The sequence below is a fragment of the uncultured Alistipes sp. genome (assembly GCF_963931675.1).
Classification (GTDB): domain Bacteria; phylum Bacteroidota; class Bacteroidia; order Bacteroidales; family Rikenellaceae; genus Alistipes.
Genome location: NZ_OZ007039.1, coordinates 3135414 through 3366099 on the forward strand (window position 1 = coordinate 3135414; position 230686 = coordinate 3366099).

Below are 230686 nucleotides of genomic sequence, written 5' to 3' on the forward strand. Positions count from 1 at the left end.
CAACTGAAACCATCAAACGCCCTGCAAAGTATTGTAAATAAGCTATTTTATTTGCACTTGTTTGGCTTTTGTTTTCATTTTATGGCTTTGCTTTATAAATCTGAAAAATTTCACAAGCTGCCAGGAGTAAGGCGTAAACGCTCACGTTTCTACGTGGGCTTTACTCTTTATTTGGCAGCACAGGTATTCCAGAACCTCGAAAAGCAGATAAAAGTTTTGTCCCACGTTTTTTATATGCCATTTCTCAATTTTAATTCTAATTCTAATTTTGATTATTATGGCAACCTGGAATATTAAAACAGCAGTCGACATTCTTTTAAAGAATGGCCAAAAGATCTCAAAAGGAACAAGTGTCAAAGTCATTGGAGATCATACCAATCCTATGTTTTCTAAGGGTGGAAGAGAAGCAGTCCAAAATGCTTTTAAAAGCCAATACGGGGTCGATGTTCCATCATACAAGATTAATCGAGGAAACATGAAATAACTATAAAGAGAAGGCGATCGGATTTCCGACCGCCTTCTCGCTATTTTCCACCTGGCAGATTACCGGATCTTGTGAATGATCTCGCCGCCGTGGCGGATTGCCTCCTCGTTCTGCGGAAGCATCTTCCATGCCCGCTCCGGTAGCGACTTCTTCAACCCGACCATCACGTTCTCCATCTCAACCACCGGGCAGACCTTCAGGTAACCGCCCAGGATCATCGTGTTGAACATCTTCGCCTGGCCCAGCTTCGCACACTCCGCCGTCGCGTCGATCGCATAGACCGAAATGTCCGTGCGGACCGGATGGCGCGTAATGCCGTTCGTGTCGTAGATCAGCACGCCGCCCGGCTTGACCATCGGCTCGAACTTCTCCATCGACTGCTGGTTCAGGATGATTGCCGTGTCGAACTCGTGCGCAATGGGCGACGAAATCTTCCGATCCGAAAGGATCACCGTCACGTTCGCCGTGCCGCCGCGCATCTCCGGACCGTAGGAGGGCATCCACGTCACCTCGAAGTCCTGCATCACGCCCGAATAGGCCAGAATCTTGCCCATCGAGAGGACGCCCTGTCCTCCGAATCCTGCTATGATCAATGTCTCTTTCATCGCTTTACTCCTTTTTTACGTCCTTGATATCGCCCAGCGGATAGTAGGGCAGCATGTTCTCCTCCAGCCAGCGGTTCGACGCCACGGGCGAGAGCTTCCAGCCGCTGTTGCAGGTCGACACGACCTCCACCAGCGAGAAGCCGTTCCCGGCCATCGCGTTCTCGAACGCCTTGCGGATCGCACGCTTGCATTTGCGCACGTTCGCCGCCGTGTGGACGCTCTGCCGCGTGATGTAGGTCGCACCGTCCAGATGCGCCATCATCTCGGCAATCTTGTACGGATAGCCGTTCAGCCGCGGGTCGCGGCCGTAGGGCGTCGTCGAGGTCTTCATCCCGAGCAGCGTCGTCGGGGCCATCTGGCCGCCCGTCATGCCGTAGATCGCGTTGTTGATGTAGATCGCCACGACGTTCTCGCCGCGCGCCGCCGCATGGATCGACTCCGCCGTACCGATGGCCGACAGGTCGCCGTCGCCCTGGTACGTGAAGACCATGTTCCCCGGCCAGAGGCGTTTCACCGCCGAAGCGATGGCCAGGGCGCGTCCGTGCGCCGCCTCGATCCAGTCGATGTCGATGTAGTTGTAGGCGAAGACCGAGCAGCCTACGGGCGAAATGCCCACGGTGCGGTCTTCGAGTCCCATCTCCTCGATGACCTCGGCGATGAGTTTGTGCACCGTACCGTGGCTGCAACCCGGGCAGTAGTGCATGACGTTATCGGTGATGAGTTTCGGTTTCGCGTAAACCAGATTCTCCTGTTTGATTTCAACCTCTGCCATCGTAGTCTACTTTTTAATCAGTTTTTCCTTCAGGGCGTCGAGCACCTCGTCGGGATTGAACAACATGCCGCCCTGACGTCCGTAATGCTCCACGGGGGCCTTGCCGTTGACGGCCAGGCGCACATCCTCGACCATCTGCCCGGCATTCAGCTCCGCCGAAAGGAAGCCCTTCACGCCGCGGGCCGCCAGCTCGGCGATCTGCTTCGTGGGGAACGGGTAGAGCGTGATCGGCCGCAGCAGGCCCACCTTCAGCCCTTCGGCACGCGCCATCTCGACCGTTGCCGAGCAGATCCGCGCCGACGACCCGAAGGCCACGATCACATACTCCGCATCGTCGCACTCGACGGCCTCGTAACGCACCTCGTGCTCCTCCATCGCCTTATACTTCTCCTGCAGGCGCAGGTTGATGACCTCCATCTTCTCGGACTGCAGCTCCAGCGACGTGACGATATTGCGCTCACGGTCGGCGGTTTTCCCGAAGGTCGCCCACGTGCGGCATTCGGCCTTGATCTCCTCGTCGCTCTTGCGCGGGCGCTGCGGGGCCAGGACGACCTTCTCCATCATCTGACCGATGGCACCGTCGGCGAGGATCATCGCCGGATTGCGGTACTTGAAGGCCAGGTCGAAGGCCAGGGCCACGTGGTCGTGCATCTCCTGCACGGAGTTCGGCGCCAGGACGATCAGGTGGTAGTCACCGTGTCCGCCGCCCTTCACGGCCTGGAAATAGTCGCCCTGCGAGGGCTGGATCGTGCCCAGACCCGGGCCGCCGCGCTGGCAGTTGACCACCAGGCAGGGGAGCTCCGCACCGGCCAGGTAGCTCAGGCCCTCGGCCATGAGCGAGATGCCGGGGCTCGACGACGAGGTCATGACCCGCTTGCCGGTTGCGGCGGCGCCGTAGACCATGTTGATCGACGAAACTTCCGATTCGGCCTGCAGGACCACCATGCCGGTCGTCTCCCAGGGTTTGAGTTCCATGAGGGTCTCCATGACCTCCGACTGCGGGGTGATGGGGTAGCCGAAATATCCGTCGCAACCGTAGCGAATCGCCGCATGGGCGATCACCTCGTTGCCTTTCATCAGTTTTACTTCCTTCTCTGCCATCGCTTATTCGAATTTTTGACGATAAACCGTGATGACGCTGTCGGGACAAATCACCGCACACGAAGCGCATCCCGTGCAGGCGTCGGGATTCGCCATCCAGGCCACCGGATAACCTTTGCCGTTCACCTCCGCCGACAGGGCGAGCACCTCGCACGGGCATACCGAAACGCAGACGCCGCACCCTTTGCAACGCTCTCTGTCAACGACGATTGTTCCTTTGATCTTAGCCATAACGCCGAATAGTATTGTTAAGTTGCTTACAAATATACGAAAATTTCCCGGCACGGATTTGTTTTCGTTATAAAAAACGCCGTCTTGTGATAAAATCGAGCATGTAACACACCCGAAAGACGCCCTGCATTTTTTATAAGAAGGGAGCCTTCCCTCGCAGGAAGGCTCCCTTCTTGTCTGCCGAAACCGCTTCGGGCAACTCCGTCAAAGATGGATCGCGGCGCCGAGGGCCGCTTCGGCGGCCTCCATCACCCCTTCGTTCATCGTCGGGTGGGCATGGATCGTGCGGGCGATCTCATGAGCCGTGGCTCCCAGCTTGCGGGCCAGCGTCGGCTCGGCCAGCATCTCCGTCACCGATGCCCCCACCATGTGGGCGCCCAACAGACGCTCCTGCCCGTCGAAAATCAGCTTCACGAAGCCGTCGCGGTCGCCGGCAGCCGTGGCCTTGCCCGAGGCCGTGAAGGGGAAGCGGCCGATCTTCACGGCAATACCCTGCTCGGCGGCCTGCTGTTCGGTCATGCCGACCGACGCCACCTCGGGCTGCGTGAAGACGCACGACGGAATGGCCGCGTAGTCGACCGGTTCGGGCGAGAGCCCGCAGATCGCCTCCACGCAGCAGATCCCCTCGGCCGAGGCCACATGGGCCAGCGCCGGGCCGGGCACGATGTCGCCGATGGCGTAGATACCCGGAACATTGGTGCGGTAGAATTCGTCGACACAGACCTTGCCGCGCTCGACGGCTACGCCCAGCTCTTCGAGACCGATCCCCTCGATGTTGGACTGAATGCCCACGGCCGAGAGCACGACATCGGCCGTAAGGGTCTCCGGGCCCTTCCTGCCTTCGATCTCCACCTCGCAGCGCCCCTCGTCCGTGACGCGCACCTGCTTGACGGCCGTCCCGACGAGCACCGTGGCGCGCAGCTTGCGGAAAGCGCGCTCCATGGCCTTCGAGACCTCTTCGTCTTCGAGGGGCATCATGCGCGGGAGGTACTCGATAACGGTGACCTTGACCCCCAGTGCGGCGTAGAACCACGCGAACTCGCTGCCGATGGCCCCGGAGCCGACGACGATCATCGTCTCGGGCAGCCGCGTAAGCGTAAGGGCCTGGCGCGAGGTGATCACATGCTCGCCGTCGACCGGAATGAACGCCATTTCGCGCGGACGCGCCCCGGTGGCAAGGATAATGTGGTCGGCCTCGTACTCCGTACCGTCGACATCGACACGCCCCGGGGCCGTGAGGCGGCCCGTTCCGGCAATGAGGTCGATGTTGTTCTTCTTCAGCAGGAACTGCACGCCGCGCGACATGGTCTCGGCCACGGCCCGCGACCGTGCGACGATCTTTTCGAGATTCGGCCGGATTTCTCCGGAGAGTTCGAGTCCGTACTGCCCGGCATGGCTGCACCAGCCGTAGACCTGGGCGCTTTTCAGGAGTGCCTTGGTGGGGATGCAGCCCCAGTTGAGGCAGACGCCGCCCGCCTCGGCCCGCTCCACGAGAGCCACCTTGCGGCCCAGTTGCGCGGCCCGGATGGCGGCCACATATCCGCCGGGGCCGCTGCCGACGATCAGCATGTCGTATTTCATGACGTTGTATCGGGTTTATTGTATTTTCGTATAGTTCGGTGGTTCGGGCGGGGGGGGGTTATTTGCGCACTTTCAGCACCTCGCCGTTGTCGGCGGCCACGGCCCGTTTCCACTTTTCGTTGTAGCCCGGGAACTGGATCTTGTCGGGGATCTGCCTGCCGTTCCCGTTGTCGACGAAGTGCGCGGCCGAGCCGTCGCCGTCGAGGAACGACAGCACGTCGCCGTGCTCGCTCTTGACGTTGCCGTCGATGTACTTGATGAGCAGGTAGCCGTTGAGCCGCTGCCAGCGGTCAAAGAGCTCCTGGGCCGTCGAGACGCTCAGGTCGGTAAGGTAGTTGCGCCGCGCCGCGGGCGACATCCTTCCGGTGCGGGCCATGATCGTCTCCATCTCGGCCAGGCGGGCGTTCTCCCACTGGTCGGTGACCTTGCGGATGTCGGCCGCGATCATGTCGTAACGCATGTAGGCGAAGTTGGTCGTGCGGTTGAAGAGCCAGAAGGCCGACGTGGGCGAGTATTCGAGCATCGAGCCGTTTCCTTCGCGGAAGCACTCGGGGACCTCCTGCGCCGAGCAGAAGATCGGCGTCAGGCACGACGTTGCGGCGTCGTCGACCCCGAACCAGAGGATTCCCATGTCGGCGGGACGATCGGCGCGGGCCTGTCCCACGAACCAGAATCCGGTCTGCTGCGTGGCCGTGGCGCGCTCGTTGAGATAGGTCTCGCCGTCGACCTCGAACTCCATCGGGCGCCAGCGGTAGGGGCAGTTGTGGCCTCCGGCCCCGAGGTCCGTGGTCATGTCCATCGGCGTACCCTCATAGTGGTCGCGCATACAGTCGAACAGGACCTTCGGGGAGATCTTCGTGCGGGGTTTCACCCACAGCGGCATCCGGTTCTGGAGGTTGTAGCCCATGGCGTAGTCCTCGTAGGCGTCCATGCCGTCGGCCACGGTGCGGAAGAAGGCCCACACGCGGGCATCACAACCGCGGACGGTGCCGAAGTCGGCCGGGCAGTAGGCATCGGCGAAGCTGAACTCCTCGTCCGTACCCTTAAAATAACCCATCTCGCGGGCAAACTCCACGACGTCGGGGGCATAGAGACAGTTTTCGGGGTCATCCTTCGGGAAGGTGGTGATCCGCGCCTGGTTGGCGTGGGCCGAGACATACCCGTCGGGAATGCGGCGAGCCACCCAGACGATTCCCTTGCGGGCGTTCCCGCCCTTGCCGTCGTCCTTGTATCCCTTGCCGATGAGCTCCATGATCCACGCCTCGTTCGGGTCGGCGATCGAGAACGACTCGCCGCTCGACGCATAACCGTGCGTGTTGGCCAGGTCGACGATCACGCGGATGGCCTCACGGGCCGTGCGGGCGCGTTGCAGGGCGATGTAGATCAGCGAACCGTAGTCGATGCGGCCCGTGGTGTCGACGAGCTCCTCACGTCCGCCGTAGGTGGTTTCGCCGATGATGAGCGAGTGTTCGTTCATGTTGCCCACGGTGGACCAGGTCTCGCGGAGCTGCGGAATGTCGCAGAGGTAGCGGCCCGTGTCCCACTCGTAGACGGGAAGCATCGCCCCGGCCTTGTGTCGGCCGCCGGGGGTGTGGTAGAGGGCTCCGTAGAGGGCGTGGGAGTCCGCCGCGTAGGTCACCATGACCGAACCGTCGGTCGAGGCGCCCTTCGTGACGATGAAGTTGGTGCAGGCCGAAACCGCTCCGTAACCGGCTACGGCGGCGAAGGCTGCGAGCATCAATCGGAAATTTTTCATGTTTTTCGGGTTTAGCACGTAAAGATAGAAAAAAAGCCGGAAACCGCTGCGCCGATCGATTCAAAATCGTATATTTGTGACGGCAACAACCTTTTCACGCCCGGAAATGCCCCTCCCGCTGCGGAGGTAAAATCGTAAAAACCAATATTTTGTCATGCGTAGGATTTGTGCGGTGCTGTTTATCTGTCTCTTCGCGTCGGGGTGCGGTCTCAAGGTGGAACGCCCGAAGGAGATCCTGGTGACCGACATCATGATGCCTGCCGACGGGGAGTTTGAGCCGGGCGATCGTGTGACCGTCACGGCCTCGGGGTTCGAATCGGGGGACGAAATCCGGTTCGAAATTGCCTGGACCGGCGGTTCGGAGGAGTTTGCCCCGGAGGGCTGTGCCAAGGGGGTCCGGGGCATCGTAACGGAGCGCACGGCCGGGTCGATCACCTTCCTGGCCCCGGGCCACTATCCTCCCTCGACGGTCGGGGTACAGCTCTTCCGCGGGGGAATCTTCCAGACGCTCGGCACGATCCGCGTGAGCGACGGCGTGCAGCACGAACCCTTTCTCTATACGCTTACGCCGACTGCTGCGGGCGGAACCTCCGTGGCCCGTGGCCCGATGTACGCCTCGACCGATATGCGCGAGGAGGTGCTGACCACCGGCCTGACGCTGGATTATGCCGTGGGGAGCATCGGCACCGGCACGGCCTGCGGCATGGCGGACGGACGGCTCGTCGACCTCGACCTCGTGACCCGTCATACGCAGGAATCGGGCGACGGAGCCTTGCTTGCGGGATCGATCTCCGCCTCGGCGGTGGCGGCTCTCTACGGCCGCGACGACCGGCTCTACCTCTCCGGCGGCACGTCGCAGCCCTATTCGTGGCAGCTGCCCGAAGGCGTCACCGCGGACCGCATCGTCCGCCAGCCCTTCGCCTATGCTTTCCAGGCGCTTCTGCTCACGGTGCGCAACGACGACGGCACCTTTTCGCCGCTGGTGCTTCCGCTGTCCGGAGGCTTCGGGGCGCTGCTCGGTCCGGCCGTTGCGTCGGAATACCTGCTCCCTTACTGGATCATGCAACCGTCGGCCGACGATCCCGCACGGCTGGAGCGCGTGGGCGGCTATGCCGCACTGCACGGGAACATGACCTGGTTCCAACCCCTCGACCCTGCCACACTGGAGTTGAAACCCAAATTGGAACAAACCGACCTCTTGGTTGCCGGCCGGGTGCTGTCGATGACCCAGTGTGTCGTGGCGGGGGAAGATTCGTCCGGGGAGGAGTCGTCCGGGACGACAGTGCCCGAGGTCCGGATCGGCGTGATGACCGAGTTCGAAGGCCAGCGCGAAGCCTGGATCTATAACCCCGCAACGCACTCCGGGACGGGGGTCCTGAACGATGCCGACCTCTCCGCCGTGACGGGCATTTTCCTGGCGCAGTAAGCCCGAAGCGGTTCCGACCGTGTGATTTTCCGGGCACAGTAAGCCCGGCGGAGCCGCCGACCGCAGATTTTCCGGACAAAACCATCCGTCGAGGCGGATTTTTCCCTATTTTTACGGAAAATTAGCAAGCCCATGTCAGAGATTGCATCCCAACTGGCCCTGGTCCGGCAGTCGCTGCCTGCGGGGGTGACGCTCGTCGCCGTGTCGAAAACCCACCCCGCGGAGGCGATCCGCACGGCCTACGGCGCCGGGCAGCGCATCTTCGGCGAAAGCCGCCCCCAGGAGCTGCGCGCGAAGTACGAAGCGCTGCCGAAGGATATTGTGTGGCACATGATCGGCCACCTGCAGACCAACAAGATCAAATACATCGCACCGTTCATCGCACTGATCGAATCGGTGGACAGCGCCCGGCTCGCCGAGGCGATCCAAAAGGAGGCCGTGAAATGCGGCCGGGTGATCGACATTCTGCTGGAGATCCACGTCGCCGCCGAAGAGACCAAAACGGGCTGGAACCTCGACGAACTGCGCGCATACCTCGCCGCGGATCCCTTCGCCGGAATGCCCAACCTGCGCGTGCGCGGCGTGATGGGCATCGCCACGAACACCGACGACGAAACCGTCGTCCGCCGCGATTTCGATGCGCTGCGCCGCTGTTTCGAGGAGCTGCGACCGAAGTTCGGCCCGGCGTTCGACACCCTCTCGATGGGCATGTCGCACGACTACCCGCTGGCCGTCGCGTGCGGATCGACCATGGTGCGCGTCGGGTCGCTGATCTTCGGCGAACGCGACTATTCGAAATAAACCCTTCTCAGATTTCAGACAAACATCCGCTGCGGCCCGAAAGCGGCGCAGCCTTCCAAATATCTATTATCTATCTCTCGCTATGAAAATCGGATTTATCGGATTCGGAAACATGGCCCAGGCCCTGGCCCGCGGTATGGTGCGCGGCGGGGCGGTCGAGGCCGACGCCATCGGGGCCTGCGCCCGCGACCGGGCCAAACTCCAACGCAATACGGAACCTTTCGGTTTCCGGGCCTTCGATTCGTCGGCCGAGGTCGCCGCGTTTGCCGACGTAGTGGTCATCGCCGTGAAACCCTACCAGGTCGGGGCGGTCGTCGAACCGATCCGCACGGCATTGAAATCGAAGATCGTCGTCTCGGTGGCCGCGGGCCTCACGTTCGACGACTACGAGCGGATGCTCGCGCCCGGCACGGCCCACCTGAGCACGTGCCCCAATACGCCGGTTGCGGTCTGCGAGGGCATCGTCGTCTTCGAACGCCGGCACTCGCTTTCGGATGAACAGCTGAAAACCATGGAGGAGCTCTTCTCGCATGTGGGGCTGGTGCTGACGGTCGACACGCCGCTGCTGGGATTGGCCGGGACGATCTGCGGGTGCAGCCCGGCCTTCGTGGCGATGTTCATCGAGGCGCTGGCCGATGCGGCGCTCAAGTACGGTATTCCGCGTGCCGATGCCTACCGGATGGTGAGCCAGATGATCGTCGGAACGGGCAAACTCCAACTCGAAACGGGCCAGCACCCGGGTGCGATGAAGGATGCGGTCTGCTCGCCGGGCGGCACGACGATCGTAGGGGTCGGGGAACTCGAACAGCGGGGGTTCCGCGGGGCGGTGATTGCGGCCATCGACGCCATCGACGCCAAAATCAACAAGAAGTAGGGTATCCCCGGACTTTCAGCCCGCCTGCCCCGGCCTGTTCGGTGCGGAGCGCGATGGCGGCTCTCCGGGTCTTCCGGATTGCGCATTCTCGTCCTGTTTGGGATCGGGACCGTACTTGTTCGCCCCGGGGGTTCCGGGCAGGCAGAACCACACCAGAAAAACGATCTCCCAGACGAAAAAGAGCACACAGCCACCGCAAAGCACGAAAAGGCACCATGCGGATGCTTTCGGGCTTCCGCCGAAAGCCGACAACCCCGAAAGCACCAGAGCAGCCACCGCCCAAGCAAGCAGGGCCAGGTAATTCCAGAGCAGCCATTTGGAGGTGCGGCCCGTGTCGTGGAGCCGCCGCGCCGAAACCGCAAGCTGGGGCAGGAAGAGAAACAGCGACACCGCCAGGTAGAAAAACTTGTAGGGGTTTCTGAAACAGACCACATCCAGCGCCATGGCCACGAGCATCAGCAGACACGAAAAGAGGACAAAGTACCAGAACTCCGTCCGGCGGGCGCGTCCCGAGAAATTCACGTAGTTGCGGATACATTTGAAAAACCACTTCATAACGCGATGATTTTAGGAGGGGGGGGGAATCCAAACCAAAGTTAGTCATTTTATTCGATTTTCCGCCTCGCAATCCCCTGAAAACAGCGGAGGGTTCGGAATCCCGAACCCTCCGCACGCCATCATCGGCTACTCCTCCCCGGCAAAGGAGTGGATCACCACGCCCGAACGCAGTTTCGGTTCGAACCACGTCGTCTTCGGAGGCATGATGTTGCCCGTGTCGGCAATGTTGATCAGCTGCTGCATCGAGACGGGGTAGAGCGCAAAGGCCACCTTCATCTCGCCGCTGTCGACACGCCGCTTCAGTTCGCCCAGGCCCCGGATCCCGCCCACGAAATCGATGCGCTTCGAGGTGCGCAGGTCCTCGATGCCGAGGATCCTGTCCAGTACGAGGTTCGAGAGCACCGTGACGTCCAGCACCCCGATCGGGTCGTTGTCGTCGTAGGTTCCCGGCTTGGCCGTCAGGCTCCACCAGTGGCCTTCGAGGTACATCGAGAAGTTGTGCAGGCCCGTCGGGCGGTACTCCTCCGTGCCCTTGTCCTCCACCTCGAACGACTCTTTGAGCCGCTCGACCAGCTCCGCCGGGGTCAGGCCGTTCAGGTCCTTCACCACGCGGTTGTAGTCGATGATCCGCAACTGGTTGGCCGGGAACGTCACGGCCAGGAAGTAGCAATACTCCTCCTCGCCCGTATGGTTCGGATTCTTCGCCTTGCACTCGGCGCCCACCCGCGCGGCGGCAGCCGTACGGTGATGGCCGTCTGCGACGTACAGAGCCGGGATTCCCGAAAAGATCTCCGTGATGCGGTCGTTCGTCTTCCGGTCGCGGATCACCCACAGCTTGTGCCCGAAGCCGTCGGCCGCCGTGAAGTCGTACTCCGGGGCGTTGTTCGCCACGATGTCATTGACAATGGCATCGATCTCGGCGTTGTCCGGGTAGGCGAAGAAGACCGGCTCGATGTTGGCCTGCTGGTTGCGCACGTGGATCATGCGGTCCTCCTCCTTGTCGGGGCGCGTGAGCTCATGCTTCTTGATCGCACCCGAGAGGTAGTCCTCAAAGTGGCAGCACATGGCCAGACCGTACTGCGTGCGGCCCTCCATCGTCTGCGCATAAATATAATAGTACTCCTCGGGGTCCTGCTGCAGCCAGCCCTCCCGCTGCCAGCGGCGGAAATTCTCCACCGCCTTCTCGTAAACGGCCTGCGAATGCTCATCGGCAATGGGATCGAAGTCGATCTCGGGTTTGATGATGTGCAGCAGCGAACGCTCCGTAGCCTCGGCCTTCGCCTCGGCGGAGTTCAGCACGTCATAGGGGCGCGACGCCACCTCGGCCGCGTGCTCTTTCGGCGGACGCACCGCACGGAAAGGTTTGATTCGTACCATAGTCTTTCGGTTGTTTTCGATTATTGTTTGGTTGGTTCAATCATTCAGGTGAATATTCAAGCGAAAAAGGCGGGCCCGTCCATCGGTCGCACCCGCCTTTCCCACGTATCCGAACCTCCCTACCTGTTGACCTGGAATTTCCGGTTGCCGTTCTTCAGGAAGTCCACGATCTGACGGGCCGCGGCCAGGCCGGCGTTGATGTTCGCCTCGGCGGTCTCGGCCCCCATCTTCTTCGGGGTGGCGAAGACCCGTTTGCCGAACTTCTCGTCCAGCTCGGCCTGATTTCCGGCCGCGATGTCGGTGATGTATTTCAGATCCTCGCGTTCGGTCAGCGCACGCAGCAGCCCGGCCTCGTCGATCACCTCCTTGCGGGCAGTGTTGACCAGCGTGGCGCCCTTGGGCATCGACATCAGCAGGTCGTAGCCGATCGAGCCGACGGTCTGCGGCGTGGCGGGGATGTGCAGCGAGAGGAAGTCAGCCCGCTTGTAGAGCTCCTCGGCCGAGGTCACCTGCTCCACACCGTCGGCCGCGAAGACCGCACCGTCCGTGATGAAGGGATCGTAGGCGATGACCTTCATGCCCAGGGCCTTGCCCTTGCGGCCGACCAGTTTGCCGACGTTGCCGTAGGCGTGGATGCCGAGCGTCTTGCCCTGGATCTCCGAGCCCGTACCGGGCGTGAAGCGGTTGCGCGACATGTAGATCATCATCGCCACGGCCAGTTCGGCCACGGCGTTGGAGTTCTGACCCGGGGTGTTCATCACCACGATGCCGCGCTCCGTAGCGGCCGCCAGGTCGACGTTGTCGTAACCTGCGCCGGCCCGCACCACGATGCGGAGGTTTTTCGCCGCGGCGATCACCTCCGCGGTGATCTTGTCGCTGCGGATAATGATGCCGTCGGCATCGGCCACGGCTTCGAGCAGCTGGCCCTTGTCGGTATACTTTTCGAGGAGTGCCAGTTCGTAACCGGCCTGTTCGACGATCTCGCGGATTCCGTCGACCGCCTTCCTGGCAAAAGGCTTCTCCGTTGCTACCAGAATCTTCATGGGTTTCAAAATTTCCGTATTCAACATTTCTTGGATGTCCCAGGCCTTCACCTCACCGGTAAGGGCATCGTAACCGGTCGGGACGCGCGTAACGAGCGGCATGGCAGCGGGTTATTTGGCGTGCTTGGCCGCGAACTCCTGCATACACTCCACCAGCACGCGGACACTCTCGATCGGCAGGGCGTTGTAGCACGAAGCGCGGAATCCGCCCACCAGACGGTGGCCCTTGATGCCGACGATGTCGCGGCTCTTGGTGAATTCGAGGAATTCGGGAGCCAGCTCCTCGTAGCCCTCCTGCATGACGAAGCAGATGTTCATCAGCGAACGGTCCTCCTTCTCGACCGTACCGCGGAAGAGCGGGTTGCGGTCGATCTCGTCGTAGAGCAGGGCGGCCTTTTCCCGGTTGCGGCGGTAGATCTCCGGCACGCCACCGATGGATTTCAACCAACGCAGCGTCTCCTTGAGCACGTAGATCGGGAAGACGGGAGGCGTGTTGAACATCGAGTTGTTCTCGACGTGCGTGCGGTAGGACATCATCGTCGGCAGGTCGCGCACGATGCGGTCGAGCATCTCCTCGCGGATGATGCCGAAGGCGACGCCCGCCGGGGCGAGGTTCTTCTGCGCGCCGCCGTAGATCATGGCGTATTTCGTCACGTCGACCGGACGCGAGAGGATGTCCGACGACATGTCGGCGATCAGCGGCACCGGAGAGGTCAGATCCTCGTGGTATTCCGTACCGTAGATCGTATTGTTCGAGGTGATATGTACGTAGTCCAGATCCTCGGGAATGGCGAATCCCTTGGGGATGTAGGTGAAGTTGCGGTCCTCGGACGAGGCCAGCACCTCGACTTCGCCGTAACGTTTGGCCTCCTTGATGGCCTTCTTCGACCAGACGCCCGTATTCACATAACCGGCCTTCTTGCCCAGAAAGTTCGCAGGAATCTCATAGAAATAGGTACTCGCACCTCCGCCCAGATAGATGATCTTGTAGTTGTCGGGGATGTGGAGCAACTCGCGGAAAAGCGCATCGGCCTCCTCCATCACGGCATCGAAATCCTTCGTACGGTGCGAAATCGAAAGAATCGAAAGTCCCGATCCGTTGAAGTCGAGAACGGCCTTGGCCGCATTTTCGATCACTTCGTCCGCCAGAATGGACGGTCCCGCATTGAAATTGTGCTTTTTCATAATAATTTGTTATGTGATTTTGAATATCCGGTCCCAATCTGTTAGTTTGCTAACACAAATATAAATAAAAAAATTTTATAAACACAATCTTCGCCAAATAAATTTCACTCCCCGGCAAGAATCGTCGCCTTTTTGATTTGTTTTTACTACTTTTGTTCCCGAATTCAAGCCATGCAATGCCATGATAAAGTCCATGACCGGCTTCGGGAAGGGAGAAGCCGCACTCCGAAATAAGAAGATCACCGTGGAGATCCGTTCCCTGAACTCCAAGCAGCTGGACCTCGCCCTTAGGCTCCCGGCCATCTACCGGCAGTCGGAATACGAGATCCGCAACCTGGTGACGCGCCTGCTCCAGCGGGGCAAGGTCGATGTTTTCGTCAACGTCGAATCGCAGGTTGTGGAGACCTCGGCGCACATCAACCGCGAAGTCTTCGCCGCCTATGCCGCCCAGTTGCGTGAAGCGGCGAGGTCCGCCGGTCTGACGACCGACACCCCGGAGTGGGATGCCGCAGCGACCCATACGCTGATGCGCCTGCCGGATGTTGTGGCCACCGAGGCCGAGACGATCTCCGACGAGGAGCACGACGCACTGCTGGCCGCCACGGAGGCTGCCGCCGCACAACTCGACGCCTTCCGCACGCAGGAGGGCGCCACGCTCATTGCCGACCTGCTGCGGCGCGTCGACCTGATCGAACAGTACAAAAACGAGGTCGTACCCTTCGAGCAGGCCCGCACCGAGACCATCAGGGCGCGCATCCTGGAAAACCTCTCGAAACTGGCCGTCGAGGTCGACCGCAACCGCCTGGAGCAGGAGATGATCTTCTACCTCGAAAAACTCGACATCACCGAGGAGAAGGTGCGCCTGACGAACCACTGCCGCTACTTCCGCGAAGTGGCGGCCCAGGAGGAGGGCGTGGGCCGCAAACTGGGATTCATCGCCCAGGAGATGGGCCGCGAGATCAATACCATGGGCTCGAAGGCCAACGAGACGAACATCCAGATCCTCGTCGTCAAGATGAAGGACGAGCTGGAGAAGATCAAGGAACAGGTACTCAATATTTTGTAGTTTTCCGAACCGCGGGGGCCGGAGAACGGACCGGAAGGGGAGGGAGCCGGAAGGCCGGAGGACAGACCGACGAGGACGGAGGACGGATCGACGAGGACGGAGAACGGACCGGAAGGGGAGGGAGCCGGAAGGCCGGAGGACAGACCGACGAGGACGGAGAACGGATCGACGAGGACGGAGGACGGACCGGAAGGGAAGGGAGCCGGAAGGCCGGAGGACGGAGGACGAACCGGAAGGGCTCCGAAATAATCCCGCCGGGCGCGGTCCAGGTTCCGAAAAACAAGACGCTAAGAAAAAATGGGAAAAGTCATCATATTTTCAGCCCCGAGCGGATCGGGCAAAACCACCATCGTCAAGGAGCTGCTGGCGCGCTATCCGCAGCTGGAGTTCTCCATTTCGGCCACGAGCCGCGCCCCGCGGGGTGCCGAACGCAACGGCGTGGACTACTATTTCCTCTCGCAGGAGGAGTTTGCGCAGGCCGTCGCCGAAGAGCGCTTCGTGGAGTGGGAGGAGGTCTACAAGGGCACCTGCTACGGCACGCTGCGCAGCGAGGTGGAGCGCATCTGGGCGAAAGGTCACGTGATCGTCTTCGACGTCGATGTCCTGGGGGGCATCAACCTCAAGCGGATCTTCGGCGACGAGGCATGCTCGATCTTCATCATGGCCCCCTCGATCGAGGAGTTGCGCCGACGCCTCGTCGCACGCGGCACCGATGCCTCGGAGGCGATCGAACGGCGCGTGGCCAAAGCCGAATTCGAGTTGACGAAGGCCCCGGAATTCGACCAGGTGGTGGTCAATGACCGCCTCGATGACGCCGTGGCCCGGGCCTGTGAAATCCTCGAACACTTCATCGCCCGATAGCCGCATGAAACGCGAAATGCTCTATTTCGGGTCGTTCAACCCCATCCACAGGGGACACATTGCCCTGGCGGAGTATGTGCTCGACCAGGGTCTGTGCGACGAGGTGGCGTTGATCGTCTCCCCGCAGAGCCCCTACAAGGAGGCCGGGGAGCTCGCTCCGGAGCTGGACCGCTTCGAGATGGCCGAGATCGCCTGCCGGGCCTCGAAGCACCCCGACCGGATCAAGCCGTCGGCCGTAGAGTTTTTGTTGCCAAAACCTTCATACACAATAAACACCCTTCGTTACCTGCAGGAGAACTTCGGGTCGGAGATGGCGTTTTCGATCCTGATGGGCGGCGACCAGATCGCCGGACTCAAAGGCTGGAAAGCGTATGAAAAGGTGCTCGAATATCCCATTTACGTCTACCCCCGGCGCGGGAAGGAGACCCGGGGGTTCGAGGGCCGCATCACGCTTCTCGACGATGCACCGCTGCAGGAGTTCGCCGCCACCGACGTCCGCGAGCGGATCGCCCGCGGCGAGGATGTCTCGACGATGCTCGACCCCGGGGTCCTCGACTACATCCGCAAAAAGGGGCTCTGGAGCCCCGCAACCCGCATCGCGGAGCTCACGGCCCGGATCGCCGCACGGCCCGGCGACGTGGAACTGCTCCTCGAACGCGGCAGGCTCCACTACCGCATGGGCGAGTGGGGCCCGGCCCTGAACGACTTCAACGCCGTGCTGCGCATCGATGCGGCGCATGTCGAGGCCCGGCAGTTCGCACAGATGGTGCAGGAGATTCTGGAATTCCGATACAAAGACATATACAACCCCTGAAAATGACACGTTTGAAGATCGCCCTTCTGGCGGGCGGCGACTCTCCCGAGCGGGAGATCGCCCTCCAGAGCGCCGCACAGATCGAAGCGGCACTCGATCACACGAAATACGACATCACGGCCATCGACCTCCACCACCGCGACTGGCACCACACGTCGCCCGACGGCCGGCAGTGGCAGGTCGACAAGAACGACTTCTCGATCACGATCGACGGCGAACACAAGCTCTTCGACTACGCGCTGATCCTCATCCACGGCACCCCGGGCGAGGACGGACGGCTGCAAGGCTATCTCGACATGATGGGCGTTCCCTATTCGTCGTGCTCGATGGTCTCGTCGGTGGTGACGTTCGACAAGATCACCACCAAGCGCACGCTGGCCGGGCGCGTCAACCTGGCCCGCGAACGGTTCCTGCGCCGCGGCGAGGCGTGGGAGACGGATGAGATCGTCGCCGGGCTGGGGCTGCCGCTCTTCGTGAAGCCCAATGCCAACGGCTCGTCGTTCGGCGTGACGAAGGTCCACACGGCCGGAGAGCTCCCGGCAGCCATTGAGGCGGCATTCGCCCAGGACGACGAAATCCTTATCGAGGAGTGCATCACGGGCCGCGAAATGGGATGCGGAATCCTCGTCACGCGCGAAAAGGAGTACATCTTTCCCATTACGGAGATCGTTCCCAAGAACGACTTCTTCGACTACGAGGCCAAATACACCGCCGGACGCTCCGAGGAGATCACCCCGGCGCAGATTCCCGACGAGGTGCGCAGGGAGTTGAACCGCATGACCCGCGAGGCTTACCGGGCGTGCCGCTGCTCGGGTGTCGTCAGGGTCGACTTCATCGTAACCCCCGCCGGAAAACCCTATTTCATCGAGCTGAACTCGATCCCGGGGATGAGCGCCGGGAGCATCGTTCCGAAGCAGGCCCGCGCAATGGGGCTGTCGCTCGGCGAGTTGTATGACCTGATTATCGCCGACACCTGCCGCAAATGATCGAGATCGACGACAAAATCGTAAGCGCCGACCTGCTGCGCGAATGTTTCGCCTGCGATCTGGCGCAGTGCAAGGGCATCTGCTGCGTGGAGGGAAATGCCGGAGCACCGCTTGAAGCCGACGAGGTGGAGATCCTCGCACGCGAATACCCGAATTACCGCCCCTACATGACCGGCGAAGGCATCGAGGCCGTCGAACGGCAGGGTTTCATGGTCGTGGACGAGGAGGGCGACCTCACCACGCCGCTGGTCAACGATGCCGAATGCGCCTACACCTATCAGGAAAACGGCGTGACGCTCTGCGCCATCGAGAAGGCGTGGCAGGAGGGCAGGACGTCGTTCCGCAAACCGATCTCGTGCCACCTCTATCCGATCCGCGTGATGCGCTTCTCGAACGGAACCGTGGGGCTCAACTACCACCGCTGGTCGGTCTGCGCCCCGGCCCGGCGGTGCGGCGCCAAACTCGGGATCCCGGTCTACAAGGCGTTGCGCGAACCGATCATCCGCCGCTTCGGCGAGGAGTTCTACAAGGCACTCGAAGCCGCCGAAGAGCTGATCAAACAGTAAACCGAACATACACCGATACAAGATACCGATCGAAGATGAAAAAATACGTACTGACCTTCGCCCTGCTGGCGGCCGCTGTTGCTGCCGAAGCCCGGGCGGCCCGGCCCTCGCGGGCCCGGCTCCAGGAGCAGGCCGTCGAGGCGATGGCCGAAGCCGATTCGCTGCGCCGTCTCTCGGGACTGCAGGACGCTGCCATCGACTCGCTGCAGAACCTGCTCGACAGGATGGAAGCCCGCCTGGAAAACCGGACCCGGAGCGTCCGCGAGGCCGAAGCCAAACCCGTCGACCCGAAACAGGCTGCCGCAGACTCCATCGCCGACCTGCAGCTCCGCCTGCAGCGCAAGCAGATCGAATCGACGTTCGATACCCACGGACTGACGGTCCTCGACACGCTCGATTCGGGAAATGACGCCCTGCACGTCATCCTCTACGCCAACAACACCTGGAAGTACGTCCGCAACCGCGCCGTGGCCAAGGACAGCACGATCTTCGAAAAGTATTGGGATACGACGTCGCTTTTCCCATATCAGGAGGTCGACATGTCGTCGATGCCCCAGTCGGTCGTGATCGACCTGGTCGACTCGACGAAGAGCTACCACTATCCCTACAAGGGTGCCGTGAACCCCCGCGGCAAGTACGGTCCCCGCCGCGGACGCCGCCATCAGGGCGTCGACCTCCCGCTCAAGATGGGCGATTCGATCTATGCCACGTTCTGCGGCCGCGTGCGCATCTCGAAGTACGTCCGCGGATACGGCAATCTGGTCATCATCCGCCACGACAACGGCCTGGAAACCTATTACGGCCACCTCTCGGAGCGGCTCGTCGAGCCCGGAACGTGGGTCGAGGCCGGGCACATCATCGGTTTGGGCGGTTCGACAGGGCGCTCGACGGGTCCCCACCTCCACTTCGAAACCCGTTACTACGGGCAGGCGTTCGACCCCGAACGGCTGATCGACTTCAAGAACGGCATCCTGTGCCGCGAAACCTTCCTGCTGAAAAAATCCTTCTTCAGCATCTACTCCAATGCCGGGCAGGATTTCGACGATGAGATCGCCAACGAGGAGCAGGACAAGAAGGAGGCTGCCGAAAAGGCCGCCATGCGTTACCACAAGATCCGCTCGGGCGACACGCTGGGGGCGCTGGCCATCAAGTACGGCACGACCGTGACGAACATCTGCCGCCTGAACGGCATCAAGTCGACGACCATCCTGCGCATCGGACGCACCCTCCGGGTACGATAGGCGCCAGGCACGGAAAACGGACGGACCGCTTTGAAGCGGTCCGTCTGCCATTTCAGTTCCCGGTCTCCGAGGTTCGGGAACGGCCCCGTTCGAAGATCCCGGCAGGGTAGCGGACATCGCTCAAAAAGAGCCCCTGCGCCGGGGCCCCGGCACTCGAACGCGACAGGTCCCGGCTCTCGATGATCGCCCGGAAATCCTCCGGCGTATAACGCCCCCGGCCCACGTCGACCAGCGTCCCCACAATCGCCCGGACCATGTTCCGCAGAAAACGGTCCGCACGGATTGTAAAACAGAGACGCCCGTCCGCCAGAAGCGTCCACTCCGCCCGCATCACGTGGCAGATGTTCGTCCGGTTGTTCGAGTTGAGTTTGGCAAACGACGTGAAATCCTCGTACTCCGGCAGCAGGGCCGCCGCGCGGTTCATCCGCCCGAGGTCCAGCGGCACGTAATACTGCCACGTCAGGTGGCGCGTGAAGGGATTCTTGTGCGGTTCGATGTAGTAGCGGTACTCGCGCTCCCGGGCGTGGAACCGCGCGTGCGCATCGTCCGCAACCGCCGTCAGACCCTCCGCCGAGATGTCCTCCGGAAGCAGGAAATTCAATTTGTAGAGCGTCTGCGCCGGATCCGCGACCGGTGCCGAACAATCGAAATGCGCCACATAATACGAGGCATTCACCCCCGTATCGGTGCGACCCGCTCCGGTCACCTCGACCGGTTCGCGGAGGAGCGTCGTCAGGGCCCGTTCGAGGGTCTGCTGCACCGACGGCTGGTCAGGCTGCCGCTGCCACCCGCAATAGGCCGCTCCCAGATAGCGGAGTTCGAGAAAATATCGCATGGACAACTTCTTTTTCGGTACAAAGATACGCATTTCGCACATACGATAAACCGGGGTCGCTGCGTTTAGTTTCCGAATTTATTCGTATCTTTGTCGGAACTGAATTTTCGAACCGCACTACGACATGAAGGCTGCAATCATCGGATACGGCAAGATGGGCCGCGAAATCGAACGGATCCTCGCCGAACGGGGACACGAAACCGCCCTCGTCATCGACCTCGACAATGCCCGCGACCTCGATGCCGGACACCTGAAGGGCATCGACGTGGCTATCGAATTCACCACGCCCGCCACGGCTTACGACAACATCCGCACCTGTCTGGAGTGCGGCGTGGCCGTCGTCAGCGGAACAACCGGCTGGACAGACCGCCTGGCCGAACTGCAGGAGTTGTGCCGCCAGCGCGGCGGGGCGCTCTTCTACGCCTCGAACTACTGCCTGGGCGTCAACCTCCTGTTCCGCCTCAACCGCCAGCTCGCCGCACTGGTCGGACGCCTCGGGGGCGGTTACGAGGTCCGCATCGAGGAGGTCCACCACACCCAGAAGAAGGATGCCCCGAGCGGTACGGCCATCACCCTGGCCGAAGGAATCCTCGAAAACCTCCCCGGAAAAACCGGGTGGGTGAACTTCGCTCCGGGTATCGAACACGCCGCAAACCGCGTGGAGCGCAGCGAGGATACGCCGGCCGACCGCATCGAGATCCGTTCGGTGCGCGAGGGAATGGTCCCGGGTATTCACACCGTGACCTACGAGTCCGAGGACGACATCCTCGAACTCCGCCACGAAATCAAGAACCGCCGCACGCTGGCGCAAGGAGCCGTCGTAGCAGCCGAATTCCTCTGCGGAAAGAAGGGCGTGTACGGCATGGATGACCTGCTGAAATAGTTGAAACAACCGAGACAACATGCAAAAAATCAAGGCTTTTTTCAGAAACAAATGGGTCGGGTTCACGCTGGCCGCCCTGCTCTATACGCTCTGGTTCGTCGTCTGGACCGGGAACCTCTGGCTCCTGATCGGCCTGCCCGTCATCTACGACCTCTACATCTCGAAGCTCTTCTACCGCTACGTCTGGCACCGGAATACCGAACTCTGTAAACGGAACAAACTCTACAAGACCGTTTACGAGTGGGTCAACGCCATCATCTTCGCAACGGTCGTCGCTTCGCTCGTGCACATCTTCATCTTCCAGATGTACGTGATCCCCACCTCGTCGATGGAGAAGTCGCTGCTCGTCGGTGACTACCTCTACGTCAGCAAGGTATCATACGGGCCCCAGATGCCCAACACGCCCCTGTCGTTCCCCTTCGTCCACCACACGATGCCCTTCTCGCAGACCAAAAAATCATTCTCCGAAGCGATCAAGTGGCCCTACCACCGGCTCAAGGGACTCAAGCCCATCCGCCGAAACGACGTCGTGGTCTTCAACTTCCCGGCCGGCGACACCGTGCTCCTGGAAAACCAGTCGGTGACCTATTACGACGTGCTGCGCGGTTTCGAGGAGTCGTTCGGAAAGGAGGAGGGACGCAAACGCCTCAACGAGAAGTACACGGTCATCAGCCGCCCCGTGGACAAACGCGAAAACTACATCAAGCGCTGCGTGGCCCTGCCCGGCGACTCGCTCGTAATCCGTGACGGACAGGTCTTTGTCAACGGAGAGCCCCAGGAGCCGATCCCCGGGCTGCAGAGCTCCTACATCGTGCAGACAAACGCACCCTTCACGCAATACGCCCTCGACAACCTCGGAATCACCGAATACAGCGGGAACGGCGCCGCCTACTACATGGCCCTCACCCGGGAGACCGCCGAGAAGATCGGGAACCTGAACAACGTCATCTCGATCCGCCCCTACATCTACACCCCCTCGACCGACGTATTCCCCCAGTGGAACGAAGCCCGCTGGAGCCAGGACAACTACGGCCCGATCTGGATCCCGAAGAAGGGCGCGACGGTCGAACTCACGCCCGACAACCTGCCGCTCTTCCGCCGGATCATCGAGGCATACGAGGGGCATGAGCTCGACGTGCGCGACGGCGCGATCCGCATCGACGGAGAACCCGCCACGCAGTACACCTTCGCCATGGACTACTACTGGATGATGGGTGACAACCGCCACAATTCGGCCGATTCGCGCTTCTGGGGCTATGTTCCCGAGGACCACATCGTCGGAAAGGCCTCGTTCGTCTGGCTATCGCTCGACGCCAACAAGAAGTTCCCCTCGAACATCCGCTGGGAGCGCCTCTTCCGGAAAGTGCGGTAGGACATGCAGCCCGACGACCTCTACCGGACCGTTGCGGCGCCCGCCGAGGCAGCCTGTCGCGAACGGAGCAGCAAGTTCCTCGCGTGGATCTATCCCGTCCGCAGCGAGGAGGAGATCCGCGGCCATCTGGATGCCCTGCGCAAGCGTTTCTTCGACGCCACGCACCACTGTTACGCCTGGCGGCTCGGACCCCGCGGCGAGGCATTCCGCGCCAACGACGACGGCGAGCCTTCGGGAACGGCCGGAAAGCCGATTCTCGGGCAGCTGCTCTCGAACGACATCACCGATTGTCTCGTAGTCGTGGTCCGCTACTTCGGCGGCACGAAGCTCGGGGTTCCCGGGTTGATCGCCGCTTACAAGGAGTCGGCCGCCGCGGCCATCGAAGCCGCGCAGATCGTCGAGCGGACCGTCGACCGGATCGTCACCGTCGATTTCCCCTATGTGGCGATGAACGACATCATGCGCGCGGTCAAGGAGTTGCAGCCCCGGATCGAGGAGCAGGCTTTCGACAACCTCTGTACCCTGCAGCTCACGATCCGCGAAAGCCGCGCCGACCTGCTCGAAGAGCGCCTCCGCAAGGCCGGCGGCTCCCTCCGGGAGTAGAAAGAGCGGGCCGAAAGAGAGAAGGGCCGGAGGAGAGAGGAACCGGAGAGGATAAGACGGAAGAGAGAAGGGCAGGAGAAGGGCAGGAGAAGGGCAGGAGAAGGGCAGGAGAAGGGCAAAAAGGAGAGCGGTCGGACCGCAGGCGCCCTTCGGGAGTAGAAACAAACGAACAGCAGAACAGGTCCGCAAGACGCGGACCTTACGGATATGGAAAAACACGAAAACTGCATCTACATAAAGGGCGCGCGGGTCCACAACCTCCGCAACATCGAGTTGGAGATCCCGCACGAAAAACTGGTCGTCATCACCGGACTGTCGGGTTCCGGAAAGTCGACCCTCGCCTTCGACACCATCTTCGCCGAAGGGCAGCGACGCTATGTCGAGAGCCTCTCGGCCTATGCCCGGCAGTTCCTCGGCAAGATCAACAAACCCGATGTCGACATCATCGAGGGAATCGCTCCGGCCATCGCCATCGAACAGAAGGTCAACACCCGCAACCCCCGTTCGACCGTCGGCACGACCACCGAAATCTACGACTACCTGAAGCTCCTTTTCGCCCGCGTGGGCCACACCTTCTCGCCCGTCTCGGGCGAAGAGGTCCGCTGCTACTCGACGGACGACGTCGCCGAATACCTCCTCGAACACCGCGGACAGCGCATCGTCATCGCAGCCCCGCTGGTGCTCGCCGAAGGGCAGGGGATCATCGAAAAGCTGACACTGCTGCTCTCCGAGGGTTTCATGCGTCTCTACACCGGCGGTGAAGTGCGGCTCATCGAGGATGTGTTGCCCGGAATCGGGCCCGACACGAAGGCCGACGACCTGCGTATCGTCGTCGACCGCCTGCGCGTGAATGACGACGAGGAGACCCCGACCCGCATCCGCGATTCGGTGGCACGCGCCTTCTCCTACGGCGGAGGCGTCTGCGAAACGGTCACCGACGACGGACTGCGCGCATTCTCGTCGCGCTTCGAGGCCGACGGAATCGAGTTCGAACCCCCGACCGAACACCTCTTCAGCTTCAACAACCCCCTCGGGGCCTGCCCCCGCTGCGAAGGGTACGGGAAGGTCATCGGCATCGACGAGGACCTCGTCATCCCCGACAAGAGCAAAACCATCTACGAGGATGCCATCGCCTGCTGGCGCGGCGAGACCATGCGTCGCTGGAAACAGCAGCTCATCGACAACGCCGCAAAGTTCGACTTTCCGATCCACACCCCCTTTCACGAGCTGACCCCCGACCAGAAACGCCTGCTCTGGCGCGGGAACCAGTATTTCCACGGTCTCGACGAATTCTTCCAGTACATCGACTCCGAGCGGCGCAAGATCCAGTTCCGCGTGATGAAGGCCCGCTATACGGGCAAGACCGTCTGCCCCGAATGCGGCGGTTCGCGCCTCCGCCGCGAAGCCCTCTACGTGCAGGTCGGAGGACGCACGATCGCAGACCTGGTCCGGATGCCCGTCGACGAGCTGATCGCCTTCTTCGCCGACCTGCAGCTCGACGACCACGACGCAAAGGCCGCTGCCCGCATCCTCGTCGAGATCCGCAACCGCCTGCAGTACCTCGCGGACGTGGGGTTGGGATATTTGACCCTCGACCGCCTCTCGTCGACCCTCTCCGGAGGCGAAAGCCAGCGCATCAACCTCTCCACATCGCTCGGAAGCAACCTCACCGGCTCGCTCTACATCCTCGACGAACCCTCGATCGGCCTGCATCCCCGCGATACGAACCGTCTGATCGGCGTGCTGAAACAGCTGCGCGACCTGGGAAACACGGTGATCGTCGTCGAACACGAGGAGGAGGTGATCCGCGCCGCCGACTGGATCGTCGACATCGGTCCCAAAGCCGGGTACAACGGCGGCGAAGTGGTCTTCAACGGCACGCTCGACGGACTGCTGAAGTGCGACCGCAGCCTCACGGCAGACTACCTCACCGGACGCCGCGAAATCGCCGTCCCGACGAGCGTCCGCGGCTGGAGCCGCTCGATCCGGATCCGCGGCGCCCGCGAAAACAACCTCCGCAACATCGACGTCCGGATCCCGCTCGGCGTGATGACCTGCATCACCGGCGTCAGCGGCTCGGGAAAATCATCCCTCGCCAAGGGAATCCTCTATCCCGCACTGAGGCGGATGCTCTACGATACGGGGCTGAAACCCGGCGATTTCGACGGACTGGAGGGCGACGTACAACTGCTCAAGTCGGTCGAGATGGTCGACCAGAACCCCATCGGAAAGTCCTCCCGCTCGAATCCCGTCACGTACATCAAGGCCTACGACGAAATCCGGAAACTCTTCGCCGACCAGCCCTATGCCCAGCACAACGGCCTCGGACCCTCGGCCTTCTCGTTCAACATCGCCGGAGGCCGCTGCGAAGAGTGTCAGGGCGAAGGCGTCATCAAGGTATCGATGCAGTTCATGGCCGATGTCGAACTGGTCTGCGAAGCCTGCGGCGGAAAACGTTTCCGCGACGAGATCCTCGAAGTCAAGTACCGCGGCCGGTCGATCTACGACGTCCTGGAGATGACCATCGACGAGGCCATCGATTTCTTCGGCGAGGATCTCCGCAACGCCACCTGCCGCCGGATCATCGAACGCCTCCAGCCCCTGCAGGATGTCGGACTCGGGTACATCAAGCTCGGACAATCCTCCTCGACCCTCTCCGGCGGCGAGAGCCAGCGTGTGAAACTCGCCTCGTTCCTCACGAAGGATGCCGCGCAGGGCGGCGTGATGTTCATCTTCGACGAACCCACCACCGGGCTCCATTTCCACGACATCTCGAAGCTCCTCGCGGCGTTCAACGCCCTGATCGAACGCGGGCACACGATCGTCGTCGTCGAGCACAACATGGACATCATCAAGTGCGCCGACTGGGTCGTGGACCTCGGACCCGAAGCCGGAGAGGAGGGTGGACGGGTCGTCTTCGAAGGTACGCCCCGCGATCTGGAGCGCTGTCCCGAAAGCCACACCGGCGACTACCTCCGCCGCCACACCAAACACTGAACCGCCAAGATGGAATTCCATACCTACCAACTTCCCAACGGAATCCGCGGCATCCACCGCCAGGTGCGCGGATCGGTGGCCCACTGTGCGCTGGTCATCGGCGCCGGAAGCCGCGACGAACTCCCCTCGGAGTACGGGCTGGCACACTTCACCGAACACGCCTTCTTCAAGGGCACAGAACGCCGCCGCGCCTGGCAGGTCAACTGCCGCCTCGAAAACCTCGGCGGCGAACTCAACGCATTCACCACCAAGGAGGACACGACGATTCACGCCACAACCCTCCGCGGTGACTTTGCGAAGGCCGCCGAACTGATTGCCGACATCGCCTTCCATTCGACCTTCCCCGACCGCGAGCTCGAACGCGAAAAGGAGGTCATCGTCGACGAAATCAACACCTACAAGGATTCGCCCGCCGACCTGATTTACGACACCTTCGAGGACCTGCTGTTCGAGGGTTCGCAGCTGGGTCACAACATCCTCGGCCGCAAGGCCGCACTCGCCCGATACAACGGCGGGGCCATCCGCGCCTTCACCCGGCGGATGCACACCACCGACCGCATGGTCTTCTCGTCGATCGGAAACTTCTCGCCCCGGGTGGCCGAGGCCGTCGCGGCACGCTACTTCGGCGAACAGACCGCCACCGTATGCCGCAGCGAAAGGGTAGTGCCGGGACCCTGCACGGCCTTTGAAAAGAGCGTCGTGAAGCATACCCACCAGACCCACTGCATCATCGGAAACCGCGCCTACGGAATCGCCGAAGAACGCCGCCTGCCCCTGGCCCTCGTGGTCAATATCCTCGGGGGACCCTGCGCCAATTCGCTGCTCAACATGGTCGTGCGCGAACGAAACGGGCTCTCGTACAACATCGAAGCGTCGTACACCCCCTATGGCGATACCGGAATCGTCGCCATCTACTTCAGTTCCGAACACGGCAATGCCGAACAGTGCATCGAGCTGATCGAAGGGCAGTTGCAGAGGCTGCGGACCCAGCCCCTCACCAGCCGCCAGCTCTCGATGGCCAAGAAGCAGTTCATCGCCCAGCTGGCCATTTCGAGCGAAAGCAACGAAAGCTACATGCTCAGTGCCGGAAAAAGCCTGCTGACCCACGACGAAATCGACACCATGGAGCAGGTCTACGCCAAAGTCCGCGAACTGACCGCCGCACAGCTGACCGAAGTCGCCGAGGAGGTCTTTTCGGGGATGTCGCGCCTCATTTACAAATAGACCGTATGGACGCACTCGAACGATACGTACATGAACATTCGGCTCCCGAGGAGGAACTGCTCCACGAACTGGACCGCGAAACCAATCTCCGCGCCGTGGCTCCCCGCATGTTGTCGGGCCACATTCAGGGGCGGATGCTCGAAATGTTCGTCCGCATGATCCGCCCCCGGCGGGTGTTGGAGATCGGAACCTTTACGGGTTATTCGGCCCTCTCGATGGCCGCAGGGCTCGAAGACGAGGCCCGGCTCGACACCATCGAGGTCGATGACGAACTGGAAGAGTTCACCCAATCGTGGTTCGACCGTTCGCCTCACGGGCCCAAAATCCGCTTCCACATCGGATCGGCCCTCGACATCGCCCCCCGGCTCGGCGAAATATACGACCTCGTATTCATCGACGGCGACAAACGCGAATACCCCGACTACTACCGCATGCTGATGGGGGACAACGGCGGCAAGGCGCTCGTACACGGCGGCTCGGTGCTCATTGCCGACAACATCCTCTGGTCGGGAAAGGTCGTGCAGCCCGTGGCGCACGGCGACCGCCACACGCAGGCGTTGATCGAGTTCAACCGCATGGTCGCCGAAGATCCCCGCGTGGAGAATGTCATCGTCCCCCTGCGCGACGGGCTGAACCTGATCCGGGTAAAAAGCAACTGAAAACAACAGGGATACTACGGATTTCAACGATTCGATACAGCGCTGACAGGCTTCGCAAAGTCCCCGCCGAGGCGGGGATTTAGGGGTGGGTCAGACCTGAATACGGCGCCGCAGGCGGCGAACAACAGCGGCGGGATACGAAACACCGGACAACAAGCAACCATCGACAACATACATTTTACCATGGAAATCAAGGAATTGCAGGAGCGTGTAGACGCCTGGATCAAGCAATACGGCGTGCGTTACTTCTCGGAACTGACCAACATGGCCTGTCTCATGGAAGAGGTGGGGGAGTTGGCCCGCGTCATGGCCCGTACCTACGGCGACCAGTCGTTCAAGGCCGGTGAGAAAGCCAACCTTGCCGACGAAATGGCTGACGTCCTGTGGGTATTGGTCTGTCTGGCCAACCAGACGGGGGTCGATCTCACCGCCGCCGTCGAGGCCAATTTCTCCAAGAAAACCTCCCGCGACAAGGAGCGACACCTCAACAACAGCAAACTCAACAAGGAGTGAAAAAACGGTTCATTTCACGGAGCGGACCCCGTATGCGGCGGCCCGCTCCCTCTGTTTTTTCCGGAACACCCTGTTTTTTATGCCCTTCGGACGGATCGGGTTGGTCCGTTCGGAAAAAATCCGTACCTTTGAAAAACCGGATCTGTAACCTCCAAAAACAACCATCATGAAACGTTTTTACCTGCTGACCGCCCTCTTCGCGCTGACTGCCGCCGGGTGCGTCAAGGATGAACTTGTCGATGCTTCTACCCCTCCCCTTCCGGAAAATCTGACCGTTGAACAGACCGACTACACGCTCGGGCCCATCGAGGAGCGGACCGCAACGGTGGTGTTCTCCGCAAAGGAGGAGTGGACCCTCTCGATCGTGTACGACGATGCCGATGCCGCGTGGCTGACCGCCGATGCCGCAGGCGGTGCCGCCGGAGAACAGAGCCTCGGAATGTCCGCCGCACGGAATTTCCAGGCAGCGCCCCGCACGGCCTATGTCGACCTCGTCTGCGGGGAGCAGACCGTGCGGCTGACCGTCACCCAGACGGGCCTGTCCGACGACATGGACTTCTCCGCACTGTTCGATGAAACCTTTGCGCAGAAGTTGCAGGAACGGGATATTGTCGCCGATGCGGAGAAGATCACGATGCAGGAGATGCAAAGCATGGCCATAATGACCGAACTGGATATTTCGGGAACTTATGACAATCCCGGCTCCCTGACCTCCCTGCGAGGGATCGAGTATTTCGAAGCGCTGACAAAATTGAACTGCAACCGCAATTCGTTGCCGGAGCTGGATGTAAGCCAGAACACGGAACTGACGGAGTTGCGGTGCGAATACAATTCGTTGACGGAGCTGGATATAAGCCAGAATATGAAGCTGACGTATTTGAACTGCAACAACAATTCGTTGACGGAGCTGGATGTAAGCCAGAACACGGAACTGACGGAGTTGCGATGCGACTTCAATTCGTTGACGGAGTTGGGCCTGAACACGGAGCTGACGGTGTTGCACTGCCAGAGCAATTCGTTGCCGAAGTTGTATGTAAGCCAGAACACGAAACTGACGGAGTTGTGGTGCGGAAACAATCAGTTGACGGAGTTGGATGTAAGCAAGAATACGGAACTGACGGAGTTGCCCTGCTACCACAATCAGTTGACGGAGTTGGATGTAAGCAAGAATACGAAGCTGACGAAGTTGTCCTGCGGAACCAATCAGTTGAAGGAGTTGGATGTAAGCAAGAACACGAAACTGACGCAGTTGCTCTGCGAGTACAATCAGTTGAAAGAGTTGGATGTAAGCCTGAATACGGAACTGACGTATTTGGACTGCAACTCCAATGAGTTGACGGAGTTGGATGTAAGCCTGAACACGAAGCTGACGAAGTTGTACTGCAACTCCAATGAGTTGACGGAGTTGGATATAAGCCTGAATACGGAACTGACGTCGTTGCAGTGCCACGACAATCCCGGGGACGGAAACTCGGTTTTCCCGCTTACGGTATGGGGAGACCAAGCCGAAAAACCGGACAGTTTGTACGTGTATCAGTCGGGTTGGTGGTACAACGACAAGTACATCACCATCGAATACCAAACGGCTCCCGGCGAATAACCGGACATCCTCCAAGAGAAAAAATATCCTCCAAGACAAAAAGAAGCAGAAGAGGGGCCTCCCTGGTGGGAGGCCCCTCTTCTGCATCGGCGGATCGGCCGACTATACCAGTTTCAGGTCCTGCTTGATCCCCTCGATCTTCGCATCCAGCTCGGCCAGCACCTTGTCATAGTCCGCTACCGACGGAAGCACGGCCTTCACCCCGAAGTAGAACTTGATCTTCGGCTCCGTGCCCGACGGACGTACCGAAACCTTCGTCCCGTCCTCCGTGAACCACTGCAGCACGTTGCTGCGATCCTGCTCGATCGGAGTCTTCACGCCCGTCTTCACGTCGGTCGCCTCCAGCGTCTGGAAGTCGTTGATCTTCACTACCGGCGAACCCAGGATCGTCTTCGGCGGATTCGAACGGAAGTCCACCATCATCTGCTGGATCTGCTCGGCACCCTCCTTGCCCTTGCGGACCACCGACACGAGACCCTCACGGTAGAACCCGTACTTCACGTAGAGCTCCTGCAGCCACTCGTAGAGCGTCAGACCCATCGTGTCCCTGGCCCACGCCGCAGCCTCCGCGGCCAGCGAGCACGCCGAAACCGCATCCTTGTCACGCACGTAGTCGCCGCCCAGATAGCCGAACGACTCCTCGCCGCCGCCGATGTACTTCGTCTTGCCCTCGTTCTCGCGGATGATCTTCGCAATGTACTTGAAGCCCGTCAGGCAGTCGTAGCACTTCACGCCGAAGTGATCCGCCACGGCATTGGCCATCTGCGACGTCACGATCGTCTTCACGACGTACTGGTTGCCGTCCAGAAGCCCTCGCTCGGCCCAGCGCGTCAGCTGGTAGCTCATCAGCAGAACCAGCGTCTGGTTGCCGTTCAGCAGCACGTATTCGCCCTTCTTGTTGCGCAGTGCCACGCCGATACGGTCCGAGTCGGGGTCCGTGGCCAGCACCAGGTCAGCCCCCTCCTTGGCGGCCAGGTCGATCGCCATCGACATCGTCTTGCGCTCCTCCGGGTTCGGGGACTCCACCGTCGGGAAGTTGCCGTCGACGACCGACTGCTCCTTGACCATGATCACGTTCGTGAAACCGAACTTCTTCAGCGACGCCGGAACCAGGCGCACACCCGCTCCGTGCATCGGCGAGTAGACGATCTTCATGTCGTGGTACTTCGCCACGCTCTCCGGCGCGAGCGACAGTTCGTGGATCCGGTTCAGGTAGATCTCGTCGAACTTCTCGTCCAGGATCGTGATCTTCTCCGGATGCAGCCCCTTGAGCACCATGTCCACGTCGGTGATCTTCTCCACCTCGGCGATAATGTTCTTGTCATGCGGGGCCGTCACCTGTGCGCCGTCCGTCCAGTAGGCCTTGTAACCGTTGTACTCCTTGGGGTTGTGCGACGCCGTCACGACCACGCCCGAGTGGCATTTCAGCTCGCGGATCGCAAAACTCAACTCCGGCGTCGGACGCAGCGCGTCGAAGAGGTATACGTCGAAGCCGTTCGAGGCGAAAATGTCGGCCACGCGCTCGGCGAACATCCGCGAATTGTTGCGGCTGTCGTGAGCCACGGCCACGCGGACCTGCTCACCCGCAAAGTTCTTCTTCAGGTAGTTCGAAAGTCCCTGCGTCGCGGCACCCACCGTATAGACGTTCATGCGGTTCGAGCCTACGCCCATGATTCCGCGAAGACCGCCCGTTCCGAATTCCAGATCCTTGTAGAAACTCTCGACGAGCTCCTTCATGTCGTTATCCATCAGATACTTGACCTGCTTCTTCGTCTCTTCGTCGTAGTGTCCGTCGAGCCACGACTGCGCTTTCTTCAGAACCAATTGTTCCAGTTCGTTTGCCATAGTTTTTATTGGTTTTATTTATAAAATCGGACGCGTGAGTCCCAAAAAATTTATATGCAAATATAACAAATAAAATTCGATTATTCAATATCAACAAGTTAAAATTCAACCTCCCGAAAACGTTGTTTTTCTATATATAAAAAAAGGAGATTTGCAACCCAATTTCGAAAATCTTTTTGCAAAATTATTCACAACTTTGTCATGTCAAAACAGAGTAACCCTCCATCATGTTAAACAACTCGCAGACATATAGCGATATGTGGCAACATTGCCTGGACCAGATCAAGACCCGGACCTCCGAAGAGGAGTTCCAGAAATGGTTCCAGCCCATCGTGCCGCTCGAATTCGACGGCACGACGCTGCGTCTGAGAGTCCCCAACGAAAGCTACGTCCGACAGATCGAGAAGAACTATATCCCGTTCCTCAAACCCATCATCTCGCAGCTTTACGGACAGCAGACCCGACTCCACTATGCCGTGCCCAGAACCACCGCTCCCGCGGTGCCCGTGGCTGCGGATGCCGATACCACGGCCATCAAGCGGTTTATCACACAAACCGATACCGCAAATATAAAAAATCCGTTCGTTTTCCCGGGGCTCAAGAAGATCAGCATCGACCCCCAGCTGAATCCGAACCTCACCTTCGCCACGTTCATCGAGGGCGAGTGCAACCGGCTCGCACGCTCGGCCGGCATGTCCGTCGCCGTAAACCCCGGAAACAACCCCTTCAACCCCTTATATATATACGGGGACTCGGGGCTCGGAAAAACGCATATCGTACAGTCCATCGGCCATGAGGTCCGCGAACGGCACCCCGAACTGCAGGTCCTCTACGTCTCGATGAACAAGTTCCAGGCACAGTTCCAGACCGCCTACAAGAATGGTGAAATCCCCGATTTCATCCACTTCTACCAGATGATCGACGTCCTGATCATCGACGATATTCAGGAACTCACCGGAAAAACCGGTACCCAGAACGCCTTCTTCAACATATTCAACCACCTGCAGCTGGCCGGAAAACAGCTCATCCTGACCTCCGACAAACCGCCCGTCGAGTTGAAGGACATCGAACAGCGGCTGTTGACCCGTTTCAAGTGGGGGCTCTCCGCACAGCTCAACACGCCGGACTACGACACCAAGCTCAAGATCATCCGCGCAAAGGCCCAGAAGCTCGGCGCGCAGATCTCCGACGATGTCGTCACCTACCTGGCCGACAACATCTCGGCCAACGTGCGGGAGATCGAAGGCGCCTTGTCGTCGCTCGTGGCAAACGCCTCGTTCCTCGGACGCAAGATCACCACGTCGCTGGCCAAGGAGATCCTGAAGGTCTATGTCAAGATCAACCAGAAGGAGATCACCATCGACCACATCATCGAGGTGGTGTGCCAGTATCTCAACTTGGACCACGACCGCTTCAACTCCACGGAGCGCACGCGTGAAATCGCCCAGGCCCGCCAGATCGCCATGTACCTGGCCAAGCAGCACACCAAAGCGCCCCTGACGACCATCGGCGCCGCCATCGGAGGCCGCAACCACGCCACGGTGCTCCACTCCTGCAAGGCCGTCTCGAACCTTCTGGAGACCGATAAGGCCTTCCGCCGCCAGGTCGAGGAGATCGAGAAGAGGGTGCTCACCCAATAAAATCGAAATAAAATCAAACCGCTGGAAAAGTCGTGACAGGATCTGTCACGACTTTTTTCGTATCTTTGCCGCCAGAATACAACAAGAGGAGACATACCCCGCATGGACCAACCCAAGCTCGAACGACTGCTGCGGCTCATGAAGCTGCTCACCGCCAACACCACCTACAACGTCGACCAGCTGGCCGAGAGGCTCGACATGTCGCGGAGGACCGTCTACCGGTACATCGATACCTTCCGTGAAGCGGGGTTTGTCATCAAGAAGTCCGGCGACTGCATCCGCCTCGACAAGGAGTCGCCCCATTTCCGCGACATCTCGCAACTCGTCCACTTCACCGAGGAGGAGGCCGTGATCCTCAAAAACGCCATCGAGAACATCGACGACACCAACCTCCTGAAGCAGAACCTCAAACGAAAACTCTACTCGGTTTACGACAACCGCTCGCTCGCCGATACCGTCGTGCGCGGAAAAAACGCCCCCAACATCCGGCGGCTGATCGAGGCGATCGAAGAGCAGCGTCAGGTCACGCTCCACGGCTACCAGTCGGGGCATGGCGGCGAGGTCCGCGACCGCAGGGTAGAACCCTTCGCCTTCACGACCAACTACGTGCAGGTCTGGTGCTACGACCTCGAAAGCCGTTCGAACAAACTCTTCAAGACCGCCCGAATCGGCTCCGTGGAGCCGACCGGGATCCCCTGGGAGCACGGTGCCGAACACGAGGAGGGATTTATCGACGTCTTCCGGATGCACGGCGCCGAGCGTCACCGCATCCGGCTGGAACTGGGTCTGCTGGCCTACAACCTCCTGTGCGAGGAGTATCCGCTGGCCGAACGCGACATCCAGGCGCTCGGACGCGGACGCTGGATGCTCGACACCGAGGTCGCCGGAATGGCCGGAGTCGCCAGGTTCGTCGTCGGGCTGCTCGACGACATCCGCATCGTCGAAAGCCCCGAACTGTCCGACTACATCCGCAGATATATCGCTGAAAATCTCAAATAGAACCCTTCGAAACTATCACTCACCGCCTTGAAATGCAAACTCCCCGCGCTTCGCCGCCTGCTGGCCGCCGGAAGCGGTTCAGGGAGGGCGGCCGACGATGGATTCCCCGTCAAGCGGGGAATGACATTCTCGCCGTCATTTCCGCCTTGAGCGGAAATCCAGGATCAGCGAGGCGCGGAACCGGCCCGGAAACCCCAAAAGACCCCTCCGCCCACAAGGCCCGGCTCTTAGCCGGGTGGATTCCCCGTCAAGCGGGGAATGACATACGCCCGGAAAACAGAAAAAATATCGTTTTTTACGCCGTGTGTCATAACCTGTCACTCGCAGACTGTTCCTTTGCATCGTGAACCAATAAAACGACACGATTATGGGAACAGCCTACAAAATCAAATGCAAGCACTGCGGTGCGCAGTTCGACCACTACATGCAGCCCGGCTACGGCATCCTGCCCCTGTGCGTCGGATGCGGCGAGTACGTCGAAACCGAGACCGCCATTCGATGCCCGGCCTGTCATCGTCGGCTCAATGCCTCGCAAAAGGAGTTCGAAGAGCAGATCGAAGTGACCTATCAATGGGATTGACCCGAAAAAATCAGCCCCGAAAAGCGGAAATACGCGGAATTTTTCGTAACTTTGAACAACTGATTTTTTCTCGTGAAACCTATGACGACCTTACAGCCGGGCGATATGGCCCCCGATTTCCGAGCTATGACGCAGGAGGGTGAGATTCTGACACTTGCCGACCTGCGCGGACAGCGCACGATCCTCTACTTCTATCCCAAGGACAACACCTCGGGGTGCACGCTCGAAGCAAAAAGCCTCCGGGACGGAAAAGAGGAACTCGCACGAATGGGGTTCCGAATCATCGGCGTAAGCCCCGACAGCGAACAGTCGCACCGGAATTTCTGCGCCAGACACGACCTGAATTTCACCCTCCTGGCCGATACCGACCACACGGTCTGCGAGGCATACGGCGTGTGGGCCGAAAAGTCGATGTACGGCCGCAAGTACATGGGCGTGCTCCGGACCACCTTCGTCATCGACGCCGAAGGCCGCATCGAAAAGGTCTTCACCAAGGTCGACACCAGGAACCACTATCAGCAGATCCTCGACGCCTATAAATAACGCTCCGACATGCGCTCCCCGGGACATATCGTCTTCGCAGCCGCGCTGTGGCTGGCTCCGGTCATCGGGGTCGGGCAGGAGATGCGCGGAAACGAAGCGATCCGAAAGGAGACGTGGCCCGGGATCGGGATTTCGCCGGAGGCGATCGGAATCGGAGGCGGGGTAGAACCCCTCGACGGAAACATCGAATGGCTCCGCGAGGAGGTCGACCCGATCCGCAGGGCCCGGCGGCAGATCCGCAGGGAGATGTACCGCAGGGCCGGTACCCGGGCCCTGGAGGCTGCGGCCGGGGCTGCACGAAGCGCAACACCCCGGGATCCCGCCGTCGAATGGGCCGACTGGCGGTTCAGCATCGGAAACAACGGCAACTGGAGTCCCTATCCCGACCGGGCGCTCGATGCAAGGATCATCCGGTTTCCGCTGCGGATGAAAACCGACAACCGCCCGGAGGCCGAAAAGGCCCTCGAACAAATGCGTAAAGAGCACCGGCCCTAAGGGGGGGGAGAGAGGTAGAGGTAGTAAGAGGTGAGAAAGGTGAGAAAGGTGAGAAAGGATGAGGAGAAATGGCGCTGAATGAGAAAAAGGAAGAGGGGAGAGGGGAGCAAAGAGAGGTGAGAACGGAAAAACCGAGAGACAAGAATAAGGAGTAAAATAAAAACCAAGTAATACCATACACGAAAATGGCAGAAAAAGTACCTGTTAACGCGGACAAGCTCAAAGTGCTGGACGCGGTAATGCAAAAAATAGAGAAGGACTTCGGGAAAGGCTCGATCATGCGCATGAACAGCACCGAGGTAAATGACATCCCGGTCATCCCTACGGGATCCATCACCCTCGACATGGCCCTCGGCGTCGGCGGATACCCCAAAGGCCGCGTCATCGAGATCTACGGCCCCGAATCCTCGGGTAAGACAACCCTCGCCATCCATGCCATCGCCGAGGCACAGAAAGCCGGAGGCATCGCCGCATTCATCGACGCAGAACACGCCTTCGACAGCTTCTACGCCCAGAAATTAGGTGTCGATGTCGACAACCTGCTCATCTCGCAGCCCGACAACGGAGAACAGGCCCTCGAAATCGCCGATTCGCTGATCCGTTCGAGCGCCATCGACATCATCGTCATCGACTCCGTCGCCGCACTCACGCCCAAGGCCGAAATCGAAGGAGAAATGGGCGATTCGAAGATGGGCCTCCAGGCCCGCCTCATGTCCCAGGCCCTGCGGAAACTCACATCCAGCATCTCCAAGACCAAGACCGTCTGCATCTTCATCAACCAGCTGCGCGACAAGATCGGTGTCGTCTACGGAAACCCCGAGACCACGACGGGCGGCAATGCCCTGAAATTCTACGCCTCGGTCCGCATCGATATCCGGCGCATGTCGGTCATCAAGGACGGCGAAGAGCAACTCGGGACCCGCACAAAGGTCAAGGTCGTCAAAAACAAGGTTGCTCCCCCGTTCAAACGCGCTGAATTCGACATCATGTTCGGAGAGGGGATCTCCAAGATCGGAGAGATCATCGACCTCGGCGTCGACTGCGGAATCATCAAGAAGGCCGGATCGTGGTTCTCCTACGGCGACCGCAAGATCGGACAGGGACGAGACGCCGTCAAGGACCTCCTGAAAAACGACGCGGAACTCGCCGCCGAAATCGAACAGAAGGTCCGCGAAGCCCTTAAAAACCCTAAAAAGGAGTAGCCTATGGGATATACTGCCGAGGATGAAGCCCTGATTAAGGAAAAGTGGGACGACCTGCTCCTCGCCTGTACGCGCATCTGCAAGAACGATGAGGACTGGAATCTGATCAAACGTGCATTTTTCCTCGCCAAAGAGGCTCACGAGGGGGTACGGCGCCGCTCCGGCGAGCCATACCTCCTGCATCCCATTGCAGTAGCCCGAATCGTTATCGACGAAATCGGACTCGGCGTCAAGTCCGTCGTCGCAGCCCTGTTGCACGACGTCGTCGAGGACACCGAGTACACCGTCGAAGACATGGAACGAATCTTCGGACCCAAGATCGCCTCGATGGTCGACGGACTCACCAAGATGTCCGGCGTATTCAATGCCGATACCTCCGAGCAGGCCGAATACTTCCGAAAGGTCCTCCTGACCCTCTCCGACGACGTGCGCGTCATCCTCATCAAGATCGCGGACCGGCTCCACAACATGCGGACCCTCGGATCCATGCCCCTCAACAAGCAGATCAAGATCACCGGGGAGACCATCTATCTCTTCGCTCCGCTCGCCTACCGGCTCGGACTCTACTCGATCAAGAGCGAACTGGAGGACCTCTGCATGAAGTACCGCTTCCCGCAGCAGTACGCCGAAATCACCCAGAAACTCCAGGAGAGCGAAGCCTCGCGCCGCGAATTCATCGACAAGTTCAACGCCCCGATCATCGCCGCACTCAACCGCGACAACTTCAATTACGAGATCTCCGGCCGCGTGAAGAGCGTCTACTCCATCTGGAGCAAGATGCAGCGCAAGCAGATCCCCTTCGAGGAGATCTACGACCTGTTTGCCATCCGCATCGTCTTCAAACCCCTGCCGTTCCCCTCCGAAAAGACCCAGTGCTGGCAGATTTACTCGACCATCACCGACATCTACACCCCCAAGCCCGACCGCCTCAGGGACTGGATCTCGATGCCCAAGGCAAACGGATACGAGGCCCTGCACTCGACCGTCATGGGGCCGGACGGGGTTTGGGTCGAGGTGCAGATCCGCACGCAGCGCATGGAGGACATCGCCGAACGCGGGTTTGCCGCACACTGGAAATACAAGCACGCCACGATCTCGCAGGACGAGGATGAATTCGACAAGTGGCTCAAGCAGATCCGAGCTGCGCTGAACAGTCCGACGGAGAATGCCGTGGACTTCCTGGATAACTTCAAGTTATCGCTGTATACCTCTGAAATCGTCGTGTTTACGCCGAAGGGAGAGTCCCGGAAAATGCCCTATGGCGCCACCGCTCTCGACTTCGCATACGACATCCACTCGAAGATCGGAAACAGCGCCATCAGCGCCAAGATCAACCACAAGCTCGAGCCCATCACCACACAGATCAACAGCGGAGATCAGATCGAGATCATCACGGCCGACAACGCCCGGCCCAAACCCGAATGGCTCGAAGTCGTCACCACGGCAAAAGCCAAACAGGCCATCAAAAACTTCCTCAAACGCGAGCGTCAAAACAACATCGAACACGGGATGCAGATGCTCGACGAGAAGATGAAGTCGCTGAATGTCAAACTCAGCGGCCGCGTCCTGCGCAAGATCGTCCCCATCTACGACTGCAACAACAAGGAGGAGCTGTACTCCAAGATCGGCGCCGGAATCGTATCCCTCGACAATCTCGACAAAGCCCTCAAAGTCAACTCCAAAAGCAAAATCCTCAAGTTCTGGACCCTGTTCATCCCCAAAAAGGAGGAGGAGACCGACGATACGGCCCCGGGTGAGATTGCCCCGGCGGCAGATGCCCCGGCGGAACCCCAGTTCGAAATCGCCGAGTGCTGCAAACCCATCCCCGGAGACAAGGTCATAGGCTACAGGGATCCCGTTTCGGGAAAGATCATCGTCCACAAGGCCACCTGCGACGAGCTGAACCGCCTGGCCGCCCAGTACGGCAAGAACATCGTCAAGGAGGAGATCAAATGGTCCCAGCACAAGGCCATGTCCTATCTGGTAACCACCGAATTGCGCGGAATCGACCGGCAGGGGCTCCTGCTCGACCTCGCAAGGGTCGTCACCAACGACTTCAACATCAACATCCGCGAAGTGAACATCCACAGCCACGACGGAATCTTCGAGGGAAACGTCAGCCTCTACGTCAAGGATGCCGAGAGCCTCAATGCCGTCATGGACAAGTTGCGGCAGATTAAGGGAATCGAAACGGTCAAACGAATGCTGAATTAGGTTGTCATGGAGGATTTTTCAACGATTCTTTGGGTTGTGATCATCGTCGGGGCGATGATCTTCAATACCGTGGCCAAAGCCCGCAGGGGGCGCGGAAAAGAAGGGGATACGCCGCCGCAGCACGGAGAAGCCTGGCCCTCGATTCCCTGGGACAACGACGGAGAGGCCGATCCGGCAACGACCAGAGACCCGGAGACGGGGCGAGTAAGGGAGGTCGTATCGCGGGAACCGGCTACCCGCGGGACCTCAGCAGCCGGAAAAGGGGAGACCTGGTCCGAAAACGGAACCGGGGCATGGCAGACAGCAGGACAAGGACAACAGGCGAGGCCGGCAGACCGACAGGCAAGGCAGGCAGTTATGCCGAAACAGCCCGTTTTCGCCGATTTCCCGGACGAATGCAAGCGTTTGGAGGTGATTGCCCCGCAAACGCACGAAACGAAGCGGGAAAGGCCCCGAACGGCAAGTCCCGGAGTAATCGGAGCCGAATCCGACGCCCAGCAAGTCGCGGAAAGGCACGCCGGAGCGAAAAAAAACGAAGCAACGCGCGGATCGGGGCGGATTTCACCAACGGGACCGGCAGACGAGCCGGAAGCCGCTGAAATTGCCGAGGAGTTCGACCTGCGGCGGGCGGTCATCTATTCGGAGATTCTGAAGCCTAAATTTGAAGAGTAGGAGAGAGGCTTATCGGAGAACGGAGATTCGCCCCCCTGGCCTCAGAATAAAGGGAGAACCCGACAACCATGAAACCAACGCAACAAGCCCCCAAGGAGCCTTCGGCCGAAGAACAGCGCCGGCGTGCAGCCGCAGAGGATCCCGCCCGCGTAAAACGGCATCTGAAGACTCTGTACGTGCTGGCCGGAATATGGTGTGGGCTGACAGCCGGATGGGGGATAGCCGTCATGTGCAAGGCTCTTCCGTTCACATGGACAAACACCATTGTCCTGTTTTGCACGTTTCTGAGCATCGGTATCAGCATCGTAAACAGTCGGCGCATACTGGCCGGGAAAAGGCCCTGGTAAAAGATTCGCAGCCGCCGGCCTGACGGGAAACGGAATCGGAACAACAAAGCATCAAAAACAAATCCATAAACACAAACTGTCATGGCAACGATTTTTTCACGCATCATCGCAGGGGAGATCCCCTCGTACAAAGTGGCCGAAGACGACCGCTATTACGCATTCCTGGACATCAATCCGCTGGTTAAGGGCCATACGCTGGTCGTTCCCAAACAGGAGGTAGACTATCTGTTCGACCTCGACGACGACACGCTGGGCGGAATGATGGTTTTCGCAAAAAAGGTTGCGGCCAAAATCAAACGGGAAATAGCCTGCAAAAAGGTCGCGGTAGTCGTTTTAGGGCTCGAAGTACCCCATGCGCATATCCATTTGATCCCCATTCAGAGCGAAAGCGACGTCGATTTTCACCGCGAAAAACTCCAGTTGACACCCGAAGAGTTCCGGGAAATAGCCGAAAAAATCGCCCGGTAGAAGGCTGTTAACAAATATAAAAAGCCTTGTAAATGAGGTGGATGGTGCGTTACGAGCACGATCCGCCTCTTTTTTATTTAACATAATGTATCCAAAATAAGGGGTTGTTAACAATTTACCTGGATAGAAATTCGAAATATTCCGAAAACAGCAGAAAACGACCGCGAAAGGGTAGTGTTTTTACATTTGTAAAATCCAAAAGCGTAAGAGTTTTCCAAATGTAATTACAAATGGAAAACACAGATTGGTTTGCTCCACTATTAACAATTACATTTGTAAATGACAGGGGATTATGCAGTAAATCAAACTTCAAGGTTCTACCAGGATAAGTTAAATGATTAAATTATAGAAATAAATATACATATAATCAGTGTATTATGCAGATTATATAAACTAGCAGATCAATATAAGGCAGAGGAAAAGACACGGATTCGGGGATTTGGGAATTAAGGACATATCTATAGGTATTAAATATACCTTTATCAGCTATTTATATAACTTTATCTCAAGTTATATGGAAACACAAGGGAAGGGGTATCTTTTAACCATATTTTTGATTTTACTTTTGTAAACTTTGTCAACACTTATTAACATTTTACAAATGTAGAATTTCCTTGTTTTACAAAAAGAAAATATTTATATTTGTAAAAAATTGCGCCGATGAGGGAAAAATTGCTCGATTTGATGAAATCCGAAGGCTTGAAGCCAAGCCAACTCGCGGAAATGCTCGAAATCAATCCCGCCGGAATCTCGCACATTCTCGCCGGTCGAAACAAACCCAGCTTCGAACTCCTCCAGAAAATCCTCCGCCGTTTCCCCAGGATCAACCCCGACTGGCTGCTGCTCGACTCTAAACAGATGTATCGAAACGGCTGCGGCACCGACGGCCAAACGGGTGACCCGTCGGGGATCAATCCGGGACAGGCCCGGCCGAAGATCGAAGCTGCGGCCGACTATGGGCTTTTCGGAAACGACACCTTCGGGAACCGCATGGGTGCATCCGGCCCAGACACGACGGTCCGGACGGCGGAAGTTCAAAGGGACGGCAGAACGGCAGCAGCGGCGACGGGTGCAACAGGAGGTGTGAACAGCGGCTCGGGGCTTGCACCCGATACGGTCGGAACACGAGGTCGGGCTGCCGTGCAGCGAATCGTGATCTTTTACGACGACCAAACCTTCGAATGTTACTTCCCGACAAGGCGATAATTCCGGACTGAACTGCACTCCGTTCAGAATATCGCACGCTCAGGAGGTATAAAATCCGCTCAATTCGCCGAAAAAATCGGTCCCTGCACCATGAAACCTCGAAATAACACACAATTGCAGTCTTCGGAAACTCCGGGACACGAACTCCGGAAAATTCCGAATGTCGGAGAAAGCACCGAGAGGATGTTGCTGGCAATGGGATACGACTCCATCGAATCGCTGAAAGGAAAGCCGGCCGCGGAACTTTACAGAGAGGAGTGCGCGCTGAGAAGGACGGCCGTAGACCGTTGTCAACTCTATCTATACAGGGCTGTGGAATACTTCGTCAACACCAAGAATCCCGATCCGGCAAAGTGCAAATGGTGGTATTGGAAAGATGAATACGTCGAGGTGGCTCCATGCGGCGCGGTCTGTGTGGAATGCGCAAGGTTTCCAAGGGAATGCAGGGGCTGCAGGACAATACGGGGCAAAGTTTTCTGGTTGGAATACCCGCAGGAGGTTTGTTGCCCGGTATATGACTGTTGCGTAAACCGAAAACGTAAAAAACATTGCGCCGGATGCGAGCAACTTCCGTGCAGCCGCTACAGGAAGGATCCGACCATCTCCGACGAACAAAATGCCAGGAATCTTCGGAAAATGCTGGACAGACTGGAAAAAGCAAACCGAAAATAACGGAGAAAATACATTTTACAGAACCCGAGATTCGAATGAAACAATATTTACATTATGTTAAATTATAGGTGGGCTGGAGGTGCGAGGACAAAAAGTTCGAGAAAGAAAATTAAATTTGCATATGTTTTTGTTTATCGGTAATATTGGTTTCGGCGAGCTTTTTGTTCTCGCGTTGATTATCGCCGGTTTAGTGTCTCTTATTCGAGCGCTATTGCGTAAATCTTCTAAGTAATTAGTAATTCCGGTCATTTCTTGATCGGTGCTTTTGCTTACCTATTATTAATCGGTAGGCCGTTCTTTTCTGCCCCCAGATGTGGATACACGGAACAGAAAGTCGTAAATCAATGGGCACAAATTTCACTTTTTTCCCTATTTTTGCACTCGGATTACAGGCATCCATCCCCGAAAAACGGCAGGATCCAAAGATAAAAGACGCATGCGAAAGCCTTTCATATACTGTATCACCCTGCTGGGCGTCGTCCTCGCCGGGTGTGCCGAAGAACCCGGAACCTCCAAAGAGACCTGTTATGTCTCGATCCTTCCCATCCGCTACATCGTACAGGAGATTGTCGGCCCCGACCTCAATATCGAAGTCCTCGTCCCGCCAGGGGCCAGTCCAGAAACGTTCGAACCCACACCCAAACAGTTCGTCAAACTCCAACAGGCCCCGCTGATCTTCAATGTCGGGCTCATCGATTTCGAGACTACCCTACTCGCCAAAATCCAGAACCCCGCCAAAATCGTCGACCTGAGCCGCGGAATCCAACTCATCGAAGGGACCTGCGCCCACGGGAAAAGCAAGGGCAGATCGGACAAAGGGATGGATCGGCCGGAGCACGATCACGGTCATGACCACGGTGTGGACCCCCATGTATGGACTTCGCCCAAGGCTCTGAAAATCATGGCGGAAAACGCATTTACAGCCATCCGTGAGCAATATCCCGATTCGGTAAGATACCGCGACAATTTCGAGCATCTGATACAAAAAATCGATGAACTCGATGCCCGGACCCGGCAAAAGATAGAACTGAGCGGGGTCAAATACTTCATCGTATACCACCCCGCCCTCACCTACTACGCCCGCGATTACGGAATCCGGCAGGTCGCCATCGAAACCGACGGCAAGGAGCCTTCCGCCCGGCAACTCGCCGGAATCATCCGAAACGCCCGGAAAGACAAGGTCCGCAAGATATTCTATCAGAATCAATTCCCGAAGTCCGTCGTGGAGGTGATCGCACAGGACATGGAGGCCGAATACATCGAAATCGACCCCCTCGACGAACAGGTCCTGGAAAATATCGACCGAATCACCGACTTAATTACCCAACCATGACGTTAGTTACTCTCTGCGATGTCGGGGTCGCATACGACGGATACGACGCCCTCCGGCATGTCAATCTCCAAATCGACGACAGGGATTTCCTCGGAATTATCGGACCCAACGGGGGCGGAAAAACATCGCTCGTAAAGGCCATTCTGGGAACAGTGCCCTACTCCGGATCCATCAGACTCGCACCAGAACTCTTTCGTGGACGCGAACGCCTCATCGGGTACATGCCCCAGATCACCAATTTCGACCGGGCATTCCCGATCTCGGTATTCGAAGTCGTCCTGTCAGGACTGCAGGGACACCACGGATTCCGCACACCCTACAACCGCAAGGACCGGAATCGCGCCCTGAAACTGATCGAAAATGCCGGAATCGCCGAAGTCGCGCAAAAACCCATCGGCGAAATATCCGGGGGACAGATGCAACGGGCGCTCCTCGCAAGAGCCATCATCGCCGATCCCAAACTCCTCATCCTCGACGAACCTACCAATTTCGTGGACAACCGGTTCGAAAAGGAGCTGTACCAGACCCTCCGAGAACTGAACGACCGGATGGCAATCGTCATGGTCTCGCACGACATCGGAACCATATCCAGCGTCGTGAAGGAGATCGTCTGCGTAAACCGCAACGTACACAGGCACAGATCCAATATCCTTACACCCGAACAGTTGCGGAACTACGACTGTCCGATTCAGGTGATCTCGCACGGAACAATCCCACACACCGTGCTCGAACACCACCCCGGGGACTGTTGTGCCGATCACGATTGATTCCTGCCCCTCCCGCTCAGGAAAATGACGGTCTTTTCCGGTCCCGCTTCCTGACGCACGGAACCGATGGAAAAGGGGGTTGCGATCCGCGGATCACAACCCCCTTTCAACCAATTCGTTTCGCCATTCCGGAGCCTTCGGAGCACGTACTGAACACCCCTCCCCCCCGGATAAAGGCTACTTCGCGCCGTTGATCGCACTCAGTTTCTCGAAGAGTTTGCCGAAAACGTCGTCCATCTCGGCCCGAAGCGCCGCATAGTGCTTGCGGACCAACGTCCGGTTATGCGGCTCCGCAGGATTCATCGCTTTGGCAAACAAGGCATTGCGGGCCTCTACGGCTTCCTGCATCACGTCGAAAATCTCCTTCTCCTTCGAAGGCTGGAAGCAGATTGCCATATCACAGTCGAAAACAACCTCTTCGAGTCGGTAGTCGATCTCTTTCTTCAAGGTGCGTAAATTTGCCATTTTTCGTCTTTTTTGATTTTTCCTGGACAAAGTTAACAATTCATTTCGGAATCGCAAGCGCTTTTATTTGTAAAACGAATTCAATCGCCGAATCGCCCGGTCGAATGCCACCGGATCGATCCGGTAATCATCTACCGGATTCAAATCCCGGTCCGTCACCTCCAGAACCCCGTTGACCTTCTTCTCCAGAATCATGTCGCCGTCGATCAAAAAGGCGTAGTTCATCCCGCTCCCCGCAAAGTGCCATCCGCGAGGCGTCGGGTCTGTCAGCAAACGGCCCATCGCGTAGTCCTCGATGGGATTCGTCACCCCGAGGCACCCCTGCATCAGCGTCGGGACAAGGTCGTAATGGGTCGTGCGGTGCGCGTAACGCCCGGCAGGAACCCCCGGAAAATGCAGAATCAACGGAACATGCAGCTGCCAGCGCGAAAAGTTCCCGTTGTGGCCCCAGAAGTTCTTCCGGTTCTCGTTGAACTCCTGGGAGTGGTCCCCCGTCACGATCACCACCGTATGCTCCAACAGGCCCCGGCTCCGCAACCCATCCAGAACCTGACCGATCAGGCGGTCGTCCTCATAACAGCAGTTGCGGTAGAGGTTGAAAAAGGGTTCCGGGTCGATGTCGTTGTTCAAACGGGTATAGTCGGCATACTCCCACGCCGGCTGGAAGCGCGTATTCCTGTCGGCCGGAACGGCAATCGCATGGGGCAGATCGTAGAACAGAAACGAAAAGAAGGGCCGGCCCGAAGTCGAAAGCGTGTCGAGAGCCGCCAGAAAATCCGCCGTGAGCGTCGAATCGCGCTGGCACGAGGTCTCGCCGGGCGTATGCGTCCGAAGGTTCGGGACATCGCCGAACACGACCCGGTTGAAGGGCGGAGAGAGCAGCGTCGCACTCGAATAGGCCCGGATTTCGTACCCCCGGTCCAGCAGCTCCCGCAGCAGCAAAGGCCGCACGTGGTCCGCTTCAAACGCGTCCCAATAATAGCCCGGCAACCCGAAAAACAGGCCGAAAACACTGTTCCGCGTGCCGTTGCTGCAACTGAAATGGTTCTCGAAAAGGGTATTCTCCTCCGCAAACCGATACACGTTGGGCATACAATCCGCCGTCAGCGTCCGCGGATTCCACGAGTCGATCAGGATATAGACGATGTTGAAGGTCGAATCCCGAGGGGGGGGGAGAACCTGCAATGGATTCCGTGGATAGGCGACCGAAGTCCCGGTCCGCTCGAAACGCAGCGAGGAGTTCGCCGGAGGGACAACCCCCATCTTCAGCATCAGCCGGTTGGCCGTCAACGGATAGTAGAACGGGATGACGGCCGTGCTCTTGAGGACCGACGGCTTCTGGACAAAGGCCCCGTAGGCGTGGTACATCTGGCTGAAGAGCGTCAGCGCCACAAGCGTCACGATCCCGGGCCAGACCACGCGACGGCCGACCCGTCGCCGAAGGTACAACGCCAGACGCCACATCCCGACAAATACCAGGACCAGCAACGCGAACAGCAGCGCCTGCTTGACGTAGACCATCGGGGCGAACTCGAAGATCTCCCCTGCCCCGTCGCCGAAAACCAGGTTCAGGACAAAGCCGTTGATGTGGAAGCGGTAGAGGGCGTAGACCTGGCTGTTCAGGTAGATCAGGGCGCTCAGCAAGCCCGTAACGGCAACCTGCACGGCTGCCGCCGTGCGCCGCCAGCCCGTCAGGGCCAAAGGCAAATAGAGCAGCAGATAGGGAATCAAGGCGACCAGTGCCGCCTGCGAAAGGCACGAGGAGACAAAATAGGCCCAGCCCCCGAAATCCATATAACCCGCCTGCTGGCTCCGAAGCAGGTAGAGAAAAAACTGCACGGCCAGCACACAGACCGACAGCAGATAATAGATGAACCCTTCGAGGGCCCATTCCTTGCGTGGTGTGGACATAAAATGTAAAAGAGTGATACGGTCGCAAAATTAGGAAAAATTCCCCATCCCGCAAATTCCTGCGGGAGATTCCCATAACGGATTCCAGAAAAGACCGGAAAGGCCGGCTGGTTCGGCTGGTTCGGCTGGTTCGGCTGGTTCGGCTGGTTCGGCTGGCTCGACTGGGTCGGCGGGGTCGGCGGGGTCGGCGGGCTCAAAAAAACGGATGCAAGAGAAACGGGGTCACCCCGCAGCCCTGCATCCGCTTCCCGAAAAGAGCAATCGCTCCCCGATTACATCTTCTCCAGGTCCTTATAAGTCTTCTTCGCCGCCTTGGCCTCCTTCTTCGCGATCCGCTTCGCGGCCTTCTCCTGCGCCCGGGCTATCTTCGCCGCCTCCCGCGAATCATGCTTCACAAGCTGCCCGGCCTCCTTCACATCCCGTTTCGCCTCGCGCTGCTCCTCCCGGTACTCCTTCTTCGGCATCTCCACGATCACGCCGCTCACATCCTCCTCCACGACCACGTAATCTTCCTGCTGCGGACTGTCGCCGACGGCCGTGTACAGCCCGGCAATATATTGCAGACCTGTCGAAACGCTCCAGCGACCTTTGGTGAAATTGGCTCCGGCATAGAGTTTATGCTCCGGTGCGGCAATGACGGGATTCTCCATGTGCAGGAAGCTGTAGTTGCCGTCCACCGACCACTCCTTATTGACACGGTAGGCAGCCTGAAGTTCCACGCCAGTATTGTCTATCGTGCCGGAGTTCTGATTGAGCATACCTGTTCCATTGGGATTGGGCAAGCGCATGATGAGGTTCTTGCCGTCGATGTAGAAGAGATTTACTCCGTATCGGAACCGTCCGTCCAGCAACGTCTGCGAAAGGGCAATCTCGTAGTTCCACATCGACTCCGGCTGCAGGTCGGGGTTCTGCGGCGGAAACATGTACATCTCGCGCAGGATGGGATAACGGAAGCCTTTGGTGGCAGATGCCTTCAGCTCGATGGCGTGCGGCAGGTGAAAGGCGAGTCCGGCCTGCGGAACCCACTCCGTACCGACACGCGAATGGTGGTCGACGCGCAATCCGGCATTGAAGGTGAGCCAGGGAACGATATTCTGGCGGAAGTCAATATATCCGGCCAGCTCGTCTTCGTGCTTGTCCACCAGATCGGAGGTCGTACCGGCCTGCTCCCCGCTCACATATTCGTTCCACGCCCGGCCTCCGTAACGGAACCAGTCGAACCCTACGGTGATGCGGTTCCCTTTCCAAAATTGAGTGCTTTGGTAGAGCGACACGCCCATCATGTCGTCATGCGACAGGAAGCGGTCATTCTGCGGCGTCTCACCCTCAGAGGGGGTATATCCGTCGTTGATCCAGTGGTCGCCCCAGTTATAGAAGAAACTCACGGTGCCGGAGGTCTTTTCGTAGTTGTTGCTGAGGGCAAAGGATGTCACTCCGCGTGTGATGCGCTGGTCGCCGTCCACCAAGGGGGCGGACACCGGACCGGGATAGGAAGCGTTGAAGTGCGTCACGTTCACATCGGCATACATGTTCCAGTTGTCCGTCAGGTCGTAGCCCAGTTTGGCGTAACCGCCGTATTGCTCGAAGCCCATGTCGGCACGGTGCCCGTCCGTGCGGTTGTAAGAGCCGCTCACTACGCTGTTGAACCGTCCTTTGCGGATACGGTTGGTCAGCTCCGTTTCCAGCGTATTGTACGAGCCGTAACCGGCATGAAGGTCGGTGCGCACCCCGTCCTCGTGCATCTTGCGGGTGACGATGTTGATGACACCGCCCATAGCGTTCGAGCCGTAGAGCACGGAGGCAGGGCCGCGCAGCACCTCCACCCGGTCGGCAAGCAGCGACTGGTAGGCATCGGCTATCGGGTGCCCGAAGATACCCGCATACTGCGGATGCCCGTCAATCAACACCATCAGTTGTGCGCTGCCTCCGCTCAGGCCACGGAGGGAGATGGTTCCAGCCTGTCCGTCGGACACGCCGTAGCCCATCACGCCGCGCGAGGTGACGAAAAGTCCCGGCACCTGTTCGGTCAGCACGGGCAGGAGCGACGGTTGCATACTCTGTTCAATCACGGGACGCCCCACTACCGATACGGTCTGCGAAAGGTGACGCACATCCGTCTCGTTGCGTGTACCGGTCACGACGACCTCCCCGATCTCATGGACTTTTACCTTGCTGGTGTCAAGGGTATCGCGTTCCAGGTCCCGGGCGATTCCCGCCTGGGCGGCAAAGACCGCCAATACGATTAAGGAGCAAAGATCTCTTTTCTTCATCTATTTATGTCTGTCTGTTGTTTGCAAAACTCAGGATTACCCGAAACGGATCCTGCCCGATGGCTCTCTCTCCGTTCCACAGCAGAATCTTCGGCAAAGATAGAACGGTAAATGCGGAATGGCCCTATACGTTTTACGGTTATTCATACCCGAATCCCCGGTAAATTTCCTTGTGACTGCCGGCTACCTCCCCAAAAACAATCCATCCGGACAACGGAGTTTCCACCGCCCCTTCCCTCCTCCCCCAGCCCACCGGAAAGACCGGATACAAAAAAAGCAGCCCTTTCACGGGCTGCGTTCCGCATACGGGTCGAATCCGACCCTCCGCGACCGTCAGGGAATCCACAGCGTCTCCTCAACGCCGAAGTGCCGGGTCAGCATCCGGCCCAGGACGTAAAAATAATCCGACAGCCGGTTCAGCCACACCAGGGCCGTCGCATCCGTGCCGCAGGCCGCACCGGCCCGCAGCGCAGCCCGCTCCGCACGTCGGCAGACCGTCCGGCAGACGTGGCTCAGCGAAACAGCCGGATGCCCGCCCGGGATCGTGAACTTGTCGATCGCCGGCAGCGTCGCCTGCAGGGCGTCGATCCGGCCCTCCAGCCACGAAACGCTCCCCTCCGAAAGCGGCAAAAGTTTCTCACGGCCCCGTTCGTCGGCCGCCAGCAGCGCCTCGACCGTCATCAGCCGCGAAAGAATGCGGTTCAGGTCGTCGACAGTCTCCGACAACGCCGCATCGTCGCGCAGATGGTCCGCCAGCAGCGCCGTAAAGGCCCCCAGTTCATCCACCGTGCCGTAGGCCTCGACCCGTTCGTCCGTCTTCGGGACCCGCGAGCCCCCGATCAGCGAGGTCTCGCCCCCGTCGCCCGTCTTCGTGTATACCTTCATATCCGGAAATGTTGTTTCGGTAAATAGTTGTTGAATATCAGCAGATAGGCCCGGTTGTCGACCGTCGTCGAGCGGTGTCCCGAGACGATCTGGGCGCACAGCGCCTGACGTTCGCGGCCGTCGTAAGGCGACAATATTGCCACCGTGTGTTCCCCTTCGGCTGCCGCTCGCACCAGCGACAGCGTCTCCGCACGCGGGAGGTCGCGCGTGACGATGCACAGGTCCGCATCCGCACGATTCAGGCCGAAGGTCGCATAACCGCAATGGATCGCCAGATTCTGCAACTGAACGGCCCGCCGTTGGGAAACCCCCGCCGCAAGCAAGGCCTCATAGAGGCCTCGATCGCCCGCAAGCAACTCCCGGCGCATGAAGACCTCCCGCACGATCGCATAGACGAACGGCGAGTGAACCCCGTGTCCCCGGAAGTAGCGCGCCCGCGACAGGCGGTTGTGCAACTCGGCAACCCGGCGCGGCAGGTGCAGCGACAAACGGTGTCCGGAAAGTTTCATCGTTCGGGGTTGGATTTGCGCAGTTGCCCCGCCAGGCGGCCCGTCGAGAAGGCGATCTGAAGGTTATAGCCCCCCGTATTGGCGTCGAGGTCCAGCACCTCGCCCGCCAGGTAGAGCCCCGGAACCTTCAGCGATTCGAGCGTCTCGGGGTTCACCTCGTCGCATCGAACGCCCCCGGCCGTCGTCACGGCATATTCGAACGGGGCATAGTCCGTAATGGGGAAGGTCAGCCCCTTGAGCGTGCGGATCAGCCGCGTAATCTGCCCGTCGGTGATCTTCGACTGGTAGGTCTTTCCATGGACGTCGATCTCGTGAGCCAAGGGCATCACCAGCGGCTGCGGGACCAGTTTGCGCAGCAGCTCCCCGAAGAACTCCGTCGGGGCCAGCTCCGCCCGCTCCCGGGCGATCCGCTCCCGCAGGACCTCTTCGCTCAGGGCCGGTTTCAGGTCCACGACCAGCTTCACCCGGTGCCCGTCGATCAGCGCGTCGACCGCATCGCGGCTCATGCGCAGCGCCACGGCACCCTCGATCCCCCGCTCCGAGAAGCCCAGTTCGCCGAACTCCTCACGCACCGGCTCGTTGTCGATATAGAGCGTCGCACGGATGTTGCGCAGCAGCAGTTTGTGCAGGTAGCGGGCCTGCGGGTGCGACGTCACCAGCGGCGTCAGCGACGGACGCAGCGGTTCGATCGTGTGGCCCAGGTCGGCGGCAAACGCATAGCCGTCGCCCGTCGAACCCGTCGCCGGGTACGAAACCCCACCCGTGGCCAGAATCACCGCCGGGCACTCCTCCTTGCGCTCGAAGCCCCGCTTGTTGATGTATTTCACGCCGAAAACCCGCCCCCCGAGGGTCAGGATCCCCGTCACGCGCGTATCGTAGCGGATCTCGACGCCATTCTCGACGCAGTAGTCCAGCAGGGCGTTGGCGATGTCCCACGCCTTGCCGCTCTTCGGGAAGACCCGCTCGCCGCGTTCGATCTCCAACTTCACGCCCCGCCGTTCGAAAAAGCGGATCGTAGCCCGGTTGTCGAACCCCGCAAAGGCCGGCGCGAAGAACGCCGCGTTGGTGCGAACCTGCGAGGCGAACTCCTCCGCCGGCCGCGCATTCGTAACGTTGCAGCGTCCCTTGCCCGTAATGCGGACCTTCCGGCCCGATTTCTCCATCTTTTCCAGCAGCAGGACCCGGCGCCCCTGCCGGGCCGCCGTCCCGGCAGCCATCAGGCCCGCAGCCCCCGCCCCGACGACAATCACGTCGAAGCCCTGTTTTTCCGTCTGTTGTTCCATACGGTTGCAAAATTAGAAATTTTAATGCGAAGATCGACACCCGGGTCCCCAAAATCATCCGTTTCGACCACGCGAAAAGCACCCGGAGAAAGTCCCGAAATTTTTTAATTCCTCTTTTTTTCATTTTTTACACCCTTTTCACTACCTTTGCGCCCGAAAAAATCGTTCTAACTATGTTGAGCAGAAGATTACTCCGCATCAAGGTCATCAAGGCGCTGTTCGCCCATCTCAAATCCGGCGCCGACAACATGATGGCTTCGGAAAAAACGCTGATGGCCTCCGTAGACAAGGCCTACGACCTCTATTTCCAGATTATCACTCTCCCCGTCGAGGTCGCCCGCTACGCCGAACAGCGGCAGGAGCTCGCCAAACAGAAAAAACTCCCCACGCACGAGGATCTCAACCCCAACACCAAGTTCGTCGACAACGCCGTGATCCGTATCATTGCCAACTCCGACGCCGTCAACGACCGCATCGCGGCCCGAAAACTCGGCTGGCAACGCTACCCCGAACTGATCCGGACCCTCTACACGCAACTCCTCGACAGCGACTATTACAAGGAGTACATGCTCCGCGAAGAACGATCCTTCGACGAGGACAAACGCCTCCTGGAGTCCTTCTTCAAGGAGCTCCAGAACTGCGACGCCCTGGACGACGTCCTCGAAGAGATCTCCGTACTCTGGTGCGACGACCTCCCCTACGTCATCATGATGATCATGCGAACCCTCTCCGGACTCCGCGCCTCGCACACCGAACTCCGCGTCCCCGCCAAGTTCAAGAGCGAAGAGGACCCCGAATTCGTCAAGACGCTCTTCGAAAAGGCCCTGATCAACTACAACGCCTATCAGGACTATATCGAAAAATTCACCGCAAACTGGGATGTCGAGCGCATCGTCTTCATGGACAACCTGATCATCGGGACGGCCATGGCCGAGCTGACCTCCTTCCCCTCGATTCCCGTGAAGGTGACCCTCGACGAGTGGATCGAGATCTCGAAATACTACTCCACCCCCGGCAGCAGCACCTTCATCAACGGCGTGCTGGACAAGATCGTCGCCTCGCTCACCGAAGAGGGGCGCATCAAAAAGGCCGGACGCGGACTCATCTGACCCCGATCCCGATGTCCCGTCGCCGACTCTGCCGATTCACCATCCCCGGAAGCCTTGCGGGAGTGCTCCTTGCGCTCCTGACGGCCTGCGGAGGCCGTGCCCCGCGGCCCGTCGAATCCACCGCCCAAAAGGGCCGGACCATCGCCATCACGGACTCGACAATCCGCCACGGAGGAACGGACACCATCCGTTTCGGGCACCTCGGCTCCGGGGAGATTGCCGTCCAGCGGGCCTGGATCGAGAACGCTTCCGCAAAACCCGTCGTCATCCTCTCCGTGCGGCGCAGTTGCGGATGCACGTCGCTCGATGTTGACAAGCAGCCCCTTGCACCCGGCGAATCCCGGAAAATGGAGATCACCTTCGACTCCCGAGGCCAATACGGCTGGCAACTCAAGAATCTCGACCTGATCCTCGCCGGAGCCCCGAAGCCCCTGCGGCTCCTCATCGAGGCCGATGTCGATTAAATCCTTGTTTTTTCGACAATATTTTCTATCTTTGTCGCGTTAACTTTTCCAAACACCCGAATTTTTTACCAAAAACAGAATAAATTATGATCAATTTCCTTCAGGCCGCTTCCGCGGCTGCTCCCACAGAACCCCAGCCGGGTTTCATGCAGCAGTACAGTTTCATCATCATGATCGCCCTGATGGTGCTCGTCCTCTGGCTCTTCATGTGGCGTCCCGAAGCCAAGCGCCGCAAGCAGATGCAGGCCTTCCGCGACGGACTCAAAAAGGGTGACAAGATCATCACCGCCGGAGGTATCTACGGCGTCGTCAAGGAGGTCAAGGAGACTTCGCTGCTCATTGAGGTCGACAGCAACGTTACCCTCCGCATCGACAAGAACATGGTCGTGGCCGACAATTCGGATCTCCAGCGCCAGTAGTCAATCGTCGGAAGGAGCGATCCGAACCGGCCGGGAAACGGGAGGGCATCCGAGAACAGGAGGCGGCCATCCGAAAAACGGCAGGCGGAAGCACCCGGACAACGGGAAGCGGCCAACCGGGAAACGGGAGGGCATCCGAGAACAGGAGGCGACCATCCGAAAAACGGCAGGCGGAAGCACCCGGAAAACGGGAAGCGGCCAACCGAAAAACGGCAGGCGGAAGCATCCGGAAAACGGGTCGCACCAAAACCACGAAAATACCACGTACAAGGTAATGATGCCAAAATTGGTTGGTGGTATAAAATGTAACCGACATAATATTTGGTAGTTATAAGGATAAAATAGAGATTAGTAGAAACGGGTTTCTACTAATCTCTATTTTTATGTCAAAAAAACGAAAAATACGCTGTCCTCATTGTGGCTTTTTAGAGACAATAAAATGGGGTACTCGTAGCGGTTGCAGCCGCTATTATTGTAAGAATTGTGGCAGCTATTTTACGGATCGTCGAGACTGGATTTCCGATAAAAACAAGTTTATATGGTTCGCGCGTTGGGTTCGCGGTAAACAGCGTATTTGTGACCTTGCGAGTGAGAGCGGATACAGCGAACGCACCCTAAAAAGATACTTCTATCGGCTCTTGCCCCAGTGCCCTTTATGGCAGATACAGCGACGCGAGAAGGTAAATCTTCTGATCGACGGCACCTACTTCTCAAATAAGATTTGTCTGGTTGTATATCGGGATCACAACATCAAGATGACCCTCCTCTATCGCATAACCAGGAGTGAAACGCTGCGGGATTTGAAAGCAGACCTAACGGCTATACGCGATGTCGGCATTCAAATTGAGAGTGTCACCTGTGATGGATCTCCCAATATCATAAAAGCGGTGCGGGAAGTGTGTCCGGAGGCGATCTTGCAGCGTTGTACGGTACATGTAGCGCGAGAGATAGAGACGTGGATTACACGCAAACCACAGACCGTAGCGGCACAGGAACTCCTCGAACTGGTGCACTTGTTAAATGGAGTACAAACACATGATGAGGCACAGTTATGGATACGGGCTTTTATTGACTGGTATCGGCGACACGAACCATTTATCAATGAAAAAACCGTAGATGAGCTGTCGGGAAGATGGTGGTTTACGCATAAGATGCTGCATCGAAGTGTCTCGCATATCAAGCGTGCCATACCCGATCTGTTTTCATACACGCGATACCCTAATGTACCTAAATCTTCAAATTCTATTGAGTCGTTCTTCGGTCACTTGAAGGATAATTTAAGAATCCATCGTGGACTCTCGGAACAACATTTTAAGGACTTTGTAAAGTGGTATCTTTTCCTGAACAGCAATGATGGAATTATTAAGAAACGCAAATGACCAGAATCGTACAATTCTGGTCATTTGATCCAATACGACACCAACCACTTTTGGCATCATTACCACGTACAAAAAGGGCTGCAGGAATTCCTGCAGCCCTTTTTCGTCCCACCCGGCAGCAATTCAACGCGCCGAGAAGCGGTAAATGCACGTATGCGTGTAGGTCTCGCCCGGATTGAGGCGCGTCGTCGGGAAGTTTTCATGGTTCGGGCTGTCGGGGAAGTGCTGCGTTTCCAGCGCTACCGACTCCCGGTAGGACTGCGGACGTCCGTACTTGCCGATGCTCTTGCCGTTGAAGAAGTTTCCGCTGTAGAACTGAAGTCCCGGCTGGTCGGTCAGTACCTCCATCACGCGGCCCGTCGTCGGCTCGTAAAGCGAAGCTACCAGCTCAACCCCATCGCCTTCGCGGCTCAGCACCCAGTTGTGGTCGTAACCGTGGCCGTTCTTCAGCTGCTCGTTGTCGCTCTCGATCCGGGCCCCGATCACCGTCGGCTGGCGGAAATCGAACGGCGTACCCTCTACCGGAGCCAGTTCGCCCGTCGGAATCAGGACCCCGTCGACCGGAGTCGTCGAATCCGCCTTGATCCACAGTTCGTTGTCGAGAATCGTCCCGTTACCCTCGCCCTTGAGGTTGAAGAACGAGTGGTGCGACAGGTTCACCACCGTCGGGGCATCCGTCTCCGCACGGTAGTCGATGCGGAACTCGTTCGCCGGAGTCAGCGTGTAGGTCATCGTAACGTCCAGGTTCCCCGGGAAACCCTCCTCGCCATCGGCCGAACGGTAGCGGAAGACGATCGTCGTGTCGGTGGCCGACTCCACATCCCAAACCACGCTGTCGAAGCCCTTCAAACCGCCGTGCAGCGTCTGCCCGTTGTCGTTCTGCGGAAGCGTGTACTCCTTGCCGTCGAGCGTGAAGTGACCGCCTGCTATGCGGTTGGCGTAGCGCCCCAGAGCCGCTCCCAGGAAACGTTCGCCGCCATTGTCCAGGTAGCGGTCGATCGACTCGTAACCCAGAACCACATCCTCCGCCACACCGTTCCGGTCGGGCGTCCAGAGCGACACGACCCGCGCTCCGAAGTTCGTGACCTGCATCGTCAGATCCCCGTTCCGAAGCGTGTAGAGCGTGACCGGTTTCCCCTCCACCGTCGCGGTGAAGGCCTGCGCGTCGAACAGACGCACCGTCGATTCCGGTTGGCTGCAGCAGGCCGTAAAGAGCAATGCTGCGGCCGCAATTCCCATGATTTTCATAATGCCTAAAAGATTTTTTGTGTTCGCAACGACAAAGATAGCGATTTTATCCGATTGCCGAAACAATTCGCTTTCGTATATTTGCACTCCGAAACAAACCCGAAAAACACCATGGTGCAGAAAATAACCCACCACTGTCAGGGAACCTGCTCCCGGCAGATCGATATCGACATCGAAGACGGAATCATCCGCAAAGTCGCATTCACGGGCGGCTGTCACGGAAATACGCAGGGCGTGGCCGCCCTCGTGCGCGGCATGAAGGTCGAAGAGGCTATCGCACGCCTCGAAGGAATCGACTGCCACGGAAAAGGCACCTCCTGCCCCGATCAGCTGGCCCGGGCCCTGAAAAACAACCGCTGAAATCCAAAGCCGGAAAACCCGCCCGGTGCCGCAGTGCCGGGCAAACATCCCATACAACAAAAAATATACCGCACTGACAATCAGTGCGGTACCGTTGAGCTGCCGGGATTCGAACCCAGAACGACAGAACCAAAATCTGCTGTGTTACCATTACACCACAGCTCAAACTCATGCTCGAAAGCGGGACAAAGATACGAAAAATTCTACAAATCCAAACCCCGCTTCCCAAAAAAACCGTGCGGCAAAGCCCTTTTCACCCGACTGCGGAGCCCCGCCCCGACAGCCGGCCGACAATCAGCCCAGTTTCGCCAGGAACTTCGCCCGATCCACGATGTAGCGCACATGGGTGCCCTCGCCGATCATCCCCCCGGCATCCCGGGCCCCGACGTTGAAGGTCAGTTTCCGACCCTCGACCGCCGTCAGTATCGCCGTGGCCGTAATCTCCGTGCCCAAACCCGAAGGCTTCAGGTGCGTGACGTTCAACTCGGCTCCCACCGTCGTCGAACCCTCAGGCAACTCCGCAGCCACAGCCTCCAAAGCCGCATGTTCCATCAGCGCGACCATCGCCGGCGTCGCAAAAACCGGCAGGTCGCCAGAACCCATCGCCGCTGCCGTGTTCTCGGCGGTCACCGTCGTGGTGCAGCTCGCCGAAACTCCTTTTTCCAACATAATATTCCCTTTTTGTTCTTCGTTTGATTCCGGAATCACTATATTTGTTCCGGATCCGGGGACAAAAATAGGAAAAATTAATCGCTCATGAAAAAATGGATACTCCTCCTGCTCGCACTCTGTGCCGCACGCTCCGAAGTGTCGGCGCAGGGCGGCCGCGGATTCTGGCATCAGGAATGGGAGGTCCAGAACGGGGATTCCATACCCCTGGTGCATGTTCTCCCCGTCTATGTCTTCAGCCGTCCCGTCGACCTGAGGCGTTACCGAAGGCTCGTCAACGCCGTGAAAAAGGTATACCCCATCGCCAAAATCGCCCGCGCAAAGATGGCAACCATGGAGGAGGAACTCTGCCGGCTCCCGACCAAAAAGGCACAGAAAGAGTATATCAAACAGGTCTATCACGAAATCAAGGAGGAGTACACCCCCGTCGCAAAACGCATGACCCGAACCGAAGGCCGCGTCCTGCTCAAACTCATCGACCGCGAAACCGAATATACCGCCTACGAGGTCCTCAAGGAGTTCCGGGGCGGATTCGTCGCCGGATTTTGGCAGGGGATCTCCAAAATATTCGGCCAGGACCTCAAGTCCCAGTACGACAAGGAGGGCGAGGACCGAATGATCGAGCAGATCATCATCTATTACGAGGCCGGACTGATCCGTTGAGATCCGCCCTTCCGCTGCCCGGGGTGTATCGGAAAGCGGGAGAAACGGCCCGAAAAGAGGGTCGAAAACAGGGTCGGGAAGAGTGCCGGAAAGAGGGTCGGAAAGAGATGCTGGAAAGAGAGCCGGAAGGCTGTCGGACGGGAGACCGGAAGCCCTCGAAAAGGGATGCGGAAATCGGCCGGAAACCGGCCCGAAAAAATCGCGGAAACCAACCCGAAAAAACAGGACGGAAAATTTCGTATCGATAGCAATATTTCCGAATTTGATTACAATCCGTAACTTTCGGCGCCCTCAATTCATGCGATCGACACAATACGTCCAAATCAAGAGCCAAACACCCGGTCCCGGGGCGGAGCCCATCGCCTCCCCAACCCCGAAACTCCTGTTTAACGTGCATATAAGGCCATTTTTCGTATATTACGGACCCTAAAACGAGAAAAACGGCAAGACACGGTAGTAATCCGATTTTCTCTGCAATACCTCGATTTTTCCTGTTTTCAGAAATTTATAAAAATATTTTTTTATTTTTTTCGCCCTTTTTGGTTACAAATCGTCACTTTAACGCAAAACGCTAAAAACCAGCATTTTAAATTATTTGAAAAATACCGCCGAATGCCATCCGAAACCCCGTAACTTACACTCCGCGCCAGATACAAACTTGTTTTAATCATTTATAATCCCTTCTTTTGCACCGACAGAAAGAATTTCACCATGCAAAAAACAAAATCTTTACTCCTGAAATTCGCTTTCCTGTTGTGTGCATTTCCCGCCTTAGCCCAAGGGGGGGGGAAATCCATCACGGTTAGCGGTCTCGTCACGTCGGCCGAGGACAAAAGCCCTCTGATCGGCGTACACGTGATTTCCGGAAACGCAAGCGGCGTCAGTACGCTCGCCGACGGCTCCTACTCCATCGCCGTCGCGCCCGGAACCATCCTTTCTTACCACTACATCGGTTACAAGGTCGTCGAATTCACCGTCCCCGACGGGAATGCCCGGATCACACACAACGTCGAACTCCAGCCCGAAGCACAGGCCCTCGACGATGTCGTCGTAATCGCATACGGCGTCCGCAAAAAGGGAACCATCGCCGGATCCGTATCCACCGTCAAGGCCGAAAAGGTCGAGTCGACACCCACCGCGGCTTTCGACCAGGCCCTCCAGGGACAGGTCCCCGGCCTGACCGTCCTCTCCAGTTCCGGTGAACCCAGCGTCGCCGCAACCATGAATATCCGCGGTACGAACTCCATCAACTCCGGGACGGCTCCCCTCTACATCCTCGACGGTATCGCCATCTCAAGCGGTGACTTCAACGCCATCAACCCCGCCGACATCGAGTCGATTTCCGTGCTGAAGGACGCCTCGTCGACCTCGATCTACGGCGCCCGGGCCGCAAACGGCGTGATCGTGATCACCACCAAGCGCGGACGGATGGCCGAAAAGCCCAACATCACCTACCGGATGCAGCTCGGTTTCTCCCAGCTCGCAAAGGGAAACTGGGACCTGATGAACACCGCCGAGCGTATCCAGTATGAAAAGGAGATCGGGCTCTCCACCGGGAAGGATTACAACCGGCTCAGCCAAATCGACGTCTGCTGGCTCGACGAAGTCTACAACAACAGCGCCCTGCTCCAGAATTACGAACTCTCCGTCTCGGGCGCCAACGAAAAGACGAACTATTTCGTCTCCGGCGGCTATTACAGCCAGGACGGTGTCGCCGTCGGCTCCTATTTCGACCGCTACTCCATCCGCGCAAACATCGAGCAGCGCGCCGCAAAGTGGCTCAAGATCGGGACCAACACCATGCTCAACTACCAGAACATCGAGCAGGCCGACGACGGCGAATACAGGCTCGTCACCCCGATCTCCGCGGCCCGCTTCATGCTCCCCTACTGGAACCCGTACCGTCCCGACGGATCGCTCGCTTCGGTAAATGACGGCTCCTGGCTCGGAGACGGGCAGAACCCCCTCGAATGGCTCGAAAACAACCGCCGCGAATACAAGAAATACAAACTCGTGTCGAGCCTCTTCGCCGAAGCGACCATCATCGACGGCCTGACCTTCAAGTCGCAGTTCAACGTCGACTACACCCACATGACCGGGTTCGGCTCCTCCACCCCGAGCTATGCCCCCAACCTCGGCGAAGGAAGCGCCCAGCGCATGTCCACCGACGGCCTCACGCTCTCGGTCACCAATACCCTGAACTACCAGTTCCGCGTAAACGGCAAGCACGCCTTCAACTTCCTCCTCGGCCAGGAGGGCCTCGACTACCACTACGAGGACTTCTCGATCCTCACCGAAGGCCAGAACAACGACAAGCTCGTCAATATCTCCTCCGGTACCCGCACCTCGTCGTGGCTCGACACCACCGACAACGACTATGCCTACCTCTCGTTCTTCGGGCGTGGCGAGTACAACTACGACGACCGCTACTATGCCGACTTTTCGATCCGTGCCGACGCCTCGTCGCGCTTCGGTGCCAACCGCCGCTGGGCCGGATTCTGGTCCCTGGGCTTCATGTGGAACCTCCGCAACGAAGGTTTCATGGAGGGAGCACGGCGCTGGCTCACCAACGCCCAGATCGCCGTCAGCACCGGTACCTCGGGCAACTCCTCCGTACCGAACAACTACGTGCACCTGGCCCTCGTGAGCGGAGGCCTCGACTACTACGGTAATGCCGGTATGGCCCCCAGCCAGCCCGCCAGCGAGGACCTCGGGTGGGAGAAGCTCTGGACCACGAACCTCGCCTTCCACCTCGGATTCTGGAACCGGCTCAACGTCGACCTCGAACTCTACAACAAACGCACCACCGACATGCTCATGCAGGTGCCCCAGTCCTACGCCTACAAGGGTTACGGATACTATTGGGACAACATCGGCGTGATGGTCAACCGCGGCGCCGAAATCAACCTCTCCGGTACGGTCGTCGCAACCAAGGGCTTCATGTGGTCGCTCAACGCAAACGTCTCCTACAACAAAAACAAGATCGTCGAGCTCTACAACGGCGTACAGGAGTATGAAATGGCCGCCACGTCGATGAAACTCGTCGTCGGACACGACTCCGGAGAGTTCTACGTCAACCGCTTCGCCGGCGTGAACCCCGCCAACGGCGACGCCCTCTGGTACACCAGGGACGGCGAAATAACCACCGAAATGCGCGACGAAGACAAGGTCCTCGTCGGGAAAAGCATGTACGCCCCCTGGGCCGGAGGCTTCGGGACGACCCTCGCCTGGAAGGGAATCTCCCTCTCGGCGCAGTTCTCCTGGGTCGCCGACCGCTGGATGATGAACAACGACCGCTATTTCGACGAATCGAACGGCCGGTTCAGCACCTACAACCAGTCGCGCAGGCTGCTCGACCGCTGGAAACAGCCCGGTGACAACACCGACATCCCCCGCCACGGCGTCTATACCGAATTCGACGACCGGCTGCTCGAAGATGCCTCCTTCCTGCGTCTGAAGAACCTCATGATCAGCTACACATTCCCCGAGGAACTGATCCGCAAGACCCGGTTCATCAGCGGCCTGAAAATCTATGCCCAGGCGCAGAACCTGCTGACGTTCACCAAGTTCTCGGGTCTCGACCCCGAAGGCGTGGGCAACATGTACCAGGCCCAGTACCCCATGTCGCGGCAATTCACCTTCGGCCTCGACCTCATGTTCTAAAACGATTGACGACAACCATGTTACGAAATATAAAAACCCTTATCGCCGCAATGCTGCTGGTAGGCGCGACCTCGTCGTGTCTCGACAAACTGCCCGAATCGGCCATCCCCGAAGGCGAGGCCATGCAGACCTTCGAAGACGCGGAACAGATCCTGACCGGAATCTATGCCGGACTGAAAAGCAGCTCGCTCTTCAGCGGGACCCTCACCGTCATGCCCGACATCCAGGCCGACCTGGCCTATGCCGTCGAGGACTTCTCGAATACATACGGTCCCGCCTGGCTCTGGAACATCCTCTCCACCGACACCGACGTAGAATCCGTCTATGCCGGACTCTACGCCATCATCAGCCGCTGCAACTTCTTCCTGGAGCGCATCGGCCAGGTCAAGCAGCAGGAGACCGATGTCGACAACCTCACCTATCTGGATTTCTACACCGGTGAGGTGTACACCATCCGGGCCCTCTGCTACTCGAAACTCATCGAGTGCTTCTGCAAGGCATACGACCCCGCAACCGCAGAAAATGAACTCGGCGTCGTCCTCCGCTCGAAATACTCCGAGCCCGAACCCATGAAGCGCGCCTCGCTCAAGGCCTCCTACGAGTTCGTCCTGGAGGACCTCCGCCACGCCGAGGAACTGCTCGACAACGACTACGACCAGTACAACTCCATCTACGCCACCGCCGCCGCCGCACAGGCGCTCCACGCCCGCGTGGCCCTCTACATGCAGGACTTCCAGACGGCAATCGACTACGCCTCGAAGGTCATCGACAACAAGGCCGGAATCAAACTCACCGACGTCTCGGTCATCTCCGGCTCGACGACCTACCTCGCCTACATGTGGGCATACGACTGGGGTACCGAGATCATCTGGCAGATCGGATACACATCCACCTCCTATGGCGGAGCCCTCGGACAGGTGTTCCTCAACATCAACCGCGACTACCAGCACTACTATCCCGACTACGTCCCCGCACAGTGGGTGCTCGACGCCTACGCCACAGGCTACGACCTGCGGTACAGCACCTACTTCCAGGAGGTAACGACGGGATATGCCAACGGCCTGACATGGCCCGTACTGGTCAAGTATTTCGGTAACCAGGAGCTCATCGCTGCCGACAAACTCTACATGTACTGCATGCCCAAGCTCTTCCGCCTGTCGGAGCAGTATCTGATCCGGGCCGAGGCCTACTGCCGCCTCGATACCCCCAACTTCGCCGCTGCCGGAAAGGACCTCTCCGACCTGCGGGCCAACCGTTACAGCGGAAGCACCGGTTCGCTCACCGTCAGCGCCGACAACTGGCTCGAAACCATCTCCGAGGAGCGCGTGCGCGAGCTCTACATGGAGGGCTTCCGCCTCAACGACCTCAAACGCTGGCACATGGGATTCGAGCGCACGCCCCAGTCGTGCTCGCTCGCCGAAGGCAGCTCGCTCAAGATCGAAGCCGATGACCCCCGGTTCGTATGGCCCATCCCGCGCCACGAACTCGAAGCCCCCGGTTCAGAAATCGAACCCAACGAGAGCAACAACTAACGCATTCAACGATTTCAAAGACTTATACCCAATATGAGACGAATTACCGCAATACTGTGTGCGACCGCCCTGGCAGGCCTCCTCGCTGCAGGATGTAACTCGGATAAAAAAACCTACTCCGATGCCGAATACATCATGTTCGCCGACACCCTGTCGACCAACATGGTATTCCCGGACGGGGCCTATTTCTCGATTCCGGTTGCATCGACCGTCGCCTGCGACTACGACCGCACCTTCGCCGTCGAGGTCATCGACCAGGGCAGCAACGCCATCGAAGGCTACCACTACCGTCTGAAATCCAACACGATCACCATCCCCGCCGGAGAACGTACCGCCAATGTCGAGGTCGCAGGTATCTATGACCATATTCAGGATACCGACTCCCTGGGATTCAAGCTCCACCTGCTGGTCCCCGACCAGGTACGCTGGACCGGGCTCTATGCCGGCAGCGACTACACGAAAGTCGTCTTCTACAAGGGTTGCGACTACGATCTGGACGCCTTCGACGGCTGGTGCGTGGTCACGTCGCTGCTGCTCTACGACTACCCCAGCGCGCTGGATCAGAACTACCAGCGGTTGATCCTCACCGAGAAGCACCCCACGGAGCCCAATACGATCATCCTTCACGACTTCCTCTACGACGGCTATGACGTCACCATGCGGCTGACGAACGACGACCCCATGGAACCCGTCATCGAAATGGACGAGGATCAGGTCCTCAGCGATGAACAGACCGTCTTCGGGCAGATCAATGCCGACAACAAGATCCTGGGTACCGTGAGCCCCTATTACGACTCTTACTACAATACGTGCCAAAAATACGCATCCATCTGGCTGTACGTCTATCTGAAAGACCTCGGAACGATGGTGGGAACGGTCGGACATTACTACAATGTCCTGGAATGGGTATCGCTCGAAGAGGCCGTGCGGCTGAAAATCGAAAACAACATGTCGGGGGCTCGGGACCCCAGAGACGATCCGGATTATCCCCGCAACAATCAGGGCAACGCGGATCGGGAATAACATGCGAACGATTCAAAAATCCCATTCTCTTTAATTATAGTACAACTAAACGCAATGTCTTATGAAAACCAAGATTTTACACTGGACATCGGTTCTGTTGGCAAGTTCGGCCCTGCTGCTCTCCGCCTGCTCGGAGGACAACGGCAAAGACACGAGTGATCCTACCCCCGTATTCCCGGATATGGCCACACTGAACATCCCGGCGGGTGAGACCTCCTGCAACGTCTCATTCACCCCCAATATGGACTGGACCGTGAGCATCCCGACCGATGCCGAAACCTCGGAGTGGTTCAAACTGAGCGACGGCGTCGTAGAGACCTCCTCGATCTCGGGCAAGGCCAGCACCGAACCCGTCACCATCCAGGTAATCACGACCAACCAGGATGTCTATGACGAGACCCCCTCGTGCGAAGTGTCGCTCACCATGGGCGGACAGACCCAGGTCATCGCCAAGGTTACCCGTCAGACCGCCGCACGCGAATTCGACATCTATCTGTCGGGATTCCTCACGGACGAGGGTACGCAGGAGGCGTATGACTTCTCCTTCGAATACAGCGAAACCCCGGTTGCCAAATACACGGAGAGCAGCGCGCCCGAAGTGGCCCCCGAGGGAGCCCCGGAGTTGATCTGGTTCACCGGAAAGACCGGATACATGCAGGTATTCAAGGCGGAGAGCAACTTCGAGTGGCTCGCCTCGACCCCCGACTGGCTCACCTATACGCCACGTCCCCAGGAGGGCGAGTACTTCGTCACGGCCGACTTCGCACAGATCACCGAACAGGAGATCAACGGTGCCATCGGCATGATCGACTTCTATGACAGCAACATCGACCCCGCTACGGATCCGGGCAACAACGCCCACAACCGCTACTGCTTCGTCCTGCCCGATTTGACCAAGGTAGTCCGCAACGGCTCGGGCGCAGCAACCGCTGCCTTCTCGTTCAATGCCGAAGGGTATGCCGTCGATTCCAACGGTACGGTCAGCGAAGAAAAGTCGAGCAAAGGAAGTTTGTACAGCACCAAAGACGTGGAATTCTTTATCGGTGAAAAGAATGGCGGATGGTATTGGGGCTACAAGGCATCCGAGCACGATTGGGTAACTATCAAGGATTCGTGGGATGAGAACGGCAGTGCCTTCCAGCTGCACGACTATACTGTCAGCGTCAAGGCCAACGAGGGTGAAACCCGCGATGTGCTCGTAATTGCCCTGCCGAAGGCCATGGCCGATAACCTGAACAATATAGGAGGCCCGGATGCCATGTTCGGCGACGGAAGTGCGCTGCTGCCCGAATACGAGCCCTATCTGATCGCTACGATCGAGCAGGAGGGTGAAGGCGGAGGCGGAAGCGACGACGGATTCTTCATCTCGGAGAGTGAAAACAACCAGATGTATCAACCACTGGGTTACTATACGTTTGAGGATCTGACCAACGGAGATCCCGATGCCGATGAGGACATCGCCAACAACTGGGATGTTATCGCAGCCGGAGGCAAACTGTACCGATTGACCTATAAATCTTTCGACCTGATGGGAAGCATCTCTTTCCTGTTGAACGGAGAATACGCCAACATCATAGCCTCATCGACGGGGAATTGGCTGGGTACCGAATCCTATGACAACGAAATCTATGTCACCATGGATGCTTCAGGCAATACGTACACCGGCGGTCAGGGATTCATCCGCATTTACGACTCGAACTATAACCAGCTGGCCTGCATCATCTGCATCCGAGAATTCTGACACCGACAGAAAGCAAAACAGGGCCCCGTTGAATGGGGCGGGGCCCCTGTTTTCAAAAACTATAATTAAAGAGTTTACAAGACATTAGTTTTCCATGAAACTTTTCAATTTCAAAACCATATTCGCCTTCGCCGCAGGTTGTGCCGCACTCTGCTCCGCAGCCTGTTCCGACGACGACGGTATCGACAACCGCGAAAGGGACTACGGATACATCCAGTTCAAAATCTACAAGGAGGCCTCCTATCCCGGAGCTCCCGCCTCGCAGTCCCGGGCCGTTGTCGATGAACTCGATTACCTGCATGCCGCCCGGAAACTGAGCGTCGAACTCCGATCCGGAAATACATCCATCGTGCAGACCATGGTCCTCAGCGCCGCCGACAACCAAAGCGCCGAATTCGGCCTGCGCAGCGACAAGCTCCAGCTCCTGGCCGGAGAGTACCAGATCGTATCCTTCAGCCTCTACGACGTGGACGATGAAGAGATTTACCGCGGTACGCCCGACCACTCCAATAACAACAATATCGTAAATATCGTCGCAGGCGGCCTGACCGTCCACGACCTCACGGCCAATGTCGCCCCCCGCGGCAAGGTCCGCTTCAACCTGATCAAGGACATTTCACAGCTCACCGGCGAGTGGAAATCCCGCGCCTCCTCGCGAAACCGGGAGTATACCTTCGACGAAATCGCCTATTTCGACGTCACCGTCCACAAGGTGAACTCCGACGAACAGGAGATCACCTTCACCTACCTGGAGTCCACCTTCTCGATCCACTTCGACGAGGAGGACCGCGAAAGCGACGACTTCGGGTATCAGACCTCGTCGATCACCTGCGACTCGCTCCTCTCGCTCCCCGCCGCAACCTACGAAATCACCGGGTTCGTCACCTACGACTCCAACAAACTCGTGCTCGAATCCCACACCGGAGAGGAGTTCCCCGACAGCAACTTCACCGTCACGGACAACGAGACCGTCGATGCCGAAGTCCCCGTAACCCTCTACGAGGCCGACGAGTACATTCAGGACGGATACGCCCTGAAGGCCATCTGGGAGGCCCTCGACGGCGAAAACTGGTACTACGGAGGTCAGACCTACGCCAAGGGCTGCAACTGGGACTTCAACAAGTCCCCCGACCTCTGGACCACCCAGCCCGGTGTCGAGGTGCACTCCAACGGCCGCGTGGCCAAACTCGTGCTGAGCGAGTTCGGGATCAGCGGCGACATGCCCGCAGCCCTGGGCCAGCTCACCGAGCTCGTCGAGCTCTATCTCGGTACGCACAACGACATGAACACCGGAACCTACGACCCGATGCTCGACCAGTCGAAGTCGCTCGAAGACCGGAACCGAAACCGGATGGAGTACAACCGCCAATATCTGGCCGCTACGCACATCCAGCCCCAGATGTCCTACCCCTGCGCCCTGGCCCTCAAGGAGCACAGCCTCACAAGCCCGGCCATGTACCTCTACGAACAGGGGTATACCGAAGACCAGATCTTCGACCGGAAAACCGGAAAACAACTCGAAATCCAGCCCAAGGATGTCATCGCCGGACGGTTCTGCAACAACCTCACGGGCCTGCCCGACGAAATCGGCAACCTGACCAAGCTCGAATACCTCTACATCGCCAACAGCCCCATCGCGGAACTCCCTTCGACGATCGGGAAACTGGAGTCCTGCACCCTGTTCGAAGTCTACAACTGCCCCAACCTCCACGGCCTGCCCGATGAGGTCAAAGAGATGCCCGCCCTGATCCAGGTCAACCTCTCCTGCAACAAGGGCACCGCAGCAAACCCCGGCTGGAGCAACGAGGAGATGTTGCAGACCATCCACAATCTGGCTGAAGGCAGCTCGCAGGGCGTCATTCAGATGCTCTACGCCCGCGACAACCTCCTCGAAGAGTTCCCCTCCGCAGACCTCGCCAAAATGGGACGTCTCGGACTGCTCGACTTGGCCAACAACAAGATCGGATCGACCGGCGACGGCTATATCGACGCCCCGGGCAACAACTTCAGACCCGTGGATTTATACCTCGACAACAACCTGATCAAGGGCTTCAGGACCGTCGACCACAACAGCCGCAGGATCTTCTGCAATACCGATGACCTGGATACCTTCTCGGCGTCGTACAATCAGCTCACGAAGGTCCCCGACATCTTCTCAAGCACCAGCGCGTATTTCCTCTCAAGCGCCAACTTCGCATACAACCAGATCGACGGCTTCGAAAACGCCGACGACGGAACCTATCAGGGTATCAACGTCACGACCTTCACCCTCTCGGGCAACCGGATCGAGAAGTACCCCGCCTGCCTGGCCAAGAGCAACTCGCAGATCAGCTACATCCTGCTGGCCGGTAACGGCATGACGGGATTCGAGGAGGAGTGCTTCACCAGCCCCAAGCCCACCCACATGGCCAACCTCATCTCGATCGACCTGACATACAACAGTCTGACGAAATTCCCCAAGGATTTCCATGCCGGATCGCTGCCCTATCTCTACGGAGTCGACGTCTCCTACAACAGCTTCGCGTCATTCCCCTGGGAGGCGACCGATGCCATGACCCTGACGGTCTACGCCGTCCGCGGCCAGCGCGATGCAAACGGTAACCGCTGCCTGAAGGAGTGGCCTACGGGAATCTACAAGCACACCGGACTGAGAGGGCTCTTCGTCGGCTCGAACGACCTGCGGAAAATCGACGACACGATCTCCTACCTGATCTACAACCTCGACATCAGCGACAACCCCAACATCACGTTCGATGCCTCGGATATTTGCTACTACTGGCAGGCCGGCGCCTACAACCTGATCTACGACAAAACGCAGAATATCATCAACTGTCCCGAAATGCTCGAATAACCATGAAAATACGCAACCATATCGCAACCTCGCTCCTCGCGGCAGCGGCACTTCTGGCAGCCTGCTCCACGGACGACGAATCCGTCGCTTTCGGAACCGACACCAACTCGATTTCCATCGATGCCGTCGGAGGTACGAAAAAAATCAAGGTCTCGGCCAATGAAAACTGGGTCGCCATCTCGAACGTGCCCTGGATCACCGTATCCCCTGCAAACGGATACAAGTCCACGGAGTGCAGCCTGAACATCGACTCTGCCATCACGAACACCGTCAGAAACGGCGTCGTGCGTATCGTCAAAACCGGAAACAGCGCCGAATACCAGGAAATCCGAATCGAACAGAAGGGATTCGATTACGCCATCACGCTCGACGAGCCGACGGTCAATATCGAAAACTACGCCTCGCTCGACAAACGCTACTTCGACGTCAAGGTCAGGACCAATGTCGATTTCGACGTCAAGGTCCCCGACGACAAGACCAGCTGGGTGAAGTTCGACCGCTATGACGTCGCACTCGACCACGGGCTCCGCCCGCGCGAGGTCACCATCCGCTTCAACTGGGGTATCAACTCCGGAGACGAACGCTCCGCCGAAGTCTCCTTCGTCCCCACCTCGGAGAGCAACGTGACCTCCGAAATGCTCGCCCGCAACGACAAACTCACCATCGAACAGAGCGCCGCAGAGCCTATCACCCCGAATTCGCGCGAAGGCGACTCCGTGGCCCTGCTCAGCATCGCCCGCACACTCGAAGTCTGGGCATCCAGTTGGGAAAGCTCCGGCGAAAAAATGGACAACTGGGCCGGCGTAACCCTCTGGGAAGAGGGAATGGAGGGGTATGTCGACTCGCTCAAGGGCCGTGTCAAGGCCGCCCGCTTCTACATGTTCTCCATCAAGGAGGGGATTCCCTTCGAGGTGAAATACCTCACCGCAGCCGAAGAACTGGAGTTCTACAGCAACGTCAACACCTTCCAACTCAGCCTCAGCACCGGCCCGTACATCTGCGAACTCAGCCAGCTGAAGCGCCTGACCATCGGTGCATACGGACTGACGGAACTCGACGAGAACTTCACCAACCTGCGGAACCTTGAGTACCTCGACCTGAGCAGCAACAACTTCGAGAAGATCCCCGACATCATCAACCCGACGAACTTCCCGAAGCTCCACGTCCTGCGCATGGCAAACAACCAGCGCCGCCTGGTCTACGATTTGAGCAACAACATCGCCACCGATCTGGGCGGACTCTTCCAGCACACGAAGTACAACGCCGACACCAAGAGCTTCGGAGCGTTCCCCGACTGGCTGTTCAAATGGGAGGCCGACGAAGCCGGGGGCGTAACCGGACTCGATACGCTCATCCTCTCGGTGAACTACCTCCAGGGGGAGATTCCCGACTTCGAGGATGACGAGTCGATACCCGTCTACACCGAGGCTCCCGACTCGCTCAAGGATGCTGCAGGGGAGTGTATCCTGGTCAAGAACCGGATCAAGCGCGTGATGCCCCAGTTGAGGATGCTCGCCCTGAACCTCAACCGTATGACCGGCGCCCTGCCCGACTGGGTGCTCTATCACCCGGCTCTCGACTGGTGGGACCCCTTCACGCTGCTGTTCAACCAGGAAGGAAAGGATGAGCAAGGCAATCTGGCCGGCTTCTCCAACGAACCCGCGAACATGGACTATTACTACCAGGCCTATCCGAAAAAGAAACTGGCCAACATGACCGATGAAGACGACGCCGAAAACGGCGACGACGCCGGAACCACGCGATAATAACGATTCGACAAGATGAAAATGAACAAATATCTCATATCGGCCTTCGGCGCCCTGTCGCTGATCGCCTTCAATGCCTGCTCAACCGAAGACCTCGCAGAACCCTCCGTTTCCACCGGCTCCGAATCCGCATCGGAGCCCGCGGAGATGGCCGGAGAGGTCATCGTGAAGTTCGATGCCGCGGTGAGCGACATGCTCGACGAACGCGGCCTGGCCCAAACCCGAAGCGGGGCTCCCGCCACACGCAGCGGAATCTACTCCGTGGACGAAGTCCTCGACATGCTCGGCGAATGCGAGCTGGAACGCATTTTCCCGGTAGACGCCCTCCACGAGGAGCGCACACGCGAGGCCGGGCTCCATCTGTGGTATGTAGTCCGCTTCAGCGACAAGTACAGCGTCGAGGAGGTCGTCGACCGGCTTTCGGCCCTCGGCGAGGTGCAGACCGCAACGCCCAACCGCACCATCAAACGCGCCTACCGCACCGACCGCAAGCCCGTCCCCTTCCCCAAGAGGCTGCTCAACGCCCCGGCAACCCGCGCCGACGGCGAGAACGGGTACGTCTACAACGACCATCTCCTGAAATGGGAGTGGCACATCATCAACCGCGGCTACAAGGATTACTTCATCATCGATCCGGAGGAGGACCCCGAAGTGGCCAAAGCCAAATTCAAGGTCGGTGCCGATGTCAACTGCGAAAAGGCCTGGGAACGCTCGACGGGCGATCCGTCGATCGTCGTGGCCGTGCTCGACGAGGGTATCTACTGGCGTCACCCCGACCTGATCAACAACATGTGGATCAACGAGGGCGAAACCTACGGGGCTCGTGAAGACAACGACGGGAACGGCTATGCCGGAGACTACTACGGATACGACTTCGTCAACAACACCGGAATCATCTCGTGCGACGCCTCGGCCGACACGGGACACGGCACGCACGTAGCCGGTGTCATCGCCGCCCGCAACAACAACGGAATCGGAATCGCCTCCATCGCCGGAGGTACGGAAGAGGAGCCCGGAGTCAAGATCATGTCGTGCCAGATCTTCTCCGGAAGCGCGTCCAGCAACACCATCAACCTGGCCCGCGCCTTCAAGTATGCCGCCGACAACGGTGCCGTCATCCTGCAGTGCAGCTGGGGATACACATCCAGCGCGGCCAACGGATATGAAAACACCCCGGGCTTCGCGACCCAGGAGGAGTGGGAGGCAGCCTGCCCGCTGGAAAAGGCGTCGCTCGACTACTTCGTCTACAACGCCGGATCGCCAAACGGCCCCATCGAAGGCGGTATTCCCATCTTCTCCTCGGGAAACGAATACGCCCCCGCGGCCGGATTCCCCGGAGCCGCCGAGTACTGCATCTCCGTGAACTCCATCGCCGGCGACTACACCATCTCAACCTTCTCGAACTACGGGACCTTCTCGGACATCGCGGCCCCGGGCGGTGACCAGGACTACTACTTCGACTATGTCGACATCCGCGAAGACGGGGAGAAGGACCCGTCGGCCCCGGAGTATACCGCAGCCCGCGGTGCCGTGGGATGCGTGCTCTCGACCCTGCCCCCGCAGGTCAGCGACGACACCTGCTACGGCTACATGGAGGGTACCTCGATGGCTTGTCCTCACGTTTCGGGTGTGGCCGCCCTGGGACTCTCGTATGCCGCCCAGCTGCGCAAGCACTTCACGGCTGCCGAATTCCGCAAACTGATCGTCGAGAGCGTCACCCCCATCGACGAGTACCTCACCGGCGACAAGAAGTACTACCACTATGTGACCGACCTGGGCAAAACCTATCCCAGAATCATAGAGATGTCGCAATACGCCGGCAAAAGCGGAGGTCTCGTCAATGCCGACAAGCTTCTGGCCGCCGTCGAAAACGAATCGGCCGGCACGGCGGTCTCCTTCCCGAACATCTACCTCGGAATCGGCGAGGAAAACAAGGTGATCGAGACCCCGGCCCGCTACTTCGTCAACGGAGAATCGCTGACCTACACCCTTACGATCGAAAACACCGCGATCGCTTCGGGCAAGATCGAAAACGGCAAGGCCGTATTCACCGGTCTGGCCGAAGGTGCCACCCCGGCATCCATCAAGGCCAGCAACGGTGAGACCCATTCGTTCAACATCACCGTCCGCAAGTCGGCCAACGGAAGCGGCTGGCTCTAACAGCCCGAAGAAAAAACCATGCTGCACCAAGGCTTCATACGTTACGTACTGGTCCTGCTCGGGACGGCGGCGGCACTCGTCGCCGCACGTCCCGCCCGGGGGCAGTTCCACATCGTCCCGCGTGAGCGCCTCGACAGCATGGCACAACCCGCACTGGCCCATGGTGCACAGGCAATGCGTTTCGACCGCACGCGGATCGAAACCGGAGCTATCGGCGAGGACGACGGCCCGAAAAGTTTCGTCTTCACGTGGCGGAACACCGGCGACAAACCCCTGGTCATCACCCGGGTGAAGACCACCTGCGGATGCGCCGTCCCGACCTGCGGAAAACGGCCGGTCAAACCCGGCGAAACGGACTCCGTGACGGTGACCTACCACCCCAAAGGGCATCCGGGACGCTTCGTGAGGAAGATTTTCATCTTCACGCAGCTCGCCGGGAATGCCCCCTCGGCGACCCTCGAACTCGCCGGTGAGGTCATCCCCTCGGCCCGTCCGACCTACGCCTATCCGCACGCCCACGGAAACCTGCTCCTCAAGCAGGAGGAGATCCGGATCGAAGGGACTCGCCCCCAGGTCGAAACCATCGAGTGCCTCAACGGCGGGAACGACACCCTGCGGGTGCGGATCGATACCCGGATCCTGCCCCCCTGCGTCCGGGCCCGATTCGCCCCGGAGACCCTCCCGCCCGGAGGGGTCGGGGAACTGACCGTGCGGTTCGACCCCGCGGCCGGGAAAGCCCCCGGGCGCATTCCGCTCTTCCTGCGGGGACTGGGGCTTCAGCCCGGGCAGAGCTCCGTCATGGTCCGCATCGCCGCACCCTACAACGATTCCAAAACCGCGAATAACTGATTAAAAAATATGAAAAACATCCTCAAATTCTCGCTTCTGCTGATCCTCGCCGCGGCCTTCACGGGTTGCGACGACGACAAAAGCTACGAAGATCCCGGACTCGACGTGTCGCTCTACAACATCTCGGGAACCTGGAAACTCGAATCCTGGAGCAACGGAACCCCGCTCGCCGACGGAAGCTATGTCTATCTCGAACTCGCCTACCGCGACGGAAACGAATTCACCATCTACCAGAATCTCGACAGCTTCGGACCCCGGCGCATCACGGGCGAATACAGCCTCTACACCGACGAGTCGCTCGGGTCGGTGATCCGCGGCATGTACGACTACGAGAACGGAGACTGGTCGCACCGATACATCATCCGCGACCTCTACAGCGACCGCATGACGTGGATCGCCACGGACGATGCCGGGAATGTCTCGCGCTACGTCCGCTGCGACGGAATCCCGCAGGAGATTCTCGACCAGTACAAGGATGAAATCGAGTCCGAGCAGGACGAAGAGTAATCCATACCCGGGTCCCGCCCGGCATACGGGGCCGGATCGGAATGGCGGGGCGCTACGGTTTCGGATCGTTGCGCCCCGCCTGCCATTTGTAAAAAGGCCCTCCCGGGAATTGCGCATTCTGAATTATTTCTTAACTTTGCGCGAAATATAACCGCACGAAATTTTAGAGAGATATGTTCGAAAACCTGACCGACAAACTCGAACGGTCGTTCAAACTCCTCAAGGGCGAAGGCCGCATCACCGAAATCAACGTCGCCGAGACCCTCAAGGAGATCCGCCGCGCGCTGATCGACGCCGACGTAAACTACAAGGTCGCCAAGTCGTTCACCGACGAGGTGAAGCAGAAAGCCCTGGGGCAGGACGTGCTCAAGGCCGTCAAGCCCGGGCAGATGATGACCAAGATCGTCCGCGACGAACTCGCCGCACTGATGGGAGGTACGGCCACCGACATCCGCCTCGAAGGAACCCCGGCCGTCATCCTCATCGCCGGTCTGCAGGGTTCCGGTAAGACCACCTTCTCCGGAAAGCTCGCCGCCATGCTCAAAAGCAAGAAGGGGCGTCAGATGCTGCTCGTCGCCGGAGATGTCTACCGTCCCGCGGCCATCGACCAGCTGAAGGTCCTCGGCAGCCAGATCGGCGTCGAGGTCTACACCGAGGAGGGGAACCGAAATCCCGTCCAGATCGCCGAAAACGCCATCCGATACGCCCGCCAGAAGAGCTACAACGTCGTGATCGTCGATACAGCCGGACGTCTGGCCGTCGACGAGGCCATGATGCAGGAGATCACGGCCATCAAGGCCGCCGTCAAACCCTCGGAAACGCTCTTCGTGGTCGATGCCATGACCGGTCAGGATGCCGTCAACACGGCCAGGGAGTTCAACGACCGGCTGGATTTCGACGGCGTGGTCCTCACCAAACTCGACGGCGACACCCGTGGCGGTGCCGCCATCTCGATCCGTTCGGTCGTCAACAAACCCCTGAAGTTCATCTCCAGCGGCGAGAAGATGGATGCCCTGCAGGTCTTCCACCCGGAGCGCATGGCCGACCGGATCCTCGGCATGGGCGACGTCGTTTCGCTCGTCGAGCGCGCCCAGGAGCAGTTCGACGAGGAGGAGGCCCGCAAACTCAAGAAAAAACTCGTCAAGGACCAGTTCAACTTCAACGACTTCATCGCGCAGATCCAGCAGATCAAGAAGATGGGCAACCTGAAGGACCTGGCCTCAATGCTGCCCGGCATGGGCAAGATGTTGAAGAACGTCGACATCCCGGACGACGTATTCAAGCAGACCGAGGCGATCATCTCGTCGATGACCCCCGCAGAACGCGAACACCCCGAGATCATCAACGCCCGGCGCCGCGAACGCATCGCCAAAGGATCGGGAACGACCGTCGCAGACGTCAACCGGCTGATGAAGCAGTTCGACGACACGCGCAAGATGATGAAGGCCGTGGCCGGAGGCGGGCTGAAGATGCCCAAGATGCCCGGCATGATGCGCCGGCGGTAAAAAACGACAAACAGAACAAAAGGCACTCTAAAAAAGAGTGCCTTTTGCATATTCCATGACGAGAACAAAAAATCTTTTCATTGTTTTTCCATTTTTTCAAATATCAGACAGACTTATCTCCGTCCAAGCGCTCTGTCCCCAGCTTATTACCCCAATAATGCATATAAAAAACGTGGGACAGAACTTTGCTTGCCTTTCGAGGTTCTGGAATAACCGTGCACAACAAACAGAGTAAAGCCCACGCAGTACGTGAGCGTTTACGCCTTACTCTTGTTGTGCTTGAAATTTTCCAGATTTCGAAAGACAAGTGTAAAGCTAACGCTTTTTATATGTTCGTGCCGGCGCTTTTCGTGCGGTGACGGCACATGACAGTTCCCGTAAAACTGAAATTCAAATCTTTATCACCTCATAGGCAACATTTTATGTGTTTGTATTGGTCAAATATAGGAAAAAATCGAATAATTTTCTACCTTTGAAGATCAAAAAAGACTATCCATGCACAAATCGGGCTTCGTAAATATCATCGGAAATCCCAACGTCGGGAAATCCACCCTCATGAACGCGCTGGTCGGAGAACGCCTCTCCATCATCACCGCAAAGGCCCAGACCACCCGCCACCGCATCATGGGAATCGTCTCCGGTGACGATTTCCAGATCGTCTACTCCGATACCCCCGGCATCCTGAAACCCGCCTACAAGTTGCAGGAGTCGATGATGAAGTTCGTCGACGGCGCACTCACCGATGCCGACATCATCCTCTACGTCACCGATACCGTCGAGCAGTCGGACCGCGCATCCCGCGTCCTCGAAAATATCCGCCACTGCGGGATTCCCACCATCGTCGTCGTCAACAAAATCGACCTCTCGAATCCCGCCTCGCTCGATGCGCTCGTCGACAAGTGGCACGAAACACTCCCCGAGGCCCGGATCGTCCCCGTCTCGGCCCGCGAACAGTTCAATATCGAAGGCCTTTTCAAGACCATCCTCGACCTGCTCCCAGAAGGCCCCGCCTTCTACCCCAAGGATACCCTCACGGACAAGACCCTGCGCTTCTTCGCCTCGGAGATCATCCGCGAGAAGATCCTCCGGTTCTACGACAAGGAGATCCCCTACTGCTGCGAAATCGCCATCGACTCCTACAAGGAGGAGCCCGAAATCGACCGAATCGCCGCCACGATCTTCGTCGCCCGGGACTCCCAGAAGGGAATCCTCATCGGACACAAGGGCGAAAAACTCAAAAGGGTCGGGCAGGCCGCACGTGAAGACATGGAGCAGTTCCTCGGCAAAAAGGTCTTCCTGCAGCTCTTCGTCAAGGTCAGCGACGACTGGCGGAACAACGAACGACAGCTCCGCCGCTTCGGATACGAAACGGAATAGCAGAACCGATCCACAGCAAATGCCCGACATCCCCCGGAAAAACAATAAAACCACGAAAAAGGCCGTTTAAAACAAAAAATCGGAAAAATGCGCAAGTTCATCATCGCACTCCTGTCCGGTATCGCACTGATGTGCTCTCCCGACGCCCAGGCCCAGTACAACCGGGAATACTTCTTCTGGATGGGCCGCTCGTGTATGATGAACAACGACTACCAGGAAGCCATCCGCACGCTCAACACCCTGCTGCGCTTCGACGAGGATGCTTTCGAGGGATATTTCCTGCGCGGTATCGCCAAGTACAACCTCGACGACCTGTTAGGTGCCGAGGAGGACTTCTCGACGGCCATCCGCCTCAACCCCGTCTATACGCAGGCCTACACCTACCGGGCCATCACCCGCTCGCGCCTGGGAAACTACGACGACGCCCTGCAGGACTTCCGCGAGGCCATCGAGCTCAGGCCCGACCTCCCCGGACCCTATTACAGCCGCGGCGTCACACGCCTGCTGAACCAGCAGTTCAAGGAGGCCATCGAGGATTTCGACAAGTTCATCCGCCAGGAGAACAAGGTCGCCGACGCCTTCATCTGCCGCGGTTTGAGCTACCTCCACCTCAAGGACACCACCCGGGCCTACGAAAACTTCAACACCGCCATCCGCACCAACCGCGAAAACCCAAACGGGTACAACCGCCGCGGAGGACTCTATCTCGACCAGGAGCGTTACGAGGAGGCCGAGGCCGACTTCAACAAGGCCATCGAGTGCGACTCCACGTACCTGCTCTCGTTCTTCAACCGCGCGCTGGTCTACAACGCCACGAACCGTCCGATGCAGGCCCTGGCGGACTTCGACCGCGTGATCCAGCTCGATTCGACCAACTCGCTCACCTATTTCAACCGGGCCATGCTCCGCACCCAGATCGGCGACTACAACCGTGCCCTGGAGGATTACGACCGCGTGGCGCTCTACTCCCCGAACAACGTGCTGGTCTACTACAACCGCGCCGGAGTGCACGCCCAGCTGGGTGAGATCGAGGAGGCCGTCAAGGACTACACCTCGGCCATCGAGCTCTACCCCGACTTCGCCAACGCCTACATCTACCGCGGACGTCTGCGCGAACTCCTCCAGGATCCCAAAGGGGCCCGGAGCGACCGCGAAACCGCCCAGCGGAAAATTGCCGAATACCGTTCGCGCCTGAGCGACAGCACCTATTCGATCTTCGCCGACACCACGCAGCGGTTCGACCGCCTGCTGTCGTTCGACAGCAAGTTCGCCGGGAGCAGCTTCGACCGCATCACCGGCCACAACGGCGGGCACGAGGAGATGCGCCTGCTGCCGCTGTTCAAGTTCACGCTCATGCGCCCCGACACGCTGCCCGAAATCCGGACCTACCGCCTGCAGCGCATCGAGGACTTCAAGAAACGCATCGGAAACGAATACCTCACCCTCTCGTGCCGCGAAAGCAACATCGCACCCGATACGCTCGTGATGCTCGACAAGGAGTATGCCCTGCGGCTCAAGAGCGGCGACACGTCGTGGACCCGGCTCTTCGAACGCGGCGTCTCCCAGTCGCTCATCAAACAGTACACCAATTCGGTGAACACCTTCTCGACAGCCATCGAGATCAACCCCTCGAATCCGTTCCTCTACCTGAACCGCTCGACGACCCGCGCCGAGATGATCGACTTCATCTCCTCGATCGACAACTCCTACCAGCGGATCTCGATCGATTCGGACCCTGCGAACCGACTGAACAACAACTCGAAACGGACCTACAGCTACGACGAGGCCGTGGCCGACCTGAACAAGGCCGTGAAGCTCTTCCCGGATTTCGCCGAGGCCTACTACAACCGCGCCAACCTCCAGGCCCTCTCGGGCAGTCTCCCCGAAGCCTACGAGGACTACTCGAAGGCCATCGAACTGAACCCCTCGTTCGCCGAAGCCTATTACAACCGCGGCGTGATCCAGATCTTCATGAAGGATACCCGAAAGGGGTGCCTCGACCTCTCGAAGGCCGGAGAACTCGGCATCCTCGAAGCCTACGAGATCCTCAAACGCTACGCACATCTCGAAGACTAATTCAAATCAAATAACATGACAGCAACTATCCAACGCAAACTCAACGATTCGCCTGCGGCCCGATGGACGGCGCTGATCCTCATCGCCCTGATGATGTTCTTCGGCTATATGTTCGTCGACGTGATGTCGCCGCTCAAATCCCTCATCGAATCCGCCCGCGGATGGGACAGCGGGACGTTCGGAACCTATGCCGCCTCGGAATACTTCCTCAACGTCTTCTTCTTTTTCCTGATCTTCGCCGGAATCATCCTCGACAAGATGGGAATCCGGTTCACAGGGCTTCTCTCCGCCTCGCTGATGGTCATCGGAGCCTCGATCAAGTTCGTCGGAATCTCCGACTGGTTCCAGACCACGGCCTTCTGCGCGTGGCTCGACAGCTGGTGGGCGGCATTCCCCGGAAGCGCCAAGATGGCGTCGCTGGGATTCATGATCTTCGGCTGCGGATGCGAAATGGCCGGAACTACCGTCTCCAAAGCCATCGCCAAGTGGTTCGAAGGAAAGGAGATGGCACTCGCCATGGGCCTCGAAATGGCCATCGCACGTCTGGGCGTCTTCGCCGTCATGTGGCTCTCGCCCATGATCTCCAACCATTTCGACAAGTCGGTCGTGGCTCCCGTGGCATTCTGCACCGCCCTGCTCGTCGTCGGCCTGCTCTGCTACACCGTCTTCGTCTACATGGACCGGAAACTCGACCGCCAGCTCATCGCCGCCGGAGAACTCAAGGAGCAGAAATCCGCCGATGAAGAGTTCCATGTCAAGGACCTCGGTCTGATCTTCCGCAGCAAGATGTTCTGGCTCGTCGCCCTCCTGTGCGTGCTCTACTACTCGGCCATCTTCCCCTTCCAGCGATACGCCCCCAATTTCCTCGAAGTCACCCTCCAGGTCGACGCCGGAACCGCTTCGCAACTCTTCAGCTGCTTCCCGATCCTGGCCATGATCCTCACGCCCTTCCTCGGCGCCATGCTCGACTACCGCGGCAAAGGCGCCACGATGCTCATGGCCGGGGCCATCATCATGATCGCCTGCCACCTGAGTTTCGCATTCCTGCTCCCCGCATTCCCCTCGAAGTGGCTCGCACTGCTGCTGATCGTCACGCTCGGCGTCTCCTTCTCGCTCGTTCCCGCAGCACTCTGGCCCTCGGTCCCGAAGATCATCGACACAAAGGTCCTCGGTTCGGCATACTGCCTGATCTTCTGGATCCAAAACGTCGGACTCTGCCTCGTACCGCTGCTTATCGGACTGGTCCTCGACGCTACCGGCGGCTACACCGTGCCGATGATCATCTTCTCGACATTCGGCATCCTCGCCTTCATTTTCAGTTTCTACCTCAAGATAGAAGACCGCAGAAAAAATTACGGACTCGAAAAACCAAATATCAACTGACCTATGGACAATCTGAATTACTCGTGGAAACAGACAACCGGCGATCTCTATAAAGCCGTAAAGATCTACACCTTCGCGGCCATCGCCGCGGCGATCTTCGGATTCTTCGCATCGATCGGAAGTGCCGCATCGACCCTCGCCTCCCTGAGCGAAGGCAACCTCTCGGGTGGCGGTTTCGGTTTCTGGGACGCGCTTGAGATCCTCGCCACCGTGGCCGTCATCTACGGATACTGGCTCTTCATCAAATCCCTCGACATCTTCAAACAGCAGGTGAATCCGGCCGACGCGCCGCGCATCGGATCGATCCGCACCGCGACGATCCTCTCCATCGTGGCCGCCATCGTGGTCTGCATCCCGATGCTGGGCTTTGTCGGCGGCATCCTGAACCTCATCGCGTGGATCCTCCTCCTGATCGCCTATGCAAATCTGAAAAACTCCGTGACCTTCCCCGAAGGGGCGCGCCGCGGCATGTCGAAACTCTTCACGGCCATGATCCTCGGAATCATCGGATGGGTGATCGGCCTCATTCCGCTGGTGGGCAGCGTCATCGAGACGATCCTCGAAATCATTGCCTTCGTCATCATTCTCCTGGGCTGGAAGAATGTTTCCGAGTCGGAGGAGCCGGCGGCCAAGGCCTGATCGCCGAAGGCCGTGCGCCCCACGGACCGGGTATCGTGAACCGACCGGGAGTTTGTTATCGAGTCCGACAACTCCGGCGGCGGCCACTCCCCGGGCGCACAAGCCGGACATAGGCATCCGAACCGAAAGGGACGGAACCCGAGATTGGGTTCCGTCCCTTTTTCCTGCTCCGAACCGGAGCCCGGCACAGAGAATTACCGCGCGGCAACCAGGTCGTACAACTCCAGGATGCGGCTGCACATCTCCTCCCACGAGAAACGCCGCCGCTCCTCGACGCAGTTCCGCCGGAAACGCTCCAGCGAATCCCCTTCGTACATCCGTTCGATCGCCGCGGCGACCCCTTCGGCCGTCGGAGGGCAGACATACCCCACCCGGCCGTCCGGAACGACCTCCGCCAGCCCCCCGACGTCCGTAACGACCATCGGCACGCAAAACTGATAGGCAATCTGCGTCACGCCGCTCTGCGTCGCCGTCTTGTAGGGCTGGACCACGAAATCCGCCGCCGAAAAGTAGTATTTCACCTCCTCGTCCGGCACGAAGCGGTCGTGCAGCAGCACCTCCTCCTGCAGGCCGTGGTCGGCAATCTGCTTCAGATAGGGCTCCCTGGCCGTGTAGAACTCCCCGGCCACGATCAGGCGGCGACCCTCCGTGCAGCCCTTCCGCCTAAGCGCCGCCCAGGCATCCAACAGCAGGTCCAGCCCCTTGTAGTCGCGGATCAGCCCGAAAAAAAGAACGTAGCGAAGATCGGGATTCAGCCCCAGACGCACACAGGCCTCCGAACGTTCGACCCGTTCGCCGAAATTCTCGAACAGCGGGTGCGGCGAAAACAAAGCCGGAACAGACGTATAGGCCGCAAGTTCGCGGTGGACCTGTTCGGACATGTAGATGAAGCCGTCGACCGAACGCAGAAAATAACGGTTGCAGGGGCGGTCGATCAGGTGGTGTTCGTGGGGCTCGACATTATCGACCTGGCACAGGACCTTCGTATGGCCGTTGCGGCGCGCCAGGCGCGCAATCGACCCGAAGCAGGGCGCCATGAAGGGCGTCCAGTACTTCATCAGCACGAAATCCGGGCGTTCGCGGCCGATCCGGCGCCCGACCCGCCACCAGTTCAGCGGATTCACCGTATGGACGCACCGCGTGATGTGCAAATCGGCCGGAGCGGGCGTCGTCACCGTCTGGCTCTTCCCCGGGAAGAGCAGCGACGGGTATTGCAGCGTGAAGGTCCGGATCTCAACCTCCGCACCCCGGCGCTGGAACGTCCGCGCCAGGATCTCCAGAATCGACGCCAGTCCGCCCCGATACGGGTGGGCGGGCCCCACAATGGTGATTTTCATAGCTTGATACAGGTTATCGCCCCAAAGTCCGCACCAGCGCACCTCCCGGCCTTCGGTCCTACACGCCTCGTCCTTCCCGGGCCCTTTGGGCTCCCCGGGCCGGGCGGAAAAGACCCGGCGGTGATCCCGGGACGCATATGCTCAGGCCCGGTTCTCCTGCCACTCCACGCTGGCCCGGACCGCCACCGTGCCGTCGGCCGAAATCTCGAACAGCGCCAAGCGTTCCCGCAACTCGCAACCCACCGTCAGCGTCTGCCCGAAACGGCTCTCCTTCAGGAAGTGGATGTCCAGACGCATCGGCAACTCGCACGTCAGCATCTCGACAGGAAGCATGTCGAACATCATCTCAATATAGCGCATCGTATTGACATGGCGGTTGAAGTCGATGTCGCTGTAAACGACCCGGTGTTCGGAGCACTGCGTGGGCGCCACCGAGCGGATCTTGCGCGGCATGGCTGCCGGCGGCGGCACGGGAACCACCGCCTCCTCGTGTTCGCGCCCGACCCACGAGAGGTCCACGGCCGAGCGAGTCGTCAGGTCGATCATCGCCCACTGCGTCACGGCCCGTCCGAACTCGCGGCCCGCAGCGTCGGTCAGCGTGAAGTTTCGGGTCGACAGGACCCGGCCGTAGTCGCTGATCCACGTCGCCACCGTATAGCCCGTGTACTGTTCGGGACGACGGTCGATCTCGACGGCCATCCGCGACAGCACCCACGAATGGTTGTCGGCATTGAGCACATCCACTCCGAACCCCTTGCCGTAGGCGTCCAGGCCCGCCGTATTGAGAATCGAGGAGCTCAGCGACGCCAGCGTCGCCCGCAACGTGAAGTCCACATCCTGCGGCTCCACCCGGTAATTATAAAGCGATTTCTCTGCCATATCCGCATTTTAGCAGTACAAATATAAAAAAATTTCACTATATTGCCATATCGTTCATCTCAAAACCACACCTTATGGAGACAAAAAAACTCGACTTCTCGACAACGCTGAAAGACGCGATTTCCATCGGTCTGAAGAACGCACCTTCGGTCATCGCCGCCGTAATCCTCTGGCTCATCACCATCTGGGTGCCCTACATCAACGTCGGGACGACCATTGCCATCACCCTGCTGCCCACCCAGTTGGCCAAGGGCAAAATCATCAACCCGCTGAGTATCTTCGAGGGCAAATACCGCCGGTACATGGGTGAATACTTCATCACCATGGGTCTGATGATCTTCCCGATCCTCATCGGGGTCATCTTCATGTTCGTGCCGGCCATCGTGCTCTCGATCGCCTGGACGCTCTCCTACTACTTCCTCATCGAGAAGGGCAAGAACCCCATCCAGGCCATCAAGGCGTCGAACGACGCCACCTATGGCAGCAAGTGGATCATGTTCGCCGCCAAACTCGTCGTCGGCATCATCGCCGGTATCTTCCTGGCGATCTTCCAGGTCCTCTGCTACGCCATCGACGTGGAATTCATCACCTTCGTCGTGATGTTCGTCCTCTACGTCCTGGTCATCTCGATCGACATGGCCGTCAACGCCTCCTTCTGGAAACAGCTCAAGGACAACGTGGAGTAACTCCTCCGGCCCAAAAACCAAAGACGACCCTTTGCGGGCCGTCTTTTTTTATGTTCGATCGAAATTTACCGAAAAACGATAAATATTATTTGTTTTTCGAAATTTTCTCGTATCTTTGCTCTCGCAACAACAAAGCACAAGCCATGCAGAACAAAAAATCGCTCCTCAAGCGGCTGCTGTTCCTCTACATCGCCCTCTTCCTGGTCATCGCCACAGGCCTTGTCCACAGCCTCCTGGGCGACTTCGGCCGCGGAGCCGCCGACGGAATGGAGATGGGGACCCGGATCGCCGAAAAACTCCAGCAGGGAGACCCCCGGATGATCTATCTGCTCGGCGACGTCCACATCATCGACGACAGCAAAAACTCCTCCCCGATCCGTAACGGCGCCGTCGAGATCGAACCCGTCGTCACGCGCATGGACCTCATCGTCGACGAGCCCGCCAAAACGGTCTCCCCGCTCGGAATCGCCTTCCACGCAGTGGGCGGCAGCCCCTGGATCTACCTCTTCGCCTTGCTGATCCCGCTGTTCCTGCTGGCCGTCATCATACTGATGGTCATCATCATCCGCTCCGTACGCCGCTCCATCCGCGAAGAGCGGCCGCTCAACCGCCGCAACGTCTGGTACCTGCGCTCGATCGGCATGCTGACCATCCTCATCGAACTGGCCAACTCGCTGTTCAACCATATCATGAACCTCCGCGCCGCCGAACTCCTCGCCAACAGCGGTTACACCGTCGATACCGGATTCGACCTCTCCTACTCGATGGTCATCATGGGAATCCTGATCCTCTTCGCCGCCGAGGTATTCGCCATCGGCCAGAACCTCAGCGAAGAACAGAAACTAACTATCTAAAATCCGTCACCATGGCCATAATCATCAATATCGACGTCATGATGGCAAAACGCAAAATCTCGCTCGGGGAACTCGCCGAGCGCGTCGACATCACCCCGGCAAACCTCTCGATCCTCAAGAACGGAAAGGCCCGCGCCATCCGCTTCTCGACCCTCGAAGCCATCTGCCGCGAACTCGACTGCCAGCCCGGCGACATCATCGAATACCGCCCGGACAAATCCGAAAACCAATAACTCATTTAATAAAACACTCGAATGAAGAGATTGCTTCTGTTCGCGCTGGCGACATTCACCGTCTGCAGCGCCGCGGCGCAGATGAATCAGCCGATTCCCGCCGATCCCGAGCTCCGCACGGGAAAACTCGAAAACGGTATGACCTACTACGTCCGTCACAACGAAAAGCCCAAAGGTCAGGCCGATTTCTACATCATCCACAACGTCGGAGCCATCCAGGAGGATGATTCCCAGCAGGGTCTGGCCCACTTCCTCGAACACATGGCCTTCAACGGTACGAAGAACCTCCCCGGCAAGCAGATGATCGAATACCTCGAAACCATCGGCGTGAAGTTCGGGGCCAACCTCAACGCCGGAACCAGCTGGGACCAGACCGTCTACAACATCTCCGACGTCCCGACCTCGCGCGAGGGGATCATCGACTCGGCGCTGCTGATCCTCCACGACTGGTCGCACTTCATCACACTCGCCCCCGAGGAGATCGACTCCGAGCGCGGCGTCATCATGGAGGAGCTCCGCACGCGTGACGGAGCCTCGTGGCGCTCCTCGATGAAGCTCCTCCAGGCCCTCGGAAAAGGAACCAGGTACGAACACCGCAACCTGATCGGGTATCTCGACGGCCTGAAGAGTTTCGAACACCAGGCGCTCGCCGATTTCTACCACAAATGGTACCGTCCCGACTACCAGGCCGTGATCGTCGTGGGCGACATCGACGCCGAGGCCGTCGAGGCCAAGATCAAGAAGCTGATGTCCGACATCCCGGCCCCGGCCGCCGACGCCGCACAGAAGGAGAAGATCGTCGTCCCGGACAACGAGGAGCCGATCGTCAGCATCTACACCGACCCCGAGATGCAGGGAACCAAGGTCCAGCTCTTCATCAAACGCCCGGCCTTCCCCTCGGCTCTGGCCAATACGGTAAGCTGGGAAGCCGCCAACGTCATCGAATCCTACATCACCGTCATGGAGAATGCCCGCCTGCAGGAGATCGCCATGCAGCCCGATGCGCCGTTCCTCGGAGCCGGCATGGGTTCGGGTGACGTCATCGGCGTCATCCCCACGCTCAACGCCACGGTCTTCATCGCCATGACCCAGGAGGGAAAACTCAACCGCGGATTCGAAACCCTCTACACCGAAATGGAGCGTATGCGCCGCTACGGATTCACCCAGGGTGAGTTCGAACGTGCCCAGGAGAACCTCATGCGTCAGGTCGAGCGCACCTACGCCAACCGCAATGACCGCCAGAACAGCTCGTTCGTACAGACGTACCTGAACAACTTCCAGAAGAACACCCCGATCCCCGATGCCGAAACCGAATGGCAGCTCGACAGCATGCTCGTCAAGATGATCAACGTCGAGATGGTCAACGCCTTTGCCCAGCAGACCGTCACCCCGACCAATCAGGTCATCATCGTCACGGCTCCCGAGAAGGAGGGGCTCGCTGCCCCCACGGCCGAGGAGCTGCTCGCAATCCGCGAGAAGGTCGCAGCCGCGGATGTGAAACCCTATGAAGACAACGTCGTCAAGGAGCCGCTGATCCCCGAAGGAACCCAGCTCAAGGGTTCGAAGGTGAAGAAAACCGTCGAGGATCCCCGCCTCGGAACCACCGAATGGACGCTCGCCAACGGCGTGAAGGTCGTCGTCAAGAAGACCGACTTCAAGGCCGACGAAGTGCTGATGAGCGCCGTGGCAAAAGGTGGTCTCTCGCGGCTCTCCGACGAGGAGTTCTACATGGGTGAGATGATGCCCGCCATCAACTCCATGTCGGGGGTCGGCAAGTTCTCCGCCACCGAGCTCAAGAAGCAACTCTCCGGAAAAACCGCCGGCGTGCAGCCCGCCGTCGGCAACTACTCCAGCACGATGAACGGTTCGGCGTCGCCCAAGGATGTCGAGACCATGCTCCAGTTGCTCTACCTCCACTTCTCGCAGCCCCGCTTCGACCGAAACGACTACGACAACCTCATCACAATGCTCCGTTCGCAACTCGCCAACGCCCAGTCGAGCCCCGACTTCCGGATGCAGGAGAAGACGCTGGAGACCATCTACGGAAACAACCCCCGCCGCCGGATGGTATCGAACGAGATTATCGACGGTTTCGATTTCGAGAAACTCCCCGCCATCTACGCCAAACTCTACCCCGGTGCCAACAGTTTCGTCTTCACGTTCGTCGGGAACATCGACCCCGAAGTGCTGAAACCCCTGGTCGAGAAGTACATCGGCTCGCTTCCCACGACCAAGAAGCCGATGACCTGGCAGGACGACAAGGCCGAGCCGGTCAAGGGTGCGATCACCGAAGATTTCCGCGTGGCGATGCAGCAGCCCAAAGTCTCGGTATGCTACTACTTCTCGGGCGAAATGCCCTACACGTTCCGCGACAAGCTCTCCCTGACGTTCCTGACCCAGGCGCTCAACTCCCGCTACCTGGAGTCGATCCGCGAGGAGAAGGGCGGAACCTACGGCGTACAGGTCGGCGGTTCGACGGATTACATCCCCAAGGAGAGCTACGACATGACCATTTCGTTCGACACCAACGAGCAGATGGCCGACGAACTCTGTGAAATCATCCTGCAGGAGATCCGCCAGATTGCCGAAAACGGCCCCAAGAGCGAGGATATAGAGAAGACCCGTGAATTCCTGCTCAAGAGTTGGCAGAACAGCCTCCAGAAGAACAACGGATGGCTCGGGTACATTCAGGCCAAGTACGGTTCCGGTCTCGACTACGTCGGAGAATACGAGCAGTCGCTCCGCGCACTGACCAATGCCGACGTACAGAAAATGGCCCAGAAGGTCCTGGCCGACGGCAATCTCGTGAAGGTCATCATGCGTCCCGAGAAGGCTGCAGAGGCTCCGGCCGAGAAATAGGCATCCGCCCCGCACCGGGTTCTACCCGGAGAAGGAGAGCGGCCGACACGTGTGTGTCGGCCGCTTTTTTGCGGCGCGCCCCTTTAAGAAGAAAGGGGTTCTGTGGGCGAAGGTGGCTTCAAGGGGTTTCCGATCCAGTTCTGCGCTTCGACCGTTGGATGCGGATTCACGCCGCGGAAACCATTCACGGGTTCAGCAGCCCACAAAACCGGTCTCTTAGACCGGTCGGTTTTTACGGCGCTTTTTGCCGATCCAAAAAGCGCCTTTTAAAAAGGGGTTTTGTGGGCGAGGGTATCAGTGAAGGGTTTCCGATCCGGTTCCGCGCTTCGACCCTCGTATGCGGGTAAAAGTTGCGGAAACCACGTGAGGTTCAGCAGCCCATAAATCCGGCTTCTTAAGCCGGCGGCCCGGGACTTCCCGGGCCGCCTCACCTTATTATCGATAAGCGCGGAAAAACGCTATTCGCCGCCTTCCATACCGCCCATCGGATCGTTCTTCACGGGAGGATTGAACGGATCGTACTCCGCATACCCGTTTTTGTATGCCCAACGAGCCAGTTCGTCGGCTTCAGCCTCCGTCAACAGATCCTCGGCCTTGAAGTCGAGGTCCTCCAGCCGGCTCACCGAAATCTGGTACTGCGCATAATCACGGCTGCCTCCGGTAAACGAACTCTCTCTCGAATAGATCGCATAGATACCCAGCACCGTACCGACCGCACCGTCCTTCGGAATCGGCTTCATGGCAAACTGCGAATAACCGCTCGTGCGAACCGAGTAAACACCCGGATCCGACGTATAAACGGCCGCATCGTTGTACGAAATCAGCACCGAACCATACAGACGCACGTTGTTAATGTTGTAGGCCCAATAGTACCAGGGGGCATTCTGCGGCGAGCCCGAGTCGGTCACTACCCACGTCGGGAAGGAGCTGTCATACGAACCGTTTTTCATGACGGGATTGACCACCTGATCCTGGTTCGGCACCCCGGCATAACGCACCTTGATGTTATTGAAACGCACCAAACGGCCCAATGCCTGCTCGCCCAGCGCCGTCTGATAGTTCGAGGCATCCACGTCGAGAATATCCGAATCATCCAGCTTGACCCGTTCGCCCGGGAAGACGCTCAGTTTCGCAATGTTCGGATTGTCCAGGTTCGAGTTCGCATAGAAGCGGTGATTTCCGCCCGCATTGTTCGAATCCGACGGTGCATCGCCGATCGAGAGCATCATCCGGTAGTTGCCCAGGTAGAGTCCGTCGAGGCGGACATAGACCCACTGGCTCTCCATCGTATTCAGATCGAGGTAGTAATCCAGGTAGAGACCGTTGTAGAGTTTCAACTCGATGGCCGCCGTACCGTCGTAGATGTACAGCGACTTGTAGATGTTACCCTGGCGGTCGCTGCTGATCACCTTGCCCTTGATGTAGTAGTTCGCAGCATCCGACCAGCCCCGCAGGCCGGGGAATTTCGTCTTGTCCTGCTCTTCGGACGTAAGCTCTCCGAACTTCACCGTCTGCGTCGTCTCCCAATCGCGGTTGGTACCCGTGCCCGAAATCGGTCCGAAGTAATCCTTCACCTCCTTGATCGTCACATGTTCGAGACCCAGGGCCGTCATGTCGGTGTCGGTATAGAGTTTCCGGGGCGCCGGGGTATCGAAATCGTTGTAGCAGCCTGCGGCCAACGCGCCGACAAGAACCGCCAAAGCTATTTTAAGATTTTTCATAATCGTGTGTCCTTCTCGGTTGTTAGAATCGTAAGTAGACATTCAGGAAATAGGTCGTGCCGAGCAGGTAGAAATACTTCGACGGGAAACGGCCGAAGACATAGTCTCCCGTGCCGGAAGCACGGACCTTGCTCATACGCATCTGCTCGTAACCGCCCGTGCGGATATTCTGGTCGTTGAGAATGTTCTTCACCTCCAGGCTGCAACCCAGCATGTAACGACCGAGGTACCAGTTCTTGCCCACGTTGGCGCTCAGCGTGAAGTATCCGCCGAACTCCTCCTGTGCCCGGAGCTCCTTGATCGAGTTGATCGCTCCGGCGATCACCTCCGCATCCGGATTCGCAGCCGAAATCTCGCTGGCAATCACATTCGTATAGTATTCCGAAGCCGTATTCGTGCGGTAGAACGGGTTCATCGACAGATAGAGACGGTCGTAGTAGTTCAGGTTCACCCCGGCAAACCAGCTGTTCGGGCCCTTGTAGTCCAAGCCTACGTTGATGGCCGTCTGCGGCGTGCTCTCCACGTGGTATCCCTTCCAGTTCACCTTGTCGCGCAGGACGATCTTGTCGACGTTGTCCACCGTCTGCACGAAGTCGGCGTTCGACGTGTAGGTGTAGTCACCCCAGCTGATCGCTCCGACGACCGAAATCCCGTTCCAGACCGGAATCGAAAGACCCAGTTCCACGCCGTAGTGCTCCTTGTCGATACCGCTCATCGCAAAGTTCGTGAACGAACTGCGCGTGTCGTCGTAGAACGAAATCACCTTCGACTGATCCTTGATCGTCGTGTAGTAACCCGACAGACGCGCCTTGATGTAGGGCAGGTTCAGATTGTAGGTCAGGTCCACGCCGAAGATCTTCTCGGCCTCCAGACCCGGCGTCGTGTTGTTGCGCGTACGCGGGGACACAAAGGCCGTATTGAACTTCGGAGCACGCTGCTCGATCATCGCATTGGCCTCCAGCGAGTGTGCGGACGAGAACTTGTAGCCCAACGAGATTTTGCCCTCGTAGGTCAGGTAGTCGAGTTTCTTCGAATCGCCCTTCGAATTGTCCGGGAACAGGCCCTTGCGCCACATACCCTCACGGTACATCTGCGAATAGCCGACCGATGCGCCGACGCCCAGCGAGAAACCGCCTTTCGCCCATGTGTAGTTCGCCCATGCCTCCGTTTCGAGCAGGTGGGCACGGTACCAGTAGCCGTACTTGTCTCCCTCGCGGGCAATCCGCGCGTGGCCCGTAGCCCAGTAGTAGTCCAGGTCGTTCTGGTAAGCCGTCTCGCTCGCCATGTCGCGCTCGGCGAACTTGTCGATGTCGTACCAGTAGTCGCCGCCCAGCAGATCCTTCACCTGCGAATAGTAGTCCGTGCGGTTCACGCGCAGGTTCGCACCACCTACGATCTTCATGTTGTTGCGCATGTTGTGCTGCACGTTCACGGCCAGGTTGTAGTCCAGCTGGTCGGTGTGGCGCTCCTCGATCATGTAGTTCGAACGCCGGCTGTCGCCCATCAGGTCCGTCAGCTCCGTATCGACGTACTGGTTCTTGTGGAAGAAGCCGTCATAATCCAGCATTCCGGTCCAGGCCTGGGCCGCCTGGATCGCACTCTGCGTGTAGAAATAGATCGTCTGATCGGTCGTCGTTCCCGGCAGTATCTGCGTGAAGTCCGACGACGGCATGTAACGGTAGTAGTCCCCGCGCGGGTCCGAACCGCCGTTCCACGTCAGCGCCGAATAGCCGTTCTTGCCGAAACGAAGCGACGTCGCAGCATTCAGGCGCGTGTTCTCCGACATGTCCCACGTGTAGTTCAGCATCACGATCGGCTCGTGCGTGTTGCGTACGCGCGAGTTGCGGAGCTTCCCGGCCTGGTAACCCACGTTCGGGTTGTAGTAGTTGTTGCCGAACAGGGCGTAGGCCTCGTCGGTCGAAGCCTGCTGCGCTCCTCGCTCCGCGGGCGATGCCAGCAGCGTCAGCGCCAGACGATGGTCCGTACCGAAGAGCTTCTCCACCGAAGCAAAATAGGCATACGAGTTGTAGTAAACCCCGTCCACGTAGCCGTTGCCGCCCTGGCGTGTGCCGATCGAGAAGGCGTAAGACCAGCCGTTGTCCAGCTGACCCGATCCGTAGGAGATCATCGCCCGGAAGCGGTACATCTGGTTGGCGTTCGACACGCTGACGCGGAAGCCCTTGCGAACCTGCGACGCCCGGGCATTGACGTTCGTCATGCCGCCGATGCCGCCGATGCCGAAATCCGCCATTTCGAGTCCCGTATAGTTCTCCTGGTTGCGCGTGGCATCGTTCAGACCGCTCCACAGCGACCACGGCCCGTAACCCGTCATGGCATCGTTGAAGCGGATGCCGTTCAGGTAGATGTCCGAATACTGCGAGTCGTAACCCCGGACGTTGAAACGCATCTCGCTGAAACGGTACGACGCAATGTTGTTGAACAGGTCCTTCGACGACGACAGCGACGACGGCAGAGCCTGCGTATCCGACGACGACGAGTCGCTGTCGAACTCCGCGAAGATCGCATCATCGAAAAATGCCGTGTTCGTGGGGCCCTCTGGAACCAGAATGACCTGTTTGAGGTCCTGGACATGCTCCGTACCCACACGGACCATGATCTCCTGCATCTCGAAATCCGGAGTCGAGAATTGCAGCGTATAGCTGCCTGCGGGAAGATTCTCCAACGTAAAGTAACCGTCGTTGTCGGTCATGACCTTCACGCCCAGCGACTCGATCTTCACCTCGACGTTGTTCAGGGCCACGCGTCCGTTGCGCGAAACCACCTTGCCGCGAACGCCCCCGCCCTGTGCATAGGACGCAAAACTTACGGCCGTGAACAGCAGAATAAGTAGAGTTTTCAGTTTCATACAAATATTGTTAGCGTGTTATTTGCCAATGTAGATATAGACCGGGAAGTGGTCGCTGAAACCGCCCTGGAAGTCGTTGCCCACGAACGTCCGCAACGGATAACCCTTGTACTGGCCCTCCTTCTGGAACATGTACGGACGGTGGAAGATTCCGCCGTAGAACTTCGATTTCCCGACCGGCTGAATCTTCAGCGATCCGGTCGATCCCGTGGCGAGGTTCTCCGAGACGACGATGTTGTCGAACAGGTTCCACTCGTCGCGGTAGGCCAGCGTCCCGTAACCGGCCTTGAGCAGGGCGATGAACGGGTTGAACATGTCGCCCTTCTGCACCTCCTTGATCTTGCCCTTGGCGCGCAGTCCCTCGACGATGCTCTTGTCCGTGGCATCGTCGTTCAGGTCGCCCATCACCACCACTTTCGTTGCGGGGTTCTTCGCCATGACCGAGTCGACGATGTGCTTCACCTGACGGGCAGCCTCCTCGCGTTTGGGCGACGAAGCCTCCTTGCCGCCCAGGCGCGACGGCCAGTGGTTGACCACGAAGAAGAAGGGCTCGCCTTCGATCGTGCCCCACATCGTCACGAAATCACGCGTCTTGAAGTCCGGCATCCCCGGCATCACGAACGGATGGGCCTTGCTGCCCTCCAGCTTGAAGACATCCGGACGATAGAAGAAGGCGACGTCCACACCGCGCGCATCGGGCGAATCGTAGTGAACGATCCGGTAGTTGCCGTGGGCGAGTTTCGGCTGTGCGATCACATCCTCCATCACCGAACGGTTCTCGATCTCCGAGACGCCGATCACCACGGGGAAATCCTTGTCCTCGGCGGCCAGGTCGAACAATACCCGTTCGAGGTTGGCGAGTTTCTTGCCGTACTTGACCGAATTCCACTGCTTCGGCCCCTCGGGCGTGAACTCCTCATCCTTCACCCCCGGATCGTTGATCGTGTCGAAGAGGTTCTCGAAGTTGTAGAAGACCACTTTATAGGGCTTCTGCGCAAAGCACGCCACCGCGATCAACACGGCAATCAGTCCTGTCAAAAGGTTTTTCTTCATAAAGGCTTTTAAGGTTTTAATGAACTATCTTGCTGTCAGTTTATTGCCAGTCCGGGCCATTGTGCGATGTCGGGCTCGCGGCTCTTCAGCTCGTCGGCCACCGCCGGATCGAGGTTTTCGAAGAAGGTGAAGCCCGTCCGCTCCTCGACCTCCCGGACCGTGCAGGCCGCCTCGCGGAGCGACATCTCACCACCGGACCGGTCGTTCGGGAAGATAAACCCGATGGCCTGCAACTCGTCGGCCGAGAACTCCCAGATCTGGCGGTTCTCGTTCTGGTCGCGCTTCTGCTTCAGGAGCACCTTCCAGCATTTCGAGGGTACACTCACGCCGGAGACCTGTGCCGATCCCGGGATAGTCCCCGTCACGACGAACAGCGTGTCGTAACGCATCCTGGTGACCGTCGTGGGGGCCCAGGCCCGTATCTTGTCTTCGAGCGTCACCCAACTGCCGCCGTTGAAGTCGTAGTTCTGGGGCATGATGTTCGTGGAGTAGAAGGTCATCGCGTTGGTTTCGTCCGTATTGTAGCGGTCGGCCGAGGGGCACTGGTGGCCACGGGCATAACCGCGGCCGTATGTATTCCGGACATCGTACTGCAGGCTGCGGTCGATGACGGGCAGCTGGTCGTTGGGATCGTATGCCCAGGCATCCGTCCGGCCCGAATTGGGCGAGGTATAGCAGCCGTGCAACGGGTAGGCGACCCACAGCGCCACGCGGCTCTTCGTATCGTAGCAGATCGAGAAGTTGCGCCGATAGCCGCCCGTAAGGTACCTGTTCGTGCCGCGCAGCGTCGTATAGTAGGTTTTGTAGATATAACTGGATCCCTGTCTGTAAGCGGGTTGTTCGCCCCAGGGACGTTGGTATTCCGGATTCTGCGAGGCGGGCATCTGCCACATCGTCAGCAGGGCGGTATAACCGTTCGAGAAGGTCACGGTAATCTCTGCCGCACGGTATTGGCCGGAGGTGTTCTCCCCGATGGAGAGGGTGAGGGATTCTCCGACGCTTGCGGCCGCCACCGCAGTATTGGAAGGGAACGAGCACCAGTTTCCGTCGCTCTCCGCGAGGGAGATCGTCGCCACGAAGGAGGTCCCGGCGGGGCCTTGCGTGGTCAAGGTGTTCGTTGTAGCGGAACAATTCACGGTCGCTGCAGCCAGCGCGGCGGCATTTTCCGCCGCATCGTCATCGTCGCTGCATCCCGCGAAGAGGACAAGCAGGGCCGCAAGAATCAAAATCGGCCGGACTGTCGTCTTGAAAAACTCGAAAAACATCCAAAAAGCGTCAAAAATGGGGCATTGGAGCCCTTACAGGTAGATATTTTAGAAACCAAACTCTTGACGGGATATTTTTCAATACCCCGCCAAGAGTGGTTGGTTTATAAGTCGGTTTCCTCGACTGTTAGATTATTCAGCCGGATTGATGGCAATCGACTTGATATACATAGCCTTCTCCGTATTCGTCAGTTCGATCACAATCTCTCCCGATACCGGCGATGAGGGAGTAAATGTATAATCCGTAGCATTCAAGACAAGGCTTTGAGTTTCACCAATCTGGGTTCCGCCCACTTTCACAGCCAACTTACCGTCTCCGCCACTTCCAATAGAAGCGTTGACAACAATCTTCACAATCGATCCGGTATAGTCAGAGGTTGTAAGGGTATAGGATTTTACAGGTTTAGAACTTGATCCGAATTGAACTCCTTTTCCATTATTCGAATCCCAACCGATATAAGTAGCATTAGGATAAGTCCAGTTCATTGCAGGAGTACCACAGTTTTCTGCCGTTCCTGCACTTGTGGAAATCACGCCTGACGCCAGCGTCCAGAGATAAGCCGGGCCTTCGTCGCCGGTCGGTTTTGCCAACTGCTTCAGCTTTACGGTAGCCTGAGCGACAGCCTCACCGCCTTCCGAAGCAGCCGCATAGATCGTCAGCGTAGCTTCACGAGCTGCTCCCTCATTAGCCGCAGCCGTTACCGCTACCGAGCTGCCCGAAATCTCACCCGAAGGTACCGAGAAACCTGCACCGTCGACCTTCGCATAAACCTTGTTGGCTCCAAGGTTGCCGGCCGTAAAGGCTACATTGATCGTCTCTCCGTCTGCCTTGAACGAAGCAGGTGCCGTAGCTTTGATATACGGGGTCGTCGAGTTCACCGTAATTTCATACGGGAAAACCTTGATACGAGTGATGGCTCCATCTCCCGATACGGATTTACCGACAGCATATCCCTTGACGACAACCGGGAGGTCCAGCACCGAAGCATTCGGCGTATAATACTGAATCGATCCCTGAATATCGGATACTCCATCAAACATCAGATTATAGTAAGAGTCATCCTTGACAATGGTACCCGTCAACTCGATAGCTTTGCAAGTAACATTGTTCAGGTAATTGCGAACATCCTCAACCGAATATTCGGTAAACTCATACGTCCAGGCATTCCCCGAAGAGACCTTCGTAATCGTAGCATCCTTCGTGCTGAACTGCGGCGTGTTATCCGGAGCCTTGAAAATCGTCACGGGACCCGAAATGTCGATATTGTCACCAACAGCAAATTCGTTCGAGCCATAAACCAACATGGCACCCGTCTGATCGGCAATCATAAAGGCTTTATCGCTGCGGGTTACCACCGTAACATTTTTCAACTCAAAAGTGCCTTCTTCCGTAATCTTGCTGATCGTAGTCGCCGAGGACTCCACCTCGAAGAGCGGTTCCGTCATACCCTTCAGGTCGTTGGCATTGTTAGGCGAAAGCGTCGGCTTCTGCTTATCGAACGATACACAGCCTTTGATGTAACCGGCGTTTGAAGGAATCGTCTCGTTCTTGGCCCAGGTTGCAGAATAGCTGTTAAACGACAGCGTAATGATCGAACCGTCCGGAGTCTGGAACGATTGATTCGCATAATCTTTACCATTCCCATTATAATAAGCCTGGCCACGGATTGCCTCTACAGGCTGCGAATAGATCTGGACATACTGCGACTGATAGTTGATCAGGTCAGCTACATTGGCCACCGTAATAGGCTCAGGCATATTGCCGCTCTCGCTGACAATTTCGATTGCCGGATCCGTAAGATCGGAGAAATCAACCTGATACTGCACATCGTTGTAACGCTGTGCAATACCGCCCTTGAGATCGAGCGATACGATCGATCCTTGCGGAAGGTTATAATCCGTATCTCTATTATTACCGATGTAACCGTCAAAGCGGACCAACAGACCGGCACCCGGTTCCGTCGTATTGTCGGCAATCATGATCTGGTGGTTGTTGATGTTTTCGCCCTCGTAATCCGATACGACAATACCCGTCACAACCGTGGATGCGCTCACGGCCTGGCCGTCAAATGTCAGCGTTTCACGAATCTGTTTTACATTGGTCTTCACCTCCGTCGAGCCATCTTCGTTCTGCATGATCGTGATCGTCACCTTGTCCTGGAGAGGAATCCCCTCAAACGAACCCGCCGTCGTTACCGTGGCCGTAATCGTACGCTCGGCCTCCCGAGATCCCAACTCGAATTTCAACGACGTAGTACCTCTGCCGCCCGTTGCCGGTACAGCCTCACAGTCGGCAACGTCGTCCCCGCTGAACGTTACCGTCCAGTCACCCGAGGATTCGATCGTCACGGCTTCCGTCTCACCACCCTCCAACGCTACGGCAACCGTCGCGGTCTTGCTGCCGCCGTTCACCGTGATCGACGGAATACCGCCGCCATCATCCGAATCATCGTCCGAACATCCGGTAAAGGCCGCTACGGTCAATACCGAAAAGAACAATGTCTTCCACAAATTAACTTTTTTCATAAAAGTGAGTATTAGTTAAAAAAACTGTAGCCAATCCTATTTTTTTAAAAAATTGTAATTACATAACACCGATTGGGTCCTCAAAGGTAAAATTATTTCCCGAATTTGCAAAAAATTGTAACAATCTTTTCATATAAATCCGGAACTTCCGAACACTTACCGGATCCGGTCCGCACTCCGGACCAGCACTTCGTCCCGGAAAATAGCCCGCGAAGCCAACCAGGCAAACAGCAGACTTACAACGGGTAATACAATGGATATGCCAACCCCGTGCGTCGAAAACGACAATTCCGAAACGACCCGGCTGCCCAAATAGTAATAAATGCCCTCCATCACCGCACTCCCGACCAGCAGCACCATCTCAGCCACGCACAGCCGGATCTGAAGCAGACGCCGCCGGTACAGAAAAACCGTGACCAACGGCAACAGCGCCGCCGCCGAAAGCAGGATCCCCAGATAAACCGCCGGCTGGAGCACCTCGCCTCCCGCATCCTTCAGTGCAAAGGCGTAGAGCCCGAACTCCTCGCCTCCGCCCCCGAACCATGCCAGACGCGAAAATAACGTGACGGCCATCAAGGCCGTAATAATCAACAGATAAAGGCTTTGAATTCGTTGTATCATCGTTTACAGGGTTTTGTCGATCAGGTATTTGTTGCGGTCCGTGGAGTTGCGGTTGATCAGCTCGCCCAGGAAGCCCGCCAAAAACAGCTGCACGCCCAGAATCACGGCCAGAATGGCCAGATAGAACAGCGGTTGGTCCGTCACCCCCCGCAACGGAAGCCCGTGGAACTGTTTCCACAGCTTCTCGCAGATCAGCCAGCACGTCGTGCCTCCACCCAGAAGGAACATCACCGTCCCCAGTCCGCCGAAAAAGTACATCGGCGACCGCCCGAAATGCGTCATGAACATCACCGAAATCAGGTCCAGATACCCTTTCACGGTGCGTTCCAGCCCGAATTTCGAGTGTCCGTACTTGCGGGCATGGTGTTCGACGACCTTCTCGCCGATGCGTCGGAATCCGGCCTGTTTGGCCAGGATCGGAATGAAGCGGTGCATCTCGCCGTAGACCTCGATCGACTTCACGACCTTGCGCCGGTAGGCTTTCAGGCCGCAGTTGAAGTCGTGGAGCCGGATGCCCGAGGCCCGGCGCGCCGTCCAGTTGAAGAATTTGCTCGGCCACCGCTTCCCGATCGGGTCGTAGCGCTTCTTCTTCCAGCCCGAAACAAGGTCGTAGCCCTCGTCGAGGATCATCCGCCGCAGGGCCGGGATCTCGTCCGGCGAATCCTGCAGGTCGGCATCCATCGTGAAGACCACCTCGCCCCCGGCCGCCGCAAAACCGCAGTACAGGGCCGCGGATTTCCCGTAGTTGCGGCTGAAGCGGATGCCCCGGATCGCCGGGTAGCGCGGTTTGAGCTGCTCGACCGTCGCCCACGAATTGTCCGACGAGCCGTCGTCCACGAAGATCAGCTCGTAGCTCAGGGCATTCGCGCGGGCCACGCGGTCGATCCACGCCGCCAGTTCCGGCAACGACTCCTCCTCGTTATAGAGCGGTACGACGACCGAAATGTCCAGTTTTTCCATCCTGCGAATCACTCGTTACCCGGCTCTCCGAACGGCCGGGGTGCCCGGGAAAGGACGCCCGCGATAATCAGGCCGAACACGGCGCCGAACAGCAGGCTGCTGAAAATTCCGCCCCAGAGCGTCTGCAGCACCGACGGTACGGGTGCCGTCTGCAGTTGTTCCATGCTCTGCGCGAAAAGGCCCTCCATCGAGGCCGGGATCCCTCCGCTGCCCGCAACGATCCTCTCCACGGCGGCAATCAGCCGGTCGACATACGCGGAGTAGCCCACCGCCACATGGAGGTAGAGCGCCTGCACGGCCCCGACGATGATCCCGGCAAGTCCCGACACGGCAAGCACGGACGTATAACCCTGCATGAAGGAGAATCCCTCTTCGGCCGTACAGAGTGCCGAACGGCTGCGCGCGAAACGGTGCAGCAGATAATAGTGCGCGACCACCACGGCGATCCACTCCACGAGATAGAGCATATAAAGGCCCGCCCGCCCCGCAAGCGTGATCTGATTCTCCACGACAAACGATACGGCAAGCAACACTCCGAGGATAGCCCCGGCCTTCGCAGCATCGTTCCAGAAATTGTTCCTGTTCATCTTTTTATCGCGTTCCTTAAACGTTTCCTGTTGTCCTATTGCAATTCGCCCCTGCCCTCGCGGAGAATTTCCGGCTCATCGCCCGTGAGATCCACCACCGTCGTGGGGACATTGTCTCCCATCCCGCCGTCGATGACCAGCGAGACCTCGCGGCCGTAGCGCTCCTCGATCAGTTCCGGGTCGGTCGTATATTCGACCACCTCGTCGTCATCCTTGACCGAGGCCGTGACCATCGGGCACCCCAGCGCCTCGACCACCGCCCGCGCCACCGGATGGGCCGGAATGCGGATTCCGATCGTGCGGCGACGCTCCAGCGCCTTGTCCGGCACCCGCGACGAGGCCGGCAGGATGAAGGTAAAGGGGCCCGGGAGGTTGCGTTTCAGAATCCGGAAGGCCGCATTGTCCACCCGACAATATTCGGCCACCCCGGCAATGTCGTCGAAAACCACGGTCAGCGGCGCGTCACTGCGCCCGCGCAGGCGACGCAGCCGGTCCACGGCCTTGGCCGAGCGCAGCGAACATCCGAACGCATAGACGCTGTCGGTGGGATAAATCACGATCCCGTCGCGCTCCAGGGCCTCAACGACCCGCGTCAATTCCCTTTCCGAAGGGTTCTGTCCGTATATCTTTACCAACATGGGATCGCAAATATACGAAAAATACCGATATTTTATCCGGTTATTTGATTTTCCGGCGGTTCAATTCCGCACTATAGGCCCGGGCATTGCGGTTGTGTTCGCTCAGCGTCCGCGCAAAGTTGTGGTACCCGTCGAAGGTCGGACGCGCGCAGAAGAAGATATAGTCGTGCTCCTCGAAGTCGAGCACCGCCTCGATGGCATTCTTCCCCGGCATACAGATCGGCGAGGGCGGAAGGCCCTTATTTATATAGGTATTGTAGGGAGACGGGTATTTCAGGTGCTTGTAGAGGATGCGCCGCAGCCCGAAATCCTGCATGGCATACTTTACCGTCGGGTCGGCCTGCAACGGAATGCCGCGCCGCAGGCGGTTGACATAGACACCAGCGATCCGGGGCATCTCGTCCGTCTTGCGCGTCTCCTCGTAGACGATCGATGCCAGGGTCATCACCTCCAGGCGGCTCAAACCGCTCCGCTGGCGTTTGGCATCCCGTTCCGGGGTCCAGAAACGGTCGTATTCGCGCTTCATGCGCCGCACGAACTCCTCGGGCGACACCGTCCAGTAGCATTCGTAGGTGTCGGGGAGGAACATCGAGAAGAGCGTCACGCTGTCGAAGCCCGCCTCGGCGGCCAGCTCCCGCGAGGTCAGCGCCGCGGCGAACGACGCCGAATCGGCATCAAGCTGCCACGACAGCCGCCGGGCCAGTTGGGCCGGGGTCCGGACGTTCTGGATCGTTACCCGCACGGGCGTCTGCATCCCGAGCTTGAGCATCCGCACGACCTCGATGACGTTCATCCCGGGGCGCAGGAGGTAGTGCCCGGGCTTGAAGCTCCCGGCCAGGTCGAGGCGCCGGGCGTAGGCCCGGAAAGCGGCATGGTGCCGGATCCGGGGCATCAGCGAATCGGTCAGCGTTTCGTAGGAGGCACGCGAACTCACGAAAAGTTCGGACTCCTGCCCGACGGCGCGGCCCTTGAACTGCACGATCAGCAGCACGGCGGCCGCAGCCCCCAGGACGACACACGCCAGAAAGATCCGGAGCAAAGTTTTTTTACGCATTTCGCCATTTTTTTTGCAAAGATAGGAAAATATTCCTACTTTTGCACCCCGGGTGAGTCTTACACGACCAGCTCCCGCAGAATCCCCCAGGCGAGGAATCGAGCAAGGGTATGCGGTCGTAGCGGTGCGATGCAAGTAGCTCACCCTTTTTTTGTGCCTTGCGGCGTCCGGACAGAATCCGGGCGCCGTTTTTCGTGAGAGGTGTGGGGGGGCTTTTTCGGGAGCAGGAGGTGCGACGGAGGGGGTTGCCCGGGCGTTTTTTCCGCAAGGGAAGGGGCTATCCAGGCACCTTTTCCGGGCAGGCAGCAGGCGGGGTCACACCCGGGACTGTACGGCACGCCGGGCCCGATCGGCCGCCTCGCGGGCCTGCAGCAGCGGCAGGTGCCGCTTGACATGGATCCAAAGCATCCGCAGAAAACCCAGCGCCAGGGGCTCGTCGTAGACCATGCGGCGCATCCAGCGGCAGGCCCACCAGCGGCGCAGCCGGAACCAGATGCCGGGCAGCCGTCGTCCGGGAACCGGGCCCGAAAACGGAGGATGCAGGACGGCTTCCAGTATCCGGCGTTCGAGCCGGGGGTCCCGACGGACCGGCGGAAGGAGATCGGCATCAAGCCCCAGGAAGCCGATGCAGACCCCCTGGAAACCATCGACGAAGGAGTGCATCCCCGACTTCCGGACGGCAGACTGCACGACCGGCCAGTCGATGCGGTCGTGGCAGGCCGCGACGAATCGCATCCAGTCGGCGAAGTGCCGCAGGCCGATGGCGCCCCCCGCGAAGTGTCCGGCAGCGTGGCGCAGCAGGAAGAGGGCATTGAAGGTCGCCGGAGGAAGGTAAACCCGTGTATCCCCCACTTCTACAAACTCCCCGGGGTGTGCGGCAAGGCGCTTGAGCAGCCGTTCGAGACGGCGGTTCGAGGCGCAGGTGCGCGTATTGAGGAAATCGTAGTGGTTTTCGACGGGAATATCGTCGAGCCGGAAGGTCGTGTGGTGCTCCTTCTGCGTGTCGACCTCGATGCCCAGCTCCCGGGCGAGGGCCGCATCGCCCCCGGGCTGGTGCCCGAAGAGCCAGATGTCGACATCCCCGCACGGGCGGTGCTCCGGAACCGGATAGCAGCGGCTCAGCCCGCACCCCTTGAGCAGCATCATCGGAATGCCGTGCCGGGCATAGAACGCCGCCAGACGGGCGACGGCCCGGTACTGCCGCCGCCAGCGCCGCTCGACCCGCACGGTCTCGAACGCCCACCGAAGGCGCAGCGCCTTCGGAGGCTGCTGCTCCGCGGGAAGCCGCTCCAGCACCTCCCAGAGCAGGGCCAGGACCCCCTGTTGCGCCGCCAGCCCGTAGAGCCGCTCCCAGGCGGCGGCATCGCACGCCGCCAGCCGCCGGGAATCCTCGGGAGACCCCCACAAGGCCCGGCGCAGCAATTGAATCAAAAGGTTTTCCGGATCGTTCTTTTCCATGTCGGGATTCGGGACCCGCCCCACCGGCTCCCGGTTTCGGGGCCCGGACAGCGGCATTCCGGGAGCTGCACTCCGCAAGAACCGCGCCCGAACCTCACGATCTTCCGGGAAAACGACAAATATTTCCCCAATCGGAAATAAAAAGCTATCTTTGTTCGATTGAAAAAACACACTATGAAAGGTATCGTCCTGGCCGGAGGCGCCGGCACCCGTCTATATCCCATCACCAAGGGCGTGAGCAAACAGCTCCTCCCGATTTACGACAAGCCGATGGTCTACTACCCCATTTCGGTGCTGATGCTGGCCGGGATCCGCGACATCCTGCTGATCTCGACCCCCACGGACCTCCCGGGATTCCAGCGCCTGCTGGGCGACGGGTCCGATTTCGGCGTGCGGATGAGCTACGCCGAGCAGCCCTCGCCCGACGGACTGGCCCAGGCCTTTCTGATCGGGGAGGAGTTCATCGGAAAGGATCCGGTCTGCCTGATCCTCGGCGACAACATCTTCCACGGTTCCGGGTTCACGGGAATACTCCGCGAGGCCGTCCGCACAGCCGAGGAGGAGTCCAAGGCCACCGTCTTCGGCTACCGCGTCGAGGACCCCGAGCGCTACGGAGTCGCCGAATTCGATGCCGCCGGAAACTGCCTCTCCATCGAGGAAAAACCCGAAAAGCCCAAATCCAACTACGCCGTCGTAGGGCTCTACTTCTATCCCAACAAGGTCGTCGAGGTGGCCAGGAGCATCAGGCCTTCGGCCCGCGGCGAACTGGAGATCACCTCCGTGAACCAGGCCTTCCTCCACGACGGTGAACTCAAGGTCCAGACCCTGCAGCGCGGATTCGCCTGGCTCGACACCGGCACGCACGACTCGCTGGCCGAAGCCTCGATCTTCGTCGAGGTGATCGAGAAGCGGCAGGGGCTGAAGATCGCCTGTCTGGAAGGAATCGCCTACCACAACGGCTGGATCCCGGCCGGGAAGGTCCGCGAAGTCGCCCGCCCGATGCTCAAGAACCAGTACGGACAGTACCTGTTGAAACTCATCGACGAAAAATAAGACGAAAACAATCCGCATGAACGTTCTGAAAACCGATATAGAAGGGGTCGTCATCATTGAACCCCGCATCTTCCGCGATGACCGCGGCTACTTCTTCGAGTCGTTCTCGCAGCGCGAGTTTCAGGAGAAGGTTTGCAATACGGTTTTTGTCCAGGACAACGAGAGCAAATCGAGTTACGGCGTGCTCCGCGGGCTGCATTTCCAGAAACCGCCCCATGCGCAGTCGAAACTCGTCCGCGTCATCAAGGGGGCCGTGCTGGACGTCGCCGTCGATATACGCCGCGGGTCCCCCACCTTCGGACAGCATGTCGCCGTGGAGCTCTCGGGCGACAACCACCGCCAACTCTTCATCCCCCGGGGATTCGCACACGGATTCAGCGTCCTGACCGACGAGGTGGTATTCCAGTACAAGTGCGACAACTTCTACGCCCCGCAGTCGGAAGGCGCCCTGGCCTGGAACGACCCCGATCTGGCAATCGACTGGCGGATCCCGGCCGACAAGCTCCTCCTCTCGGAGAAGGACCGGCATCACTGCCGCCTGCGCGATGCCGAATGGCTCTTCGATTACCGCGAAAAACGCTATTAAACGATGAACATACTTGTCACAGGGGCCAACGGACAATTGGGACGCGAGATGCAGCGCCTCGGAGCCGTCTCACCCAACAATTACCTCTTCACGGATGTCGCCGAACTCGACATCACGGATGCCGCCGCCGTGCGTGCGTGCGTCGCGGAGCACGGCATCGACGCCATCGTCAACTGCGCGGCCTACACCAACGTCGAACGGGCCGAGGAGGACGAGGCGGCCGCCGATCTCCTGAACCGCCAGGCCGTGGAGAACCTCGCCCGGGCCGCAGCCGAAGCCGGAGCCCTGCTGGTTCACGTATCGACGGACTACGTATTCGACGGCCGGGCCTCGGAACCCTACACCGAGGAGTCACCGACAGCGCCGCTCGGAGCCTACGGACGCACGAAACGAGCCGGAGAGGAGGCCGTGGTGAAGGCCGGCTGCCGCTACCTGATCCTGCGCACGGCCTGGCTCTACTCCGAATACGGGAACAACTTCCTGAAGACCATGCTCCGCCTCACGGCCGAACGCGAATCGCTGAACGTGGTCTTCGACCAGGTGGGGACCCCGACCTACGCCGGAGACCTCGCCCTGGCGATCTTCTCGATCCTCGAAGGGGGCCTCGACCGCGGGAACGAAGGCATTTACCACTTCTCGGACGAGGGCGTCTGCTCGTGGTACGACTTCGCCGTGGAGATCGCCCGGGCCACGGGCCGCAACCGGTGCCGGATCGCACCCTGCCGCACCGCGGAGTATCCCACCAAAGCCCCCCGCCCGGCCTACTCGGTGCTCGACAAAAGCAAACTCAAACAAACGTTCGGCATCGAGATCCCCCACTGGCGCGAATCGATGTTCTACTGTCTGAAACGACTCCAAAGAGAGAACGCATGAAAAGGAACATTCTGATTACGGGAGGTGCCGGATTCATCGGCTCGCACGTCGTGCGGCTCTTCGTCACGAAGTATCCCGACTACCGGATCGTCAACCTCGACAAACTGACCTACGCCGGCAATCTGGCCAACCTTTGCGATATTGAGCAGCGGCCGAACTACACCTTCATCAAGGGCGATATTTGCGACTACGAGGCCCTGCAAGCGCTGATGGCACAGTACGAAATCGACGGCATCATCCATCTGGCGGCCGAGAGCCATGTCGACCGTTCGATCCGCGACCCGTTCACCTTCGCGCGGACCAACGTCCTGGGGACGCTCTCGCTGCTGCAGGCTGCCCGGGGGTACTGGGAGTCGCGGCCCGAAGGCTATGCGGGGAAGCTCTTCTACCACATCTCGACCGACGAGGTCTACGGAGCCCTGGAACTGACGCATCCCGAAGGGGTCGAGCCTCCGTTCACGACCACCGCCTCGTCGTCGGAGCACCACCTGGCCTACGGCACCGACTTCTTCTACGAAACCACGAAGTACAACCCCCACAGCCCCTATTCGGCCTCGAAGGCGTCGAGCGACCATTTCGTGCGTGCATACCACGACACCTACGGAATGCCGACCCTCGTGACCAACTGTTCGAACAACTACGGCCCCTATCAGTTCCCGGAGAAGTTGATTCCGCTCTTTATCAACAACATCCGCCATCGCAAGCCGCTGCCTGTCTACGGCCGCGGCGAGAACGTCCGCGACTGGCTGTTCGTGGAGGATCACGCCCGGGCGATCGACCTGATTTTCCACCGCGGAAAGGCGGCCGAAACCTACAACATCGGCGGCTTCAACGAGTGGAAGAACATCGACCTGATCAAAGTCGTCATCCGCACGGTGGATCGTCTGCTCGGACGCCAGGAGGGTGAAGACCTGGATCTGATCACCTACGTGACAGACCGTCCGGGGCATGACATGCGTTATGCGATCGATTCGTCGAAGTTGCAGCGCGAACTGGGCTGGGAGCCCTCGCTGCAGTTCGAGGAGGGGATTGAAAAGACCGTGCGCTGGTATCTGGACAATCAGGCGTGGATGGACAACATCACCTCGGGCGAATACGAGAAGTATTACGAGGAGATGTATCGGAATCGCTGAAAAAAACTCAGAAGGGCCTGGCCGAATAACAGGTCAAGACCGCACCGTCCCGGGAGGCGCGAAGAGGGAGGGGAGGTGGAGGAAAGAGGGAATCAGGAGAGACCCGAAGCGGTCGGAGGCCGGATCTCAAACACAAAAAGATCGTGGTAAAAACCACGATCTTTTTTTGGAATCAGACTACAAGCCTACTCGGCCGGCTCGGCAGCAGGAGCCTCCGCAGCAGCGGGATCGGCAGCCGGTACGGCCTGCGGAATCGCAGCCGGGATCTCGGTCTCAAGCTGCTCCTGCAGGGTCTTTGCGTCCTTGACAATCTCGGAGTTGCTCTCGGCAACCTTCGAACGGTCCATGGCCAGCGTGGCAACCAGGCTCAGCACGACAATGGCAATGGCCATCGCCCAGGTAAACTTCTCCAGGAAGTTCGTCGTCTCGCGCACACCCATCACCTGATTCGAAGCTCCGAAGTTCGCAGCCATCCCGCTCTTGGGGTTCTGCACCAGCACGGCGAGAATCACCAGAACACTCGCTACAAGGATCAGCGCAATGCAAATCGTGTATAACATATCCTCAAATTTTAATTATTGTTCTCCGTTTTGCGAATTAGCTCGGCAAAGTAAACACTTTTTTCGGGATTTCGCAAACTTAATTTGCGATAAATCGACAAGGCACGCTCCCGAAGCCCCTGGGCAAGATAGATTTCGGCCAACTCCTCGCTGACCAGTTCGTCCTCCTCGTCCCAGTCGGGCTGCAAACGGACCTCACCGTCGGGTTCGCCCTCCTCGGCCACGATCCGCAGATCGCGTTCCTGCAGGAAGGTGTCGATGATCTCCTCCGAGGAGCGCCGGAGCAGGTCCGCAGCATCCACGGTCTGCCGCCGCAACGAGCTCTCCGTGCGCCAGGGCGCCAGCAGCGTCACCACCGGGTCGGGCTCTCCCGTCACACGCTCGCGCAGCACCCGCAGCGGTACGAACCACGGCGTCGCAGCCACGGCCGCGTCGAGTTCCGCCCGCGAAAGCCCCTCCGGTCCGGTTCCCCCGGCCGAAGCCGCCACCGCATCCGGAAGTGCACGCCCCGCCGCCGCGGAGATCAGTTCGTGTTTCAGATCCCCCATGCCGCTACCAGTTGGAGGCCGAAGCCTGGAAAATATCGGTTACGATCTTGTCCACGATCTCGGGGATAAGCGTACCCTCAACCTCGGTCAGCAGCTGCGTCGACTCGTAGTCCTCGTAAGCCGAGAAGGTGCGGTTGAACGACGCCTTCTCGTCCAGGGCGTTCGTGAAGCGCACCTTGACCGTAATCGTCAGGCGGTTCAGCAGCGCGTAGTCGTCACTCGACACCGAAGCCGTCGTCGAGGTGTAGTTGGTGATCTCGCCCTCGAAGGCGAAATCGCCCCCTTCGTCGACCTGCATCAGCCGCGTGCGGCGCGAGAACATGTCCACAAGGGCTTCCGTGAGCGTCGAGCTCAGGATCGGCGAGACCATCGTGGCGTTGTTCGGGAAGTAGGCCACCGAGAAGGTTCTGGCGTCGGGCGGAATCGAGGCCCCCGACAGCGAGTATTTGATCGACACGCCGCAGGCCGTCAGCAGAGACAACCCCAACGCGGCAACCGTGAGTTTCAAACCCTTTCTTTTCAACATTTCTTATATCATTTCCTGGCAAGTCAGACATCCTCGATGCCCAGCTCCTTGATCTTCCGGTATAATGTCCGCTCCGACATGAACAGCTCCGCGGCAGCCTCCCTGCGGCGTCCGTTGTTGCGCTTCAGCGCCCGGATGATCTGCTCACGCTGCACGTCCGCCTTGGTCTTCTCACGCGGAGGCTCGTCGGTCACCTCCTCGCTCTCGGCATAGACCGGGGCCGCCGGGTGTTCATAAACCGGGGTTGCGGGCTGCCCGAACGACGGCCCCGCCGGCTGCCCGTAGGCCCCCGGGGTCTGGACCGCAGGGACGTAACGCCCCTGCGTCGCGGTCGGCAGCAACGCCCGGATGTCGTGCGGCGGCTCCGCAGCCACCCCGCCGCCCCGCATCAGCTCCGCCATCATGCGCTTCAGGTCGTTGATGTCGGCCCGCATGTCGAAGAGCACCTTGTAGAGCAATTCCCGTTCCGTGGACATCGTGTTGTCGTCCATCCGGGGCGCTCCCGGGGCAGCCATCGCCGTCCCGCCCTCCTGCGGCGGAAGGTATTTCGACAGCACCTCGGGGGTGATGACCCGCACCTGCTCGATGGCCGAAATCTGCTCCGCCACGTTCTTCAGCTGCCGGATGTTGCCCCGCCAATAGTAGTTTTTCAGCATCTCGCGCGCCGCATCGTCGAGCGTCACGGCCGGCATCCGGTACTGCACGGCCACATCCGCCGCGAACTTGCGGAACAGCAGCGGAATATCCTCGGGACGTTCGCGCAGCGCCGGAACCGCAATGGGCACCGTGCCCAACCGATAGTAAAGGTCTTCGCGGAAACGCCCCGCCCTGATGGCGTCCGGGAGGTCGACGTTCGTGGCGGCAACCACCCGCACGTTGGTTTTCTGGACCTTCGACGAACCCACGCGGATGAACTCCCCGCTCTGCAGCACGCGAAGCAGGCGCGCCTGCGTCGAATGGGGCAGTTCGGCCACCTCGTCCAGGAAGATCGTCCCGCCATCGGCCTCCTCGAAGTAGCCCTTCCGGGCCTCCACGGCCCCCGTGAAGGCACCCTTCTCGTGTCCGAAAAGCTCGGAGTCGATCGTCCCCTCGGGGATCGCCGCACAGTTCACGGCGATATATTTGTTGTGCTTGCGCGCCGAGTAGGCGTGGATCACCTGCGGGAAGAACTCCTTGCCCACTCCGCTCTCGCCCGTCACCAGGACCGTCAGGTCCGTGGGCGCCACGCGCAGAGCAACCTCCAGCGCCCTGTCCAGCAACGGAGAGGTGCCGATGATGCCGAAGCGTTGTTTTACGGTCGTTATTTCTGTCATTTATCCTTGCGCGGATTATCCGTTCGCTCTATTCGGGTTGTGCCGAGGAGGCTCCGGAATCATCCGGAGTTGCTGTTTCCGAAGCCGCGGCTGCAGGCAGTTCGATATACTCCGTTTCGACCTGCTGCTCCCGGGCGTCGTTCCAGAGCCCGTAGGCAATGGCCCCGAGGGCCAGGATCGCCACGAAGACCCCGATCCAGATGAACCAGTCGCCCCGACGGCGCGGAGCCCCGTCGACATAGGTGTAGGCATCGGTGTTCTTCGGTGGCTTGCCGTAGCGGAGCCCCCGCACCGAAGGGTCGGGATTCATCTTCGCGGAACGCGATATGTGCGGTTCGGCAAAGGCCGTGCGCACCGCCTCGGCAACCCGCTCGGAGTGCAGATGCGAAGCCCTCGGAGCGTCCTGCGGTTCGGTATCGGAAGTCTCCGACGCCGCACCGGATGCCGCGTCCGCCGCCGAAGCTGCCGAAACCGCCGAAGCCGCCGAAGCCGCAGGGGCCGAAACAGCCGCTTCCACCGCCGTTTCGGGATCCGGCCGGTGCGGATGCGGGTCGTACCGGAAAGCGATCGTCCCGTTGGGCCCGGGGCCGAGGGTTCCGAAACCCTCCAGGCGGTACTCCCCGCCGCGCTCCACGGCGTGCCGGACCTCGAAGACCAGGCGGTCGATCTCGCCCGCGGCCTCCAGGTCGTTCAGTCCCCGTTCGCGCAGCAGCCCCCGCAGTACGCCGTCGTCGCGTTTGAGCAGTTCCGAGAAGAGGATGCTCCGGCCCGGCTCCTTGACGATGAACGTCCCGAGCTGGGGGATGACGAGCCGTTTGTGCGACTCCAGATATTGCGTTAAGACTGCTATCAGCACGATCGAATCTACTTTTGAATCCGGCTCCAAAATTACCTTTTTTCAAAGAAAAAACCAAAATCTCCCGCAGTTTTTCAAAATAATCCGGCAAAGTGTTGGTTATACGAAAAATATTCGCCTACTTTGCATCCCGAAATTTCGGAAAATCCGGACGAGCTACTTCCGTCGAAATTCAGCAATGTAGCCGAGCCGGATTGGAAAAATATCACGAAACCGGCCATGAAAGACAAGTACATCGATCTGATCGAACAGTCGTTCGACTTCCCGCAGGACGAGTTCTCCGTCGAGGACAACGAGCTCAATTTCCATGACATCCCCCTCATGGAACTCATCAAACAGTACGGAACTCCGCTCAAGATCACCTACCTGCCGAAGATCTCCCAGCAGATCAACCGCGCCAAGCGCATGTTCAACGTGGCGATGGCCAAGGTCGACTACAAGGGGTCGTACAACTACTGCTACTGCACCAAGTCGAGCCACTTCTCCTTCGTGCTCGAAGAGGCCATGAAGAACGACATCCACCTCGAAACCTCCTCGGCCTACGACATCCATATCATCAACGCCCTCTACGACAGCGGCATCATCGACAAGGACCGGTACATCGTCTGCAACGGATTCAAACGCCCGCAGTATGTCGAGAACATCGCCCAGCTCGTCAACGACGGGTTCACCAACACGATCCCCGTGCTGGACAACAAGGAGGAGCTCGACCTCTTCGAGGACGCCTTCACCAAGAAGTGCAAGGTCGGAATCCGCATCGCCTGCGAGGAGGAGCCCAAGTTCGACTTCTACACCTCGCGCCTCGGAATCCGCTACAACGACATCGTCGCCTTCTACAAGGCCAAACTCAAGAACAGCAAGAAGTTCCAGCTCAAGATGCTGCACTTCTTCATCAATACCGGCATCAAGGACACCGCCTACTACTGGAACGAGCTGTCGAAGTGCATGAACGTCTACTGCGAACTCAAGGCCATCTGCCCCGAGCTCGACAGCCTCAACATCGGCGGCGGTTTCCCGATCAAGAACTCCCTGAACTTCGAGTACGACTACGAGTACCTCACCGAGGAGATCGTCGCCCAGATCAAGAACATCTGCCAGCGAAACGGCATCGAGGAACCCAACATCTTCACCGAATTCGGGTCGTTCACCGTGGGCGAAAGCGGCGCCGCGCTCTACTCGATCGTCAACCAGAAACAACAGAACGACCGCGAGAACTGGTACATGATCGACTCGTCGTTCATCACCACGCTGCCCGACACCTGGGGCATCAACCAGCGCTACATCATGCTCGCCGTCAACAACTGGGACAAGGAGTACCAGCGCGTGCTGCTGGGCGGACTGACCTGCGACAGCGAGGACTTCTACAACTCGGAGTGCCACTCGAACGCCATCTTCCTCCCGAAACTCGAACCCGGGAACACGCAGTACATCGGATTCTTCCACACGGGAGCCTACCAGGAGTCGCTCGGCGGGTTCGGAGGCATCCAGCACTGCCTGATCCCCGCCCCGAAGCACATCATCATCGACCGCGACAAGTCCGACAACGAATACTACACGCGGCTCTTCGCCAAGGAGCAGTCCTACCGCTCGATGCTCCGCATACTCGGATACTGATCCGCGATTCCGCCACATAAAAAATCCACCTTTCCCAAGGTGGATTTTTTATGTACATTCGGCCGGATCACTACCGCAAATAACGCCAGGCAATCAGCAGCAATGCAATGACGAAAAACGAGAGGAAGACGACATTGCCTATTACCCCCCGGAAACGAACCGACCGGGCGGACTCCTGCGGCAATTCATCACCCCGGTGGACACGGACGATCACACAGCCAATCCGGATCACCACCAGCAGCATAAGCCCCGCGATGAAATCAATCATGAAATCCGCCGTATTCCGCGGGACGAACCAACTCACGATGAGCAGGAGAAACCCGACGCTCACGCCCCAATCGACCCACTTGTCCCCAAAAATGGCTCGCAGGTATTTATACGATTGCATAGTATCTATCTTTTTCATCTTGACTCCCAATATTTCGCACTGTATGAAGCGACAGCCATGCCGATACATACAGCATATCTGTCTTCATCAGATAATTCCGGAGAATCTCTAACAAGACTGTAATATTGCAATACAAAGAGAACAGAGCTACGGTTAAAGATACATATAAAAAAATGAAAATACAAATAAAATCATATAGGGTTGTATTTTATCCCAAAACAGACATACAAAAAAGACATATCGAACACCGCCTGCCGCCCGAACGGACGGATGCATGCAGGGGTGCTACACGTTTTTGCAACAATTAGGACCGAAGGGGCCAGGATTGCGGAAAAATTCGTAACTTCGGCGTCAAAACGACCCGACACACCATGAATCAGCGTATCCGGAACCGGTGGACGGCTCTCCTCCTTGCAGGCGTGGCCATGGGCTGCATTCCATTCGCAGCGCCCGCCGCGCCGCCGCAGCCCGTCCCCTCCGACGCGCTCCCAAGCGAATACCGACGCGGTTACGAAGCCGGGTACCGCGCCGCGAAAGCCGAAACGGAGAGAGCGACCCGAAGAAGTGAGAAGGAACCCAAGAACAGAACCCCCGGCCAATACACCCGCAATTCGACGGACGTGCGTTTCCCGCGCGACACGTTTGCCGCGGGGCCGCGCTTCATGCACCGCCTCAGTGCGGAGTTCCGACCCGAATACATCTTCCCCACAAACCCCTTCCTCAAGCACGAAAACCGGACCGGACAACCCATCGACCTCTCCCTGTCGGGCCATTTCCGCTACTCGTTCCAGTTCCGGCCCGGTTCGACCCCCGACCGCATCTACGGAGGCGTCTACCAGGGCCTCGGCGTCACCTACTACGACTTCCAGCGCCCCGACGAAATCGGGAATCCCGTGGCGGTCTACCTCTTCCAGGGAGCCCGCATCGCACGGCTCGCACCCCGGCTCACGTTCGACTACGAATGGAATTTCGGACTCTCGTTCGGCTGGAAGCCCTACGACTCCGACACCAACCCCAGCAACATAATGATGGGGTCGAAGGTCAACGCCTACCTCAACGTCGATTTCCTGTTCAAGTGGCGGATCATGCGCGAGGTGGACCTCACGGCCGGCATCTCCCTCACCCACTTCTCCAACGGAAACACCAAGTATCCCAACGCCGGGCTCAACACCATCGGCGGCCGGGCCGGACTCTCCTACAACTTCGGAAGGCGGACCCCCGAGACCGAACCGAGGGCCTTCATCCCCGCATTCCAGCGCCATGTCAGCTACGATCTGGTCCTCTTCGGGTCGTGGCGACGCAAGGGAATCGAGGTCGGGGAGAAGCAGTATGCCGCTCCGGACGCCTACACGGTCGTGGGGTTCAACTTCGCCCCGATGTACAATTTCGGCTACAAGTTCCGGGCCGGCGTCTCGCTCGACGGCGTATACGACGGCAGTGCCAACGTCATCCCCGCCGATCCGATCTCCGACGGGAGCTCCATCGCACAGATCGAGACCGTCAATCCGGGCTTCGACCGCCAGATCGCCCTCGGCATCTCGGCCCGCGGGGAGTTCGTCATGCCCTACTTCAACATCGGCATCGGACTGGGTGTCAACGTCCTGCACAAGGGCGGCGACCTGAGGTCGTTCTATCAGATCCTGGCCCTGAAGGTGGCCGTGACGCACAATTCGTTCCTCCACATCGGCTACAGCCTGCGCGATTTCCACATGCCGAACTTCCTGATGCTCGGCGTGGGCTACCGCTTCAACAACAAATACCCCCGCCACCGGTAACGGTGCCGGCCCGGCCGGATTCGGGGCGGCAGGGAGGCCCGGACGGTCCGAACAGCCGGATTCCGGAGCGGCAGGGAGGCCCGGACGGTCCGAACAGCCGGATTTCGGGGCGGCAGGGAGGCCCGGACGGTCCGAAATTTGGCAATCCCCCCGACAAACGCTATCTTTGCCGAAAACTGCCGAACGATGCAAATCTCGAAAGCCGAATTCAAATGCTCGTCGGAGCGCATTGCACAGGTCCCGAAGGACCCACTCCCCGACATCGCCTTCATCGGGCGGAGCAACGTCGGGAAGTCGTCGCTCATCAACCTCCTCACCGGACGCCAGGGCCTGGCAAAAGTCTCCGGAACGCCCGGCAAGACCCGACTGATCAACCACTTCCGGATCAACGACGCATGGTATCTGGTCGATCTCCCGGGTTACGGATACGCCCGCACCTCGAAGGTCCAGCGGGGTGAATTCTCGAAACTCATCACCGACTACGTGCTCCGCTGCGAGAAGATGCACTACCTCTTCGTGCTGGTCGACATCCGGCTCGAACCCCAGCGCATCGACCTGCGCTTCATCGAGATGCTCGGCGAAAACGGTGTGCCCTTCGGGATCATCTTCACCAAGGCCGACAAACTCTCCAAAACCCAGCGCGAAAAGAGTGTCGAACGCTTCCGGACGGCACTCTCCGAACAGTGGGAGGAGCTGCCGCCCATGCTGGTCAGCTCCTCGGAACGGGGACTCGGACGCGACGAAATCCTGGATTTCATCGATTCCATCCTGAAAGTTTAATTTTTGTTGATAATTAGCGCCCCCCGGGGCGCATTTTTTCATCCTATTGTCCTATCTTTGCAACGTCAAAATCCCCGTAACCTATGGCTATCCACAAAATCAAAATCTTTTCCGGCCGCGGCTCGGAATACCTCGCCAAAAAGATCGCCGCAAGTTTCGGCACCACACTCGGTCAGGTCGAGGTGCTGCGATTCAGCGACGGCGAATTCCAGCCCTGCTACAATGAATCGATCCGCGGCTGCACGGTATTCATCATCCAGTCGACCTTCCCGCCCTCGGACAACCTCATGGAACTGCTCATGATGATCGACGCCGCACGCCGCGCATCGGCATACAAGGTCGTCGCCGTGATGCCCTACTTCGGCTGGGCCCGCCAGGACCGCAAGGACCGCCCCCGCGTGCCGATCGGAGCCAAACTGGTAGCCAACCTCCTGATGGCCGCAGGCGTCGACCGCGTGATGACCATGGACCTCCATGCCGACCAGATTCAGGGATTCTTCGACATTCCGGTCGATGCTCTCTACGCCAGCGGCATCTTCGTGCCCTACATCAAGAGCCTCAACATCGAGGACCTCTCGATCGCAGCTCCCGACATGGGCGGCGCCAAACGCGCCAATACCTACGCCAAACACCTCGGAACCCCGATCATCATCTCCCACAAGGAGCGTGCAAAGGCCAACGTCGTGGGCAAGATGACCGCCATCGGCGAGGTCGAGGGCCGCAATATCCTGATCGTCGACGACATGATCGACACGGCCGGGACCATCTGCATGGCCGCCGACATGCTCATGTCGCGCGGTGCCAAGAGCGTGCGCGCCGCCATCACCCACCCCGTGCTGTCGGGTCCCGCCTACGAACGCATCAACGACAGTGCCCTGGAGGAGGTGATCGTCACCGACACCATTCCGCTCAACCCCGACAAGGACCTGCACAAGTTCACGGTGCTCTCGGTGGCCGACATCTTCGCCGACGTCATCGAGCGCGTCCACAACTACAAGGAGATCTCCTCGATCTTCTTCAAGTAGGCGGGGGGGGGCGAGAGGGCCAACCGAGAGGGGCCACTGAGAAGGTCACCCGGAGAGACCCAGTCGGAGAGAGCCGACCGAAGGAAGCCACCCGGAGAGGCCCAGTTGGAGAGAGCCGACCGAAGGAAGCCACCCGGAGAGGCCCAGTTGGAGAGAGCCGACCGAAGGAGAGCTACCCGGAGAGGCCCAGTTGGAGAGAGCCGACCGAAGGAGGCCACCCGGAGGAACTGCCCGGAGAGGAGAGAGGCCCCGAAGAGGGGTCGCGGCCGGGCAGGCTGACAACCGCATACGAAAATCTCCCCTGCCCGGCTCACGATCCTTGTCGCACTTTCGGACAGGTTTGCAGGAGCCTTCCCGGGACAAAAAAGGGGATGCCGCACAAGCGGCACCCCTTGCCTGCGACCTTCGCGGACCCCTATTTCAGCGGCGAATCCGGTTCACGGGACATCACCAGGTAGAACATCCGGTCGAGGAATCCCGGTGCGAACTTCTTCACGAAGTGCGTCGCACGCCCCTCGGCCTCCATCAGGCACAGCCGCTTCCGGCGCACGATCCCCCGCCCCACGATCCGGGCCACCTGCTCGGCGGTCATCATCTTCGATTCGTCGCGCGGCGTCTCGCCCTGCTGCGAACCGTCGGCCGTCAGCGCCGAAAAGCGCACGTTCGAGGCCGTGAACCCCGGGCAGGCGATCATCACGTGGAGCCCCTTCTTGAGATTCTCGATGCGCAGCGTCTCCAGGAAGCCCGTCATGGCGTATTTCGAGGCCGAATAGCCCGTGCGGCCGGGCAGTCCGTGCAGCCCTGCAACCGACGAGATGCCGACGATCGAGCCCTTCGTCTGCTGGAGGTACGGCAGTGCATATTTGCAGCAGTTGACCGTGCCCCAGAAGTTCACATCCATCAGGCGGTGCAGCACGTCGAGCTCCACGTCGTCGAAAATCGCACGCATCGAGATCCCCGCATTGCAGATCAGCACATCCAGACGCCCGAACTCCCGGATCGCCGTCTCGATCAGCGCCCGGCACTCCGCGGGTTTCGTCACGTCCACCCCGCAGTAGGCCGCCTGGCCTCCCTGCCCGCGGATTTCACCCGCCAGCAACTGGAGTTTCTGCACGCTCCGCGCCCCGAGCACCACCTTCGCGCCCTGCGCCGCATAGACCTTCGCCATCGCCTCGCCGATCCCCGACGAGGCGCCCGTGATGACAATCACGCGATCCTTCAATGTCTTCATATCGTTCATTTGCTTCGTTTCCGATGTCACGCCGCAGCCCGGAGCCTCAGTCCGCACACCCGATCTCCAGCGTATCGTAAGCCATCCGGACCCCCGGCGGCAGCGTCGGTTCCGTCTCGGCCTGCAGCCCGATGTCGTGCGACATGTGCGTCAGCCACGCCTCCCGCGGCCCCACCCGCCGGATCAGCTCCAGCGCCTCCGCCACGTTGAAGTGCGAGTAGTGCTCCGCAAAGCGCAGCGCATTGACCACCAACACCTCCACACCCCGGAGTTTCTTCACCTCCGGCTCCGCAATCGTCTTGAAATCCGTCAGGTAGGCCAGCCGCCCGATCCGGTAGCCCGTCACGGTGAAACGCTCCGAATGGTGCCCCGACACGGGGATGATCTCGACGCCTTCCACCGTAAAGGGGTGCTCGACGTCGATCTCGTGGAGCACGATCTCCGGGACCCCGCGGTACTTGTCCTGCGCAAAGGCGTAGTCGAAATCCTTGCGCACGCACGCCGCGGTCCGCGGCGAAGCGTAGATATCCACACGGTGGACCGTCGGGGGATAATCCACGAAATTGAACGCCCGCACGTCGTCCAGGCCGCCGATGTGGTCCTTGTGTTCGTGGGTCAGCAGGATGCCGTCGAGGTGACGGACCCCGGTGCGGAGCATCTGGTAGCGGAAATCCGGGCCCGCGTCGATCACGAGCCGCACGCCACGGGTTTCGACCATCGCCGAGGTCCGCAAGCGATGGTCCCGACGGTCCGCCGACGTGCAGACCCGGCAGCGGCACCCGATGACGGGCACGCCCTGCGAGGTTCCGGTTCCCAGAAAGGTGAGTTTCATGGTTGCAAAGGTAACTATTTTCGCGCAAAATACCGCGTCACGCCGCCGAAAACGCCTCCTGGGAGAGCCCCGGAGGTGCCCCCGAATCCATCGTCCGAGAAAACGTTTGCAGAATCGGGATATTTTCAGTATTTTTATGAACTGGACAAGGACCTTTGAAACAAACCCAAACGCATAACGAATGAAAACACCGATTTTGCTCGCCGCGGCGCTGCTGCTGGCCACCGCAACCCAGGCCCAGCCCCGGAAAACCTACACCCTCGCCTCACCCGACGGACGGCTGCAGACGACCGTTGCGGCCGGAGAGGAGTTGACCTACGACATCGTCCGCGACGGACGCACGCTGCTGGAGGCCTCGCCCGTAGCCATGACGCTCGACAACGGCGCCGTGTGGGGTACCGCACCCCGCGTGGCCAAAGCCTCCCGCACGAGCGCCGACCGGTGGATCGCCTCGCCCTTCTACCGCGCCGATTCGATCCGCGAGAACTACAACGCCTTGACGCTCCGCATGAAGGGCGACTGGAGCGTGGAGTTCCGCGCCTATGACGACGGCGTGGCCTACCGCTTCGTGAGCAACGCCCGCAAACCCTTCCACGTCGTGAACGAGTGCGTCGAATACCGCTTCCCCGAGGATTTCCAGGCTACGGTCCCCTATGTGCGATCGGGCAAGGACGGTGACTGGGACAGCCAGTATTTCAATTCATTCGAAAACATCTATACGGTAGCCCCGCTCTCGCAGCTCAACCCCGGACGTCTGGCCTTCCTGCCCCTCGTGGTCGATGCCGGGCAGGGCGTGAAAATCTGCCTCTCGGAGAGCGACCTCTGCGACTATCCCGGGCTCTATCTCCGCAAGGCCGACGGTGGGAACCGCCTGACGGGGATGTTCGCCCCCTGCCCCGACCGGCTCGAACAGGGCGGGCACAACCAGTTGCAGATGGTCGTCCGGGAACGGAAGGGATACATCGCCGAGGTCTCCGCTCCGCGGAGCTTCCCGTGGCGCATGGCCGTCGTGGGCAGCGACACGCAGCTTGCCGCCTCGAACCTGAGCTACCTGCTCGCCGCACCCTCGAAAATCGACGACACGTCGTGGATCCGGCCCGGAAAGGTCGCCTGGGAGTGGTGGAACAACTGGAACCTCGCCGGCGTCGACTTCCGCACCGGCATCAACAATGCCACCTACAAATACTACATCGATTTTGCCGCAGCGAACGGCATCGAATACGTCATTCTCGACGAAGGATGGGCCGTCAACCTCCAGGCCGACCTGATGCAGGTCGTGCCGGAGATCGACCTGCGCGAACTCGTCGAGTACGGAGCCGCCCGCAACGTCGGGATCATCCTCTGGGCCGGGTATTACGCCTTCGACCGCGACATGGAGCGCGTCTGCCGCCACTACGCCGAGATGGGCGTCAAGGGATTCAAGGTCGACTTCATGGACCGCGACGACCAGCAGATGACCGCCTTCAACCACCGCGCCGCCGCCACTGCCGCGAAATACCGGCTTCTGATCGACTTCCACGGAACACACAAGCCCGCCGGGCTGAACCGCACCTGGCCCAATGTCCTCAACTTCGAGGGCGTGCACGGCCTCGAACAGCTCAAATGGAGCCCCGCATCCCTCGACCAGGTGAAATACGACACCCAACTCCCCTTCATCCGCCAGGTCGCAGGGCCGATGGACTACACCCAGGGGGCGATGATCAACGCCGCGCGCCGGAACTACCACCCCTCGAATTCGGAACCCATGAGCCAGGGAACCCGCTGCCACCAGCTCGGACTCTACATCGTGCTGGACTCCCCGCTCAACATGCTCTGCGACTCCCCGACCAATTACCTCAAGGAGATGGAGTGCACGCACTTCATCGCCGCAATCCCGACCGTCTGGGACGAAACCCGCATCCTCGCGGGTGAGATCGGCGAGTACATCGTCACCGCTCGCCGCAAGGGCTCCACGTGGTACATCGGAGGAATCACCGACTGGACGCCCCGCGACCTGAAGGTCGACCTTTCGTTCCTCGGCGGAACCCGTCCCGCAGAGCTCTTCCGCGACGGCGTGAATGCCGACCGCAAGGCCTCGGACTACCGGCGCGAGGAGCTCCGGATCGATACCTCCCGCCCCTTCGAGGTGCATCTCGCACCCGGAGGCGGCTTCACCCTGAAGGTCGAGGCCGAATAGCGTCCGGAATCCTTCCCACGAAAGGGCCCCCGCACCTGACTGTGCGGGGGCCTTTTTCAAGAGGGCGGAGAGGAACGGAAAGGAAGGAGAGGGGTGGAAAGGGTGGAGAGAGAGGAAGGCTCAAGATCCCCCTTCGATACTCCAGTAGAACCCTGCATCTTCGTGGCGGCATCCATCGCACGGAACGCCTCCATGAGGGGCGCGGCCCGCTGCGTGTCGTTCACCTTCAGCGTCCGGTAGCCCGACGACCCAACAGGCCATACGCAAAAGTCCTTTCATAAGTCTCTTCCGGTGTTTTTTCAATGCGACACCCTCACCGGGTCAATTTCCGGGCCGGGCCGGATCATAACGCTCCAGACACTCGTCGATGAGCCGCATCCCCTCGGCGGTCGAGATCCCCCGGAAAAAGGTACTCACAATCTGCACGAAGGCCTGGCGTTCGCTCATCCCTTCGGGCAGGTACATGTCCTTGCGGTCGGTGACAGCCGACACCGTATAATAGAGCACCGTAATGGCCAGATCGATGTTGATCGTCCGCACGAACAGACCGTCGGCAATCCCCTTTTCGAGCATCTCCTGCATGTCACGGCGGCTCTTCACGGAGCCCTCGCGCAACAGGCGCCCGTGTACCGCCGGGTAGAACTTCCGCAGGTTGCCCAGCAGGCGGCGGATCAGCTCCGAGTCATCCATCATGCAGCCCAGGACCATGAAGATCGCTTCGAGGACGTTCCGGGCCCCGGCACTCGCCGCCGCACGCTCGACTCGCTTGCACTCGAAAAAGTGCTCCATCGCAAGGTAGAGCAGGCTCTCCTTGTCGCCGAAAAGTTCGTAGAGCGTCCGTTTCGAAACCCCCAACTGTTGTGCGATGTCGTCCATGCGCACCGACTTGATGCCCTGCGAGACGAACATCCGCATGGCTTGTGCTATGATCCGTTCTTTCTGAGTCATGGATTTCGGTGTTAATAAAACAAATATAACAAGAAAACCTGAAAAACAAAAAAAGTTTTCCGGTTTATGACGCCGATCGGCCGCCCGGAAACAAAAAAGCCGCCCCGGAGTCTTTCCGGGGCGGCATAAAGGGGCTCAAAGATTCTTCGGCCGAACGAGGGTGCGACTACTTCGTCACACGCTCCAGCCACTTGACCATGGCCAGCATGGCGATCATCGAGACGGCGCAGACGATTACGAAGATACTCCACGTGGCGGAGATCGAGATCCGCTTGTAGAGGATCGGGCCGATGAAGAGCAGTCCGTTTCCGAGAGCCGTAGCTCCGAGCCAGCAGCCCTGCATCAGACCCTGCAGCTTGTGGGGAGCCACCTTCGAAACGAACGACAGACCCAGCGGCGAGATGAAGAGTTCGGCGATGGTCAGAATCAGATAGGTGGCAACCAGCAGCCACGGCGTCACCCGGTCAGCAACGGCCAGACCTCCCTGAGCCTGCACCTCGGCCAATTTCGGAAGCCCGAGCGAACCGACGGCCATCAACACGTAGGCAAAGGCGGCAATACCCATGCCGATGGCGATCTTCATCGGCGTCGAGGGCTCCTTGCCGCGGTTACGCAGCCACGAGAAGAGCGCGATGACGATCGGCGTGAGGAAGACCACGCAGAAGGGGTTGGCCGACTGGAAAATCTCGGCCGTAATGGGCATTCCGAAGATCTCCAGACGCGTATAGTCCTGCGCGAAGAGCGTCAGCGTCAGACCGTTCTGGTGGAACGAGAACCAGAAGAAGATCACGATGGCGAAGACGGCGAACAGGGCGTAGAGGCGTTGTTTGATCTCGCGGGCATCCTGCTGGATTTCGGCCTTCGAGGGGGTCTTCCTGCCGGCGGCGGCAACCTCCGGATCGGGCAGTTTCTTCTTGTTGGCCAGGAAGATCACCAGCGAGAAGAGCAGCGCCACGATAGCCACGCCGAAGGCGTAGTGGAAGCCCGTGTTGAAGGCATCGAGGTAGCTCGAAGCAAAGGCGCCCAGATCGGCCGGTGCGCCGTTCAGGCTCACTTCGGCCGCCAGTTCGCTGAAACGTCCCTGAGCCACGTCGGCGCTCATCGTTCCGTCGATATACTGATGGCAGAGCGACGAGAGGTCCGAATTGTAGAGGTAACCCTGCGTACGGAGCCACCAGTTGCGCACGCCCACCGCGGCGAACGGTGCGAACATCGCGCCGATGTTGATGAACATGTAGAAGATCTGGAAGCCCGTATCGCGCAGTTTGGCATATTTCTCGTTATCGTAGAGCTGACCCACCAGCGCCTGGAGGTTGCCCTTGAAGAGTCCGTTACCGAAAGCAATCACCATCAGGGCGCCGATCACCATGGCCTTCGACGAGATCGACGGCATCATCAGCACCACGTAACCCGCGGTCATGACCACGATTCCGGCGATGATCGTACCCTTGTAGTTGCGCAGCCGGTCGGCAATCAGACCGCCCACAAGCGCCAGAATGTAGATCGAAGTGTAGAAGAACGAATAGATCTTTCCGGCCTGCTCCCCGTCGATGCCGAACTTCGACATCAGGAACAGCGTCAGAATGGCCATCATCGTGTAGAAGCCGAAACGTTCACCCGTGTTGGCGAGTGCCGCGGCAATCAGGCCTTTAGGTTGTTTGAGCATGGTAAAATTTTAATATTAGGTGAATGGTTTGTTTTTGTTCGTCGACAAAGATAGAAAAATTTTTCATATATTTGTAAGAAACGGGATGCACCGCAGCAAAATTCAGGGCTATATCCGCCTTTTTTTGCAACCGCCGGTCCCGGCTTCAACCCCTTTGATGAAAAAATGCCGTCATGGACATGGAAAAAACCGATAAAAGGCTCCCGATCGTCGAACGCGACGAGTGGCTCCGGCCCGTCGAGGAGCAGATGAACCGCCGACACGCCCGTTACGAAGCCAAAATGGAGGCCATCGAACACGCCGCCGGATCGATCGTCGACTACGCCAACGGGTACCGCTATTTCGGCTGGCAGTGGGACGACACGCTCGACGGATGGTGGCTCCGCGAATGGCTCCCCGGGGCGCAGGACGTCTACGTCTTCGGCGACTTCAACAACTGGCAGCGCACCGAAATCCGAATGCACCGCGATGCCGCGGGCGTCTGGAGCGCCTTCTTCCCCGCGGCGATGTACCGCGGCCGCCTTACCCACGGATCGCTCTACAAGATCCACGTCCACGGCGACAACGGATGGATGGACCGCATCCCGGCCTACGCCCGCCGCGTGGTCCAGGACGACGCGACCAAGAACTACACCGCGCAGTTCTGGCAGCCCGCCGAGCCCTTCGACTGGCGCGGCGACAACTTCGACGCCTCGAAGAACGGGAGCCTGCTGATCTACGAGGCCCACGTCGGCATGGCCCAGGAGCGCGAAGGGGTCGGCACCTACCGCGAATTCACCGAGAAGATCCTCCCGATCATCAAGCGCGACGGATACAACGCCGTGCAGCTCATGGCCATTGCCGAGCACCCCTACTACGGGTCGTTCGGATACCACGTGTCGAGTTTCTTCGCCCCCACGTCGCGCTGCGGGACCCCCGAGGAGCTGAAGGAGCTGATCCGACGCGCCCACGAACTCGGACTGGCCGTCATCATGGACCTCGTGCACGCCCACTACGTCAAGAACCTCAACGAGGGGATCAACGAACTCGACGGAACCGACCACCTCTACTCGAAACCCGGCGAGGCCGGAAACCAGCCCTACTGGGATTCGAAACTCTTCGACTACGGAAAGGAGGAGGTCCAGCACTTCCTGTTGTCGAACGTCAAATACTGGCTCGACGAGTACCACTTCGACGGTTTCCGCTTCGACGGCGTCACGTCGATGATCTACCACCACCACGGCTACGTCCCGTTCGACACCCGCGAGCGCTTCTTCGACGAGGGGGTCAACGAGGATGCCATTACCTACCTCTCGCTCGCCAACCGGCTCGTCCACGAATTCCGCCCCGCGGCCGTCACCATCGCCGAGGACGTCAGCGGAATGCCCGGGATGTGCATCCCCCTCGACGACGGAGGCATCGGCTTCGACTACCGCCTCGGCATGGCCATCCCCGACTTCTGGATCAAGCTGCTGAAGGATGTCCCCGACGAGGACTGGAACATCTGGGAGATGTGGTCCGTAATGACCGACCGTCTGCCCGACGTCAAGACCGTGGCCTACGCCGAGTCGCACGACCAGGCGCTCGTCGGCGACAAGACCATCGCCTTCCGGCTGATGGACAAGGAGATGTACTTCCACATGGACCGCGCCTCCGAAAGCCTCATCATCGACCGCGGCATGGCCCTGCACAAGATGATCCGCCTGATGACCATCTCCACGGGCGGGCAGGCCTACCTCAACTTCATGGGCAACGAGTTCGGGCATCCCGAGTGGATCGACTTCCCGCGCGAAGGCAACGGGTGGAGCTATGCCCACGCCCGGCGCCAGTGGTCGCTCGCCCGAAACGGGTTTCTGCGGTACGTCTGGCTCGGGGATTTCGACCGCGCGATGATCCGCCTCATCAAGAAGTACAAGGTGCTGGCCGACGGCTACGCCTGGAACCTGCTGATGGACGAGCAGAACAAGACGATGGTCTTCTCGCACGGGCGGCTGCTCTTCGTCTTCAACTGGCACCCCACGGCCTCGATTCCCGACTACGAGCTGCCGGTGCAGGGGCCGGGCAAGTACGTGCCGGTCCTCTCCACCGACGAGAAGCGGTTCGGCGGCCAGGAGCGCCAGGCGATGGATTCCGAGCACTTCTCGTTCAATGTCGAGGACGAGGCCGGGAACAAGTACCCGCGGATCCGTATCTACAACACCTCGCGCACCGCAACGGTCTACCTCCGCAAGCGGTAGCCCTGTAAAGCGAGGAGGGAGGGGAGAATGGAGAATGGAGAATGGAGAATGGAGAATGGAGAATGGAAAATGAGAGAATAGAGAATAAGAGAATGGGAAATGGAGAATAAGAGAAAGAGCGGGACCTTTTTCAAGGTCTCGCTCTTCATTTTCCGGAACCATCCGGCTATTTCTCCGGCAACCGGCTCCGGGAAGGCTATTTCATCAGCGAACGCACCACGGAGAGCGCCTGCTCATAGTCGGGTTCGTGCGAAACCTCCGGGACATACTCCACGTAACGCACCGTATCGTCACGGTCGACGACCACCACCCCGCGGGCCAGCAGCCGGAAACCTTCCAGCACGAAACCATACTTCAATCCGAAATCCAGTTCGCGATAGTCCGAAAGAACGTGTACGCGGTCGATGCCCTCCGCGGCGCAGAAACGCTTCTGCGCAAAGGGCAGGTCCACCGAGATCGACAGCACGACCACATCGTCGCCCAACCGGGCGGCATCCCGGTTGAAACGGATGTTCTGCAACGAGCAAACCGGAGTGTCGACCGACGGGAAGATGCTGTAAATACGCACCTTGCCGTGGAAACGGTCCGACGGTACGCATTGCAGCGATCCGTCGACGAGCGTAAACGAGGGGGCTTTCTCCCCCACTGCGCAATGCCGGCCGAGCAGCCTCACGGGCTTGCCGCCGAAAGTCACCTGATATTCCATAGTTTTCGTAAGATTAACAACGTGTTCCAACCACAAATCCGGTGCCGAAGCATCATCCGGCCGTCGTGATCCGGCGCACCGCCTCGGCAACCTCTCCGTAAAGCGAGGGCAGGTCCACGCCCGCAATCCGGCGCCCCTCGACGACGATCCGGCCGTCGACCACCACCGTCTCCACGTCCGCGGCCTTGCCGCAGTAGACCAGGTTCGAAACCACGTCGTGAATCGGCTGCAGGTGGGGTTTCTGCAGGTCCACGACAATCAGGTCCGCCAGCGCGCCTTCGCGCAGCACACCCAGTTCGCCGTCCGCATACCCCATGGCCCGGGCGCCGTTGGCCGTGGCCATGCGCAGCGCCTCCCACGCCGGAAGTGCCGTCGGGTCGCCCGTGGCGGACTTCTGCAGGAACGCCGCCGTGCGCAACTCCTCCCACATGTCCAGGTCGTTGTTCGAGCAGGTGCCGTCCGTGGCCACCGTCACCAGTGCCCCGGCCCGGCGCAGCGCCTCCACCGGAGCCACGCCGCTCGAAATCTTCATGTTGCTCTGCGGGTTGTGCGACACGGTCACGCCCCGCGCCGCCAGCGTCTCGATGTCGGACTCCGTGACGTGGACGCAGTGGGCTCCGATCGTGTGCGGGGTCAGCAGCCCCAGCGCATCGAGGTGCCCGACCGGCGTGCGGCCGTAGCGTTCGCGCACGATGCGCAACTCGTCGCGCGTCTCGGCGATATGGGTCATCATCCCGAGCCCGTAACGGTCGGCCAGCTCCTTGCCCCGCACGAGGTTCTCCGGCGAGACCGTATAGGGCGAATGGGGCGCCACGGCGATCCGCACCCGCCCGCTACCTGCGGCAGCCAGCCCGACAGCCCACTCCACCTGCGGGAAAACCTCGTCGATGTTCGTATCGAAATAGTTGCAGCCCAGCACGGCACGGATCCCCAGCCGTTCGGCCACCTCCACGCAGCGATCCTGGAAATAGTACATGTCCACGAACGACGTCACGCCGCCCAGCAGCATCTCGACGATCCCGAGCGTCATGCCCAGCGCCACGTCGTCGGGCGTCTGTCGCGATTCGAAGGGCCAGATATAGTCGTTGAGCCACGACATGAGCGGTATGTCGTCGGCGTAGCTGCGCTGGAGCGTCATCCCGGCATGGCAGTGGGTGTTGACGAGCCCCGGCATGACCAGCCGCCCGCGGCAGTCGATCTCGCGCAGGCCGGGATGTGCCGCACGGAACGCCGCAGCATCGTCCGCCGAGGCGGTGACCAGCGCCACCCGGTTTCCGACAACCCCCACCCAACCCGTCAGGGTCCGGGAAGCGTCGCACGGATCGGTCATCGGCAAAACCGTAGCATTAGAAAATAGAAGCGTCATAAATCGATTGGTACTTGTTTGTGACTTATTGTTTCATCCGGTCGTTCCGGGCCTTGCGGGGCATCTCCCCGTCGATGGAGTTGCCCTGGACGGTGAGGATGTCCCGCCCGTCGACCGAATTCGAGTAGATCTGGATCACCTTGTTGAAGGTTCCCGGTTCGCTCTTGTGCGGTTCGTAGACGATGCGGATCACCCCCGAGTCGGCCGGAGCCACCGGACGCTTCGAAAACGAAGCCTTCAGACACGAACACGACGTGACGACCCGCAGGATCACCAGCGGCGTGGTCCCGTCGTTCACGAACCGGAACTCGTGGACCAGATCGCCGCCGCGGCGCGGCACGTCGCCGAAATCCCACGAGGTCTCCTCCAGCCGCAGGTGTGCACCCTTTTCGTCCGCCGCCGGTTTTCCGGCATAGGCTCCCGTGAGGAGCAGACCGCCCAGAAGTGTCGACAATATCTTCTTCATACCTCCGAAATCGCTAATTCAACCTGAAAACATAGGTGATCGTTCCGCCCTGCACCGTTGCCCGGCTCTCCGTGAAGCGCGCCTTCAGGGCCGCGGCACGCGCCGCCTCGATCAACTCCGAGGCATCCGTCGTGGAACCCACCGGTTCGTAGGAGGCGCCCGTCACATGCCCCCGGGCATCCACCGTCACACGGATCACCACCTTGCCGCTCTTCCCGCCGGGATAGGCCGGGCGCGGCAGGTCGCCCACCAGTCCGCGGCCCTGCAGCCCCTTGTCGAGCTGGTCCAGGCCGTCGGGATTCAGCCCCGGGCCCTTTCCGGAGGCCTTCTCCTCCCCCTCCGGGGCCCGCGGGTTCCCGGCGTTGTCGGGTTCGTCCGCCCCGCCCCGGTTCATCTTGAAGAGCGCCTTCGGGTTCGGGGTCTGCGTCACCTCGTCCTTGCCCGCGGCCTGGGCCACCTGCTCCACGGGTGCGGCCTCGTCGTGCACACGCGGCTCCGTAGCCACCTTCACCGGCGGCTTCGGTGGCTCCACGACGGGAGGTTCGGTAAAGTCCACGAGGATCGTATCCCCGGGTTTCTCCAGCGCCGGCGAGAAGTCGAACGACACCAGCGCGAACGAACCCGCCAGCAGCACCCCGTAGGCCGCCGCCGCAATCATCGCCCACCGGCGGGGTGATTTATGATCAGGGTCATAATAATACATAAGCATCTTTTTACCGGCAACCGGACGCCATATCCTGGCCGCGATGCGGCCCGAAGCCCCGTCCCGGAGGGGATTCAGGGGCGGATCGGCCCTGCAACCGAACCCGCAGGCCGCGACATCGGCCGGGCGGTCCGCCCTTGCATCCAACTACCGGGGATTGGTTGCCAATATGAGTTTGTAGTTATTGTCCTTGGCGATGTTCATCACCTTGACCACCTCGTCGACGGCCACCGACTTGTCGCAGTGCAGCGATACCGTAGCGTCCTTCTGGCCGTCGAGACGCGCCTTCAGCGCACGCTCCACGCCCTCGATCGAACCCACCTCCTGCAACTCCACGTAATAGCGGTACCTGCCGCCCGTATCCTGCACCGAAACCGTCGTCATCGCCTTGTCCTTCAACTGGTTCGAGCTCTTCGGCAACATCAGCTTCAGGGCATTCGGGTTGATCAGCGTCGTGGCGATCAGCAGAAACAGCAGCAGCAGGAACATCAGGTCGGTCATCGACGACGCCGAGAACGATTTCTCGACTTTCGATCCGTGTTTGATTGCCATAACGCGCTACTTTTGAACGGGTTGATTCAGAATATCCATGAAGGCGATCGAGTTGGCCTCCATCTGGAAGACGAGTTTCTCGATGCGGGCCACCAGGTAGTTGTAGCCGAAATAGGCCGGGATACCGACGACCAGACCGCCGACGGTCGTCACCATCGCCACGTACATGCCGCTTGCGAGCAGCGCCAGGTCGACCGTACCGCCCGCCGCCGACATGTCCATGAAGGTCTGCACCATACCCAGCACCGTGCCGAGGAAACCCAGCATCGGAGCGCCGCCGGCAATCGTCGCCAGGAACGGAAGTCCGTTCTCCAACTTCGAGACTTCGAGGTTCGCCACGTTCTCGATGGCCGTCTGCACGTCGCTCATCGGTCGGCCGATACGCTCGATACCCTTCTCGATCATCCGCGCAATCGGCGTGTCGGTCTTCTTGCACAAATTGACGGCCGTGGAGATCTTCCCGTCGGAGATATAGTCCCGGATGCGGTTCATGAAGTTCATGTCCAGCACCGACGCCTTGCGGATGGCCAGGAAGCGCTCCACAAAAATGAAGATCGTCACGCCGCCCAATGCCAGCAACGGCCACATCAGCCAGCCTCCCTTGGTAAACAGCTCCCACAAGCCCATCCGGGCCTCCTCACTGACGGCCACCGTTTCGGCAGCCTGCAAAAATGTTGTCATAACCTTTTTCTGTAAATTTAGTGTTTTCTATAATATAAGTTTTACCTTTTTCCAAGCTTTTCGTGTTTTTCGAATCTCGCCGGGCCTTTTTCAAACCTCGCCGGGATCAGGACGGAGTTCGTCGGGGCCGTCGGGGCCGTCGCTCCGCGGAACGCCCGGCCCGGCCGCAGTCTCCTCGTAAACCTCCTCCCCTCCATCGAAGAGCGACGGCTTCCCGGGCGTTTCCCCGGCGGAGCGTTCCGCAGCCTTCCTGGCCTCCGCCTCCGCCTTCTCAGCCTCCCGGGCCTGGCGCCGCGCCTGACGCCGCGCCTTGCGCAACTTGTTCGTGAAACGGTCCCGGATCCGGTCCCGCAGGTCCCGCAGATTGTCGAAATCCTCCTTGAAATAGACTCCGATGCCGGTCTCCTGCAGACCCTGGTTTTCGTCAAAACGGTCGATCGTCTGCGTGAAGGCCTTCAGTTTCAGCGTCCCGGCCCGGTCGATCAGGTACGTAATATACGCCTCGCCCATGAAGTTCGACATCGACGAGTTGTTGTTCACCACCTCCTTGTTGTCGATCAGGTAGTTGCCCTCGATCTCCACGAACAACCGGTTGTTGATCAGACTCTTCGAGAGCCCGAAATCCACCTCGTCGCTCGTCAGTTCCGATTTCGGGCGGTAGCGGATCACCACGTTGTAGTCCGACGACGAGAGCCAGTTGCTCACCATGTTCGACACGAACTCCAGACCGGTGGCCGCCGAAACCGAACTGCCGATATTCGACGTATCCTGCGTCGTACCCTCGGACATGAAGCTGTTGAAGAGCAGCAGGTAGAGGAACTGCGTGTCGACCGTCTCGGGCGTCGACAGCGCACTGGAGACCACCGCCGCAGTCTCGGGGTCCGAACCCGGAACCCGGACGTCGAAGGCGATGCTCGGATTCGACAGAAAATCCCCGAGGTGGATCACACACTCCACCGGAACCGAACGGTCCCCGCCCAGATTCTCCGACGTGCCCTGCAGCAGCGGCTGCAGCGACGCCTTCACCTTGTACACCGCATCGATGTCCAGCAGGGCGTTCATCGGCGAACCCGTCCACTGGATCGACGACCCGCTTTCGATCGTGAAGCGCTTGTTGATGATCTGCTGCAGCGAGAGCATGAAACTCCCCTCCTCGATCGTATAGTCGCCGTTGATCATGAAGACGTTGTCCCGGGGGTTGATCTGCAGGTTCAGCGCCCCGGCACCGCGGCCCCGCACCGTATTGCCCGCCACGTCCAGCTCCACCTCCGCATCGGGCCGCACGTCCAAAGCCATGTCGATGTTCATCCGGCTCCCGGCATTGAATTCCGTGCGGCGGCGCCGTTCGAACGAGAGTTTGCGGCGCGCCACGTCGTCCAGCGTGTCGACCTTCTCCGGTTGCACGAAGACCACGAAATCCGCACTCGAAATGTTCGACTTGCTCGACAGCGGCATCACGAAGGTCGAATTCCCGTCCGTCGAGGCCGTGATCTGCATGTCGACCGAACCCTTGTCACCCCGGATGCGGGCCAGCCCCGAGGCGTAGACCTCGCCGTAGAAGAGGTCGTTGTCCTCGGCCGTGGTATTCAGCACCAGCATCCGCTGCGGCGCAACCCGCACATCGTAGGAGATATTCGAAAGATGCTGCAGGCTCAGGTCAAGATCGAACCGCCCGCGGTTGCCCTTCGGGTCGAAAATCGGCACGTTCGACGCCTGGAAGCGGTTGTTCCGGACCGTGAGCACCGCTTCGGGCATCGAGTAGCTCACGCGCGTGTAGTCGACCGTCGTGCGGAGGTCCCGCACGCGGATCTCACCCCCCAGATCGGCCATGCGGCCCTGACCCTGCAGCACCAGATCGGCCGACGCCACCCCCCGGGTCGAGGAGATCACCCCCGAAAGAATCGGGTCCAGAAGCCCCATGTCGAGGCTGTCGACACGCATCCGGGCATAGTAGCGGTTCCGCACCGGCGCGTAGAAACCCCGGATCAGCGTATCGCGCTTCACACGGTCGGTCACCGTCACCCCCGCCCGGTTCCGGGCGAAGTCCCAACGCGACGCCAGGCGCATCGGAGGGGCCGGAATATCGTTGACCTCCACGCTGTCGAGCAGGATGTCGGCCGTCACCTCCGCCCCCTTCAGGACCGATTTCATCATCGCCGAACCGTTCGTGCGGCCCTCGACATAGTAACCCATGCGTTCGGCGACCTGTGTGAAGGGCGAAAGGTCGAAGTTCTGCAGCCGCAGCGAGAGCGAATCCTCCCGGCTGCGCGAAGCCACGCCGTCGAGCAGCAGCTCCTGCTGGTCGTTCATCACCAGGAAGCGGTCGATCGTCACCCGGGCCGTATCGATCAGGATCTTCCGGGTGAAGATCTGCCAGGTTTTCGACCCGCGGGTGATGTGCGAAGGCTGGATATGCAACTCCACGAGGCGTCCGTTGGGGCCGTTTTCGTCAGCCACGCCGGCCCGGAACCCCACGAGTCCCGAAGTCCGGCGCACCGTATCGGTAAACCCGGCCGTCACCTGTACCCGGCCCTGGCGTGCCCCGCCCGTCAGCGACAACTGCGGCAGATGCAACACCCCCGCATAGAGGTCCTCGGCCGAGGCGTAGAGCACGAGCGAATCCCCGCGGTTCGAGGCGTTGACCGAAAGGCGCGTGGCGAGCATCCGACGCCGTTCGACATACTCCGACGAAGCCTTGAGCGAGAGCTGGTCGCTCGCCGGGTTGAAGAGCAGCTGCAACGACGAACCGTCGGCAATCTGGAGCCCGGCCGCCACGGCATCCGCCACGGGGTTGAAGTTGCGGATGTTGACCGACAGCAGCGAAAAGTCGTTCGCCACGGCGGTCTTGCGCCCCAGCGAGTCCAGCCCCGGATCGGCACGCCCCAGAATAGGAAGGTAGCGCCAGGCACTGCGCCGCAGGTATTCGAACACGGTGCGGTAGCTGGTTTTCGAGCGGAACGTCGCATCGGCGAAGTCCGAACGCAGTTCGACGAACTTGCTGTCGGCCGAGTTCTCGCCCCGCACGTCGATCTCCGAGGCCGTGACCTCCTTGTCGTTGTAGCGGTAGCGGGCGTCGGTGATCCGGATCCGGCCGTTCAGATCGTCGAGCGAGCGCCCCCCGGCATGGGCCTCGAGGAAGGCCGAGAGCCGCGACACCGAATCGCGTTGGTTGATATGGAGTTTGGCCAGATCGGCGTGTTTCAGATCCAGCGTGAAGTCGTAACGCGGCACCGAATCGTTGAGATCGACCTTGCCGAAGAAGTTGAACCCGAGGTTCGGGTCCCGGGCCGTGATCAGGCCGTCGAATTCGCGGTTGCGCAGGCGACCCGCAAGGCGCAGCGAATCGTAGACATAGCCGTTGAAGCTCAAGTTCGAGACATCGCCCACGATGTTGGCATCGGCAATCCCCCGCCCGATCATGCCGTCGACCCGGGCCGTAAGCGAGGCTTCGCCCAGCAGGTCTCGGCGGTCGAGCAGTTCGCCCAGGCGGAAACGGCGGGTCTCGACGCCGCCCCGGATGCTGCTCAGCCCCTGCTTGAGCGGCCGCATCGACAGATCGCAGGTCAGTTCGCCGATCCCGGTGGCAATCCGGGACTGCAACCCGAACGACGACAGGCTCCCCTCGAAACGGCCGCTGAGATCAATCCGCCCGGAATTCGAAACGATGCCGACCACACGCTCCGGGAGATGCCGCCCGGTGATGCCGAGCGCAATCCGGTCGAGGGCCCCCGCCGAGGAGCGCAGGTGCGAAACATCCAGATCGAAATGCGTCTTCCGGATATCCGGAAGCCCCTTCATGGCAATATCCGCCACGAGGGTCGTGCTGTCGCACAGCGTGAGGCTTCGGATCCGGCCCGTAAAGTCGGCAACCTGCCCCGTGAGTTCGAGATCGGCGTCGTCAAAGGTCAGGTGCCACTCCCGCAGGCGGGGTGCGAACCAGGCGATGTCGTCGCTCGAAACCCGCGAATCCCGCACCGCAGCGTCGATGCGCACCCGCCCGACGAAATCCCTGTACTCGTCCCAGGAGTTGCCCACGAGCGAAATGTAGGGAATATGGATGGCGGAGTTGCGCGTGAGGATTTCGGTGTCCTCGAACCCGAGGCAGCCCTGCGACATGTAGAAACGGCCCGAGAGGCGTTCCAGTTCGAAACCGCTCCGCTCGCGGGCCGAAAGCCGCTCGATCGAGGTATAGATCGCCTGCCCGTCGATGGTGAAGTCCTCGACGAAGGCCGCCAGGTCGTAGAGGTGCATGTGCGAGAAGTCGATCCCGAACTCCGGGTCGCGGCGGTCGAGGCGCTCCAGGCAGAGGTCCATCCCCTCGACCGAGGCCTTCCGGAACGCCAGCCGGAAATTCCCCTTTTTCGGGCGGTCGGGGTTCGAGATGCGCTCGACGACCTGCTTGATGTTCATCTCCCCCGAGGGGGTCTGGCGCAGGTAGAGCCTGGCATCGGCGATCGTGCCGCGGCTGAACTCCAGCCCTCCGCCCAACAGGCCGAACCGCGTGACGTAGGCATCCAGGTGTCCCACATAGAGCAGCGTATCGCGCTCATAATCCTCGACATAGAAGCCGTCGACACGGATCTTCGAAAAGAGCCCTATATCCACGCGGTCGATCGAAACGGTGGTCTGCAGGTGCTCCGAAACCGCCTCCGCGAGCCGGTCGACCACGAAGTTCTGCACCCGCCGGATGTCGAGCAGCAGCGACACGCCCAAGGGAAGAATTATCAGCAACAACACCGCCGCCGAGAACACCATTCCCAATATTTTTATACCTTTGCGCATCGGAACACCGTTATAACTGGCAAAGTTAGCGAAAATAGTTAAAATAACAGCGAAAAACCGGATGGATATTACAATTCTCGGCATCGAATCCTCGTGCGACGACACCTCGGCGGCCGTCCTGCGCAACCACGTCCTGCTCTCGAACGTCATCGCCTCCCAGGCCGTGCACGTCAAATACGGCGGCGTGATTCCCGAACTGGCTTCCCGCGCCCACCAGCAGAACATCATTCCCGTGGTGGATACCGCCCTGCGCGACGCCGGGCTCACGGCCTCCGACATCGACGCTATCGCCTTCACGCGCGGCCCCGGACTCGTCGGGTCGCTGCTCGTGGGCGTGTCGTTCACCAAGGGCCTCTCCATCGCCCGCAACATCCCGATGGTCGAGGTCAACCACCTCCAGGGGCACATCCTCTCCCACTTCATCGACCTCCCGGACCGTACGCTGCCCCACCCCGACTTCCCGTTCCTGTGCCTGCTCGTCAGCGGCGGGCATACGCAGATCGTGCGCGTGGACTCCCCGCTCGACATGCAGATCATCGGCACGACGATCGACGACGCCGCGGGCGAAGCCTTCGACAAGTGCGCCAAGGTCATGGGGCTCCCCTACCCGGGCGGCCCGGTAATCGACCGGCTGGCCAGGGAGGGCGACCCCAAGGCCTTCCACTTCGCACACCCCCGGGTCGAGGGGTACGACTACTCGTTCTCCGGACTGAAGACCTCGTTTCTCTACATGTTGCGCGACGCCGTGGCCCAGGACCCCGACTTCATCGAACGCCACAAGGCCGACCTCTGCGCCTCGCTGCAGTCGACCATCGTCGAGATCCTGCTCGACAAGCTGATCCGCGCCTCGAAGGAGACCGGCATCCGCGACATCGCCATCGCCGGCGGCGTCTCGGCCAACTCCGGGCTGCGCAACGGCATTGTCGGGACGGGACGCCGCCGCGGCTGGAGAACCTTCCTCCCGGAGTTCAAGTTCACGACCGACAACGCCGCGATGATCGCCATGGCCGGTTACTACCGCTACCAGCAGGGTGAATTCTCCTCGCTCGACGTCTCGCCCGTGGCCCGTCTCGAAGAGCTCCAGCACGCCGAATAATCCCGCAAAATCAAAACCGACAACACCATGCAGATCAAACAACTCCTCCGGACGGCAGCGGGGCTTCTGGCCTCGGGCGGGCGGGGGCGGGACGCCTCTTTTTCGGAACCGGGGGCCAGCGTGCAACAGCCGTTCATCGCTCTGTTCCCGAAAAATTTACAACCGGAAAAGTTGCACAAATTCCGGCAATTCTCTATTTTTGGCAGAAATATTCCAATACAAACTTCAAACCCTGACTCCATGATGAAAAAGCTCCTCGCCTGCGCACTGTTTGCCATTGCATCGTGCACCATCGTCTCGGCCCAGAACAAGGGCGAAATGTATGTCGGCGGAATCCTCGGCGTCTCCACGTCGTCCTTCAGCGCCGATGAGACCTCCACATCCCAGACCTACTTCCGGATCGCTCCGGAGTTCGGATACTTCGTCCGTGACAACCTCCGGGTCGGCGGATCGCTCGGATACAGCATCGCGCCGCTGGAGGGCAGGACCACCCACACGGTAACCATCGGTCCCAATGTCGCCTACTACGTCAAGGTATGCGATCGAATCTACTATGTCCCGGAAATCGGACTGGGATTCGCATACGCCTCCTTCGACGGAGTCTCCGGCGTCGGACTCGATTCCGAATTCAAATTCGGGGCCTTCGAATACCGCCATTCTGCCAAATGGAGCCTTTCGCTGAATCTCATGTCGCTCGATTATACCACGCTGTCGTTCTCGGGAGAGAATGCAACCAGCAACGACGTGGCATTCCAGCTCGGCATCAACCCCACCGTCGGCTTCAAGTTCTACTTCTAAGCCCGAGTCGGCCCGCACCCTGCGGTCCTCATAGCGCCAGACACCCCTGCCGGAGCATCCGACAGGGGTGTTTTCGTGAAGAGAGGGAAGGCACCGGACCGGGAGAAACGGGGCCGGGAGAAAGGACCGGGAGAAAGGGCCAGGAACGGGGCCAGGAACGGGGCCAGGAACGGGGCCAGGAACGGGGCCAGGAACGGGGCCAGCGAGGGAGGGCCAGCAAGGAGAAGCAAATGCCGAACAGGAGTCCGGAAGCGGTTCCTCACGAAAAGGGGTCCTCACGAAAAGTGCACCCCGCGGAGGCGCTTGCGGCTGCGATCCGAAAACTCCCGCTCGACAATCCCCGTCACGACATCCGCCGCATCGTGCCAGCGATTCGCCCGGAACCGCCGCCGATAGGTCGTCAGATGGGCGTAGAGATCGGGCCAGCGGAGGTTCCAGCCCCGCGGCCAGCGCACCAGATGCAGGGCCGTGGCGGCATTCGAGAGGATCCGCGCCTCCTTGTTGCCGCTCTGGTGGAACCACTCCACCCGCACGTCCCGCGCCAGTGCCTGCACCGCCCGGGCAAAACCCCGCCCGCCGTTGTTGCTCTCGATCAGCGCCTGACGCACCCCCGACCGCACGAGCAGATCCCCCACCAGCGGCTCGGTCTCCTCCATCGACGCCCGCGAATAGACGGCATCCGTCACGTAGATCAGCCCGTCGGCATCCACCGCATAGGAGATCGAACACAGGTAGTCGTCGCCCGTGTCGGCCGTATCGGTGTAGTTGGCCCGGCGCACGATCTCGCGCGGCAGGTCGTCGTACTCCGTGAAGTTCAGGCCGTAGAGCAGCCCCTCGCGGACGGTCGGGTGGCCCTGGTACATCGCCTCGAACTGCACGGGGTCCAGCCGCCGCTTGGCCGCCAGCAGCGTCGCACCCTGCTGCGCCTCCCACAACGCCTCGCCCGGCTGACGCGGGTCGAGCTCCGTGGGCGGCGAGCCCTTCAGCGCCTCGAAGTTCAGGTGCAGCCACCCCTCCGCCAGCGGACGCTCCATCTGCGACCATGCGTGCAGCTCCTCGACCGGCTCGCGGCGCAGCAGCGTCCCGATCAGATCCTCCTCGTGCCACCGCGTGAAGACGATCAGTTCGCGCGAGGCGTTGTGCATCCGCGTCCGCACCACCGAGGTGTACCACTCCCAGCAGTTGGCCCGCACGAGCGGCGAATTGGCTTCAAGCGCATCTTTATATAAGTCGTCCAAAATAAAGCAGTCCACGCGGTTGCCCGTCAGCGAGCCCTCGCGGCCGACCGACAGCAGACCGCCCCGGCGGCCGATAATCTCGACCTCCTCCGATGTGCGGATATAGCCCGGCGGTTTGGTCCCCTGCTTGATGCAGGTCTCCGGGAAGAAGGTCCCGTATTCGCGCGAGTCGAGAATGCGCTGCACCCGGCGGTTGAATTTCGAGGCCAGCGACCCCGAATAGGAGGCGATCGCCACCCGCAGGTCGGGATCCAGCCCCAACAGGTAGGCCGGAAGCAGGGTCGTCGCCCCGACGCTCTTGCCGTGCTGCGGCGGCATCGTCACGATCAGACGCCGGATCCGCCCCTCGGCAAAGGCCTCCAGCACCCGGTAGTAGACCCGGTGGAAGGGTTGCAGTTCGAGAAACGGGTAGACCCCGAGTGCAAACTCCGAAAATGCCGGAGGGGATGGCGGTGCGGCCGGAAAGGCCAGTTCCCCGATGTCGGGTACGAAAATCTCTGCGGGAGCGTTTCCCGCAGAGATCGATTCGGTTGTTTTAGCCATTGGGTTGGAATTTGGGGCCGGAAACCCGGTGCTGGCGGCGCCGCGACGGGCGGATCCCCGGCCGATGGAAACTGAAAACAGGCTCCGGAGGGTGGCGCCGCACCCGGGAAGGAAGAGCCGGAGCCCTGTGACGGCCGCATCGCGGACCGCCACCCGAAAGCGGTCAGAGAAAGGACCGCAGATCGGAGAACGAAAAGTCGTTCAGGAACTCACCCCCGTCATCCGAGGTGTGGAACTCCCACCAGACCGGAACCAGATCCGAAATCTCGTCCCGATCACCCTCCGGATAGCGGACCCGCTCCCGGCAGACGATCACCGAGGCCGTCAGGCGGCACGCCACCTCGCCGAAATCGAAGGTCAACGTCCCGGAAAAGTAACTCCCGTCGCCGATCGCATCCCGCAGGCGCGACGCCACTTCAAGGTAAAGTTCCGTTGATACCGAATACATCATTGAATACAAAGGTTTTTTGCAAAATTACTTTGCAGAAGAAAAATAAATTGTTTAACTTTGCAGAGACAAAGATAAGTTCAAAATTTGTATTTTGTGCAATAAAGTTCAAATATTTTATATCATTTTTTTTGATCGAATGCCATGAACGAACGGGTAAAACTGATACGGAAGCAGCTCGGGATGACGCAAGAACAACTGGCACAACGCCTTGGAATCGGAAAAGCCGCCCTCTCGATGATCGAGACCGGAAAGGCCGGACTCTCGACCCGGAACCGGAACATTCTGGTTCAGGAATTGAACGTCAATCCCGAATGGCTCGAATCCGGCGTCGGGGAGATGTTCAACGCCGAACCCGACCTGACCGCCTACATGCACCGCACGGACAATTCACTCCCCCTGCAGAGCGTCCCCCTCTACTCCATCGAGGGAACGGCAGGACTCGTCCCCCTCTTCACCGACCGGCAACAGCAGAAACCCGTCAACTTCATCCACATCCCCAACCTCCCGAAGTGCGACGGGGCCATCTACATCGTCGGAGACTCGATGTACCCCCTGCTCAAAAGCGGCGACATCGTCCTCTACAAACAACTCAAAAACATCGAAGACATCTTCTGGGGCGACATGTACCTCCTCTCGATCGACATCGACGGCGAAGAGTACATCACCGTAAAGTACATCCAGAAATCCGAACGGCCCGGATATGTGAAGCTCGTCAGCCAGAACCCCCACCATGCCGACAAGGAGGTCGAAATCGCCCGGATCCGCGCCCTCGCACTCGTCAAGGCCAGCATCCGCATGAATTCCATCCGCTGACCCCGAAATCTCCTGTAAATTATTTCGGTTCCGTATCGTACAATTCCGTTTTTTTTATTATCTTTGCAAGGATCGAAATTGGTTTGCCAATTTCAAAAAGGCAGCCCAATTTCACCGGAAACAGACACAATATATTAATTTTCAATACATCACATGAAAACCAATTACGAAATCCGCTATGCTGCGCATCCCGAAGATGCCAAGCATTACGACACGGCCCGGCTGCGCCGCGACTTCCTCATCGAAAAGGTATTCTCGGCCGATGAAGTCAACATGGTCTATTCGATGTACGACCGCATGATCGTCGGCGGCGCCATGCCCGTCCACGAAACCCTCCGCCTCGAAGCGATCGACCCGCTCAAGGCACCCTACTTCCTGACCCGCCGCGAGCTGGGTATCTTCAACGTCGGAGGACCCGGCGTCGTAACTTCCGGAGACAAAGCCTTCGACCTCGACTACAAGGAAGCCCTCTACCTCGGGGCCGGAGACCGTGAGGTCACCTTCGCAAGCAAGGACCCCAAGAACCCCGCCAAGTTCTACTTCAACTCCACCACGGCCCACTGCTCCTATCCCGACAAGAAGGTCACCAAGGCCGAGGCCGTCGTTGCGCACATGGGCTCGCTCGAAGGATCGAACGACCGAAACATCAACAAGATGCTCGTCAGCCAGGTGCTCCCGACCTGCCAGCTCCAGATGGGTATGACCGAACTCCTCCCCGGCAGCGTCTGGAACACCATGCCCGCTCACGTACACTCCCGCCGCATGGAGGCCTACTTCTATTTCGAAGTCCCCGAGGAGCACGCCGTCTGCCACCTCATGGGACAGGTCGACGAGACCCGTCACATCTGGATGAAGGGCGATCAGGCCGTCCTCTCGCCCGAATGGTCGATCCACAGCGCCGCGGCTACCCACAACTACACCTTCATCTGGGGTATGGGCGGTGAGAACCTCGACTACGGAGACCAGGATTTCTCGAAAATTACCGATTTGAAATAATAAACATATCCAACTAATACCTAATAAAACATGGTAAACTTTTCACTGGAAGGTAAGGTTGCCCTCGTAACGGGCGCCTCCTACGGAATCGGGTTCGCGCTGGCTACCGCATTCGCCCGCCAGGGCGCCAAGATCGTCTTCAACGACATCAAACAGGAACTCGTCGACAAAGGCCTCGCCGCCTACAAGGAGGAGGGTATCGACGCCAAAGGATACGTCTGCGACGTAACGAACGAAGAGCAGGTCAACGCCATGGTCGCCCAGATCGAAAAAGAGGTCGGCGTGATCGACATCCTCGTCAACAACGCCGGAATCATCAAGCGCATCCCGATGGTCGAGATGAGCGCCAAGGATTTCCGCCAGGTGATCGACATCGACCTCAACGGTCCGTTCATCGTCTCGAAGGCCGTCATCCCCTCGATGATCAAGAAGGGGCACGGAAAGATCATCAACATCTGCTCGATGATGTCCGAACTCGGCCGTGAGACCGTTTCGGCCTACGCCGCAGCAAAGGGCGGTCTGAAGATGCTCACCCGCAACATCGCGTCCGAGTACGGCGAGTACAACATCCAGTGCAACGGCATCGGCCCGGGCTACATCGCCACCCCGCAGACCGCGCCGCTGCGCGAGCGCCAGCCGGACGGATCGCGCCACCCGTTCGATTCGTTCATCGTGGCCAAGACGCCCGCTGCACGCTGGGGTACGCCCGAAGACCTGATGGGTCCGGCCGTCTTCCTCGCATCGGAGGCTTCGGACTTCGTAAACGGCCACATCCTCTACGTCGACGGCGGCATTCTGGCCTACATCGGCAAGCAGCCGCAGTAATCGGGGGGGGGCCGTGAGAGGCCGCAGCCCGAAATCGGAAAAGGCTGTCTCTGACTGGGAGACAGCCTTTTTCGTTGTCGCACAGGGGGGGGGTATGGGAAGGACGGGGGGGCAGGGCCAGGGAACCCCGCAAAGGTCCCTCGCCCATAGTACCCCTTTCCCAGAGGGGCGGTTTCCCAAATCGGTTCGCAAAAAAATTTAATAACTCGCAGTACCTCCGGATCGAAATATTTTTCATCATCCCCCATTACAAAAAACCATTCAAAAGCCATTAGAAATCACACTCTTTAAGCAAAATCCACCCGAAGGCCGCATTCAAACGGCCCGAAACGCCGAAAAATACACCCGAGAAAGAACGTTTTGCAAATTTATTTCCTATATTTGATGTAGTTTGATTAAGATTCTTTGAGTATCAAACCATTAAGAAGAACTTGCATGAGAATGGGCAATGGATAAGAAATTGCTAACTTGTTTTATTACACTATATTCCTCATGCTTTTCAAATAACTCTTTTCTAAGTGCAAAGATACGATTTTTTCTCCAATTATAAGAATCCGTACCTTAAAAACTATCTATGTGATAAAGATAATGACATAACAGATTCGTAGCCGAGTTCACCAAACCACAGGCAAAGGTAACTCGTGTTCTTTTCGTCCAAGCAAGGTCAAGCCCTGCGGGTGTCGTGGAAAAATCATCCTCGCCCCGTGGGGCTTTCTGTATTTTTCCACACAACCTTGCCTGACGAGAACACGACCTTTTAGAGCCTGTAGTTTGGGAACTCCGGCCCCGAATAGCCGGACTAACAAAAAATATATAATGTTATGTCACAAGCAGTATTAAACAACAGTCAAGCAACAGGTCACACCGACCTGCTATCAGGTATCTTGAAGGTACAAGTGAGAAACGAAGAGAAGATTACGGAGCAAGACCGTATCTATTGCCAGAATCAGCAGGACGAGCTTTACAAGACGCTCGACCAGATTGCCTGGTGGTACAACATCTTCAAGAGAGAAGCCGAAAAATATGAGGGTAAAATCAAACTCAAGCACGAGCCGAACGGTAAGATTACCACAAGCAGCTATGACCTCCACTATCGCTACAATAATGACGAGAAGGATTATACCCATCACGAGTTTACTCCTTTCAAGAACATCAATGAGTTGGTGGATAGCCGTCATAACGCTATCAGAAACTTTATCAACCGCATCATCGGCTATTTCAATAACACCTACAGTGTCTCTGTTGAAGCTCCAAAGATTGATGAGAAGACTCTCCCGATAGACTTTCGACCTGTATATAACACCTATGTAGATGTGGTTATCGAACATCTCGGAGGCAAGAGTTTCCGAGATACTGCCGAGGAAGAACTTATCAAACGCTTCTTGCAAACTGTCAGACCTTCTTGCTGGAGCAAGGTGAAGCCTGAACTGAAGAAGGATAAAATCATCTTCCCCGACATTGTTACTTGGGATTCTATCCATTATCAGTATTACAAGGAATATGACTTCGAATATGACTCTGACCGTAAGGTGAGCCAGTTCTGCGAAGGCATTGCTTTCGGTGCAGATGATGTACTCTGTGGCAGTATCGAGATGATTATGGGGCTTGACACCCGTAATGTAGATATATCCCGTTGGTACGACCTGACAACAACCAACGCCTTGAACATGAAGTTCTATGCCAATGGTCGTATCGATGTCAAGTTCAAGGACAGTGCAACAGCAGAGAGTTGTTTCAAGCGACTGCGACTAAATGAAATCAAACTAAGAGACGAGAACTGATGACCACACGATATGTATGACACTCCGTAGGTACTGCCTGCGGGGTGTCTTTCGTTTTTATCCACTTCAATCATTACAGCCATGTATGCCATCATACCACAACAGATACCGCAAGGCAAGCGTGCAGAGATCAACGAGAAGATTCTCTTTGCCATCAACTCCGGTAAGGATATGATTCCTGCGGAGAGTATATACAACTGCTATACGGGTATCGGAGGACTGCACAACCTCAAGCAGTCGGACTTCGCCAGCTACCACGAGTATGCCGAGGCAAAGAAGGAGTTTGAGATGGGACAGTTCTTCACACCGCACGAGGTATGTCGGGATATGGTAGATGTACTCTCTCCCACATCATCGGAGATGATTCTCGATATGTGTTGCGGTATGGGCAACTTCTTCAACCATCTGCCCAACCAACACAACGCCTATGGCTTTGACATAGACAGCAAGGCTGTGGCAGTGGCAAGGTATCTCTATCCCGATGCACATATCGAGAAGTGCGACATACAGCAGTACCACTCCGAGCAACGCTTTGATGCCATCATCGGTAATCCTCCGTTCAATCTGAAGTTTGACTTCCGACTATCACAGGAGTATTACATTGACAAAGCCTATCATCTGCTCAATCCTGCAGGGTTCCTGATGATCATCGTCCCTGCCTCTTTTATGCAGAACGAGTTCTGGGAGAAGAGCCGTGTAGGAAGAGTAAACGAGGACTTCTCCTTCATCGGACAGACAAGGTTAGCACCTCACGCCTTCACTTCGGTAGGTGTAGATAACTTCAACACCAAGATAATGGTCTTCCTGCGTCGTTCACAGCATATAGAGATGAATCCCTACAATGCCGAGGAGTTTGTCTCTATGGCAGAACTCAAGGAGCGTGTGAAGAAAGCCCGTGAGATGAAGCACCGCCTGCGTCTTGACCTTATGCGTGAGACCAACCGCATAGACAAGGAGGAGTTGGAACAGTTCGAGTACAAGCTCGCCAAGTATATGTACGAGTTGAAGGCTCACGCAAGGCTCAACAAGCATATCGACAAGGCTGTAGCTCTTGTTACCAAGTTTCGTAACCAGAAGCCTCCTGAGAATGCCACCAACGAGCAGATGAAGGAGTGGGAACGCAAGAAGCTCACTACTGCCAAGGTACTTGCCACCATACGCAAGTATATCACCTCACAGAATGTCGTACCACGCAAGGAGGTGGCATTGGTAAAGACCTCCTACGGCTTCAAGCTCAAGCAGTATGCACCACGACTGCTTGATAAGGTGGAACACAAGGCGGCAAGCATCAATGACCTCATATTGGATAGCACAGCGCTGCCTATGCCTGAGATAGCAACCGAAGAGAATATGCGACAGATACGCATTGCGGGGCGTATTATCCGCCGTAAGCGTAGGCTCTACGATATACAGAACCAGCCATTTTCGGATATGGAAACGGACGATACTCTTGCCGAATATCTCGATAATGCCACCTTCGTAAACAAGGATGGCGAGGTATGCGAGTTTACCCGATTGCAGAAGCACGACCTGAACCTTGTGCTTCAGAAGCGATACGCTCTGCTCAACTGGCAACAAGGCTCCGGCAAGACTGCCGCTGTATATCACAGAGCCAAATACCTGCTCAAATATGGCAAGGTACGCAATGTTGTGATACTTGCCCCTGCCATTGCCACCAATATGACCTGGACTCCGTTCCTCGCCATCAACAAGGAGCGATACAGAGTGATACGCACATACAAGGATCTTGAAGATGTGCCGAGAGGTATCTTCCTGCTGCTATCCACCTCTATGGTAGGCAAGCTCAAACGCGACCTTATGCGGTTTGTGAAACTGTCCTCAAGGAAATTATGCCTCGTGTTCGATGAGTCGGATGAGATTACCAATCCGTCATCACAGCGTACAAGGCATATCCTGACAGTCTTCCGCAGACTCAAGTACAAGATTCTCGATACGGGAACAACCACCCGTAACAATATCGCAGAGCTATACAGCCAGTTTGAGTTGCTCTATAACAACTCGGTCAATATGACTTGTTGGTGCAGCAGTATCTACCACGAGAACCGAGATAAGGAGATAGAGTGTGAAAGAAACCTCCATTGCGGAGAGCCGTTCCCAGCGTTCAGAGGTCATGTGCTGTTCCGTGCCTGCCACTGTCCGGGCAAGGCAACGGTATTCGGCATAGAGAAGCAGAATCAGGATGTCTATAACAAGGAAGAACTCTTCGACCTCATAGGCAAGACCATCATCACCCGTAAGTTCCGCGACTTTGCAGGCGAGAAATACAAGATACGGACTCATACCGTAAGCCCTTCAAAGGGTGAACACGAGGTATATCGTGTCATCATTGAGGAGTTCTGCCGTATATGCGAACTATACTACAATAGCACGGGTGATACAAAGAAGGATGCAGGACTGAGGCTTATGCGGCAGATCAAGCTGCTTATCAAGGCTTGCTCGGTTCCACACCTCATATCGGGATACTACGGCGATGACTATCCGAGCAAGACACGATACATAGAAACATTGATACGGAAGATACCGGGCAAGGTAGCCATCGGCTGTACCACACTTGCCGCCTTTGACCTCTATGAGAGTTATATCCGTGAACGCTTTCCCGACAGACCGATATATGTCGTGAAGGGAGATGTGGCATTCAAGAAGCGTCAAAGCATCGTGACGGAGTTCGACTCTACCATCAACGGTATACTGATATGCACGCAGCAGAGCCTGAGCAGTTCGGTAAACATACCCACCTGCAACGATGTGATACTGGAGTCACTGCAATGGAACATACCCAAGATGGAGCAGTTCTACTTCCGCTTCATACGCCTTGACTCCAAGGAGATGAAGGATGTGCATTATGTCACCTACGAGGACTCCGTTGAGCAGAACCTGATGGCATTGGTACTCACCAAAGAGCGTCTCAACGAGTTCATCAAGACGGGAGAAGTGAAAGAGCAGTCGGAAATCTTCGAGGAGTTCGATATCACAATGTCCGTAATAGACAGTCTGCTGATACGCTCTACGGACAGCGAGGGTAAGATACATATCAGCTGGGGAAGCCAGCGAGTAACAAGTTAAACAGAAAGTCTATGGATAATATGGATTTAAGCAATGCCGAGGTTGCCGTAACCACACAGCACATTCTGGACGGGAAAGAGTACAAGGACTACTGGGTGCAGATGTCCGACTACAGCGACATGGGAGAATTTCTCTGTGCCTGCTCCGACCTCTTTCCCGAAGAAGAGGAACCGGAATATAGATATACCAAGTGGGAGAATATACCCGACAGGCTGATAAGGCGTGAATGGATATGTCCCAACTTCTTCGAGATACGCGATGCCATGGAAAGGCTCGATGAGAACGAAAGGGAGTATTTCGTCACTTGGAGCGAACACTTCGGATATGACATAACAACCGATGATCCGCATATGATGGTATCGCACTATCAGGATATATACGGTAACACCATACAAGAGACCGAAGAGGAACTTGCCGACATCGCTGATGATGCTTTGGTGTATACGGGCATATCGGGCAACTTCTGCGATATGCTTCCTCTTCAGTATGAGATATTCGATGATAACTACAACTAAAATAATGGATATATGGAAATCAGTTTCAAAGGACCGGTAATGCCGATTGACCCATACTCGCAGTTGGCATTTGTGGAGATACTAAACATCATACTCATTGCAAAGCATATTATGGATGTGAACAGGTATCTCATAGCAAGGAATGTAAACCCTCAGTTCGGCTCACTGTCGGGATATTTCCGGTGGTCGTTTGCCGATGAGAGGTTCACGCTGTGGCAACGCACGGACTACAACTCCGATATGTGCTTCTCACACCGCATACTGGATATGCCGTTCTGTATGCTTGCAGCAAAGGATAAAGAGAATGATGAGAGAGTATTCAACTAACCATCAAAGAATATGGAAACGACAATCAAGGTATCCAACAGAGAGATAGCGATACGAGCCTTCGATTATCTGAGGCACGATAGAAAGACCGACTCGGCACTGCGACTGGCTCACCACCTGCTGCACTATGACCGCATATCGCTCGGCATAGGCGAGGTGGATTGGGAGATAGATATGGCTATCCAAAAGTTCGGTGGCAATCCACGAACTGGATACCGATATTCGGCACATTTCAGTTTCAATGCAGAGACGGAGATGGAGAAAGAGATATACGAAGAGATATTCAACGGTAAAGAGTAACCGAAGGGCGGCCACAAGGTCGCTCTTCGCATTTATAGACATATGTACGGGAAATAGAATCCTGCCGTACACAGGTAATGACAAATGAACGAAGCAAAGAAAACACTCACAATGGAGTTCATCGAAAGCATAATGGATGAGAACTACACCCTCGTATGGGTGGACTATCGGGAAAGTTTTGATGAAAACCGAGACTTATTACAGAAATGCCTTGAAAAACAAGGCTGCGAAGATCTGTGGTCAAAGGTCGAGGAATGGTATGAGGATGCCGAGGAGCAGGCGACACAGGAGATTATCAAGGGGCTGAAGAGCCACTGCATCGACTTCCACGACTTTGAGAAGGACGAGGTTGAAGCCTTCTTCGAGGAACACGATGATGAGATAAGGGACGAGATACGCGAGCGTGACGACTCCACAACGGTAAACGACCTTATCAAGAATACCAACGACATACCTATACGGGTGGAAGTGCTATCCAACTACGACTGCATCAACTCTTGTTGGTTGGAGTCACAAGGTGGCTTCCGCTACAAGGAGAGTTACTTCGGGGATATGATAGATACTCTTCGCCTCAACCCTGCAAAGGTGAAGAAAGCATTGACGGAGAAAGGCTACACCGTATATGGCAGGTTCCCGAACAAGAAGTATCGTGACGGTAAGGAACAAGTATCCTACGAGGATTTTTGTCAAGAGTTGGAGAACTCCTGCTGTGGAGCCAATCTGCTTACCTACATAGGGCTTGTAAACCTCAGAGACCTCTACGATGCCGACTTCAAAATCAAAGAGGTCATCATTCCCAAAGGTAATACCTGCGGCCTGTTCAGCTCAATGTATGGCGGTGGCAGTCTGATAGAGATGGAACTCAAAAGCGATGTAAGAATCCGACTAGATAAGGCACGCAAGGACGGCTACGGCTTCCGTCTGCGACTTGACAATGAACGCTCCAAATATGATTACTCCATCAAGCATGTATATGGCGTATGCGATACCTTCTTTGGTAAGCAGGTAAGCATCGTATCAGCAAACTAAATCAGTATTAACCATAAAAATATCAATGTATGAAGAAGATTGAAGTAAAGGTAAGATACCTCTTCGAGGGTACTTACACCGTAGCGGCAGATGACCGCAATGAGGCACGCACAATGGTAACAAGAGATTGCGGGCTGGTATTGGGTGGAAACATCCACACCACACTCGATGATGACGATGTGGATTGGGAGTTTGATGTTCACCCCGATATGCAGATTCTATCCTACACAGAGTTGGAGAAGAAGCAAAAGCCGAAACGTCTGAAGATGGATTTCTCCGACAGGATAGAGACACTCCGCAAGGATATTATAGATGCCATAAGGCAGTTGCTCTACTCGCACGGATTGACAGAAATAACCTTCCCCGAAGAGCAGGATGATCCTGTATGGGTGATATGGTTCAATTGGGACGGAGACCCATACGAGTGCAAAGTAATGGGTGTCAAGGTAACGGATAACAGTATGACTGTGATTGCCCACGACAAGATTTGCAATGATGAAGTGACTTGCTCCACACCCTTTGAACTTGGAGCAAAGAATATCGACTGGCTATATGAGATATATGATGCTGTATGGCAGCAGTTGGAAGAGAACAGAGATAATAACGCTTAAAGATTACGACTATGAGATTAGACCCTGTAAATGCAGTGTCGAGCTTCCACTACTATATGTGGAATGCTTGGGACGAGGAAGAGTGCAAGATTACCTTCGGAGGTGCTTATAAGCACTTCTGGGAGAAATGGAACTCCCTTGCAAGCAAATCAATACTAGGAGCGGCAGAACGATTCTATGCCGAACTCTCGGACAACAACCGTGAACTGCTTGTCAATCGTGCTGTGGCACTCTATGACGGCAAGGCTACAAGAGAAGAACCTCACGATGATGATGTATATGTCTGTGATGCTTGCGGTTCAAGAAAAATTGAGATTCAGGTTTGGGTAAATGCCAATACCAATGAGTATCTAAGTGATGTAGATGATGACGATACGGACTGCAAATGGTGCGCTGACTGTGAACAGAGTCAGAATTTCTGCACATTGAGCGATTACAAACAGAAGATGCAAGATTGGTGGAAAGACCTTGACTTTATCACATTGGAAAGTATAACCGGCTTGCACGAGACTAACTACTCATCGGAAGATTGTTCACAATCCTTTGTGGATGCCTGCAATGATTGGTGGAACGGTCAGGACTATGATACCCAACGAGAACTCTATTTCAAATCACAATCTTAATACTTACGACAATGACTGATAAAGAAATCATCGAAAGAATATGCGGCTCGTGTAACTGCGATGAAGCAACTGCAAAGGAGTATCTGAATGACGAGATACGCCACCTCAGAGAACTGCAAGAGGTAAACGACCTGCAAGAGAGTGACATTGAACTCTCTTGCAGTGGCCTCGGCATTGAGTCCGAGTGCATGGAGTATTTCACAATGGTATTAACTTACTAACATCTACTACTATGGCTTACTTTAAGAATATACATTCATTGGCGGAACTCAAGAAGGAATACCGCCGATTGGCATTGGAGAACCACCCCGACAAAGGCGGTAGCACCGAAGTGATGCAGCAGATCAATGTGGAGTTTGAACGGCTCCACGAGATTTGGAAGAACGATACTACTGTATCGGCAAATGCATCAGGTTATGAGAACGACTATGCAGGAGCATCGGCAAAAGAGTATACCGACTTCGTATATAACGAGTATCGTTGGAAAGGTCGCAACTATCAAGGACAGCACACTCCTGAGATTGTGGAGTTGGTGCGTAACTGGATGAAGGAGACCTATCCCAAGTATAAGTTCTCCGTATCAAGGCATCACTATAACTCTATCCATATCTACCTTGTCAAAGCCGACTTCGAGGCATTCAAGAAGGATAAAGGCGTTGTGTTCCACCACGATGTGAACCACTATAACATTGACAATGACGACATCCTAACCGACAGAGCCAAAGAGGTGATGAAGAATGTCTGCGACTTTGTGATGTCGTACAACTTCGATGACAGCGATCCGATGACCGACTACTTCTGCACTAACTTCTATCTTACATTAGGAGTCGGCACCTACAAGAAGCCATATAAAGTAGAACTGCCGAGATTGGATTGCAAAGGCAAGAAGCCCGATGTGTTCAGGCACCCCGAAGGTGCTGCACACAAGGCAATACGCCAAGCATTGGGCGGTGCATACTTCAGTTTTCATAACAGCCAACGACTGCAAGGCAAAATGGTACTCGGAGAAGACTCCTACGGACATAGTGGCGACAAATACTTCTGGCCTCTCTCATACTCCAGTGCCAAGACCGCCCAGAAACGAATGGATAAATTGGAGAAAGCCGGTATCCGCTGCAAGCTCACGGGCTACAATGGCGGCTGCATCGAGTTCCTCGGCTACACTCCCGAAACGGAAGCACAACTTGAGAAAGAGAGGCAGGAGGTTATCATCGCTCATCGTGCTTGGCAGGCAAAGCAGGTGCAGACAGGATAGCATAAAAAATCATATAGAAGTTGCTAATGCTACTGCATTTGAGTTTCTTTTATAGAACGCTATAATAGTCAATATAGCGGTCACCAACAAAGAACCCATCATTATCAAATAAGTAGATGTGAAAAACCATCCAAATCCCTGACCAAAAGTTTGAGCAAGACCCATTATCACAGAGATAAGTTGTAATAGTCAAGACTTGTTCTGACATTTTCTATACTATCGGGCAAAAAAAGTGTCCGATGCCATCTGCGAAGATACGCAACTATTCTCACTCTCACAACCTGGTGAGCCAATAACCTGCTCATCAGGTTGTATTTTCCCTGCATCCTGCAATTGATATCTCCTTGCCACCTCCATTCCTTCGAGGAAAGTCTGCATGGGTGTTTTCCCGAAACAGTATTTCCCGGAGTGCGTCCTTTGCGTGTTATAGGAGTTCATCCAAGTGTCAAGGTCTGCCTGCAGTTGTTCTATCGAGGTGTATATCTTCTTCCTGAAAGCGATGGCGTAGAATTCGTTCTGGACAGTCCTGTTGAAGCGTTCACAGATGCCGTTTGTCTGCGGGCTCTTGGCCTTGATCTTGGAATGGTCTATGTCCTCGATGGCCAGATACAGTTCGTATTCATGTGTTTCCCTGTTTCCGCAGTATTCGGTTCCCCTGTCCGTGAGCATCCTCATCAGTTTCAGGTCATGCTGCTCGAAGAACGGAACCACCCTGTCATTGAGCATGTCCGCCGCCACGAGCGCGTTCTTCCTGTCGTAAAGTTTGGCGAATCCGATTTTGGAATAGGTGTCGATGACCGTCTGCTGGTAAATGTGCCCCACGCCTTTGATATACCCTACATAATAGGTGTCCTGCGCCACAAGGAAGCCTGGATAATAAGTCTCTATTTCCCCGTGTGCCTGTTTCTCCGCCTTGGCTTTTTCCAGCGCGGCCACCTGGTTCTCGTCAAGCACGATGCCTTCCTGCTCCACCTTGGTCGAAAGTGCCTTCAGGCGTTTCTGGAAGGTCTCCATGTCATGCCTGAGCCAGATGGAGCGCACTCCTCCGGGAGATACGAGTATGCCTTTCTTGCGCAGCTCGTTGGATACGCGTACTTGTCCCAAAGCCGGGTTGGCTATGGCCATCTGCACTACAGCCTGCTCTATGCGCTCCTCCACGCGGTTCTTTATCACCGGCTTTTTACGGGAAATCTCCTGCAGGGCCAGTTCTCCGCCCTGCTCGTACAGTTCCTTGAAACGATAAAAACTGTCACGGCTGTATCCCATAATCTTGCAGGCTCGTGACACGTTTCCCAACTGTTGGGACAGCTCAAGCAGTCCCAGTTTGTTCTTGATGACTTTTTCTGATGTGGTCATAACTTAATCTGCTTTTATGTTACAAATCTACTCTTTTTATGCGTAACTGTCAGATTAAGTCTTGACTAATTCAGATAAGTGCACCCAAGCCAACACCTACCCATAAAAAGAATGCTAGCCATCCTGAAATACTTTTCTCTTCCTCCAGCGCCTCTGCTTTTGATGCTTCTTTCGATAGTTGGGCTTCATCTGCGGCATATTTATCACACACCTCCTCAAAAGAAGGTTTATCCTTTGTGAACGAACATACTGTACCACATTCTGGGTTAAACTCTCTATTTTTGCAAGTTGAACATATTTTAATCTTCTCCGACATTTCCATAGTAATAGTTGTTTGAGTTAGTATTGTCTAATTAATTATCTATAATTTTCTTTGTTATATCACATATCAAGCGACGAGCAGCCCCCTCAATTGTGTTAGCCACATTGTCTAAGCTATCAGTAATCTGGAACATTGTATTAATAGCATCTGTATTAATAGAAACTCGAGAGTTATGTTCTTCTTTTGTATATTCCTTTAAATTATTGATATACTCTTCGCTAATAAAGGTATGAGCCATCCAATCTAGATCCAATTCGGAAACAACCTTCTTAAGGTGTGCCTCGTAATCACGAACATAGGAACAGAGCTGACTATACTCATCTTCATCACGTCGAGTTACACGGCTCAATTCGTTGTAGAGGTTATCTCTATGCTCAAATAATGAAGGAAGTAGTTCATTGCGAATATGTCGCGCGTAGAATACAGCAACAAAGCCCAATCTAAAATGAGCCTTTTGTTCTTCTTCACACTTGCTACCAATATAAGCATATATATCATTATAGATATTTACTACTTGTTCATGTAAAATATCAAGTTCAATGCGAAAACTCTCTATGGGTAATTTCTTCTTACTATATACCTTACCATCAACTAAAACCTCGCGAGCCTCTATTTGACCTAAATTAACCTGATTCAAAATACTCCAATCGTTAAGCAACGCTGAAAATTCAGCTATTTTGCGAGCATTTGATTCTGTTAGAGGAGACTCGGTCGGCATCTCCACTTCTTTATCAACATCAAATTGAATAATATTCTTTCCAAAGAATGGTCTTAGGCGGTCATCCATAAAATTTTCGCTGACTTCCTTCTGCATCCACTCTTTAAGTTGTTCATCTGAGATATATGAAATCTCACCATCAACATTTTTACGAATAAATGAGGTGTAGTTTGTCGAAACCCGTTCCAGAATTACATCGGGTATAAGGCTCCATGCGGGAATTGGATTCCTAGATACTGTTGCTGGACAATGTTGAGCCCTTGCATTATCTAATCTATCCTCCAAAGATGGATGTGATGACCAAACGTCCTCTACCTTGACCCTTGATTCTATTTCGAATGTTCGTATCGGCTTAATTAATTGTTCGTCATATTGGAGCACAGGCATATCCTTATTGGGGATAATGTTCGCCACAATACGTTTGCCAATAAAGTAATTAGCAACAATCTTCTTTTCATCAATGAGATTACTGAGCAGATGCTTATATAGACCATCCTTGTTTGAAAGAGAATCAATCTTGCACATAGCAGAAACAAAGTTATCAGAGCCTACACATTGACAAGCAATATTATCTGCATCGTACTCCATGTATCTAGAGAGTTTTAGATACCCCTTCTGCACAAATTTGTAAACATAAAAAGTTAATCTCTTAATGATATTTGTTAGGCCTCTCGTAAGCACGCCAAAGAATCTGATGACCCCCGTGTCCGATAGGCACCATTTGTCAACAAATCTATCCCAGAAATCCTCAGCATATATAAGATCATGAAGCACAGTGTTGGTAACATATACAGTAGAGCCAACTTTCATACTGTTTTGGGAAAAATGACCAAACTCATGTGCAATTATAGACTTTACTTCTTCAACGCTAGTCCCATCAAATAAGCCAAGACCAATCTCAAGATTTTTCTTTATAGGGAAGAAAATACTCCAAAAGCTTGTATCATAAAAGACGCAAGCATTAACATCTGGTGATAAATAAACATGCTTAGGCATTTTGCAACCAGTTTTGCCGGCAACATCACGAATCATTGCAAACAAATCTGGACATTCAGTTTCAAACACCTCCACACGAGTCTCATTATGATTTTTCTTAAACGCAAAGAGTGGTTTGATAAGATATATACCCAGCATAATTGCCAAAAGGCATAAACCTATAACAGACATTATAATAAGTATAATGGCTCTTCCACTTCCTACTTCCGGCAGTACATCTATTATTAGATGATATGACCCCCAGAATGAGCCAATTACAATAATAACACCTAATGCAATTAGCAACAAATAATATAGCAAGAAACATCCTATTCTGAGGAGTTCATTTATGACTGCTGACTTAATATTCTGGCCCTGCATTTTACTGCTTAATAATAAGTTTAGAGTTAATATTATCTGAATTAGTCAAGACTTAATCTGACAGTTACGCATAAAAAGAGTAGATTTGTAACATAAAAGCAGATTAAGTTATGACCACATCAGAAAAAGTCATCAAGAACAAACTGGGACTGCTTGAGCTGTCCCAACAGTTGGGAAACGTGTCACGAGCCTGCAAGATTATGGGATACAGCCGTGACAGTTTTTATCGTTTCAAGGAACTGTACGAGCAGGGCGGAGAACTGGCCCTGCAGGAGATTTCCCGTAAAAAGCCGGTGATAAAGAACCGCGTGGAGGAGCGCATAGAGCAGGCTGTAGTGCAGATGGCCATAGCCAACCCGGCTTTGGGACAAGTACGCGTATCCAACGAGCTGCGCAAGAAAGGCATACTCGTATCTCCCGGAGGAGTGCGCTCCATCTGGCTCAGGCATGACATGGAGACCTTCCAGAAACGCCTGAAGGCACTTTCGACCAAGGTGGAGCAGGAAGGCATCGTGCTTGACGAGAACCAGGTGGCCGCGCTGGAAAAAGCCAAGGCGGAGAAACAGGCACACGGGGAAATAGAGACTTATTATCCAGGCTTCCTTGTGGCGCAGGACACCTATTATGTAGGGTATATCAAAGGCGTGGGGCACATTTACCAGCAGACGGTCATCGACACCTATTCCAAAATCGGATTCGCCAAACTTTACGACAGGAAGAACGCGCTCGTGGCGGCGGACATGCTCAATGACAGGGTGGTTCCGTTCTTCGAGCAGCATGACCTGAAACTGATGAGGATGCTCACGGACAGGGGAACCGAATACTGCGGAAACAGGGAAACACATGAATACGAACTGTATCTGGCCATCGAGGACATAGACCATTCCAAGATCAAGGCCAAGAGCCCGCAGACAAACGGCATCTGTGAACGCTTCAACAGGACTGTCCAGAACGAATTCTACGCCATCGCTTTCAGGAAGAAGATATACACCTCGATAGAACAACTGCAGGCAGACCTTGACACTTGGATGAACTCCTATAACACGCAAAGGACGCACTCCGGGAAATACTGTTTCGGGAAAACACCCATGCAGACTTTCCTCGAAGGAATGGAGGTGGCAAGGAGATATCAATTGCAGGATGCAGGGAAAATACAACCTGATGAGCAGGTTATTGGCTCACCAGGTTGTGAGAGTGAGAATAGTTGCGTATCTTCGCAGATGGCATCGGACACTTTTTTTGCCCGATAGTATAGAAAATGTCAGAACAAGTCTTGACTATTACATATTATCTATGGTAATAGTACCAAATCTCTCTAATACACTCTGTCCGAGGAGAAGTGGAGCCTGCTGATTGTGTGCTACGGATGCATCAACATTCTTTAGCACAGCATCGCCAATCTTGATTTCGCGTAGGCGAATAATGGTACCTTCGTGAATCTCTCCTGTTGCAGTGCTAAAATACTCTTTACCTTTAATGTCTTCTGCTGTTAAATATCCATTCTTAAGCATAAACGAGGCTTCTACTGATGAAATCGATACGGAACTTGCACCTGTATCAAAGATAAACTTCAAAGGCAGATTGTTAATGGTGCATGCGACTTCATAAACACCACTATACATCTTCTTCATTTGAATTTCAGAGATGACAGAAATCTCATCTTTAGCTTCTTCCTCATTATTAATTACAACCGTAGGTTTGTTCTTATACTCCTCAATTAGTGCTATAAAATCAGGGCGATCCCTAATGGGATCCATATCGTCGTCATTCTCAATATGAGCAAATGAACGGTATCCTTTCTCCAGTGTTACTCTAAGAGCAGCGATAGCCTCGTCGGCCTTCCCCATTCTAGATAACAAACATGCACGATCGTAATATGGGCCATTGTTATCAGGATCTGATGCTACAATCTTATCCATCCACTCGATAGCTTCATTATTCCTGCCAAGGAAAAGTAGTGCGTATTGACGACAGCTTCCAGACTTTGCCACTGTGTCCTGCTTCAATATCTCTTCGAAATCCGCATTAGCCAGTTCGTCTTGTCCTTGCTTACGATAAAGTTCACCGCGCATTAGGAAAATATATGGGTACTCCTTATCTACATCGATACCGGCATTGTAGTTTTCCATAGCGGTTTTATCATCACCTTTAAGTTCATAGCACCAACCTCTCTTATAATAAGCATATGCATCGGTAGGTAAAATCTCAATCATTTTAGAGAAATCATCAATGGCCTCGTCATACCTACCACTTTCACGGTAGAAATCTGCTCTTTCTGCCAAAGCATAGTAGTCTCTACCATTACCCATTTCTATGCATTTTGTAATCTCTTCGATTGCCTTATTAGAATCTCCAAGTTCGTGGTAGCACTGACTTCTATAATAGAAAATCATAGGAGCTGTCCCATATTCCTTCTCAATCTTATTGTATTCTGCTATTGCGCTTGCAAAATCATAGCTCCACTCATAGATATTTATCTTGAGCATCTTCCATCTCATTCTCTCACTGTCCTTATTACACATCGCACTTACCTTTGCAAGGGCATAACTGAGATGTTTTTTGAAGATGTCTTCAATATATGAAGACTCTGGGTCATCATCTTTATCAAAATAACGAATAGCATCATCAATAGCCTGATCTGTTTTACCGAGTTTGTCATAGGCCTGCATTCTAAATCGGTAAATTTCGCTATAGCTATCGTCGTACTTTTCGCACTTATCAGCCATATTAATTGCACCCTGGTAGTCTTCTCGCTGTATCATGTTTCGCACAAGTCCAATCATTGCAACTTGGTCTGCCTCATTATGTTTAAGCATCAACTGATAATCAGCATCTGCATTAGCATAATCCTTCATGTTATAATATACCCCTGCTCGTTGGTATAGTATTTCATGTATCGTTTCAAGATCATCACTTTTAGCAATCATCTTGTAGGCAGTCGAAAAGTCAGCAATGGCTTTGTCGTACATTTCCATATCGACATAAATATCAGCTCTCCACCAATAAGGAGCATACTTGGGAACATCTTCGTTTTTATCCCAATGCTTGATGGCATTATTGATATCCATTAAAGCCTGGCCAAATTTATTCTGATTTTGATACAGTCCAGCGCGGAAAATATATCCGTTTGATGATTTCGGGTTTTCGTTAATGTACTGGTTAATGTACTTCATCGCTTCCTTCTCATCCTTCTGTTCGAGAAGTTCGTAAGCTTTTCGTAAATTGTAATCAGATGGTTGGCTCTTTTGAGCGGAGCATAACTGTAGCCCTATTATAAGGAGCAATACGGTGGTGAGCAGGACTTTTTTCATTGTTTGAGTTAATTTACTTGGTTAATTACTACCTTAAAGTTCAGTCTATAAATTAACATTAGCAAAAAACTAAAATACTAATGTATGAAATCACTGTTACAGTATATAAAATTGTCATAAAAGGCACATTTTATAAGTGCAAAAAATCACGACTCTTTAATAGTGGTTTCTATTAAATTCAAGGCACAACAAAGTGTGCCTTGAATTGTAGTCGATTAAAAGTTGGGGTCTATTAGAGAAGAAAAATCAGCTGGTTTACTATCGGAATGCTTCTCTAATATTTCTAATGCATTTTTAATTTGTTCATTAAGGTAATTAATGTTCAACTCTCCATTATAGTACCTCAAATAATAAGTCATATTTTGTATCTCTTTCTTATACCTTGCCTTATAGTCATTGCTTACAAATGGTATTTCTCGGTCAGGATCCGATTGTGCACGCTTAATAATATTTTGAAATTCACGGTAGGAACGTTCATAATTTCTAAGTAATTCTTGTACAAGCGACATGCTATCTTTGAACCTGGTAGAATACATCCTATCAAAATAACTGATTGCATCGTCTACATCTTTCTTATTAAACGGTTCATACAACCATCTATTAGCCAATTTGACCATACAAGTATCTACAAAGCCCGCATTTGATTGCAGTGTTGTTATCTCACGTTCCTTGCTTCTTATTACTTTAATAAGTGAGTCTCGTTGTTGATTTGCTGCAACTGTAAGTCTCAATGAATCGCGTTTACTATTAAGCCTCAAAGAGTCAATAACTTTCTTATTTACTCCAATGATACTATCTCTATGGAGTAGCATCCGATGAAGCGAGTCGGCTACAAGTTTGACACTATCGACATTTTCGATTCTGTCTTTATTGGATTTACCTTTAAAAAAGACTTTTGCCTTATCTTGTGCCGTAACATTGGCACTTAAGAACAAGGAAACTAAAATCAATATCAGTTCTTTCATTATAATTATTTTAGTTATTTGCGTAAGGAATCAATACATAACCTCTGTCTGTTCCATTATTATTGGAGCCATCTTTATGATATACAACATAAATTGTATACGTTTTAGATTTTGTCAGATTATTAAGAGTTACCGCACTATAATTGTACAATGAGGTTCCGCTCTGCGCGTTACCCTTTGTATCTTTATAGTTATCACCAGTTGTAGGCATCTTGTCCAATCCGACGATCACATAGTCAAAATTTGGTTCTCCGTTACTACGAATGTAAAAAGTAAAGGTGTCGTATCCCTTTATCGTAAATGACATAGTTGCATCGCTATTATGCCTATTATAGTTACTTGACGATTGATATGCTCGGTAAGAAGTACTTGGTGATGTCATGTTCGTCCATTGGTAATTTGTAGAGATATTTATTTCTTTACGAGTAAAAAACTCTTTAGCATTTCTTGCATAATCTGCAGCTCTCTGTTTTAGTGATTCTGTAGATTTTGCATTTGAACCATATTTTGAGCGGTTATTATCATACTCTTTTATCTTACTATTAGTTGTTGACATCAATGCGTTAAATGTCTCCTCAGTCATATTACGATAATTCGCCATCTCATTAACCTTTGCTTCTACTTGATAATAGTGCGAATTCCCAATATTTGATTTTACGGCTGCTAGCTTATTTGTCAAGTCTGCGCAATTAGACAATGGGGACATTGTTCTATATTTCTCAGCACTTTGAATTTTTGCATTTGCATCGCTAACAGAATGGAATGTAGAATATGTTGCAACTTTCTTCGCTTCCTTATAATTGCTAATAATCTGTTCAATTTTGCGGAGGTCTTCCTCATATGAACCTGCAACAGCAGTAGTTTCGCCATAATCTACCTTCAATGTTCTCAGATGAGCTATGCGATTAAGCATTGCTTTATGGTCAGACTCTCGCCATGTAGAAGCCCCAAACTTTGCAAGACTTAATTTAGTAAAAATGGGAAGATATTTTTGGACTAGAGCTTTTGTCTGATAGTCTATTTCCTCTTCTGTCATAAATCCTTCACACTTGTACATTTCAAGTTTGTCAACGACTACATTATAAATCGAGTCATTGAAAATGGTACTCTCTGTGTCAGAAAATCCATTTATGTTAGCTTCTAGTGAAGACTTGTGTAGATTGTTTACTGGCACATCTGTAGGTGGAGCAACAATCGTCGGATAAAAGGCAAGAATGCCTGCAATAGCAATTGCTATTACTATTCCGAGTATCAATATTTTCTTACCTGTATTGCTCATATTGGTTAATTTTTCAAGAAATCAAATAATCCATCCTTTTTTTCTGTAGACTTTTCTGGTTTCGGGGTACTGCTTCTGCTATTTTGCTGGTGTGATGTTGGTGTGGTTCCAGCATCCTCAAGCGCCTTTATATAACCCTTTTTGTTACCTTCTGGCTTAATGGTTATATCATAATCGTTCGCTTTTGTATTAAAGTTCCCTGAGAAAGTCTTATGACGATTTGCTTTTATCGAAGCCACTAGTTCTTTAAATATTGCGGATTTGCCAAGAACATTCTCATAGGCCAGTATATCATCAAAACGTCTCTCATTCATTGCATCCCACAAACCTTTTAGCGGTTCGTGTTTTTCCATCTCAGTTCTGTTCCAGACATTATTATGGTCTATATATGAAATTGCTGCATCTACTGATTTTTCATCACTATTACTCTCTGAGCCTTTTGGTGCATAATTGTAGTTGCGTTTTTCTAACTCCTTAATGCGGCTCTTTAAATCAGCATTTTCTTTCGTTAATTTGCTGATTTCTTGATTATCGGCCTTACCTCCAATGAAGTCGTTTAAAGCATAACCACCGCAGACACCGAGCAGTAGGACTATTATAGAACATATTAGGCATGTAATCCAGAATTTGCGAGTGAATGGCTTGAATCGCAAGTAATTTTTATCATTGCGTGTAACATATCCATCTTCTGTTACATAACCTTTCACAGGCGAAGATTTCACTTTTCTGTTGCCTGATATCTTAATTGGATAATATCCTTCATCATTTTTTAGAGGAAGCAAAAACTCATAAGAGTACATCTCTTTTGTCATCTTAATATGCACTGGTTGCATTAAATTAACATGACCACTGTGTGGCTCATATCCTTCTGCGTAAATTTCGACCCATACATTATTAAGCATTGACTCGCTAATTTGGATATCGTCACCCTTATTAACCTGTTTCTTTGCTACGCATAATTCGTAATCTTCAACTCTTTGATTCCATTCATCAGTTATTTTTATATAATTGTACGGAAGCAATCTAACATATTGATTAGGAGTTGGTAGGGAATATTTAGCACCAGGAGTGATTGTACTAGATGTATGTATTGGCATATACCCATCACGCCTCCATTCAATATTAATCACATCTCCTTCAATAGCATACATCTGTCCGACGAAAGGTTGTTCACCAATATATGGCACAAATGAGTCAACCTGACCTGGAGACTTAATAACTACCATAGAATAAACCTTATGATCAGAAAGATTATCACCTGAAAGGCACCTAAGACTCGTTGAGTTATCCAAAAGGAATATACTCTTATAGTTCTTGTAGTAAGACTGGCACATATCTTTTAGGAGCTCGGCTAGAGTGTACTTTGCTTTCTGTCCATAGTATCTATATGCACACTTTTCGCCATTGCTTTTTGTAGTGATTCTAGATGCAGGTGCTGATTCATATGTTTTCGAAAGAAGTTGGGTTAATCTTTCATCATTTCTTTCGTTAGCAAGAATCTCTTTTTTAACAGCATCTACTATTTCAACAAGTTCCTTACCTGCAATATTAATTGAAGCAGGAACATATATCCATGCACTAATACAATCAGTGATACGACCCTCAATAAGCGAAGCTACAGTTAATATGTGTCCAGTATCAACGCTTGTAAGCATTAGTACTGCTGATGAACCATCCAAGTTATCAATGTTCTCAAGGTCTTTGCGGATATCCCAGACGTTCTTAGTCCATACCTGGTCTCCGTTTATTTCAAATAAATCTGTATAACCCTGATTTATACGAACTATCTTTAAGCCTAATTTATTATTATCCATAGTTTGTTACTTTTTTAATCTGTCAAACAAGTTCTTAATCTTTCCAGTTTTGTATCCATAAGACCTCTTAATGAGTGTTCTAACAACCGTTGCTGCTGTATCTTCTTTGAATTTACAGTAGTTCTGGAAACATACTGTACCTAACGTAAATGGCTGGATCTCCACATTACCACCATTTATTTCATTGTCCTTACAAATCTTCTTCAAACCATTATAGAAACCTTGATAGTTCTCAGAGATATAGTTTCTCAGTTTTTCCTGCAACTCCTTGCCCACAGCTTTTGCTTTATCAACCTTAGTAATAAGGAGATATAAGCCATCTGTATCCTTTTTGAAAATTCCTGTTCTCTGGATATAAGCCACAGCTGCTTCTAGATAGATATTTTGAGGGAGGCCTTCATACTCTCTGTCCTCTGCACCATATTCTATCACAAAGAAATGAATCTTTCGATTATCAGTTCTGTTATCAATTAATATGTTGGTCAATGTCTTAAGAACATTCTGCTGCTCATCAGTCAAAGGCTCTCCGGCGTCTTGCTTATACATACATCTAACAAGCTCACCAGCAAGGTCTATACAAGTGATGGGATGCTCTTTTCTGTCTTCATCTTCGAGAATAAAGCCCATTTCATAAGTAGACGATATGGCTGTACCTTCGGGTAGTGTGCCAACAGCTCCATTAGTTTTGAACAGATTGGCCAATCTATTCATATAACCATAGCCCTGACAGTCTGGATCACGTTGCATACTCTTTGCGACCCTACCACTATTGGCAGAACTCAAAATTGCACCTAATGCACAACTTTTACCAGATGACGGAATACCCCAAAAGTAAACTTCTGTACATGGAGACTTTGTAATCTTTGTTATTGGTTTAGGAGCTTGGAATTTCTGAGGAGTGATGTTAGACATCATGTGTGCAATAAAATCGCCATCAATCCCCGCTCTTGAAAAGTCTGATATAATTCCGTTTTCCCACAACAAATTTGCAACCGTACCGCTAATGAAGTTATTATCCTCCGCGATAGCAGAAAGGAGGTCTTCTACACTAATTTTACCAGTATTAATATAGTTGACTATTCTATCATATATCGCCTTCTCTGGGTTATTGATTCTGGCATCTGTTCGTATTGCTTTAATCTGTCTAGCAAGTGCTCTAATGTCAACTCCTAGATATTGTTCTCTGCGCAACTCTCTTAAAAGGCGTGTGGCTTCTGCAAGGTAAGTACTATTAGGATGATTGTCTACAAAATTTTGCAGTTCAGGAATACTTCCTTTGTTAACGCTATCCCAAATCTCATCACTGGCGCCACTTTCCGCCAATTTCTGCAGTTCCTCAATTCTATCACGGGCAGAACTTCGATATTCGCCTTCTGGATACGAATCAAGGTAATTTTGGTAAGCCTCTTCTGTATTAATGCGTTTGGCTTCTTCCCAGTCTTCCTCCTCGCAGTTCGCAAATTTCTCTGCAACCTGATCCTGTATAGACTTCTTTACTGGTGTACCTGCTTCTCGAGCTGCATCTCGAAACTCTTCAAAACTCTTTATTCCGGCCTGTTTCAAGGCCTTTACTAGGTCATCGATGTTGTTGCTGTACTCATCGATATTATCAAATATAGTATCTAAATCAATCATATTATTGGAATTTTTCAATTACATAGTGAATGAACCGTAATCGCCTTCGTTTGAAGAGGAATCATCCTCAATACTAAATGTCATATCATCTTCAGGGCGGTCAATTTTGCTAGTTTTCTTAGCCTTTTTGCGTTTAGGTGTATATGAGTCACCTTCAGAGCCAATGAGTCTAAATGTACTTTTGGTATTTCTACTTTGAATGATGTACGGGAATAAAAGCAATATGTATAGTAGAACACCAATACCAATTGCAAGCATTGATGGGGTACCCATTGTTGTGTACACAGAGCGTAGATTATTTAGGTTCTCCTTAGCTTTTGTTACGCTTGGGTCAGATGATGAGAATGGTTCGACTCCATTAGGCTCGTCTGACATAATTTTACCAGAGAATTCACTTAGCGAGTTATTCCAATTTTCAATAGCACTTTCTATTTTTTTGATGTTGCCAATCATAAAAACATTCCATACGGTTGCTCCTGATGCATTATCAATCCACTTAACAGCAGATTCTTTCAAAGCATCATAATTATCAGCAATCAACTGAAGCCTAAGGGCCTCAACTTCATTTGTACGATGAACGATCTCCGTTTTATTTTGGGCCAATTTCTTGTCGTACTCTTTTATTCTATTATTTGCATAGGCCTCATAAGACTCGAACATACCCTTTGTTGTCTTTATGGACTCTGAGAAAGTCGTTTCCACCTGACTTCTGTTATCAAAAACCGTCCAGAAATGGGCATATGGAACCATTACCGCAATAAAGAATAATGGCGCAGAGAAGAAAAGAATACGCTCAAAAACAATCTTTCTGCTAAATTTCTCATCTGCCCCTTTCAAAATTTGAGGTATGATGAAAAATATAATAAGTACAAGATCGATTATCAATACACCCAACCCCGCATATAGGAAATCTCCATCAGTCAAATATGTGATTCCCATAAATGAGACATAACTGATAAATATCAGTGCAACAAATGCAATGATATGTCCCCATGAAAATTTTAATGTTTCATTAATTGCCATATATCTTCCTTATTTATTTTCAGGTAATAATTTTTCAAGTTCACTTATCTTCCTCTTATAGGATTCTATTAGTTTTCTAATGGCATCGTAATCTGTTCCATCATTTTCATCTTCAGATGTTGGCGGAGTTGTTTTACCATTATCATTTCCCGGATCCGTAGGACTTGGTTTGTTCCCAGGGATCTGTCCATCTTGGCCTGGCGTTTTACCAGTATCCCCAGGAGTATTGCCACCTACATTACCACCTGTTTCTCCGGGATTATCATTAATAGGTGTTTCTCCATCATTTGGATTATTGCCAGAAGAGCCCCCATCTCCAACATTAGGATTTGCAATTTCGTTATTGGCATTACCATTTGTATCCGGGAGTTCCGGTATCACGCCTGTTTTCAACGCTATTAGAGCATCGTCCACTTGAATCATTGGTGGCATATAATCAGAAACTCGCTCACCTGTTGCCTGTAAAATATGAAGCACTTCTGTCACCGAGATATCTTGGTTTAAACTCTTCATTAATGCTACCGTACCAGCAACTATTGGAGCTGCCATACTTGTACCATCAAATACGGCATATTCATTCACGGGTATAGAACTATAAATGCCCTTTCCTGGAGCAGAGATGTTAGAACCTCTACCATAATTGGTGAAGTCTGTACCTTTTATCTGCCTATCAACAGCGGCGACATTTACGGTGAAATTTGTTCTATTCTCTGGTGGAATGTTTGCGAGTATATTGTCATTACCTACTGCAAAAACGATTATAACATTATGCTCATTTGCGACATTAATAATTCGTTTCCACACACGCTCTTCATTTTTGAATTGAGTTTTAGCAATATAATCCTGGTCAGGGAGAGGTAGTATATCTAGTCCTCTAAAATTCGGACCAATAGATACATTTACCACATTTGCTCCATTGTGGATAGCATACATTATTCCGCTTGTTACTGACGAGAATGTACACATACCATTGTCAAATACCTGTATTGGCATTAGTTTACATTTAGGCGCAACTCCAGATACGCCTTTGTCAAACATCTTATCAGAGCCAACTGCCAATCCAGCTACGTGTGTACCATGTCCCTGGCCAACACTTAATCTATTATCCTGAGTAAACACATTGTAAGGGCTTACAATTCTTCCTTTAAGGATATCATGTGTTGCATCAATACCATCATCAACAACTGCTACGGTGATATTTGGGCTTCCCTTAGTAATTTCCCAACCTTCTTCTACATCAATTGCATCAAGATGCCAGCCGATATTTGCTGTATCCGTACTAATATCGCCAACAATGGTAAAAATTGACTCATCAACTATGAAAAACTCATAGTTTGGAAGCTGTGCATTCAAACCCTCTCTAATAGCGTCTCGCATATTTTCAGGAATAAGAATCTGTATCATTGGCACATTCTTATCAAAGCCAATGACTTGACACTCATTTTCTGAATATATCTTAGAAAGGTCTGATATAAACTGTTCAAGGTCTACATTCGCATCTTCAAAGTATATATTTAGCCTATTTGCAACAATATCGGGCGCCCCAGGATTTGAAACAATAGGAGGCTCTTTGCCGTCATCCCCTACGATAGGTGCTACGACATTATTATCAGGCAACTTGCCATCATCACCAACAATACCCTTGACAGGTCCATTGTTATCAATAACACGCCCGTCATTTGTCTCAATTACAGGTGTAGGCTCTACTGGGCTACCGCCTTCACATGATCTTAAAAGCCATGACAATAAGAACAGCAAAAGTAATAGGAGTAACAACCACAATAGCCACTTTAAACATCCTTTACCTGTAAACCAAGCCCAAAGGCGTTTATACCAAGGCAATTCCTTCTCATATTGAGCGGTAAATGTTGTATCGCCATTCAAAGTGTAATCAATAGGTGACTTATCCCAACCTATAAACTTATAACCTCTTTTGGCTTTAATTGCCGGAGTATTATCATTATTAAATATTGAACCATAAGGCAGTGTAAAGCAATCTGTACCCTCAATTGAACCGTGTTCACCAGCGACAAATTGACATGTTACATTATCTCTATTGAAGATAGCAGTGAAAGTTGCATCCTCATAGATAGCTCCTAAATCGGGCTGAATATCCCAGCCAACGAAAGAATAACCGTTATTAGGTACAGCCGATGGAATTTGCATTACATCTAGATATGTCCCCTTCTCTATGGAGCATTCAGTTGTTCCACTCAATGAGCCGCCAACACCTGCTAAGAAGGTAATATGCACATTTTCTTTTTCTGCGGGAACATCATCTTCAATAGGTACCTCATCATATAGTGCTGTAAAAGAAAGAGGCCCATTAACCTTCATACCCAATGGATTTGGATCCCATCCCTTAAATACATATCCCTTCTTAGGAGTTACGGTAGGCAGATCAATATTTGATAATGTGGCACCATCAGGGCGACTAACAACCCCAGCTAATTTATCTGTAAGAGTGCCATTTTCTCCTACAATAAAACGTACTTTGTGATTGCTTTGAATCTTTAAATCATGTATTACTGCACCCTTCACGACATGTTTGTGAGAGTCAGGCGACATACCCCAAGCAACTACTACTACTTTTTCATCATAGCAGAACATAAAGTCCTCATCAATATACTTGAGGGCACCTGTTAGAATCTGCTTATCCTCACCTGTCAGATTTTTACGTACTTTTTCATATGCTGCAATTGTTTTTTCCTTTATCGCAGCATACTTAGCCTTATCAACATCTGATAAATCACTATATGCACACGGTGTATGATTCCACTCGCGCACATACCATAATATCTGATCCTCATCTGAATATATAGGATGAGCTAGAAAGTCTCTATATTGAGGCTCTACATTCTTCTCAACTACTGAATATACGCTGTCAAATCTCTTGTACAGCGGATCGCGACCGATTCCTTGGAAATCGGTAAAATCAGTAACCTCTGTGTAACAGAGTTTTCTCTTGCCATATAGAGTATGTTCTGCCATATACTTAATTATTTATATATAGGGTACTGCTAGTGTCAATTATGTCTTTAATAGCTGCATTTGCTACTGGATCAACATGGGAGATATCACTGGCGAATAGTAATCCTATCGTAATAAAGTTCTCCCAACGCTGGTAACTATCCCAGAATGGTAACTTTTTTAGTGTCGCTAAATCAATGCGAGAATTGTTCATCTCATCTCTTGATTGATCAAGAGCCGAAAGGACTTCTAATAGAGGCTGAGGCTTTATATTCGAACTTGATGCTGCCGGGGACAAATCAATCTCCAAATGGCATGATTTTGCCTTTTGTGCAATATTTGCCATATCCTTTTCTGACATATATTCTCGACCTACTGTGCTAACAAAGTTATTTAATGTCAAAGAGGCATAATCAGCTATTGCATTAGGGAGTCCATTTCTATCAAAAACATCGTAATATCTATTTATCTTATCCGAAATAGCTCGCTTAACACCAAGTTTGTTCAATAATGTTAGAATCATGAATGCTATCTCATCTGCATGAGGAAGCACATTTCCCATATTTTTTACTTGTTCGTTAATATGGTTGTTCCAATACTCAATGATGTGTTTAGCGATAACATCTGGGACAGTGGCTAGTAATTCACTTTCATCAGATATTACATCCTCTAATGTGACACCCATTTCTGCAAAGAACGATTTTAATTCACTCTCCTTCTTATTGTATCTCTTGCAGAGTTTCTGGATATTAGTAGACTTATCATCGTTAATATCAATCTCACAGAATGCACGAATCATCTTAATAGATGACACGCTCTGCGGTTCCTCAATATGACGAACTATGATGTCGTATGCAATGGTTCGAATGTCTGCAGACGATACCATCAAATCATCAATGATACGACCAAATCTTTCAGGTTTTTCACCAAAAGCAAATTCAGTCCTTAGTTTAATGTCTCCTGTAATTTGGCGGATTCTCACATTGTTTTCTTCCTTGTCATCAGACTCATAGTAAACGCTTAACCTATTGATGATTTCATCGCGTATTTCTATAAGTTGCTGCAAGTATCGTTCGTGTCTTGCGTCATCAAGTACTTCGGCGATGGCATCAAGATTCCTAATGATAGCCTTAGAACCATCATTGTTAATTGTTGCTACATCATCCCAAGCTTGTTGAGGTTTTGCAAAATGCTTTTTAACAAAGGGATTTGCAAGGAAACTTTCTCTCAAATCGTCAAAATATCCCGGGTATTCATCGAATATATGGACGCTACTCTCGGTAGTTCCCTTTTGCTCATTATATCCGTCAAACACTTGGTTTTTAGAGGACCAATAAAAGTCTCGAAGCAAATATACATTTTGGAAGCAAGGAGATGTAAATGAGCCTCCTAGAGACACCCATTCATCAAGCCACTTCTCGGGCTCAATAATTTTTGGAATTGTTGTATTGAACCTTGCCCAGTGGTTGTCTAACTTTGAGGCTGCTTCAGGCGTATCATTCTTCGTTTTTTCAAGGTCGATGTTGAACTTTGTGCAAATCAAAAATAGAGGTGCAATACCATTAGTCCTTGATAGTATATTGGCTCTAACATCAGGTGTTTCTCCGATGTTATCCTCAATCCAATTATGTATAGATGCTCCAATTGTAGGTTCAGTCTTTTGGTCATTATGATGACAGAAGAGTACTGAACTAATCTTCAAGGAACGAGAGTACTTATTAAACAAATAGGCAACCTTTCCTCTTCGAAGAATCGTAGGCAGAACTTCTCCCAGCTGCTGTTCCTTGATTTTTTCTCGGGATCTTGCACCTGGGAAATCCAATAAATCAATTTTCTTTAGGAATTTTCTTTCTGTTGCGATTTCCTCTGGCAATACAAATGTTAATTCTCCAATTAAAGCAGAGAGGTATGCTTTACTGAAATCTTTTGCAATAAGTTCGCCTTCACGATTATATACATCCGTATAAAGGACATCATTATTAGACTCTTTATGAATGCCACATACAGAATCAAGCCAATCAATCTTAAGCAATGTGCCTTTATCTCTTAGGACTGCGTCAAACGGTACATACACTTCAGTTGAAAAGTCTAATTTTTTGTACTCGTTAATAAGGGTACTGAACAATCTGTTTAACTCTGGATTATTATTCCATATAAGGCCAAAAATATTAACCCAGTTATCGCTTGCTACGTAACTAATAATAGGGGCAATAATTTTGCAAAAATTTGACTTGCAAATATTTGCAGCATTATTTCCAATGATATCATTGAGATAATCACAAATATCTCTAATATCATCCTCTGTAATGATATTGTGAGCCGGCGACTTACCGCTCCACAATTCTTTCATTTGAGACAGAGAATTATCTATATCAGTGTTAAGCATAACACTATCCGTATTAATCTTAACATCGTTATAATAAGAGTCTGCCAATAAAAGAATGATATCGACTACTGACAAGTTCGTGATTTTCACATAGTCAGCCATCTTTTTATTACTTTGCCTAATTGTAAAACGAGTTATAACACCAGTAGATTCCTGTTTGGTATTATTGCCTCCGCTAGGATTAATCTCATCAATAAAGCTATAGCGAACGCCATCGTTCTCAATAACAAATGGTGCATCAGGCGTTGACAGAAGGCTACTCATCAGATAGGATTTTCCGACCTGACTCTCACCATATGCTGCAGCAGAACAGTTCTCTGAGAGAGCTTCTCCAATTCTTCTCAGCTTTCTGCGATAATTCTTAAACACTTCCCGTGGGAATGAGTCTTTCTCGTATTTATCTGCCCAAGCAACGGATTGCTTGATAACTTCGAGGTTAGTAATTATATCTTTAGTCATATATGCCAAATTCAATTTATTCAACCATTAAAAATCAAATGCTCCAGAATCCAACCAATACTGATCATCAACACCCAAACTCTGAATGTGAATCTCAATACTGCTATCAGACAATTCAACTCCATTTCTATCTTCGATAGAGCTAATAGTTAGATTCTCCTTATCTTCAGGATCACGGTCTATCGTAATCTTAAATGGCATTCGTTTTTTGAAACCCTCTACCTCGTCATTCGCCATTGACTGAACAGCTGCATCTGAAGGATTATTCCCGTTATCCAATGCTTTATTACGAATTTTGTTTACCAATTTCATATAGTTAAAGTCAATGGAATACAGCGCCCTTGACGGATAACTGGTCAAGCCGAATTGACGAACATTTAAGATATCAGGGATTCGGCTTACAGTCAGTTCTCCCTGCAACTTATCAGGAGTAATTAAGTACTCAATAGGCTGGCCATCTCTTGAGGCTTCAATATAGTTGACCGTAGACTTCAGATTGCTCTTGAGTTTCTCCAAATTAATGGAGAACTTATCAAGATTGGAGTACTCGGAAGCATAATGGCCAATTACACCTCCCATAGCCACTATGGTCTTTGGATTGGTGATATATCCAGTGTTTTGACAGAAAGGATACCAATCACCAACATAGTAGTTGTTTAGAGTTATAAGTCGATTTGGCGATACAGGATAGTACTTTAGGAAGATGTTTCGTATTGCTGGTAACGATGACGGTCTTCCTGACAGTAAAATCACATCACAGGAATAAGCAAAGAACATTGTGGCAATCTTCTTCAAAAGTGGTTCAAACTCCTTTGAAATAATATCGGCTACGAACTCCTTATTGTACTCCCAAGTAAGAGATGTGATGTCTATTCCCATCCTTCTCTTAAAGTCGTCTATTACGCGTTGGTTAGGTTGGTTAACCTTAAATACATCGTCATACTTAACTATACAACTACAGCTATCATTTGATGCCAACTCCAAGAAATATGTCATCAACGGGATAGAATACTGTATATTGAAATCGCGCCTTGCAATGCGATCGGCAATAGTTTGACCATTATAATCTGGGCCAAAGAAATTCTTAATCTTTTGCCTATACTGTATTGGGTCAAGACTACGAAGAGCCTTGCGGAAAGCACTATGCTTTTCGTCAAGCAACATCACATTCTTGACTAAGGCCTTGAGCATATCATCGCCTGCAAAATAGAAACTATCGTAAAACTTTGGATCCGGGGTAATGGTAGTTAAGTCACCTTTTGTGTAAGAGTATTCGCTAATCATCAAATCGGATGTACCTGCTCCAATATCCAATGAGCCAACTGTAAGTGTAGGTTGCTGATTACCATCAACAATCTTTCCGTACAAATTGAAGAACTCGCTACATACTCCTTTGTATTTATGTCCTACCTCGCCATAGATATACACTAGTTGAGCACATGTTGCTTCATCATAATACCACGAGCCATCATTATCCTTCATTGAGCGTACAGCTGGTATGATATCGATGACAGGAGTGCCCTTACCGTATATAAATTTGCCCTAAGTACATGACAAAAATTTGAATACATCAAATTTCGGGACATAAATTGGTCGAAAAAGCACGTTGGAGATTTCCTCCAAGCCGTACTTTACTAAAGATTTGGCTTTACGTCCATGTTTCAATGTCTTTATAGGCTTTACGTTTTCATCTTTATGTTCCCCAACGAGATACGCCCATACAAGAGCAATACAAACCATTGCCAGAAGTCTTGCAATCCGCTCTGTGTCGCGCAAATGCGTGTCTTCGATATTGAATCCGGAGGATTTCATAGCCCGGAATGCGGTCTCGATCTCCCATCGCCTTTTATAAGTGTCGACACCCTTTTCCGGGCGTTTGAAGCAGATGAGGATCTGAAGTTCAGGCACACCGTCGGAGTTCTTGATTCGGCTTCCGGCAAGATAAACGTACTCACCTTTGTGCAGGAAAAGCTTGTAATAAAATCTTTCCTGCCCCACTTTCAGGGAATTGAAGAGCCACCATGCACGGATTCTTTCCCCTGTGGAAGGCTTGACAAGCCAGAAATTCTGCCGGATCCGGATATAATATCGTATATGATTGCGGTTGAGCCAACCGATCCAATCCTTGCCGACAAACTCCCGGTCGGCAACAAGAGAGTCGATGCATTCGGAGCCGAACAGCCGGACAAATCGTTCAACGATTGCCTTGCGTTCCTTCCAATTGGAGTTCCCTTTCTTAGGCAGAAGGCTGAACATCAATGGGAATGCAATCCCCTTGTATGCCACGCCGAGCATGAGGATGTTGATGTTGAAATCACCGAACTTCCAGTTTGTACGGTCCATGCTCAGCACCAGCCCTGTCTTGACGGGAAGCAGAGAGTATATCATCTGCGCCACAAGGTCAAAGTTGAGGGCGTACTTGGCTATGAATCTTTGAATGCGGCGAAGGTTGGAGTCCCTTTCAACAGAGGTTGGCATTGCCGCCGCGAGTTTATGGAGGCTTACGGTCTGTACTACACACAGGGCATGGAGCATGAAAGCCATAAACTTTATGCGGGCCAGATTCATCGATTTCCCAAAATGTTCTTGCATCATCGGAAGGATTTGGTTAACTTTGCCCAAGTCCTTAAAGTCAGTTGTCTTCATACGAAAAAGCGGGCAAACTTTTCTTTAAAGATACTGATTCTTAGGGACTTTTGCAAATATAAACAACTAATAATTAGGCATATAACAACATAATTTATATTTTGTCATCTACTAAAAAATTTGCCATACAATGTAACTGCATCTTTAGCACACTTCACAAGAGCCTCTCTCTCAATCTTGGACATTGCGGTCGGGCAAGTAATAATTATTCGCTTTATCTTGCGTGGAACTGTTTTCCAGCCAACATCAATTCGATATGGTTCACTATTAATCTGGGTATTAGCCTGCGAGAGCATCTCCAAGAAGGCAAAGGTCATAAGGCTTCTTCTAGAGTAATGTGAAGAGCGCCCACCATCAGTGCCTGTCACATCGATTCGCCCATCGCTCATAAGATTGGAACTAATGCCTCGAATATTAAGTATATGGTTAGATTCTTCACCTGGAAGAACTAAAAATTCCCACTCCTTTTTGCTTGGCTTATTATCCCACAAGTATCTTTTAGGACTTGAGTATGTCGACAATGTCTCCTCTTCCCATGCTGAACTGCAAGCGCGATGTATAAGGGCACTTGCTTCCTGGCCAAGTCTGATAAAGCTAGGATACACAAATTGCTTGCTATCGTTAATGCCAAAGGATCCGAAATCAACTCTTCTAAAGGCTAAACGCATGTCGAAAGGTTCGTTGTAGGAGCGGATACGGACTTTGTCATCTTTTTCCTGTAACAAATCCGTGTAATCAATTAAACTCAAAGGCTTAACTTGATTAAAATTCGAATTATCTTCAATCAATAATGCAGTAGTTCTAGAATTGCCAATATCTATTACCATATCAACATTTCTCACTTCGACATCTTGGTCTTTATACAACTTTATAGCTGGGAACAATTTGTTTTGAGCCAAATAATTCACCAAGAAAATGTAAGATGCAATGTAAGACATCTTGTGAGTATTTGCGCCCTTGATTTGCGACACACTGCTGAGTGTAGGATGAACTAATTTGAAAATATACTCATCAATATAGCTCCAATTCTCCTTTGGAGAACAATAGTCCATTAAGAAAAACTCGTTGTCACACAAAGCAAAATTCATCTCAGAGCAATACTGATCAGGGAAAACCGGAAACTCATTATATTCATTAGACGAATAACCAGCTCTTGTATCAAACGCGAGAATAACATCGTATTCAAGTTCAGTTTTACCTTCACTTCTAGGCACAAACTTAACTCGAGACCAGTTCATTGGGCTAAACTTAAAGCGCTTCTCTGTTCTTTTGAAAAAGTATGGAATAGGAATCCATTTATTCTCAAAATTCTTTAATGCGTTATGTTTGTCAGAGAAAGTCAACTTATATAGCTCGCCTCTGACTCCGTTGCACATTTCATCATCAATCTTGAGAGGATTGATTCCGTCATTTCGCAATTCTATAGGATCGTATTCGATTGTTGGGTCGTTCAGATAGCCTCCATCGAATAATTCGTGCTTGTCGTAAAACAAAACATTATCATCGGTAGTAACTTCATGAGCAAGGTCCAATCTCCATTGCCCATTACTTGTGTCGTACCATTCTCGGAACCACATTTTAAATTTATCCTGAGTATTCAATTTCAGCCTGAATGTCAACAATTGAATACCTGAATTCGCTATCAATGAGAAGCTGTTCATATTTTTTATTTTTAACTAAACATCAATTGTTATGATTTTTGTATCTCCTAACAGGAGATGAATGTTTCGCATATGCATTTGTAATATAATGTTTTAGCCTTCAATGTATTAAAGTGTAATTAAACATGTCCCACATTGTACAATAGATTTTTAATACAAACATTTATTTTTGTCCGTTTCAAATGCTCCCAAATGGAGTATTTTGCGTAATTTTGCACTATGGATTATTGTCTCCTGTTAGGAGATTGACCATTTTGCTTAACTATTTATAGAAAGCTCTACAAAAAAGGAGTCCGCTCCCGAACTCCTCTAAAAAGCAGCAATCATAGCTTTCATAATAATTTCAGTATTTTCTTATTGGCTTTGTCTATTACTTGCGTTTCCAAAGAGGCCAGATATATCTGTGTAGTACTCTCTGAATCGTGTCCCATTCCTTCGCTGATTACAGATATTGGAATTCCCTCATCCCTGGCAATGCTCGCCCATGAGTGGCGTGCAACATACATTGTTAAAGGCAAAGTCAAACCTAACTCTTTGCCAATCGCTTTTAAGTTATGATTTATAAGTGTCAGGGCATTATGATACTGTTTTCGGGTATTTCCGGTTGGCTCCTTTATTATTGAGAGAAGAAATGGAGAACTCAATGAAGAGTATTGATCCACAATGTTTTCCATACAATCCTCCCAACGGATTGACAGTAATTGTCCCGTTTTCTTTCTTCGGTATGTAAGCACATTATCTTTCAGATTCTTTTTCTGTAAGTATGCCATATCCACAAATGCCATTCCTCGTGTGTAGAAACTGAACAGGAACATATCACGGGCAAAACTCTTGGATGGAGAATAGCTCAAATCCAAATCTTTCAATTTACGAACGAACTTCAACGGAATAGCTCTCTTTACAGTCTTTTCTGATGAAGTAAACACCTTCTTAAATGGATTCTTATTCTCTACATAGCCATCTTCCACAGCATTATTATATACCGCACGCAAGCGTTTCATATAGAAAGAGATTGTATTGGGAGCCAATTCCTTCGCTCTTAAATGATACTCATACGAAATAAGCATTTCCGAATCAATATCATCAAAACAAACATCTACACCTTCTCTAAACTTCCTAAAACTGTTAAGAGTCGCTTGATATGTTTCACTTGTGCGATGTTGTCCTTGTCTCCAGAGTTTAGCAATCATTTTCTCCATATACGAAAACAAGGTTATTTCAAATGATTGCTTATGAAACTCATCTACAATCGTATCAACGGTAAATGGAGAATCTGAGATGGTCAATTTCTTTACAATGCGATTGAAACATTTCTTGTCGTATTCTATATGGCTCTGTACATACTGTAAATAATTTACACGAGACGAGTCATCATCCTTAATGATAAGATCTTCCAACTCAGGATTCCATTCACTTTGGGTAATTCGGAAGTTCGTTGCAACTTGTCGAACTTTTCGCATATAAATCACTTGGTAGTATAGACTACCTGCTTTCCCCTCAATAGTTGAGGGTCTGAACTTTAATTTTATAGATACCATAGTATATTCTATTAATCTTTGTTTTACAATAAGAGCCTCCACTCGATTGCTTAAGGGAAGGCTCTTTAAATAACGGCTACGGGATATACAGCAATTGAAACTCTCTTTTTCTGCGGCGTTCGATGCTGGGGATAGGCTTACCTTTATAGCAACGGTACGAGATATACTCCTCATAGATATCCCTGTCGCCGGACTCTATTTTCTTGATAAGGTTACTCTTCGGGCGTTTGCCATAGCCAAGCAAGCGTGAATGTCCCACATTGTAAGCCAAAACCGTTAGTAGCAATTATCCAAACCCCAGCATTATCCTAAAAATATAGTTTTTTATTCTGTAAATCATTCTGTTATAGGATGAATAGGTTTGGATAATACATTCCTATATCTTTGCTAATGGCACTAAAGCCAATAGGAAGAATATGAATATAGCACAGTTAAAATTAAGCCAGAAGAAGTTACTGGACAACCTCGTTTCCCGTGGTTATGACATTCAGTACATCAAAGGAGTAAAATTTGTTTTAAGACTTCTTTTTGAACATGAAGGATGTTTTCATTCGTATGAACAGTTTGCAGAAAAGTTTATCCGTACAAGGGGATATACAAAAGCGACATTGGATCTTAGGATGATGCATTTACGTACTATCCAAGCATATGATGAATTTGGGCACTACCCGGACAAGAAGTCCTTTGTTCCGTTATGCTATCCTTCCAGGTATAATATGCTTAACCCCAGTTTTCGGAAAGTTATAGACATTTATCGGAAGCGTGCCGCAGAACATAAAAAGAAGTCCACAGTAAAAATGGAAACCGATGCCGTTACAATGTTCCTTTTTGAGATGCAAAAGTTCCACGTCTCTTCATTGGATGAAATCAAAGAAGAACATGTTTTGTCCTTTTTCCTTAAAGAAGAACAGCAAAAGCGTTCAAGGACATATTGCGGTCACATAGCGTCAGCCCTTAAAGAGTTGGGGGATTTATACGACATGAAAAAAGTATTAGGTTATTTCCCTGATTTGAAATATGAAAGGAAAAACTTCAACTATCTTAAGGATGATGAAATCAATGTGATAAAAAATGCTTTGTCAGACTCTAACAATATTTTGACTTTCAGGGAAAAAGCTATAGTTTCATTGGCTTTATATACTGGCATAAGAGGATGTGACATTGCCAACTTGAAATTGACAGACATAGATTGGAAGAAGGAACGAGTCAGCTTCGTCCAGGAAAAGACTGGTAATCCGATAGTGTTGCCCCTTCTTCCCCATGTTGGAAACTCATTGTTTGATTACATACGGAATGAACGGGACAATGAGGCCGGATCCGTGTATCTGTTTCCCAACAAGAAGAATACGACAGAAAGGTTGGAGAACAAAAGTATCGGCACCATTGTCAATACAGTCTTTGAGAAACTAAACCTTAGAAAAGGTGAATCCGGGCGTGGAGTCAGCGTATTTCGGCACAACCTCGCCTCTAAATTACTTGGTAAAGGTACCGAGATTAGGGTCATCAGCCATATTTTAGGACATATCTGTTCTTCATCTATAGTCCCATATATAGATGCTGACATCCCTCATCTGAGAGAATGCGGAATCAATATTGAATGTTATCCAATAAGAAAGGAGTTGTTCGAATGAAAACAGATTCACATCTACCCCAATTTGCAGATTTGATGTCTGAATATGTCAATTTCATCTCCGGTATCGGAAAATGTGACTATATAACCCGCATATACCTGAACTCTTTCGCCAAGTACTGTATGAATCATGGCGGAGTGCTGTCGGATGATATTATCTCCGGATGGGCATCAAGGACAGATAAGGAAAGCTATTATACAAACCGTAACAGATGCATTATTTTGAGGCGCTTCATCCGTTATATCCGGTCGAAATATGGGGCACCGTTCAAATTGCCATCATATCCTCCGGATATAAAATACACACCTAAGCCAAAGCGTATTCCTGTTTCAGAACAGCCATACTCTTATTCCGCAATATCCCATATAGTCAAGAAATATGAACTTTACAAAAGAGCTTCTGGGAAATTCAGTAGGCGGACAATGGACAAGATTCGCCGTTTCAATGACTTCTGCGCTCAAAATTATCCGTCAGCCGAAGTTCTTACAGAAGAAATTGTCCTTGATTATTGCAAGAAGAAAAAAACGGAATCCGCAAAGTCATGCAATAACAGAATTGTAGGTGTCAGAGGATTTCTGAAATATGCGAATAGCCGTGGTTTTGTAAATATTCCTCTTCCATCCACCATTCCAAGAGTCAATGTCACATCATTCGAACCACATCCGTTTACTCCAGAAGAGCTTGCAAGATTCTTTAATGAAGCGGACAATCTCGAACCTCCAATAAATTGCCGTGACATGAGGGCTGCGCTTATGAAAGTGGAAGTTCCGGTCTTTTTCCGACTTTTGTACAGTACAGGGATGCGTACAACAGAAGCCCGTCTGCTCAGAGTAGAAGACGTAGATTTGCAATCCGGTGTTATAAATATAAGATACACAAAGAGCATAGATGAACATCGGGTTGCCTTGCACGAATCCATGTGGTCGCTATTGCAGATGTATAATGTCAAAATGGAAAATCTCATGCCCGGAAGAAAGACATTCTTTCCTAACGAGTATGACAAACCATATTCCGGAGAATGGGTAACGGCAAGTTTTAAGAAAGTATGGAAGAAAGTCAGTACGGCACACGCAAGAGCATATGATTTTCGCAGTCACTATGCGGTCGTGAACATAAACGGTTGGGATCACTGCGGCATTGAATGGATGGACAAACTCTTATATCTCAGCCGTTCCATGGGACACCGTTACATTCAAAACACATTATATTATTACAGGCTTGTACCGCTGTTTGCACACCAGTTGGAAAATCTAACAGGATGTGGGTATGAAGAACTTTTGCCTGATTTAAACGACTATTTTGAATATGAAGACTAAAGCAGAACATTCAATTATCGCCGATGCCATCCATGAGTGGCATACGGTCTATCTTCCGTGTATAAGGAATCTGAGCCATAACGCTTTAAAATCATACGGAGAGGGAATGGGAATCTATATAGACTTCCTTGAATCCTCAAAAGGAGTCACATCAAATACCCTTTGTGGGGAATGCTTCCGTAAGGACTGGATTGAAGAATGGATTGCGTGGCTGAAAGAAGTAAGAAAATGCAGCCCGCAAACATGCAATCATCGCCTCTCCATATTGAAAAATTTCCTCCGTTTCCTTGCGCACAAGAAAATCCAATTCATAAAATATGATTGTGATGCCGCTGAAATAAAAAGAATGCAGCAACCTAAAAAACAAGTGGAAGTAATCACAAAAGATACAATCAAACGGATTTTTGCAAGCATCAATACACGTACATTGATAGGTAAGAGGGATTTTGCCTTGTTCAATCTTCTATATAGTACCGGAACAAGAATAGATGAAATATTATCATTGAGGCTGTCGGCACTGCACCTGGATGAAACGAAAGGTTACATTCTTGTTTTGGGTAAAGGGAATAAACAACGTACCATTTATTTGTTGAACAGCATGGTAAGAATACTGAGACATTATGTGAAGTTGTTCCATCCGGCAAATCCGTTACCTTCTGATTTTGTATTTTTCCCCATATATGGCCATGCAAACAAAAAAATCACTTCAGAAGCGATTAGCAAGCGGTTGAAAATGTATGTTAGGATTGCGTCTCAGGGGCTACTTGAAATTCCTGTAGATTTTCATTGCCATAGTTTTCGGCATGCACGGGCTACCCATTGGTTGGAAGACGGTGTAAACTTGGCGCAGATACAAAAACTATTGGGGCATGAGAGCATTGAAACGACAATGAAATACGTAGGAGTTTCATCAGAACAAATGATACAAGCTTTATGCTCTATGGAAGACAATCTGACTTTAGGCGTTGAAAAGAAATATAAGAAAATCAGAAATAAAGATTCATTAGCAACAGTTCTTGGATTGAGATAATACTTAGTAATAAATGAGTGACTGTTCTTGAATAATGGAACAATCACTCTTTATTATCTGCCACCAAAATATAACAATTTACTGATATTCAATATAGTAAAAAGTCAAGTTGGGATAATATTTTGGTTTGGATAACTTTTGTTATCCGAAATTTCGGATAAGAGCAAAGCATCTTTCCCATACTGTCGGAAATACTTATATCGCTCCAATAGGTCGGCTCTGAGTAACGAATCCGCTTGTTCCTCGGTAATATCGGCTGTCAAGTTCTCATGTGGCAGAAGTTTGTGCCCGTAACCAATGTATGGATAGTGTTTTGCCGAGTGCCACCCCTCAAACTCCTTGATGAGTGCTACTGCCTTATCGAACAGTTCCGCAGAAATCTCCTTTGGCATCGGTGGCGAAGAGTCGCCACCTCGTGTCTGTGCCTTGGCATATCCGCAAAGCAGAGTCAGACATATAATCATTAACTTTATTCTCATAGATTCTCTTTTAGTGATTGGTTATGGAGGCAGACACCCGACAAGCGAGTGCCTGCCACCGTTGTTTAAGGATTGAAATTGATTGGAGAAACGATAGTTCCTATGGGAGTAATCGTGTTGTCCTCTGTGGTATCCTCTTCCTCCTTTGCCTCGTTATTGAAAGTGAAGGTTAGTTGATAGAGCTGGTCATGGTTATCCTCGAAATAGACATCTATTGTCTGCTGATCCTCACACTCCGAGGTGTAGTATAGACGGAACACATCTCTGTCAAGCGGATAACGGTCATTAGGTAGCAACACCATACCGTCATCCATTCTCAATGTGCCCTCGCCATCGGGCTGGAAGTAACGGATTGTGTAGCGAGTATCGGAGAAATACCCCTCACGGACAATCTCACAGCGTACCTCTGCTGTCTCGCCCTGTACCAATCGCTTGGGTACAGGCATTGTCTCAACCGTAAAAGGATAGGCTTGCTGAACATCGAGGTCATCCTCGCAAGATGTGAAGCCTAATACAGCGGTCATCATGGCACCGCAAACCATCATATAGGAAAATAACTTTTTCATAACGCATTTAATTTTAATTGATAATAAATTTGACACCTAAGCCGAACTGAGTACTGAACTTGCCGAGTGAGCCACCCCAGAGGACACGCTCACGCACATTGGCAAGCAGGACAATACGGTCTGTTATATAACTCTCCAATTCAAGGGTAATGGCACCGCCATAGATAAAGGCATCCTTGGCAAGCAGCGTAGAGCCGTCATAGAGCATCTTATCGCCCCAATTCACCGTTTCGTAGCCTGCCAATGCAGAGCCACCGATGGAGAGGAAGAAGGTCTTTGTAGGATCGGACAGGAACTTCATGTAGTAACCGCCCTCGGCAGTGAACTGGGCACGCGGAATGGATGTACCCCGATAGTCGTAGTTCTTGAGCAGATACTCTGCACCCACCACCCAGCGGTTAGCCTTCTTGGTATATCCCGACATCGCTATTCCCGTGTAGTAGTTAAGCGGAGATTTAGAGCCATTCACAAAGCCACCTCTGAGTTCCACACCCTTCATCTTCGGGAGATAACGCTGGGCGTATGCCTGCCCTGACGAGAGGGCAAGCGATACGACTGCAACAAGTAGAAACAGATACTTCTTCATAGCTACTTCACTTTAAGTTCGTTAATTACCTTTGCTCTTACGATGTCCTCACTCTCCACGGTGAAGGTCTGGTGTCTGCCACCGCTCTTCTCGTGCATCTCCACCACAAGCACCTTGTCGGCAGGGATGGTGAACTTATCGAACACGAATACGGTACGCTCATCCTTGTTGCCTGCAACGGTTGTGGCATAGTCATAGGCACGCAGAGGGAAGATTACCTGCTCCTGAATGGCTGTACGCTTCATTACCTGCTTATCCACAATCTTGAAGGTCACGAAGTCCACCTCGTAAGGCACATTCGATGTATTCTTCACCTGCGTATGGAAGTAGAGCAAACCATTGTGGGTGTATAGTCCACGCAACAGATACTGGATGCCGAACGCCTTGCTGCCGATGTGCTTGATGTGGCGTTTGTTGTCCTTGTGGATAGCCTTGCTGATAAGGTGTACCAACTTCGGCGACTCACTGCCAAGCTCTTGCAAATAGATGTCGAGAGCATTGTTGGGACGGTTCACCTCACTGCCATCGTGAATAAAGTCCTTCATCTCGATATTCAGGAGCAGAGGCTCATCGGAGTACTTCACATTGAAGGTGTAGAAACTGCCACTTTCGGTAATCACCGACATATTGGTCTCATCGCGGAAGTTCTTGACTGTAGCCTTCACACGAATCACATTCTCCGAGCCGTCGGCCTTGCCAGCGATAAGGTTAGGCGAGCCAAGATCGACATAGCGTACTGCCGCAGGGAAGATGATGTGAGTAGTCTTGTCGTATGTCACCTCCAAGCCGTAAGGCGGAATCATACGGTCAAAGGTCAGTTTCTTTGTCAGACCGTGATAGATGTCGCCATCCTCCTGCTGCGGATAGATGTCCGTAGTGAGGGTTACATCACCGGCTACTGTGTTAGTTACTGCGGTTGAATCAACCGACTGTGCATTGGCACTTACAACGCCCATCGTGAGGGCAAGCATTACAAAAATCTTTTTCATGTCTTTAATGTTTTAATAGGTTATTGATTGTTTTGATAAAGCATCAGGGTATATCCTGATTTGAGGTGTACCTTCTCTTCACGCATCTTCTTGGAGATATACTGCGACACGCCCTGTATGGCACCACGACCTACTTCGGATAGCAGTTGGTCTCCGGCAGACTGGTTGGTGATGGATATGCTCGTTCCGAGGTTCTGTCCCAGATTTGCCGCCATCTCCTTTGCTGCACTCGCCTCCATGGAGCCGGGGATGAAGATTCCCGCCTGTCCGTCATTGTCGTGGACGGTAAGTTCTACGGGAATGATCGTTCCGTTATGCTCCACCTGAAGAATCTCGATGTCGAGCCTTTCGCCTTTGATGCTGCCTTCGCCCGTGATAAGGGTGTTTCGTGGCAGTACATGCTTCCCGACACGCATCGCCTCCAAGAGCCTAAGTCGTACGCTTTGACCGCTCGTGATCGTCTGGTCGCCATGCACACACGCCTTGATGGTGTTCCGTGCTGTCTGCTTCGGTGCTTCGCCTACCGCAGTATGAAAGCCACCGCCTACAGATTGCGACAAGCGTGCTATCATCACCGAGTCGCTCACAGGCTGAGCCAGTGCCGACACTACGAGAGTCGTTACATGACCTACGGGCTGTGCTTTCGCCTTGCCGCTTTGTGTGGTGCTTTCCACCTCTTCGGCTGCGTCCTCTGAGGTTGTAGGCGTACCTCCGGGCATATACTTCGCCGCAAGCTCGTATGACTTCTCCAAGAGTGCCACCTGGTCGGCATATGTCGGCTGACTGTTCTGCTGTTGTGCCATCGACTGCTTCAGCTCCTCAAGCTCCGCTTTCAGAGCCTCCTTTTCGGGATCCTCACGTGGCTGCTCGTAGAAACTGCCGAGTGTGGCGTTGATGTCATTGTAGGCAGATGTGGATGTGGAGAACGAATTGCTCCGACTGCTGCCACTTCGGTATGACGAGCCACCGCCACCTATGTATCTCGGCTCTTCGGGTATCTCGACCACCCCTTCCCCCTCGTCATCGGTGGTCATTGCGGTGAAGTCCTCAAGGGTACGCATCTTCTGCTCCTGCTTGACACGCATATCCTCCAGTTCGTAGGCTGCAATCTTATCGGCCTCGATGCCTGCACCTCGCGGGTCGGGAAGTTCGGCGTTGAAGCCTACCTTCTGCTGTTCAGCCTGTACCTGCTCCTTCGATGGTTTGAAGATGAAGTAGAATGATACAAGGCATAGCATAACCATTCCGCCATACACAAGAATTTTCTTGATTTGCTCCTTTCTTTTCAGAGCGTTTGCATCGTTACTCATAGCTCTCGGAATTAAATTGGTTAAAGAACTCTTCCATCTCCCGTATCTTCTCATCCGAGAGGCTGTCGGCAGGAACTGCCTCCTCCTCGATAATCAGGTTGGTAGCAGGCGGCTCACTTCTGACATACTCCTCATACCTGTAATCGGGAGCAGGCATAAAGATTACATAGAGGGCAAATCCCATATACGCCAGCAAGAGGCCGTAGATGATAAGGCGTTTTGTCTTTGATGTCTTGTTGTTCCAAGACTTGTTGATTGAATCCTTGATTCTCTGAATGTACTTTTTCATCGCTGTAAATGTTAATGGTGAATAATTAGGTTATCTGTCATAGACTCTCAGGTCCTTGTTCTCCACCACTCGGAACGCCTCGAAGATGAATCCGTGAGGATTGTTGTCACTGCGTGTGGAGTTGAGAAGTCGTCCTTTGGTCACAAGGCTACGCTCGGTGATACTCTTCTCGCGGATGATAGATAGTCGTGCGTATGTCACCACCTCGTAGGGATAGTGGTTGAAGTTGCAGCTTATGCTATCCACCTCAATACGCTGTGTTACATTGCCCGATATGATACGGTTGTAATATCCCTGCTCCGCAAGGTCGCTGTAGTGCTCATATGCCGAGCGGTCGCTTAGGAACATTGCCCTCTGGATATTACCCTCGATGGCACTCTTGTCGGGTGCAAGCGTGAAGAAGAGTTCGTGGAAACGCTTCACATGCTCCCTTGCCTCCACAGGACGGTTCTGCTCCAAGTCCTGAGATAGAGCCAGCATCAGCGACTTGCCCTCGTCAAGGACATATATCTTCTGTCGTTGTGCCTCGGCAAAGCTGTATGCCTTCCAAAGGGAGAAGCCTACAAGCGAAGCACAGACAAAGAGGTAGGCAATGCCGAAGAAGCGTATCTGTCTGAAGCCGGTCTCGATGTTTTTAAGTGATTTGAATTCCATTTGAATACTGTTTAATAGGTTATCGTTTAAGTAATCTTCCTGCGATGTTGCCGATGGCGGCACCTGTTGCACCTGCTGCGATGCTTCCCGTGCGGCTTGCTGTCTGGGCCACGTTCCTGCCGTAGTTACCTGCACCGCCGCCTGCCTGGATTATCCAGTTGGCCACTGTCGGAATGGTGAAATATCCGATGATGCCGATAATGAGGAAGGTGATATAGACCGCATTCGACCCGTCAGGGATGAAGTTGGGATCGGACAACTGCTCGATGTCCTTCTGTAGCATCAGTACCTGTATGCGTGCAAGCACGCTGCTGAAAAGGTCGCTCACAGGCAGCCACAGATAGATACTGATGTATCGGACAAACCACTGCGTGAGTGAGGCGTGGAAGCCGTCCCAACAGGCTATCGCAAAGGATATGGGTCCGAGTATCGAGAGGACGATGAGGAAGAATGTTCTCAGCGTGTCTATGACAAGGGCTGCGGCATTGAACATCAGTTCCAACAGTTCACGGAAGAAGTTCTGAACAGCCTTTTTCATATTGTACATCGCACGATCCACATACATTCCGCAAGCCTCAATAGCATCCAACGCTCCCAGTTCATCGAGCTTGTTGTCAAAGGACTCCTTATCCACAAGGTAGGCTGTTTCGGGATTGCGTTTCATCGCCTCAAACTCCAACTTGTCCTTCTGCCTGCGATACTCGTTCATATCGAAGGTCTGCGTTTCAAGGATTCTGTGCGTTCCCGTCACGATGGGCGACATCACGCTGTTGAGCGTGCCCAACACCAATGTCGGAAAGAACATGATACACAGTCCGAGAGCAAAGGGACGCAGGAGCGGAAAGACATCTATAGGCTCGGCTCTTGCCAACGACTGCCAGACACGATAGGCGACATAGAAGAGAGCACCCAATCCGGCAAGTCCTTTGGCGACACCCGTCATCTGCGAACAGAGGGGCATCATATCCACATACAGACTCTGGAGTATCTGATGCAGATTGTCAAAGTTTACTGCTAATAGTACCATAGTCGTAGGATTTCAGGTTTACCAATAGCGTTCACTCGGCGATCCGTAGAGGGACATCACACGGTCAACATCGTTCTGTTTCTTAGCTCTTAGGTAGGATACCCCGATGTTCTTGTTGGTGTAGTACTGCACAAGCCCACGGTACTGGAGCATCTCGCTGTAACACTTGTCGATGATATCCATACGGTCCTTGTCGCTCATCGAGAGTCCATTCTCATTGACCACCGATTTAAGGTCATTCAAGAGGTGGGCACTCTCTTCGAGCAGTTTGGTATATCCCAGAGCAATGGCACTGAGTTCCTCCACCGTGAAGTAGGGGTCGTTCAGCATACGCTCAAAGCTGTTCACATAGATGTCGGTGATGTCGCCTACAAGCAGGATTGTCTGCTGTACCTTGCGTGCATCGCGGACAAGGTTCTTGACCTTCTTCAGAGCATCGTAGTACTCCTTTCCCTGTTTGTAGATCTTTACAGTCTCCTGGAAGTTCTGAATCATCGTACTTGCCGTAGAGGATGTATGCACGATGTTCTTCGTGGCATTGATGATGCCTTGTGCGAGGTTGCCGGGGTCTGTCACCACCCACTGCGCCCTCGATGTCTGGCTGACAAAGAGAGCCACCAAACAGAGCATAAAAATTTTCAATCTCATACTGTTACGAATTAAAGGGTGAATACTTAATCATAAATCATAGTCCCATCTTGCGACCTTTAGATTTGGGCTTATGCCGGATATGCTGCTTTCGGGACGGTCTCTCCTCGGAAGAGTCGCTCTGCCTCTTCTTCATTCCGTTGAAAAGTTCATCAGCATAAGGTCTTCTGCCTGTCATCCTGACAAAGCGGGCATCGAGTTCACGATATGCCTTTTCAGCCTTGGCGGAACACTCTTCCGAAGAAGTCCTCCTGTCAATACCATACTTAGCAAGGAAATCGGGACGGATATGGATGGTGTCGTGAACATTGTCGGGGAAATGTGCAATCTGCTCCAACTTCTCCAACTCCTCGTTCAGTTTATTGAGATAAGGCACGGGAGGGCGTTCACAGATACTCTCGAAGATATTCTCCACGGCTCGTGTCAGCCTTGCATCCACCTCAAGCACATCGGGTATCTCTCCCGTTGCTCTTTTCTGCCGATAGATTGCAGGATCCATATCCTCCAACTGATGATACAGACGGTAATCTTCCGTAAGTCCGAAGTAATCCTGCATCGACTGCGGAATATTCCAATTCTGCATCAGTGACCAATAGAGGCACGAGATGACCTCTTGGCATCTCTTCTCGTCTGATTTTAAGTTACTGTACATACTTCAAATGTTTAATGGTGAATAAAATGGGTTACTTGCTTCGCTTGCTCTCGGCAAGCTGCTTGATGGCGAGTTCGATATTACCGTCCAACTTCTCGGTGAGTCGCTGCAACTCCAGTTTCTCGGTCTCCTCGGTGGTGTAGCAGTAGTACTCTTCGGGAGATACCTCCGTGGCATAGACTGCCGACTGTGCTCCGCCAAGACCTATCCACACCTCCTTGTACTTCCTGCCAGGAGCATTGGAGAGGTTGATGGAGAGAATCTGTGCACGCTCCTTGTCGGTGAGTCCGAGCAAAGCCTGTATCTCATCGAACTTGTTCACATACTTACGCTGGTCGAGAAGAATCTTGCAGTCGCTGTTGTTGATGATGGTACCCTTGACGATAGAGGAAGAGATGATGTCCTCGACCTCCTGCGTTACCACAACTGCTTCGCCGAAGAACTTACGCACGGTCTTGAAGAGGTACTTCAGGTACTCGGCCATGCCCTCCTTGCTGATGGCTTTCCAAGCCTCCTCCAAGAGTATCATCTTGCGGATGCCCTTCAGCCTACGCATCTTGTTGATGAAGGTCTCCATAATGATAATGGTCACTATCGGGAAGAGTACCTTGTTGTCCTTGATGTTATCCAACTCGAAGACGATAAACCGCTTGTTCAAGAGGTCCAGCTGCTTGTCGGAGTTCAGGAGGAAATCATATTCGCCACCTTTGTAGTAAGGCTCCAAGACATTGAGGAATCCCCATACATCGAAGTCCTTCTCGCGTGTACGCTTCTCTTTAAGTATCTCCTGATACTCGTCACGGATAAACTCATAGAAGGTGTTGAACGAGGGCTTGATGCTCTTGTCGGCACGAATACGCTCCAAGAAAAGATTCACCGCATTGGAGAGCGCCACCTCCTCGGCTCTCGTCGGTGGCTCATCGTCCCTTTTCCACAGCGTGAGGATAAGTGTCTTGATGGACTCCTTCTTCTCAATGTCGAACACACCGTCCTCGACATAGAAAGGATTGAAGGCTATCGGATCACTCTCCTCGTAGGTAAAGTAGATACCATCCTCGCCACCTGTACGGGCATTGATAAGGTTGCACAACCCCTGATAAGAGTTACCCGTATCGACAAGCAACACATGCGTACCTTGCTCGTAGTACTGTCTTACCATATGGTTGGTGAAGAAGGACTTTCCACTGCCCGAAGGACCGAGGATGAACTTGTTGCGGTTGGTGATGATACCACGCTTCATAGGCAAATCCGAAATATCCAGATGGATAGGCTTGCCCGTCAAGCGGTCCACCATACGCATACCGAACGGAGAGAGTGAATCCTGTCCTGTGGTCTCCTCGATGAAGAGGCATAGTGCCTGCTCGATAAAGGTGTAGAAGGACTCCTCGGCAGGGAAATCGCCTGCATTGCCTGGTATAGCAGCCCAGAACAGAGTCGGTGTATCCACCGTATTGTGTCGGGGCTTGGCCTCCATCAAGGCGAGATGACTGCCTACATCGTTCTTTACACGCTTGAGGCGTTCCCTATCATCGCTCCACGCGAAGACATTGCAGTGGGCGCGGATAGCCGTCAGCCCCTGGCTGTGTGCCTCGTTCAGGTACTCCTCAATCCACTCGCGGTTAATCTGGTTGGAGCGACTGTAACGCGATAGCGAGTGCATATTGCGTGCTGTCTGCTCGAACTTACGCAGCATCTCCGCAGAGTCATCGATGAAGAGGTACTGGTTCACGATGTGGTTGCAGGTGAGCAATACTCCGATAGGTGCAGCAAACGAGAGGCGGCAATCGCTACGGTCTGTTGAGAGACGCTCGTAACGGCTGTCGGTAGCCACGCTTGTCGGCAGGTCTTCGGGATCGGAGAGCGTATGCAGACAGAGGTAGTTGTCGCCAATCTTCATCTTGCCAGCTCCGAGGGTGATGTCCTGCAAGCAGGTGGTGTCCTCCTGCGAGAGCGAGAAATACTTCTCGATGATGCCCGCAGTTGACTCCGTGCCTGTAATCTCATCGCCCGTAAGACGTGTAAGCGTGATGAATCCGCTGTCGTTGATGATACGCTCGAACTGCTCGCAATACTCCAGGAATCGGCTCACCGCCTCCTTGTCCTGCATCTCCTTCGGGATAATGAAGCCACGGGTAAGGGCATTGAAACTGCTGGTCGTGCGGCTATGCTCCTTGGTGGTCTTGGTGAGGAACAGATAACAAGTGTGCTTCAGGTAAGGACGCTCATTGAAGTGTCGCTCGAAAGAGCGGCTGAGGAAACTGAGGTCTTCCTTCTGCAACTCGGGGGTGTAGCTCTCCTCAATGAAGAAGTCCTGCTTATGCACGATACTGTAGTTCGGCAAGACCTTGACCGCCTTGGTCCACGCCGAGTGTATCGCCTCATACTCCGCCTGTGTGACGGTGAAGAGTTCGGGAAGCTCCACACGATAGCAGACCGTGATGTCGGCATCCTTGCTGATGATGCAGTCGTGCTCAACCGACAGAATCGGGAACTTGCTTTCGAGGGTAGCTGCTTTCATTACATTTCTCATGACTTTCTGTTTTTGAGGTTAGGAATAATCAATCGCAAGAATCGCTTGCGGTTGATGATGTAGCGGGGATGGTTCTTTGCAGCCTGTATCTTCATCAAGCCCCACTCGCCATACTTGGCATTGAGGTGGAAGGTCGCCCAGACAAGTACCGAAGCGGAGATGACTCCCAGTGCGATACATATCCATTGATTCACGCCTGCCATATACAGCACCATAAAGGCAATGAGTATGGCAAGCAGACCGCCGGCGAAGATGAAGAGGTATTGGCTGCGTAGCCCCTTGAACTCGGGGCTACGACCAATCCCTTTGTTGATTTGATAGACCGCCATATTAGAGGAAGAATGAACGGAGAATAGTGGCGGCTACAATGAGGAAGATACAGGCACCGAACCAAGAGGCTGCGGTCTTCGAGGTGTCGGGGTCGCCCGAAGAGAACTTCGAATAGACCTTCACGCCACCAATAAGACCGACTACGGCTCCCACTGCGTAAATCAACTTGGTACCGGGGTCGAAATACGATGTTACCATGTTGGTAGCCTCGGTGATACCTGCGATACCGTTACCCTGTGCGTAAGCACCTACTGTTGCAAGCATAAATGCTGCTGCGAATAATACTTTTTTCTTCATACGTCGAAATGTTTTTTAGTTATACAAAAAGTGATTTCGACTGCGAATATATAGCACTTAATCCATTGATTTTCAAATCGGTCTATACGCGTCATAACGTGTCGTCAGATGTCATATTTGGGGTCTTTTGAAGGGTGGATTTTGGGGTAAAAAGAGGGACAAGAAGGCTTGTTTGAAGGATGAAATTTCAACCTTATATTGTCGGGTTAAGCGGGCGAAAACTTCCAAAAATCACAAGTTTTTGCCCGCTTAAAGAGCAAAAAGTATAGGTGTAATGAAATAAACAATGGATTCTTTTGTCACTTCGCAATATTTTCATACCTTTGTGGTCGGAAAAAAACGCTTTTATTCCGACTTAAAATAGGCTAAAAATCGTATGCAAAGGACTGTGGAACATAAAGTTAAGGCAAAGATAACCTACGCAAGATATGGCGAGGTGTTTTTTGTGTCTACATTCCATCAATTTGATGTGGAATATGTAACCAAACTCCTTGCTCAATTTGAGAAAGAGGGTTTGATTACACGAATAGCCAAAGGCGTATATGTTAAGGCAAAAAAAACACGATTTGGAGTGGTATATCCTTCTGCTTTTGAACTGGTAACGGAGATTGCCAAGAGAGATAAGGCTATAGTATTTCCAACAGGTGAAACCGCTGCTAATAGATTGGGATTTTCCACACAAGTCCCAATGAATGCTTGTTTCATAACATCAGGAACTCCAAGAACTCTGAAATTGGGCAATAGAACTGTAACATTAAAACATGGCGTTCCAAGAAATTTTGCATACAAAGGAAAACTAATGCCCGAATTGGTACAGGCTCTTCGTAGCATTGGAGAGGATAATATAACAGAGAGCGTGGAAAAAAGAGTTGCTCAACTATTATCTGCAACACCTGAAACAGAAACAATTGAACACGATCTATTATTGGCACCGGTATGGGTAAGACAAATTATAAAAAGAAACCTCAAAACGGATACTGACAATGAGTAAATGGATAGACTTTTCGATAGATGAACGCAAGGCCATGATACAGGGCGTTGTGGAAGCAAAGAATATTGATGAAGCCGCAGCGGAGAAAGATTGGTGGGTAACAGCCATATTGTACGCCTTGTTCCACACAAAGGCTTCCGAGTATCTACTTTTCAAAGGCGGTACAAGTTTGAGTAAAGGTTGGGATATTATAGACCGTTTCAGTGAAGATATTGACTTGGCTCTTGGTCGTGACTTCTTCTTAAATGAAATGAATCTGTCGTGTGCCAACTGCACCAGCAACACTCAAATCCACAAGTTCAGAGAAAAGGCTCAGGATTATCTTTTCGGTGAATTTAAAGATGACTTGAAAGAACAACTGGCAAATTTAGGGTTGGATGTGATTGTACTTGCAGAAAATGAAGTCGTTGATGAAAATGGTGAACTAAAGAAGGTGGATCACGATAAAGACCCATCTGTGATTTTTGTTCAATATCCATCACTCTATAATAGCGACGCTCCCTATGCAATACCGACTGTGAAGATTGAAATCAGTGTCCTTTCTATGGCTGAACCATACGAAATGAAACGCATATCTTCATTGGTTGAACAGGTCTATAAGAATGAAGATGTTGATTCTGATATTGTTCAGACCATCAAGACCGTGAGTCCTGCAAGGACATTCTTAGAGAAGGCATTTTTGCTTTGTGAGGAATACCAAAAGAAAGAGCCAAGAACATATCGTATGTCTCGCCATTTCTATGATTTGGAAAAGTTATCACATACCGATTATATGGATAAGGCATTGAATGACTCTAACCTTTATTATGACATTGTAGAGCATAGAAAGAAATTCTATCATGTCGGATATGTAGATTATGATAAGGAACTGCCAGAATCCATTACGATTGTTCCAAGTGAAGAACTTGTCCCGAAATATGAGGTGGACTACAGCGATATGCGTTCCAGCTTTATCTATGGAGAGGCTCTGGAGTTTGCAGATTTGCTCAAGTTCCTCGAAACGTTGCAGGAACGATTCCGAAAAGTTCCTCCAAGAGCAACAGCAGAGTAATTATAGCTTAAACAACATAGCAAGGCAAGAATCATAATGCACGAGGCATTACGATACTTGCCTTACTTGTTAATTAAAATAGCGGACTCCATAAAAAACGCTGGCACCACGATTCACATCGGAGTGCCAGCCAACATTGTTTAAGTAATAAAAATCATTAACCATGTACAAATACTAAGCATACTTATTTATATCGAACGACTTGACTTTACTTGCTTTCCTTCGTTTAGGCAGAGGATTTCCATTAGCATCCAAACATTCTTGGAGCAACTGATTTACTTTATCTCCATTGCTTACCTTATTGACAAGGAAGTCCAATATCACCGTATTAGCCAACTTATGATGGATGGTTGATGCTGCACGAATAGACTTCTGCTCGTCATGATTATCTGAGTTTAGCACATCCACAAGGTTGTTCATATCCTCATATGTTAAGGACTTGTCAAAGTCCGGATCAGGTATTACTCCTTCAGGCTCCATCAACTCACGCTTATCCTCTTCGGTCAAACCCTTCTGAGGTTCGATGTTATCCTCTACATCATCGGGATTGATGTCCTTATCTACAGGCAGTTCTACCTCTTTCAGAGGTAAAGAACGGGTCGGAATCTTCCGGTCAGCTTCAATATCGTTATAATATATGATATTGGACTTTCCCATTACCTCATTCGGATCATCATCAACAGGAGGACTCTCTTCAACCTTTTGAGGCGTTACTGTTTGGATTGGTTTAGGCTTTTCCGTAAGCAAATCCTTACCGTATATTTTCTTACGCCTTTCACGCTTGGCTTTTTCTGCCATTCGTTTCTTTCGGTACTTCCATAATCTGACACGGGTTATGCGTGCCCAGTTATGCAGTTTGTCCCACAAACCGTAAATCTTACGGCAAAACAAGAACACCCACAGATGATAGAATACGAATAAGGCACATAAGACCTTTACTGCAAAATATATCTTTACTTCCATAGCTAAAAGAGTTTAGTTTTACTATCCTCAAAAATCTTATTGATAGTCGTAGCATTTTCAGCAATATGGTCTTTGATAATTCTACTGACATAGCCTGCCATACTAGTATCTGGTGCAGCAATTGATAAAAATCGCTTCATACATTCATGACTACTTCTATCAATATAGACCTGGACGAGATTTTTCATCATATAACTACCAAGGAATCTCTTTTTATATTCAGCTTTATCAATTCCTTTTGCCGAAGAAGTATCTTCAGATAGCGATGGATTCTCTACAAGAGCAACTATGGTCTGTTTCTTCACCATAGGAATATTAGTTCCCTGATGATTTTTGTGTTGCACAAATCGACTATAGATATACTTTACGATAACGCCTGCTGTTACCAAATAACAAGCTCCTGTTGTGATATTTACTATTGTTTCAATCATAACTAAAATGGCTTTAATGGTTTGTAATACTCTTTATTATATAACTCGTTAATCTCATCCCAGTGTTGCTGCAAATGCTCCACAAGGATATTACTGATGTAACCTGATACACTCATATCGGGAGCAATGACAGGCAACACCCGTTTGATGCAGTCCGCCACTTCGCGGTTAATATATACGTGAGAGCGGTTTGAGGCAGGTATATTCACAAGATACCTCTCTTTATATGTACCTGTTTCCTCACGCTTCTTTCGTGGCTTGGGGGTACTCGGTTTTGAGGCTACCGCCTCAGTGCCTTCGTCCGAATCTGTATCCGAATCTGTATCCGAATCTGTATCCGAATCTGTATCCGAATCCTCGGTCTCAATGACCTTCGGCTCCTGATAGTTCGGTCTCTCCCTGCCAAAGACAGGGATATCACCGACCATAATGTCTTTGAGCATATCCTCATTGACTTCTACTTTCTTCTTAGCCATAACTATTTCAGTTTAAGTTTCACAATCAGCTCATCGGCCAATTCTCCGATACCACTGCCCTTAAGAAGTTTCGCAGGAGGCGGTAACATCGTGCAGCGGAAGAATGACTTTTTCGCGTGTGTAATCTCCTTCTCATACCTGCATAGGTCAGGCAGAGTGGAATCGAGAACGGATAGGTTCAACTCTCCCATAATCTGCGAGTAGGTCTTCAACACATCCGTATTGCTACGCTTCTTGAGCCTGTTCCAGAAGAAGATGATGTCTTTAAGGGGAACATCCTTCTGGCTCTTTGCATAGTCCAATACAGTGGTGGCAAAGGATAGCGTACTCTGCATCACAATCAAATCGGGAATTGAAGGTGTAAGCACATAGTCCATATTAACTATGGTGCGGAAGACACCCGTTGATTGTACCGTTCCTGGAAGATCCACAAAGACAATATCCAAGTTCTCCTTCTCGGCAAGTTTGTCTGCCGCCTCTCTTGCCTTTTCTGCCGTAGAGCCGATGATGGGATATGCTCTCTTTTGTATGCGTTCCCATTGCTTCTCCACGAGCTGCTGATGATAGGGACTTGCAGAGATTGCCTTCTTGTCACGCTCACGCATACGCACGAGGCTGTGCTGCGGTGAGTCGCAGTCGATGATTGCGACATTAAGGTCTTTCTCATAGTGAAGGTAGCTGGCGAGTACTACCGTAAGGGCTGACTTACCAACCCCGCCTTTCTGGTTGCTGATAGCAACTAACAAACACTCTTTACTCATAATACTTAAAATTTAAATTGTTAATAAATAAGTTAACTGTCTCTTCCAATATCCCGTGAACGCATCCTTCCAACTATCCATTAGCGGTTGTTTGCACTATCAGAATCTTCCGTTGTTCCGACCATCGTAGCAACCGTTATCGGATACTTCCGACTATCCAACCGCTACTGGTCGGTATATTGGTCATGACCTTCCGTTAACTGTCATATCCGACATTGCTTCCAACTATCCAACTGTTCACGGAAGCAACCGACAGTGTGACCATTATTCCGTTATCGGAGGGTAATTCCCAACCGTTCACACCGCAAAGAAATAGCGAAAAATTGGAATAATCACCATGTTGTCAAGCCTCTGACTATACATGTCATCATATGTCACCACATAGCATATAACTCGCTATTTACCAATAGAATAAACCTGTCTAACTTTGCGCCAGAAAGGTCTATGGACGCACGACGAACGGAGTTTTCGGATGCTTCTCTCTGAGGGGAACGGCGACAGCCAATTTTACGAAGGAAAATTCATGTTCAAGCGAACATAGCAAGTTGTGTTTTGAGGCACCCGAAATGTTTTCGGGCACTCAAAACAAACTTGCCACTCGCCTGCGGCTCGGGGAGGGATTCACTCCAAAGTCGTGAATCCATAGCGGAAGTTAGTAACCAATTAAATGTAAAAGTATGCAGACGAACAACAGGAAAAACCAAAGAAAAGGTGTAGGCAGGAAACCGAAATTAGATCCAGCTATACATCGCTATGTGGTCCGATTGACATCGGAAGAGAACGGACACTTCGACATCCAATTCCAAAAATCAGGATTCAAGGAGAGGTCGAAATTTCTAAAGGCTCTAATCTTCGAGCGTGAAGTAAAGGTAGTAAAACTCGACAAGGCGGCTATGGATTATTACATACGTCTCACGAATTTCTACCATCAGTTCCAAGCCATCGGTAACAACTACAATCAGACGGTGCGAGCCGTAAAAACCAACTTTGGGGATAAGCGGGCATTCGCCCTTGTCGCCAAGTTGGAGAAAGCCACACTGGAGTTGGTAGTATTGAGCAAACAGATTATCGCCCTCACGCGCGAGTTTGAGGAGAGGCACTTGAACCGTAAAAGCGGAGGTTGATATGGTGGCTAAAATCAACAGAGGTGCTTCGCTCTACGGAGCCATCATCTACAACCAGCAGAAGGTAAACGAGGATACGGCACGCATCATAGCGGGCAACCGCATGATTACCGATTCTCTCTACGACCCTGACAGGATTGTACGGCAGACGATGTTCGCTTTTGAGAGTTATCTCGCAGCCAACAGAAAAACCGAGAAGCCTATTCTGCATATATCGCTCAACCCGACACTGGACGACAATCTTACCGACAGTCAGTTTGCGGATTTGGCAAGAGCCTATATGCAGAAGATGGGCTACGGCAACCAACCCTACATTGTCTATCTCCACGAGGACATTGACCGCAGACATATACATATAGTATCTACCTGCGTGAATGAGAACGGTGAGAAGATAGACGATGCCTACGAATGGAACCGCTCGATGAAGGCGTGCCGAGAGTTGGAACAGATGTTCGGACTCAAACAGATTGCCGACAAACGTAGGGAACTGTTGGAGCCTTATCTTAAAAAAGCGGACTACACCCGTGGCGATGTAAAGCAGCAGGTATCGAACATTCTCAAGAGTGTCTTTACCTCGTACCGTTTCCAATCCTTCGGCGAGTACAGTGCTATGCTCTCGTGCTTCAACATCGAGGCAAAGCAGGTCAAGGGCGAGTTCGACGGCAAGCCCTATTCGGGTATCATCTACACGATGACCGATGACAACGGCAAGCCTATCTGCACACCCATCAAGTCCTCGCTTATCGGCAAGCGTTTTGGCTACGAAGGTGTGGAAAAGCGTATCACCTACAATGCTCAAGAGTTCCGAGCAAAGAAGTGGCAACCCAAAATCCGCAACGATGTGGCTTTGGCAATGCACGGCTGTCGTGGCAACCGCGAGGAGTTCGTGCGTCTGCTTGGAAGCAAGGGCATTGATGTGGTGTTCCGAGAGAACGATGCAGGGCGCATTTACGGTGTCACATTCATCGACCACCACAATCGTGAGGTATATAACGGTTCCCGTCTGGGTAAGGAGTTCTCGGCAAACAACTTCGAGAAGCTATTCAACTTGCAGGGCGACATTCCATGGACTGATATGCCACAAGGATTTTCGGAAAGCCACAGCCTCTCATCGGCAGACCTTGAATCGGGCATAGAGCAAGCCTTCGGAATCTTCTCGTTTGACGCTCCTGCAAATGATCCGCAGGAGGAGATGCTCGCCAAGCAGTACCAGAAGAAAAGGAAGAAGAAAAAACGCCGTTCACGCGGCATATCGTAAACCAATTTCACTAACCATTAAAACGAATTTATTATGCAACAGGAAGATGATTTGAGAGGATTGGCAAAGGTCATGGAGTTCATGCGTGCCATATCCATTATATTTATTGTAGTACATATCTACTGGTTCTGCTATCAGGCCATCGTGGATATGGGTATCAACATCGGAGTGGTAGATAAGATACTGCTCAACTTTCAGAATACAGCAGGGCTGTTCAGCAACCTGCTTGTGACAAAGGTGTTCGCCATCATATTCTTGGCTCTGTCGTGCCTCGGCACAAAGGGAGTCAAGAATCAGAAGATGACCTGGCAGAAGATTTATGCGACCTTCCTCGGAGGTATTGTCCTCTTCTTTATGAACTGGTGGTTGCTCGACCTTCCGTTCTCGCCAATCGTGAATATGGTAATCTACACCATTACGATAACTGTCGGATATATCCTTCTGCTTATGTCGGGAGTATGGATTAGCCGTATGTTCAAGCATAACCTTATGGAAGATGTCTTTAATGTGGCCAACGAGAGCTTTATGCAGGAGACACGACTGATGGAGAACGAGTATTCGGTAAACCTGCCTACAAAGTTTGTCTACCAAGGCAAGGAATGGGACGGTTGGATAAATGTCGTAAATCCGTTCCGAGCAACCATTGTATTGGGAACACCGGGTAGCGGTAAGTCGTATGCCGTAGTGAACAACTACATCAAGCAGACCATAGCCAAAGGATTTGCCACATACATCTACGACTACAAGTTTGATGACCTCTCCGTTATTGCCTACAATGAGTTGTTGAAGAACATAGACAAGTACAAGGTAAAGCCGAGTTTTTATGTCATCAACTTTGATGACCCGCGTCGCTCACACCGCTGTAATCCCATTAACCCGAAGTTTATGGTTGATATCAGCGATGCCTATGAATCAGCATATACTATTATGCTTAACTTGAATAAGACATGGATTCAGAAACAGGGCGACTTCTTCGTAGAATCTCCGATTATTCTTTTGGCGGCTATCATCTGGTATCTGAGAATCTACAAGGACGGTAAGTATTGTACCTTCCCTCATACGATTGAGTTCCTGAACAAACCGTATGCGGATATATTTACGATTCTGACCTCTTATCCTTCGTTGGAAAACTATCTTTCACCCTTTATGGACGCATGGAAAGGTGGAGCGCAAGATCAGCTCCAAGGCCAGATTGCATCGGCAAAAATTCCGCTGTCGAGAATGATTTCTCCGCAGCTCTATTGGGTGATGACGGGCGATGATTTTACCCTCGACTTGAACAACCCCAATGAGCCGAAGATACTCTGCGTAGGTAACAATCCCGACCGCCAGAATATCTACTCTGCGGCTCTCGGTCTATACAACAGCCGTATTGTTAAGTTGGTGAACAAAAAAGGTCAGTTAAAGAGTTCCATCATTATTGATGAGTTGCCGACCATCTATTTCCGTGGTATCGACAACCTCATTGCCACAGCACGAAGCAACAAGGTGGCGGTTTGTCTCGGTTTTCAGGATTACTCGCAGTTGGCTCGTGACTATGGTGACAAGGAGGCGAAGGTTATCCAAAATACGGTGGGGAATATCTTCAGCGGACAGGTGGTAGGTGAAACAGCAAAGAATCTATCGGAGCGTTTCGGCAAGATACTCCAACAGCGTCAGTCGGTATCTATCAACCGTCAGGACACATCAACATCTATCAACACGCAGTTAGACTTCCTTATACCTGCTTCGAAAATCTCTAACCTCTCGCAAGGCACATTTGTGGGTAGCGTGGCAGATAACTTCGGTGAGGAGATTGACCAGAAGATTTTCCACTCACGCATCATCGTGGATAGTGCAAAGGTAAGTGCCGAGACAAAGGCATACAAGAAGATTCCTATCGTCAATGAGTTTAAGGACGAGAATGGCAATGACATTATGCAGGAGCAGATAGAGCGTAACTATTCCCGTATCAAAGATGAAGTCGAGCAGATTGTTCAAGATGAAATGGAACGAATCAAGGCTGATCCTGAGTTGCGTAAACGATTGTTGCCAGACGAGAAGGACGAAGAGGATAACGATTAGAATCTGTATCCTATTTCTTACCGCAAAGGTTGTCCCGTGCCTTTCGGATTGAGCAAGGTCAAGCCCTGTGGGTGTCGTGGAAAAATCATCCTCGCCCCACGGGGCTTGCGGTATTTTTCCCGCCAACCTTGCACAATCATGCACGGAACAGTCAAGGCGGTAAAGAAATAGAATACAGTGCTTCGCCTGTAATATGTATAACTTAAATAAAGATAGACGATGATTAGAATGACATTATCAGAGTATCTCCGTAAACCAAAGGATTATCGCGGAGAATGGACTACAGAAAGATGGGATATTCCCAAATGGAAAGAAGAACGCAAGAAGTATATGGGCAAGCGTACACTAATGACAAACATCAATGGTTGCACTTGTTTGGTCGTAGAAGGTATGGGATTGGAGATTATTGATGACACAGATTGGAAGAAACCCGATGCAGTCAGAAAAGAGATTAGTCGCCAATGCCTGAAATTCTTTACAGAGCGAGGCATCGAGCCTCACTATGCCGATTGCCTTATCCGCTATAAGGACAACTACGATACCATTGAAGTGCGTATCGCCATCGGAATGTCTGCTGATACCGAAAAGGATGATGACATTTTCTTCTATTGCGATACGCTGGAAGATATGAAGTCACTTGCAGAAATCGGCTGTGAGGACTTTTACATTGCCGACTGCTACAGCTTTGGAGTATATGAAGATTTATTATAAACCCAAAATATATTGAGTATGAAGATTTTATGTCAAGAGCGTTATGACAAGGCTGTTGCCTACGCAAAGGAAATCAAGAACGACACGCTGCAAAAATGTATTGACCGTTTGAAGCAGTGGGAGGAAAATCCAAACTGCCCATGTGAGATTGAGCTATACTATGACTCTGCACCTCACTCATTCGGATTCCGACAAGTATATCCCGATGGTAGAACAGGAATTGTCGGAGGCTTGCTCTATCACGGACAGCCCGACCAATCGTTTGCCGTATTGATGAATCCTATTCACGGGTGGAGCATACACACCTAAAAAAAGAATCTCGAAAAGGAGTGTTTCATTTTCCTTTTCGAGATTTATTCTCTTCCTAATTTTGATTAAGACCTGAAAGAAAGCTTTTTATGTGACCAATAGTTTCTTTTGGGTTATCATTATCGAATTTTGGAAAACCTTGAATATTATTAAGGTCTTTCCATAACTTAAACATATGAATAATTAGTAATGTGAATTTTATATTCTCATCCTTAATGTTTTCATATATGTCAAATATACGTTTGTCTTCACGCGGATGAATGCCATCTTCAATCATATCTGGATTTAAATACAGCAATGAAAACAATACGCATATCAATCCGCAATAAGCAGAAAATAATCTTTGTTCTGCAAGACTACCATTTATTTCCCAAAAAGCAGCAATGTCAGCATCTGTTTCATCAGTAATTTCTTCATCTTTATGAAGATGACCTAATGTAAAATGCGATAATTCATGTAAGAGGATGAAAGTAATACCGAAACAGTACATTGCGTTTACTTTTTCTTCATATGCTCCATCAAAATTAATTTGATAGTATTTTTCAATGTCTATTGCCTTTGAATTGTCTGTTAATGGTAATAATAGACAATAATCCATTTCCAGTTCGTTTGTTAATTTTTCAATATCTATTATAGAGATTGATCTTTTAAGATAATCATAATATTGATCAAGATCAATGTCATATCCACTCATTTGTAATAGATTCAGCAATTTTTCTTTAGGATATTGCAAGATTTCATTAACAGAGGATTTGTAATCTTCTATATTGCCCCCAATTTTCTTGCACTCTTGCAAGATTATGTCACAATCAATAGTTTTTAGTGCTATATCGCATACCAACCATAAATATTGACAATATGCTGCCGATAATTGTACATAACAACCCCCATTTAACTTATCCGGGACAATTTTTGCAGGACAAGTTATACTGGTATATTCGTCAATAAAATGAATTTCATTTGACAATCCCTTGCTTATGCAACCTGGAATGTCTGCTGTAATAATAGTTTGTAATATTGCAGTAATATTAGCATCTAATTTGTGAACTGGATATATCTTCTGTTCCATATAATCTATTATTTAATTATGTGTAAAACGGCATCGTGGATAATTAGAACAACCTAAGAAACTGCCGTATCTTCCTTTTCGCTCAACCAAATTGCCACCACACTTCGGACATTTACCATTGGCTATCGCCATATCTCTATTTTGCTGAACTGTCTGCACATTACGGATATGGCTTTCTCGACTGCCTTCAGTGGTGATATTTGCCGAAGATATTTTACTCACGATTCTCTGAATATCTTCTTGTGAAATACATTGTGTCCTATATGACTTGATGGCTGAACGCAAGTTGCACCAATTTATCACTATATGGTTAGGTGTAGTAATATTCAGCTCTGCACTATCTGCAAATACGACAATGGGGATAATGGGAAAATCACCGACCTCTTTCAATATCGCTTTGACGGCTCTTGCGTGAGCCGCATTTTGGCGAATAGGATTCCTAAGTTTATGCTGTTCACTTGACCAACCCCAAAATCTCTTTTTGCCAAGCAGACTCTGTTTCCACTCTTCCGAGTTCTCATGTCCGAATATCCAACCTTTATAATTCTTCGTTTCGATTACAAAGATTCCGTATGGCGAAACTACGATGTGATCTATCTGCGTTGTCCCATAACTTGTAGGCAATAATATATCATTAAGCGTGAGGTACTCCTTCGAGAGCCAATCCAGCTTTCGAGCCACACGCTTTTCTCCGAACTTGCCTATATTCTTGGGCGAAGACATCCAAATCTTAAATGCCACAAGTAGGACAAATATGCAGATGATTATTATTGAACTCATTATATTATGCTTTATACACTGCAAAGGTAGTCCGTTTTTTACGAATGAAAGACAGAAAGGGCTACAAAAAGTGTATGTAGCGTGAAAATCCCGCTTCACTCGCAAAGTCCCTTCAAGAAGTTAACTCGGAGGGACAATACCTCCACGTTCAAGCCGAGGGTTTTCGGGCAAAAAATTCTCTGCGATAATTTTTCACCCGAAAAAACGCTCCGGTATCGCCGTCCGAGTTGAGACAGAGGTTGGGACTTAGCAAGCGAAGCGACCTACGACGCATAGTACAACAGGTCAAAAATCCATTGCGGTAAGATATGCCGCATCTCTATTCTCAACCTGACTGCCATATCTATATTTCATTATAAGGTCTATCAACCACCGCCATCTTTTTAAGCCCCGATTTTTTAAGTGGGACAAAAGCAGCTCAGCTCTCAACTCTGCATATTACAAAAGTTATTTCTTTTCGGTCATACCACCGCTTTTTTCTCGCACCTTTTTTTGCCTTTGTTTTTCGCTCCTTTCGCCCCCGTTTCAGTGTGGAGCGTTTTCCCTCTTTTCACCCTTGTTTTGCCCTTTTCGTGTCTTCGCTTTCCTACCTGCTATGACAAGTGATGACACCTTATGACTTGTATAGTCTAACGGCTTAAATGTCAATGTTTTATCAAAATTTGCTATATATATTTGCAGCGACAACATTAGTTATTAACGCTAAAAACTCACAGTTATGGCAAAGAAAAATGTAAGGGATGCCCCCTCAAAAACACAAGTCACCGAGAACCCGCAGATGAGCGACATCGTGCTGGTCTTAGACAAGATGGAACTGCTCATTCAGGCGGTATCCGAAATCAACAAGAACGGCAAGTATTCCACCGTGCCGGCAGACAAAGAGCATCAGAACTCCTTTCTCAAGATTGACCGCTATGCGACCTTCTTCGAGAACTTCCTCAAGAACTTCTGGAGTCAGCTGAAAGACCCTACACACTTCGGTCTTTTCACGATGAAGGAGGAGGAGTTCGACAAACCCGAAGTCAAGCAAGCCATCGAAGACCTTGCCGAAGGTAAGAAAACAAAAGCAGTGGAAGAGTTTCTCAAGAAGTATGAGATAACCCCCAAAAACCAAACAGAACAAAGTATTAACAATCAAAATTCAGAAGAAATGGCAAAGAAAAATCAAACCCAGCAGCCCGTCGTTGAAGCTAACGACCAGCAGCAGAACAATCAGTATCGTTACAACGAGTCTATGATCAACTGGGACCAGTTGAAGAACTTCGGACTCTCGCGTGAGTATCTTCAGGAGCGAGGACTTCTCGACTCTATGCTCAAAGGCTACAAGACCAACCAGCTTGTACCTATCAACCTTAACTTCGGCTCTGCCGTACTGCGTACCGACGCGCGCCTGTCGTTGCAGCAATCCAACACAGGTGAGGTGGTACTCGCCATCCACGGTATCCGCAAGCAACCCGAATTGGAGCGTCCTTACTTTGGACACATCTTCTCGGAAGAGGACAAGAAGAACCTCCTCGAAACAGGCAATATGGGACGAGTGGTGGAACTCAAAGGTCGCAACGGAGAGTATATCCCATCGTTCATCAGCCTTGACAAGATGACCAACGAGGTGGTGGCCATGCGTGCCGAGAATGTCTATATCCCTAACGAGATTAAGGGCGTGCAACTCACCGACCAGGAGAAGAACGACCTGCGTGAGGGCAAGAAGGTCTATATCGAGGGTATGACCGCCAAGTCGGGCAACGAGTTCAACGCCCACATTCAGGTAAGTGCCGAGCGTAGAGGTATCGACTTCATCTTCGAGAACGACCGCATCTTCAACCGTACCGCCCTCGGTGGTGTGGAGCTTACCAAGCAGCAGATTGAAGACCTCAATGCAGGCAAGGCAATCTTCGTGGAGGATATGCAGCGTAAGGATGGCGAACTCTTCTCATCGTATGTGAAACTCGATGAGGCGACAGGACGACCTAACTACACACGCTACAATCCCGACTCGCCCGAGGGTGCAAGAGAAATCTACATCCCGAAGGAGATAGGCGGTGTGAAACTTACCGCTGAGGAGCAGAAAGACCTGCGTGAGGGTCGTGCCATCTTCCTCAATGATATGGTGAACAACCGTGGCGAGGAGTTCTCTTCGTTCATCAAGGCAGACCTTGAGACGGGACGACTGATGTACTCACGCACTCCCGATGGCTTTGAGGAGCGTGCCAAGTTCGAGATTCCGAAGGAGATCTTCGGTGCCAAGCTCTCCGGTCAGCAGCGTGCCGACCTTCAGAGTGGCAAGTCGGTACTTGTGGAGGGAATGAAGGGCTTCGATGGCAAGAGCATCTCGCAGTATGTCAAGCTGAACTCCAACCAGAACAAGCTGGACTTCTACAACGAGAATCCCGACCGAAACCGCAACGCCTCACAGCGCAATGTGGTAGCCGAGAAGCAGGAGAAGCGTCAATCAAAGGGACAGAGCATCTAATCCGTAGTGGGACAAGTCAAATCAATGTATAACTCTAAAATGAATTTTAAGATGAACGATAAGAATAAAACACCTTTCAAGGTGGAAGATGTAAATTGGGACGAACTTTCAGGAATCGGTATCCTCAAGGATGAACTCGAACAGGCCGGAGAGCTTGAGACACTGATCCGAGGCGAGAAGACAGGTGTCGTATCGCTGAGCCTTGTACTCCTCGGTGTAGATGTGGTGATGGATGCCACTTTGCAGCTTGTACGCAAGAACGACTCTCCGCTGCTCGAAATCATCGGTATCAACCCCACGCAGTAACACGATTCCATTACTAACCTGACAGCCGTTTCCCGCACCATAATCGGGACGGGAGACGGCTTCTTTAATTCCCGAATAATTATGATAGCAATTATAGCAGAAAAGCCGAGCGTAGGTCAGGACATCGCCCGCGTCATCGGTGCAACAGAGAAGAAGGATGGTTATATGGCAGGCAACGGGTATCTTGTAACCTGGGCATTGGGACACCTCGTTTCCCTCGCCATGCCATCGGCTTATGGCTACGGTAAGGCTTCGCACGAGGATTTGCCTATGCTCCCCGAACCGTTCCAGCTTGTGGTAAGACAGATCAAGACCGACAGAGGTATGGTAACGGACATCAGTGCCGCCAAGCAACTCAAGGTCATTGACGAGGTATTCAGCAAGTGTGACAGCATCATCGTGGCAACGGATGCTGGGCGTGAGGGTGAGCTTATCTTCCGATACATCTACCACTACCTCGGATATACCAAGCCCTTCAAGCGTCTTTGGATCTCCTCACTCACGGACGAGGCTATCCGTGTAGGTATGAGCAACCTCAAGGATGGCGAGGCTTACGATAGTCTCTACCACGCTGCCGACTGCCGTGCCAAGGCTGATTGGCTCGTGGGTATGAATGCCAGCCGTGCATTGGCTTTGGCTTCAGGTATGCCGAACAACTCCCTCGGACGAGTGCAGACACCCACGCTGGCGATGATATGCAGCCGCTACAAGGAGAACCGCGACTTCGTTTCCACACCTTATTGGCAACTGCACATCACCCTTGAACGCTTGGGCGAGTTCCGTCAGTTCGCCCATATCGAGGACTTCAAGAGCAAGGAGCAGGCAGAGGCGGCACACACACGATTCTCGCCCGACTCAATGGCACTCATCACAAAGGTGGAGCGCAAGCGTACCTACCAACAGGCACCGTTACTTTACGACCTTACCACCTTGCAGAAGGATTGCAATACGCATCACGATATGAGTGCGGAGAAGACTCTTTCTGTGGCACAGGCTCTCTATGAGAAGAAGTATATCTCATATCCGAGAACAGGTAGCAGATATATCTCGCATGACCTGATGGAGCAGGTCTATGACTCTCTTTGGAAGATTGCCACTATGCCCGAGTTCAAGGAGTATGGCAAGCGTTTCGACTTTGAGCATCTGAATATGCGTAGTGTAGATGATGACAAGGTAACGGATCACCACGCACTCATCATCACAGGTGTAGAGCCTGAGGAGTTGAACGCCCACGAGCAGATTGTCTATACGATGATTGCAGGGCGTATGCTTGAAGCGTTCTCGCCACGCTGCGAGAAGGAGTCACTGGTAATGGAGGCGACCGCCGAGGATATGAAGTTCCGTTCACGCTCTACTACCATCGTCAATCCGGGCTGGCGTGCTGTCTTTGCCCGCAAGGAGGATGCCGAGAAGGACGAGACAGAAGCCAACAAGGGTACGGCACGCTTCGCCGAGGGTGAGCATATACCCGTTACGGGCTATGGCACGGCACAGCGTAAGACAATGCCCAAGCCGCTCTATACCGAAGCGACACTCCTTGCCGCTATGGAGACTTGCGGTAGGAACATCACCGATGAGAAGGCAAAAGAGGCGATGAAAGAACTGGGTATCGGAACACCAGCCACACGAGCCGCCATCATCACGACACTCTTCAAGCGTGACTATATCGAGCGTTCAGGCAAGGCACTTGTACCTACCGAGAAGGGACTCTACATCTACGAGGCGGTAAAGGATATGCAGGTTGCCAACGTGGAGCTGACAGGCAGTTGGGAGAAAACACTCCTACAAATAGAGCAGCATACTTTGGAGACACGCTCCTTTATGCATTCCATCGAGAGTTTTACCTCGCAGGTTACACGCGAGGTACTCGGACTGAAGTTCCCTGCACCCAAACAGCGTACCATTCCTTGCCCCAAATGCGGTACAGGCAAAGTGATGATACGCCCGAAGGTCGCCAAGTGCGACAATCCTGATTGCGGTCTGCTTGTATTCCGCAAGGTGCTGAACAAGGAACTTAACGAGCAGCATCTGGAACAGTTGCTCTCATCGGGAGCGACCAAGCTGATCAAGGGATTCAAGGGAAAGAAAGGTAACTCCTTCGATGCCGCCGTAGCCTTTGACGATGAGTTCAATGTAACGCTGGCATTTCCTGAAAAGAAGAGAGATAAGAAAAGATGATGTCAGTCATCCCAATTCGTAGGCAAAGGTAGTGAACCGCCCTCATTCCACCCCGCAAGGTCGTGCCGCAGGCGGTTTCGGCAAAAATCATCCTCGCACAGCTGCGGTATTTTTACCGAAAACCTTGCCGGTGGAGGCGTTTCACATCCAAGCCCACGAAATCGGGAACGACTGTTCCCACTAAATAATATAGGATATGAAAACAAATGACCCAATCGTAAGAAAGAGAATGAAGTGGATAGGCATGATACTGTTAGCCGTAGTAGCAGCATTAGGTTTCAGCTATCTCTATACACGAGGTGTATCACCCGTATGGGCTGCGGTAGCCATCATATGTTTCCCTGGCTTCTTCCGATTTATATACAAGATTGCCTGCATCGTAATGGCAGCACTGATACTCTTTGCCATACTCAGTTTCTTGGTCTTCTAACTCTTAAAGCAATGAAAAGGTCTTGTCATCGACATACACCATATAAGCAGATATATTGCGATATGGGTTGTGGGAGCTGTCCTTCTCGGACGGCTCTTTTTGTAGGTGGACGATTCAAGTATGAGGATAAGAATGAAGAGAAGGAAAGAGAAAATACCAGCCATTGGCAAGCCGATGAACTACAGGGCAAAGTTGGCCAATGCTTCTTATCGGACAGCAAGGTCGGGCCACAGGTGGTTTCGGAGAAAATCATCCTCGCCGTGCTGCGGTATTTTCCCCGAAAACCTTGCCTTACCGGAAGCATTAGCCTTAACGCCCTCGTAGTTCAACGGACTGCCAAAGTCCGAGTATTAACCATATAATAAAAGATAAAGCTATGAATCAAGCAATCATCGCAAGTGTACCGATGGCACCGATGCAGATGCCTGTGGTACGTAGAAGAAGAGTAAAGGTCACTGAACCTGAAATCAAGTTGCCGCCAAGAGGCTCACGAGGTCCGGTACATATATCGGAGCTGCTCAATCCCATTCTGGAGATAAGCAAGCATCCTGACCGTAACAGACTGCTTGCAGAGTTCTTCAACCAGTGAACATCACAAGAAAATAATTCAGTATTAACATTAAATCATAAAGTTATGTTTTTCACATCAATTTCACAGATGATGACCGAGAGCGTAGATCTTACGCTCGTCATCCGCAAAGCGAACGGACAGCTTACTGTATCAACATTGCCGAAGGCCAACGGACTTAAAGATGAGGCAGCAAACCACATCATTCCGCTGACACTAACGGGCACTCCCGAAGAGATGGATGCAGAGTTCCTGCAACACATCATGCAGCCTATACGCAAGGCTACGGGGCTTATCTCCAATTTGATGGAGTTCGAGAAGCAGGCAGACAAGGCCGCTGCCAACAGTAAGGCGGCAAAGGATGCCAAGGCTAAGGAGACCAAGGAGGAGAAGGAGAAGCGTGAGAAGTACGAGAAGCATATGAAGAAGGCCGAGGAGTTTATCACTGCCAAGAATCATAAGGATGCCATCACCGCACTCCAACAGGCTCGTATGTATGCCACTGCCGACAAGCAGAAGGAGGTAGATGAGAAGATTGCCGCACAGAAGAAGGCGATGAACCAAGGCTCGCTCTTCGAGATGATGGAAGAGACTCCTGCACCGGCTCCACAAGTGGCACAACCGCAGAATGTGGCACCGCAACCTGCACAGCAGCCTATCCAGCCGCAGGCAGCACCACGACAGATGCCGCCACAGCCACAACAGACTGTAATGCGTCCCGTGCAGCAGCCGATACAGCGACCTGTTCAGCAACCTCCACAGCCTCAGTATGGCGGGCAGCCTATGTTCACCGTGCCACAAGGCGGTTATCCTCCTCAAAATGTAGGACAGCAGCATCCTCACTATCCGCAGGGTGAGATTCCGATGTTCCCACATCATGAAGAGCCTCCTATGCCTGAAGAGTTACAGCAGGCATATATGCACGAAGGTCCTGCATACCGCCCCGAGGATTATGAGGAATATCCCGACTTCCCTCAGTCAATGTTAGAAAATCATTATTCACAGGCATACGCCCAAACAGTTTAAGACTATGGCACTTTTAAGAAACGAAATACAGCGATCATTCACCTTTAAGAAAGGTACAGAGATGATTACACTTCCTGATCCCAATCCGAACGACTCTCCGGAGAGTGTGATGAGCTTCTACTCGAACATCTATCCGGAACTGACAACAGCAACCGTACACGGCCCGACCATCAAGGATGACAAGGCTGTATATGAGTTCAAGACAACCATCGGAACAAAAGGATGATAACTATGAGTAAGGACACTAAAAAGAAGAAGTCATGCAGACCATTGGACGAACATCAGTCGGAACAGCTCGCAAGAATGATAATCGCATCGACCAAGCGGGAGGTACGATACGGTGTGACAAGAGTAGAGAGAGTTACGGCGCCAACGGGTGCCGTAATTCTTTTCTAAAGACACCTATTCTCCCCATAGCACCGCAGACTATTATGAGGGAGAGCTATTGCGGAAATAGTTATAACCTAATCACGCAGGAGAATTACGAATACCTGCGTGATTCTTATTTCCGCTATGCCGAACTGATGAATGTAAAGGCGGAGCATACACCCGGCCGAACTATCGGTGAAGGTATTGTCAATCTCTACAATGAGATGAACGACCTCGTAAATAAAAGCGGCATGTATCTCAACCTTGAAGATGACAATGGCTGTCTATACTTCAATGTGTGGAACACACATACTTGGGGTGAGTACACACTGTACTACTTCCCTGTAAAGTTCGTGGAGGAACTGAATCCCACACTCAGACGCATTGTCATCACATTCTATCATAATTTTATGAAAGAGAACGGTATAACCACTATCAACGATGAGGATGATATGGACTGGGCTATGGATATGCTGACTGAAGGCTGCTATGAGGATGAAGATGCCAAAGAGAGGCGAGCGAGGGAAAAGCTCGTGAAATCATACAAGGATGGCAGAGCATATAAACTCCTCGACAGGGTGTGGCGAAAGTCCTACTACAAGAACCTGCCGAAAGCCATAGAAGAATATGAGTGTAAGAATGGCTTTGAACAAGGTCTTATCGAACTGCTGAGAAGAGGACTTGAGTTCATAAAGACGGATAAAGCCATCATGTACTATGGCTATGACCCGTTCTATGACGAGGAGCCCGATTATCTGCCGATGACACTCGAACAGCAGATAAGAGTTGTCTATGACAGCGATGATATAATGACGGAACACCTTATCGACTTCTATAATTTGAATTAGTCAAGACTTAATCTGACAGTTACGCATAAAAAGAGTAGATTTGTAACATAAAAGCAGATTAAGTTATGACCACATCAGAAAAAGTCATCAAGAACAAACTGGGACTGCTTGAGCTGTCCCAACAGTTGGGAAACGTGTCACGAGCCTGCAAGATTATGGGATACAGCCGTGACAGTTTTTATCGTTTCAAGGAACTGTACGAGCAGGGCGGAGAACTGGCCCTGCAGGAGATTTCCCGTAAAAAGCCGGTGATAAAGAACCGCGTGGAGGAGCGCATAGAGCAGGCTGTAGTGCAGATGGCCATAGCCAACCCGGCTTTGGGACAAGTACGCGTATCCAACGAGCTGCGCAAGAAAGGCATACTCGTATCTCCCGGAGGAGTGCGCTCCATCTGGCTCAGGCATGACATGGAGACCTTCCAGAAACGCCTGAAGGCACTTTCGACCAAGGTGGAGCAGGAAGGCATCGTGCTTGACGAGAACCAGGTGGCCGCGCTGGAAAAAGCCAAGGCGGAGAAACAGGCACACGGGGAAATAGAGACTTATTATCCAGGCTTCCTTGTGGCGCAGGACACCTATTATGTAGGGTATATCAAAGGCGTGGGGCACATTTACCAGCAGACGGTCATCGACACCTATTCCAAAATCGGATTCGCCAAACTTTACGACAGGAAGAACGCGCTCGTGGCGGCGGACATGCTCAATGACAGGGTGGTTCCGTTCTTCGAGCAGCATGACCTGAAACTGATGAGGATGCTCACGGACAGGGGAACCGAATACTGCGGAAACAGGGAAACACATGAATACGAACTGTATCTGGCCATCGAGGACATAGACCATTCCAAGATCAAGGCCAAGAGCCCGCAGACAAACGGCATCTGTGAACGCTTCAACAGGACTGTCCAGAACGAATTCTACGCCATCGCTTTCAGGAAGAAGATATACACCTCGATAGAACAACTGCAGGCAGACCTTGACACTTGGATGAACTCCTATAACACGCAAAGGACGCACTCCGGGAAATACTGTTTCGGGAAAACACCCATGCAGACTTTCCTCGAAGGAATGGAGGTGGCAAGGAGATATCAATTGCAGGATGCAGGGAAAATACAACCTGATGAGCAGGTTATTGGCTCACCAGGTTGTGAGAGTGAGAATAGTTGCGTATCTTCGCAGATGGCATCGGACACTTTTTTTGCCCGATAGTATAGAAAATGTCAGAACAAGTCTTGACTATTACATATAATTCCTCCCGTCAGGAGTCATACGATATTATTCCTGCATCAACCTTTGCCGTCTCTCCAAAGACCGACAAGGTTTTTACACTTGAAGATACCTATCCTGAAAGGTTTTTCAAGTGGGCAGATGATTTTATTCACTACATACGATAATCACTATGGATACAAACAAACTTACCAAGCAGATAAATACGATGCTGCACCCACGTGCGGCATTGATAGCATACTCCACAGATGGAGGAGATACATACTTCCTTGAAGTAAGGAGCATAGATAATGAGGGAGCCATGAGCGAAGGCCGTCCCGTAACGGTGGACTTCATCAACGAACTTATCAAGGGATATTCCGAGAGGCACAGCAGCACACCGCATGGTCGCATCCCGACAAATATGCTATGGAGTGATACCCGCAAGGGCTACGAGAAATATGTCTGGTATAACCCGCCACAAAAGCGTATGATGTTCTTCAAGGAGTCGCTACATATTGAGAATGCCGAGTACAACCTGCCAGGTGTCATCTATGAGGTGCGGGATGAGCGTATGAACATCTACGCATACATAGACAAGGAACTGAAGCCCGAAACGGAACTCTACGCTGCTCCGTTCTTCAATGTCACAGGGTCAAGCGTCTGTCTCGGCTCGGCAAAGATTGACAAGCCGACAGAGATTACCTACGACAAATTACTTGAGTACTGGGAGAAGAAGTTCTGGCTTACAGAGTTCTCACACCTCGGAGGTAACGGAAATCCCACAAAGAGCAACCTTGTACTGGTAACAAAGGCAGCAAAAGATGCTCCCTTCAACATTGAAGAGTTAAAGCCTCTAAAGAATTTGAAACTTAAAGATATACTACGATGAAAAGAGTACATTATACCGACAGCTATCTGCTCGTACCACAACACCCCGTAACGGTAAACCTTATAGGTGGTGGCGGTACAGGTTCGCAAGTATTGACAAACCTTGCACGATTGGATGTAACACTTCGTGCCCTCGGACATCCGGGACTATTCGTAACGCTATACGATCCCGATATTGTAACTGAAGCCAACATAGGACGACAACTCTTCGGGTATTCCGACTTGGGGCTGAATAAGGCGAATTGCCTGATAACACGCATCAACAACTTCTTCGGGAATGACTGGAAGGCAGTGCCGGCACTCTATCCCTCCAATATGAAAGATGTACGACAGGAACATCTTGCCAATATAACCATAACCTGTACGGACAATATAAAGTCGAGAATAGACCTCTGGAATGTACTCAAAGCATTGCCACAGTACAATTATACAAACTATCAGACACCTCTGTATTGGCTTGACTTCGGCAACACGCAAACATCGGGACAGGTCGTATTGGGTAGTATCCCGAAAAAGATAAAGCAACCCACTTCTCAAATTTACCAGACCGTACCGTCATTAAAGGTCATCACAAAGTTGGTAAAGTATGCCCGAATCAAGGAAGATGACTCCGGTCCGAGCTGTTCACTTGCCGAGGCATTGGAGAAACAGGACCTGTTCATCAACTCCACATTAGCTCAGCTCGGCTGCAATATCCTCTGGAAGATGTTCCGACACGGTATGATAGAGCATCACGGACTCTATCTAAACCTTGCGACAATGAAGGTCAATCCGATAATGGTATAATCAATAGTAGCTGTCATATTCACACAAATATGATGGCTTTTTTTATGCTATTGCCCACTTTTATAACAATATAGCCAACACTTTTAGCGTTTTATATTACATCACAGCCTTGAATAGCTATTAAAAAATGATAAAGTCACCTTAATTTTTTGCTTTATTAGTAATTTTGCGCTCCAAGGCATATATGATAAACTGTTCGGACTAACCCGAGCCTTAAATATAGGACGCAATGAAGATTCAAAGAAAGTTAGCCTTAGGCTATACTATTATTGTCGCCCTAATTGGTGGTATCGTATATACGTACCTGCACGAGTGGCGACAGATGAACAGATTGGAGCGTGAAGTGAAAGAGATTCACCGACTCCGACAAAATGTACATGAAGCATACGTGCATATGCTCGACCTCACGATGTTCGGTGAGACGATCCTCGAATGGGAGGAGGCAGACACCGCACTCTACCGTGCCAAACGCATGGAGGTCGACAGCATTCTCTGCGAGTTCAAGAACTACTATTCGGGAGAACGAATAGATAGTCTGCGGCATCTGATGGCAGAGAAGGAAATCCAACTATTCAATATCTCCCAACTCTTTGAAAAACAGGTTGAACTTGGCGAAGAACTTGCCGAGCGTGTCCCCGTCATCGCTTATGAGAGTACGCAGGAGCCCCCGAAGAAGAAAGGTGGTTTCTTGGGACTCTTCAAGAAAAAGGAGAAGACTCCGCCTCAATCCACAACTTCCACGAAACTCTACACCCTCAATCGTGATGTCATCAGGAAACAGTCCGAGCAGAGCAGGCAACTATCCGAAACGGCAGATAGTCTGGCACAGCGTAATCTCAACATCAACCAACGTCTGAAGAGTCTAATTGCTGCAATGGATGAGCGTGTCACGACAGACCTGCAAGAGCGTGAGCAACAGATCATTGAGACCCGTGAACGGACAAAAGTATGGTTGGGAGGTATAACAGCCTTCATCTTCCTTGCTCTGCTGCTCTCATACATCGTAATTATGCGTGACTACGGGCGTAAAGAGCGTGGTCGCCGCAAATTGGAGGCAAGCAACCGCAAAAATGCCGAGTTGCTTGAAATGCGTAACAAGATCATCATGACCATATCGCACGATATCCGTGGCCCGCTCAACGGTATCAGCGGTAACGCAGAGCTGGCTATGGATATGAGGGACAAGAAGAGACGCAACCACAAGCTCAGGAACATTACCATTCTATGCAAGCATGTCCTGCACTGTAATAGTCAAGACTTGTTCTGACATTTTCTATACTATCGGGCAAAAAAAGTGTCCGATGCCATCTGCGAAGATACGCAACTATTCTCACTCTCACAACCTGGTGAGCCAATAACCTGCTCATCAGGTTGTATTTTCCCTGCATCCTGCAATTGATATCTCCTTGCCACCTCCATTCCTTCGAGGAAAGTCTGCATGGGTGTTTTCCCGAAACAGTATTTCCCGGAGTGCGTCCTTTGCGTGTTATAGGAGTTCATCCAAGTGTCAAGGTCTGCCTGCAGTTGTTCTATCGAGGTGTATATCTTCTTCCTGAAAGCGATGGCGTAGAATTCGTTCTGGACAGTCCTGTTGAAGCGTTCACAGATGCCGTTTGTCTGCGGGCTCTTGGCCTTGATCTTGGAATGGTCTATGTCCTCGATGGCCAGATACAGTTCGTATTCATGTGTTTCCCTGTTTCCGCAGTATTCGGTTCCCCTGTCCGTGAGCATCCTCATCAGTTTCAGGTCATGCTGCTCGAAGAACGGAACCACCCTGTCATTGAGCATGTCCGCCGCCACGAGCGCGTTCTTCCTGTCGTAAAGTTTGGCGAATCCGATTTTGGAATAGGTGTCGATGACCGTCTGCTGGTAAATGTGCCCCACGCCTTTGATATACCCTACATAATAGGTGTCCTGCGCCACAAGGAAGCCTGGATAATAAGTCTCTATTTCCCCGTGTGCCTGTTTCTCCGCCTTGGCTTTTTCCAGCGCGGCCACCTGGTTCTCGTCAAGCACGATGCCTTCCTGCTCCACCTTGGTCGAAAGTGCCTTCAGGCGTTTCTGGAAGGTCTCCATGTCATGCCTGAGCCAGATGGAGCGCACTCCTCCGGGAGATACGAGTATGCCTTTCTTGCGCAGCTCGTTGGATACGCGTACTTGTCCCAAAGCCGGGTTGGCTATGGCCATCTGCACTACAGCCTGCTCTATGCGCTCCTCCACGCGGTTCTTTATCACCGGCTTTTTACGGGAAATCTCCTGCAGGGCCAGTTCTCCGCCCTGCTCGTACAGTTCCTTGAAACGATAAAAACTGTCACGGCTGTATCCCATAATCTTGCAGGCTCGTGACACGTTTCCCAACTGTTGGGACAGCTCAAGCAGTCCCAGTTTGTTCTTGATGACTTTTTCTGATGTGGTCATAACTTAATCTGCTTTTATGTTACAAATCTACTCTTTTTATGCGTAACTGTCAGATTAAGTCTTGACTAATTCACTACATTGAACAATGAGAGGTTTCTGACTGATGAGGAACTCTCCAAGATACTCAGAGTGAGCCGCCGCACATTGCAGGAGTATCGCTCGGCAGGTGCAATACCTTACTACCTTGTTCAGGGCAAAGCTCTTTACAAGGAGTCTGAGATTGAAAAGATTCTCAATGATTCCCATAAACGCTGCGTAGAGGAACAGCGATGGGTATGACCCTAAACAATAGCAACGACCCCGATTTGAGGCCGTTGCTATTGTTTTTATTATACTGTTGTCCGCTTCCATTTGATACATCTCTCAAACTTCAGACCCTCATCTGCGAGTTCTATCTTCTTGTCTGCTGTAACCTCACGCAAGCGTTTCATATCCTCATCAACCTTCTTATCCGTAACATGGGCATAAATCTGTGTGGTGGTGATGGAGGTATGTCCCATCATCTTACTTACCGTCTCAATAGGTACACCCAGCGATAAAGTAATATGCGTTCCGAAATTATGACGAGCTTTGTGGTAGGTAATATGAAAGCCATACACCTCACTCAACTCCTGCATTAGCATTGACATATAGTTTCGGTCCCAGGTATTGAATACCTTATCACTTTGCCGCTCATGCTTGTACTTTTCGATAATCCGAAGTGGTATATCCAACAGACGAATAGATGATAGTGTGTCAGTCTTCTTACGCTTGATGTGTATCCACCAGCTGCCATCTTCTGCCTGTGTTATATCGTTCACGGATAACCGTCTTAAATCAGCGTATGCCAATCCTGTAAAAGTCGAGAAGATAAACCAATCGCGTACCCGTTGCAATTGAGGCTTATCTACAGGCGTTGACATCAAGGTTTTAAGATCCTCCAACTTCATATGTCGGCTCTTGCGCTTAGGCAACGGTGGATGTAGTCGACAGTAAGGATCTCTACGCAAAGTGCCTTGACTGACGGCTCGCATTGTCATCTTTTTCAGTCTATACAAATGTTCGTGTACCGTCTTGGGACTTAGACGACAATCGCTTTGCAGGAATATCTCAAAGTCGTCATAGAACACCTTGTCAAGGCTTCGCAATGTGACATCTTCCACACCTCGTTTCTCCTGAATAAACGCTGCAAGGTGCTTGTATGAGCGTTGATAACAATCGTAGGTCTCCTTGATTCTATCCATGCCAACACGCTTCTTGAACTCCTCGTTATGTTCACGGAAGAGGGCAAGCAATGTTACAGGCTTTTGGCCGATACCCTTGACTGCGTTCTTGACAAGTTCTGCGGTAACAAAGCCTAAACTCTTCTTGATATGATTATAGTGTTCGGTTATCCCCTTGGTAAGTTCGTCAATGGCTCTGTTTACCGTTACGGCATTTTCGCTACGACCATCGGCACGACCCTTATCGGGATTCCAGATAGAAGGATTCACCGATACTTTCGTACCGATTTGTTCCCATTCAGCATCAATGCTAACTTTACACAATAGTTGGCACATACCATCCTTGCGTACTTTCGTGCGGTTGATGTAGAACAATATGGCGAAGGTACTGCGACGCTTCGTGTTCTGATTCTCTGTATTCTTGTCTGTTCTCATATTTAGTCGTTTTAATGGTTTCAAATGGCGATTGTAAAGCGTTCACTAATCTTGCTGTCGAGCCTTTTAGTGTCAGCATCAATCTTTTCATCGGTTACTTTGGCATAAATCTGAGTGGTATCCACCCGTGTATGTCCCAGCATCTTGCTGACCGTTTCCAATGGTACACCATGCGAGAGAGTAATCTCTGTAGCGTATGTATGTCTGGCCGCATGAAAGACGATTCTACGGTTGATACCGCATATTGCGGCAATCTTTTTTAGGGAAAGATTTACGTCTGAATTGCTGTACATAGGCAACAGCTTTCCATTGGGCTCTACATCACGATACTTATTAAGTATATGTAAGGGAACCTCAAGGAGCGGAACCTCATACTCGACCTTGGTCTTTTTACGGGAGGTCCGTATCCAGAGCGTGCCGTTTTCATCCGTTACCAAATCTTCTTTGGTCAACATACACATATCTCCATAAGATATTCCGGTGTAGCAGGAGAACAAGAATAAATCTCTGACGATGTAAAGTCTTGCATTATGCAATGGTGTTGTCATAATCAACTCTAATTCCTCTGCCGTGAGATACTTCTGTTCACGCTGTGGGCGTTCAGGCTCGTAACCCCAGAATGGATTGAAAGTAAGAATACCATCTGCTACGGCTTCATTGATAATGGTTCTAAAAGAGGTTGTAAGATGGACTATCGTACCAAGAGCCAAATGGCAGTCTGTTCGTAAGTGAAGATCATATTTCTCAATAAACGAACGATCGAGTGCCGTAAAGGGAATATCTGTCAGTTTGTATTTCTCATTGAGGAATTTCTCTACATGCATATAGGCATACTTGTAAGCACGAAGAGAACCTGCGACACGATTCACACCTACACGTTTCTCGAAGTTCTTGATAAAGGCGCGGAAATAACTCATCAAGGTCTGCTGCCCCGAAGCCATACCCAAAAGCAGGCACTTGACATCTTCGGCACTTACTCCTTCTCGTATTGCCGATTGTTCTTGATAGATATGTAGAGCCGAGGCTCTGATCTCGTCTAACTGACGGTTGATTTCGCGTGCTGCGACACTCTTGCCCGTAGCACGACCTGAGTGCCACATTGTATGTGGCACAGACATCTTAACGCTGAATGCCGCTTCTGAATACTTGCCGACATTCAACCTTGCCATTACGGGGCAGTTCCCTTTGGCATCTGCTTCGCTCTTTTTGAGGTAGAACGACACCTTTACATCTGCCTGATTCATAACTCATTTCTTTGGTTGCAAAAATAAATTTTACAGAGTTAATGAACGGCATGTAGAACATAGCGGAACAAGGCAACAAGTACTTGACAATTAATCTCATTCCCGTATTTTTCTTCCAACGAGAAAAAATGATTACCTTTTTCAGTGCAATGATAGAAAAAACAAGCGTTCTTTGTGGCTGTTGTAGGGTATGTGCAAGAGATTAAAGATGCTGTTTCTACCAACTTTCCCTTCCATAAAAAGGCAACGAATAGGTAGCATTTCTTTCTCTAATACCCACCATATACGGCTCCTTCTGCCGAAATTAACAATATGGTGAGGTAACACAAAAATGGTATATGTACCAACCACTTATCAAATTTCACCCTTATCCTGCCATTATTACGCAAGTTCTTCGTATATTTGCAGAATATAGGATGCGGTTCGGCATAGTCAAACCTGAAAACTTCGTTTTCGTTTGCCTCTGCACTCACCTTTTTGTATCTTTGCCATGTCATATTAGAGTTTTGCTTGTCTTCTTTTCGCAACACTAAGGTAAGTGAAAATTCTGACATGGCAAAATCCTGGGCAACTTTTTGTTGCTCAGGCACTTATAAATAATGTTAAACTATAGCGTTGCGGAATTAAGGATAAATAAGAATTTAGGAGATAATATAAATGGAAAAATACAACAATTGGAAACTTAAGTTTTATACAATATGGGCAGGGCAGGCAGTATCATTAATCACTAGTGCCATCCTGCAAATGGCGATTATTTTTTACCTTACAGAAAAAACAGGATCTGCGATGGTCTTGTCTATGGCTTCACTTGTAGGTTTTTTACCCTATGCGGTCTTTGGACCAGCCATTGGTGTATTAGTGGATCGTCATGATAGGAAGAAGATAATGATTGGTGCTGATTTAATTATCGCAGCAGCTGGGGCCGTGCTAGCTATTGTTGCATTGTATATGGAGTTACCTATCTGGATGGTTATGGTAGTATTGTTCATCCGTAGCATTGGAACAGCTTTTCATACCCCGGCTCTCAATGCGGTTACTCCACTTTTAGTACCAGAAGAACAGCTTACGAAATGTGCAGGCTATAGTCAGTCTTTGCAGTCTATAAGCTATATTGTTAGTCCGGCGGTTGCAGCACTTTTATACTCCGTTTGGGAACTAAATGCTATTATTGCCATCGATGTATTGGGTGCTGTGATTGCATCTATTACGGTAGCAATTGTACGTATTCCTAAGCTAGGTGATCAAGTGCAAAGTTTGAAACCAAATTTCATAAGAGAAATGAAAGAAGGAATGGCTGTACTACGGCAAAATAAAGGATTATTTGCTTTATTACTCGTTGGAACATTATATATGTTTGTTTATATGCCCATAAATGCATTATATCCTTTAATCACTATGGAATATTTTAATGGTACACCGATGCATATTTCTATTACGGAGATTGCTTATGCCTCTGGTATGTTGATAGGGGGTCTATTATTAGGGTTATTTGGGAATTACCAAAAGCGAATCTTATTAATAACGGCATCAATTTTTATGATGGGGATAAGCTTAACCATTTCAGGATTACTTCCTCAAAGTGGATTTTTCATATTTGTAGTCTGCTGTGCAATAATGGGGCTTTCGGTTCCGTTTTACAGCGGTGTGCAAACAGCTCTTTTTCAGGAGAAAATTAAGCCTGAATATTTAGGACGTGTATTTTCTTTAACTGGAAGTATCATGTCTCTTGTTATGCCAATTGGGTTAATTCTTTCTGGATTCTTTGCTGATAGAATCGATGTAAATCATTGGTTTTTACTATCAGGTATTTTAATTATTTGCATTGCAATAGTTTGCCCAATGATAACTGAGATTAGAAAATTAGATGCAAAATAAAATAAAGGGCGTGTTCGTATGATAGACAATATTATTCAATCAGTGACAGAAAAATTATCCTCTTTGCCTTATATAGAAACATAAATGCTATTAGACCACTTGAAGTTACGGTCATAAATCAAAAGGATGTTGTCCCTTGGAAATTTCCTCCTAAACATGAATTTATGTATGGTGAGTGGCTAAGGGAGCAGTTTGATAAGGGAGCAATTCCTGAGCCAACTTATGATCCCGATTTAGCAATTCTTTTATCTCAATTCTAAGTACATGACAAAAATTTGAATACATCAAATTTCGGGACATAAATTGGTCGAAAAAGCACGTTGGAGATTTCCTCCAAGCCGTACTTTACTAAAGATTTGGCTTTACGTCCATGTTTCAATGTCTTTATAGGCTTTACGTTTTCATCTTTATGTTCCCCAACGAGATACGCCCATACAAGAGCAATACAAACCATTGCCAGAAGTCTTGCAATCCGCTCTGTGTCGCGCAAATGCGTGTCTTCGATATTGAATCCGGAGGATTTCATAGCCCGGAATGCGGTCTCGATCTCCCATCGCCTTTTATAAGTGTCGACACCCTTTTCCGGGCGTTTGAAGCAGATGAGGATCTGAAGTTCAGGCACACCGTCGGAGTTCTTGATTCGGCTTCCGGCAAGATAAACGTACTCACCTTTGTGCAGGAAAAGCTTGTAATAAAATCTTTCCTGCCCCACTTTCAGGGAATTGAAGAGCCACCATGCACGGATTCTTTCCCCTGTGGAAGGCTTGACAAGCCAGAAATTCTGCCGGATCCGGATATAATATCGTATATGATTGCGGTTGAGCCAACCGATCCAATCCTTGCCGACAAACTCCCGGTCGGCAACAAGAGAGTCGATGCATTCGGAGCCGAACAGCCGGACAAATCGTTCAACGATTGCCTTGCGTTCCTTCCAATTGGAGTTCCCTTTCTTAGGCAGAAGGCTGAACATCAATGGGAATGCAATCCCCTTGTATGCCACGCCGAGCATGAGGATGTTGATGTTGAAATCACCGAACTTCCAGTTTGTACGGTCCATGCTCAGCACCAGCCCTGTCTTGACGGGAAGCAGAGAGTATATCATCTGCGCCACAAGGTCAAAGTTGAGGGCGTACTTGGCTATGAATCTTTGAATGCGGCGAAGGTTGGAGTCCCTTTCAACAGAGGTTGGCATTGCCGCCGCGAGTTTATGGAGGCTTACGGTCTGTACTACACACAGGGCATGGAGCATGAAAGCCATAAACTTTATGCGGGCCAGATTCATCGATTTCCCAAAATGTTCTTGCATCATCGGAAGGATTTGGTTAACTTTGCCCAAGTCCTTAAAGTCAGTTGTCTTCATACGAAAAAGCGGGCAAACTTTTCTTTAAAGATACTGATTCTTAGGGACTTTTGCAAATATAAACAACTAATAATTAGGCATATAACAACATAATTTATATTTTGTCATCTACTAAAACCTTTGCCTTATGTTAAATGAAAGAAATATGATGTTCAGAGAAATGCGGCGCAAACGCCAGTTGTTGCCGCCCGAAGAAAGCTTGGCGATACTGGAGCGCATGACCGGCGGTACGCTTGCCCTTCATGGCGATAACGGATATCCGTATGCTGTCCCCGTGAGCTATGTGTATGCCGACGGGAAGATTTATTTTCACAGTGCCGTGCAAGGGCATAAGATGGATGCCATCAGGCAGCATCCCGAAGTCTCGTTTTGTGTGGTGGAGCAAGACCGGATAGTTCCTGCCGAGTTTACAACCTATTTCCGGAGTGTCATTGTCTTCGGTAAAGCCCGTATCCTGACCGATGAGGTAGAGAAGCGTGCCGCTATGCTTCGGCTGGCAGAGAAGTATTCGTCCGGCGAGTCGGGTATGCAAGACGAGATAGACAAGGGATTCGACCATCTGGTAATGGTGGAGATAACCGTCGAGCACATGACAGGCAAGGAGGCTATAGAGCTGGTGCGGCAGAAAGGGAAATAACAGGTGGGACGCTTTTCCGTCAAAGGATGGTTTTTATCAGATAGTAAAAACCGGGAGAAACAGCAATCCCCTTGTTTCGCTTTGCCGCAATGGGCAAGAGAAGCAAGGGGATTATTGCGTCAGGGGAACCGAATGTCCGTTATTTGATTTCGAACTCCTCCTTCATGTCTATTTCTTCGTTGTGCGCGTCATAGAATTTATATTGCAGGAAGGCAAGGCTCTGGTTCGGGATGATACGGATACCGAAACCATATCTCATCTGCCACTTCCGTTTGAGCGACATGAAGCCTTGGTTGATATAGGCAGCCACATAAGGGTGGATGTGCAATGTAAATTTCTTGACCTTCAACTTATTGACCAGGTAGTCAATTTTACTTTCCAGTGTATCTGTAAACAGAATGGAAGGCTTGATTTTCCCTTTGCAGAAACAGGTAGGGCAGTCTTCGTCGGTGGCTACGTCCATAGCGGGACGCACACGCTGACGGGTAATCTGCATCAGACCGAATTTGCTGAGGGGCAGGATGTTGTGCTTTGCACGGTCTTTCTGCATGTTCTGACACATGCGTTCGTACAGTTTCTGGCGGTTTTCGGCAAGGTTCATGTCGATAAAATCGACAACGATGATTCCTCCCATATCTCTTAACCGAAGCTGGCGTGCCAACTCATCGGCAGCGCCCAAGTTGACGTCGAGGGCATTGGCTTCTTGCCCGTTGGCCGATTTCGAACGGTTCCCGCTGTTCACGTCTACTACGTGAATCATTTATAACTACCATATCCGTAGCCCAGAGTCGTTATCGTGGTTTTGTCAATACCGGTTATTCATTTGGCAGCGGTGAGTATGGTTTCAGTCAATGGCATATCAACACTGTCCATGGCGTAGATCTCTTTCATAACAATCTTTTCATTGGAGGAGGTATAGGGTTGGGTATTTCAACAGAAAGCGACATACTTAAAACATACAGTCTGCCTGTTTTCGCAGATGTACGTTATACACTTTGTAACTTAAAAGTTAAGCCATACATAGATATGAAAATCGGATACTCTGAACTTTTTGAAGAAGAACATGATGGTGGAGGTTATAAAAGTGGAGGTTTTTATATTTCCCCCTCTGCCGGAATATCACTGCCTGTCACAAAAAAGACTTCAATTCATGTTGGTATAGGATATACGTATAACCAGGCAAAATATGAATTCTCTTATATACCGGGAATTGGCTCCATGGGTAGGAATAATAAAAGATTTAATGCTGGTGGGTTGACTTTATCCGTTGGGGTTTCTTTTTAGAACCAAACTTAAATACAGGGGACAAACATCCCTCACGCAAGCATGTATCTGTAATTTACATACCCATTCCAAAACCCCGACTTCTTTTCCTGGGCTGGTCGAGTTCTTCCTCCAGCTGCTTCTTCCGCTGTGGTGCCTGGTTGATTTCCGGAACTTGGGAAATACTGTTTCCCTGTTGTTGGTTCTCTTCACGGCCTTGTTCCTGGTGCGGTTCCTGAAGATCCCGGCTCCATTCGGCTTTCATCTTTTCAAGCCGTTCATGGTTCACACGTTCCGCCCACTCCTTTTTCTGGAAGATTTCTTTCGGGCTTCCGTTCTTCATGGTATTGAGATAGTCGAATGTCTGTTCCGGAGCCCGGTCATACCCTGTGCGCTTATCAAATGAAGATTCACACTTTCGGAAAAAATCTGTCCTGTCAAAACCTCCCTTCACGTTTCCGCAGTTCTTCTTCCCGGTGTGGTTGGTCTTCGGACTTAGCTTCCTGGTGTTGCTCCTGTCCTTCCGGCTGACGATGATATGTGCGTGCATGTCGTACCGGTCGGCTCCCTTCCTCTCAAAATGGATCTTCCCGTAATACTCGATATCCTCTTTGTTCAGGCCTTTTCCAAACCCTTCCGCATAGTGCTGCATCACATCATCACGGACATACTTTCTCATGGCTTCAGCCTGTTCCTTCTCTGTCTTGCCCATTTTCTCCAGCTCCCGGCTGGAAGGGCTTACCGTGATCACATAGAACTTCGCATCGTTCCGGCTTAATTTTGCCTTGTTGTTGTCTATCTTGAAGGTTACTTCCTGTGCGCTTATATAGTCACGTGAGTTATTGAAAAACGGCTGCACTTCCTGGCCGTTCTTCATGCGCTCCAGATCCTCATGCTGGAGGTAGGTCGTTACTCCTGTGCAGCTCCCTGTATTGGCATAAGTTCCGGAACCGCCACCCTGAATTTTTATATTCATAGTCCCCTCCTTTCCTTTTCCCTCTCATAGACTTTGTTTATATCATCGAGTAGCCCGGTCTTTCCTTTTGCATCGAGGAAGGAAACTATATGTTGCATGGCTTTAAGTTGTGCTGTTTCGTTGGCTTCTATCCGCTTGAAAATGGCCTGCTGGTTCTTCCTGATAGTTGCATCAGAATCCCGTACCGCTCTTTCAGCTCTGTCAATAGCTTTTCCCTTTTCGCTGGATTGGTTCATCACCTCGATGAAAAGTTCGCTGTTCTCCTTCAGGAACCGCCTGAACTTTTCTTCCGAAAGTAAGGATGAAAGGCTTATGGTTATCTGTGTGCTGGCTCCGGCCAGAGCTTCACAAGCCGGACGCACAAGATCCGTTTCCTGTTTCTTCAGGAATGCGAACACCTGATCCATGCGCTTGATAAGCTTCTGCATTTCCTGTGCCGGGCTTTCATGCTCGATATCTTTATCGTTCCATTCCAGTATCGTTTCACCCAATAGAGAAAATTTTATCATTTGAATATTGATATTGTTTATTTCTTTTCGGAGCTCGTCTATTTTTTTATTGCCAAGTTCTAATGCTTCTATCTCCTGCCATTCATAGAGGCTATTATATGCCATACATCCGATAAGAATGGAGATAAGTATATATCCCAACCGTATTGCCTTATAGAAATTTCCTGACCGCTCCATTATTTTGATGACATTGTTTTTTGAAACATGAATAAAAGTTTATCGTTTTCGTTCATGCGGATATTATCAGAATAACCGCCTTTTGTTATTTGATACCCGCATGGCTTAACCATAAAAATGCCTAAGCCCTTAGTGTATGAACTTATTTCTGAGGCATAGTCTTTACTTGTATTTAATGGAACTTTCCCTTTAATATGACACCACTCATTATTGCAACTGATGTCTTCAATCTCAGACATCATTTTTTGCAAATCTGTAATAGCTTTGGAACTTGCCTCCTGGGGTATCTGCAACTCAAAATATAGCATCGGTTCGAGAATGTCCACACCTGACTGTTGCAAAGCCAGCCTGAAGACATAAGGGGTCAGCTGCCTGAAATCAGCAGGTGTACTTACCGGGCTATAATATTCGGCTTGAGTAAAAGTCACTTTCAGATCTGTCACTTCCCATCCATGTAAACCAGATTGGCAAGACATACGGATTCCTTCAAAAACGGCATTTTGAAAAGAATGGTTCAGATAACCATAGGAGATGTCACTTTCGATCTGCAACCCTGTCCCTAACGGCAAGGGTTCAAGAGTCAGCCCTATTGTGGCCCAATAAGGGTTGGGTGGCACTTCGATCTGAATAATCTTATTGACCTTTTTTACAGGTCGTTCTTTGTAGATAGTCTTGATCTCATCAAAATGGACCTTTACGGAAAATCGTTCTTCCAGCAATGTCTGTATGATTTCCTTTTGGGTCAAACCATATAACGAGATTTCCAATTCATCGCTATATGAGTTTATGGAAAAGGACAAAGACGGGTCTTCAATCCACAATGTATTCAGAGCGGATATAACCTTGCTCCTCTCTTCGGGCTTGTCTGGCCGGACGGAGGATTTGAGAGCGGGATGCTGATGAGATAATCCTTGAATCAAACAAGGTTTAGCACCTAAATAATCTCCGATTCGAAAATCTTCCATATCCTCTACAATCGCGATATCATTGGCACCCACTTCATCAACATTTATCTCTCTGCCCTGATAAATAGTTTTCAGATTTTTAATCTTGATGGATTTTTCCGAATCGTTGATTCTTACAACGTCTCTAAGTCTCAGACTTCCGTCAATTATTTTTAGAAAACTTCTTTTATGTCCTTTGGGGTCATGCTCTATCTTATAGAGATAAGCTGAAAGTCTGTCTGAGACTGATGCCGGAGGAAGTATAAAAGAAGTGATGGCGTCCATCAACTCATTGATGCCGATATTGAACATTGCTGATCCATGTAGCACCGGATAGACTTTGGCTTTTGCCACAAGAGCGATTATCGTATTCCAATAATCAGTCGGTGGAATTTCGCTATCCGCCAAATATCGTTCCAATATGTTGTCGTCATGGTCGCATACAAATTCTTTGTATTCTTCCTTTATATATGTTTGGGAGCAAACTGGATAAACCGATCCATCGACAACAGTTTGCATACACAGGACATCTTGCGACAGATTTGTTTTTATATCCAGATACAAATGCTCCAAATTCACACCGGCACGGTCAATCTTATTGATAAATATAATTGTCGGGATTTGCAGCTTCTGTAAAGTATTGAACAGCAACTTTGTCTGCGCTTGTATGCCTTCCTTTGCGGATAAGATGAGGACTGCTCCATCAAGCATTTTGAATGTCCGCTCCACTTCCGCAATAAAATCCATGTGTCCCGGAGTGTCAATGATATTGCATTTCACCCCGTTCCAGATAATAGATGTCGTAGAAGCCCGGACAGTAATTCCTCTACGTTTCTCTATATCCATAGAGTCTGTTATGGTGTCACCATTATCCACACGGCCGCACTTTTCCGTTGCTCCACTGGCAAACAGCAGATTCTCGGTTACGGAAGTTTTTCCTGCATCAATGTGAGCAAGAATTCCTAAATTTATAATATTCATTTGGATTAAGCAATAATATACTACAGTAGATGCGTTGTCGAAACGCACCTTTTAATACCTCCTCGTAGCATGTGAGAACTACAGGATTACTAACTCGTATTAATATGTATATTATTACTGCCGCATAACGATTACAAAATTACACAAAAAAATATATCTAACAAAAGTGGGAGGATTTTTTAACTTTTTACCATAGACATTTTATTAGGGAAGCGTAGGTTCAACTGGCAAGTACAAATAAGTAGAAATGTTTGAACAACACCGTTTTAGGAAGTTGAAAAATCAAGTTTCTCTCTCGGTATAGCGTTTATTTTGGCCAATATCTTCTTTAGTTTAGCATTTGTGTATTTCCCATTCGTGTTCTATTTAGCTCCTTATTATGAGTATGTAGCAAGTTACTTATCAAATTCAGCCTCTTTGAGGGTCAAATATGGTTTTGCAAATGGTGACTGACAAGACATAAACAAGGTCAGCAGGAATTTTTTACATAAATGGACATGAATGTATATAACCTAAAATAAGAATAAATTTTAATAAGGGCTGCCCAAAAAGAAAAAAATGCAGTTGCCATCCTATAGATACTTGCAGAAAGGATAAAATTTACTTTTAGACCTTTTGGGATAGCCCTTATTAATACTTCAGATAAAATTCCTTAGGTTATATTTTCAATCCTTTGGACCGGGTTTCCTCCTTGGCATACAGTCCCGGACGCCCGATTATGACATGGTTGGCAACGATACTATCCGCCGGACTGCGTATCTGCGGCGGTGCATTTTCGGGATATTGCGCCTGCCTGTTCCTCACATCTTCCGCTTCCGGCTTGAGCTGTTGCCCTTCATTCTCCTTTTCTGCGACTTCGGGCGTGGGTGGCGCAAGCTCCAGCTGAATTTTTCGGTCAAGGGCGGCAAGTTCGGACTTCAACTGCTTCAGCTCGTCCTCCTTCTTCCACACCTTACCCGCTATCTCCTGTAACTGCGGTATCTCCATCTCCAGCACCTCGTTCTTCGCCTTGTACTGGTCGATGATGGAGGGTATCCTCTCCATCGCGTTGAGGAAGTTGCGGGCGGCGGCCAACGGGTCAGCCATCGCCAGATGCCCGTTGTTGTAGGTGTACTTGTAGTTCCCCTCGACCACGAAGCGGTTGTCGGTGAACTCCAATCCCTCTTTGAGTATCCTTTCGCTCACCACCTTTATCGGAAAACCGTAAAGTTCACCGACCTGCGTGTACAACCCTCCGGTCGTGGCATTCTTGGCTATCTCCTGCAAACGCTTTCCGATGACCTTCTCATCGGCGGAATCCACTCCGTCCACCTTTATTATATTAAGGCGGTTGCCCTCCTTGTCGGTCTGCACCACCGACAGGAAGCGGTTCCAGTCCTCCGTCATGGCATCTATGAAAGCCGTGTTGTTGCGCAACTCGCCGGTCTTTGACTCCAGCTTGAACTCCGAATCACGCTTGCCCTTGTTGAACGACTTGCGTTCCCCTTCGAGCGATGCGATCCGCTTTTCCAGTTTCGCCTTGTCCAACAGGTCGGTATTGCCGGAGAGCAACGCCATGTATTCCGAGAAATTCATGCCCGATTTTTCGTCCATTGCCCCCTCGTCGATGGTACGCGCACCCATCGCACCGCTTTTGAGCTGGCTTATGAAAGTCTGCTTGCAGTGCAGGAGGTTGAACTTGTAGCTGTCCAGTGACTTCTCCACCGCGTAGATGATTACATCCACGTTGTTCCCGGCGCGGTTCCTGAAGATCCCGGCTCCATTCGGCTTTCATCTTCTCAAGCCGTTCATGGTTCACACGTTCCGCCCACTCCTTTTTCTGGAAGATTTCTTTCGGGCTTCCGTTCTTCATGGTATTGAGATAGTCGAATGTCTGTTCCGGAGCCCGGTCATACCCTGTGCGCTTATCAAATGAAGATTCACACTTTCGGAAAAAATCTGTCCTGTCAAAACCTCCCTTCACGTTTCCGCAGTTCTTCTTCCCGGTGTGGTTGGTCTTCGGACTTAGCTTCCTGGTGTTGCTCCTGTCCTTCCGGCTGACGATGATATGTGCGTGCATGTCGTACCGGTCGGCTCCCTTCCTCTCAAAATGGATCTTCCCGTAATACTCGATATCCTCTTTGTTCAGGCCTTTTCCAAACCCTTCCGCATAGTGCTGCATCACATCATCACGGACATACTTTCTCATGGCTTCAGCCTGTTCCTTCTCTGTCTTGCCCATTTTCTCCAGCTCCCGGCTGGAAGGGCTTACCGTGATCACATAGAACTTCGCATCGTTCCGGCTTAATTTTGCCTTGTTGTTGTCTATTTTGATCTCAATTAAGAGAAAATAGTATTAACCTTTTCGGACCAGAGGCAACAGAAGTGATTGAGCCTGTACCAATGACAGATATTCGAAGGGCGATTAAAGAATCCTTACCCGGGTTGATAGCTAGCATTGAAGGTGACGAACACAATGTGATTTTAACTTTAGCCAGAATGTGGCTGACATCCTCTTCCGGTAGAATTTGCTCAAAAGATCAGGCTGCTGAATGGGCGATACCTAAATTAGCCAAAGAGCATGCTACTTTACTTGAAAAAGCAAAAAAGGCTTATTTGGGAGATTATGATGACAAGTGGGAAGGAATGGAGACTGAGATAATTGAACTCGTTAATTATTTGAAAAGATCTATAGAGTCTTCCCTTAATATTTAAATCCTTTTCGAATAGTTTAAATACAACAGTGATTAGTTTTTAATGCGTATTATTGGTGATTATTACTTCGATATGTTCCCTCATACCTCGTTTTCTCAAAAAACAGTAAAAAATTGATAGATATGTTTCCGCATACGTCGGGCTCTAAAATTAGCCAAAGACATCAATTCCATCAACTCGAGCCACGTGGAGTGCG

Annotated in this window: 199 protein-coding genes, 1 tRNA gene, 1 other RNA gene and 9 pseudogenes; 111 read left to right on the forward strand and 99 right to left on the reverse strand. The window is 53.3% G+C overall.

Annotation, left to right across the window (positions count from 1 at the left end; all coding sequences use genetic code 11):
• The first annotated feature begins 277 nt into the window (after positions 1–277).
• Positions 278–484 (forward strand): DUF6140 family protein, encoded by a 207-nt coding sequence (locus ABGT65_RS13370; RefSeq protein WP_346702852.1) that lies wholly within the window; start codon positions 278–280, stop codon positions 482–484.
• 59 nt (positions 485–543) lie between these two features.
• Here the strand turns inward: ABGT65_RS13370 and ABGT65_RS13375 are convergent, their stop codons facing one another.
• From ABGT65_RS13375 to ABGT65_RS13400, 6 genes are all read right to left on the reverse strand, one after another.
• Complete coding sequence (locus ABGT65_RS13375; RefSeq protein WP_346702854.1) at positions 544–1089, reverse strand: 2-oxoacid:acceptor oxidoreductase family protein; 546 nt, start codon at positions 1087–1089, stop codon at positions 544–546.
• A 4-nt stretch (positions 1090–1093) separates the two neighbouring features.
• The gene (locus ABGT65_RS13380; RefSeq protein ID WP_346702856.1) at positions 1094–1861 is read right to left on the reverse strand and encodes a thiamine pyrophosphate-dependent enzyme; all 768 of its coding nucleotides are present in this window, start codon (positions 1859–1861) and stop codon (positions 1094–1096) included.
• 6 nt (positions 1862–1867) lie between these two features.
• A complete protein-coding gene (locus ABGT65_RS13385; protein WP_346702858.1) occupies positions 1868–2962 on the reverse strand; it encodes a 3-methyl-2-oxobutanoate dehydrogenase subunit VorB in 1095 nt (364 codons plus the stop codon).
• 3 nt (positions 2963–2965) lie between these two features.
• Positions 2966–3193, reverse strand: coding sequence for a 4Fe-4S dicluster domain-containing protein (locus ABGT65_RS13390; RefSeq protein WP_346702860.1), 228 nt, complete (start codon positions 3191–3193; stop codon positions 2966–2968).
• A gap of 204 nt (positions 3194–3397) precedes the next feature.
• Positions 3398–4774, reverse strand: a complete 1377-nt coding sequence (gene lpdA / locus ABGT65_RS13395; RefSeq protein WP_346702862.1) for a dihydrolipoyl dehydrogenase — start codon at positions 4772–4774, stop codon at positions 3398–3400.
• Between the two features lie 58 nt (positions 4775–4832).
• Entirely contained in the window at positions 4833–6530 is a 1698-nt protein-coding gene (locus tag ABGT65_RS13400; protein WP_346702863.1) for a C69 family dipeptidase, read from the reverse strand.
• Between the two features lie 154 nt (positions 6531–6684).
• On the opposite strand from ABGT65_RS13400, the gene ABGT65_RS13405 reads away from it, so the two are divergent.
• The 3 genes from ABGT65_RS13405 (at position 6685) to proC (ending at position 9631) form a co-directional block, all read left to right on the forward strand.
• Complete coding sequence (locus ABGT65_RS13405) at positions 6685–7956, forward strand: WD40-like domain containing protein (protein ID WP_346702865.1); 1272 nt, start codon at positions 6685–6687, stop codon at positions 7954–7956.
• Between the two features lie 132 nt (positions 7957–8088).
• Positions 8089–8757, forward strand: a complete 669-nt coding sequence (locus tag ABGT65_RS13410; protein WP_346702867.1) for a YggS family pyridoxal phosphate-dependent enzyme — start codon at positions 8089–8091, stop codon at positions 8755–8757.
• An 82-nt stretch (positions 8758–8839) separates the two neighbouring features.
• The gene (gene proC / locus ABGT65_RS13415; protein ID WP_346702869.1) at positions 8840–9631 is read left to right on the forward strand and encodes a pyrroline-5-carboxylate reductase; all 792 of its coding nucleotides are present in this window, start codon (positions 8840–8842) and stop codon (positions 9629–9631) included.
• 15 nt (positions 9632–9646) lie between these two features.
• Here the strand turns inward: proC and ABGT65_RS13420 are convergent, their stop codons facing one another.
• The 4 genes from ABGT65_RS13420 to serC form a co-directional block, all read right to left on the reverse strand.
• Complete coding sequence (locus tag ABGT65_RS13420) at positions 9647–10186, reverse strand: DUF805 domain-containing protein (protein ID WP_346702871.1); 540 nt, start codon at positions 10184–10186, stop codon at positions 9647–9649.
• Positions 10187–10315: 129 nt separating this feature from the next.
• Complete coding sequence (locus ABGT65_RS13425) at positions 10316–11566, reverse strand: DUF1015 domain-containing protein (RefSeq protein WP_346702872.1); 1251 nt, start codon at positions 11564–11566, stop codon at positions 10316–10318.
• A gap of 119 nt (positions 11567–11685) precedes the next feature.
• Entirely contained in the window at positions 11686–12609 is a 924-nt protein-coding gene (locus ABGT65_RS13430; RefSeq protein ID WP_346703101.1) for a 3-phosphoglycerate dehydrogenase, read from the reverse strand.
• Positions 12610–12720: 111 nt separating this feature from the next.
• Positions 12721–13794: a 3-phosphoserine/phosphohydroxythreonine transaminase gene (serC, locus tag ABGT65_RS13435; RefSeq protein WP_346702874.1), complete on the reverse strand. Its 1074-nt coding sequence runs from the start codon at positions 13792–13794 to the stop codon at positions 12721–12723.
• Positions 13795–13987: 193 nt separating this feature from the next.
• Between serC and ABGT65_RS13440 the strand changes: the two genes are divergently transcribed.
• From ABGT65_RS13440 to ABGT65_RS13465, 6 genes are all read left to right on the forward strand, one after another.
• The gene (locus ABGT65_RS13440; RefSeq protein ID WP_346703102.1) at positions 13988–14860 is read left to right on the forward strand and encodes a YicC/YloC family endoribonuclease; all 873 of its coding nucleotides are present in this window, start codon (positions 13988–13990) and stop codon (positions 14858–14860) included.
• A gap of 297 nt (positions 14861–15157) precedes the next feature.
• Positions 15158–15721, forward strand: a complete 564-nt coding sequence (gene gmk, locus ABGT65_RS13445) for a guanylate kinase (RefSeq protein WP_346702876.1) — start codon at positions 15158–15160, stop codon at positions 15719–15721.
• Positions 15722–15725: 4 nt separating this feature from the next.
• Complete coding sequence (locus ABGT65_RS13450) at positions 15726–16535, forward strand: adenylyltransferase/cytidyltransferase family protein (protein WP_346702878.1); 810 nt, start codon at positions 15726–15728, stop codon at positions 16533–16535.
• A gap of 2 nt (positions 16536–16537) precedes the next feature.
• Positions 16538–17521 (forward strand): D-alanine--D-alanine ligase, encoded by a 984-nt coding sequence (locus ABGT65_RS13455; protein ID WP_346702880.1) that lies wholly within the window; start codon positions 16538–16540, stop codon positions 17519–17521.
• The gene (locus ABGT65_RS13460; RefSeq protein WP_346702882.1) at positions 17518–18087 is read left to right on the forward strand and encodes a DUF3109 family protein; all 570 of its coding nucleotides are present in this window, start codon (positions 17518–17520) and stop codon (positions 18085–18087) included. The genes ABGT65_RS13455 and ABGT65_RS13460 overlap by 4 nt, the downstream gene beginning before the upstream one ends.
• 35 nt (positions 18088–18122) lie before the next feature.
• On the forward strand, positions 18123–19328 hold the full coding sequence (locus tag ABGT65_RS13465; RefSeq protein ID WP_346702884.1) for a peptidoglycan DD-metalloendopeptidase family protein: 1206 nt from the start codon (positions 18123–18125) through the stop codon (positions 19326–19328).
• Positions 19329–19380: 52 nt separating this feature from the next.
• Here ABGT65_RS13465 and truA read toward each other — a convergent pair whose 3' ends face one another.
• Positions 19381–20163: a tRNA pseudouridine(38-40) synthase TruA gene (truA, locus tag ABGT65_RS13470; protein WP_346702886.1), complete on the reverse strand. Its 783-nt coding sequence runs from the start codon at positions 20161–20163 to the stop codon at positions 19381–19383.
• Between the two features lie 124 nt (positions 20164–20287).
• Between truA and dapB the strand changes: the two genes are divergently transcribed.
• From dapB to ABGT65_RS13510, 8 genes are all read left to right on the forward strand, one after another.
• The gene (dapB, locus tag ABGT65_RS13475) at positions 20288–21046 is read left to right on the forward strand and encodes a 4-hydroxy-tetrahydrodipicolinate reductase (RefSeq protein WP_346702888.1); all 759 of its coding nucleotides are present in this window, start codon (positions 20288–20290) and stop codon (positions 21044–21046) included.
• Positions 21047–21065: 19 nt separating this feature from the next.
• Positions 21066–22418, forward strand: a complete 1353-nt coding sequence (gene lepB / locus ABGT65_RS13480; RefSeq protein WP_346702890.1) for a signal peptidase I — start codon at positions 21066–21068, stop codon at positions 22416–22418.
• 3 nt (positions 22419–22421) lie between these two features.
• Complete coding sequence (locus tag ABGT65_RS13485; RefSeq protein ID WP_346702892.1) at positions 22422–23021, forward strand: YigZ family protein; 600 nt, start codon at positions 22422–22424, stop codon at positions 23019–23021.
• A gap of 207 nt (positions 23022–23228) precedes the next feature.
• Positions 23229–26018, forward strand: coding sequence for an excinuclease ABC subunit UvrA (gene uvrA / locus ABGT65_RS13490; protein ID WP_346702893.1), 2790 nt, complete (start codon positions 23229–23231; stop codon positions 26016–26018).
• A gap of 9 nt (positions 26019–26027) precedes the next feature.
• Entirely contained in the window at positions 26028–27242 is a 1215-nt protein-coding gene (locus tag ABGT65_RS13495) for a pitrilysin family protein (protein WP_346702895.1), read from the forward strand.
• Between the two features lie 5 nt (positions 27243–27247).
• Positions 27248–27901, forward strand: a complete 654-nt coding sequence (locus ABGT65_RS13500; protein WP_346702897.1) for a class I SAM-dependent methyltransferase — start codon at positions 27248–27250, stop codon at positions 27899–27901.
• Positions 27902–28084: 183 nt separating this feature from the next.
• The gene (locus ABGT65_RS13505) at positions 28085–28414 is read left to right on the forward strand and encodes a nucleotide pyrophosphohydrolase (RefSeq protein ID WP_346702898.1); all 330 of its coding nucleotides are present in this window, start codon (positions 28085–28087) and stop codon (positions 28412–28414) included.
• A gap of 166 nt (positions 28415–28580) precedes the next feature.
• Complete coding sequence (locus tag ABGT65_RS13510; protein ID WP_346702899.1) at positions 28581–30014, forward strand: BACON domain-containing protein; 1434 nt, start codon at positions 28581–28583, stop codon at positions 30012–30014.
• Between the two features lie 102 nt (positions 30015–30116).
• Here the strand turns inward: ABGT65_RS13510 and ABGT65_RS13515 are convergent, their stop codons facing one another.
• A complete protein-coding gene (locus ABGT65_RS13515; RefSeq protein ID WP_346702900.1) occupies positions 30117–31859 on the reverse strand; it encodes a phospho-sugar mutase in 1743 nt (580 codons plus the stop codon).
• A 227-nt stretch (positions 31860–32086) separates the two neighbouring features.
• Here ABGT65_RS13515 and dnaA point away from each other — a divergent pair, with 227 nt between their 5' ends.
• The 14 genes from dnaA to ABGT65_RS13585 all read left to right on the forward strand — a co-directional run bounded on the left by dnaA (position 32087) and on the right by ABGT65_RS13585 (position 44997).
• Complete coding sequence (dnaA, locus tag ABGT65_RS13520) at positions 32087–33499, forward strand: chromosomal replication initiator protein DnaA (protein ID WP_346702901.1); 1413 nt, start codon at positions 32087–32089, stop codon at positions 33497–33499.
• Between the two features lie 102 nt (positions 33500–33601).
• Positions 33602–34498 (forward strand): transcriptional regulator, encoded by an 897-nt coding sequence (locus ABGT65_RS13525; protein ID WP_346702902.1) that lies wholly within the window; start codon positions 33602–33604, stop codon positions 34496–34498.
• Positions 34499–34865: 367 nt separating this feature from the next.
• The gene (locus tag ABGT65_RS13530; protein WP_346702903.1) at positions 34866–35078 is read left to right on the forward strand and encodes a hypothetical protein; all 213 of its coding nucleotides are present in this window, start codon (positions 34866–34868) and stop codon (positions 35076–35078) included.
• An 81-nt stretch (positions 35079–35159) separates the two neighbouring features.
• Complete coding sequence (bcp, locus tag ABGT65_RS13535; protein WP_346702904.1) at positions 35160–35621, forward strand: thioredoxin-dependent thiol peroxidase; 462 nt, start codon at positions 35160–35162, stop codon at positions 35619–35621.
• Positions 35622–35630: 9 nt separating this feature from the next.
• Complete coding sequence (locus tag ABGT65_RS13540; RefSeq protein ID WP_346702905.1) at positions 35631–36116, forward strand: hypothetical protein; 486 nt, start codon at positions 35631–35633, stop codon at positions 36114–36116.
• Positions 36117–36301: 185 nt separating this feature from the next.
• Positions 36302–37318, forward strand: coding sequence for a recombinase RecA (gene recA, locus ABGT65_RS13545; protein WP_346702906.1), 1017 nt, complete (start codon positions 36302–36304; stop codon positions 37316–37318).
• Between the two features lie 3 nt (positions 37319–37321).
• Positions 37322–39532, forward strand: coding sequence for a RelA/SpoT family protein (locus ABGT65_RS13550; protein WP_346702907.1), 2211 nt, complete (start codon positions 37322–37324; stop codon positions 39530–39532).
• A gap of 6 nt (positions 39533–39538) precedes the next feature.
• Positions 39539–40204: a hypothetical protein gene (locus tag ABGT65_RS13555; RefSeq protein ID WP_346702908.1), complete on the forward strand. Its 666-nt coding sequence runs from the start codon at positions 39539–39541 to the stop codon at positions 40202–40204.
• Between the two features lie 68 nt (positions 40205–40272).
• Entirely contained in the window at positions 40273–40551 is a 279-nt protein-coding gene (locus ABGT65_RS13560) for a hypothetical protein (RefSeq protein ID WP_346702909.1), read from the forward strand.
• An 81-nt stretch (positions 40552–40632) separates the two neighbouring features.
• Positions 40633–41019 carry an HIT family protein gene (locus ABGT65_RS13565; protein WP_346702910.1) on the forward strand — a complete coding sequence of 129 codons (387 nt, stop codon included), beginning with the start codon at positions 40633–40635 and terminating at the stop codon, positions 41017–41019.
• A gap of 660 nt (positions 41020–41679) precedes the next feature.
• Positions 41680–42225 carry a helix-turn-helix transcriptional regulator gene (locus ABGT65_RS13570; protein ID WP_346702911.1) on the forward strand — a complete coding sequence of 182 codons (546 nt, stop codon included), beginning with the start codon at positions 41680–41682 and terminating at the stop codon, positions 42223–42225.
• A gap of 90 nt (positions 42226–42315) precedes the next feature.
• Positions 42316–42897, forward strand: a complete 582-nt coding sequence (locus ABGT65_RS13575) for a helix-hairpin-helix domain-containing protein (protein ID WP_346702912.1) — start codon at positions 42316–42318, stop codon at positions 42895–42897.
• 436 nt (positions 42898–43333) lie between these two features.
• Positions 43334–44230 (forward strand): metal ABC transporter solute-binding protein, Zn/Mn family, encoded by an 897-nt coding sequence (locus ABGT65_RS13580; RefSeq protein ID WP_346702913.1) that lies wholly within the window; start codon positions 43334–43336, stop codon positions 44228–44230.
• Complete coding sequence (locus tag ABGT65_RS13585; protein WP_346702914.1) at positions 44227–44997, forward strand: ABC transporter ATP-binding protein; 771 nt, start codon at positions 44227–44229, stop codon at positions 44995–44997. Before ABGT65_RS13580 ends, ABGT65_RS13585 begins: the two co-directional genes overlap by 4 nt.
• A 177-nt stretch (positions 44998–45174) precedes the next feature.
• Here the strand turns inward: ABGT65_RS13585 and ABGT65_RS13590 are convergent, their stop codons facing one another.
• From ABGT65_RS13590 to ABGT65_RS13615, 6 genes and pseudogenes are all read right to left on the reverse strand, one after another.
• Complete coding sequence (locus ABGT65_RS13590) at positions 45175–45462, reverse strand: hypothetical protein (protein ID WP_346702915.1); 288 nt, start codon at positions 45460–45462, stop codon at positions 45175–45177.
• Between the two features lie 63 nt (positions 45463–45525).
• Positions 45526–47373, reverse strand: a complete 1848-nt coding sequence (locus tag ABGT65_RS13595) for a sulfatase-like hydrolase/transferase (protein ID WP_346702916.1) — start codon at positions 47371–47373, stop codon at positions 45526–45528.
• A 503-nt stretch (positions 47374–47876) separates the two neighbouring features.
• Positions 47877–49643 (reverse strand): annotated as a pseudogene (locus ABGT65_RS13600) (TonB-dependent receptor); the annotation flags it as partial.
• Between the two features lie 333 nt (positions 49644–49976).
• Positions 49977–50528: a cob(I)yrinic acid a,c-diamide adenosyltransferase gene (locus ABGT65_RS13605; RefSeq protein WP_346702917.1), complete on the reverse strand. Its 552-nt coding sequence runs from the start codon at positions 50526–50528 to the stop codon at positions 49977–49979.
• Positions 50525–51037, reverse strand: a complete 513-nt coding sequence (locus tag ABGT65_RS13610) for a hypothetical protein (protein WP_346702918.1) — start codon at positions 51035–51037, stop codon at positions 50525–50527. Before ABGT65_RS13610 ends, ABGT65_RS13605 begins: the two co-directional genes overlap by 4 nt.
• The gene (locus ABGT65_RS13615; RefSeq protein WP_346702919.1) at positions 51034–52320 is read right to left on the reverse strand and encodes an aminoacetone oxidase family FAD-binding enzyme; all 1287 of its coding nucleotides are present in this window, start codon (positions 52318–52320) and stop codon (positions 51034–51036) included. Before ABGT65_RS13615 ends, ABGT65_RS13610 begins: the two co-directional genes overlap by 4 nt.
• A 173-nt stretch (positions 52321–52493) precedes the next feature.
• Here ABGT65_RS13615 and ABGT65_RS13620 point away from each other — a divergent pair, with 173 nt between their 5' ends.
• The 4 genes from ABGT65_RS13620 to ABGT65_RS13635 all read left to right on the forward strand — a co-directional run bounded on the left by ABGT65_RS13620 (position 52494) and on the right by ABGT65_RS13635 (position 55691).
• Positions 52494–53429 carry a transcription antitermination protein NusB gene (locus tag ABGT65_RS13620; RefSeq protein ID WP_346702920.1) on the forward strand — a complete coding sequence of 312 codons (936 nt, stop codon included), beginning with the start codon at positions 52494–52496 and terminating at the stop codon, positions 53427–53429.
• Between the two features lie 11 nt (positions 53430–53440).
• Positions 53441–53893 (forward strand): DUF1573 domain-containing protein, encoded by a 453-nt coding sequence (locus ABGT65_RS13625; RefSeq protein ID WP_346702921.1) that lies wholly within the window; start codon positions 53441–53443, stop codon positions 53891–53893.
• An 86-nt stretch (positions 53894–53979) separates the two neighbouring features.
• Positions 53980–54312, forward strand: a complete 333-nt coding sequence (gene yajC / locus ABGT65_RS13630) for a preprotein translocase subunit YajC (protein WP_346702922.1) — start codon at positions 53980–53982, stop codon at positions 54310–54312.
• A gap of 383 nt (positions 54313–54695) precedes the next feature.
• Positions 54696–55691 carry a transposase gene (locus ABGT65_RS13635; RefSeq protein WP_149873922.1) on the forward strand — a complete coding sequence of 332 codons (996 nt, stop codon included), beginning with the start codon at positions 54696–54698 and terminating at the stop codon, positions 55689–55691.
• 123 nt (positions 55692–55814) lie between these two features.
• Here the strand turns inward: ABGT65_RS13635 and ABGT65_RS13640 are convergent, their stop codons facing one another.
• Positions 55815–56939, reverse strand: coding sequence for an aldose epimerase family protein (locus tag ABGT65_RS13640; RefSeq protein ID WP_346702923.1), 1125 nt, complete (start codon positions 56937–56939; stop codon positions 55815–55817).
• A 111-nt stretch (positions 56940–57050) separates the two neighbouring features.
• On the opposite strand from ABGT65_RS13640, the gene ABGT65_RS13645 reads away from it, so the two are divergent.
• On the forward strand, positions 57051–57299 hold the full coding sequence (locus tag ABGT65_RS13645) for a TIGR03905 family TSCPD domain-containing protein (protein WP_346702924.1): 249 nt from the start codon (positions 57051–57053) through the stop codon (positions 57297–57299).
• A gap of 94 nt (positions 57300–57393) precedes the next feature.
• On the opposite strand, the gene ABGT65_RS13650 is transcribed toward ABGT65_RS13645, so the two are convergent.
• Positions 57394–57464, reverse strand: a tRNA-Gln gene (locus ABGT65_RS13650).
• Positions 57465–57593: 129 nt separating this feature from the next.
• Positions 57594–57968, reverse strand: a complete 375-nt coding sequence (locus ABGT65_RS13655; RefSeq protein ID WP_346702925.1) for a thioesterase family protein — start codon at positions 57966–57968, stop codon at positions 57594–57596.
• Positions 57969–58055: 87 nt separating this feature from the next.
• On the opposite strand from ABGT65_RS13655, the gene ABGT65_RS13660 reads away from it, so the two are divergent.
• The 15 genes from ABGT65_RS13660 (at position 58056) to ABGT65_RS13730 (ending at position 81703) form a co-directional block, all read left to right on the forward strand.
• The gene (locus ABGT65_RS13660; RefSeq protein ID WP_346702926.1) at positions 58056–58631 is read left to right on the forward strand and encodes a DUF4294 domain-containing protein; all 576 of its coding nucleotides are present in this window, start codon (positions 58056–58058) and stop codon (positions 58629–58631) included.
• A gap of 711 nt (positions 58632–59342) precedes the next feature.
• Positions 59343–62294 (forward strand): TonB-dependent receptor, encoded by a 2952-nt coding sequence (locus ABGT65_RS13665; protein WP_346702927.1) that lies wholly within the window; start codon positions 59343–59345, stop codon positions 62292–62294.
• Between the two features lie 17 nt (positions 62295–62311).
• Positions 62312–63826 (forward strand): RagB/SusD family nutrient uptake outer membrane protein, encoded by a 1515-nt coding sequence (locus ABGT65_RS13670; protein ID WP_346702928.1) that lies wholly within the window; start codon positions 62312–62314, stop codon positions 63824–63826.
• A 33-nt stretch (positions 63827–63859) separates the two neighbouring features.
• Complete coding sequence (locus ABGT65_RS13675; RefSeq protein ID WP_346702929.1) at positions 63860–64849, forward strand: DUF4984 domain-containing protein; 990 nt, start codon at positions 63860–63862, stop codon at positions 64847–64849.
• A gap of 61 nt (positions 64850–64910) precedes the next feature.
• Positions 64911–66590: a hypothetical protein gene (locus ABGT65_RS13680; protein WP_346702930.1), complete on the forward strand. Its 1680-nt coding sequence runs from the start codon at positions 64911–64913 to the stop codon at positions 66588–66590.
• A gap of 94 nt (positions 66591–66684) precedes the next feature.
• Positions 66685–69441 (forward strand): DUF4458 domain-containing protein, encoded by a 2757-nt coding sequence (locus tag ABGT65_RS13685; protein ID WP_346702931.1) that lies wholly within the window; start codon positions 66685–66687, stop codon positions 69439–69441.
• 2 nt (positions 69442–69443) lie between these two features.
• The gene (locus tag ABGT65_RS13690) at positions 69444–71207 is read left to right on the forward strand and encodes a BACON domain-containing protein (RefSeq protein ID WP_346702932.1); all 1764 of its coding nucleotides are present in this window, start codon (positions 69444–69446) and stop codon (positions 71205–71207) included.
• Positions 71208–71222: 15 nt separating this feature from the next.
• Positions 71223–73367, forward strand: coding sequence for a S8 family serine peptidase (locus ABGT65_RS13695; RefSeq protein ID WP_346702933.1), 2145 nt, complete (start codon positions 71223–71225; stop codon positions 73365–73367).
• 18 nt (positions 73368–73385) lie between these two features.
• Positions 73386–74216, forward strand: a complete 831-nt coding sequence (locus ABGT65_RS13700; RefSeq protein WP_346702934.1) for a DUF1573 domain-containing protein — start codon at positions 73386–73388, stop codon at positions 74214–74216.
• A gap of 9 nt (positions 74217–74225) precedes the next feature.
• Positions 74226–74723 carry a hypothetical protein gene (locus tag ABGT65_RS13705; protein ID WP_346702935.1) on the forward strand — a complete coding sequence of 166 codons (498 nt, stop codon included), beginning with the start codon at positions 74226–74228 and terminating at the stop codon, positions 74721–74723.
• Between the two features lie 173 nt (positions 74724–74896).
• Positions 74897–76228, forward strand: a complete 1332-nt coding sequence (gene ffh, locus ABGT65_RS13710; RefSeq protein WP_346702936.1) for a signal recognition particle protein — start codon at positions 74897–74899, stop codon at positions 76226–76228.
• A 495-nt stretch (positions 76229–76723) separates the two neighbouring features.
• Complete coding sequence (gene era / locus ABGT65_RS13715; protein WP_346702937.1) at positions 76724–77605, forward strand: GTPase Era; 882 nt, start codon at positions 76724–76726, stop codon at positions 77603–77605.
• A gap of 87 nt (positions 77606–77692) precedes the next feature.
• A complete protein-coding gene (locus tag ABGT65_RS13720; RefSeq protein WP_346702938.1) occupies positions 77693–79681 on the forward strand; it encodes a tetratricopeptide repeat protein in 1989 nt (662 codons plus the stop codon).
• Positions 79682–79696: 15 nt separating this feature from the next.
• Entirely contained in the window at positions 79697–81064 is a 1368-nt protein-coding gene (locus ABGT65_RS13725) for an MFS transporter (protein WP_346702939.1), read from the forward strand.
• Positions 81065–81067: 3 nt separating this feature from the next.
• Positions 81068–81703 (forward strand): hypothetical protein, encoded by a 636-nt coding sequence (locus tag ABGT65_RS13730; protein ID WP_346702940.1) that lies wholly within the window; start codon positions 81068–81070, stop codon positions 81701–81703.
• Positions 81704–81897: 194 nt separating this feature from the next.
• Here ABGT65_RS13730 and ABGT65_RS13735 read toward each other — a convergent pair whose 3' ends face one another.
• Both ABGT65_RS13735 and ABGT65_RS13740 read right to left on the reverse strand, forming a co-directional pair.
• Positions 81898–83040: a glycosyltransferase gene (locus tag ABGT65_RS13735; RefSeq protein WP_346702941.1), complete on the reverse strand. Its 1143-nt coding sequence runs from the start codon at positions 83038–83040 to the stop codon at positions 81898–81900.
• Positions 83041–83181: 141 nt separating this feature from the next.
• Entirely contained in the window at positions 83182–83919 is a 738-nt protein-coding gene (locus ABGT65_RS13740; protein ID WP_346702942.1) for an acyl-ACP thioesterase domain-containing protein, read from the reverse strand.
• A gap of 74 nt (positions 83920–83993) precedes the next feature.
• Between ABGT65_RS13740 and ABGT65_RS13745 the strand changes: the two genes are divergently transcribed.
• The 4 genes from ABGT65_RS13745 to ABGT65_RS13760 all read left to right on the forward strand — a co-directional run bounded on the left by ABGT65_RS13745 (position 83994) and on the right by ABGT65_RS13760 (position 88551).
• Positions 83994–84605 (forward strand): hypothetical protein, encoded by a 612-nt coding sequence (locus ABGT65_RS13745; protein WP_346702943.1) that lies wholly within the window; start codon positions 83994–83996, stop codon positions 84603–84605.
• Positions 84606–84748: 143 nt separating this feature from the next.
• Positions 84749–85459: a DUF2975 domain-containing protein gene (locus ABGT65_RS13750; protein ID WP_346702944.1), complete on the forward strand. Its 711-nt coding sequence runs from the start codon at positions 84749–84751 to the stop codon at positions 85457–85459.
• 11 nt (positions 85460–85470) lie between these two features.
• Entirely contained in the window at positions 85471–85692 is a 222-nt protein-coding gene (locus tag ABGT65_RS13755) for a helix-turn-helix transcriptional regulator (protein WP_346702945.1), read from the forward strand.
• 21 nt (positions 85693–85713) lie between these two features.
• Positions 85714–88551, forward strand: a complete 2838-nt coding sequence (locus tag ABGT65_RS13760; RefSeq protein WP_346702946.1) for an insulinase family protein — start codon at positions 85714–85716, stop codon at positions 88549–88551.
• 458 nt (positions 88552–89009) lie between these two features.
• On the opposite strand, the gene ABGT65_RS13765 is transcribed toward ABGT65_RS13760, so the two are convergent.
• From ABGT65_RS13765 to mltG, 10 genes are all read right to left on the reverse strand, one after another.
• The gene (locus ABGT65_RS13765) at positions 89010–90272 is read right to left on the reverse strand and encodes a DUF5689 domain-containing protein (RefSeq protein ID WP_346702947.1); all 1263 of its coding nucleotides are present in this window, start codon (positions 90270–90272) and stop codon (positions 89010–89012) included.
• Between the two features lie 22 nt (positions 90273–90294).
• A complete protein-coding gene (locus ABGT65_RS13770; RefSeq protein WP_346702948.1) occupies positions 90295–93138 on the reverse strand; it encodes a TonB-dependent receptor in 2844 nt (947 codons plus the stop codon).
• An 18-nt stretch (positions 93139–93156) separates the two neighbouring features.
• On the reverse strand, positions 93157–94191 hold the full coding sequence (locus tag ABGT65_RS13775) for an endonuclease/exonuclease/phosphatase family protein (RefSeq protein WP_346702949.1): 1035 nt from the start codon (positions 94189–94191) through the stop codon (positions 93157–93159).
• Between the two features lie 35 nt (positions 94192–94226).
• The gene (locus tag ABGT65_RS13780; protein WP_346702950.1) at positions 94227–95456 is read right to left on the reverse strand and encodes a DNA/RNA non-specific endonuclease; all 1230 of its coding nucleotides are present in this window, start codon (positions 95454–95456) and stop codon (positions 94227–94229) included.
• A gap of 132 nt (positions 95457–95588) precedes the next feature.
• Positions 95589–97982 carry a DUF5689 domain-containing protein gene (locus ABGT65_RS13785; protein ID WP_346702951.1) on the reverse strand — a complete coding sequence of 798 codons (2394 nt, stop codon included), beginning with the start codon at positions 97980–97982 and terminating at the stop codon, positions 95589–95591.
• Positions 97983–98138: 156 nt separating this feature from the next.
• Complete coding sequence (locus ABGT65_RS13790; protein WP_346702952.1) at positions 98139–98603, reverse strand: DUF4293 domain-containing protein; 465 nt, start codon at positions 98601–98603, stop codon at positions 98139–98141.
• 3 nt (positions 98604–98606) lie between these two features.
• Positions 98607–99563 carry a glycosyltransferase family 2 protein gene (locus tag ABGT65_RS13795; protein ID WP_346702953.1) on the reverse strand — a complete coding sequence of 319 codons (957 nt, stop codon included), beginning with the start codon at positions 99561–99563 and terminating at the stop codon, positions 98607–98609.
• 8 nt (positions 99564–99571) lie between these two features.
• A complete protein-coding gene (locus ABGT65_RS13800) occupies positions 99572–100150 on the reverse strand; it encodes a DUF4199 domain-containing protein (RefSeq protein WP_346702954.1) in 579 nt (192 codons plus the stop codon).
• Between the two features lie 35 nt (positions 100151–100185).
• A complete protein-coding gene (locus ABGT65_RS13805; protein WP_346702955.1) occupies positions 100186–100788 on the reverse strand; it encodes an L-threonylcarbamoyladenylate synthase in 603 nt (200 codons plus the stop codon).
• Between the two features lie 40 nt (positions 100789–100828).
• On the reverse strand, positions 100829–101842 hold the full coding sequence (gene mltG / locus ABGT65_RS13810; RefSeq protein WP_346702956.1) for an endolytic transglycosylase MltG: 1014 nt from the start codon (positions 101840–101842) through the stop codon (positions 100829–100831).
• Between the two features lie 50 nt (positions 101843–101892).
• Here mltG and ffs point away from each other — a divergent pair.
• Positions 101893–101991: signal recognition particle sRNA small type (gene ffs / locus ABGT65_RS13815), an RNA gene on the forward strand.
• Positions 101992–102157: 166 nt separating this feature from the next.
• Here the strand turns inward: ffs and ABGT65_RS13820 are convergent.
• Positions 102158–103300 carry a nucleotidyltransferase family protein gene (locus ABGT65_RS13820; protein WP_346702957.1) on the reverse strand — a complete coding sequence of 381 codons (1143 nt, stop codon included), beginning with the start codon at positions 103298–103300 and terminating at the stop codon, positions 102158–102160.
• Between the two features lie 174 nt (positions 103301–103474).
• Here ABGT65_RS13820 and rfbA point away from each other — a divergent pair, with 174 nt between their 5' ends.
• From rfbA to ABGT65_RS13840, 4 genes are read left to right on the forward strand one after another with little or no spacing between them, the layout of a single operon-like run.
• Positions 103475–104353, forward strand: coding sequence for a glucose-1-phosphate thymidylyltransferase RfbA (gene rfbA / locus ABGT65_RS13825; protein ID WP_346702958.1), 879 nt, complete (start codon positions 103475–103477; stop codon positions 104351–104353).
• A 16-nt stretch (positions 104354–104369) separates the two neighbouring features.
• On the forward strand, positions 104370–104939 hold the full coding sequence (gene rfbC, locus ABGT65_RS13830) for a dTDP-4-dehydrorhamnose 3,5-epimerase (RefSeq protein WP_346702959.1): 570 nt from the start codon (positions 104370–104372) through the stop codon (positions 104937–104939).
• A gap of 3 nt (positions 104940–104942) precedes the next feature.
• Positions 104943–105812, forward strand: a complete 870-nt coding sequence (gene rfbD / locus ABGT65_RS13835; RefSeq protein WP_346702960.1) for a dTDP-4-dehydrorhamnose reductase — start codon at positions 104943–104945, stop codon at positions 105810–105812.
• Positions 105809–106945: a dTDP-glucose 4,6-dehydratase gene (locus ABGT65_RS13840; protein ID WP_346702961.1), complete on the forward strand. Its 1137-nt coding sequence runs from the start codon at positions 105809–105811 to the stop codon at positions 106943–106945. The genes rfbD and ABGT65_RS13840 overlap by 4 nt, the downstream gene beginning before the upstream one ends.
• Before the next feature lie 185 nt (positions 106946–107130).
• Here the strand turns inward: ABGT65_RS13840 and secG are convergent, their stop codons facing one another.
• Genes secG through ABGT65_RS13865 form a run of 5 tightly spaced genes read right to left on the reverse strand, consistent with a single transcriptional unit; the run spans position 107131 to position 110748 of the window.
• Positions 107131–107505 carry a preprotein translocase subunit SecG gene (secG, locus tag ABGT65_RS13845; protein ID WP_346702962.1) on the reverse strand — a complete coding sequence of 125 codons (375 nt, stop codon included), beginning with the start codon at positions 107503–107505 and terminating at the stop codon, positions 107131–107133.
• A gap of 11 nt (positions 107506–107516) precedes the next feature.
• Entirely contained in the window at positions 107517–108053 is a 537-nt protein-coding gene (locus ABGT65_RS13850) for a hypothetical protein (RefSeq protein ID WP_346702963.1), read from the reverse strand.
• A 4-nt stretch (positions 108054–108057) separates the two neighbouring features.
• The gene (locus tag ABGT65_RS13855) at positions 108058–108579 is read right to left on the reverse strand and encodes an LptE family protein (protein WP_346702964.1); all 522 of its coding nucleotides are present in this window, start codon (positions 108577–108579) and stop codon (positions 108058–108060) included.
• A gap of 23 nt (positions 108580–108602) precedes the next feature.
• On the reverse strand, positions 108603–109892 hold the full coding sequence (locus ABGT65_RS13860; RefSeq protein WP_346702965.1) for a sigma-54 dependent transcriptional regulator: 1290 nt from the start codon (positions 109890–109892) through the stop codon (positions 108603–108605).
• 28 nt (positions 109893–109920) lie between these two features.
• Positions 109921–110748, reverse strand: coding sequence for a hypothetical protein (locus ABGT65_RS13865; RefSeq protein WP_346702966.1), 828 nt, complete (start codon positions 110746–110748; stop codon positions 109921–109923).
• A gap of 219 nt (positions 110749–110967) precedes the next feature.
• Here ABGT65_RS13865 and ABGT65_RS13870 point away from each other — a divergent pair, with 219 nt between their 5' ends.
• Positions 110968–112362, forward strand: coding sequence for an arginine decarboxylase (locus ABGT65_RS13870; RefSeq protein WP_346702967.1), 1395 nt, complete (start codon positions 110968–110970; stop codon positions 112360–112362).
• A gap of 70 nt (positions 112363–112432) precedes the next feature.
• Here ABGT65_RS13870 and ABGT65_RS13875 read toward each other — a convergent pair whose 3' ends face one another.
• Positions 112433–112750 (reverse strand): hypothetical protein, encoded by a 318-nt coding sequence (locus tag ABGT65_RS13875; RefSeq protein WP_346702968.1) that lies wholly within the window; start codon positions 112748–112750, stop codon positions 112433–112435.
• A gap of 371 nt (positions 112751–113121) precedes the next feature.
• Between ABGT65_RS13875 and ABGT65_RS13880 the strand changes: the two genes are divergently transcribed.
• The 3 genes from ABGT65_RS13880 to ABGT65_RS13890 all read left to right on the forward strand — a co-directional run bounded on the left by ABGT65_RS13880 (position 113122) and on the right by ABGT65_RS13890 (position 116330).
• On the forward strand, positions 113122–114525 hold the full coding sequence (locus ABGT65_RS13880; RefSeq protein ID WP_346702969.1) for an acyloxyacyl hydrolase: 1404 nt from the start codon (positions 113122–113124) through the stop codon (positions 114523–114525).
• A gap of 186 nt (positions 114526–114711) precedes the next feature.
• Complete coding sequence (gene yihA, locus ABGT65_RS13885; protein ID WP_346702970.1) at positions 114712–115305, forward strand: ribosome biogenesis GTP-binding protein YihA/YsxC; 594 nt, start codon at positions 114712–114714, stop codon at positions 115303–115305.
• Between the two features lie 83 nt (positions 115306–115388).
• On the forward strand, positions 115389–116330 hold the full coding sequence (locus ABGT65_RS13890; protein ID WP_346702971.1) for a ribose-phosphate pyrophosphokinase: 942 nt from the start codon (positions 115389–115391) through the stop codon (positions 116328–116330).
• Between the two features lie 415 nt (positions 116331–116745).
• On the opposite strand, the gene ABGT65_RS13895 is transcribed toward ABGT65_RS13890, so the two are convergent.
• Both ABGT65_RS13895 and ABGT65_RS13900 read right to left on the reverse strand, forming a co-directional pair.
• Entirely contained in the window at positions 116746–117561 is an 816-nt protein-coding gene (locus ABGT65_RS13895) for an SDR family oxidoreductase (protein WP_346702972.1), read from the reverse strand.
• A gap of 46 nt (positions 117562–117607) precedes the next feature.
• The gene (locus tag ABGT65_RS13900) at positions 117608–118393 is read right to left on the reverse strand and encodes an MBL fold metallo-hydrolase (RefSeq protein ID WP_346702973.1); all 786 of its coding nucleotides are present in this window, start codon (positions 118391–118393) and stop codon (positions 117608–117610) included.
• Between the two features lie 181 nt (positions 118394–118574).
• Here ABGT65_RS13900 and ABGT65_RS13905 point away from each other — a divergent pair, with 181 nt between their 5' ends.
• The gene (locus ABGT65_RS13905; protein WP_346702974.1) at positions 118575–120569 is read left to right on the forward strand and encodes a glycoside hydrolase family 97 protein; all 1995 of its coding nucleotides are present in this window, start codon (positions 118575–118577) and stop codon (positions 120567–120569) included.
• 321 nt (positions 120570–120890) lie between these two features.
• Here ABGT65_RS13905 and ABGT65_RS13910 read toward each other — a convergent pair whose 3' ends face one another.
• Both ABGT65_RS13910 and ABGT65_RS13915 read right to left on the reverse strand, forming a co-directional pair.
• A complete protein-coding gene (locus ABGT65_RS13910) occupies positions 120891–121517 on the reverse strand; it encodes a TetR/AcrR family transcriptional regulator (protein ID WP_346702975.1) in 627 nt (208 codons plus the stop codon).
• Between the two features lie 166 nt (positions 121518–121683).
• A complete protein-coding gene (locus ABGT65_RS13915) occupies positions 121684–123183 on the reverse strand; it encodes a peptide MFS transporter (RefSeq protein ID WP_346702976.1) in 1500 nt (499 codons plus the stop codon).
• A gap of 179 nt (positions 123184–123362) precedes the next feature.
• Between ABGT65_RS13915 and ABGT65_RS13920 the strand changes: the two genes are divergently transcribed.
• Positions 123363–125399: an alpha-amylase family glycosyl hydrolase gene (locus ABGT65_RS13920; protein WP_346703103.1), complete on the forward strand. Its 2037-nt coding sequence runs from the start codon at positions 123363–123365 to the stop codon at positions 125397–125399.
• Positions 125400–125595: 196 nt separating this feature from the next.
• On the opposite strand, the gene tpx is transcribed toward ABGT65_RS13920, so the two are convergent.
• The 7 genes from tpx to ABGT65_RS13955 form a co-directional block, all read right to left on the reverse strand.
• On the reverse strand, positions 125596–126105 hold the full coding sequence (gene tpx, locus ABGT65_RS13925) for a thiol peroxidase (RefSeq protein WP_300257586.1): 510 nt from the start codon (positions 126103–126105) through the stop codon (positions 125596–125598).
• 52 nt (positions 126106–126157) lie between these two features.
• On the reverse strand, positions 126158–127471 hold the full coding sequence (locus tag ABGT65_RS13930) for an amidohydrolase (RefSeq protein ID WP_346702977.1): 1314 nt from the start codon (positions 127469–127471) through the stop codon (positions 126158–126160).
• 25 nt (positions 127472–127496) lie between these two features.
• Entirely contained in the window at positions 127497–127937 is a 441-nt protein-coding gene (locus tag ABGT65_RS13935) for a DUF1573 domain-containing protein (protein ID WP_346702978.1), read from the reverse strand.
• A 13-nt stretch (positions 127938–127950) separates the two neighbouring features.
• Positions 127951–128787 (reverse strand): TonB family protein, encoded by an 837-nt coding sequence (locus ABGT65_RS13940; RefSeq protein ID WP_346702979.1) that lies wholly within the window; start codon positions 128785–128787, stop codon positions 127951–127953.
• Entirely contained in the window at positions 128788–129192 is a 405-nt protein-coding gene (locus ABGT65_RS13945) for a biopolymer transporter ExbD (RefSeq protein ID WP_346702980.1), read from the reverse strand.
• A 6-nt stretch (positions 129193–129198) separates the two neighbouring features.
• Entirely contained in the window at positions 129199–129873 is a 675-nt protein-coding gene (locus ABGT65_RS13950; protein ID WP_346702981.1) for a MotA/TolQ/ExbB proton channel family protein, read from the reverse strand.
• Positions 129874–129963: 90 nt separating this feature from the next.
• Positions 129964–134655 (reverse strand): translocation/assembly module TamB domain-containing protein, encoded by a 4692-nt coding sequence (locus ABGT65_RS13955; RefSeq protein WP_346702982.1) that lies wholly within the window; start codon positions 134653–134655, stop codon positions 129964–129966.
• A gap of 61 nt (positions 134656–134716) precedes the next feature.
• Here ABGT65_RS13955 and tsaD point away from each other — a divergent pair, with 61 nt between their 5' ends.
• Together tsaD and ABGT65_RS13965 are read left to right on the forward strand one after the other, a co-directional pair.
• Positions 134717–135751, forward strand: coding sequence for a tRNA (adenosine(37)-N6)-threonylcarbamoyltransferase complex transferase subunit TsaD (tsaD, locus tag ABGT65_RS13960; protein ID WP_346702983.1), 1035 nt, complete (start codon positions 134717–134719; stop codon positions 135749–135751).
• Positions 135752–135991: 240 nt separating this feature from the next.
• Positions 135992–136549 (forward strand): outer membrane beta-barrel protein, encoded by a 558-nt coding sequence (locus ABGT65_RS13965; RefSeq protein ID WP_346702984.1) that lies wholly within the window; start codon positions 135992–135994, stop codon positions 136547–136549.
• Between the two features lie 275 nt (positions 136550–136824).
• Here ABGT65_RS13965 and terL read toward each other — a convergent pair whose 3' ends face one another.
• Together terL and ABGT65_RS13975 are read right to left on the reverse strand one after the other, a co-directional pair.
• Positions 136825–138330, reverse strand: coding sequence for a phage terminase large subunit (gene terL, locus ABGT65_RS13970; RefSeq protein WP_346702985.1), 1506 nt, complete (start codon positions 138328–138330; stop codon positions 136825–136827).
• 163 nt (positions 138331–138493) lie between these two features.
• Entirely contained in the window at positions 138494–138781 is a 288-nt protein-coding gene (locus ABGT65_RS13975) for a hypothetical protein (RefSeq protein WP_346702986.1), read from the reverse strand.
• Between the two features lie 141 nt (positions 138782–138922).
• Here ABGT65_RS13975 and ABGT65_RS13980 point away from each other — a divergent pair, with 141 nt between their 5' ends.
• From ABGT65_RS13980 to ABGT65_RS14040, 13 genes are all read left to right on the forward strand, one after another.
• A complete protein-coding gene (locus ABGT65_RS13980) occupies positions 138923–139594 on the forward strand; it encodes an XRE family transcriptional regulator (RefSeq protein WP_346702987.1) in 672 nt (223 codons plus the stop codon).
• Positions 139595–139747: 153 nt separating this feature from the next.
• On the forward strand, positions 139748–140590 hold the full coding sequence (gene kduI, locus ABGT65_RS13985; protein ID WP_346702988.1) for a 5-dehydro-4-deoxy-D-glucuronate isomerase: 843 nt from the start codon (positions 139748–139750) through the stop codon (positions 140588–140590).
• A 30-nt stretch (positions 140591–140620) separates the two neighbouring features.
• Positions 140621–141415, forward strand: coding sequence for a gluconate 5-dehydrogenase (locus ABGT65_RS13990; protein ID WP_346702989.1), 795 nt, complete (start codon positions 140621–140623; stop codon positions 141413–141415).
• An 821-nt stretch (positions 141416–142236) separates the two neighbouring features.
• Positions 142237–143196, forward strand: a complete 960-nt coding sequence (locus tag ABGT65_RS13995) for a hypothetical protein (protein ID WP_057327246.1) — start codon at positions 142237–142239, stop codon at positions 143194–143196.
• An 81-nt stretch (positions 143197–143277) separates the two neighbouring features.
• A complete protein-coding gene (locus ABGT65_RS14000; RefSeq protein WP_289540255.1) occupies positions 143278–146280 on the forward strand; it encodes an N-6 DNA methylase in 3003 nt (1000 codons plus the stop codon).
• Positions 146281–146291: 11 nt separating this feature from the next.
• Positions 146292–146795: a hypothetical protein gene (locus ABGT65_RS14005; protein ID WP_202192133.1), complete on the forward strand. Its 504-nt coding sequence runs from the start codon at positions 146292–146294 to the stop codon at positions 146793–146795.
• A 12-nt stretch (positions 146796–146807) separates the two neighbouring features.
• Positions 146808–147122 carry a hypothetical protein gene (locus ABGT65_RS14010; protein WP_005794123.1) on the forward strand — a complete coding sequence of 105 codons (315 nt, stop codon included), beginning with the start codon at positions 146808–146810 and terminating at the stop codon, positions 147120–147122.
• A 12-nt stretch (positions 147123–147134) separates the two neighbouring features.
• A complete protein-coding gene (locus tag ABGT65_RS14015; RefSeq protein ID WP_346702990.1) occupies positions 147135–147422 on the forward strand; it encodes a hypothetical protein in 288 nt (95 codons plus the stop codon).
• Between the two features lie 84 nt (positions 147423–147506).
• The gene (locus ABGT65_RS14020; protein WP_057327250.1) at positions 147507–148451 is read left to right on the forward strand and encodes a hypothetical protein; all 945 of its coding nucleotides are present in this window, start codon (positions 147507–147509) and stop codon (positions 148449–148451) included.
• A 29-nt stretch (positions 148452–148480) separates the two neighbouring features.
• Positions 148481–149062, forward strand: coding sequence for a hypothetical protein (locus ABGT65_RS14025; protein WP_346702991.1), 582 nt, complete (start codon positions 148481–148483; stop codon positions 149060–149062).
• An 11-nt stretch (positions 149063–149073) separates the two neighbouring features.
• Entirely contained in the window at positions 149074–149685 is a 612-nt protein-coding gene (locus ABGT65_RS14030) for a hypothetical protein (protein WP_057327252.1), read from the forward strand.
• An 11-nt stretch (positions 149686–149696) separates the two neighbouring features.
• Complete coding sequence (locus ABGT65_RS14035) at positions 149697–149906, forward strand: hypothetical protein (protein ID WP_057327253.1); 210 nt, start codon at positions 149697–149699, stop codon at positions 149904–149906.
• A gap of 11 nt (positions 149907–149917) precedes the next feature.
• On the forward strand, positions 149918–150940 hold the full coding sequence (locus ABGT65_RS14040; RefSeq protein ID WP_057327254.1) for an LPD29 domain-containing protein: 1023 nt from the start codon (positions 149918–149920) through the stop codon (positions 150938–150940).
• A 216-nt stretch (positions 150941–151156) separates the two neighbouring features.
• On the opposite strand, the gene ABGT65_RS14045 is transcribed toward ABGT65_RS14040, so the two are convergent.
• From ABGT65_RS14045 to ABGT65_RS14055, 3 genes are all read right to left on the reverse strand, one after another.
• Positions 151157–152296: an IS481 family transposase gene (locus ABGT65_RS14045; RefSeq protein ID WP_346699178.1), complete on the reverse strand. Its 1140-nt coding sequence runs from the start codon at positions 152294–152296 to the stop codon at positions 151157–151159.
• A gap of 70 nt (positions 152297–152366) precedes the next feature.
• Positions 152367–152618: a hypothetical protein gene (locus tag ABGT65_RS14050; protein ID WP_346702992.1), complete on the reverse strand. Its 252-nt coding sequence runs from the start codon at positions 152616–152618 to the stop codon at positions 152367–152369.
• A gap of 31 nt (positions 152619–152649) precedes the next feature.
• Complete coding sequence (locus tag ABGT65_RS14055) at positions 152650–154692, reverse strand: M48 family metallopeptidase (RefSeq protein ID WP_346702993.1); 2043 nt, start codon at positions 154690–154692, stop codon at positions 152650–152652.
• Between the two features lie 110 nt (positions 154693–154802).
• Between ABGT65_RS14055 and ABGT65_RS14060 the strand changes: the two genes are divergently transcribed.
• Positions 154803–155942 carry an IS481 family transposase gene (locus tag ABGT65_RS14060; RefSeq protein WP_346699178.1) on the forward strand — a complete coding sequence of 380 codons (1140 nt, stop codon included), beginning with the start codon at positions 154803–154805 and terminating at the stop codon, positions 155940–155942.
• Between the two features lie 30 nt (positions 155943–155972).
• On the opposite strand, the gene ABGT65_RS14065 is transcribed toward ABGT65_RS14060, so the two are convergent.
• From ABGT65_RS14065 to ABGT65_RS14125, 13 genes and pseudogenes are all read right to left on the reverse strand, one after another.
• Positions 155973–158003: a TIGR02281 family clan AA aspartic protease gene (locus ABGT65_RS14065; protein ID WP_346702994.1), complete on the reverse strand. Its 2031-nt coding sequence runs from the start codon at positions 158001–158003 to the stop codon at positions 155973–155975.
• A gap of 215 nt (positions 158004–158218) precedes the next feature.
• The gene (locus ABGT65_RS14070) at positions 158219–158968 is read right to left on the reverse strand and encodes a hypothetical protein (protein WP_346702995.1); all 750 of its coding nucleotides are present in this window, start codon (positions 158966–158968) and stop codon (positions 158219–158221) included.
• A 10-nt stretch (positions 158969–158978) separates the two neighbouring features.
• Positions 158979–160247, reverse strand: a complete 1269-nt coding sequence (locus ABGT65_RS14075) for a hypothetical protein (protein ID WP_346702996.1) — start codon at positions 160245–160247, stop codon at positions 158979–158981.
• Between the two features lie 5 nt (positions 160248–160252).
• Positions 160253–162061, reverse strand: a complete 1809-nt coding sequence (locus ABGT65_RS14080; RefSeq protein WP_346702997.1) for a hypothetical protein — start codon at positions 162059–162061, stop codon at positions 160253–160255.
• A 6-nt stretch (positions 162062–162067) separates the two neighbouring features.
• Entirely contained in the window at positions 162068–163696 is a 1629-nt protein-coding gene (locus tag ABGT65_RS14085) for a hypothetical protein (RefSeq protein WP_346702998.1), read from the reverse strand.
• An 18-nt stretch (positions 163697–163714) separates the two neighbouring features.
• Positions 163715–164719, reverse strand: a complete 1005-nt coding sequence (locus tag ABGT65_RS14090; RefSeq protein ID WP_346702999.1) for a hypothetical protein — start codon at positions 164717–164719, stop codon at positions 163715–163717.
• 9 nt (positions 164720–164728) lie between these two features.
• Positions 164729–167710 (reverse strand): S8 family serine peptidase, encoded by a 2982-nt coding sequence (locus ABGT65_RS14095; RefSeq protein WP_346703000.1) that lies wholly within the window; start codon positions 167708–167710, stop codon positions 164729–164731.
• A gap of 4 nt (positions 167711–167714) precedes the next feature.
• Entirely contained in the window at positions 167715–170534 is a 2820-nt protein-coding gene (locus ABGT65_RS14100; RefSeq protein WP_346703001.1) for a virulence factor SrfC family protein, read from the reverse strand.
• A 27-nt stretch (positions 170535–170561) separates the two neighbouring features.
• Positions 170562–172016: a virulence factor SrfB gene (locus ABGT65_RS14105; RefSeq protein WP_346703002.1), complete on the reverse strand. Its 1455-nt coding sequence runs from the start codon at positions 172014–172016 to the stop codon at positions 170562–170564.
• Between the two features lie 60 nt (positions 172017–172076).
• Entirely contained in the window at positions 172077–173180 is a 1104-nt protein-coding gene (locus ABGT65_RS14110) for an IS4-like element ISBf13 family transposase (RefSeq protein ID WP_032528339.1), read from the reverse strand.
• A gap of 104 nt (positions 173181–173284) precedes the next feature.
• Complete coding sequence (locus ABGT65_RS14115; protein ID WP_346703003.1) at positions 173285–174841, reverse strand: virulence factor SrfB; 1557 nt, start codon at positions 174839–174841, stop codon at positions 173285–173287.
• 332 nt (positions 174842–175173) lie between these two features.
• The gene (locus ABGT65_RS14120) at positions 175174–176379 is read right to left on the reverse strand and encodes a site-specific integrase (protein WP_346703004.1); all 1206 of its coding nucleotides are present in this window, start codon (positions 176377–176379) and stop codon (positions 175174–175176) included.
• A 76-nt stretch (positions 176380–176455) separates the two neighbouring features.
• Positions 176456–176665: pseudogene (locus tag ABGT65_RS14125) on the reverse strand (glycoside hydrolase); the annotation flags it as partial.
• A gap of 130 nt (positions 176666–176795) precedes the next feature.
• Here ABGT65_RS14125 and ABGT65_RS14130 point away from each other — a divergent pair.
• The 3 genes from ABGT65_RS14130 to ABGT65_RS14140 are packed head-to-tail and all read left to right on the forward strand — an operon-like array spanning position 176796 to position 180356.
• Positions 176796–178010: a tyrosine-type recombinase/integrase gene (locus ABGT65_RS14130; protein WP_005642464.1), complete on the forward strand. Its 1215-nt coding sequence runs from the start codon at positions 176796–176798 to the stop codon at positions 178008–178010.
• Positions 178007–179326, forward strand: coding sequence for a tyrosine-type recombinase/integrase (locus ABGT65_RS14135; protein WP_005642462.1), 1320 nt, complete (start codon positions 178007–178009; stop codon positions 179324–179326). The genes ABGT65_RS14130 and ABGT65_RS14135 overlap by 4 nt, the downstream gene beginning before the upstream one ends.
• Positions 179316–180356, forward strand: coding sequence for a tyrosine-type recombinase/integrase (locus ABGT65_RS14140; protein WP_005642461.1), 1041 nt, complete (start codon positions 179316–179318; stop codon positions 180354–180356). The genes ABGT65_RS14135 and ABGT65_RS14140 overlap by 11 nt, the downstream gene beginning before the upstream one ends.
• Before the next feature lie 104 nt (positions 180357–180460).
• Here the strand turns inward: ABGT65_RS14140 and ABGT65_RS14145 are convergent, their stop codons facing one another.
• The 13 genes from ABGT65_RS14145 to ABGT65_RS14205 all read right to left on the reverse strand — a co-directional run bounded on the left by ABGT65_RS14145 (position 180461) and on the right by ABGT65_RS14205 (position 190713).
• Positions 180461–180835 (reverse strand): hypothetical protein, encoded by a 375-nt coding sequence (locus ABGT65_RS14145; protein WP_346703005.1) that lies wholly within the window; start codon positions 180833–180835, stop codon positions 180461–180463.
• A 65-nt stretch (positions 180836–180900) separates the two neighbouring features.
• Entirely contained in the window at positions 180901–181401 is a 501-nt protein-coding gene (locus tag ABGT65_RS14150; RefSeq protein WP_346703006.1) for a DUF3872 domain-containing protein, read from the reverse strand.
• Between the two features lie 13 nt (positions 181402–181414).
• Complete coding sequence (locus tag ABGT65_RS14155; RefSeq protein WP_346703007.1) at positions 181415–181987, reverse strand: conjugal transfer protein TraO; 573 nt, start codon at positions 181985–181987, stop codon at positions 181415–181417.
• A 2-nt stretch (positions 181988–181989) separates the two neighbouring features.
• Positions 181990–182976, reverse strand: a complete 987-nt coding sequence (gene traN / locus ABGT65_RS14160; RefSeq protein ID WP_057327270.1) for a conjugative transposon protein TraN — start codon at positions 182974–182976, stop codon at positions 181990–181992.
• A 20-nt stretch (positions 182977–182996) separates the two neighbouring features.
• Positions 182997–184286, reverse strand: coding sequence for a conjugative transposon protein TraM (gene traM, locus ABGT65_RS14165; RefSeq protein ID WP_346703008.1), 1290 nt, complete (start codon positions 184284–184286; stop codon positions 182997–182999).
• A complete protein-coding gene (locus tag ABGT65_RS14170; RefSeq protein ID WP_346703009.1) occupies positions 184279–184575 on the reverse strand; it encodes a hypothetical protein in 297 nt (98 codons plus the stop codon). Before ABGT65_RS14170 ends, traM begins: the two co-directional genes overlap by 8 nt.
• Positions 184576–184605: 30 nt before the next feature.
• Positions 184606–185229, reverse strand: a complete 624-nt coding sequence (gene traK / locus ABGT65_RS14175) for a conjugative transposon protein TraK (protein ID WP_007664650.1) — start codon at positions 185227–185229, stop codon at positions 184606–184608.
• A 19-nt stretch (positions 185230–185248) separates the two neighbouring features.
• Positions 185249–186256, reverse strand: coding sequence for a conjugative transposon protein TraJ (gene traJ / locus ABGT65_RS14180; RefSeq protein ID WP_057327273.1), 1008 nt, complete (start codon positions 186254–186256; stop codon positions 185249–185251).
• An 18-nt stretch (positions 186257–186274) separates the two neighbouring features.
• A complete protein-coding gene (locus ABGT65_RS14185; protein WP_025018902.1) occupies positions 186275–186904 on the reverse strand; it encodes a DUF4141 domain-containing protein in 630 nt (209 codons plus the stop codon).
• 37 nt (positions 186905–186941) lie between these two features.
• Complete coding sequence (locus tag ABGT65_RS14190; protein WP_346703010.1) at positions 186942–187556, reverse strand: hypothetical protein; 615 nt, start codon at positions 187554–187556, stop codon at positions 186942–186944.
• A gap of 31 nt (positions 187557–187587) precedes the next feature.
• A complete protein-coding gene (locus ABGT65_RS14195; protein ID WP_346703011.1) occupies positions 187588–190086 on the reverse strand; it encodes a TraG family conjugative transposon ATPase in 2499 nt (832 codons plus the stop codon).
• Positions 190083–190415 (reverse strand): DUF4133 domain-containing protein, encoded by a 333-nt coding sequence (locus ABGT65_RS14200; protein ID WP_346703012.1) that lies wholly within the window; start codon positions 190413–190415, stop codon positions 190083–190085. The genes ABGT65_RS14195 and ABGT65_RS14200 overlap by 4 nt, the downstream gene beginning before the upstream one ends.
• Before the next feature lies 1 nt (position 190416).
• A complete protein-coding gene (locus tag ABGT65_RS14205; protein ID WP_005794045.1) occupies positions 190417–190713 on the reverse strand; it encodes a DUF4134 domain-containing protein in 297 nt (98 codons plus the stop codon).
• 376 nt (positions 190714–191089) lie between these two features.
• Here ABGT65_RS14205 and ABGT65_RS14210 point away from each other — a divergent pair, with 376 nt between their 5' ends.
• Together ABGT65_RS14210 and ABGT65_RS14215 are read left to right on the forward strand one after the other, a co-directional pair.
• The gene (locus ABGT65_RS14210; RefSeq protein ID WP_007834046.1) at positions 191090–191704 is read left to right on the forward strand and encodes a DUF6088 family protein; all 615 of its coding nucleotides are present in this window, start codon (positions 191090–191092) and stop codon (positions 191702–191704) included.
• Positions 191697–192755, forward strand: coding sequence for a nucleotidyl transferase AbiEii/AbiGii toxin family protein (locus ABGT65_RS14215; protein ID WP_057327277.1), 1059 nt, complete (start codon positions 191697–191699; stop codon positions 192753–192755). The genes ABGT65_RS14210 and ABGT65_RS14215 overlap by 8 nt, the downstream gene beginning before the upstream one ends.
• Positions 192756–192929: 174 nt before the next feature.
• Here ABGT65_RS14215 and ABGT65_RS14220 read toward each other — a convergent pair whose 3' ends face one another.
• From ABGT65_RS14220 to ABGT65_RS14235, 4 genes are read right to left on the reverse strand one after another with little or no spacing between them, the layout of a single operon-like run.
• Positions 192930–193718 (reverse strand): DUF4122 family protein, encoded by a 789-nt coding sequence (locus ABGT65_RS14220; protein WP_346703013.1) that lies wholly within the window; start codon positions 193716–193718, stop codon positions 192930–192932.
• A 2-nt stretch (positions 193719–193720) separates the two neighbouring features.
• Positions 193721–194149: a DUF3408 domain-containing protein gene (locus ABGT65_RS14225; RefSeq protein WP_346703014.1), complete on the reverse strand. Its 429-nt coding sequence runs from the start codon at positions 194147–194149 to the stop codon at positions 193721–193723.
• A gap of 2 nt (positions 194150–194151) precedes the next feature.
• Entirely contained in the window at positions 194152–194625 is a 474-nt protein-coding gene (locus ABGT65_RS14230) for a DUF3408 domain-containing protein (protein WP_346703015.1), read from the reverse strand.
• 2 nt (positions 194626–194627) lie between these two features.
• Entirely contained in the window at positions 194628–195386 is a 759-nt protein-coding gene (locus ABGT65_RS14235; protein ID WP_057327281.1) for a ParA family protein, read from the reverse strand.
• A gap of 677 nt (positions 195387–196063) precedes the next feature.
• Here ABGT65_RS14235 and mobA point away from each other — a divergent pair.
• The 5 genes from mobA (at position 196064) to ABGT65_RS14260 (ending at position 200852) form a co-directional block, all read left to right on the forward strand.
• Positions 196064–196510 (forward strand): conjugal transfer protein MobA, encoded by a 447-nt coding sequence (mobA, locus tag ABGT65_RS14240; protein WP_202192088.1) that lies wholly within the window; start codon positions 196064–196066, stop codon positions 196508–196510.
• A gap of 1 nt (position 196511) precedes the next feature.
• Entirely contained in the window at positions 196512–197768 is a 1257-nt protein-coding gene (gene mobB, locus ABGT65_RS14245) for a conjugal transfer protein MobB (RefSeq protein WP_202192087.1), read from the forward strand.
• Positions 197769–197801: 33 nt separating this feature from the next.
• Entirely contained in the window at positions 197802–199832 is a 2031-nt protein-coding gene (gene mobC, locus ABGT65_RS14250; protein WP_346703016.1) for a conjugal transfer protein MobC, read from the forward strand.
• 219 nt (positions 199833–200051) lie between these two features.
• The gene (locus tag ABGT65_RS14255; RefSeq protein WP_057327218.1) at positions 200052–200543 is read left to right on the forward strand and encodes a hypothetical protein; all 492 of its coding nucleotides are present in this window, start codon (positions 200052–200054) and stop codon (positions 200541–200543) included.
• 18 nt (positions 200544–200561) lie between these two features.
• Entirely contained in the window at positions 200562–200852 is a 291-nt protein-coding gene (locus ABGT65_RS14260) for a DUF4120 family protein (protein WP_057327219.1), read from the forward strand.
• Between the two features lie 55 nt (positions 200853–200907).
• Here ABGT65_RS14260 and ABGT65_RS14265 read toward each other — a convergent pair whose 3' ends face one another.
• Entirely contained in the window at positions 200908–201921 is a 1014-nt protein-coding gene (locus ABGT65_RS14265) for a hypothetical protein (RefSeq protein ID WP_202192083.1), read from the reverse strand.
• Between the two features lie 12 nt (positions 201922–201933).
• Positions 201934–202662, reverse strand: coding sequence for an NERD domain-containing protein (locus tag ABGT65_RS14270; protein WP_346703017.1), 729 nt, complete (start codon positions 202660–202662; stop codon positions 201934–201936).
• Between the two features lie 757 nt (positions 202663–203419).
• Here ABGT65_RS14270 and ABGT65_RS14275 point away from each other — a divergent pair.
• The 12 genes from ABGT65_RS14275 (at position 203420) to ABGT65_RS14330 (ending at position 215042) form a co-directional block, all read left to right on the forward strand.
• Positions 203420–205171: a DUF3945 domain-containing protein gene (locus ABGT65_RS14275; RefSeq protein WP_057327222.1), complete on the forward strand. Its 1752-nt coding sequence runs from the start codon at positions 203420–203422 to the stop codon at positions 205169–205171.
• A gap of 51 nt (positions 205172–205222) precedes the next feature.
• The gene (locus tag ABGT65_RS14280) at positions 205223–205477 is read left to right on the forward strand and encodes a DUF4099 domain-containing protein (protein WP_202192082.1); all 255 of its coding nucleotides are present in this window, start codon (positions 205223–205225) and stop codon (positions 205475–205477) included.
• 81 nt (positions 205478–205558) lie between these two features.
• Positions 205559–207655, forward strand: a complete 2097-nt coding sequence (locus tag ABGT65_RS14285) for a DNA topoisomerase (RefSeq protein WP_346703018.1) — start codon at positions 205559–205561, stop codon at positions 207653–207655.
• A gap of 196 nt (positions 207656–207851) precedes the next feature.
• Entirely contained in the window at positions 207852–208085 is a 234-nt protein-coding gene (locus ABGT65_RS14290) for a hypothetical protein (protein WP_346703019.1), read from the forward strand.
• Between the two features lie 376 nt (positions 208086–208461).
• The gene (locus tag ABGT65_RS14295) at positions 208462–208674 is read left to right on the forward strand and encodes a hypothetical protein (RefSeq protein ID WP_202192080.1); all 213 of its coding nucleotides are present in this window, start codon (positions 208462–208464) and stop codon (positions 208672–208674) included.
• A 45-nt stretch (positions 208675–208719) separates the two neighbouring features.
• A complete protein-coding gene (locus tag ABGT65_RS14300; protein WP_346703020.1) occupies positions 208720–209679 on the forward strand; it encodes a PRTRC system protein E in 960 nt (319 codons plus the stop codon).
• A gap of 4 nt (positions 209680–209683) precedes the next feature.
• Positions 209684–209905, forward strand: coding sequence for a PRTRC system protein C (locus ABGT65_RS14305; RefSeq protein WP_346703021.1), 222 nt, complete (start codon positions 209684–209686; stop codon positions 209903–209905).
• Positions 209906–209939: 34 nt separating this feature from the next.
• The gene (locus ABGT65_RS14310; RefSeq protein ID WP_346703022.1) at positions 209940–210896 is read left to right on the forward strand and encodes a hypothetical protein; all 957 of its coding nucleotides are present in this window, start codon (positions 209940–209942) and stop codon (positions 210894–210896) included.
• Positions 210897–210961: 65 nt separating this feature from the next.
• Positions 210962–212101 (forward strand): IS481 family transposase, encoded by a 1140-nt coding sequence (locus ABGT65_RS14315; RefSeq protein ID WP_346699178.1) that lies wholly within the window; start codon positions 210962–210964, stop codon positions 212099–212101.
• A gap of 190 nt (positions 212102–212291) precedes the next feature.
• Entirely contained in the window at positions 212292–212990 is a 699-nt protein-coding gene (locus ABGT65_RS14320; RefSeq protein WP_057327229.1) for a prokaryotic E2 ligase family D protein, read from the forward strand.
• Positions 212987–213775 (forward strand): PRTRC system ThiF family protein, encoded by a 789-nt coding sequence (locus ABGT65_RS14325; protein ID WP_202192078.1) that lies wholly within the window; start codon positions 212987–212989, stop codon positions 213773–213775. Before ABGT65_RS14320 ends, ABGT65_RS14325 begins: the two co-directional genes overlap by 4 nt.
• A gap of 229 nt (positions 213776–214004) precedes the next feature.
• Positions 214005–215042, forward strand: a complete 1038-nt coding sequence (locus ABGT65_RS14330) for a hypothetical protein (RefSeq protein WP_346703023.1) — start codon at positions 214005–214007, stop codon at positions 215040–215042.
• Between the two features lie 11 nt (positions 215043–215053).
• On the opposite strand, the gene ABGT65_RS14335 is transcribed toward ABGT65_RS14330, so the two are convergent.
• Positions 215054–216193 carry an IS481 family transposase gene (locus ABGT65_RS14335; protein ID WP_346699178.1) on the reverse strand — a complete coding sequence of 380 codons (1140 nt, stop codon included), beginning with the start codon at positions 216191–216193 and terminating at the stop codon, positions 215054–215056.
• A gap of 81 nt (positions 216194–216274) precedes the next feature.
• Between ABGT65_RS14335 and ABGT65_RS14340 the strand changes: the two are divergent.
• Positions 216275–216472: pseudogene (locus ABGT65_RS14340) on the forward strand (helix-turn-helix domain-containing protein); the annotation flags it as partial.
• A 50-nt stretch (positions 216473–216522) separates the two neighbouring features.
• Here the strand turns inward: ABGT65_RS14340 and ABGT65_RS14345 are convergent.
• The 3 genes from ABGT65_RS14345 to ABGT65_RS14355 form a co-directional block, all read right to left on the reverse strand.
• The gene (locus tag ABGT65_RS14345) at positions 216523–217830 is read right to left on the reverse strand and encodes a site-specific integrase (RefSeq protein WP_202192075.1); all 1308 of its coding nucleotides are present in this window, start codon (positions 217828–217830) and stop codon (positions 216523–216525) included.
• A 20-nt stretch (positions 217831–217850) separates the two neighbouring features.
• Positions 217851–219074, reverse strand: coding sequence for a site-specific integrase (locus tag ABGT65_RS14350; RefSeq protein WP_057327237.1), 1224 nt, complete (start codon positions 219072–219074; stop codon positions 217851–217853).
• 269 nt (positions 219075–219343) lie between these two features.
• Positions 219344–219664, reverse strand: a complete 321-nt coding sequence (locus ABGT65_RS14355) for a hypothetical protein (protein ID WP_346703024.1) — start codon at positions 219662–219664, stop codon at positions 219344–219346.
• A gap of 67 nt (positions 219665–219731) precedes the next feature.
• Here ABGT65_RS14355 and mef(A) point away from each other — a divergent pair, with 67 nt between their 5' ends.
• Both mef(A) and ABGT65_RS14365 read left to right on the forward strand, forming a co-directional pair.
• The gene (mef(A), locus tag ABGT65_RS14360) at positions 219732–220949 is read left to right on the forward strand and encodes a macrolide efflux MFS transporter Mef(A) (RefSeq protein ID WP_074560477.1); all 1218 of its coding nucleotides are present in this window, start codon (positions 219732–219734) and stop codon (positions 220947–220949) included.
• Positions 220950–221026: 77 nt separating this feature from the next.
• Positions 221027–221203 (forward strand): annotated as a pseudogene (locus tag ABGT65_RS14365) (aminoglycoside nucleotidyltransferase ANT9); the annotation flags it as partial.
• A gap of 2 nt (positions 221204–221205) precedes the next feature.
• Here the strand turns inward: ABGT65_RS14365 and ABGT65_RS14370 are convergent.
• Positions 221206–222309, reverse strand: a complete 1104-nt coding sequence (locus ABGT65_RS14370; RefSeq protein ID WP_032528339.1) for an IS4-like element ISBf13 family transposase — start codon at positions 222307–222309, stop codon at positions 221206–221208.
• A gap of 148 nt (positions 222310–222457) precedes the next feature.
• Between ABGT65_RS14370 and nim the strand changes: the two genes are divergently transcribed.
• A complete protein-coding gene (gene nim, locus ABGT65_RS14375) occupies positions 222458–222946 on the forward strand; it encodes a NimABCDEF family 5-nitroimidazole reductase (protein ID WP_032528343.1) in 489 nt (162 codons plus the stop codon).
• A 139-nt stretch (positions 222947–223085) separates the two neighbouring features.
• On the opposite strand, the pseudogene ABGT65_RS14380 reads toward nim, so the two are convergent.
• Positions 223086–223703 (reverse strand): annotated as a pseudogene (locus tag ABGT65_RS14380) (ribonuclease E/G); the annotation flags it as partial.
• Between the two features lie 269 nt (positions 223704–223972).
• On the opposite strand from ABGT65_RS14380, the gene ABGT65_RS14385 reads away from it, so the two are divergent.
• Complete coding sequence (locus ABGT65_RS14385; RefSeq protein ID WP_032528340.1) at positions 223973–224230, forward strand: hypothetical protein; 258 nt, start codon at positions 223973–223975, stop codon at positions 224228–224230.
• A 55-nt stretch (positions 224231–224285) separates the two neighbouring features.
• Here ABGT65_RS14385 and ABGT65_RS14390 read toward each other — a convergent pair whose 3' ends face one another.
• From ABGT65_RS14390 to ABGT65_RS14410, 5 genes and pseudogenes are all read right to left on the reverse strand, one after another.
• On the reverse strand, positions 224286–225185 hold the full coding sequence (locus tag ABGT65_RS14390; protein WP_346703025.1) for a DUF5712 family protein: 900 nt from the start codon (positions 225183–225185) through the stop codon (positions 224286–224288).
• Between the two features lie 371 nt (positions 225186–225556).
• A pseudogene (locus tag ABGT65_RS14395) lies at positions 225557–225871 on the reverse strand (hypothetical protein); the annotation flags it as partial.
• Positions 225871–227796: a tetracycline resistance ribosomal protection protein Tet(Q) gene (tet(Q), locus tag ABGT65_RS14400; protein ID WP_346703026.1), complete on the reverse strand. Its 1926-nt coding sequence runs from the start codon at positions 227794–227796 to the stop codon at positions 225871–225873. The gene tet(Q) and the pseudogene ABGT65_RS14395, both read right to left, overlap by 1 nt.
• 657 nt (positions 227797–228453) lie before the next feature.
• A pseudogene (locus ABGT65_RS14405) lies at positions 228454–229542 on the reverse strand (hypothetical protein); the annotation flags it as partial.
• 34 nt (positions 229543–229576) lie between these two features.
• Positions 229577–230116 (reverse strand): annotated as a pseudogene (locus ABGT65_RS14410) (DUF5712 family protein); the annotation flags it as partial.
• Between ABGT65_RS14410 and ABGT65_RS14415 the strand changes: the two are divergent.
• Positions 230110–230490: pseudogene (locus ABGT65_RS14415) on the forward strand (DUF4111 domain-containing protein); the annotation flags it as partial. The pseudogenes ABGT65_RS14410 and ABGT65_RS14415 sit on opposite strands and share 7 nt — an antisense overlap.
• Positions 230491–230686 lie beyond the last annotated feature (196 nt).

What these genes read in the sequence shown, in the direction of transcription:
- dnaA (WP_346702901.1), top strand. Translation starts at nt 32,087, where the DNA reads ATGTTAAACAACTCGCAGACATATAGCGATATGTGGCAACATTGCCTG.
- yajC (WP_346702922.1), top strand. Translation starts at nt 53,980, where the DNA reads ATGATCAATTTCCTTCAGGCCGCTTCCGCGGCTGCTCCCACAGAACCC.
- ABGT65_RS13840 (WP_346702961.1), top strand. Translation starts at nt 105,809, where the DNA reads ATGAAAAGGAACATTCTGATTACGGGAGGTGCCGGATTCATCGGCTCG.
- ABGT65_RS13975 (WP_346702986.1), bottom strand. Translation starts at nt 138,781, where the DNA reads ATGATGTATTCGGTATCAACGGAACTTTACCTTGAAGTGGCGTCGCGC.
- dapB (WP_346702888.1), top strand. Translation starts at nt 20,288, where the DNA reads ATGAAGGCTGCAATCATCGGATACGGCAAGATGGGCCGCGAAATCGAA.
- ABGT65_RS14190 (WP_346703010.1), bottom strand. Translation starts at nt 187,556, where the DNA reads ATGTACAGTAACTTAAAATCAGACGAGAAGAGATGCCAAGAGGTCATC.
- ABGT65_RS14105 (WP_346703002.1), bottom strand. Translation starts at nt 172,016, where the DNA reads ATGAAGGATAATGATGGCTCGTGGTATTATGATGAAGCAACATGTGCT.
- mobA (WP_202192088.1), top strand. Translation starts at nt 196,064, where the DNA reads ATGCAGACGAACAACAGGAAAAACCAAAGAAAAGGTGTAGGCAGGAAA.
- traM (WP_346703008.1), bottom strand. Translation starts at nt 184,286, where the DNA reads ATGAGTAACGATGCAAACGCTCTGAAAAGAAAGGAGCAAATCAAGAAA.
- ABGT65_RS14115 (WP_346703003.1), bottom strand. Translation starts at nt 174,841, where the DNA reads ATGAACAGCTTCTCATTGATAGCGAATTCAGGTATTCAATTGTTGACA.
- ABGT65_RS14135 (WP_005642462.1), top strand. Translation starts at nt 178,007, where the DNA reads ATGAAAACAGATTCACATCTACCCCAATTTGCAGATTTGATGTCTGAA.
- ABGT65_RS13420 (WP_346702871.1), bottom strand. Translation starts at nt 10,186, where the DNA reads ATGAAGTGGTTTTTCAAATGTATCCGCAACTACGTGAATTTCTCGGGA.
- ABGT65_RS14385 (WP_032528340.1), top strand. Translation starts at nt 223,973, where the DNA reads ATGAAAATCGGATACTCTGAACTTTTTGAAGAAGAACATGATGGTGGA.
- nim (WP_032528343.1), top strand. Translation starts at nt 222,458, where the DNA reads ATGTTCAGAGAAATGCGGCGCAAACGCCAGTTGTTGCCGCCCGAAGAA.
- ABGT65_RS14030 (WP_057327252.1), top strand. Translation starts at nt 149,074, where the DNA reads ATGAGATTAGACCCTGTAAATGCAGTGTCGAGCTTCCACTACTATATG.
- tpx (WP_300257586.1), bottom strand. Translation starts at nt 126,105, where the DNA reads ATGGAATATCAGGTGACTTTCGGCGGCAAGCCCGTGAGGCTGCTCGGC.
- ABGT65_RS13855 (WP_346702964.1), bottom strand. Translation starts at nt 108,579, where the DNA reads ATGTTGAAAAGAAAGGGTTTGAAACTCACGGTTGCCGCGTTGGGGTTG.
- ABGT65_RS13405 (WP_346702865.1), top strand. Translation starts at nt 6,685, where the DNA reads ATGCGTAGGATTTGTGCGGTGCTGTTTATCTGTCTCTTCGCGTCGGGG.
- era (WP_346702937.1), top strand. Translation starts at nt 76,724, where the DNA reads ATGCACAAATCGGGCTTCGTAAATATCATCGGAAATCCCAACGTCGGG.
- ABGT65_RS14145 (WP_346703005.1), bottom strand. Translation starts at nt 180,835, where the DNA reads ATGAGAATAAAGTTAATGATTATATGTCTGACTCTGCTTTGCGGATAT.
- ABGT65_RS14345 (WP_202192075.1), bottom strand. Translation starts at nt 217,830, where the DNA reads ATGAGAACAGACAAGAATACAGAGAATCAGAACACGAAGCGTCGCAGT.
- ABGT65_RS13850 (WP_346702963.1), bottom strand. Translation starts at nt 108,053, where the DNA reads ATGGGGGATCTGAAACACGAACTGATCTCCGCGGCGGCGGGGCGTGCA.
- ABGT65_RS13380 (WP_346702856.1), bottom strand. Translation starts at nt 1,861, where the DNA reads ATGGCAGAGGTTGAAATCAAACAGGAGAATCTGGTTTACGCGAAACCG.
- ABGT65_RS13640 (WP_346702923.1), bottom strand. Translation starts at nt 56,939, where the DNA reads ATGAAAATCATGGGAATTGCGGCCGCAGCATTGCTCTTTACGGCCTGC.
- ABGT65_RS13615 (WP_346702919.1), bottom strand. Translation starts at nt 52,320, where the DNA reads ATGGAACAACAGACGGAAAAACAGGGCTTCGACGTGATTGTCGTCGGG.
- ABGT65_RS13890 (WP_346702971.1), top strand. Translation starts at nt 115,389, where the DNA reads ATGGCTATCCACAAAATCAAAATCTTTTCCGGCCGCGGCTCGGAATAC.
- ABGT65_RS13540 (WP_346702905.1), top strand. Translation starts at nt 35,631, where the DNA reads ATGCGCTCCCCGGGACATATCGTCTTCGCAGCCGCGCTGTGGCTGGCT.
- ABGT65_RS14150 (WP_346703006.1), bottom strand. Translation starts at nt 181,401, where the DNA reads ATGAAAAAGTTATTTTCCTATATGATGGTTTGCGGTGCCATGATGACC.
- ABGT65_RS13700 (WP_346702934.1), top strand. Translation starts at nt 73,386, where the DNA reads ATGCTGCACCAAGGCTTCATACGTTACGTACTGGTCCTGCTCGGGACG.
- ABGT65_RS13555 (WP_346702908.1), top strand. Translation starts at nt 39,539, where the DNA reads ATGGAGGATTTTTCAACGATTCTTTGGGTTGTGATCATCGTCGGGGCG.
- ABGT65_RS14295 (WP_202192080.1), top strand. Translation starts at nt 208,462, where the DNA reads ATGAATCAAGCAATCATCGCAAGTGTACCGATGGCACCGATGCAGATG.
- ABGT65_RS13800 (WP_346702954.1), bottom strand. Translation starts at nt 100,150, where the DNA reads ATGAACAGGAACAATTTCTGGAACGATGCTGCGAAGGCCGGGGCTATC.
- ABGT65_RS14225 (WP_346703014.1), bottom strand. Translation starts at nt 194,149, where the DNA reads ATGATTGAAACAATAGTAAATATCACAACAGGAGCTTGTTATTTGGTA.
- gmk (WP_346702876.1), top strand. Translation starts at nt 15,158, where the DNA reads ATGGGAAAAGTCATCATATTTTCAGCCCCGAGCGGATCGGGCAAAACC.
- ABGT65_RS13590 (WP_346702915.1), bottom strand. Translation starts at nt 45,462, where the DNA reads ATGGCAAATTTACGCACCTTGAAGAAAGAGATCGACTACCGACTCGAA.
- ABGT65_RS13465 (WP_346702884.1), top strand. Translation starts at nt 18,123, where the DNA reads ATGAAAAAATACGTACTGACCTTCGCCCTGCTGGCGGCCGCTGTTGCT.
- ABGT65_RS13870 (WP_346702967.1), top strand. Translation starts at nt 110,968, where the DNA reads ATGAAAGACAAGTACATCGATCTGATCGAACAGTCGTTCGACTTCCCG.
- ABGT65_RS13920 (WP_346703103.1), top strand. Translation starts at nt 123,363, where the DNA reads ATGGAAAAAACCGATAAAAGGCTCCCGATCGTCGAACGCGACGAGTGG.
- ABGT65_RS14070 (WP_346702995.1), bottom strand. Translation starts at nt 158,968, where the DNA reads ATGAAAGAACTGATATTGATTTTAGTTTCCTTGTTCTTAAGTGCCAAT.
- ABGT65_RS14095 (WP_346703000.1), bottom strand. Translation starts at nt 167,710, where the DNA reads ATGGCAGAACATACTCTATATGGCAAGAGAAAACTCTGTTACACAGAG.
- ABGT65_RS14155 (WP_346703007.1), bottom strand. Translation starts at nt 181,987, where the DNA reads ATGAAGAAGTATCTGTTTCTACTTGTTGCAGTCGTATCGCTTGCCCTC.
- ABGT65_RS14130 (WP_005642464.1), top strand. Translation starts at nt 176,796, where the DNA reads ATGAATATAGCACAGTTAAAATTAAGCCAGAAGAAGTTACTGGACAAC.
- ABGT65_RS13730 (WP_346702940.1), top strand. Translation starts at nt 81,068, where the DNA reads ATGGACAATCTGAATTACTCGTGGAAACAGACAACCGGCGATCTCTAT.
- ABGT65_RS13955 (WP_346702982.1), bottom strand. Translation starts at nt 134,655, where the DNA reads ATGCGCAAAGGTATAAAAATATTGGGAATGGTGTTCTCGGCGGCGGTG.
- ABGT65_RS13910 (WP_346702975.1), bottom strand. Translation starts at nt 121,517, where the DNA reads ATGACTCAGAAAGAACGGATCATAGCACAAGCCATGCGGATGTTCGTC.
- ABGT65_RS14060 (WP_346699178.1), top strand. Translation starts at nt 154,803, where the DNA reads ATGACCACATCAGAAAAAGTCATCAAGAACAAACTGGGACTGCTTGAG.
- ABGT65_RS13375 (WP_346702854.1), bottom strand. Translation starts at nt 1,089, where the DNA reads ATGAAAGAGACATTGATCATAGCAGGATTCGGAGGACAGGGCGTCCTC.
- ABGT65_RS13570 (WP_346702911.1), top strand. Translation starts at nt 41,680, where the DNA reads ATGAGGGAAAAATTGCTCGATTTGATGAAATCCGAAGGCTTGAAGCCA.
- bcp (WP_346702904.1), top strand. Translation starts at nt 35,160, where the DNA reads ATGACGACCTTACAGCCGGGCGATATGGCCCCCGATTTCCGAGCTATG.
- ABGT65_RS13655 (WP_346702925.1), bottom strand. Translation starts at nt 57,968, where the DNA reads ATGTTGGAAAAAGGAGTTTCGGCGAGCTGCACCACGACGGTGACCGCC.
- ABGT65_RS14140 (WP_005642461.1), top strand. Translation starts at nt 179,316, where the DNA reads ATGAAGACTAAAGCAGAACATTCAATTATCGCCGATGCCATCCATGAG.
- ABGT65_RS13440 (WP_346703102.1), top strand. Translation starts at nt 13,988, where the DNA reads ATGACCGGCTTCGGGAAGGGAGAAGCCGCACTCCGAAATAAGAAGATC.
- ABGT65_RS13750 (WP_346702944.1), top strand. Translation starts at nt 84,749, where the DNA reads ATGCAGAACAAAAAATCGCTCCTCAAGCGGCTGCTGTTCCTCTACATC.
- mobC (WP_346703016.1), top strand. Translation starts at nt 197,802, where the DNA reads ATGCAACAGGAAGATGATTTGAGAGGATTGGCAAAGGTCATGGAGTTC.
- ABGT65_RS14080 (WP_346702997.1), bottom strand. Translation starts at nt 162,061, where the DNA reads ATGGATAATAATAAATTAGGCTTAAAGATAGTTCGTATAAATCAGGGT.
- ABGT65_RS14320 (WP_057327229.1), top strand. Translation starts at nt 212,292, where the DNA reads ATGGATACAAACAAACTTACCAAGCAGATAAATACGATGCTGCACCCA.
- ABGT65_RS14255 (WP_057327218.1), top strand. Translation starts at nt 200,052, where the DNA reads ATGATTAGAATGACATTATCAGAGTATCTCCGTAAACCAAAGGATTAT.
- ABGT65_RS14170 (WP_346703009.1), bottom strand. Translation starts at nt 184,575, where the DNA reads ATGAAAAAGTACATTCAGAGAATCAAGGATTCAATCAACAAGTCTTGG.
- ABGT65_RS13680 (WP_346702930.1), top strand. Translation starts at nt 64,911, where the DNA reads ATGAAAACCAAGATTTTACACTGGACATCGGTTCTGTTGGCAAGTTCG.
- ABGT65_RS13895 (WP_346702972.1), bottom strand. Translation starts at nt 117,561, where the DNA reads ATGAAGACATTGAAGGATCGCGTGATTGTCATCACGGGCGCCTCGTCG.
- rfbC (WP_346702959.1), top strand. Translation starts at nt 104,370, where the DNA reads ATGAACGTTCTGAAAACCGATATAGAAGGGGTCGTCATCATTGAACCC.
- secG (WP_346702962.1), bottom strand. Translation starts at nt 107,505, where the DNA reads ATGTTATACACGATTTGCATTGCGCTGATCCTTGTAGCGAGTGTTCTG.
- ABGT65_RS14195 (WP_346703011.1), bottom strand. Translation starts at nt 190,086, where the DNA reads ATGAGAAATGTAATGAAAGCAGCTACCCTCGAAAGCAAGTTCCCGATT.
- ABGT65_RS14325 (WP_202192078.1), top strand. Translation starts at nt 212,987, where the DNA reads ATGAAAAGAGTACATTATACCGACAGCTATCTGCTCGTACCACAACAC.
- traN (WP_057327270.1), bottom strand. Translation starts at nt 182,976, where the DNA reads ATGAAAAAGATTTTTGTAATGCTTGCCCTCACGATGGGCGTTGTAAGT.
- ABGT65_RS14310 (WP_346703022.1), top strand. Translation starts at nt 209,940, where the DNA reads ATGCAGACCATTGGACGAACATCAGTCGGAACAGCTCGCAAGAATGAT.
- ABGT65_RS14025 (WP_346702991.1), top strand. Translation starts at nt 148,481, where the DNA reads ATGAAGAAGATTGAAGTAAAGGTAAGATACCTCTTCGAGGGTACTTAC.
- ABGT65_RS13720 (WP_346702938.1), top strand. Translation starts at nt 77,693, where the DNA reads ATGCGCAAGTTCATCATCGCACTCCTGTCCGGTATCGCACTGATGTGC.
- ABGT65_RS14000 (WP_289540255.1), top strand. Translation starts at nt 143,278, where the DNA reads ATGTATGCCATCATACCACAACAGATACCGCAAGGCAAGCGTGCAGAG.
- ABGT65_RS14280 (WP_202192082.1), top strand. Translation starts at nt 205,223, where the DNA reads ATGAACGATAAGAATAAAACACCTTTCAAGGTGGAAGATGTAAATTGG.
- ABGT65_RS13410 (WP_346702867.1), top strand. Translation starts at nt 8,089, where the DNA reads ATGTCAGAGATTGCATCCCAACTGGCCCTGGTCCGGCAGTCGCTGCCT.
- traJ (WP_057327273.1), bottom strand. Translation starts at nt 186,256, where the DNA reads ATGGTACTATTAGCAGTAAACTTTGACAATCTGCATCAGATACTCCAG.
- ABGT65_RS13760 (WP_346702946.1), top strand. Translation starts at nt 85,714, where the DNA reads ATGAAGAGATTGCTTCTGTTCGCGCTGGCGACATTCACCGTCTGCAGC.
- ABGT65_RS14065 (WP_346702994.1), bottom strand. Translation starts at nt 158,003, where the DNA reads ATGAAAAAAGTCCTGCTCACCACCGTATTGCTCCTTATAATAGGGCTA.
- ABGT65_RS14300 (WP_346703020.1), top strand. Translation starts at nt 208,720, where the DNA reads ATGTTTTTCACATCAATTTCACAGATGATGACCGAGAGCGTAGATCTT.
- ABGT65_RS13995 (WP_057327246.1), top strand. Translation starts at nt 142,237, where the DNA reads ATGTCACAAGCAGTATTAAACAACAGTCAAGCAACAGGTCACACCGAC.
- ABGT65_RS13860 (WP_346702965.1), bottom strand. Translation starts at nt 109,892, where the DNA reads ATGACAGAAATAACGACCGTAAAACAACGCTTCGGCATCATCGGCACC.
- ABGT65_RS13930 (WP_346702977.1), bottom strand. Translation starts at nt 127,471, where the DNA reads ATGACGCTTCTATTTTCTAATGCTACGGTTTTGCCGATGACCGATCCG.
- ABGT65_RS14290 (WP_346703019.1), top strand. Translation starts at nt 207,852, where the DNA reads ATGAAAACAAATGACCCAATCGTAAGAAAGAGAATGAAGTGGATAGGC.
- uvrA (WP_346702893.1), top strand. Translation starts at nt 23,229, where the DNA reads ATGGAAAAACACGAAAACTGCATCTACATAAAGGGCGCGCGGGTCCAC.
- ABGT65_RS13530 (WP_346702903.1), top strand. Translation starts at nt 34,866, where the DNA reads ATGGGAACAGCCTACAAAATCAAATGCAAGCACTGCGGTGCGCAGTTC.
- ABGT65_RS13980 (WP_346702987.1), top strand. Translation starts at nt 138,923, where the DNA reads ATGAACGAACGGGTAAAACTGATACGGAAGCAGCTCGGGATGACGCAA.
- ABGT65_RS13625 (WP_346702921.1), top strand. Translation starts at nt 53,441, where the DNA reads ATGTCCCGTCGCCGACTCTGCCGATTCACCATCCCCGGAAGCCTTGCG.
- ABGT65_RS13565 (WP_346702910.1), top strand. Translation starts at nt 40,633, where the DNA reads ATGGCAACGATTTTTTCACGCATCATCGCAGGGGAGATCCCCTCGTAC.
- ABGT65_RS13605 (WP_346702917.1), bottom strand. Translation starts at nt 50,528, where the DNA reads ATGAAGGTATACACGAAGACGGGCGACGGGGGCGAGACCTCGCTGATC.
- serC (WP_346702874.1), bottom strand. Translation starts at nt 13,794, where the DNA reads ATGAAAAAGCACAATTTCAATGCGGGACCGTCCATTCTGGCGGACGAA.
- ABGT65_RS14335 (WP_346699178.1), bottom strand. Translation starts at nt 216,193, where the DNA reads ATGACCACATCAGAAAAAGTCATCAAGAACAAACTGGGACTGCTTGAG.
- ABGT65_RS13495 (WP_346702895.1), top strand. Translation starts at nt 26,028, where the DNA reads ATGGAATTCCATACCTACCAACTTCCCAACGGAATCCGCGGCATCCAC.
- ABGT65_RS13770 (WP_346702948.1), bottom strand. Translation starts at nt 93,138, where the DNA reads ATGAAACTGAAAACTCTACTTATTCTGCTGTTCACGGCCGTAAGTTTT.
- ABGT65_RS13755 (WP_346702945.1), top strand. Translation starts at nt 85,471, where the DNA reads ATGGCCATAATCATCAATATCGACGTCATGATGGCAAAACGCAAAATC.
- ABGT65_RS14020 (WP_057327250.1), top strand. Translation starts at nt 147,507, where the DNA reads ATGAACGAAGCAAAGAAAACACTCACAATGGAGTTCATCGAAAGCATA.
- ABGT65_RS13735 (WP_346702941.1), bottom strand. Translation starts at nt 83,040, where the DNA reads ATGAAAATCACCATTGTGGGGCCCGCCCACCCGTATCGGGGCGGACTG.
- ABGT65_RS14090 (WP_346702999.1), bottom strand. Translation starts at nt 164,719, where the DNA reads ATGGCAATTAATGAAACATTAAAATTTTCATGGGGACATATCATTGCA.
- ABGT65_RS13880 (WP_346702969.1), top strand. Translation starts at nt 113,122, where the DNA reads ATGAATCAGCGTATCCGGAACCGGTGGACGGCTCTCCTCCTTGCAGGC.
- ABGT65_RS13945 (WP_346702980.1), bottom strand. Translation starts at nt 129,192, where the DNA reads ATGGCAATCAAACACGGATCGAAAGTCGAGAAATCGTTCTCGGCGTCG.
- ABGT65_RS13900 (WP_346702973.1), bottom strand. Translation starts at nt 118,393, where the DNA reads ATGAAACTCACCTTTCTGGGAACCGGAACCTCGCAGGGCGTGCCCGTC.
- ABGT65_RS13560 (WP_346702909.1), top strand. Translation starts at nt 40,273, where the DNA reads ATGAAACCAACGCAACAAGCCCCCAAGGAGCCTTCGGCCGAAGAACAG.
- ABGT65_RS13425 (WP_346702872.1), bottom strand. Translation starts at nt 11,566, where the DNA reads ATGGTACGAATCAAACCTTTCCGTGCGGTGCGTCCGCCGAAAGAGCAC.
- ABGT65_RS14215 (WP_057327277.1), top strand. Translation starts at nt 191,697, where the DNA reads ATGAGTAAATGGATAGACTTTTCGATAGATGAACGCAAGGCCATGATA.
- ABGT65_RS13460 (WP_346702882.1), top strand. Translation starts at nt 17,518, where the DNA reads ATGATCGAGATCGACGACAAAATCGTAAGCGCCGACCTGCTGCGCGAA.
- ABGT65_RS13580 (WP_346702913.1), top strand. Translation starts at nt 43,334, where the DNA reads ATGCGAAAGCCTTTCATATACTGTATCACCCTGCTGGGCGTCGTCCTC.
- ABGT65_RS14100 (WP_346703001.1), bottom strand. Translation starts at nt 170,534, where the DNA reads ATGACTAAAGATATAATTACTAACCTCGAAGTTATCAAGCAATCCGTT.
- ABGT65_RS13500 (WP_346702897.1), top strand. Translation starts at nt 27,248, where the DNA reads ATGGACGCACTCGAACGATACGTACATGAACATTCGGCTCCCGAGGAG.
- ABGT65_RS14220 (WP_346703013.1), bottom strand. Translation starts at nt 193,718, where the DNA reads ATGGAAGTAAAGATATATTTTGCAGTAAAGGTCTTATGTGCCTTATTC.
- ABGT65_RS14120 (WP_346703004.1), bottom strand. Translation starts at nt 176,379, where the DNA reads ATGGTATCTATAAAATTAAAGTTCAGACCCTCAACTATTGAGGGGAAA.
- ABGT65_RS13675 (WP_346702929.1), top strand. Translation starts at nt 63,860, where the DNA reads ATGAGACGAATTACCGCAATACTGTGTGCGACCGCCCTGGCAGGCCTC.
- ABGT65_RS13965 (WP_346702984.1), top strand. Translation starts at nt 135,992, where the DNA reads ATGATGAAAAAGCTCCTCGCCTGCGCACTGTTTGCCATTGCATCGTGC.
- ABGT65_RS14110 (WP_032528339.1), bottom strand. Translation starts at nt 173,180, where the DNA reads ATGAAGACAACTGACTTTAAGGACTTGGGCAAAGTTAACCAAATCCTT.
- ABGT65_RS14370 (WP_032528339.1), bottom strand. Translation starts at nt 222,309, where the DNA reads ATGAAGACAACTGACTTTAAGGACTTGGGCAAAGTTAACCAAATCCTT.
- lepB (WP_346702890.1), top strand. Translation starts at nt 21,066, where the DNA reads ATGCAAAAAATCAAGGCTTTTTTCAGAAACAAATGGGTCGGGTTCACG.
- ABGT65_RS13775 (WP_346702949.1), bottom strand. Translation starts at nt 94,191, where the DNA reads ATGAAGAAAAACCTTTTGACAGGACTGATTGCCGTGTTGATCGCGGTG.
- ABGT65_RS14350 (WP_057327237.1), bottom strand. Translation starts at nt 219,074, where the DNA reads ATGAATCAGGCAGATGTAAAGGTGTCGTTCTACCTCAAAAAGAGCGAA.
- ABGT65_RS13905 (WP_346702974.1), top strand. Translation starts at nt 118,575, where the DNA reads ATGAAAACACCGATTTTGCTCGCCGCGGCGCTGCTGCTGGCCACCGCA.
- ABGT65_RS14040 (WP_057327254.1), top strand. Translation starts at nt 149,918, where the DNA reads ATGGCTTACTTTAAGAATATACATTCATTGGCGGAACTCAAGAAGGAA.
- ABGT65_RS13385 (WP_346702858.1), bottom strand. Translation starts at nt 2,962, where the DNA reads ATGGCAGAGAAGGAAGTAAAACTGATGAAAGGCAACGAGGTGATCGCC.
- ABGT65_RS14210 (WP_007834046.1), top strand. Translation starts at nt 191,090, where the DNA reads ATGCAAAGGACTGTGGAACATAAAGTTAAGGCAAAGATAACCTACGCA.
- ABGT65_RS13635 (WP_149873922.1), top strand. Translation starts at nt 54,696, where the DNA reads ATGTCAAAAAAACGAAAAATACGCTGTCCTCATTGTGGCTTTTTAGAG.
- ABGT65_RS14200 (WP_346703012.1), bottom strand. Translation starts at nt 190,415, where the DNA reads ATGGCGGTCTATCAAATCAACAAAGGGATTGGTCGTAGCCCCGAGTTC.
- ABGT65_RS13915 (WP_346702976.1), bottom strand. Translation starts at nt 123,183, where the DNA reads ATGCTCAAACAACCTAAAGGCCTGATTGCCGCGGCACTCGCCAACACG.
- proC (WP_346702869.1), top strand. Translation starts at nt 8,840, where the DNA reads ATGAAAATCGGATTTATCGGATTCGGAAACATGGCCCAGGCCCTGGCC.
- ABGT65_RS14235 (WP_057327281.1), bottom strand. Translation starts at nt 195,386, where the DNA reads ATGAGTAAAGAGTGTTTGTTAGTTGCTATCAGCAACCAGAAAGGCGGG.
- ABGT65_RS13515 (WP_346702900.1), bottom strand. Translation starts at nt 31,859, where the DNA reads ATGGCAAACGAACTGGAACAATTGGTTCTGAAGAAAGCGCAGTCGTGG.
- rfbA (WP_346702958.1), top strand. Translation starts at nt 103,475, where the DNA reads ATGAAAGGTATCGTCCTGGCCGGAGGCGCCGGCACCCGTCTATATCCC.
- ABGT65_RS13950 (WP_346702981.1), bottom strand. Translation starts at nt 129,873, where the DNA reads ATGACAACATTTTTGCAGGCTGCCGAAACGGTGGCCGTCAGTGAGGAG.
- ABGT65_RS13685 (WP_346702931.1), top strand. Translation starts at nt 66,685, where the DNA reads ATGAAACTTTTCAATTTCAAAACCATATTCGCCTTCGCCGCAGGTTGT.
- ABGT65_RS14305 (WP_346703021.1), top strand. Translation starts at nt 209,684, where the DNA reads ATGGCACTTTTAAGAAACGAAATACAGCGATCATTCACCTTTAAGAAA.
- ABGT65_RS14285 (WP_346703018.1), top strand. Translation starts at nt 205,559, where the DNA reads ATGATAGCAATTATAGCAGAAAAGCCGAGCGTAGGTCAGGACATCGCC.
- ABGT65_RS14015 (WP_346702990.1), top strand. Translation starts at nt 147,135, where the DNA reads ATGGAAACGACAATCAAGGTATCCAACAGAGAGATAGCGATACGAGCC.
- ABGT65_RS13820 (WP_346702957.1), bottom strand. Translation starts at nt 103,300, where the DNA reads ATGGAAAAGAACGATCCGGAAAACCTTTTGATTCAATTGCTGCGCCGG.
- ABGT65_RS13370 (WP_346702852.1), top strand. Translation starts at nt 278, where the DNA reads ATGGCAACCTGGAATATTAAAACAGCAGTCGACATTCTTTTAAAGAAT.
- ABGT65_RS14085 (WP_346702998.1), bottom strand. Translation starts at nt 163,696, where the DNA reads ATGATTGATTTAGATACTATATTTGATAATATCGATGAGTACAGCAAC.
- ABGT65_RS13690 (WP_346702932.1), top strand. Translation starts at nt 69,444, where the DNA reads ATGAAAATACGCAACCATATCGCAACCTCGCTCCTCGCGGCAGCGGCA.
- ABGT65_RS13780 (WP_346702950.1), bottom strand. Translation starts at nt 95,456, where the DNA reads ATGTTTTTCGAGTTTTTCAAGACGACAGTCCGGCCGATTTTGATTCTT.
- ABGT65_RS14185 (WP_025018902.1), bottom strand. Translation starts at nt 186,904, where the DNA reads ATGAGATTGAAAATTTTTATGCTCTGTTTGGTGGCTCTCTTTGTCAGC.
- ABGT65_RS14260 (WP_057327219.1), top strand. Translation starts at nt 200,562, where the DNA reads ATGAAGATTTTATGTCAAGAGCGTTATGACAAGGCTGTTGCCTACGCA.
- ABGT65_RS14035 (WP_057327253.1), top strand. Translation starts at nt 149,697, where the DNA reads ATGACTGATAAAGAAATCATCGAAAGAATATGCGGCTCGTGTAACTGC.
- ABGT65_RS14315 (WP_346699178.1), top strand. Translation starts at nt 210,962, where the DNA reads ATGACCACATCAGAAAAAGTCATCAAGAACAAACTGGGACTGCTTGAG.
- ABGT65_RS13795 (WP_346702953.1), bottom strand. Translation starts at nt 99,563, where the DNA reads ATGGAAAAACTGGACATTTCGGTCGTCGTACCGCTCTATAACGAGGAG.
- ABGT65_RS13670 (WP_346702928.1), top strand. Translation starts at nt 62,312, where the DNA reads ATGTTACGAAATATAAAAACCCTTATCGCCGCAATGCTGCTGGTAGGC.
- ABGT65_RS14045 (WP_346699178.1), bottom strand. Translation starts at nt 152,296, where the DNA reads ATGACCACATCAGAAAAAGTCATCAAGAACAAACTGGGACTGCTTGAG.
- mobB (WP_202192087.1), top strand. Translation starts at nt 196,512, where the DNA reads ATGGTGGCTAAAATCAACAGAGGTGCTTCGCTCTACGGAGCCATCATC.
- ABGT65_RS13645 (WP_346702924.1), top strand. Translation starts at nt 57,051, where the DNA reads ATGGTGCAGAAAATAACCCACCACTGTCAGGGAACCTGCTCCCGGCAG.
- ABGT65_RS13660 (WP_346702926.1), top strand. Translation starts at nt 58,056, where the DNA reads ATGAAAAAATGGATACTCCTCCTGCTCGCACTCTGTGCCGCACGCTCC.
- terL (WP_346702985.1), bottom strand. Translation starts at nt 138,330, where the DNA reads ATGGCTAAAACAACCGAATCGATCTCTGCGGGAAACGCTCCCGCAGAG.
- traK (WP_007664650.1), bottom strand. Translation starts at nt 185,229, where the DNA reads ATGGAATTCAAATCACTTAAAAACATCGAGACCGGCTTCAGACAGATA.
- ABGT65_RS13430 (WP_346703101.1), bottom strand. Translation starts at nt 12,609, where the DNA reads ATGAAGATTCTGGTAGCAACGGAGAAGCCTTTTGCCAGGAAGGCGGTC.
- ABGT65_RS13765 (WP_346702947.1), bottom strand. Translation starts at nt 90,272, where the DNA reads ATGAAAAATCTTAAAATAGCTTTGGCGGTTCTTGTCGGCGCGTTGGCC.
- ABGT65_RS13455 (WP_346702880.1), top strand. Translation starts at nt 16,538, where the DNA reads ATGACACGTTTGAAGATCGCCCTTCTGGCGGGCGGCGACTCTCCCGAG.
- ABGT65_RS13390 (WP_346702860.1), bottom strand. Translation starts at nt 3,193, where the DNA reads ATGGCTAAGATCAAAGGAACAATCGTCGTTGACAGAGAGCGTTGCAAA.
- ABGT65_RS14275 (WP_057327222.1), top strand. Translation starts at nt 203,420, where the DNA reads ATGGCAAAGAAAAATGTAAGGGATGCCCCCTCAAAAACACAAGTCACC.
- ABGT65_RS13725 (WP_346702939.1), top strand. Translation starts at nt 79,697, where the DNA reads ATGACAGCAACTATCCAACGCAAACTCAACGATTCGCCTGCGGCCCGA.
- ABGT65_RS13705 (WP_346702935.1), top strand. Translation starts at nt 74,226, where the DNA reads ATGAAAAACATCCTCAAATTCTCGCTTCTGCTGATCCTCGCCGCGGCC.
- ABGT65_RS13745 (WP_346702943.1), top strand. Translation starts at nt 83,994, where the DNA reads ATGGAGACAAAAAAACTCGACTTCTCGACAACGCTGAAAGACGCGATT.
- ABGT65_RS13665 (WP_346702927.1), top strand. Translation starts at nt 59,343, where the DNA reads ATGCAAAAAACAAAATCTTTACTCCTGAAATTCGCTTTCCTGTTGTGT.
- ABGT65_RS13695 (WP_346702933.1), top strand. Translation starts at nt 71,223, where the DNA reads ATGAAAATGAACAAATATCTCATATCGGCCTTCGGCGCCCTGTCGCTG.
- recA (WP_346702906.1), top strand. Translation starts at nt 36,302, where the DNA reads ATGGCAGAAAAAGTACCTGTTAACGCGGACAAGCTCAAAGTGCTGGAC.
- ABGT65_RS14050 (WP_346702992.1), bottom strand. Translation starts at nt 152,618, where the DNA reads ATGGAAATGTCGGAGAAGATTAAAATATGTTCAACTTGCAAAAATAGA.
- ABGT65_RS14330 (WP_346703023.1), top strand. Translation starts at nt 214,005, where the DNA reads ATGAAGATTCAAAGAAAGTTAGCCTTAGGCTATACTATTATTGTCGCC.
- kduI (WP_346702988.1), top strand. Translation starts at nt 139,748, where the DNA reads ATGAAAACCAATTACGAAATCCGCTATGCTGCGCATCCCGAAGATGCC.
- ABGT65_RS13485 (WP_346702892.1), top strand. Translation starts at nt 22,422, where the DNA reads ATGCAGCCCGACGACCTCTACCGGACCGTTGCGGCGCCCGCCGAGGCA.
- ABGT65_RS13595 (WP_346702916.1), bottom strand. Translation starts at nt 47,373, where the DNA reads ATGTCCACACCACGCAAGGAATGGGCCCTCGAAGGGTTCATCTATTAT.
- ABGT65_RS14265 (WP_202192083.1), bottom strand. Translation starts at nt 201,921, where the DNA reads ATGGAACAGAAGATATATCCAGTTCACAAATTAGATGCTAATATTACT.
- ABGT65_RS13620 (WP_346702920.1), top strand. Translation starts at nt 52,494, where the DNA reads ATGTTGAGCAGAAGATTACTCCGCATCAAGGTCATCAAGGCGCTGTTC.
- ABGT65_RS14390 (WP_346703025.1), bottom strand. Translation starts at nt 225,185, where the DNA reads ATGAATATAAAAATTCAGGGTGGCGGTTCCGGAACTTATGCCAATACA.
- ABGT65_RS14075 (WP_346702996.1), bottom strand. Translation starts at nt 160,247, where the DNA reads ATGAGCAATACAGGTAAGAAAATATTGATACTCGGAATAGTAATAGCA.
- ABGT65_RS13875 (WP_346702968.1), bottom strand. Translation starts at nt 112,750, where the DNA reads ATGCAATCGTATAAATACCTGCGAGCCATTTTTGGGGACAAGTGGGTC.
- ABGT65_RS14205 (WP_005794045.1), bottom strand. Translation starts at nt 190,713, where the DNA reads ATGAAGAAAAAAGTATTATTCGCAGCAGCATTTATGCTTGCAACAGTA.
- ABGT65_RS13785 (WP_346702951.1), bottom strand. Translation starts at nt 97,982, where the DNA reads ATGAAAAAAGTTAATTTGTGGAAGACATTGTTCTTTTCGGTATTGACC.
- mltG (WP_346702956.1), bottom strand. Translation starts at nt 101,842, where the DNA reads ATGCGTAAAAAAACTTTGCTCCGGATCTTTCTGGCGTGTGTCGTCCTG.
- ABGT65_RS14010 (WP_005794123.1), top strand. Translation starts at nt 146,808, where the DNA reads ATGGAAATCAGTTTCAAAGGACCGGTAATGCCGATTGACCCATACTCG.
- ABGT65_RS14230 (WP_346703015.1), bottom strand. Translation starts at nt 194,625, where the DNA reads ATGGCTAAGAAGAAAGTAGAAGTCAATGAGGATATGCTCAAAGACATT.
- ABGT65_RS13935 (WP_346702978.1), bottom strand. Translation starts at nt 127,937, where the DNA reads ATGAAGAAGATATTGTCGACACTTCTGGGCGGTCTGCTCCTCACGGGA.
- ABGT65_RS13505 (WP_346702898.1), top strand. Translation starts at nt 28,085, where the DNA reads ATGGAAATCAAGGAATTGCAGGAGCGTGTAGACGCCTGGATCAAGCAA.
- ffh (WP_346702936.1), top strand. Translation starts at nt 74,897, where the DNA reads ATGTTCGAAAACCTGACCGACAAACTCGAACGGTCGTTCAAACTCCTC.
- ABGT65_RS13610 (WP_346702918.1), bottom strand. Translation starts at nt 51,037, where the DNA reads ATGAAACTTTCCGGACACCGTTTGTCGCTGCACCTGCCGCGCCGGGTT.
- ABGT65_RS13550 (WP_346702907.1), top strand. Translation starts at nt 37,322, where the DNA reads ATGGGATATACTGCCGAGGATGAAGCCCTGATTAAGGAAAAGTGGGAC.
- ABGT65_RS13400 (WP_346702863.1), bottom strand. Translation starts at nt 6,530, where the DNA reads ATGAAAAATTTCCGATTGATGCTCGCAGCCTTCGCCGCCGTAGCCGGT.
- ABGT65_RS14055 (WP_346702993.1), bottom strand. Translation starts at nt 154,692, where the DNA reads ATGCAGGGCCAGAATATTAAGTCAGCAGTCATAAATGAACTCCTCAGA.
- ABGT65_RS13525 (WP_346702902.1), top strand. Translation starts at nt 33,602, where the DNA reads ATGGACCAACCCAAGCTCGAACGACTGCTGCGGCTCATGAAGCTGCTC.
- lpdA (WP_346702862.1), bottom strand. Translation starts at nt 4,774, where the DNA reads ATGAAATACGACATGCTGATCGTCGGCAGCGGCCCCGGCGGATATGTG.
- ABGT65_RS13990 (WP_346702989.1), top strand. Translation starts at nt 140,621, where the DNA reads ATGGTAAACTTTTCACTGGAAGGTAAGGTTGCCCTCGTAACGGGCGCC.
- rfbD (WP_346702960.1), top strand. Translation starts at nt 104,943, where the DNA reads ATGAACATACTTGTCACAGGGGCCAACGGACAATTGGGACGCGAGATG.
- ABGT65_RS13790 (WP_346702952.1), bottom strand. Translation starts at nt 98,603, where the DNA reads ATGATACAACGAATTCAAAGCCTTTATCTGTTGATTATTACGGCCTTG.
- ABGT65_RS13450 (WP_346702878.1), top strand. Translation starts at nt 15,726, where the DNA reads ATGAAACGCGAAATGCTCTATTTCGGGTCGTTCAACCCCATCCACAGG.
- yihA (WP_346702970.1), top strand. Translation starts at nt 114,712, where the DNA reads ATGCAAATCTCGAAAGCCGAATTCAAATGCTCGTCGGAGCGCATTGCA.
- ABGT65_RS13805 (WP_346702955.1), bottom strand. Translation starts at nt 100,788, where the DNA reads ATGTTGGTAAAGATATACGGACAGAACCCTTCGGAAAGGGAATTGACG.
- ABGT65_RS13575 (WP_346702912.1), top strand. Translation starts at nt 42,316, where the DNA reads ATGAAACCTCGAAATAACACACAATTGCAGTCTTCGGAAACTCCGGGA.
- truA (WP_346702886.1), bottom strand. Translation starts at nt 20,163, where the DNA reads ATGCGATATTTTCTCGAACTCCGCTATCTGGGAGCGGCCTATTGCGGG.
- ABGT65_RS13510 (WP_346702899.1), top strand. Translation starts at nt 28,581, where the DNA reads ATGAAACGTTTTTACCTGCTGACCGCCCTCTTCGCGCTGACTGCCGCC.
- ABGT65_RS14005 (WP_202192133.1), top strand. Translation starts at nt 146,292, where the DNA reads ATGGATAATATGGATTTAAGCAATGCCGAGGTTGCCGTAACCACACAG.
- ABGT65_RS13585 (WP_346702914.1), top strand. Translation starts at nt 44,227, where the DNA reads ATGACGTTAGTTACTCTCTGCGATGTCGGGGTCGCATACGACGGATAC.
- ABGT65_RS13740 (WP_346702942.1), bottom strand. Translation starts at nt 83,919, where the DNA reads ATGGCAGAGAAATCGCTTTATAATTACCGGGTGGAGCCGCAGGATGTG.
- tsaD (WP_346702983.1), top strand. Translation starts at nt 134,717, where the DNA reads ATGGATATTACAATTCTCGGCATCGAATCCTCGTGCGACGACACCTCG.